The 230,686-nt window shown below is 34.4% G+C and carries 207 protein-coding genes, 3 tRNA genes and 1 pseudogene (1 of these 211 cut by a window edge); 109 read left to right on the top strand and 102 right to left on the bottom strand.

Annotation, left to right across the window (positions count from 1 at the left end; genetic code table 11):
* Positions 1-324: 324 nt before the first annotated feature.
* From IWX84_RS00005 to trpS, 3 genes are all read right to left on the bottom strand, one after another.
* Positions 325-726, bottom strand: coding sequence for a hypothetical protein (locus IWX84_RS00005; protein ID WP_196848681.1), 402 nt, complete (start codon positions 724-726; stop codon positions 325-327).
* A gap of 16 nt (positions 727-742) precedes the next feature.
* Entirely contained in the window at positions 743-2,113 is a 1,371-nt protein-coding gene (locus IWX84_RS00010) for a hypothetical protein (protein WP_196848682.1), read from the bottom strand.
* Positions 2,114-2,553: 440 nt separating this feature from the next.
* Positions 2,554-3,528, bottom strand: coding sequence for a tryptophan--tRNA ligase (gene trpS, locus IWX84_RS00015; protein WP_196848683.1), 975 nt, complete (start codon positions 3,526-3,528; stop codon positions 2,554-2,556).
* Between the two features lie 139 nt (positions 3,529-3,667).
* Between trpS and IWX84_RS00020 the strand changes: the two genes are divergently transcribed.
* Positions 3,668-4,435, top strand: a complete 768-nt coding sequence (locus IWX84_RS00020) for a lysophospholipid acyltransferase family protein (protein ID WP_196848684.1) — start codon at positions 3,668-3,670, stop codon at positions 4,433-4,435.
* Between the two features lie 49 nt (positions 4,436-4,484).
* Here the strand turns inward: IWX84_RS00020 and recA are convergent, their stop codons facing one another.
* The 4 genes from recA to IWX84_RS00040 form a co-directional block, all read right to left on the bottom strand.
* The gene (gene recA, locus IWX84_RS00025; protein ID WP_196849007.1) at positions 4,485-5,492 is read right to left on the bottom strand and encodes a recombinase RecA; all 1,008 of its coding nucleotides are present in this window, start codon (positions 5,490-5,492) and stop codon (positions 4,485-4,487) included.
* A 204-nt stretch (positions 5,493-5,696) separates the two neighbouring features.
* A complete protein-coding gene (locus IWX84_RS00030) occupies positions 5,697-6,206 on the bottom strand; it encodes an acyl-CoA thioesterase (protein WP_196848685.1) in 510 nt (169 codons plus the stop codon).
* A 40-nt stretch (positions 6,207-6,246) separates the two neighbouring features.
* Positions 6,247-6,630, bottom strand: coding sequence for a DoxX family membrane protein (locus IWX84_RS00035; protein WP_196848686.1), 384 nt, complete (start codon positions 6,628-6,630; stop codon positions 6,247-6,249).
* A gap of 4 nt (positions 6,631-6,634) precedes the next feature.
* Positions 6,635-7,783 (bottom strand): ATP-binding protein, encoded by a 1,149-nt coding sequence (locus IWX84_RS00040; protein WP_196848687.1) that lies wholly within the window; start codon positions 7,781-7,783, stop codon positions 6,635-6,637.
* A 261-nt stretch (positions 7,784-8,044) separates the two neighbouring features.
* Here IWX84_RS00040 and IWX84_RS00045 point away from each other — a divergent pair, with 261 nt between their 5' ends.
* The 3 genes from IWX84_RS00045 to IWX84_RS00055 all read left to right on the top strand — a co-directional run bounded on the left by IWX84_RS00045 (position 8,045) and on the right by IWX84_RS00055 (position 10,967).
* Positions 8,045-9,232, top strand: a complete 1,188-nt coding sequence (locus IWX84_RS00045) for a phosphoglycerate kinase (protein ID WP_196848688.1) — start codon at positions 8,045-8,047, stop codon at positions 9,230-9,232.
* Positions 9,233-9,496: 264 nt separating this feature from the next.
* Complete coding sequence (locus IWX84_RS00050) at positions 9,497-10,474, top strand: DUF4837 family protein (protein ID WP_196848689.1); 978 nt, start codon at positions 9,497-9,499, stop codon at positions 10,472-10,474.
* A gap of 49 nt (positions 10,475-10,523) precedes the next feature.
* Positions 10,524-10,967 carry a GNAT family N-acetyltransferase gene (locus IWX84_RS00055; RefSeq protein ID WP_196848690.1) on the top strand — a complete coding sequence of 148 codons (444 nt, stop codon included), beginning with the start codon at positions 10,524-10,526 and terminating at the stop codon, positions 10,965-10,967.
* On the opposite strand, the gene IWX84_RS00060 is transcribed toward IWX84_RS00055, so the two are convergent.
* From IWX84_RS00060 to rnpA, 3 genes are all read right to left on the bottom strand, one after another.
* A complete protein-coding gene (locus IWX84_RS00060) occupies positions 10,968-11,774 on the bottom strand; it encodes an OmpA family protein (protein WP_196848691.1) in 807 nt (268 codons plus the stop codon).
* Complete coding sequence (locus tag IWX84_RS00065) at positions 11,774-13,411, bottom strand: S41 family peptidase (RefSeq protein WP_196848692.1); 1,638 nt, start codon at positions 13,409-13,411, stop codon at positions 11,774-11,776. The genes IWX84_RS00060 and IWX84_RS00065 overlap by 1 nt, the downstream gene beginning before the upstream one ends.
* 108 nt (positions 13,412-13,519) lie before the next feature.
* Positions 13,520-13,945 (bottom strand): ribonuclease P protein component, encoded by a 426-nt coding sequence (gene rnpA, locus IWX84_RS00070; protein ID WP_196848693.1) that lies wholly within the window; start codon positions 13,943-13,945, stop codon positions 13,520-13,522.
* A gap of 125 nt (positions 13,946-14,070) precedes the next feature.
* On the opposite strand from rnpA, the gene IWX84_RS00075 reads away from it, so the two are divergent.
* The 5 genes from IWX84_RS00075 (at position 14,071) to IWX84_RS00095 (ending at position 19,324) form a co-directional block, all read left to right on the top strand.
* A complete protein-coding gene (locus tag IWX84_RS00075) occupies positions 14,071-14,805 on the top strand; it encodes a lysophospholipid acyltransferase family protein (protein WP_196848694.1) in 735 nt (244 codons plus the stop codon).
* Between the two features lie 10 nt (positions 14,806-14,815).
* Entirely contained in the window at positions 14,816-15,805 is a 990-nt protein-coding gene (locus IWX84_RS00080) for an acyl-ACP desaturase (RefSeq protein WP_196848695.1), read from the top strand.
* A 93-nt stretch (positions 15,806-15,898) separates the two neighbouring features.
* The gene (locus IWX84_RS00085; RefSeq protein WP_196849008.1) at positions 15,899-16,552 is read left to right on the top strand and encodes an HD domain-containing protein; all 654 of its coding nucleotides are present in this window, start codon (positions 15,899-15,901) and stop codon (positions 16,550-16,552) included.
* A gap of 472 nt (positions 16,553-17,024) precedes the next feature.
* Positions 17,025-17,471 carry a hypothetical protein gene (locus IWX84_RS00090; RefSeq protein ID WP_196848696.1) on the top strand — a complete coding sequence of 149 codons (447 nt, stop codon included), beginning with the start codon at positions 17,025-17,027 and terminating at the stop codon, positions 17,469-17,471.
* Entirely contained in the window at positions 17,468-19,324 is a 1,857-nt protein-coding gene (locus IWX84_RS00095) for an adenylate/guanylate cyclase domain-containing protein (protein WP_196848697.1), read from the top strand. Before IWX84_RS00090 ends, IWX84_RS00095 begins: the two co-directional genes overlap by 4 nt.
* 95 nt (positions 19,325-19,419) lie before the next feature.
* Here IWX84_RS00095 and IWX84_RS00100 read toward each other — a convergent pair whose 3' ends face one another.
* The 7 genes from IWX84_RS00100 to IWX84_RS00130 form a co-directional block, all read right to left on the bottom strand.
* Positions 19,420-19,821, bottom strand: coding sequence for a hypothetical protein (locus tag IWX84_RS00100; RefSeq protein ID WP_196848698.1), 402 nt, complete (start codon positions 19,819-19,821; stop codon positions 19,420-19,422).
* Between the two features lie 201 nt (positions 19,822-20,022).
* Positions 20,023-20,805, bottom strand: coding sequence for an enoyl-CoA hydratase/isomerase family protein (locus tag IWX84_RS00105; RefSeq protein WP_196848699.1), 783 nt, complete (start codon positions 20,803-20,805; stop codon positions 20,023-20,025).
* 11 nt (positions 20,806-20,816) lie between these two features.
* The gene (locus IWX84_RS00110) at positions 20,817-22,289 is read right to left on the bottom strand and encodes an ATP-binding protein (RefSeq protein WP_231385370.1); all 1,473 of its coding nucleotides are present in this window, start codon (positions 22,287-22,289) and stop codon (positions 20,817-20,819) included.
* A 68-nt stretch (positions 22,290-22,357) separates the two neighbouring features.
* On the bottom strand, positions 22,358-22,906 hold the full coding sequence (locus IWX84_RS00115) for a CopD family protein (protein ID WP_196848700.1): 549 nt from the start codon (positions 22,904-22,906) through the stop codon (positions 22,358-22,360).
* The gene (locus IWX84_RS00120; protein ID WP_196848701.1) at positions 22,893-24,248 is read right to left on the bottom strand and encodes an MATE family efflux transporter; all 1,356 of its coding nucleotides are present in this window, start codon (positions 24,246-24,248) and stop codon (positions 22,893-22,895) included. The genes IWX84_RS00115 and IWX84_RS00120 overlap by 14 nt, the downstream gene beginning before the upstream one ends.
* Positions 24,249-25,310 carry a ferrochelatase gene (gene hemH, locus IWX84_RS00125; RefSeq protein WP_196848702.1) on the bottom strand — a complete coding sequence of 354 codons (1,062 nt, stop codon included), beginning with the start codon at positions 25,308-25,310 and terminating at the stop codon, positions 24,249-24,251.
* A gap of 103 nt (positions 25,311-25,413) precedes the next feature.
* Entirely contained in the window at positions 25,414-26,286 is an 873-nt protein-coding gene (locus IWX84_RS00130) for a helix-turn-helix domain-containing protein (RefSeq protein WP_196848703.1), read from the bottom strand.
* 228 nt (positions 26,287-26,514) lie between these two features.
* On the opposite strand from IWX84_RS00130, the gene hemA reads away from it, so the two are divergent.
* The 10 genes from hemA (at position 26,515) to IWX84_RS00180 (ending at position 34,905) form a co-directional block, all read left to right on the top strand.
* Positions 26,515-27,771 (top strand): glutamyl-tRNA reductase, encoded by a 1,257-nt coding sequence (hemA, locus tag IWX84_RS00135; protein WP_196848704.1) that lies wholly within the window; start codon positions 26,515-26,517, stop codon positions 27,769-27,771.
* 228 nt (positions 27,772-27,999) lie between these two features.
* Positions 28,000-28,926, top strand: a complete 927-nt coding sequence (gene hemC, locus IWX84_RS00140; RefSeq protein WP_196848705.1) for a hydroxymethylbilane synthase — start codon at positions 28,000-28,002, stop codon at positions 28,924-28,926.
* The gene (locus IWX84_RS00145; RefSeq protein ID WP_196848706.1) at positions 28,926-29,609 is read left to right on the top strand and encodes a uroporphyrinogen-III synthase; all 684 of its coding nucleotides are present in this window, start codon (positions 28,926-28,928) and stop codon (positions 29,607-29,609) included. Before hemC ends, IWX84_RS00145 begins: the two co-directional genes overlap by 1 nt.
* 22 nt (positions 29,610-29,631) lie before the next feature.
* Entirely contained in the window at positions 29,632-30,657 is a 1,026-nt protein-coding gene (hemE, locus tag IWX84_RS00150; protein WP_196848707.1) for a uroporphyrinogen decarboxylase, read from the top strand.
* A gap of 120 nt (positions 30,658-30,777) precedes the next feature.
* On the top strand, positions 30,778-31,329 hold the full coding sequence (locus IWX84_RS00155; protein WP_196848708.1) for a transposase: 552 nt from the start codon (positions 30,778-30,780) through the stop codon (positions 31,327-31,329).
* A 154-nt stretch (positions 31,330-31,483) separates the two neighbouring features.
* The gene (locus IWX84_RS00160) at positions 31,484-31,864 is read left to right on the top strand and encodes a hypothetical protein (RefSeq protein ID WP_196848709.1); all 381 of its coding nucleotides are present in this window, start codon (positions 31,484-31,486) and stop codon (positions 31,862-31,864) included.
* A 5-nt stretch (positions 31,865-31,869) separates the two neighbouring features.
* Positions 31,870-32,400 (top strand): GNAT family N-acetyltransferase, encoded by a 531-nt coding sequence (locus IWX84_RS00165; RefSeq protein WP_196848710.1) that lies wholly within the window; start codon positions 31,870-31,872, stop codon positions 32,398-32,400.
* Positions 32,397-33,299, top strand: coding sequence for an oxygen-dependent coproporphyrinogen oxidase (gene hemF, locus IWX84_RS00170; protein WP_196848711.1), 903 nt, complete (start codon positions 32,397-32,399; stop codon positions 33,297-33,299). Before IWX84_RS00165 ends, hemF begins: the two co-directional genes overlap by 4 nt.
* A 199-nt stretch (positions 33,300-33,498) precedes the next feature.
* Positions 33,499-34,491 (top strand): porphobilinogen synthase, encoded by a 993-nt coding sequence (gene hemB / locus IWX84_RS00175; protein WP_196848712.1) that lies wholly within the window; start codon positions 33,499-33,501, stop codon positions 34,489-34,491.
* Positions 34,492-34,494: 3 nt separating this feature from the next.
* Positions 34,495-34,905, top strand: coding sequence for a c-type cytochrome (locus IWX84_RS00180; protein ID WP_196848713.1), 411 nt, complete (start codon positions 34,495-34,497; stop codon positions 34,903-34,905).
* A 1-nt stretch (position 34,906) separates the two neighbouring features.
* Here IWX84_RS00180 and IWX84_RS00185 read toward each other — a convergent pair whose 3' ends face one another.
* Positions 34,907-35,125 (bottom strand): hypothetical protein, encoded by a 219-nt coding sequence (locus tag IWX84_RS00185; RefSeq protein ID WP_196848714.1) that lies wholly within the window; start codon positions 35,123-35,125, stop codon positions 34,907-34,909.
* A gap of 9 nt (positions 35,126-35,134) precedes the next feature.
* Between IWX84_RS00185 and IWX84_RS00190 the strand changes: the two genes are divergently transcribed.
* The 3 genes from IWX84_RS00190 (at position 35,135) to IWX84_RS00200 (ending at position 38,020) form a co-directional block, all read left to right on the top strand.
* Complete coding sequence (locus IWX84_RS00190; protein ID WP_196848715.1) at positions 35,135-35,605, top strand: methylated-DNA--[protein]-cysteine S-methyltransferase; 471 nt, start codon at positions 35,135-35,137, stop codon at positions 35,603-35,605.
* Between the two features lie 127 nt (positions 35,606-35,732).
* Positions 35,733-36,446 (top strand): 3'-5' exonuclease, encoded by a 714-nt coding sequence (locus tag IWX84_RS00195; protein ID WP_196848716.1) that lies wholly within the window; start codon positions 35,733-35,735, stop codon positions 36,444-36,446.
* A 134-nt stretch (positions 36,447-36,580) separates the two neighbouring features.
* The gene (locus IWX84_RS00200; protein WP_196848717.1) at positions 36,581-38,020 is read left to right on the top strand and encodes a nucleoside recognition domain-containing protein; all 1,440 of its coding nucleotides are present in this window, start codon (positions 36,581-36,583) and stop codon (positions 38,018-38,020) included.
* A 343-nt stretch (positions 38,021-38,363) separates the two neighbouring features.
* Here the strand turns inward: IWX84_RS00200 and IWX84_RS00205 are convergent, their stop codons facing one another.
* The 9 genes from IWX84_RS00205 to IWX84_RS00245 form a co-directional block, all read right to left on the bottom strand.
* On the bottom strand, positions 38,364-40,403 hold the full coding sequence (locus tag IWX84_RS00205) for a M4 family metallopeptidase (RefSeq protein ID WP_196848718.1): 2,040 nt from the start codon (positions 40,401-40,403) through the stop codon (positions 38,364-38,366).
* Between the two features lie 239 nt (positions 40,404-40,642).
* Positions 40,643-43,399: a M4 family metallopeptidase gene (locus tag IWX84_RS00210; protein WP_196848719.1), complete on the bottom strand. Its 2,757-nt coding sequence runs from the start codon at positions 43,397-43,399 to the stop codon at positions 40,643-40,645.
* A gap of 254 nt (positions 43,400-43,653) precedes the next feature.
* The gene (locus tag IWX84_RS00215; protein WP_196848720.1) at positions 43,654-44,313 is read right to left on the bottom strand and encodes a CoA transferase subunit B; all 660 of its coding nucleotides are present in this window, start codon (positions 44,311-44,313) and stop codon (positions 43,654-43,656) included.
* 51 nt (positions 44,314-44,364) lie between these two features.
* Positions 44,365-44,712 (bottom strand): four helix bundle protein, encoded by a 348-nt coding sequence (locus IWX84_RS00220; RefSeq protein ID WP_196848721.1) that lies wholly within the window; start codon positions 44,710-44,712, stop codon positions 44,365-44,367.
* A 38-nt stretch (positions 44,713-44,750) separates the two neighbouring features.
* Complete coding sequence (locus tag IWX84_RS00225; RefSeq protein WP_196848722.1) at positions 44,751-45,452, bottom strand: CoA transferase subunit A; 702 nt, start codon at positions 45,450-45,452, stop codon at positions 44,751-44,753.
* A 197-nt stretch (positions 45,453-45,649) separates the two neighbouring features.
* Positions 45,650-47,959 carry a penicillin-binding protein 1A gene (locus tag IWX84_RS00230; RefSeq protein WP_196848723.1) on the bottom strand — a complete coding sequence of 770 codons (2,310 nt, stop codon included), beginning with the start codon at positions 47,957-47,959 and terminating at the stop codon, positions 45,650-45,652.
* A gap of 9 nt (positions 47,960-47,968) precedes the next feature.
* Positions 47,969-48,448: a gliding motility lipoprotein GldH gene (locus IWX84_RS00235; protein WP_196848724.1), complete on the bottom strand. Its 480-nt coding sequence runs from the start codon at positions 48,446-48,448 to the stop codon at positions 47,969-47,971.
* Positions 48,432-49,742, bottom strand: a complete 1,311-nt coding sequence (locus IWX84_RS00240) for a stage 0 sporulation family protein (RefSeq protein ID WP_196848725.1) — start codon at positions 49,740-49,742, stop codon at positions 48,432-48,434. Before IWX84_RS00240 ends, IWX84_RS00235 begins: the two co-directional genes overlap by 17 nt.
* Positions 49,743-50,003: 261 nt before the next feature.
* A complete protein-coding gene (locus IWX84_RS00245) occupies positions 50,004-51,362 on the bottom strand; it encodes a rhodanese-related sulfurtransferase (protein ID WP_196848726.1) in 1,359 nt (452 codons plus the stop codon).
* 359 nt (positions 51,363-51,721) lie between these two features.
* Between IWX84_RS00245 and IWX84_RS00250 the strand changes: the two genes are divergently transcribed.
* The gene (locus IWX84_RS00250) at positions 51,722-53,872 is read left to right on the top strand and encodes a PAS domain S-box protein (protein WP_196848727.1); all 2,151 of its coding nucleotides are present in this window, start codon (positions 51,722-51,724) and stop codon (positions 53,870-53,872) included.
* Positions 53,873-53,950: 78 nt separating this feature from the next.
* Here IWX84_RS00250 and IWX84_RS00255 read toward each other — a convergent pair whose 3' ends face one another.
* From IWX84_RS00255 to IWX84_RS00265, 3 genes are all read right to left on the bottom strand, one after another.
* Entirely contained in the window at positions 53,951-54,361 is a 411-nt protein-coding gene (locus IWX84_RS00255) for a BrxA/BrxB family bacilliredoxin (protein ID WP_196848728.1), read from the bottom strand.
* Positions 54,362-54,463: 102 nt separating this feature from the next.
* A complete protein-coding gene (locus tag IWX84_RS00260) occupies positions 54,464-55,609 on the bottom strand; it encodes a lycopene cyclase family protein (protein WP_196848729.1) in 1,146 nt (381 codons plus the stop codon).
* Positions 55,610-55,661: 52 nt separating this feature from the next.
* On the bottom strand, positions 55,662-56,417 hold the full coding sequence (locus IWX84_RS00265; RefSeq protein ID WP_196848730.1) for a transporter: 756 nt from the start codon (positions 56,415-56,417) through the stop codon (positions 55,662-55,664).
* An 88-nt stretch (positions 56,418-56,505) separates the two neighbouring features.
* Between IWX84_RS00265 and IWX84_RS00270 the strand changes: the two genes are divergently transcribed.
* The 3 genes from IWX84_RS00270 (at position 56,506) to IWX84_RS00280 (ending at position 59,611) form a co-directional block, all read left to right on the top strand.
* Entirely contained in the window at positions 56,506-58,377 is a 1,872-nt protein-coding gene (locus tag IWX84_RS00270) for an Nramp family divalent metal transporter (protein WP_196848731.1), read from the top strand.
* A gap of 115 nt (positions 58,378-58,492) precedes the next feature.
* Positions 58,493-59,146 (top strand): metal-dependent transcriptional regulator, encoded by a 654-nt coding sequence (locus IWX84_RS00275; protein WP_196848732.1) that lies wholly within the window; start codon positions 58,493-58,495, stop codon positions 59,144-59,146.
* 48 nt (positions 59,147-59,194) lie between these two features.
* A complete protein-coding gene (locus IWX84_RS00280; protein ID WP_196848733.1) occupies positions 59,195-59,611 on the top strand; it encodes a hypothetical protein in 417 nt (138 codons plus the stop codon).
* A gap of 23 nt (positions 59,612-59,634) precedes the next feature.
* Here IWX84_RS00280 and IWX84_RS00285 read toward each other — a convergent pair whose 3' ends face one another.
* The 8 genes from IWX84_RS00285 to IWX84_RS00320 all read right to left on the bottom strand — a co-directional run bounded on the left by IWX84_RS00285 (position 59,635) and on the right by IWX84_RS00320 (position 69,684).
* Positions 59,635-60,132: a PAS domain-containing protein gene (locus tag IWX84_RS00285; protein ID WP_196848734.1), complete on the bottom strand. Its 498-nt coding sequence runs from the start codon at positions 60,130-60,132 to the stop codon at positions 59,635-59,637.
* Between the two features lie 42 nt (positions 60,133-60,174).
* Complete coding sequence (locus IWX84_RS00290; protein ID WP_196848735.1) at positions 60,175-62,046, bottom strand: PAS domain S-box protein; 1,872 nt, start codon at positions 62,044-62,046, stop codon at positions 60,175-60,177.
* A 66-nt stretch (positions 62,047-62,112) separates the two neighbouring features.
* Positions 62,113-62,634, bottom strand: coding sequence for a YfiR family protein (locus IWX84_RS00295; protein ID WP_196848736.1), 522 nt, complete (start codon positions 62,632-62,634; stop codon positions 62,113-62,115).
* A gap of 451 nt (positions 62,635-63,085) precedes the next feature.
* On the bottom strand, positions 63,086-65,950 hold the full coding sequence (locus tag IWX84_RS00300) for a TonB-dependent receptor domain-containing protein (RefSeq protein ID WP_196848737.1): 2,865 nt from the start codon (positions 65,948-65,950) through the stop codon (positions 63,086-63,088).
* 436 nt (positions 65,951-66,386) lie between these two features.
* Positions 66,387-66,512, bottom strand: a complete 126-nt coding sequence (locus tag IWX84_RS00305; RefSeq protein ID WP_196848738.1) for a FeoB-associated Cys-rich membrane protein — start codon at positions 66,510-66,512, stop codon at positions 66,387-66,389.
* Positions 66,513-66,518: 6 nt separating this feature from the next.
* On the bottom strand, positions 66,519-68,618 hold the full coding sequence (feoB, locus tag IWX84_RS00310) for a ferrous iron transport protein B (RefSeq protein ID WP_196848739.1): 2,100 nt from the start codon (positions 68,616-68,618) through the stop codon (positions 66,519-66,521).
* On the bottom strand, positions 68,618-68,857 hold the full coding sequence (locus IWX84_RS00315; protein ID WP_196848740.1) for a ferrous iron transport protein A: 240 nt from the start codon (positions 68,855-68,857) through the stop codon (positions 68,618-68,620). The genes feoB and IWX84_RS00315 overlap by 1 nt, the downstream gene beginning before the upstream one ends.
* A 161-nt stretch (positions 68,858-69,018) precedes the next feature.
* Positions 69,019-69,684, bottom strand: coding sequence for an SCO family protein (locus IWX84_RS00320; protein WP_196848741.1), 666 nt, complete (start codon positions 69,682-69,684; stop codon positions 69,019-69,021).
* Positions 69,685-69,821: 137 nt separating this feature from the next.
* Between IWX84_RS00320 and IWX84_RS00325 the strand changes: the two genes are divergently transcribed.
* Both IWX84_RS00325 and IWX84_RS00330 read left to right on the top strand, forming a co-directional pair.
* Entirely contained in the window at positions 69,822-71,885 is a 2,064-nt protein-coding gene (locus IWX84_RS00325) for a M13 family metallopeptidase (RefSeq protein ID WP_196848742.1), read from the top strand.
* A 221-nt stretch (positions 71,886-72,106) separates the two neighbouring features.
* A complete protein-coding gene (locus tag IWX84_RS00330) occupies positions 72,107-74,170 on the top strand; it encodes a M13 family metallopeptidase (protein ID WP_196848743.1) in 2,064 nt (687 codons plus the stop codon).
* Positions 74,171-74,228: 58 nt separating this feature from the next.
* On the opposite strand, the gene IWX84_RS15330 is transcribed toward IWX84_RS00330, so the two are convergent.
* The 7 genes from IWX84_RS15330 to IWX84_RS00360 all read right to left on the bottom strand — a co-directional run bounded on the left by IWX84_RS15330 (position 74,229) and on the right by IWX84_RS00360 (position 82,306).
* Entirely contained in the window at positions 74,229-74,993 is a 765-nt protein-coding gene (locus IWX84_RS15330) for an alpha/beta hydrolase family protein (RefSeq protein WP_231385371.1), read from the bottom strand.
* Between the two features lie 3 nt (positions 74,994-74,996).
* Complete coding sequence (locus IWX84_RS15335; RefSeq protein WP_231385372.1) at positions 74,997-76,157, bottom strand: hypothetical protein; 1,161 nt, start codon at positions 76,155-76,157, stop codon at positions 74,997-74,999.
* Positions 76,158-76,168: 11 nt separating this feature from the next.
* The gene (locus tag IWX84_RS00340) at positions 76,169-77,110 is read right to left on the bottom strand and encodes a DMT family transporter (protein WP_196848744.1); all 942 of its coding nucleotides are present in this window, start codon (positions 77,108-77,110) and stop codon (positions 76,169-76,171) included.
* A 1-nt stretch (position 77,111) separates the two neighbouring features.
* On the bottom strand, positions 77,112-77,915 hold the full coding sequence (locus tag IWX84_RS00345) for an SDR family oxidoreductase (protein WP_196848745.1): 804 nt from the start codon (positions 77,913-77,915) through the stop codon (positions 77,112-77,114).
* Positions 77,916-78,064: 149 nt separating this feature from the next.
* Positions 78,065-80,323, bottom strand: a complete 2,259-nt coding sequence (locus tag IWX84_RS00350; protein ID WP_196849010.1) for a M28 family peptidase — start codon at positions 80,321-80,323, stop codon at positions 78,065-78,067.
* 106 nt (positions 80,324-80,429) lie between these two features.
* A complete protein-coding gene (locus tag IWX84_RS00355; RefSeq protein ID WP_196848746.1) occupies positions 80,430-80,780 on the bottom strand; it encodes a hypothetical protein in 351 nt (116 codons plus the stop codon).
* Positions 80,777-82,306, bottom strand: coding sequence for a bifunctional GNAT family N-acetyltransferase/carbon-nitrogen hydrolase family protein (locus IWX84_RS00360; RefSeq protein WP_196848747.1), 1,530 nt, complete (start codon positions 82,304-82,306; stop codon positions 80,777-80,779). Before IWX84_RS00360 ends, IWX84_RS00355 begins: the two co-directional genes overlap by 4 nt.
* 186 nt (positions 82,307-82,492) lie before the next feature.
* Between IWX84_RS00360 and IWX84_RS00365 the strand changes: the two genes are divergently transcribed.
* Entirely contained in the window at positions 82,493-82,825 is a 333-nt protein-coding gene (locus IWX84_RS00365) for a single-stranded DNA-binding protein (RefSeq protein ID WP_196848748.1), read from the top strand.
* Between the two features lie 192 nt (positions 82,826-83,017).
* Here IWX84_RS00365 and IWX84_RS00370 read toward each other — a convergent pair whose 3' ends face one another.
* The 8 genes from IWX84_RS00370 to IWX84_RS00405 all read right to left on the bottom strand — a co-directional run bounded on the left by IWX84_RS00370 (position 83,018) and on the right by IWX84_RS00405 (position 90,871).
* Positions 83,018-83,173, bottom strand: a complete 156-nt coding sequence (locus IWX84_RS00370) for a hypothetical protein (protein WP_196848749.1) — start codon at positions 83,171-83,173, stop codon at positions 83,018-83,020.
* A 69-nt stretch (positions 83,174-83,242) separates the two neighbouring features.
* Positions 83,243-83,746, bottom strand: a complete 504-nt coding sequence (locus IWX84_RS00375) for a ferritin (RefSeq protein ID WP_196848750.1) — start codon at positions 83,744-83,746, stop codon at positions 83,243-83,245.
* Positions 83,747-83,794: 48 nt separating this feature from the next.
* On the bottom strand, positions 83,795-84,424 hold the full coding sequence (locus IWX84_RS00380) for a chloramphenicol acetyltransferase (protein ID WP_196848751.1): 630 nt from the start codon (positions 84,422-84,424) through the stop codon (positions 83,795-83,797).
* A 141-nt stretch (positions 84,425-84,565) separates the two neighbouring features.
* Positions 84,566-85,837: an OmpA family protein gene (locus IWX84_RS00385; RefSeq protein ID WP_196848752.1), complete on the bottom strand. Its 1,272-nt coding sequence runs from the start codon at positions 85,835-85,837 to the stop codon at positions 84,566-84,568.
* Between the two features lie 375 nt (positions 85,838-86,212).
* Positions 86,213-86,899, bottom strand: a complete 687-nt coding sequence (locus tag IWX84_RS00390; protein WP_196848753.1) for an HAD family hydrolase — start codon at positions 86,897-86,899, stop codon at positions 86,213-86,215.
* 99 nt (positions 86,900-86,998) lie between these two features.
* A complete protein-coding gene (locus IWX84_RS00395; protein WP_196848754.1) occupies positions 86,999-87,646 on the bottom strand; it encodes a hypothetical protein in 648 nt (215 codons plus the stop codon).
* A gap of 135 nt (positions 87,647-87,781) precedes the next feature.
* Entirely contained in the window at positions 87,782-89,878 is a 2,097-nt protein-coding gene (gene metG, locus IWX84_RS00400; protein WP_196848755.1) for a methionine--tRNA ligase, read from the bottom strand.
* 249 nt (positions 89,879-90,127) lie between these two features.
* On the bottom strand, positions 90,128-90,871 hold the full coding sequence (locus tag IWX84_RS00405; protein ID WP_196848756.1) for a DUF3298 and DUF4163 domain-containing protein: 744 nt from the start codon (positions 90,869-90,871) through the stop codon (positions 90,128-90,130).
* Between the two features lie 99 nt (positions 90,872-90,970).
* Here IWX84_RS00405 and IWX84_RS00410 point away from each other — a divergent pair, with 99 nt between their 5' ends.
* On the top strand, positions 90,971-92,122 hold the full coding sequence (locus tag IWX84_RS00410) for a cystathionine gamma-synthase (protein WP_317192086.1): 1,152 nt from the start codon (positions 90,971-90,973) through the stop codon (positions 92,120-92,122).
* Between the two features lie 111 nt (positions 92,123-92,233).
* Here the strand turns inward: IWX84_RS00410 and IWX84_RS00415 are convergent, their stop codons facing one another.
* Positions 92,234-93,034: a THC0290_0291 family protein gene (locus IWX84_RS00415; RefSeq protein WP_196848758.1), complete on the bottom strand. Its 801-nt coding sequence runs from the start codon at positions 93,032-93,034 to the stop codon at positions 92,234-92,236.
* Between the two features lie 279 nt (positions 93,035-93,313).
* Between IWX84_RS00415 and gdhA the strand changes: the two genes are divergently transcribed.
* From gdhA to IWX84_RS00445, 6 genes are all read left to right on the top strand, one after another.
* Positions 93,314-94,657: an NADP-specific glutamate dehydrogenase gene (gdhA, locus tag IWX84_RS00420; protein ID WP_196848759.1), complete on the top strand. Its 1,344-nt coding sequence runs from the start codon at positions 93,314-93,316 to the stop codon at positions 94,655-94,657.
* A 125-nt stretch (positions 94,658-94,782) separates the two neighbouring features.
* Positions 94,783-97,071 carry a T9SS type A sorting domain-containing protein gene (locus IWX84_RS00425; protein WP_196848760.1) on the top strand — a complete coding sequence of 763 codons (2,289 nt, stop codon included), beginning with the start codon at positions 94,783-94,785 and terminating at the stop codon, positions 97,069-97,071.
* Positions 97,072-97,129: 58 nt separating this feature from the next.
* A complete protein-coding gene (gene recO, locus IWX84_RS00430) occupies positions 97,130-97,843 on the top strand; it encodes a DNA repair protein RecO (protein ID WP_196848761.1) in 714 nt (237 codons plus the stop codon).
* Positions 97,844-97,972: 129 nt separating this feature from the next.
* Positions 97,973-101,443, top strand: a complete 3,471-nt coding sequence (gene ileS, locus IWX84_RS00435) for an isoleucine--tRNA ligase (protein ID WP_196848762.1) — start codon at positions 97,973-97,975, stop codon at positions 101,441-101,443.
* Positions 101,444-101,449: 6 nt separating this feature from the next.
* Complete coding sequence (locus IWX84_RS00440; RefSeq protein WP_196848763.1) at positions 101,450-101,830, top strand: TraR/DksA family transcriptional regulator; 381 nt, start codon at positions 101,450-101,452, stop codon at positions 101,828-101,830.
* Between the two features lie 85 nt (positions 101,831-101,915).
* Positions 101,916-102,515: a lipoprotein signal peptidase gene (locus IWX84_RS00445; RefSeq protein ID WP_196848764.1), complete on the top strand. Its 600-nt coding sequence runs from the start codon at positions 101,916-101,918 to the stop codon at positions 102,513-102,515.
* Between the two features lie 61 nt (positions 102,516-102,576).
* Here IWX84_RS00445 and IWX84_RS00450 read toward each other — a convergent pair whose 3' ends face one another.
* The 3 genes from IWX84_RS00450 to IWX84_RS00460 are packed head-to-tail and all read right to left on the bottom strand — an operon-like array spanning position 102,577 to position 104,360.
* The gene (locus IWX84_RS00450; protein WP_196848765.1) at positions 102,577-102,777 is read right to left on the bottom strand and encodes a hypothetical protein; all 201 of its coding nucleotides are present in this window, start codon (positions 102,775-102,777) and stop codon (positions 102,577-102,579) included.
* Positions 102,778-102,820: 43 nt separating this feature from the next.
* Positions 102,821-103,390, bottom strand: a complete 570-nt coding sequence (locus IWX84_RS00455) for a 5-formyltetrahydrofolate cyclo-ligase (RefSeq protein WP_196848766.1) — start codon at positions 103,388-103,390, stop codon at positions 102,821-102,823.
* A complete protein-coding gene (locus IWX84_RS00460) occupies positions 103,377-104,360 on the bottom strand; it encodes a succinylglutamate desuccinylase/aspartoacylase family protein (RefSeq protein ID WP_196848767.1) in 984 nt (327 codons plus the stop codon). Before IWX84_RS00460 ends, IWX84_RS00455 begins: the two co-directional genes overlap by 14 nt.
* A 127-nt stretch (positions 104,361-104,487) precedes the next feature.
* Between IWX84_RS00460 and uvrC the strand changes: the two genes are divergently transcribed.
* The 11 genes from uvrC to IWX84_RS00515 all read left to right on the top strand — a co-directional run bounded on the left by uvrC (position 104,488) and on the right by IWX84_RS00515 (position 121,221).
* Positions 104,488-106,281 (top strand): excinuclease ABC subunit UvrC, encoded by a 1,794-nt coding sequence (uvrC, locus tag IWX84_RS00465; RefSeq protein ID WP_196848768.1) that lies wholly within the window; start codon positions 104,488-104,490, stop codon positions 106,279-106,281.
* A 9-nt stretch (positions 106,282-106,290) separates the two neighbouring features.
* Positions 106,291-108,663 carry a patatin-like phospholipase family protein gene (locus IWX84_RS00470; protein ID WP_196848769.1) on the top strand — a complete coding sequence of 791 codons (2,373 nt, stop codon included), beginning with the start codon at positions 106,291-106,293 and terminating at the stop codon, positions 108,661-108,663.
* Between the two features lie 220 nt (positions 108,664-108,883).
* Positions 108,884-110,041, top strand: coding sequence for a homogentisate 1,2-dioxygenase (locus tag IWX84_RS00475; RefSeq protein WP_196848770.1), 1,158 nt, complete (start codon positions 108,884-108,886; stop codon positions 110,039-110,041).
* A 196-nt stretch (positions 110,042-110,237) separates the two neighbouring features.
* Positions 110,238-111,398: a 4-hydroxyphenylpyruvate dioxygenase gene (hppD, locus tag IWX84_RS00480; RefSeq protein WP_196848771.1), complete on the top strand. Its 1,161-nt coding sequence runs from the start codon at positions 110,238-110,240 to the stop codon at positions 111,396-111,398.
* 294 nt (positions 111,399-111,692) lie between these two features.
* Positions 111,693-112,463: a DUF3108 domain-containing protein gene (locus tag IWX84_RS00485; RefSeq protein ID WP_196848772.1), complete on the top strand. Its 771-nt coding sequence runs from the start codon at positions 111,693-111,695 to the stop codon at positions 112,461-112,463.
* The gene (locus IWX84_RS00490) at positions 112,463-113,398 is read left to right on the top strand and encodes a tryptophan 2,3-dioxygenase family protein (RefSeq protein ID WP_196848773.1); all 936 of its coding nucleotides are present in this window, start codon (positions 112,463-112,465) and stop codon (positions 113,396-113,398) included. The genes IWX84_RS00485 and IWX84_RS00490 overlap by 1 nt, the downstream gene beginning before the upstream one ends.
* Before the next feature lie 25 nt (positions 113,399-113,423).
* Complete coding sequence (locus tag IWX84_RS00495; RefSeq protein ID WP_196849011.1) at positions 113,424-114,644, top strand: M23 family metallopeptidase; 1,221 nt, start codon at positions 113,424-113,426, stop codon at positions 114,642-114,644.
* 171 nt (positions 114,645-114,815) lie between these two features.
* Complete coding sequence (gene pgi, locus IWX84_RS00500; protein ID WP_196848774.1) at positions 114,816-116,459, top strand: glucose-6-phosphate isomerase; 1,644 nt, start codon at positions 114,816-114,818, stop codon at positions 116,457-116,459.
* Between the two features lie 328 nt (positions 116,460-116,787).
* Complete coding sequence (locus tag IWX84_RS00505; RefSeq protein WP_196848775.1) at positions 116,788-120,135, top strand: TonB-dependent receptor; 3,348 nt, start codon at positions 116,788-116,790, stop codon at positions 120,133-120,135.
* A 99-nt stretch (positions 120,136-120,234) separates the two neighbouring features.
* A complete protein-coding gene (locus tag IWX84_RS00510; protein ID WP_196848776.1) occupies positions 120,235-120,657 on the top strand; it encodes a hypothetical protein in 423 nt (140 codons plus the stop codon).
* Between the two features lie 81 nt (positions 120,658-120,738).
* Complete coding sequence (locus tag IWX84_RS00515; protein WP_196848777.1) at positions 120,739-121,221, top strand: septal ring lytic transglycosylase RlpA family protein; 483 nt, start codon at positions 120,739-120,741, stop codon at positions 121,219-121,221.
* 1 nt (position 121,222) lies between these two features.
* On the opposite strand, the gene IWX84_RS00520 is transcribed toward IWX84_RS00515, so the two are convergent.
* On the bottom strand, positions 121,223-121,690 hold the full coding sequence (locus IWX84_RS00520) for a CYTH domain-containing protein (protein WP_196848778.1): 468 nt from the start codon (positions 121,688-121,690) through the stop codon (positions 121,223-121,225).
* 335 nt (positions 121,691-122,025) lie between these two features.
* Between IWX84_RS00520 and IWX84_RS00525 the strand changes: the two genes are divergently transcribed.
* From IWX84_RS00525 to IWX84_RS00535, 3 genes are all read left to right on the top strand, one after another.
* Positions 122,026-124,107, top strand: coding sequence for a recombinase (locus IWX84_RS00525; protein ID WP_196848779.1), 2,082 nt, complete (start codon positions 122,026-122,028; stop codon positions 124,105-124,107).
* A 56-nt stretch (positions 124,108-124,163) separates the two neighbouring features.
* The gene (dinB, locus tag IWX84_RS00530; protein WP_196848780.1) at positions 124,164-125,246 is read left to right on the top strand and encodes a DNA polymerase IV; all 1,083 of its coding nucleotides are present in this window, start codon (positions 124,164-124,166) and stop codon (positions 125,244-125,246) included.
* A 94-nt stretch (positions 125,247-125,340) separates the two neighbouring features.
* The gene (locus IWX84_RS00535; RefSeq protein WP_196848781.1) at positions 125,341-125,856 is read left to right on the top strand and encodes a PAS domain-containing protein; all 516 of its coding nucleotides are present in this window, start codon (positions 125,341-125,343) and stop codon (positions 125,854-125,856) included.
* Between the two features lie 53 nt (positions 125,857-125,909).
* On the opposite strand, the gene IWX84_RS00540 is transcribed toward IWX84_RS00535, so the two are convergent.
* From IWX84_RS00540 to IWX84_RS00565, 6 genes are all read right to left on the bottom strand, one after another.
* On the bottom strand, positions 125,910-126,683 hold the full coding sequence (locus IWX84_RS00540) for a Bax inhibitor-1/YccA family protein (protein ID WP_196848782.1): 774 nt from the start codon (positions 126,681-126,683) through the stop codon (positions 125,910-125,912).
* 180 nt (positions 126,684-126,863) lie between these two features.
* Positions 126,864-128,294 (bottom strand): pyruvate kinase, encoded by a 1,431-nt coding sequence (gene pyk / locus IWX84_RS00545; protein ID WP_196848783.1) that lies wholly within the window; start codon positions 128,292-128,294, stop codon positions 126,864-126,866.
* A 5-nt stretch (positions 128,295-128,299) separates the two neighbouring features.
* Positions 128,300-128,788: an IPExxxVDY family protein gene (locus IWX84_RS00550; protein ID WP_196848784.1), complete on the bottom strand. Its 489-nt coding sequence runs from the start codon at positions 128,786-128,788 to the stop codon at positions 128,300-128,302.
* 113 nt (positions 128,789-128,901) lie between these two features.
* Positions 128,902-129,642 carry a ribonuclease III family protein gene (locus IWX84_RS00555; protein ID WP_196848785.1) on the bottom strand — a complete coding sequence of 247 codons (741 nt, stop codon included), beginning with the start codon at positions 129,640-129,642 and terminating at the stop codon, positions 128,902-128,904.
* Between the two features lie 5 nt (positions 129,643-129,647).
* The gene (gene fabF / locus IWX84_RS00560; RefSeq protein WP_196848786.1) at positions 129,648-130,901 is read right to left on the bottom strand and encodes a beta-ketoacyl-ACP synthase II; all 1,254 of its coding nucleotides are present in this window, start codon (positions 130,899-130,901) and stop codon (positions 129,648-129,650) included.
* 178 nt (positions 130,902-131,079) lie between these two features.
* A complete protein-coding gene (locus IWX84_RS00565; RefSeq protein WP_007137004.1) occupies positions 131,080-131,316 on the bottom strand; it encodes an acyl carrier protein in 237 nt (78 codons plus the stop codon).
* 175 nt (positions 131,317-131,491) lie between these two features.
* Between IWX84_RS00565 and purN the strand changes: the two genes are divergently transcribed.
* From purN to IWX84_RS00585, 4 genes are all read left to right on the top strand, one after another.
* On the top strand, positions 131,492-132,061 hold the full coding sequence (gene purN, locus IWX84_RS00570; RefSeq protein ID WP_196848787.1) for a phosphoribosylglycinamide formyltransferase: 570 nt from the start codon (positions 131,492-131,494) through the stop codon (positions 132,059-132,061).
* A gap of 2 nt (positions 132,062-132,063) precedes the next feature.
* Positions 132,064-132,546: a ribonuclease HI gene (locus IWX84_RS00575; RefSeq protein ID WP_196848788.1), complete on the top strand. Its 483-nt coding sequence runs from the start codon at positions 132,064-132,066 to the stop codon at positions 132,544-132,546.
* Between the two features lie 193 nt (positions 132,547-132,739).
* On the top strand, positions 132,740-133,663 hold the full coding sequence (locus IWX84_RS00580) for a PfkB family carbohydrate kinase (protein WP_196848789.1): 924 nt from the start codon (positions 132,740-132,742) through the stop codon (positions 133,661-133,663).
* Between the two features lie 138 nt (positions 133,664-133,801).
* Entirely contained in the window at positions 133,802-135,700 is a 1,899-nt protein-coding gene (locus IWX84_RS00585) for an amidophosphoribosyltransferase (protein ID WP_196848790.1), read from the top strand.
* A 310-nt stretch (positions 135,701-136,010) separates the two neighbouring features.
* Here the strand turns inward: IWX84_RS00585 and IWX84_RS00590 are convergent, their stop codons facing one another.
* Positions 136,011-136,619, bottom strand: coding sequence for a superoxide dismutase (locus tag IWX84_RS00590; RefSeq protein WP_209549509.1), 609 nt, complete (start codon positions 136,617-136,619; stop codon positions 136,011-136,013).
* 369 nt (positions 136,620-136,988) lie between these two features.
* Positions 136,989-137,672: a ComF family protein gene (locus tag IWX84_RS00595; RefSeq protein WP_196848791.1), complete on the bottom strand. Its 684-nt coding sequence runs from the start codon at positions 137,670-137,672 to the stop codon at positions 136,989-136,991.
* A 96-nt stretch (positions 137,673-137,768) separates the two neighbouring features.
* On the opposite strand from IWX84_RS00595, the gene IWX84_RS00600 reads away from it, so the two are divergent.
* The 5 genes from IWX84_RS00600 (at position 137,769) to IWX84_RS00620 (ending at position 143,784) form a co-directional block, all read left to right on the top strand.
* Positions 137,769-139,310: a glycine--tRNA ligase gene (locus IWX84_RS00600; RefSeq protein ID WP_196848792.1), complete on the top strand. Its 1,542-nt coding sequence runs from the start codon at positions 137,769-137,771 to the stop codon at positions 139,308-139,310.
* Between the two features lie 377 nt (positions 139,311-139,687).
* Entirely contained in the window at positions 139,688-140,500 is an 813-nt protein-coding gene (locus IWX84_RS00605) for a LytR/AlgR family response regulator transcription factor (protein ID WP_196848793.1), read from the top strand.
* A 176-nt stretch (positions 140,501-140,676) separates the two neighbouring features.
* Positions 140,677-140,922: a hypothetical protein gene (locus IWX84_RS00610; RefSeq protein ID WP_196848794.1), complete on the top strand. Its 246-nt coding sequence runs from the start codon at positions 140,677-140,679 to the stop codon at positions 140,920-140,922.
* A gap of 109 nt (positions 140,923-141,031) precedes the next feature.
* The gene (locus tag IWX84_RS00615) at positions 141,032-143,086 is read left to right on the top strand and encodes a tetratricopeptide repeat-containing sensor histidine kinase (protein WP_196848795.1); all 2,055 of its coding nucleotides are present in this window, start codon (positions 141,032-141,034) and stop codon (positions 143,084-143,086) included.
* Positions 143,087-143,115: 29 nt separating this feature from the next.
* On the top strand, positions 143,116-143,784 hold the full coding sequence (locus IWX84_RS00620; protein ID WP_231385374.1) for a response regulator: 669 nt from the start codon (positions 143,116-143,118) through the stop codon (positions 143,782-143,784).
* 72 nt (positions 143,785-143,856) lie between these two features.
* On the opposite strand, the gene thiL is transcribed toward IWX84_RS00620, so the two are convergent.
* A complete protein-coding gene (gene thiL / locus IWX84_RS00625; protein ID WP_196849013.1) occupies positions 143,857-144,906 on the bottom strand; it encodes a thiamine-phosphate kinase in 1,050 nt (349 codons plus the stop codon).
* A 150-nt stretch (positions 144,907-145,056) separates the two neighbouring features.
* On the opposite strand from thiL, the gene IWX84_RS00630 reads away from it, so the two are divergent.
* Positions 145,057-145,989: a 1-phosphofructokinase family hexose kinase gene (locus IWX84_RS00630; protein WP_196848797.1), complete on the top strand. Its 933-nt coding sequence runs from the start codon at positions 145,057-145,059 to the stop codon at positions 145,987-145,989.
* A 281-nt stretch (positions 145,990-146,270) separates the two neighbouring features.
* Positions 146,271-146,972: a porin family protein gene (locus tag IWX84_RS00635; RefSeq protein ID WP_196848798.1), complete on the top strand. Its 702-nt coding sequence runs from the start codon at positions 146,271-146,273 to the stop codon at positions 146,970-146,972.
* On the opposite strand, the gene IWX84_RS00640 is transcribed toward IWX84_RS00635, so the two are convergent.
* Positions 146,967-147,365 (bottom strand): hypothetical protein, encoded by a 399-nt coding sequence (locus IWX84_RS00640; RefSeq protein WP_231385375.1) that lies wholly within the window; start codon positions 147,363-147,365, stop codon positions 146,967-146,969. The genes IWX84_RS00635 and IWX84_RS00640 overlap by 6 nt on opposite strands.
* A gap of 458 nt (positions 147,366-147,823) precedes the next feature.
* On the opposite strand from IWX84_RS00640, the gene IWX84_RS00645 reads away from it, so the two are divergent.
* From IWX84_RS00645 to IWX84_RS00670, 5 genes are all read left to right on the top strand, one after another.
* A complete protein-coding gene (locus IWX84_RS00645; RefSeq protein ID WP_196848800.1) occupies positions 147,824-150,280 on the top strand; it encodes a bifunctional UDP-N-acetylmuramoyl-tripeptide:D-alanyl-D-alanine ligase/alanine racemase in 2,457 nt (818 codons plus the stop codon).
* Between the two features lie 93 nt (positions 150,281-150,373).
* Complete coding sequence (gene mscL / locus IWX84_RS00650; RefSeq protein WP_196848801.1) at positions 150,374-150,787, top strand: large conductance mechanosensitive channel protein MscL; 414 nt, start codon at positions 150,374-150,376, stop codon at positions 150,785-150,787.
* 161 nt (positions 150,788-150,948) lie between these two features.
* Positions 150,949-151,938, top strand: coding sequence for an aspartate-semialdehyde dehydrogenase (locus IWX84_RS00655; RefSeq protein WP_196848802.1), 990 nt, complete (start codon positions 150,949-150,951; stop codon positions 151,936-151,938).
* A gap of 660 nt (positions 151,939-152,598) precedes the next feature.
* Complete coding sequence (locus tag IWX84_RS00665; RefSeq protein ID WP_196848804.1) at positions 152,599-154,818, top strand: TonB-dependent receptor; 2,220 nt, start codon at positions 152,599-152,601, stop codon at positions 154,816-154,818.
* A gap of 169 nt (positions 154,819-154,987) precedes the next feature.
* Positions 154,988-157,087 carry a prolyl oligopeptidase family serine peptidase gene (locus tag IWX84_RS00670; protein WP_410743748.1) on the top strand — a complete coding sequence of 700 codons (2,100 nt, stop codon included), beginning with the start codon at positions 154,988-154,990 and terminating at the stop codon, positions 157,085-157,087.
* 298 nt (positions 157,088-157,385) lie between these two features.
* Here the strand turns inward: IWX84_RS00670 and IWX84_RS00675 are convergent, their stop codons facing one another.
* Positions 157,386-158,996, bottom strand: a complete 1,611-nt coding sequence (locus tag IWX84_RS00675; protein ID WP_196848806.1) for a murein L,D-transpeptidase — start codon at positions 158,994-158,996, stop codon at positions 157,386-157,388.
* A gap of 261 nt (positions 158,997-159,257) precedes the next feature.
* Positions 159,258-160,862, bottom strand: a complete 1,605-nt coding sequence (locus tag IWX84_RS00680; RefSeq protein WP_196848807.1) for a murein L,D-transpeptidase — start codon at positions 160,860-160,862, stop codon at positions 159,258-159,260.
* A 224-nt stretch (positions 160,863-161,086) separates the two neighbouring features.
* Between IWX84_RS00680 and IWX84_RS00685 the strand changes: the two genes are divergently transcribed.
* Positions 161,087-161,401 (top strand): HPF/RaiA family ribosome-associated protein, encoded by a 315-nt coding sequence (locus IWX84_RS00685; RefSeq protein ID WP_196848808.1) that lies wholly within the window; start codon positions 161,087-161,089, stop codon positions 161,399-161,401.
* Between the two features lie 102 nt (positions 161,402-161,503).
* On the opposite strand, the gene IWX84_RS00690 is transcribed toward IWX84_RS00685, so the two are convergent.
* Positions 161,504-163,075 (bottom strand): murein L,D-transpeptidase, encoded by a 1,572-nt coding sequence (locus tag IWX84_RS00690; protein ID WP_196848809.1) that lies wholly within the window; start codon positions 163,073-163,075, stop codon positions 161,504-161,506.
* 630 nt (positions 163,076-163,705) lie between these two features.
* Here IWX84_RS00690 and IWX84_RS00695 point away from each other — a divergent pair.
* From IWX84_RS00695 to IWX84_RS00730, 8 genes and pseudogenes are all read left to right on the top strand, one after another.
* Positions 163,706-166,162, top strand: coding sequence for an AsmA-like C-terminal region-containing protein (locus tag IWX84_RS00695; protein ID WP_196848810.1), 2,457 nt, complete (start codon positions 163,706-163,708; stop codon positions 166,160-166,162).
* Positions 166,163-166,175: 13 nt separating this feature from the next.
* Positions 166,176-166,682, top strand: a pseudogene (locus IWX84_RS00700) (nuclear transport factor 2 family protein).
* A 158-nt stretch (positions 166,683-166,840) separates the two neighbouring features.
* Positions 166,841-167,518 carry a tRNA (guanosine(46)-N7)-methyltransferase TrmB gene (trmB, locus tag IWX84_RS00705; protein WP_196848812.1) on the top strand — a complete coding sequence of 226 codons (678 nt, stop codon included), beginning with the start codon at positions 166,841-166,843 and terminating at the stop codon, positions 167,516-167,518.
* 54 nt (positions 167,519-167,572) lie between these two features.
* Positions 167,573-168,208 (top strand): LysE family transporter, encoded by a 636-nt coding sequence (locus IWX84_RS00710; protein ID WP_196848813.1) that lies wholly within the window; start codon positions 167,573-167,575, stop codon positions 168,206-168,208.
* A gap of 56 nt (positions 168,209-168,264) precedes the next feature.
* Positions 168,265-168,591, top strand: a complete 327-nt coding sequence (locus IWX84_RS00715; RefSeq protein WP_196848815.1) for an MGMT family protein — start codon at positions 168,265-168,267, stop codon at positions 168,589-168,591.
* A gap of 321 nt (positions 168,592-168,912) precedes the next feature.
* Positions 168,913-170,061, top strand: a complete 1,149-nt coding sequence (locus tag IWX84_RS00720) for an Mrp/NBP35 family ATP-binding protein (protein WP_196848817.1) — start codon at positions 168,913-168,915, stop codon at positions 170,059-170,061.
* A gap of 68 nt (positions 170,062-170,129) precedes the next feature.
* The gene (locus tag IWX84_RS00725) at positions 170,130-170,369 is read left to right on the top strand and encodes a NifU family protein (protein WP_196848818.1); all 240 of its coding nucleotides are present in this window, start codon (positions 170,130-170,132) and stop codon (positions 170,367-170,369) included.
* A gap of 176 nt (positions 170,370-170,545) precedes the next feature.
* Positions 170,546-170,863, top strand: a complete 318-nt coding sequence (locus IWX84_RS00730; protein WP_035668621.1) for a 2Fe-2S iron-sulfur cluster-binding protein — start codon at positions 170,546-170,548, stop codon at positions 170,861-170,863.
* Positions 170,864-170,890: 27 nt separating this feature from the next.
* On the opposite strand, the gene IWX84_RS00735 is transcribed toward IWX84_RS00730, so the two are convergent.
* The 7 genes from IWX84_RS00735 to IWX84_RS00765 form a co-directional block, all read right to left on the bottom strand.
* Positions 170,891-171,787, bottom strand: a complete 897-nt coding sequence (locus IWX84_RS00735) for a metallophosphoesterase (RefSeq protein WP_196848820.1) — start codon at positions 171,785-171,787, stop codon at positions 170,891-170,893.
* A gap of 87 nt (positions 171,788-171,874) precedes the next feature.
* Complete coding sequence (locus tag IWX84_RS00740) at positions 171,875-172,648, bottom strand: SGNH/GDSL hydrolase family protein (protein ID WP_196848822.1); 774 nt, start codon at positions 172,646-172,648, stop codon at positions 171,875-171,877.
* Between the two features lie 67 nt (positions 172,649-172,715).
* Entirely contained in the window at positions 172,716-173,495 is a 780-nt protein-coding gene (locus IWX84_RS00745; protein WP_196848823.1) for a DUF3050 domain-containing protein, read from the bottom strand.
* 91 nt (positions 173,496-173,586) lie between these two features.
* On the bottom strand, positions 173,587-174,765 hold the full coding sequence (locus IWX84_RS00750) for an acyl-CoA dehydrogenase family protein (protein ID WP_196848825.1): 1,179 nt from the start codon (positions 174,763-174,765) through the stop codon (positions 173,587-173,589).
* 236 nt (positions 174,766-175,001) lie between these two features.
* Complete coding sequence (locus IWX84_RS00755) at positions 175,002-175,664, bottom strand: tRNA1(Val) (adenine(37)-N6)-methyltransferase (RefSeq protein WP_231385376.1); 663 nt, start codon at positions 175,662-175,664, stop codon at positions 175,002-175,004.
* 154 nt (positions 175,665-175,818) lie between these two features.
* The gene (rimM, locus tag IWX84_RS00760; RefSeq protein ID WP_196848828.1) at positions 175,819-176,343 is read right to left on the bottom strand and encodes a ribosome maturation factor RimM; all 525 of its coding nucleotides are present in this window, start codon (positions 176,341-176,343) and stop codon (positions 175,819-175,821) included.
* A 15-nt stretch (positions 176,344-176,358) separates the two neighbouring features.
* Entirely contained in the window at positions 176,359-176,916 is a 558-nt protein-coding gene (locus IWX84_RS00765; protein ID WP_196848830.1) for a 30S ribosomal protein S16, read from the bottom strand.
* A 199-nt stretch (positions 176,917-177,115) separates the two neighbouring features.
* On the opposite strand from IWX84_RS00765, the gene IWX84_RS00770 reads away from it, so the two are divergent.
* On the top strand, positions 177,116-177,595 hold the full coding sequence (locus IWX84_RS00770; protein WP_196848832.1) for a DUF6252 family protein: 480 nt from the start codon (positions 177,116-177,118) through the stop codon (positions 177,593-177,595).
* 153 nt (positions 177,596-177,748) lie between these two features.
* A complete protein-coding gene (locus IWX84_RS00775) occupies positions 177,749-178,111 on the top strand; it encodes an RNA recognition motif domain-containing protein (RefSeq protein ID WP_091255845.1) in 363 nt (120 codons plus the stop codon).
* A gap of 103 nt (positions 178,112-178,214) precedes the next feature.
* Here IWX84_RS00775 and leuB read toward each other — a convergent pair whose 3' ends face one another.
* The 6 genes from leuB to IWX84_RS00805 form a co-directional block, all read right to left on the bottom strand.
* Positions 178,215-179,276, bottom strand: a complete 1,062-nt coding sequence (leuB, locus tag IWX84_RS00780; protein WP_196848833.1) for a 3-isopropylmalate dehydrogenase — start codon at positions 179,274-179,276, stop codon at positions 178,215-178,217.
* A 116-nt stretch (positions 179,277-179,392) separates the two neighbouring features.
* Positions 179,393-180,979 carry an alpha-isopropylmalate synthase regulatory domain-containing protein gene (locus IWX84_RS00785; protein ID WP_231385377.1) on the bottom strand — a complete coding sequence of 529 codons (1,587 nt, stop codon included), beginning with the start codon at positions 180,977-180,979 and terminating at the stop codon, positions 179,393-179,395.
* A 30-nt stretch (positions 180,980-181,009) separates the two neighbouring features.
* On the bottom strand, positions 181,010-181,534 hold the full coding sequence (locus IWX84_RS00790; protein WP_196848834.1) for a GNAT family N-acetyltransferase: 525 nt from the start codon (positions 181,532-181,534) through the stop codon (positions 181,010-181,012).
* An 85-nt stretch (positions 181,535-181,619) separates the two neighbouring features.
* Positions 181,620-182,216, bottom strand: coding sequence for a 3-isopropylmalate dehydratase small subunit (leuD, locus tag IWX84_RS00795; protein WP_196848835.1), 597 nt, complete (start codon positions 182,214-182,216; stop codon positions 181,620-181,622).
* 179 nt (positions 182,217-182,395) lie between these two features.
* Positions 182,396-183,790: a 3-isopropylmalate dehydratase large subunit gene (gene leuC, locus IWX84_RS00800; RefSeq protein ID WP_196848836.1), complete on the bottom strand. Its 1,395-nt coding sequence runs from the start codon at positions 183,788-183,790 to the stop codon at positions 182,396-182,398.
* A gap of 630 nt (positions 183,791-184,420) precedes the next feature.
* Positions 184,421-185,344 (bottom strand): LysR substrate-binding domain-containing protein, encoded by a 924-nt coding sequence (locus IWX84_RS00805; protein ID WP_196848837.1) that lies wholly within the window; start codon positions 185,342-185,344, stop codon positions 184,421-184,423.
* A 43-nt stretch (positions 185,345-185,387) separates the two neighbouring features.
* Here IWX84_RS00805 and IWX84_RS00810 point away from each other — a divergent pair, with 43 nt between their 5' ends.
* The 12 genes from IWX84_RS00810 (at position 185,388) to IWX84_RS00865 (ending at position 198,843) form a co-directional block, all read left to right on the top strand.
* Positions 185,388-185,762 (top strand): hypothetical protein, encoded by a 375-nt coding sequence (locus tag IWX84_RS00810; RefSeq protein WP_196848838.1) that lies wholly within the window; start codon positions 185,388-185,390, stop codon positions 185,760-185,762.
* Positions 185,763-185,776: 14 nt separating this feature from the next.
* Positions 185,777-187,216: a proton-conducting transporter membrane subunit gene (locus tag IWX84_RS00815; RefSeq protein WP_196848839.1), complete on the top strand. Its 1,440-nt coding sequence runs from the start codon at positions 185,777-185,779 to the stop codon at positions 187,214-187,216.
* Complete coding sequence (locus IWX84_RS00820) at positions 187,213-189,606, top strand: DUF2309 domain-containing protein (protein WP_196848841.1); 2,394 nt, start codon at positions 187,213-187,215, stop codon at positions 189,604-189,606. Before IWX84_RS00815 ends, IWX84_RS00820 begins: the two co-directional genes overlap by 4 nt.
* Positions 189,607-190,037: 431 nt before the next feature.
* Positions 190,038-194,573 carry a DNA polymerase III subunit alpha gene (dnaE, locus tag IWX84_RS00825; RefSeq protein ID WP_196848842.1) on the top strand — a complete coding sequence of 1,512 codons (4,536 nt, stop codon included), beginning with the start codon at positions 190,038-190,040 and terminating at the stop codon, positions 194,571-194,573.
* 179 nt (positions 194,574-194,752) lie between these two features.
* Positions 194,753-195,646, top strand: a complete 894-nt coding sequence (locus IWX84_RS00830; protein WP_196848844.1) for an outer membrane beta-barrel protein — start codon at positions 194,753-194,755, stop codon at positions 195,644-195,646.
* A gap of 57 nt (positions 195,647-195,703) precedes the next feature.
* Positions 195,704-195,859 carry a hypothetical protein gene (locus tag IWX84_RS00835; RefSeq protein WP_196848846.1) on the top strand — a complete coding sequence of 52 codons (156 nt, stop codon included), beginning with the start codon at positions 195,704-195,706 and terminating at the stop codon, positions 195,857-195,859.
* 119 nt (positions 195,860-195,978) lie between these two features.
* Positions 195,979-196,296 (top strand): thioredoxin, encoded by a 318-nt coding sequence (gene trxA / locus IWX84_RS00840; protein ID WP_072945763.1) that lies wholly within the window; start codon positions 195,979-195,981, stop codon positions 196,294-196,296.
* A 169-nt stretch (positions 196,297-196,465) separates the two neighbouring features.
* Positions 196,466-197,392, top strand: coding sequence for a DUF58 domain-containing protein (locus tag IWX84_RS00845; RefSeq protein ID WP_196848847.1), 927 nt, complete (start codon positions 196,466-196,468; stop codon positions 197,390-197,392).
* Positions 197,393-197,479: 87 nt separating this feature from the next.
* Positions 197,480-197,553 (top strand) — tRNA-Asp (locus IWX84_RS00850).
* A gap of 511 nt (positions 197,554-198,064) precedes the next feature.
* A tRNA-Asp gene (locus tag IWX84_RS00855) sits at positions 198,065-198,138 on the top strand.
* Positions 198,139-198,207: 69 nt separating this feature from the next.
* Positions 198,208-198,447 carry a GIY-YIG nuclease family protein gene (locus tag IWX84_RS00860; protein ID WP_196848849.1) on the top strand — a complete coding sequence of 80 codons (240 nt, stop codon included), beginning with the start codon at positions 198,208-198,210 and terminating at the stop codon, positions 198,445-198,447.
* A gap of 147 nt (positions 198,448-198,594) precedes the next feature.
* On the top strand, positions 198,595-198,843 hold the full coding sequence (locus IWX84_RS00865; protein WP_196848851.1) for a GIY-YIG nuclease family protein: 249 nt from the start codon (positions 198,595-198,597) through the stop codon (positions 198,841-198,843).
* 115 nt (positions 198,844-198,958) lie between these two features.
* Here IWX84_RS00865 and IWX84_RS00870 read toward each other — a convergent pair whose 3' ends face one another.
* Positions 198,959-199,456, bottom strand: coding sequence for a DUF456 domain-containing protein (locus tag IWX84_RS00870; protein ID WP_196848853.1), 498 nt, complete (start codon positions 199,454-199,456; stop codon positions 198,959-198,961).
* A 57-nt stretch (positions 199,457-199,513) separates the two neighbouring features.
* Here IWX84_RS00870 and IWX84_RS00875 point away from each other — a divergent pair, with 57 nt between their 5' ends.
* Together IWX84_RS00875 and IWX84_RS00880 are read left to right on the top strand one after the other, a co-directional pair.
* Positions 199,514-199,897 carry a hypothetical protein gene (locus tag IWX84_RS00875; protein ID WP_196848855.1) on the top strand — a complete coding sequence of 128 codons (384 nt, stop codon included), beginning with the start codon at positions 199,514-199,516 and terminating at the stop codon, positions 199,895-199,897.
* Between the two features lie 42 nt (positions 199,898-199,939).
* The gene (locus IWX84_RS00880) at positions 199,940-200,416 is read left to right on the top strand and encodes a hypothetical protein (protein ID WP_196848856.1); all 477 of its coding nucleotides are present in this window, start codon (positions 199,940-199,942) and stop codon (positions 200,414-200,416) included.
* 139 nt (positions 200,417-200,555) lie between these two features.
* Here IWX84_RS00880 and IWX84_RS00885 read toward each other — a convergent pair whose 3' ends face one another.
* Both IWX84_RS00885 and IWX84_RS00890 read right to left on the bottom strand, forming a co-directional pair.
* A complete protein-coding gene (locus IWX84_RS00885; RefSeq protein ID WP_410743749.1) occupies positions 200,556-201,653 on the bottom strand; it encodes a glycosyltransferase family 2 protein in 1,098 nt (365 codons plus the stop codon).
* A complete protein-coding gene (locus IWX84_RS00890; protein WP_196848859.1) occupies positions 201,653-202,639 on the bottom strand; it encodes a lysylphosphatidylglycerol synthase domain-containing protein in 987 nt (328 codons plus the stop codon). The genes IWX84_RS00885 and IWX84_RS00890 overlap by 1 nt, the downstream gene beginning before the upstream one ends.
* Before the next feature lie 91 nt (positions 202,640-202,730).
* On the opposite strand from IWX84_RS00890, the gene ruvC reads away from it, so the two are divergent.
* The 7 genes from ruvC to IWX84_RS00925 all read left to right on the top strand — a co-directional run bounded on the left by ruvC (position 202,731) and on the right by IWX84_RS00925 (position 207,634).
* Positions 202,731-203,285 (top strand): crossover junction endodeoxyribonuclease RuvC, encoded by a 555-nt coding sequence (ruvC, locus tag IWX84_RS00895; protein ID WP_196848861.1) that lies wholly within the window; start codon positions 202,731-202,733, stop codon positions 203,283-203,285.
* Between the two features lie 439 nt (positions 203,286-203,724).
* Entirely contained in the window at positions 203,725-204,888 is a 1,164-nt protein-coding gene (gene hemW / locus IWX84_RS00900) for a radical SAM family heme chaperone HemW (protein ID WP_196848862.1), read from the top strand.
* 92 nt (positions 204,889-204,980) lie between these two features.
* Complete coding sequence (locus IWX84_RS00905; protein WP_196848863.1) at positions 204,981-205,733, top strand: cyclase family protein; 753 nt, start codon at positions 204,981-204,983, stop codon at positions 205,731-205,733.
* Positions 205,730-206,131, top strand: a complete 402-nt coding sequence (locus IWX84_RS00910) for a GNAT family N-acetyltransferase (protein ID WP_196848865.1) — start codon at positions 205,730-205,732, stop codon at positions 206,129-206,131. The genes IWX84_RS00905 and IWX84_RS00910 overlap by 4 nt, the downstream gene beginning before the upstream one ends.
* Complete coding sequence (locus IWX84_RS00915; protein WP_196848866.1) at positions 206,128-206,481, top strand: DUF4260 domain-containing protein; 354 nt, start codon at positions 206,128-206,130, stop codon at positions 206,479-206,481. Before IWX84_RS00910 ends, IWX84_RS00915 begins: the two co-directional genes overlap by 4 nt.
* Positions 206,482-206,484: 3 nt before the next feature.
* Positions 206,485-206,856: an MmcQ/YjbR family DNA-binding protein gene (locus IWX84_RS00920; RefSeq protein WP_196848868.1), complete on the top strand. Its 372-nt coding sequence runs from the start codon at positions 206,485-206,487 to the stop codon at positions 206,854-206,856.
* Positions 206,857-206,923: 67 nt separating this feature from the next.
* Positions 206,924-207,634, top strand: coding sequence for a PH domain-containing protein (locus tag IWX84_RS00925; protein WP_196848869.1), 711 nt, complete (start codon positions 206,924-206,926; stop codon positions 207,632-207,634).
* 84 nt (positions 207,635-207,718) lie between these two features.
* Here IWX84_RS00925 and IWX84_RS00930 read toward each other — a convergent pair whose 3' ends face one another.
* The 3 genes from IWX84_RS00930 to IWX84_RS00940 all read right to left on the bottom strand — a co-directional run bounded on the left by IWX84_RS00930 (position 207,719) and on the right by IWX84_RS00940 (position 211,038).
* Positions 207,719-208,819: a DUF4407 domain-containing protein gene (locus tag IWX84_RS00930; RefSeq protein ID WP_196848870.1), complete on the bottom strand. Its 1,101-nt coding sequence runs from the start codon at positions 208,817-208,819 to the stop codon at positions 207,719-207,721.
* A 150-nt stretch (positions 208,820-208,969) separates the two neighbouring features.
* Entirely contained in the window at positions 208,970-210,571 is a 1,602-nt protein-coding gene (gene pckA / locus IWX84_RS00935) for a phosphoenolpyruvate carboxykinase (ATP) (protein ID WP_196848872.1), read from the bottom strand.
* A gap of 80 nt (positions 210,572-210,651) precedes the next feature.
* Complete coding sequence (locus IWX84_RS00940; RefSeq protein ID WP_196848873.1) at positions 210,652-211,038, bottom strand: DUF423 domain-containing protein; 387 nt, start codon at positions 211,036-211,038, stop codon at positions 210,652-210,654.
* A 206-nt stretch (positions 211,039-211,244) separates the two neighbouring features.
* On the opposite strand from IWX84_RS00940, the gene IWX84_RS00945 reads away from it, so the two are divergent.
* Positions 211,245-212,615 (top strand): saccharopine dehydrogenase family protein, encoded by a 1,371-nt coding sequence (locus tag IWX84_RS00945; RefSeq protein ID WP_196848875.1) that lies wholly within the window; start codon positions 211,245-211,247, stop codon positions 212,613-212,615.
* Between the two features lie 64 nt (positions 212,616-212,679).
* Here IWX84_RS00945 and IWX84_RS00950 read toward each other — a convergent pair whose 3' ends face one another.
* From IWX84_RS00950 to IWX84_RS00965, 4 genes are all read right to left on the bottom strand, one after another.
* A complete protein-coding gene (locus tag IWX84_RS00950; RefSeq protein ID WP_196848876.1) occupies positions 212,680-214,182 on the bottom strand; it encodes an energy transducer TonB in 1,503 nt (500 codons plus the stop codon).
* Positions 214,179-214,553, bottom strand: a complete 375-nt coding sequence (locus IWX84_RS00955) for a BlaI/MecI/CopY family transcriptional regulator (RefSeq protein WP_196848878.1) — start codon at positions 214,551-214,553, stop codon at positions 214,179-214,181. Before IWX84_RS00955 ends, IWX84_RS00950 begins: the two co-directional genes overlap by 4 nt.
* 11 nt (positions 214,554-214,564) lie before the next feature.
* Positions 214,565-214,867, bottom strand: a complete 303-nt coding sequence (locus IWX84_RS00960) for a hypothetical protein (protein WP_196848879.1) — start codon at positions 214,865-214,867, stop codon at positions 214,565-214,567.
* 496 nt (positions 214,868-215,363) lie between these two features.
* Positions 215,364-216,752 (bottom strand): dipeptidase, encoded by a 1,389-nt coding sequence (locus IWX84_RS00965; protein ID WP_196848880.1) that lies wholly within the window; start codon positions 216,750-216,752, stop codon positions 215,364-215,366.
* A gap of 106 nt (positions 216,753-216,858) precedes the next feature.
* On the opposite strand from IWX84_RS00965, the gene IWX84_RS00970 reads away from it, so the two are divergent.
* From IWX84_RS00970 to IWX84_RS01015, 10 genes are all read left to right on the top strand, one after another.
* Positions 216,859-216,940: transfer RNA gene (locus tag IWX84_RS00970), tRNA-Leu, on the top strand.
* Positions 216,941-217,399: 459 nt separating this feature from the next.
* Positions 217,400-218,509: a tetratricopeptide repeat protein gene (locus tag IWX84_RS00975; RefSeq protein ID WP_196848881.1), complete on the top strand. Its 1,110-nt coding sequence runs from the start codon at positions 217,400-217,402 to the stop codon at positions 218,507-218,509.
* Positions 218,510-218,524: 15 nt separating this feature from the next.
* Positions 218,525-219,232 (top strand): hypothetical protein, encoded by a 708-nt coding sequence (locus tag IWX84_RS00980; RefSeq protein ID WP_196848882.1) that lies wholly within the window; start codon positions 218,525-218,527, stop codon positions 219,230-219,232.
* A 69-nt stretch (positions 219,233-219,301) separates the two neighbouring features.
* Positions 219,302-219,580 carry a helix-turn-helix domain-containing protein gene (locus tag IWX84_RS00985; protein ID WP_196848883.1) on the top strand — a complete coding sequence of 93 codons (279 nt, stop codon included), beginning with the start codon at positions 219,302-219,304 and terminating at the stop codon, positions 219,578-219,580.
* 222 nt (positions 219,581-219,802) lie between these two features.
* Positions 219,803-220,870: a hypothetical protein gene (locus IWX84_RS00990; RefSeq protein WP_196848884.1), complete on the top strand. Its 1,068-nt coding sequence runs from the start codon at positions 219,803-219,805 to the stop codon at positions 220,868-220,870.
* A gap of 292 nt (positions 220,871-221,162) precedes the next feature.
* On the top strand, positions 221,163-221,591 hold the full coding sequence (locus IWX84_RS00995; protein WP_196848885.1) for a hypothetical protein: 429 nt from the start codon (positions 221,163-221,165) through the stop codon (positions 221,589-221,591).
* A gap of 23 nt (positions 221,592-221,614) precedes the next feature.
* The gene (locus IWX84_RS01000) at positions 221,615-222,178 is read left to right on the top strand and encodes a hypothetical protein (protein ID WP_196848886.1); all 564 of its coding nucleotides are present in this window, start codon (positions 221,615-221,617) and stop codon (positions 222,176-222,178) included.
* Positions 222,179-222,333: 155 nt separating this feature from the next.
* A complete protein-coding gene (locus IWX84_RS01005; protein WP_196848887.1) occupies positions 222,334-222,624 on the top strand; it encodes a hypothetical protein in 291 nt (96 codons plus the stop codon).
* 245 nt (positions 222,625-222,869) lie between these two features.
* Positions 222,870-223,019 carry a KTSC domain-containing protein gene (locus IWX84_RS15525; protein ID WP_410743747.1) on the top strand — a complete coding sequence of 50 codons (150 nt, stop codon included), beginning with the start codon at positions 222,870-222,872 and terminating at the stop codon, positions 223,017-223,019.
* A gap of 42 nt (positions 223,020-223,061) precedes the next feature.
* Entirely contained in the window at positions 223,062-223,472 is a 411-nt protein-coding gene (locus tag IWX84_RS01015) for a hypothetical protein (RefSeq protein WP_196848889.1), read from the top strand.
* A gap of 81 nt (positions 223,473-223,553) precedes the next feature.
* On the opposite strand, the gene IWX84_RS01020 is transcribed toward IWX84_RS01015, so the two are convergent.
* The 8 genes from IWX84_RS01020 to IWX84_RS01050 all read right to left on the bottom strand — a co-directional run.
* The gene (locus IWX84_RS01020) at positions 223,554-223,868 is read right to left on the bottom strand and encodes a helix-turn-helix domain-containing protein (protein WP_196848890.1); all 315 of its coding nucleotides are present in this window, start codon (positions 223,866-223,868) and stop codon (positions 223,554-223,556) included.
* Positions 223,850-224,188: a type II toxin-antitoxin system RelE/ParE family toxin gene (locus IWX84_RS01025; protein ID WP_196848891.1), complete on the bottom strand. Its 339-nt coding sequence runs from the start codon at positions 224,186-224,188 to the stop codon at positions 223,850-223,852. Before IWX84_RS01025 ends, IWX84_RS01020 begins: the two co-directional genes overlap by 19 nt.
* A 60-nt stretch (positions 224,189-224,248) precedes the next feature.
* On the bottom strand, positions 224,249-225,640 hold the full coding sequence (locus IWX84_RS01030) for a phage integrase SAM-like domain-containing protein (RefSeq protein ID WP_196848892.1): 1,392 nt from the start codon (positions 225,638-225,640) through the stop codon (positions 224,249-224,251).
* A 1,035-nt stretch (positions 225,641-226,675) separates the two neighbouring features.
* Positions 226,676-228,106, bottom strand: coding sequence for a DUF885 domain-containing protein (locus IWX84_RS01035; protein ID WP_317192083.1), 1,431 nt, complete (start codon positions 228,104-228,106; stop codon positions 226,676-226,678).
* A gap of 18 nt (positions 228,107-228,124) precedes the next feature.
* Complete coding sequence (locus tag IWX84_RS15495; RefSeq protein ID WP_317192084.1) at positions 228,125-228,439, bottom strand: hypothetical protein; 315 nt, start codon at positions 228,437-228,439, stop codon at positions 228,125-228,127.
* A 124-nt stretch (positions 228,440-228,563) separates the two neighbouring features.
* Entirely contained in the window at positions 228,564-229,427 is an 864-nt protein-coding gene (locus tag IWX84_RS01040) for a c-type cytochrome (RefSeq protein ID WP_196848893.1), read from the bottom strand.
* A 185-nt stretch (positions 229,428-229,612) separates the two neighbouring features.
* Complete coding sequence (locus IWX84_RS01045; RefSeq protein WP_196848894.1) at positions 229,613-229,975, bottom strand: nuclear transport factor 2 family protein; 363 nt, start codon at positions 229,973-229,975, stop codon at positions 229,613-229,615.
* Positions 229,976-230,057: 82 nt separating this feature from the next.
* Positions 230,058-230,686, bottom strand: the 3' portion of a protein-coding gene (locus IWX84_RS01050) for a pseudouridine synthase (protein WP_196848895.1). 280 nt of this gene lie beyond the right edge of the window; 629 of the gene's 909 nt are visible here — the last part of the coding sequence; its start codon lies off the right edge, out of view; it ends in the stop codon at positions 230,058-230,060.

Below are 230,686 nucleotides of genomic sequence, written 5' to 3' on the forward strand. Positions count from 1 at the left end.
TAGCTTCTCTTCTTTGGTAAATTTTCTCTTTTCCATCGTACAAAATTATAGATTTCTATTTATAATTGTGTCCGATTATTTAAGGGGCTGAAACAATATAACCTAATATTGTAATTTTCGCTTGTTTTTATCATAGAATGTAGAGAAATATCTGGGTTATCAGTTGACTTTTACACGGTGGGTTACACTTTTTTTTGAATTTATTTAAATTAAAAAAAGTTGATTGAAACGGATATCAATCAACTTTTTGGAACATTATATTTAATAGTACCCAGAAAGGGTTTCATCAACTATTTTGGACTATTAAACCTAATATTCAATATATTAATTTAGTGAGATTAAAATTGTATATGATTTACGCTGATTAAAATTTCCAGATGTAATATCAATTTTAATGTTTTTTTTATCCTCATATACTTTTACAATATTTATATTGATAAAATTCTCCAATAAATATAATTTGCAAATTGGCAGTTCTCCAAATTCGCATTTAGATAAATACAAATTATTGGAAACTTCACCTGATTCTTCATTTTTTGCGCTTCCTACCTCGTTTTTTGTGATAACGATATTGATTAAATTATCAGTTAAAGCGTAAGATTTAAAATAACTTATATTTCCAATTAAATTATTTAATTCTAAATTGTTTACTTCTTTAGCTTCAAAGTTTTGAGATTTACAACTTAAAACTGTCATTATAGATACTAGTAAAATAATATTTTTCATAATTGTATTTTAAGGATTAATAACTTTGAACTGATACATGAATGTGGTCTTGGTGACCGCCAATAGGCCAATTCAGATTTACAGATCCGTTAGGAAATGTCTTGTGTTTAAAAGAAGGTCCGAAATTCTCTCTGATTGACGGATAGTTATCAAAAGCATCTTGCAGGGCTTTAACTTGAATATTATTACCTAAATTAATCATTTTTGTGCCATTTATTCTACTTATGTCAACCGCAGTGCCTCTTGTATGATTACTTGTAGAGGAATGAGTGCCATTTGTTGTGGCAGCAATATATATTGAGGTTATTTTATTAGAATTTTCTAGGTTGCTATTTGCTAAATTTATTGCAAATTTTATACTATTAACTAAATCTACAGCAACCTCATTGTTTGAATTTTTATTGTCGCTTTGAGTGGTTCCAAAGCTTATTATTAGTGTAGAACCATCGTTCAGAATAATACTCTTTGGAATCAACTGTTTAGGGCCAGAATAATCAATGTTATCGTAATCAGTGTCCCCCATAAATCCGTCAGAAGAATAGCCATAATTATTTACCATTGAATTAATCATTTCTTTAACAAATTGATTAATTGCAGGAACAATAATCCCGTTAAAACTATTTCCAGATAAATAATTAAACATTTCTTGTGCAAAAACACAACTTTCGTCCGACCAATTTTCATCGATTTGATATTGAATAATTTGATTAAAAGCATTCATATTATCTTGATTACTGGCAAAAAAACCTTGTGCTGCATCTCCTAAATTAGTCCAAACATACGACCTCTTTACTGCATTAATATAGTTTGGGTCGTCATATACAGGATTGTCATAAAAATTAGGTGCGTAAGCATAAGGATCCGCTGTGCCTCCGCCATCAGAAGTATTGCCTGGGTCAGACGACCCTCCGCCGCCACTACCTCCTCCGCTGGCACAAGATTCATAAGTTATGGTTGTGCTTGTGCATAAATAACATAAATCACAGATGCCAGTTCTACTGCACTCTCCGCTATTTGTACAGTGATAACTAGTAGTTTCAAAAGTACACATTTCTAAACTAGTAGTTTTTGATGTCAAAGAATTAGCGACGGTTCCTTCATATATCCGTTCTATTTTTTCAAATATTTTTTGTTTAGTATCACTTTTCGGGAATTTCTTTAAGTAAAAAATGGAGGTTTCCCATGAATTGTTGACTTTATGATATACAAGATTATATATTTCATTTGGTTGCGCTACTGTTGTCAATGGGTAAATACGAAAAGTATAAGTCGTTTTATTAGTTTCACTAACGTGTTTTTTTATTGCCAGCGTATCAATTATAAAATCAGAAAAGCGCATGGTTTCTTTAGCTGTATTGTTTTTTTTAGCTGCTGTATTGGATTGCATTTGCTTGGGATTGAGCTTTGTTTCGTTTTTGAATTGAACAAGCGAAATTTTGTCTTTATCAATAGCATTGTGTTGCTCTTTATTTTCAAGGAGTTCTTCCTCTACTTGGCAATTGCTAAACGTTATTGCTAAAACAAAAAGAATAAATTTGCTAATGTAGCTTTGTGCTTTGTGCTTTGTGCTTTGTGCTTTGTTTCATAGTTTTATGATTTAAAGTTAGTGCTATTTTTTTAAATAGTCTTTACCAAAAATATGGATTGTAAATCTTATAAGAAATACCCACTTTTAGTGATATTTTAAAAAAAAATCCCTTTCCAGTCTTTGAACTAAAAAGGGATTGCTATAAATATGATTTTAACATATAAGTCATTTAAGCTTTTGTGAAATAGTAATAAAACTATAAAAAACTTAAATGACTTCCATGTTTTAAAAATAGATTATTACACCTCAAATCCTAATTTATCTCTCACTCTTGCTAAAACGCCATTAGCTACAGCCGAAGCTTTCCCAGCACCAATTTTTAGTAAAGCATCGACCTCAGGAAGGTTATTCATGTAGTAATTGTATTTCTCTCTTTCGGTTTTGAAGGTCTCCGTGATTAATTCAAACAAAGCTTGTTTGGCGTGACCGTAACCGTAATATCCACCAAGGTAATTGGCAGTCATTCTGGCTATTTGTTCTTCATTGGCTAATAATTTATAAATCGCAAATGCATTACACGTTTCCGGATTTTTAGGATCTTCCAGTGGCGTGCTGTCGGTTTCGATGCTCATCACTTGTTTGCGTAAGGACTTATCATCAAGGAAAATATTGATGATATTATTTGCTGATTTACTCATTTTTCCTCCATTGGTACCGGGAATAAGCATGCCGTCTTTTTGTATTATCGCTTCGGGAATTACAAAAGTTTCTCCCATTTGGTGGTTGAAACGAGATGCTACATCGCGAGTGATTTCAAGGTGTTGCAACTGGTCTTTCCCCACGGGAACAAAATTTGCATCGTATAATAAAATATCGGCAGCCATTAGCATTGGATACGAAAACAAACCGGCATTAACATCTTCCAGTCTATCCGCTTTATCCTTGAATGAATGTGCCAATGTCAAACGTTGAAAAGGGAAAAAACAACTCAAATACCAGGATAATTCCGCCGTTTGAGGCACATCCGATTGTCTGTAAAAAACCACTTTATTTACATCTAAACCACAGGCAAGCCAAGCAGCAGCGGTGCTGTAGGTATTTGTTCTTAATGTTTCGCCGTTTTTTATTTGCGTGATCGAGTGCAAATCGGCAATGAAAAGAAACGATTCATTTTTGGGATTATTTGATAAAGCTATTGCGGGAATGATTGCGCCAAGTAAGTTTCCTAAATGTGGTGTTCCTGTACTTTGAACGCCGGTAAGTATTTTTGCCATTGTATTTTTTAACGTTTTACCGCAAAGGTTGCAAAGTTTTTCGCAAAGTTCGCAAAGATTACTATTTTTTTCTAACACTAAAGTTGCCAAATTTAATTCTTTTACCGCTATTTACATCCGATTCCTTACTTTTGGCATTATGAAAGGATTAAAAATTATTTTTTGGACACTGTGGCGCGTATGGTTTTACATTTTAATGGCTATTCCCATTCTCGCTATGTTTCCTTTTTTGGTGCTTTCCATTTTGACCGAAAGCGGATATCCTTACTTTTTTAAGATGGCTCGAATTTGGGCAAAATTCATTCTCTTTGGAATGGGTTTTTATTATAAAGTTGAAAAAAACCAGGAACTGGAATCCCATAAAAGCTATATGATTGTTGCCAATCACACTTCCATGGCCGATATCATGCTGATGCTGGCCACCATTAAAAATCCTTTTGTTTTTGTTGGTAAACACGAGTTGGCCAAGATTCCATTATTTGGATTTTTTTACAAACGAAGCTGTATTTTAGTCGATCGAGGCTGTCCAAAAAGCAGAATGGAAGTTTTTAATCAGGCGCAGAATAGAATTGATAGAGGATTGAGTGTTTGTATTTTCCCAGAAGGCGGCGTGCCGGATGATGAATCGGTATTGTTAGACACTTTTAAAGACGGCGCTTTCAGATTAGCGATTGAACATCAAATACCTATTGTTCCAATTAGTTTTGCCGACAATAAAAAAAGATTTTCCTATACTTTTTTTAGCGGAAGCCCAGGAATTATGAGGGTTAAAATACATTCGCAAGTAGATACCTTTGGTAAAACCGGAAGCAGTAGAAAAGTAATTCGGGAAGAAGTTCGAAATACCATTTACTCTCAATTGCAGGAATTTGAAAAGACCGAAAATGAAAATAAGTTTGCTTTTTAATAAATAGTATATAAAAAAAGAGTCCACCGTAGTGAACTCTTTTTTAGTTTTATGCTTCAGCTAATTCTTTTATTCTTGCTTTTATTTTTAATTCTAATTCGTCTGCTAATTCTGGATTGTCTTTGATTAAAGATTTTACCGCATCACGACCTTGTCCTAATTTGGTTTCACCATAACTAAACCAAGAACCCGCTTTTTTGATGATTTCAAATTCTACAGCAAGATCTAAAATTTCTCCTGTTTTTGAAATTCCTTCACCATACATGATGTCAAATTCAGCGATTTTAAATGGCGGAGCCACTTTGTTTTTCACCACTTTAACTTTGGTTCTGTTTCCAAGTACATTATCACCATCCTTGATTTGTGTAGAACGACGAATATCTAAACGTACTGAAGCGTAAAACTTCAATGCATTTCCTCCAGTTGTAGTTTCTGGATTTCCGAACATTACTCCAATTTTCTCTCTCAATTGATTGATAAAGAAAACAGTACAATTTGTTTTGCTGATGGTACCGGTTAGTTTACGTAATGCTTGAGACATTAAACGAGCATGAAGTCCCATTTTAGAATCTCCCATTTCCCCTTCGATCTCACTTTTTGGAGTCAAAGCAGCAACCGAGTCAATTACTACAATGTCAATTGCACCTGAACGAATCAAGTTTTCGGCAATTTCTAATGCTTGTTCTCCATTATCTGGTTGAGAAATGATTAGATTTTCAATGTCTACTCCTAATTTCTCCGCATAATTTCTGTCGAATGCATGTTCCGCATCAATAAAAGCAGCAATTCCACCTGCTTTTTGAGCTTCAGCAATCGCGTGAAGTGTCAATGTTGTTTTACCAGATGATTCCGGACCGTATATTTCAATAATTCTTCCTCTTGGATAACCACCAACTCCTAAGGCTAAATCAATCCCTAGAGACCCCGAAGAAATAGTTTCTACTTCTACAATGGCTTTGTCTCCCATTTTCATCACCGTACCTTTTCCGTAGGTTTTGTCCAATTTGTCTAGCGTAAGTTGTAACGCTTTTAATTTTGCTTCTTTCTCTGTACTCATCTTCTCTTTTACCTTTTCTTTCATCTATTTGTATTATTTTTTATAATCGTAAGAAACTGGCAGGATGAATATTTCTCCTGAAAATTTCATTTAGAGCAACATATATTTTCGTAAAAATACTTCTTTTTTTGATGTGAATTTTCTCTTTATAAAATATTTTTAAATCCTTAATTTTCATCAAAAGTTAATCAGTTATTCTTTTTTTTACATGAACAACGCTTTCAATTCAGTGGCATCATGAGGGTTTAATTTCCCTGCTAAAACCAAACTGAGTTGTTTGCGGCGCAAAGCAGCGTCAAAACGTTGTTTTTCCAGTTCTGTTTCCGGGATTATTTGAGGAACTTCAACAGGTCTTCCGGTATCATCTACGGCAACGAAAGTATAAATTGCTTCATTGGCTTTGGTGCGGTTTCCAGATTCTCTGTCTTCTACCCAAATATCAATAAAAATTTCCATCGAACTCTTGAAAGCTCTGGAAACTTTGGCTTCGACCGTAACCACACTTCCTAATGGAATGGCTCTATTGAAAGCTACATGATTTACGGAGGCTGTAACCACAATTCTTCTCGAATGTCTTCTTGCTGCGATACTTGCTGCACGATCCATACGAGCTAGAAGTTCGCCACCAAAAAGATTATTTAAAGGATTTGTTTCACTTGGCAAAACTAAATCGGTTAATATTGTTACGGATTCTGAAGGATGTTTTGGTATCATTTTATTTGTCAATGTAATTACTTTTTTTCTGATTTTATTTTTAATTTAACCAATACACAGCCATTATTGCTGGTATGAAATAGATAACTATAGTTCTTGCGCCATCATAATCTTTAGCCAATCGCTGTCCGAATAGTAACATTAGTAAAGTAATGCAAGAAAAAACAGCTCCATAAAAACCAAAAATTCTTCCGTTGTTTACAAATAATTCGATGCAGCCAACCACACATAAAATACCTGAAATCAACTCTAAAATTAATATATTCAATAAGGCTAATGGCACAGCATTTTTCAACGGTGTTTTTGCAAAATGACCTTTTAACCAATCCACATTATCTTTCCAATAAAACAGTTTATCATATCCGGATTGAAGAAAAGTAATAGCTAAGAAAATTAGAATTAAAATCGAAGTAATGTTGTTCATGTTTTTATTTTTTGTGAATTAATCGGGTAAGTTTTATTGATAAATCGGTTAAGATTATTTTTGCATTTCCGTTGCGTTCAATATGATACATCGCATCCGAAAGTTCCTGAAAGATATCATTAATATTATTGCCATTGACAAAAGGGGCGAAATTCTCCATTTTGAATTTCTCGACTTGCGGTTCTATGTAAACTAAACTTTCGGCTTGATAATTCAATAACAAAGCCTGACGGAACATATCAATACAAAAGTGTAAAAACTTCTTTTGAGTCTCTCTTCCCAAACCGGCAATTTGTTCGCTCCACTGAATTAAATCCTGAATTGCTGCCGCATTTCCTTTTGCTCTAAAAGCGGCACGAACCCAATCTACAAACCATTTTTCGAAAAAAACAGATTCGCTATCCGGTTGCAACAATTGTAGTGCTTTGTTGTAATTTCCTTGCGCTTGGTGCGCTATTTTTACGGCCGTTTTAGTTTCAGTATTTTCACGTGAAACTAAGGCTTCGGCAATAACTTTTTCGGGTAAACCATTAAAATGCAAGACTTGGCAACGGGAACGTATGGTTTGAATAAGATCTTCTTCGTTTTCCGAAATCAGTATGAAAACCGTTCTGTCTGTTGGTTCCTCCAGTAATTTCAATAATTTATTGGAAGCGGCGATATTTAATTTATCTGCCATCCAAATGATCATTATTTTGTACCCGCCTTCATAGGATTTCAAAGCCAAAGATTTCAGGATTTCCTGTGCATCGTCGACTCTAATTTCGCCTTGTTTATTTTTAACGCCTAGCATTTGATACCAATCAAACAATCCTCCATAAGGATTTTCAGTTAAAAATTGTCCCCATTCTGTAATGAAATCAATACTTTTTGGCTTTGTTTTTACTTCTTCGGTGCTTACGGTTGGATAAACAAAATGTAAATCGGGGTGCGAAATTTTATTGAATTTCAGATTACAAGCCTCATTTGAACCCGAATTTTCCGAGTTTTGATTGCTGCAAATAATGTATTGGGCATAAGCGATTGCCATAGGTAACGTACCGCTTCCCTCAGGACCCACGAACAGTTGTGCGTGGGGAATTCTTCCCAAATCAGCACTTTTTGTCAAATGACTTTTAATGTGTTCTTGTCCTAAAATTTCTGAAAATTGCATAAAGCAAAGATATAAGAAAATGGTTTAGTCTAAAATTTTCAGCTGTAAAATGATAGTTAAGCATCCGATGTTTTAAATAATAAAAATTTAACTTCCTTTAGAATAAAAAACACTTAAAACATTAAAATGAAACATTATTTATTTATTTACATCGATTTCGTTGCTTAAAACAGAATTTATTTGATTTTTTCAAATTTATTAATAATTTAAAAGTTCTATATTTGTTATTCTTTCAAAAAAAATAAACTAAAAAAAGGCCTAATGAAAACTTTAAACGATTTCAATTTCAAAAATAAAAAAGCTATAATCCGTGTTGATTTTAATGTGCCATTAGATGAGGATTTTAACGTGACTGATGCTACTCGTATCGAAGCGGCAAAACCTACAATCGATGCAATTCTTGCACAAGGCGGAAGCGTAATTTTGATGTCACATTTAGGAAGACCAAAAGGTGTTGAAGGCAAATATTCATTAAAACATATCTTAAAAACGACTTCAGAAGTTCTTGGAGTTCCTGTTCAATTTGCTTCAGATTGTGTTGGTTCGGTAGCCAAAGATGCTGCAGCAAAATTACAGGCTGGAGAAGTTTTATTATTGGAAAATTTGCGTTTTCACAGCGAAGAAGAAGCCGGAGATGTTGCTTTCGCAAAAGAGCTAGCGTCGCTTGGTGATATTTATGTAAATGATGCTTTTGGAACAGCACACAGAGCACATGCATCTACAACTATTATTGCGCAATTCTTTCCTACTGAAAAATGTTTCGGATTATTATTGGCTAAAGAAATTGAAAGCTTGAATAAGGTTTTGAAAAACAGTGAAAAACCAGTCACAGCAGTTCTTGGTGGATCAAAAGTGTCTTCTAAAATTACGGTTATCGAAAATATTTTGGACAAAGTGGATCACATGATTATTGGTGGCGGAATGACCTTTACTTTTGTGAAAGCATTGGGCGGTAAAATTGGAGATTCTATCTGTGAAGATGACAAACAAGAATTGGCATTAGAAATTTTAAGATTGGCTAAGGAAAAAGGAGTTCAAATTCATATTCCGGTTGATGTTGTTGCAGCGAATGCATTTTCAAATGATGCGGAAACGAAAATTGTAGATGTTAATGAAATTCCAGATGGATGGCAAGGACTTGACGCAGGACCAAAATCATTAGCTATGTTCGAAAAAGTAATTATGGAGTCCAAAACCATTCTTTGGAACGGACCATTAGGTGTTTTTGAAATGGAAAAATTTGCAAAAGGAACTATTGCTCTTGGGAATTATATTGCGGCTTCTACAGAAAAAGGAGCGTTTTCTCTAGTTGGTGGTGGCGATTCAGTTGCGGCAGTAAAACAATTTGGTTTAGAAGATAAGATGAGTTATGTTTCTACAGGCGGAGGCGCTATGCTTGAAATGCTGGAAGGTAAAGTATTACCTGGAATTGCGGCTATCTTGGACTAATTGCGACATACTAAAACTACTTTTTGTAGTTTACCTGAAAACCCATAAATAGTGTTACAAGCATTATTTATGGGTTTTTTATTTTTATCCATTGCGAATGCAAAATTTATTTCTAGTAAATTGAAACAGAGCAGGAGGAATAAATGATTGTAAACAGACTGAAAAAATGGAATGATATTCGCTGCAGAAATAGTAAACCTGTAATGAAGCGGATAATAAAAGAAATAGCTATAAATTTGGGTTTTATTTTTTAATTAAATAATAATGAAGAAGGCTCAATTTTTATTTCTTTTTATTTCTTTTATGTTCTTTTCCTGTGCCAAGAAAAGTGATAATTTACCTCGGAAAACTAATGGGAAAATCAACACGATTTCCGTTATTATCGATGATCAATTGTGGAATGGCGAAGTGGGCGACAGCATCCGAAATAAGTTTGCATCACCAGTTATTGGTTTACCACAAGAAGAACCTCTTTTTAACATAAATCAATATCCAATTAAACTTCTGGAAGGATTCATGACGGATAGCAGAGCAATTATAGTGGTTAAAAAAGAAGTAGAAAACAATTTTGAAATAAAAAAAAATCAATATGCATCACCTCAAAATGTGTTTTATATCTCCGGAAAAACAGGGGCAGACATTATAAAATGTATAGAAAAAAATGCTCCGAAAATGCTTCAGTTAATCAAAAAAACAGAAATAGCTGAAAGCCAGAGAATTAATTCTCATTCACTACTCAATCCAAAAGTTATTGCTAACAAATTCCATATTTCACTAAAAATCCCTTCCAACTATGCCTATGTACTTCATAAAAGTAAATTTATGTGGTTGAAAAAGGAAATTAACGGGGGAAACAATAGCCTTTTGATCTATCAGGTTCCTATAAGTTCCATAAAGAAGAATTCAAATTTGATTACCAGTATTATCAAAATGAGAGATTCAATTGGGCAATTATACATTAGTGGTACCGAACCAAAATCTAACATGGTTACGGAAGAAGCCTATGCACCGTATCTTTTCAAGACCACGCTTGATGGGAAAAAAACCTATGAGACTAAAGGAACCTGGGAGTTGAAAAATGATTATATGCAGGGACCATTTATCAATTATGCCATTGTTGACAAGGAAAACAGCAGAATTCTGGTTCTTGAGGGTTTTTGTTATGCGCCTTCCATTGAAAAACGCGATTTGATGCATGAGTTAGAATCCATAATAAAATCGGTTGTTGTTTTGAAAAACTGATTTTTATTTTCTTTAATTTGCAATCTATAAATAGAATAAAAAGCACACGATGTTAAAATGGAGTATAAAGCCTTTTGAGGCACTTTCTGTTCACGAACTATACGATTTGCTGCGATTGCGAAGCGAAATATTTGTAGTGGAACAAAACTGCGTTTATCTCGATCTTGACGGCAAGGATAAAGTGGCGTTGCATCTTTTTGGAGAATTCGAAGGAAAAATCGTAGCTCATGCAAGACTTTTTAAGGCAGGAATCAGTTTTGATAATGCCTCGATTGGTAGAGTGGTTGTAGATGCAAATTACCGTGACCGGAAATGGGGACATGATTTAATGCGTGAAGCTATTGCTGGTGTTTTGCTGCATTTTGGCGAAAGCCAAATTACCATTGGTGCCCAATTATACCTTAAAAAGTTCTATGAAGGTCATGGTTTTGTTCAAACCAGCGAAATGTATTTGGAGGATGACATCCCGCATATTGAGATGAAACGGGAATAATTATATTTTTACAATAAGAAATTCTACTCTTCGGTCAAAAGCATCCCCTTTTCCAACGGGAAATTTATTGCCACAGCCTTTGTAGGTCATTCGAAGGCTGTTAATTTTTTTTGACATTAAATATTTAAAAACATTCCGGGCACGATTCGTCGAAAGTTTTCTTTCCTGTGTGGCTTCGTCTATGGCATCATCGTAATAACTGGGTGTGCAACAGACATGGCCTCTTATTTCAAATTGAAGATTTTGATTTTTTTGCAAAATCAATATGACTTTGTCTAATTCTTTTTTCGAATGTAAAGTAAGCTCACTTCTTCCTAAATCAAAGAAGATATTTTCTAGATAAATACGATCACCAACCTTATGATTTTCTTGAAAAGAGTTAAAAATGCCGTTTCCAAAACTATTCTTTTTTACAAGAAATAAATCAACACGTCTGTTTTTGGAACGAGTTTCTACTAAGTTTTCCACAGCGTCCGTTTGTATAATCACACGTCCCTTACCTTCTATGATCACAATTTTATTTTTATTAAAACCGTTGGAAGTAAGGATGTCTTGAACGGTATTCACCCTGCTCTTGGATAATTTATAATTATAATCGTTGTCCCCTCTATCGTCACAATAACCATAAATTTGAATCGATTCTATCTTGGTCGTATCTGCTTTTTTAGCAAAATCAATGATGGTTTTTATTTGTTCTTCGCTAAGGTTGTATTTGTCAAATTCAAAAAATACCGTTTCAACCGGTTTTTCTTGAGCTTTTAGATAACAACAAAAAAGTAAAAATAATATTTGGAAAAATTTGTTCATTATAATTTCAAAATAGATTTGTATTCTGAATTATTGTCCAAAATGCTAACCGCTTTTTTAACTTCGGTATTGTTTTTTATATAATATTGATATAATCCTTCTTGGTATTGATACCTTTTTATGATTTCATCTAAGATAAGATTCTTGATCTCTTTTTGATTTTTATCCAATAGCAGATCTTCACTTTTTTGCAATGCACTCAACAATTGCTGATATTCTGTAGATATGGATTCGTCTACTTTTTCTTTTTTGGCTATAGCCAAAGTATTTTTCAATGCCAACTCTGTTTCTGTATCAAAAGAGAACTTTTCAGCTTTTAAAAACTGTTTAAAGTCTAAATAATCCGCATCTGAAATCGTTGGAATCTTATCTCCTAAAGTTGGATTTTTATAATAATAATGCGTCACATAATTGAAAATTCCATCATTGCGTATTAATGCGTTGGTGATTGGACTTAGTTTAGTTTCGCTAAGCTCTACATCAGGCTGAATTCCGCCACCATCATAAACAGCTCTTCCTTTTCGTGTTTTGAATGCATTGTAATTTTTTTGCTCGGTTCTAGTGGCTACACCACTTTTGTCTTTATGAGCGTAATCTAGGGCTTGAATACATCTTCCGGAAGGGGTATAATAACGGGCAATGGTTACCTTTAGTTGCGTTCCATAGGTTAATTCTACTGGTCTTTGCACTAATCCTTTTCCAAAACTTCGGCTTCCCAGTACCACGGCACGGTCTAAGTCCTGTAAGGCTCCCGAAACAATTTCTGATGCGGATGCGCTTCTTCCATTGACAATTATAATTAATGGAATTTCGGTATCAATAGGTTCATTGGCAGTTTTATAGGTAGTATTGTGTTTTTCGATTTTCGATTTTGTAGTTACGATGATTTCATTTTTTGGAACAAAGAGATTGCAAATATTCACTGCTTCATTCAAAAGTCCGCCTGGGTTGTCTCTTAAATCCAAGATAATTCTTTGTGCACCCTCCCTTTTTAATTGTTCTAACGCCTCTTTAGTTTCGACGGAAGCTTTTTTATTGAAATGGGATAAGACAATATAACCGGTTTTTGCATCAATTTTCCCGAAAAATGGCACTGATTTTATTTCTACTTCATCCAATACAATTTGGGTCGTGTTGGTTTTTCCTTGTCGAATGTATTTGATGTCAATTTTAGTATTTTTTGCCCCTTTAAAAAGTTGTGAAGCATCTTCTTTGAATGCAGATAAAAGTACATCTCCTATTTGAATAATTTCATCACCGGGCTTGAGTCCAGCTTTATCCGCAGGGAAGTTTTTATAAATTTCTTTTACCGTTAGTTTCTCCTCTTTTCTGGTTAATAAAGCACCAATTCCAGTATATTCTCCTGTGTTATTTATTTTGAATCGTACCACTTCTTGTTCGTTGAAATAAACAGTGTAAGGATCCAAGCTGCCTAACATTCCTTTGATGGCTTTATCCATTAAATCGCCAGGATTTGTCTCGTCAACGTAATTTTTATTCAACTCTTTAAAAAGCGTGGTGAATATTTCTATCTGTTTGGCAATTTCAAAAAAATCGTCTTTGAAACTGGTTCCAATGAATAAAAATGCCGAAGCGACAATAGGAATTATGAATTTTTTTTTGAAAAAGAAGTTCATGGGTTTCGTATAACTAAATTTGTAACCGCTAAAATAACAATAAAACGTCAATATTAATTAAAGTATTGTATATAAAGGTTCTATTGCTTCATTTGATTGAATTGCAAATTATAATTTTTCTAAATCTAGGTTATTTTCTGACAAAGTAGTTTTACTATTTTGTTGCAAAAATTTCTCAAACAATTGAATAGTTTTGGTGTTGATTTCCTCATAAGACAAACGGTCTTTGCTTTGGTAAAACAACATAAAAGCATAGGGTTTATCCAGATTATCCAATAGTAAATGTTTGTTGAGACGATAGGTTTCACGAAGAACGCGTTTAAAATAATTTCGGTCAACCGCTTTTTTAAAATGTTTTTTTGATACCGAAACGCCCATCTTTATATTTTGCCCCGAAGTGTCGGGATTGTCCAAATTACCAGAATAATAGACTAATCGTAAAGGATATTTAGACACTGATTTCCCTTCGGAAAACAATAATCCAATGGTGATTTTACTTTTTAGTTTTTCGTTTTTTGGATAAGTGAAGTTCATTTTTGGATAAAAAAGACATGGATTTTATTCTGCAAAGTTACGATTAAACACGAATTCTATATATTGTTTGTGATTTAAATCCGACTAAAAATATATTTCTTACTTTTGTGGCTAATATTTTAAGAATGCAAAAACTGATTTCCTATCCAATATCCATAATTTATTATTTGTGTTTTGGTCTTATATTGGTCCTGTTTCATCCCATTCAATGGATTTGTTTTACTGTTTTTGGTTATCAGGCTCATAAAAAGAGTGTGGATTATATGAACTTTTTGTTGGTAAAATGCACCAATCTTTTAGGAACAACCTATAAATTTGAAAATATAGATAATATTCCTAAAGATGCCCCTTTGATTTTTGTTTCTAATCATCAAAGTATGTATGATATTATTGCAATGATTTGGTATTTACGTCGTTTTCATTGTAAATTTGTCAGTAAAATGGAATTAGGAAAAGGAATTCCAAGTGTTTCTTATAATTTGAGACACGGGGGTTCGGTCCTTATTGATCGCAAAGACCCCAAACAAGCTATTCCTGCAATCAAAGGATTGGCAGAATATATTGGAAAATACAAACGCTCGGCAGTTATTTTTCCGGAAGGAACCAGAAGCAAAAACGGAGAGCCAAAGTCATTTTCTCAGACTGGATTGAAAATATTATGTAAAAATGCACCATCTGCTTATGTGGTTCCAGTAACGATAAACAACTCTTGGAAAATCGTTAAATATGGATTTTTCCCCTTAGGTTTAGGAAATCACCTTACCTTTGTAATTCATAAACCTTTAGCGGTGAAAGATTATAGTTTTGAGGAACTATCAGAATTAACCGAAAAAACGGTTGTACAAGGAATAAAAATTTAATTTATATATAATGTCAATAAAAAACATTCGATTAGAAGTAATGCAGTTTTTGGAAAAAAACGTGGATAGCTTTGTTGATCAGTATCTAATCCCAGTGGAAAAAATATGGCAACCATCAGATTTCTTGCCTAATTCTGAAAGTGACACCTTTTTTGATGAGGTTAAAGAATTACGTGAAATAGCAAAAGAATTACCATATGATTTCTGGGTAACTTTAGTGGGAGATACAATCACCGAAGAAGCTTTGCCAACCTACGAATCCTGGTTAATGGATGTAGATGGCATTGATAACGTGGAAAGAAATGGATGGTCTAAATGGATCAGACAATGGACTGGTGAGGAAAATCGTCATGGAGATTTGCTTAATAAATACTTGTATTTGTCAGGTCGTGTAAACATGCGCGAAATCGAGATGACTACACAACATCTTATTAATGATGGTTTTGACATTGGAACCGGACGTGATCCTTACAAGAATTTTGTATACACTAGTTTTCAAGAGTTAGCTACTTATGTTTCTCATAATAGAGTGGCGCAAATGGCGAAGAAATATGGAGATAACAAATTGTCTAAAATGTGCAAAATGATTGCTGGTGACGAGATGCGCCATCATCATGCGTATAGCGAATTTGTGACTAGAATTTTTCAAGTGGATCCAAGTGAAATGATGCTTGCTTTTCAATATATGATGAAAGCAAAAATCGTTATGCCTGCGCATTTTCTTAGAGAATCTGGACAAAAAATCAGTACTGCTTTCGAACAGTTTTCTGATTCGGCGCAGCGAATAGGTGTTTATACTGCTTCCGATTATGTTGATATCATGCAAAAATTGGTTGAAAAATGGGAAATTGAAAAAATGTCCGGTTTGACAGATGAAGCGGAGAAAGCCCGTGATTACTTAATGAAATTACCAGGAAGAATGGCTAAAATTTCAGAACGTATGGTAATTCCACAAGAATCCCATATTTTCAAATGGGTAGAACCTGCTTTAGCACGATAGATTTTTAAGTTCTAAATAAAAGAATAAAAAATGTTGAGTTTTGAAGTTATTGTGCTTCAAGATTCAACATTTTTGATTAAGACCAATATTAAAATGATCAAAGAAGATATAATTGACAAGACGATTCTTTTCGTTAAAGAAAAATTAGAAAATGCCGAAGGCGGACACGACTGGTTCCATATTGAAAGAGTGTATAAAAATGCTGTTTTAATTTCTAAAAACGAAGCGTGTGATGCAACAATTGTTCGTTTAGGAGCGCTACTTCATGATATTGCCGACAGTAAATTTCATAATGGAGACGAGACTGTTGGACCCACCGTAGCCCGCGAATTCTTAGAATCAGAAAACGCAGCAGAAGAAACGATAGCACATGTAATAAATATCATTGAAAACATCTCCTACAAAGGCGGTAATTTCGAAAAGAAATTCTCTTCCATTGAGCTGGATATAGTTCAGGACGCGGATCGTTTAGACGCCATTGGCGCCATTGGAATTGCCCGAACGTTTAATTATGGGGGTTTTAAAAACAGAACGATCTACGACCCTAAAATTGCTCCGAAAACGAAGATGTCAAAGGAAGAGTACAAGAATAATGATTCTCCAACGCTCAATCATTTTTACGAAAAGTTGTTACTGCTAAAAGACAAAATGAATACGGTGACCGGAAAACAAATTGCACAAGAAAGACATAAATACATGGAAGGATTCCTGTCGCAATTTTATGCGGAATGGGAAGGGGAGAAATAATATTTTAGATTTCAGATAAACGATTTTAAATTTCAAATGTTTCTTGTTGCTGATTTTTAAATCAAAAATCAGCAATCGTTAATCAAAATTCTTAAATCGAAATTCCCTTTTCTTTCACCTCAATAATTACATCACAAACATTTTTAAAAGTCATAATTTGTTCAATAGTACTTCGCATTCTTTTTTTATTAATTTTAAGGACCAATCCATTTATATTGAGAATTAGATTTTTTTTAGACGAAATGTTTCTTTTTAGATGATGAAGGAAAATAGTGATTCCACATACAATTTTAATAATAATCGCTTAAAAAACAGTAATTTGAGAAAAACAATATTAAATTATTAGAAAAAAAACATTAAATTTGATATTCGTTTTTAGATCGAATTACTCCAAATCTTACTGGCTTGCCCCGCCGAATTTAATTAATGGTCTATATAAATATGTATTTATTAACCTTTAAATATAGTAATTATGGCAAAGCCAGTAACAATCACATTAAGTGTTCAAGCAAATTATCTTTTTGGATTAACTAATCCAACAAAAGCACAGATTAATGAAATATGTGTCTTATCTGATGACAACAACGGTAATTCTCCCAACGGAACTTTACCAGATTTCACCTCCATCGTATTTATAAATAACAATGTGAAATGGGTTGGTGTTACAGGTGATAACGGATATACCATAGCAATCACCAGCATTGTCTTTGACTCAGAAGACGGCGATACCAATTTCTTTACTGCCAAAACCATTCAAGGTTCAGCTGGGAGGTCAGGTAATGTAAATGCCAACGTTAAAAACGATAATAGGTTAGCTGGTTTAGAAGATATTTACCTGATTAATTTCAGCATTTATGATTCACCTTCTAATTATAAATCGTTTAGTATTGATCCAAAATTAGCAATAAATCCGCAATGAAATTGAGATTTTACAAGTGTATTGTAGAAATCTCCGGTGCGTTGTGTTTTCTATTTTTCCTGTCTGAAACTGCTTGGGGACAAGAGCAAAAAGTAGCCGACAGTTTAAAGCTGATTTACGCTAAAGGGAATCTCAAAGGAACTGAAAAGTTAGAACTGTTGAGAAATTTAGCATTTAATGAAGTTGATAATCTGGGACTTTCACTACGATATGCCGACGAACTTATTGCATTATCTAAAGCGGAAAAAAACTATTTATACCTTCACAGAGGATATTATCAAAAAGGAAATAAACACAGACTTGCCGGAGATTTAGATAAGTCTTTGGATGCTTTTATCAAAAGTGAAGAAGCAGCTACAAAAGCAAAATTCGTTGTTGGACAAGGAACAGCGTATTCCGCCATTGCCGATATTTATTCGGTGATGGGTAATGCTAAAAATGCAGATATTTACTATAACCGAGCGATCCAACTATTAAGAAAAACAGATAATGCTATTGCCTTAGCAAGTGCTTTATTAAATGCCGGAGATCAATATTTAAAAAACAAGCAATACAATCGGTCTTTACGCTATTTCAATGAGTCGGGCGCCATTTTCAAAAAAGCGGATTATTTGATTGGCACCGCTTATAGCTTGGGGAATATTGGACTGGTCTATGCAGAAAAAGGCAATCAAAAATTGGCGATGGAATATCTCGGGAAAGCGACGGCCATTTTGGAAAATATGCAAGATTATTATGGAATTTCCGATTATCTAATTCACATGTCGGATATTTATTTGAAACAAAATGATTGGACAAAAGCGTTGAATTATGCCAACCGAAGTTTGGAACTAGCCCAAAAATATGGTTTGAAAGACCAAGCTAGTACGTCCAATCTAAAACTGTCCCAACTCTATGAAAAAGCCGGAAATTCAGCAGAATCTTTAAAATATTACAAGAACCACATCTCTTATCGCGACAGTGTCACCAATCTCAAATCAGTGGAACAAATGGCTGATTTACGGACTAATTATGAAGTTAATCAAAAACAAGTTCAGGTTGATTTACTCAAAAAAGACAAAGAAATTCAGCATCTAAAAGCCAAACGCCAGCGCAATCTTATTTATGCCACAGTTTTCTCTTTTTTCCTTATTTTCTTATTGGCAATCGGATTGTACAGACGCTATAAATTCATTAAAAGAACCAACATTATAATTGAAGAAGAAAAAAACCGTTCAGACAATTTACTACTCAATATTCTTCCTGAGGAAACTGCTCAAGAGCTAAAACAAAATGGTAAAGTGGCCGCAAAACGGTTCGAATCGGTTACAGTATTGTTTACAGATTTCAAAGGATTTACGGAATACGCCAATTATTTATCTCCTGAGAAGTTGGTAGAAAGCGTGGATTACTATTTTTCTATGTTTGATACCATTATGGAAAAATATGGATTGGAAAAAATCAAAACCGTAGGCGATAGCTATATGTGTGCTGGCGGATTACCGTTTCCTACAGCAGACCACGCCCATAAAATGGTGTCGGCCGCTTTTGAAATCGCCGCTTTTGTACACAAATCATTAAAGCATAATCCACAAAATGAAACCCGTTTTGAAATCCGTATCGGTATTAATTCTGGACCAGTGGTTGCTGGAGTTGTAGGAACTAAGAAATTTGCCTACGACATTTGGGGCGATACCGTGAACATTGCTTCTCGCATGGAATCCTGTTCTGAACCTGGAAAAATTAATATCGCTGAAAATACCTTTGAACTCATCAGAGATAGTTTTGACTGTGATTATCGTGGTGAAATTGAAGTAAAAAACAGGGGTATGATGAAAATGTATTTTGTGAATGGGAAGAAAGAGGCGTGCTGATTTGATTTATCAGAACGAGACAGTCTTAATTTGGTTAACAGCGCTACAAACATCATGCTTTACTAATGCATCGAATAGATACATTAGTTGCATTTTTATATGATTCCCTTCGCTTTCATTTCTATAATTACATCCGACGCGTTTTTAAACGTGGGAGCTTGTTCAATGATACTTGCGACTCTTTTCTTATTAAGTTTAAAAGTAATATCGTTCTCAGTCGTAAATAAAAGTGCCGTTAAAAAAGGTTTATTCATAAACGGAGCCAATACCATAAAGGTTTCATCCAATGTATGAAATGATTCTATTTCTTCTGTTTTGGAACGTGCCGTAACCGAAAGCGCAAACACATCATTCTCGAGTAAAACGGGACGAACATAGATGTTTTTTAATTCAGTATCGCCTATGGTCTTTGCCAAAGTTAGCTTTGCGTAGGTTCCATCTTGAATACTTTGTTTTACACTTTCCCAAAAAAGGGCAAATACGGGTTGGTAGGACATGTTTTTTAAAATTAAAATTTGAAACTAGCTCGCAAAATTAGGGTTTGTTGTCCAAAGAATCCATTAATGCAAGAAAAAAAATTGTTTTAGAATTCGATTCAGTTTTTTTGGGATTGTTCCAAAAAACAATATCCTTTTATTACACGGTAATAATGGTGTAATAAAAAGATATTTATAAAAAACATAGTACCATATTAAAAACTATTTCCCAGTAAATACCGCTTTTCTTTTTTCTAAAAAGGCAGTTGTCCCTTCCTTAAAATCTTCAGTTCCAAAACATTTTCCAAAAGCTTTTATTTCCGTTTCAAATCCGTTTTTACCTTCTTTGAAGTTGGCATTGACTGCTTTTATGGCTTTGCCAATAGCGTAAGGGGAGTTTTTCATTATTTTTTGTGCAATACCTATACAAAATTCCAAAAGTTCTACTTGCGGCACCACCTGATTTACCAAGCCAGTTCGGTATCCATCTTCGGCAGATATCATTCCTGCGGTCATAATCATTTCCATTGCACGACCTTTACCAATAAGTTGAGGTAAACGTTGTGTCCCTCCATAACCGGGAATCAATCCCAGTGAAACTTCCGGAAGTCCCATTTTAGCATTATCAGAAGCAACTCTGAAATGACATGACATCGCTAATTCTAAACCGCCACCAAGAGCGAAACCATTAATAGCTGCGATTACGGGAGTTTTTAGATTTTCTATATAATCAAATAATTTTTCTTGCCCTTCAGCAGCTAATTGCATCCCTTCTTCGATAGAATAATTGGCAAATTCTGAGATATCTGCTCCGGCAACAAAAGCTTTTTCACCACTACCAGTTAATATAATAACACGAATTTCATTGTTTTTCCCTAATGTTTTAAAGGCTTTATGCAAGTCAGAAATAGTGCTTGCATTTAAGGCATTTAGTTTTGAAGGACGATTGATGGTAACCGTTGCAATATTATTTTCGGTTGCAATTAAGATATTTTCGTAGTTCATAATTATGATTTTTAGGAGTTAATTATTGGAAGGGAAACTGTAAAAGTAGTCCCTTTTCCAAATTCAGTTTCAAAGGTAATCGTTCCTTTATAATTTTCGATAATGTTTTTAATAATACCGAGACCAAGACCCATTCCGCTGCTTTTAGTGGTGAATTTTGGTTCGAATATGCGACTGATATCTTCCGGTTGAATCCCGATTCCGTTATCCGCAACGGTAATCAAGACGTTGTTCAGCTCTTTTTGTATGGTAACAAGTATTGCTTTGTTTTGTTGATTTTCAGGAATAGCTTGAATGGCATTTTTAACTAAATTGGTAATGATTCGAATGAGTTGGGTTCGGTCTATTTTAGAAATAATTTCAGGCGAATCGCTTTTAAAAACAATATACTCTTCGTTGAAAATATCCAATGCCAAATCAACTACATTAACGACGTTCAATGTTTCATTCTGTTGTGCCGGCATGGAAGCAAAATTAGAAAAAGCTGACGCAACGGCACTCATCGTATCAATTTGTTGGATTAACGTCTCCGAGTAATCTTTCATTTTCTGCTTTATATCGGTATCATTTGGGTCAAATTTTCTTTGAAAACTTTGCACCGTCAATCGCATTGGCGTCAGCGGATTCTTGATCTCATGGGCGACTTGTTTTGCCATTTCGCGCCAAGCCTCTTCACGTTCGCTTTGCGCTAGTTTTACAGCGCTTTTTTCCAGTTTATCTACCATTCCGTTGTATGCTTCTATCAACAGATTTATTTCTTTGCTGCTGGCTTCTAATACAATTTTTTCGTTTTTTTGATTCAAACTGGTTTCGCTCAACTTGTCTGAAATCGTTTTCAAAGATTTAGTGATATAAGTCGAAAGAAAATAAGCCAAAGCAAAAGCCACAATTAACATAAAGGAATACACTTGGCCTAAGCGAATCAGGAAACTGTTTAATTCATTTTCGTAAAAACCATTATCTTCCACATAAGGCAAATTCAAAACCCCGAGAGGTTTGAATTTATCATCTTTTATCTGGCTGTAAGACGATCGATTCTTTATTCCATCTATAGTTTTAATGTCAACATATCTTTTTTCAATGGAAGACCGAACTAATTTCAGAATATATTTTGGGACGGGAGGCGACACTTTATCTACTGAAAAAGATTCCTTAGAGGATTTCAACAGTTTTCCGTCGAGACTGTAAATATTGATTTCAATACCATGAATTTGCGCTAGTTCGTGGATTTTATCTTTAAAAATTAATCCTAAGTTTTCCGTTTTCAAAGGATACGTTGTGGTAGAAAGCACGTAATTGATGTGTTCTTTTATCGCATCTTCTTTTTTTTCTAAGCGTTCTTGGTGGTATTCTTTGGCTTCGTTTTTAAATTGTATAATCGAAATTGAAGCTAATAAAACGGACGCCATAATAATCAATACAATCATGGAAAGGAAAATCCTGATTCGTAAGGAAAGCATCGACATTTTAAAGTTCTCTAGCATTTTTTTTAGTTTACAGTCTCCGTCTCAGTAGTCAGTTACAGATTGGAAGCTGCGACTGCGACTGATAACTATTTTTTTTCTCGAATGCGTTTATAAAATTTAAATCCGAGCATAATTAGAATCGAAAAAAGAAAAATTCCAACTACTCCATAAATCCAGTTTACAGCATTTTTTAAAATCACCAAAAACACCACTGCAAAAAGTATAATTGTGGCTCCTTCATTCCACAAACGCATAAAATTTGTCGTGTATTTCACTTCATCATTTTGCAATTGTTTGAATATTTGTTGGCATTTTCCATGATATAAATACAGAACAAATACAAAGCCAAGTTTCACGTGCATCCAAGGCATTTTTAACCAAGCTTGCCCTAAATCAGTAAATAACAACATCCAAAAAGCAAATATACTTGCTAAAATTGCCGATGGCCAAGTGATAATATACCATAGACGATACGTCATTATTTTGTACTGCTTTTGCAAAATTTCTTTCTCCGGAGATGGTTTTTGTGCAGCTTCAATTTGATAAACAAACAAGCGAACAATATAAAATAACCCGGCAAACCAAGTAATAACAAAGATGAGGTGTAGAGATTTAAGGTAATTATAATATTCCATCGGTAGTTTTAATCAATTTTATATTCATTTCTTTTTTTAGATAATAGCCAGTTAATATTGTTGACAAAACATCGGCTATGGGGAATGCAATCCATACTCCAAAAATACCTAAAAAATTTGGTAGTATCAGCACTAGTGGAATCAGGAAAAATCCTTGCTTACTTAAGGTCAAAAGCAATGCTTTTTTTGCTTTTCCGGCGGCTTGAAAGTAGGCTGCACCAATTAACTGAACGGCAATAATTGGAGAAGCAGCAAAAACCCAACGAAGTGCATCAGGTGTTTCTGCAATTACTTCTGGGTCAATAGTAAAAATCGCAACTATAGGTTTAGCAAAAACTAAAATAACGATGAAAATTAATGTAGCTAAAAGCGCGGAGTATTTTATCGAAAGCTGTACCGTTTCTTTAACTCGTTCATAATTTCCGGCGCCATAATTAAAGCCAGCAATGGGTAGAAAACCCTGGGTAATTCCCAGAATTGGAAACAAAGCAAACATCAACATCCGACTGATAATTCCATAAATAGCCACCGAATGTTCGCCTCCATACGTATATAAAGTATGATTCAGGATAATGGCTAAAATACTCACGACGCCCTGCCTCGAAAAAGTGACAATGCTCAATTCAGTGATTTCCTTTATAATTGGCATTTTAAACTTAAAATGTCTCGCTCTTAGTGTCAGTTCACTTTTAAAGACAAAAAACCAAAGCACAAAAAGAAAACACATGAAATAAGAAATTGCCGAAGCCATTGCCGACCCAAACATTCCCAAATTCATGAATTTTATAAAAACAATATCTAAGGCAATATTTGCAAAAGCGGGAATAATCATGGCAATCATAGCAAATTTCGCTTTGCCTTCGGCCCTGATAATATTGTTTCCCATCATACAAAGCGCCAAAAAAGGTACTGAAATGATGATGGGAAAAAAGAATTCTCTTGCAGGTTTCATGATGGCTCCTTTTGCGCCAAAAAGCACCAACATTTCAGTACTAAAGAAAAGGCCAAACACGACAAAAACAAACGACAATAAAAAAGTCATCATGATTTGATTGGCAAAAGTGTCTATTGCTTTTTCGCTATTTTTAGCGCCCAAAGCTCGCGAAAGTACAGAGCCGCCACCTACTCCAATCGCCATTCCTAAAGAAGAAATCAAAAAGGTAATAGGCAGAACAACCGTTACCGCAGCGATTGCTAAGGAACCAATCCATTGCCCAACAAATATAGTGTCCACCAGAATATTAACCGACATAAATAAAATGCCAATAGAAGACGGAACCGCTTGTTTTATCAAGAGTTTTTTGATGTCTTGTGTTCCTAATTCTTCGGCAGAAACATTCATTTAAGCGTTTGCTTTTTTAGAACCAATCGCTTCTTCTTTTGAGTCTAATGGCAGAGCCCAATCGTTAATCCAATTACTTACGGTTTTGCACCAATCATCACCATCATTTAAACATGGAATGGCTAGAAATTCTTCGCCTCCATGAACTTTAAATTCGTGATTGGCTTCCATGGCAATTTCTTCTAATGTCTCTAAACAATCCGAAACAAAAGCCGGTGTTACAACTGCCAATTTTTTAATTCCCTTTTCAGGCATTTTATTCACTTCAACATCCGTGTAAGGCGTAAGCCATTTGTCTCCTGCCAATCGGGATTGAAATGTCTGACTGTATTTTCCTTCGGGTATTCCCAATAGTTTTACAACTTGTTTGGTCGTTTCGTAACATTGGTGACGGTAGCAAAATTCATGCGCTGGTGAGGGCGTGTTGCAACAAGAACCATCAATTTTACAATGTGATTTGGTGATATCCGTTTTACGAATGTGTCGCTCCGGAATTCCGTGGTAGGAGAATAATAAATGGTCGTAATCATAACCTTCCAAATGACTTTTTATAGAATCAGCAAGGTTTTTTAAATAATCCGGTTTGTTGTAAAATGCAGGAACAATCGTGAATTTCATTTCTGGGAAATACTTTTTGCGGTGTTCTTCAGCTAGTTCTAAAATGGTAGTTGTAGACGCCATCGCATGTTGAGGATACAAGGGAAAAAGCATCACTTCATTCACGCCTTTATCATGCAGTTCTTGTAAACCAGATAATAGAGATGGATTTCCATAACGCATGGCCAATGAAACAGGAACGTCAACGAGTTGTTTCACTTTTGCGTGCATTCTTTTTGATATAACGACAAGTGGTGAACCTTCGTCCCACCATATTTTGGCGTAAGCCGCAGCTGATTTTTTAGGTCTGGTTTGCAAAATAATTCCGCGAACTAACAATGCTCTCAACAAAAACGGAACGTCAATTACGTATTTGTCCATTAAAAATTCATCTAAATAAGGTTTTACATCTTTTGGAGTTGGACTTTCCGGGGAACCTAAATTGACTAATAATACACCTTTCATGTTGCTTTTTTTTTATTGCTATAAAAGTAATCAAACTTACTTTTTGATAAATTGCGGTTAACTATTTTTTATTTATTGTTTAATATAAGAAATCAATACCAATCTACATATTTGGATTAATGGACATTAAATATTTCTTTGGCGTGGTGGCAAATTTCTTTTTGAATGCAGCAATAAAATGACTTCCGGTGCTATATCCAATTTTCAATCCCACTTCATTTACATTATAAGAACCGCTATCCAGTAATTTTCGGGCAAAATCCATTTTGTAATCAAACAGAAAACCATAAACGGTATCGCCATAAATTTGTTTGAAACCCATTTTCAGTTTCTTTAGATTCAAACCGATTTCATCAGCCAATTCCTGTAATCCGGGTGGTTCGGCCATATTGGCAATGATGATTTCTTTGGCTTTTTTAATCTTCATTACATTGTCTTCATCTATTAAAAACGGACATTGTTCTGCATTTGGATCTTCGGTTCGGTTGAAATACAAACTCAATAATTCGTATCCTTTTCCTTTGTAATAGAGGTTTTTTATCGACGGATGCAGGCTGTAATGAAACAATTGAGATAAAACAATAGCCATCGACGGGCTAATATTTCCCTCGTTGTAATATTTTTTATCCTTGTTGTCTGCACTTAAAAAGGTGATATAATCGGCTTCTGTCGAAAATAAGGCGTGAAATTTTTTGATGGAAATAATAACGGAAATTACCCAAGAATTAGGCGCTAATTCCAGATTTAAAGGTAATTCTTTCTGAGGATTGTATAAAAGCAACGATTTTTCTTCTTTTAGTTCCAAAGCGTAATTCCCTTGATTGAAGATGAATTTTGCATTTCCTTTCAATCCAAAATGAAACTGAATCAATCCGCTGCTTACTTCGCGTTGGGCTTGAAAGGCTTCAGTGCTATCATTCTGAAAACGAATTAGGGTAAAGTCATCTTCAATTTTTATAATTTCCTGAGAACCCATAGCGATGTTTTTTTAAATTAAAAATGATATTTAGCAAATCACTTAATTTAGAAACGCTCTAAATAAGGCGATAAAAAATACCTGTTTCTGCTACAAAAATAAGGGTTTTTATAATAAAACAACGTTTTAAAACCAAAAAATCACGTAGCGACACAAAAAGAACTTCTAGCGTTATTTTTATAAATAGTATAGTGATAATTTTGTTCCACTTTCTGGAAAAGTGCAAATATGGAAAACAATAACACATCAAAGCATCATTATTTTTACGCAGTTGGATTGAGCTATAAAAAAGCAGATGCTGAGATTAGAGGTAAGTTTAGTTTAGATGCCGCGGCAAAAACGCGTTTACTGGAACAAGCTAAGACCGAAGGAATAGAGAGTTTAATAGTTACTTCAACCTGCAACCGTACTGAAATCTATGGTTTTGCAGAACACCCTTTTCAATTAATAAAACTAATTTGTGAAAACAGTCAAGGTTCTGTGGAAGCATTTCAAAAAGTTGGTTTTGTTTATAAAAATCAAGAAGCAATCAGTCACATGTTTCGAGTAGGAACAGGTTTAGACAGTCAAATTCTGGGTGATTTCGAAATCATTTCTCAAATAAAAACCAGTTTTATCCAATCAAAATCTTTCGGATTAGCCAATACTTTTTTGGAGAGATTGGTCAATGCTGTAATCCAAGCCAGCAAAAAGATAAAAACAGATACGGAGATTAGTTCTGGTGCCACTTCGGTTTCTTTTGCTTCTGTTCAGTATATTATCAAGAATGTGGAAGATATTGGTAATAAAAATATTCTATTGTTTGGAACTGGAAAAATTGGTAGAAATACGTGTGAAAATTTGGTAAAACATACTAAAAACGAGCACATTACTTTAATCAACAGAACCAAAGATAAAGCCGAAAAATTAGCCGGAAAACTGAATTTAATTGTAAAAGATTATTCAGAACTGCATCTGGAATTACAAAAAGCAGATGTTGTAGTCGTTGCTACCGGAGCACAAAACCCTACGGTTGACAAAGCAATTCTGAATTTGAAAAAACCATTGTTGATTTTGGATTTGTCTATTCCAAAAAATGTCAATGAGGACGTGATGGATATAGAAGGAGTGACGTTAATTCACATGGATTATTTGTCTCAAATGACAGATGAAACTTTAGAAAATAGAAAAAAACACATTCCCGCTGCGGAAGCGATTATTGAAGAAATAAAAGAAGAATTTATTACTTGGACGAAAGGCAGAAAATTTGCTCCGACAATCCATGCTTTGAAAGCAAAATTGAATGCTATAAAAATTTCAGAATTGGATTTCCAAAGCAAAAAGCTTCTAAATTTCAATGAAGAACAAGCTGAAATTATCAGCAATAGAATTATCCAAAAAATAACAACTCACTTTGCCAATCATTTGAAAGATGACGATACTATGGTGGACGAAAGTATCGAATGGATTGAAAAAGTCTTCAAGATTGGCGCTACAGCGAAATAATTTCAATTTAAACTTTAATCTTTTGAACCATTAAGAAATTAAGGGTACTAAGAGGTTAACTTTGAAAAGTAGCATTAAATAGGGTGTAAATTGATAAAAATCAAAGCTAGTGTAGCATTTAGTAAATTAGTATTTTAAAAGGCTAGACACTAAATAAAAATTAAATGAATCTTAATTTCTTAATGGTTTTTAATTTTAAAGGAACTTTTTTGAATTCAAAATATAAAAATGGCAGAAAAAGTTATTAGAATAGGAACTCGCGATAGTGAACTCGCGCTTTGGCAAGCCCACAACGTCGAAAAAAGACTCAACGATTTAGGATATAAAACCGAAATTATAGCTGTTAAATCTACTGGAGATATCATTCTTGACAAACCACTTTATGAATTAGGAATTACAGGAATTTTCACCAAAACACTTGATATTGCTATGATTAACGGTCAGGTCGATATTGCTGTACATTCGATGAAAGATGTCCCTACGGCTTTGCCAATAGGGATTGTACAGGCAGCAGTTTTAGAGAGAGCAAGCACCTTAGATATTTTAGTACATAATGGCAATCTTGATTTTCTTAATGAATCAGGAACTATTGCTACAGGAAGTTTGCGTCGTCAGGCACAATGGTTAAATAAATACCCTACTCATAAAGTAGTTGACTTACGCGGAAACGTAAATTTGCGTATGAAAAAGTTGAAGGAGGGAGACTGGAACGGAGCTATTTTTGCGGCTGCTGGTTTAGAAAGAATCAACTTAAAACCGGAGAATTACATTAATTTAGACTGGATGATTCCCGCACCCGCTCAAGGAGCTATGCTCGTTGTTGCTATGCAAGATGATGCGTTTACATTAGACGCTTTATCTCAGTTAAATAATATTGAAACCGAAATCGTAACGTATATAGAACGTCAGTTTCTAAAAACTTTAGAAGGTGGTTGTACGGCGCCTATTGGAGCTTTGGCAATCTATAATGAAGAGGAAGATAACATTCATTTTCAGGGAGTTTTATTTTCGCTTGACGGAAAAGAAAAAATTGAAGTGGACAAAATTGTTCCTATCGAAGAATGGAAAAAATTAGGTTTCTATGCTGCTCAGAAAGTCTTAAATAATGGCGGAACAAAATTGATGACGGAAATTAAAAATAACTTAAAGAAATAATGAGTCAAACAAGCATTTTATCAACCAAAACATTGTCAGACGAGCAAAGGCAAGCATTTCTTGCGGCTAATTTTGATCTTTTAGAACAAGATTTTATCGAAATTAAAAACAACCTTTTTGAACTGAACACCATAAATACTAATTTGATTTTCAGTAGCCAAAATGCGGTTTTGAGTTTAATGGAACAAAACGGTTGGGAAGCTCTTAAAACCAAAAGTGTGTTTTGTGTAGGTATTAAAACCAAAGATTTACTGGAACTTAACGGTTTTAAAGTAGATGTTTACATGGATTACGCCTCAGAATTAGCGGAAATCATCACCTTAATTTACAACAAGGAAAGCTATACTTTTTTAAGCGGAAACTTACGTAAGGAAACATTACCGCAAGCCTTAAAAAACGAGGGAATAACTTTTAATGAAATCGAAGTGTATCAAACCAAGTTGGCACCTTTTAAAATATCTGACCAAGAAAAATTTGATGGGATTCTATTTTTTAGCCCATCTGGTGTGGAGAGTTATTTGACAAACAATAAAATCAAAAATGAAATTTGCTTTTGCGTGGGTAATACTACAGCCAAAACATTAGAATTAAATAAAGTTAAAAACATTGTAATTGCCGAAACACCAACCATCGAAGAGGTGATCGAGGAAGTTATAGAATATTATAAAACGGAGGGCATCTAGCAATCTGCTAAAAATTAAATACATGATCAAGAACGACTTATTTTTAAGAGCATTAAAAGGAGAAACAGTACAACGTCCGCCAGTTTGGATGATGCGTCAAGCAGGAAGATATTTGCCGGAATTCATCGCTTTGCGCGACAAATATGATTTTTTTACGCGTTGTCAAACGCCAGAATTAGCGGCTGAAATTACAGTTCAACCTATTCGCAGAATTGCTCCCGATGCAGCGATTTTGTTTTCGGATATCTTGGTGATTCCTCAAGCAATGGGAATTGATGTTGAGATGAAACCTAATTTTGGTCCGTATTTACCAAATCCTATTCGTACGATTCAGGATGTGGAGAAAGTAATCGTTCCAGATGTAAATGAAACATTAGGTTACGTTTTTGACGCTATCAAATTGACTAAAGAAATGTTGAATGATGAGGTGCCATTAATTGGTTTCGCAGGTTCTCCTTGGACAATTATGTGTTATGCAGTGGAAGGAAAAGGGTCGAAAAGTTTTGATATGGCTAAAGGATTTTGTTTCCAATATCCAGAAGCAGCGCATGTTTTATTGCAAAAAATCACCGATACCACCATTTTATACCTAAAAGAAAAAGTAAAAGCAGGCGTAAACGCCGTTCAAATTTTTGACTCTTGGGGCGGCATGCTTTCTCCAGTTGATTATCAGGAATTCTCTTGGAAATACATCAACCAAATCATTGAAGCTTTAGCAGATGACGCTCCGGTAATTGTTTTCGGAAAAGGATGTTGGTTTGCATTAGGCGAAATGGGAAAAAGTAGAGCTTCTGCATTAGGAGTGGATTGGACTTGTTCGCCAAGAAATGCCAGATATTTGTCAGGTGGAAATATTACGTTACAAGGTAATTTTGATCCATCAAGATTGTTGTCGCCAATTCCAGTAATTAAGAAAATGGTACACGAAATGATTGACGAATTCGGGAAAGACAAATACATCGTGAATTTAGGTCACGGAATTTTACCAAATATCCCCGTGGATCACGCCAAAGCGTTTATTGATGCGGTGAAGGAATATAATTTTTAGTTTTGATATCCTGCAAGGTTTATTTTAACCTTGTAGGTATTTTTTAAGAGGTAAGAGTTATACAAAATCATACCTACAAGGTTTTGGAAACCTTGCAGGAAACCCAAAACGACAAGATTAGTGGAGCTAGAAGTTTTAGAAAAAGATAATTATTATCACATTTATAACAGAGGTATAAATGGGACAGCTATTTTTTTCAATGAAGAAAATAAGAACTTCTTTCTAAAACAATTGAGCAAGTATTTAGTAGATAAAATTTCAATGATTGCTTATTGTTTAATGGACAATCATTTTCATTTGGTGATTAAAGTAAATGAAGATGGTGAAGTTGTAACGCAAGGATTTTCTAATTTCTTTAATTCCTACGTCAAGTCAATTAACAAACAAAATGACAGAACAGGAAGTCTTTTTGAAAAACATTTCAAGAGAATTAGACTGGAAAATGAATGGTATTTACGTAATTTAATTATTTACGTTCATTTAAATCCAAAACATCATTTGGATTTAAAATTTGAAGAATTTAAATTTTCATCCTATCAATCTTTTTTATCCCAAAAGGAAACTAAATTACAAAGAGAAGAAGTTTTAAATTTATTTGGAGGAATTCAAAATTTTATTTTTTGTCATAATCAAAAAAGTGATTTGTTGACGGAGAAATATACTTTTGAATGATTTTAAATATTCGGATTGTTATCTACGTAAGGATTTCGGTTTGATATCTTGCAGGTTTTTTTTTTAACTTTGTAGATGTTTTTTAAGAGTTAAGACTTATGCAAAATCATACCTACAAGGTTTTAAAAACCTTGCAGGAGAATAAAAACAAAAAATGCTAAACAAAGGATTACGAGATCAAGAAAGTGAACGAATAGACAATGTGCTAAAGACGTTGCTTTCTTTGGTTTATGTACCCAAAAAAGCTACTGATGAAGATATAATCAATATCGAAAACCAACTCAAAGCTTTAGGTTTAAATATTGAAAGTTTAATCGAAATCGAACCACATAATTTAATCGAACTTTTAGGAAGATTACATTTTGATTGGAATCAACGGGAACAATTCGCTGGTTTTTTGATTGCTTTTTCAAAAGATAATCCGTTTGATTTAAAGGAGAAAGCGATTTCAATTTACGAGCATATTCAATCTGAAAGCAAGACATTTTCTTTTGGAATATTTAATAAAATAGCTTTGGCGAAAGCCAATTCCTAGAATAAATGAGAATCACAGAAAACTTCATTATTGACAAATTGAAACCAACAGATGCAAATCAATTGTATCATTTTATGCTTGACAATAATGAAAGATTATGTAGGTTTTTCCCGCTTACCCTTTCGGGGAATTCAACGGTAGAAAAATCGATAGCCTACATTGCACTTAAGGAGAAAGAAATTCAGGAGAAAACAAATTTCACCTTTGCAATTAGAGAAGTGGATTCTCAAAAAATTGCTGGATTGATTATCATAAAAAAGATTGATTGGGTGAATAGAACAGGAGAATTGGCCTATTGTATCGGAAAAAATTTTGAAGGAAAAGGGTTGGTTTCAAAAACAGTTAAAGCAATTTCAAATTTCGCTTTCAATGAGTTGGATTTGAAAATACTTCAAATTATAGCTCATAAAACGAACCTTGCAAGTGTGAAAGTTGCCAAAAACGCTAACTTTAGTTGGGTGAAAACGTTGCTAAATGAATTCACGCCAACCAATGAAGCTCCATTAGATATGGAATTATATGAATTAACAAGATGAAAAATAAATTTTACTCTTACATACAAAACCTTCAAGACCAAATCGTCGCAGGACTAGAAGCAGTTGAAGGTCAAGCCAAATTCCGTGAAGACCTTTGGGAACGTCCGGAAGGCGGCGGTGGAAGAACCCGAGTAATAGAAAACGGAAAAGTTTTTGAAAAAGGCGGAGTTAATATTTCAGCAGTTCACGGAAAATTACCTGAGGCTATGCAGAAAATGTTCAACGTAGGCGAAGCAGATTTTTTTGCCTGCGGATTGAGTTTGGTTATGCATCCCAAAAGTCCAATGGTGCCAACGGTTCATGCCAATTGGCGTTATTTCGAAATGTACGATGATAACGGAAATGTGATTCAACAATGGTTTGGTGGCGGACAGGATTTAACACCCTATTATCTGTTTGAGGAAGATGCAATTCATTTTCATCAAACCTGTAAAACCGCTTGCGACAAGCATAATCAGGAGTTTTATCCAAAATATAAGAAACAATGTGATGCCTATTTCTGGAACGCACATCGCAATGAAGCTCGCGGAATTGGTGGATTGTTTTTCGATTATTGTAAAGCAACGGACGCTATAAGTATGGAAAATTGGTTTAACTTTGTTTCTGAAGTGGGAAATAGTTTCCTGGAAGCCTATGTTCCCATTGTTGAAAAAAGAAAAGAGTTGTCCTATACTCCAGAACAAAGAACTTGGCAGGAAATCCGTCGTGGTCGTTATGTCGAATTCAATTTGGTTCACGACAAAGGCACTTTATTTGGACTAAAAACTAACGGAAGAATCGAAAGTATCCTAATGAGTTTACCGCCGCATGTGCAATGGGTATACGACCATCACGCAGAAGCCGGAAGTGAAGAAGAAAAATTAGTAAACGTATTAGAAAATCCGATTGATTGGATTTAAGATTGTTGATTAACGATTTGTGATTGCAGATGTGACGCAATTCTTAACTAATGAAATTATAAAAAAATATATAACAAGATTGAAGAGTAATGATTGGTTCGCCAGTTCGCCTTTAAGGCTCGGGTAACGATTTGTGATTTCAGAAGTACAGGAGAACAAATCAAAAATCAAAATTCGTTAATCAAAAATCAAAAATCATATGTTCCCATTACAAAGAGGTAGAAGATTACGCGTCAATGAATCCATTAGAAGTTTAGTTCGTGAAACCAGTTTAAGTCCATCGGATTTTATGTTTCCGATGTTTATTGCAGAAGGTGAAAATGTACAAGTGGAAATTTCTTCGATGCCGGGGATTTTTCGTCGCTCCATTGATTTGACGGTCGAAGAAGTAAAAGAAATATATGCATTGGGTATTCGTGCCGTGAACATTTATGTAAAAGTCAGTGAAAATTTAAAAGACAATACAGGGAAAGAAGCTTGGAATAAAGATGGATTGATGCAGCAAGCAATTCGCGCTATCAAAACCGCTTGTCCGGAAATGATTGTAATGCCTGATGTGGCTTTAGATCCGTATTCTATTTATGGTCATGACGGAATTATTGCAAACGGAGATGTAGAGAATGATTCAACTAATGAAGCTTTGGTAAAAATGGCCGTTTCTCATGCTCAGGCTGGTGCCGATTTTGTCGCGCCAAGTGATATGATGGACGGACGAGTTTTACGTTTGCGACAAGGTCTGGATGCAGCCGGTTTTCACAATGTGGGAATCATGAGCTATTCGGCTAAATATGCATCCGCTTTTTACGGACCGTTTCGTGATGCTTTAGATAGCGCGCCAGTGGATTCAACGGATATCCCAAAAGACAAGAAAACCTACCAAATGGATTATGCGAACCGCATCGAGGCCATTAAAGAAGCGTTGTGGGATGTAGAAGAAGGTGCTGATATGGTGATGGTGAAACCAGGAATTGCGTATTTAGACATCGTTCGCGAGGTTAAAAATGCCGTGAATGTTCCCGTAACCGTTTTTCATGTTTCGGGGGAATATGCGATGATTAAAGCCGCTGCCGAAAGAGGCTGGCTTGACCATGATAAAATTATGATGGAACAATTAATGTGTATCAAACGCGCGGGAGCAAGCTTAATTTCGACTTATTTTGCCAAAGAAGCTGCGATACTTTTAAATAAATAACCCATGAAAAAATTATTATTTTTAGCAGCAGTTTTAGTACTGCTGTCTTGCAAAAAAGAAAATCAAGAATCTTTTGGAAAATCAGAAAATCAATCAGAGAATAAATCTGAGGAGTCAGCCGAAAACATAGCTAAATCACCAGAAGCACTAGGGAAAGAAATTTTTGAAGGAAAAGGAAATTGTGTCGCCTGTCATCAAGTGAACAACAAACTAATTGGTCCGAGCGTTCAAGATATTGCAAAAATATATAAAGAAAAGAATGGCAATATTATCGCTTTCCTGAAAGAGGATGCTGCGCCATTGGTTGACCCAAGTCAATACGAAGTGATGAAAACTAATTTCGCACTTACTGAAGAGATGTCTGACGAGGAATTAAAAGGATTGGAAGCCTATTTTTACAGCAATTTGAAATAATTTAGGCTGAACTTGTTTCAGTATTAGGAGCTATTTCCTGCTGTCCGTTATATCTTTTCTTGTCTCGTCTCGTCTTATGGGACGAGACGAGACAAGAAAAGGATGCCACTTCCATCAGGGCTAAAAAACAACAACCATTCGTCTCAGCGAATGGTTTTTTTATATCCATTATTTTCTTCTTTGTGAACTTTGCGAAAACTTTATGTACTTTGCAGTTCATTTTTATTTTATGGAAACAGCTTACATCAAAACACCTTTAGGAATTGCTACAATCATTGGTGACGAAAATGGGATTTCGGTAATTTCAGTTTCTGATGAAGGAGAAATTTCAAGCACAATTCCAACAATTTTAAAGGATGTCGTTTCGCAACTCAATGAGTATTTCGAAGGGAAAAGAAACGATTTCGATTTTAAATTAAATCCAAAAGGAACTGATTTTCAACAAAAAATATGGAAAGCATTATTGGAGATTCCATACGGGAAAACCAGAACGTATCTAGAACAGTCCAAAATTTTAGGGGATGTCAAAGCCATCCGAGCTGTAGCTTCGGCCAATGGGAAAAATCCTTTGTGGATTGTGGTTCCCTGTCATCGAGTAATAGGAACTGATGGTTCATTGACGGGTTATGCAGGAGGTTTGTGGCGCAAGAAATGGTTATTGGAACACGAAAACCCAACGATACAACAAAGTTTGTTTTAGTAGCAACACAGATTTATACGAATTATCATATTTTACTTATATTTGGAATATATATATTTCATACTGCATTTAGTAGGTTTACTAAATGGGTGGTAATTTGTGAAATCTCTGTTTAAAAAAGAAAGCAATGATAGAAAAAATAAACCTCAATAACATTCTCTTCCTCGATATAGAAACCGTTCCGGAATCCGAAGATTTCAACGCATTAGATTCTGAGATGAAACAGCTGTGGGAAAACAAAACCCAATACCAGCGCAAAGAGGAATATACGCCGGAGGATTTTTATGATCGCGCGGGAATTTGGGCCGAGTTTGGTAAAATTGTCTGCATTTCGGTGGGTTATTTTGTTATCAAAAGTGATATTAGAAACTTTAGAGTTACTTCGTTTTTTGGAGAAGAAAAGAAAATTCTTCAGGATTTCAATAATTTATTAAACACTCATTTTAACCAACCACAGCATGTTTTGTGCGGTCATAACGCAAAAGAATTTGATATTCCATTCATCGCTCGACGCATGATTATTAACCAAATTGCTATTCCCAACAAGTTAAACCTATTTGGAAAAAAACCTTGGGAGATTCCACATTTGGATACTTTGGAATTGTGGAAATTTGGAGATTACAAGCATTATACTTCTTTAAAATTAATGTGTAAAGTACTGGGAATTCCTTCGCCAAAAGGCGATATCGATGGCAGTCAGGTGGGACATGTTTTTTATGTGGAAAAAGACATTGACAGAATTGTCACCTATTGTGAAAAAGATACCATTGCCGTAGCACAAATTTTCCTTCGTTTGCGACGAGAAGATTTGTTGATTGATGAGGAAATTATTCATATTTAAAAACAATTTTAATGGCGGTAAAGATCCCAATATCAAAAATCAAAACTCGTTCATGAAATTGATTTTGGTCATTGCGGTTGACTTTTGGTATTACAATTGTTATTGATTTATTACATTTACAAAAATTATAGATTATGGTATTAAGTAGATTCTGGTTAGCTATTTTTATTTCTTCAATTATCTTTATAATAGTCAGTTTGTTTACTGCTAATACATATACCATAGATTATGTTTTGAATGGAAAAAAGGACGATCCAGTTCTAATTTCTGAGAAATACGCGGAACAACTTCCTACTTTTATTAAAGACAGCATCAAAAAAGCACCAGATCAAACCATGATTATCAATCGGGATACGCTAAATGCTGACACGACTTATGTTTATAAAAATAAAACCGTAAAAATTTTCAGTGGCGTTCAAAAATCTGATGGGTTATTGCCAACTTGTAAAAACACTTTACTCGATTTAATACTGCCGCTTATGGCTTATTTGGCTTTTTTCTGTGGACTGATGGAACTTTTAATCATTTCCGGAGCATCTGGAAAATTAGCTAAAGCATTGAGTCCGGTTTTTGTAAAAGTATTTCCGAGTATTCCAAAAGACCATCCTTCCATCTCCTACATGACCTTAAACTTTGCCGCTAATTTCTTGGGATTAGATTCTGCTGCGACTCCATTTGGACTAAAAGCCATGGAAAGTTTACAAGAAATAAACCCCGATAAAGACAAAGCCAGTGATGCGCAGATCATGTTTATGTGTTTGCATGCTTCTGGTTTAACGTTAATAGCTACTTCTATTATTGGGTATCGAGCTGCCGCCAATGCAACTAATCCTGCCGATGTAATGCTGCCTTGTATTATTACTTCTTTTATTGGTACGATTGCCGCTTTTTTAATTGTTGGAATCAAACAAAAAATTAATTTCAAAAGTGCTTCTTTGGTTGTCACCTTGATGGTATTAATCGCTGCAATTGTTGGTTTATTGATGTACGTGAATCATTTGGATTTAATTGGAAAAAACTATTTCACCTCTAATCTTTCCGGGTTGATATTGGTTGGAATTATCGCTTTTACGTTGATTTTTTCATTCATTCATGAGAAGAAATTTGCTGAAGCAAGCACCACCGTCTTTGAATCCTTTGTAGTAGGAGCTAATAATGGAGTTAAAACCGGGGTTACTATTTTTCCTTATGTTTTGGGAATGTTAGTGGCCATTTCTCTATTTAGAAATAGCGGTTTATTTGAAATTATCAGTAATGGGATTTCCTTTGTCTTTTCTAATATTGGTGTGAGTAAAGAGATTACCGATGCTTTGCCAGTAGCGATGCTTCGTCCTTTTAGTTCTGCGGGATCGAGAGGATTTTTGATTGATTCTATGAATACTTTTGGAGCCGATTCCTTAACAGGTCGATTGAGCAGTATTTTTCAATGTAGCGCCGAAAGTACTTTTTATGTAATTGCGGTTTATTTTGGTTCTGTAAACATCAAAAACACCCGTTACGCTTTAGGAACAATGCTTTTGGTAGATTTAATTTGCGTTATCACCGCTATTTTTGTGGCGAGTTGGTTTTTTTAACCTGTACTTTAAATCATAAAAAGGCGGCTTAAGACGAGATTAAAAGAATAGTTTTAACTTGTTGGGTATACTTATCAAAAACGTCAGTTCGAGTGTTTTTTGTGCAATGAAATGAAGCGAAAAATGAATCGAGAACCGTTTTTGATAATAAATTTTCTTGTTCTCGATAAGATTTTCTTCCCGAGGCTTAGGGAGTAAACCACTCAGACTGTCGAAAATTTATCATTAAAAACTAATTACACCCAACAGGTTAGTTTTATAGTTAGATAGTTTCTTAAAATAACTCCATAAAAAAAGCCTCACAATCAAGTGAGGCTTTCCTTTTAATGTATTTAGAACAGGATTATTTCTTAATAAAAGATTTAACAACAGTATCTTGACCATTGTTCAATTCGAAGAAATAGATTCCTTTACTTAGGTTGCTTACATTGATTTCTCCACCAGAAGTTTTCCCAGTTTGAATTTGGAATCCTAGAGAATTGAAGATTTTGTATGAGCTCACTTTGTTTTCTTTAACAGAAACATTCAATACTTCAGAAGTTGGATTTGGATACAATACAAATGCTTCATTAGTAATTTCAGTTTTTGCTGTTTTAGAAAGCGCTGTTTTAGCGGTTGATACATAAGCTGTTCCAACACCTACTGCATAAAATGCATTAGTTGTTGCTATTACCTCAAGAGAACCTGCTCCGTACAAATCGATAGCTGCTTGAATTCCATAAGTTCTTGCATTTGCGTAAGTAGAGCTTGATGTCATGTAAATGCTTTCCATACGGTAAGTTATTTTAGCTGCTTTATCTATTCCAATTCCAGTTATGCTATAAGAACTTCCTTTATCATTTGTTCCTGTTTTACCTTCGGTTAAGATATAAAACCAGTGGTTTAAGACACCGCTATTGTTGTGAACACCACATTGATCATTGTTTGAAGTTGGTCTGCATTTTGTTTGACTAGTCCAATTTATCCCGCCGTAAGTATCCGGTTGTCCTTCCGTTTTTGGGTTACTCATAGAACGTAATGACAAATGTCCTGCTCTTCTTTCGATGTCTTCACCGATTAACCATCTTTGTTTATTAGGTGCTGCATAATATTCGATACATGCTCCCCAAATATCTGAAAGAGCTTCATTCATGGCTCCTGATTCGTTTTTGTATGCTAAGTTTGCTGTGTTTGAACATACAGCGTGACCTATTTCGTGTCCTGCTACATCAATTGATGTTAAGATGTCAAATCCGCCAGTTCCAGAACCATCACCGTAAGTCATCACACTTCCATTCCAGTATGCATTATTGTAAGCGGAGCTATAGTGAACGTAGCTTTTTATAGCTGCTCCAGCGTTGTTGTAACTGTTTCTTCCGTGAATAAGAGAAAAGTAGTCATACGTTTTTTCAGCTCCCCAATGTGCGTCTAATGCTCCATTGTCTTTGTTTACATTGTTGTATTCAGCGGCGGTCCAGTTGTTGTCTACATCGGTAAAATTAACCGCTGCAGTGTAGCTAGTTCCCTTTTTCATGTTGTAAGTCATAACTCCGCTTCCACGAGTTGCGTCAGACAAAATGTATGATGCTCCGCTAAGAGAAGTTTGAATAGATTGTGTTCCGCTGTAACGTGTGTCAGCATTTGCCAATACAAAAGCCGTAGCCAAATTTTTATTTTCTGATTTCTTGTCAACTGATGGTTTTGATCCGTTGCTGAATTCGCCTAAATGTTTGATTGTAGCGTTGTATAATAAAGTTGCTCCGGTTACCGCATCAACATAAATATCTCCACGGCTTACTGGATTTGTAGCGTAGATGTCAAATTTGTATGCTAAACGAAGTTGCTCTGTTTTTTTACCGTTGTTATCTTCATCTTCAAGTGGAAGTAACACTAGTTCTCCTGCAGGTTTTTGATAATCGTTTATTTTAGCTTCTGCTGGTGAATCCCAAAGATATTGAGAAGCTCCAATTTGTTGCAATGCACGACTAAATGCTTGTTCTTTTGATAAAGAAGGACGTGTATTAACATTGTCTAATTGATAGAATTCTCCGCTCATTGATTCTAGTTTCCCAGATTTTGAGTGAAGGGTATAAGTAGAAAATTCTACTTTTACTCCTTGGTGAAACAATTGAAATTTTTCATGTGAAAATCCAAATTTGTCTGTTTCTGATTTAGTTTTAGAAAAACTAGAATTGTTTTTTAAACCTAATTGTTCTGTGAATGCGATTTGAGAATCTGTAGATTTATAAGTTGATTTCTCATTAAAAGTGATTAAGGAAGGTTTTCCTCTTTCGTCATTGAATTTTTGTTTTACATTTTTGCTGCCATCTTGAGCGCTTGCTTCAAATGCAAAGAAAGAAACGGATGCAAACAGCGCAATTTTTCCAAGTAATTTTGTTTTCATTGGTTGGGGTTTTTGGTTAGTATTTATTTATTAAGACAATTAAATTTATTTTGCCAAAATTAACAAAAAACACATACGATGTTATATAAAATGGTTTTTATTTTTTATTTATCGCAATATAATAAGAATTACAATAGATGAATCCCCATAAAGGTATAAAGGATATGACATTTATATATAAAAAAAGGGGTCGTCTTTTTTTAAGACAACCCCTTTTTTTATTTAGTAATTAAGAAAAATTAATTTTTAATAAATTTCTTAGTTATTCTTTTTTGGCCGTCGTTTACTTCTAAAAGATAAACTCCTGCGCCTAATTTGCTAACATTGATTGCGTTTTCAGAAATTTTACCTTGCTCAACTTGTTGACCTAAGTAATTGATAACTCTAAAAGAAGCATTTCTGTTATCTGCCATTTTAACATTTAAGAATTCATTAGCCGGGTTTGGAGACATCGTGTAATCAAAAATGTTATTCTCAGTACCCAAATCTCCTGCAAAACTGGTGTTAAATGCTGCGATAGCCGCACCTCCAATATTTACAGTATAATCTTCTACTTCTCCATAAGAAAAAGTTTCACAAGCCGTTTGAGCTGCATTATATTTCATAGAAACTCTCATTCTTGTTGCTCCTGCTAAAGCAGTTGTTGGAACTGTAAAAGTACTAGTTAGGTTAGCGCTACTTGAAGAAGATCCAGAAACGATTTGTTCAGTTGTTTCAAAAATACCGTTTTTGTTATAATCAATCCAGATTTTCCAATACTCAGTGTAAGCTGAGCCGCTAAAACCAGCGCTAAACAAGATAGTGTTCGCTCCATAAGGCACATTTCCTGTCAAAGATGTAAAGTTTCCGTATCCTGCATTTGCACCACTTGTATTAGCAATTCCTCCTAGACCAACGTAGTCGATGTATTCAGACGTTGCATTGGTTCCTTTAGAAACGCAATACGTAGTTGTAGTTCCTGATGTTGTTACATTTACTACGTTACTTGCAGCAGATAAATTACCGGCAGCATCTTTTGCTTTTACAGAGAAAGTGTAAGCAGTAGCAGCTGTTAATCCCGAAACAGCATAGGTGGTTCCTGTAACAGTGGCTTTTAAAGTGGTCCCTTGATAAACATTATATCCTGTAACTGCTACATTATCAGTAGAAGCTGTCCAAGATAAGTTTGTTGTTGTTGAAGTAGTTCCTGAAGCTGCTAAACCAGCTGGTGTAGATGGTGCAATAGTATCAGCTGAGCCAGCATAAGCAGCACCAACTCCTACGGCATAAAATGCGTTTGTAGTAGCAATTACCTCAGCAGAACCAGCTCCGTATAAGTCGACTGCTGATTGGATAGCATATGTTCTTGCATTAGCATATGTAGAACTTGCGGTCAAGTAAACACTTTCTAAACGATAGGCTATTTTTTCCGCTTTGGCTATTGTAATTCCAGTTACGTTAAATGCGCTTCCGATATCATTTGTCCCTGATTTACCAATAGATAAAATATAAAACCAGTGATTTAATACGCCACTATTTGTATGTACTCCACCTGAATCGGCAGTTCCTGTATACCAATATGTACCTTTGTAGGTATCTGGTTGTCCTTCAGCATTAGGATTGCTCATAGAACGTAGAGACAAATGTCCTGTTCTTCTTTCGATATCTTCACCAATTAACCAAGTTGATTTGGTTGGTGCTGCTGAAAACTCAATACAAGCTCCCCAGATATCTGAAAATCCTTCATTCATTGCACCCGATTCATTTAAGTAAGTTAAGTTGGCTGTATTGCTACAAACGGCGTGACCAATTTCGTGACCAGCAACATCTAAAGCTGTCAATATGTCAAATCCGCCGGTTCCACTTCCGTCTCCATAAGTCATTACAGATCCATTCCAAAATGCATTATTGTTATCCGGATAGCCGGCTGCAATTAGATTATAATGGATATAACTTTTTATTTTTGCTCCAGCATTATCAAAGCTATTTCGCCCATGTACCGTCGACCAATAATCGTAGGTTTTTTCTGCGCCCCAATGTCCATCTAAAGCTCCGTTGTCTTTATTTGTATTATTAAATTCCGTAGCGGTCCAGTTATTATCAGCATCTGTAAAATTAGTTGTAGGATAGGTAGCTGTTCTAGCCGAATTATAAGTTTGAACTCCTAAACCACGGGTCGCATCAGATAAAATATAAGATGAACCACTTAATGTAGTTTGAATGGATTGAGTTCCACTATAACGTGTTGCAGCATTAGCAGCAACGAAAGCAACAGTGCTCGCTTTTTCTTTTGACATTTCGGCAGAAGTTGCATGGCTGCCGTTGCTATATTCACCAAGATGTTTGATAATAGCATTGTAGAGTAATACCTCGCCTGTAACAGCATCAATATATACGTCGCCACGACTTACAGGTAGTGAAGCATAAATATCAAATTTATACGCTAAACGTAAGTTGTTGTCTTTTAATTTTGAAGTTGGACCTTCTAACACAGGAAGTAAAACTAACTCTCCAGTTGGTTTTTGGTAGTTCATTACTGCAGCATCTTCTTTTGAATCCCAAAGATATTTTTTAGCGCCAATTTTTTTCAATGCGCGGCCAAAAGCTTGTTCTTTTGACAAAGTAGGTTGAGTGTTGACTTTATCTAACGAAAAGAACTCTCCGCTCATTGATTCTAGTTTTCCAGATTTGGAGTGCAGTGTGTAGGTAGAAAATTCAACTTTTATTCCTTGATGATACAATTGGAATTTTTCATGAGAAAATCCTAATTTGTCTGTTTCGGATTTAGTTTTAGAAAAATTTGAATTGTCCTTTAATCCCAACTGTTCTACTAATGCTTTTTGAGAATCTGAAGATTTGTAGGTAGATTTTTCATTAAAAACTATTAATGAAGGTTTTCCTCTTTCATCAGTAATTTTTTGTTTTACATTTTTGGCGGCATCTTGTGCATTTGCTTCTAATGCAAAAAAAGAAACGGATGCGAACAACGCGATTTTTCCGAGTAATTTTGTTTTCATTTGTTTGGGGTTTTGGTTAGTTGTCGAAATAAAAATATTTAAACATGTCGGCGAATTTAACTAAAAAATAACATACTAATCATCATTTGTTTAAATTATTTAAATTAAATGCATGAGAAGCACAAAACACGTAGAAAATTATATCTTTTTAAGATTCGTCAGTAATCAGAAATAGGATTAAATTGAAGGCAAAAAAAATGCATCCATTTATAGGATGCATTTTTAGTATTGTAGATTCAAAAAAGAAGTTAATTTTAATCAATAACCATTTCAAGAATTTCGCCATCAATAATTAAAGTGGCTTCGGTTGAAGCTATAATATGTTCCACCGATACTCCGGGAGCACGTTCCAATAGTTTAAATCCATTTGGAGTTATTTCCATCACGGCTAACTCTGTAACTACTTTTTTAACGCAACCAACTCCTGTTAACGGGAGACTACATTTTTTTAGGATTTTTGACTCTCCAGCTTTGTTGACATGCATCATGGCAACAATAATATTTTCGGCAGAAGCCACTAAATCCATGGCGCCTCCCATTCCTTTAACCATTTTACCCGGAATTTTCCAGTTGGCGATATCCCCATTTTCTGAAACTTCCATCGCTCCAAGAATGGTTAAATCAACATGCTGTCCACGTATCATTCCAAAACTGAATGCGGAATCAAAAAAACTCGCTCCAGGCAAAGTAGTTATGGTTTGTTTTCCGGCATTGATTAAATCAGCATCTTCATCGCCCTCAAAAGGGAATGGTCCCATACCAAGAATTCCGTTTTCGCTTTGAAACTCAACGTCAATTCCTTCTGGAATATAATTAGCCACTAAAGTTGGAATTCCGATTCCAAGATTCACGTAATAGTTGTGTTTTAATTCTTTTGCAATTCGTTGTGCAATTTGATTTTTGTCTAAAGCCATTTCTTAATGTATCAATTTATGAATGTAACAATATATCAATTTTGAGAATTATTACTTATTATTTTTACTAGTGCTTAGGATTTTGTAAACTATTAATCCTAATTCATTAATTTGAATTTTTAGGCTTTCATCAAAAGGATACGAGGATGCTTTTTCACAAAGCAAAAGCCAGTATTTTGTTTCCTCTAGTTCTTTGGCAGCAATTTTAATTTTATGAATAAAATCCGCTCTGCTTTCTGCATTTTGTGCTTCATGAATATTAGCGCCTATACTTGTTCCTGACTTTAATAGTTGATTGGCAATAATAAATTTGCGTTTATTTTCTAATATTTCACAAAAAGCTATAATACCTAATGCAAAATCAATGGATTTAGTAACAACAATATTCTCTTTATCCATTTTCTATTAATTGTGATATTGAAAAATTGTTTAATTGTTTAATTTTTTGCACGAACCGTTCTTTGTTCAATTCTTTTTTCATATTTCACACCTTGAAAAATTCTATTTACAAGTATTCCCGGAATATGAATTTCATTTGGATCTAAACTTCCTGCAGGCAACAATTCTTCTACTTCTGCGATAGTGATTTTTGCAGCTCCAGCCATACATGGATTGAAGTTTCTTGCTGTTCCTTTGAAAATTAGGTTTCCGGCTTCGTCGCCTTTCCAAGCTTTCACAATAGCAAAGTCAGCTTCAAAAGCATGTTCCATGACATGCATTTTTCCATTAAATTCCCGAACTTCTTTCCCAACTGCCACTTCTGTACCAAAACCTGCAGGAGTAAAAAAAGCAGGAATTCCAGCTTGAGCCGCACGACAACGTTCCGCTAATGTTCCTTGAGGGATTAGGTCAACTTCGAGTTCTCCCGAAAGCATTTGGCGTTCAAATTCGGCATTTTCTCCTACGTAAGAAGAAATCATCTTCTTGATTTGGCGTTTTTGTAATAATAAACCAAGACCAAAATCATCGACACCGGCATTGTTGGAAATACAGGTTAGATTATTGGTTTCTTTTTTTACTAATTCGGCTATGCAGTTTTCTGGAATACCGCATAATCCAAAACCCCCCAGCATGATGGTCATGCCGTTTTCAACTCCTTGAAGTGCTTCTTTAACGTTATTTACTTTTTTGTTGATCATATGATTAGTTGCTAATTCACAAATTTTAGTTTTACTAAAAAACTTGAGTCATTAAGATTATTAAAGTCATAATGGTTACCGAAATTTAAGTTTGGAAACGAATAACCTAGCCCTGATAGCAGTGAAAATCCTTTTCCTTTTTTATTCAAAAAGGAAAAGATTGAAACGAATAGCAGGATTAGCTCCAAATAAACTTTCTACAATTCGAATTCTCCTGTATCTTGTTGTATATCAGTAGTGTCTTTTACTTTTGGGGCAGAATAACAATCTACCTTTATGGAAAGATTAGGCGGCCTGTTAAAATTTTCTTTGGAAACCTTAAGACCTGAATCTGCATAACAAAGTTTCATAAAATACGCCCAAACCGGCAATGCGGCAGTTGCACCTTGTCCATAAGTAATGCTTTTGAAGCGGGCCGAACGATCTTCACAGCCTACCCAAACACCGGTCACAAGATTAGGAACCATTCCCATAAACCAACCATCGGATTGGTTTTGTGTTGTTCCTGTTTTACCTGCTATTGGATTTCGGAACTGATATGGATAACCAGTCCAGCGATTGTCTCCGTCTCCTCCATAAGTGGTACGTAAACGGTCACCAGAACCTCCCTCGGTAACACCTTCAAGTAATTTTATTACTGCAAATGCAATATCTTTATTTAAAACATCATGAGACTCAGGAATAGGTTCGTAGATGATGGTACCACTTTTATCTTCGATGCGGCTTAGAAATTGTGGTTTCGTATATACCCCTTGGTTAGCGAAAGTACTGTAAGCAGCAACCATATCTTCAACGGTGATTTCAACGGCTCCCAATGCAATGGATGGTTGTAAAGGAATTTCAGATTTCACTCCTAGTTTATGGGTCAATTCTACCACTGCTTCAGGACCTACTTTATCCATCAATTTTGCTGAAATGGTGTTGATAGAGTTGGCTAAAGCTCTTTTTAAAGTTACCATTCCTCGGTATCGGTTGTCAGAATTTTTTGGAGTCCAAGATTCCGTCACGTGATGACGTCCAACAGGAATTGTAAATGGTGAATCTATAATGGAATCACAAGGTGACATATTCAATTGTTCGATGGCTGTAGCATAAACAAATGGTTTGAAAGTTGAACCTACTTGTCTCGCACCTTGTCCTACGTGATCGTACTGAAAATATTTGTAGTTAATTCCCCCAACCCAGGCTTTTATGTTACCCGTTTGTGGTTCCATGGCCATCAATCCAGACTGTAAAAAATGTTTGTAATAACGGATCGAATCCAAAGGAGTCATGATAGTATCTCTTTCTCCTTTCCAAGAAAAGACCGTCATTTTTGTTTTTTCGTTGAACGATTTTACAATTTCATCATCGCTTTTATCTTGTGATTTCATAACTTCCCAACGGTGTGACGATTTCATTGCCTGATTCAGAATTCGTTCCGTTTCTTTAGTAGAAATATTTACAAAAGGAGCGTTTTTATTTCTTTTTGCTTCAATGAAAAATTGCTGTTGAAGGTTTGCCATGTGTGCTGCAACCGCTTCTTCAGCATGCAATTGCATTCTGGAATCTATGGTAGTGTATATTTTTAGACCGTCTTTATAAATATCATAATCAGAACCATCCGGTTTTTTATTTTCTTCTACCCATTTTTTCATGTAATCGCGCAGGTATTCTCTAAAATAAGTAGCCGTTCCGTCTTTATGGGTTTCTAATTTAAAATGCAAGACGATAGGTAAACTTTGTAATTTTACTTTTTGATCTTCGGTAATGATTTTTCCTTTTTCCATTTGCAAAAGCACCACGTTTCTGCGATTTTTTACTCCTTCTGGATTTCTAACAGGATTGTATAAACCGGAGTTTTTGAACATTCCAACTAACATTGCCGACTCGTCAATGGTTAAATCCTTTGGTTCTTTTGAAAAATAAGTTTTTGCAGCGGAGCTAACCCCTACAGAATTGTTTCCAAAATCATAAACATTGCAATACATTGCGATTATTTCGTTTTTGGTGTATTGTCTTTCTAGTCTAATGGCAATAATCCATTCTTTTACTTTTTGTACAATTCTAAAAGGTAAAAACTTCGAACCTTCACCGTGAAACAATTGCTTGGCAAGTTGCTGGGTTAATGTACTCGCTCCACCGCTTGTTCCTACACTTGCAATTGCTCTCAAAGTCCCTCTTCCATCTATACCGGAATGCTCATAAAAACGCGCATCTTCTGTTGCCACCAATGCTTGAACCAGGTTTTTAGGTAAATCAGCATACTTTAATTGAGACCTGTTTTTTTCAAAATATTTCCCCAAAACCACTCCATCAGAAGAGATGATTTCTGTGGCTAAATTGGAATCTGGATTCTCTAAATCTTCAAAAGAAGGCATCGAACCTAAAAGTCCCCATGAGGCGAATAAGAAAAATAATGCGATAGAACCTAAGGCATAAAAGAAAATTTTCCAAAATTTCTTTTTATAATAGGTTGCATCTCTCTCTATGTTTTTAGCCTGATTGTTGTTTTTCTTGATAGCCATAATAATATTTTAATCTTTTTTTTCTATTCTAAAACCAACTTCTGTAATTCCATCTAAAAGCTTTACGCCGGGAACTTTTCCAGTTTCTCGAACGGCTTGTTTTATATGAACTTTATACTTTCCTTTAAATTGTTCATTTTCCTTGTAAACGAGTTTACTTTCTTTTATGTCCGAAAACCCATCACCCAGCAAAGACCCGTCTGGATTTGCCATTTGGTATTCAAGCGTATCCACTTTTGTAAAACCATTTTGTTTTTCGATGGAAACAATTAAAAACAGATTGTTGTATTTATAATTTTTGTTGTCTCTCAAATTGACAAATAAATTATATCGTTTTGTTGAATCTAATACCGGCAAATCGAAAGTAACAATACTGTCTTTATGCCAAGCACTTCCAACAGATTTGTACTCGTCAAAAACTCTTTTTTTGTCGCATGAAGAAGAGAGGATTACAACCAAAAGAAGTAAAGCGCTATTTTTTATCCACATTTTTAGTAATAATTATAGGTTTTCTTGGCTCGGCGGGTTTTTTGTCAACAGGATTTTGTCTGTTGTTATTGTTGGGTTTATTATTTGCAGGCTTAATGGTATTGTTATTATTATTCGAAGGATTAATAGTATTGTTATTATTTGCTACAATTATATTTTCCCCACCCGGTTTGCGTTTTTTGTTTTGTTTTTTCTTTGCTTTTGGTTGGTCAAAACGAGTTAAACTCTCTTGCCCCATAGCATTGTTGAAGTTTTTCTCTGGCTCCACAACAAGTTCTATGGCAAAATCCTCCAAAGAGGAAACTTTGTTTTTCAACTTGTTTTCAGCAATAATTTCTTTGACTTGTTCGATTTTCAACACATGCCAATTCGCAAAATTGTTAGTATAAGCAAACCACATTAGTCCTTTGAAAATATCTTGTTTTTGGCAAATGGCATCTCCTTTTTCAGTCACCAATTTTGTTTCAAAATCAGGAAAACCTTTCAAAGCATCCATATAAGTATCTAGTTCATAGTTCAAGCAGCATTTTAATTTACCGCATTGTCCAGCTAGTTTTTGTGGATTCAATGACAATTGTTGGTAACGGGCTGCTGAGGTATTTACACTTCTAAAATCCGTTAGCCAAGTAGAACAGCATAATTCTCTTCCGCAAGAACCAATTCCTCCTAAACGTGCTGCTTCCTGACGGAAACCAACTTGTTTCATCTCGATTCTGGTACTGAATTCTTTTGCGAAATCTTTAATTAAAGCACGAAAGTCAATTCGGTCATTTGCCGTATAATAAAAAGTAGCTTTGGAACCATCTCCTTGAAATTCAATGTCAGAAATTTTCATTTCTAGTTTTTGAGCAATCGCTAATTCACGCGCTCTAACTTTCATTGGTTCTTCTTTATCTCGAGCAGTCGACCAGATATCGATATCTTTTTGGGATGCTTTTCTGTAGATTTTTGGAACTTCGTTGCTCGTAGGATTTACTCCTTTTTTCTTCATTTGAATCCGAACCAATTCGCCCGTAAGAGTAACAATTCCTATATCATGTCCAGGAGAAGCAACCGTAGCTACAATGTCTCCCATACTTAAAGTTAACTTTTCCGTATTGCGGTAAAACTCTTTTCTTCCGTTTTTAAAACGTACTTCAACACAGTCGAAAGGCGCTTCACCATTAGGCAAACTCATATTAGAAAGCCAGTCGAAAACCGTTAATTTGTTGCAGCTATCGGTGCCGCAAGTCCCATTATTTTTACAACCCTTAGGTGCACCACCATCAGAAGTTGAACAACTTGTACATGCCATAATTTTATATGTAGTGTTGCGATAATTGCAACTTAAGTTCTTAAAAAGATTAATGTGTAAAGATAGCATTTTTTAGTTTTAAGTTACAATGATTGAAAATGCCAAATAATCATAAATTTTTTATAAAAAAAACCCATTACGATTGAATCCGTAATGGGTTGATTTCTAATTTTTAACTCCTGTTTACACGTACTTTTAACTGATTTGTTCTTACAAATTTTGAAAATTATCATGAATTAAAATTTTGGTAATTGTTTACTTTTATGCTTCTAAAATTTTATACAATTTGTCCGATAATCGAATTCTAAACGGTAATTTGAAAGTACACGTATCACCTGGAAACGCTTTTTCTGAAGCGACTTCATTAACAAACATAGCATCGATAATCATTTCCTGTTCTCCAGTTGTGGAACCTTTGATTAATATTTTGTCGCCAATTTTGATTTCGTCATCTTCAATAAGAAACTGTGCAATACTTGGTTTTGGAAAAAAGTGAGTTCCCTTCCCGATGTATATTTTCTTGATTTTAGGTTCTTTTTTTATGGCTTTTTTCGGTTTCTCTGCAACAAAAACGCCATGAGTTTCTTCATTATTTTTGAAAGTCAACACGTCTGATTTTCCTTTTTTGAAAATCATATTGCCATTTTTAATACCTCTGCGAATGGCTTTTTGTTCGTCTTCCGGAAGATGAATTACAGCAATACATTCCTGAGAACAACAGCCTTCCATTGCGGTTTTACATTCCTCGCATTGGATGAAAAGCAAATGACAACCTTCATTTACGCAATTGGTATGCACATCACAAGGTTTGCCGCATTGGTGGCATTGAGACACAATATCGTCTGTGATTCTTTCGCCCAAGCGGTGATCAAAAACAAAGTTTTTACCTATGAATTTACTTTCTAAACCTTCAGCTTTTACTTGTCTCGTGTATTCGATAATTCCACCTTCAAGTTGATATATATTTTCAAAACCTTTGTGTTTAAAATAGGCGCTGGCTTTCTCGCATCGAATTCCTCCGGTGCAATACATCAACAATTTTTTGTCTTGTTTGTGTTCCGAAAGTTGTTCTTCTATGATAGGTAAGCTTTCACGAAAAGTGTCTACATCTGGCTTTATGGCTTTGGTAAAATGACCGATTTCGCTTTCGTAGTGATTCCGCATATCAACCACAATGGTGTCAGGATCTTCTAGTAGTTCGTTGAATTCCTTAGCTTTTAAGTGAATTCCAATATTAGTCACGTCAAAAGTTTCGTCAACCAAACCATCAGCAACAATTTTGTCGCGAACCTTTACGGTAAGTTTTAAGAAGGAATGATCGTCATGTTCCACGGCAATATTCAACCGAATGCCTTTCATGAAATCGTAGGCTTCAATAGAATCTTTAAACGCATAGAAATTATCTGCGGGAAGTGATAATTGGGCATTGATTCCCTCACTGGCTACATATATTCGACCTAGAACCTCGAGAGGATTCCACGCCAGAAATAATTCGTTACGAAATTGTGTTGGATTTTGAATTTGCGCATAAGCATAGAAAGACAAAGTTAATCTTTGCTTTCCGGCATCATCGATCATGATGGCTCTTTCTTCTGCGCTTAAGGTGTTATACAGTTGCATGCTATAAACAGTTTTAAGTTGAGAAAATTATTTTTGCAAAAGTAGAAAAAAAGTAGCTGAGTTGCAAAGTTGTCGATAGTCTAAATTTTTAGCCCTGATGGGAGGGAAAATCCTATGCTTTTTAGCATAGATTGGAATGACAGCAGGATTAGCTCCAAATAAAAAAAGTAATTATTGGTTGGAAAAAGTCATTTAGAACCCGTGGTGAATTTGAGTAAATCGTTTCTTTTTCTTGTTGATTTTCTCTAAGATAATATCTTACAATTCTATTTGAAAAGTAAATATAATTGATTAACTTTCAAATGTGTAAGTTTATTTTTGCTGCCCTTTTCAGATGTTGAATTTAAAAATTTTGAGCTATGAAAATCTCCTTTGAAAAGCGAATATTCCTTGGGTTCGTGATTAACTTACTTGTCGTTTTTGTATCAGGTTGGATTTTTGTTTCACGGCTGAACAACGAAAAAAATAAAGAAATGAATTCCAGATTGGATTGGATTGAACTTTCCTTATTTGTTCTCTCTTTTGTTTTATTAATTATCGTGTATTTTATTATTCGTGCGCAATTGAACGCCAAAAACATATCACAGAATTTACTTCTTGAAAACAAACAGCTTTTGCAGTCCATAATTGACAATACCACTAGTCCTATTTTTATAAAAAAAATAAATGGCGAGTACATATTGATTAATAAACAATTCGAGTCTTTATTTAAGATTTCTAATGAGGAAATAATAGGCAAAACAGATTATGATTTTCTTCCCGCGACTGTAGCTGATGCTTATCGAAATTCCGATTTTGAAGCTGTCAAAGCGCTCAAAGAATTAAAAACAGAGGAAACGATTCAACAGCAAGATGGCTTACACACTTACATCGCCGTAAAATTCCCTTTATTCGATTCAAAAGGAAGGGTATATGCTCTTGGAGGAATTTTTACTGATATTTCGGATAGAAAACAACTAGATGAATCATTTAAAGCGGCGGATAAATTCTTCAATATGTCCTTAGACATGATGATTATTGCGTCCAAGGATAAATTTATAAAAATAAACACCGCAGTCAGTAAAATTTTGGGCTATTCGGAAGAAGAATTGTTGAGCCAGCCTTTTCTTGCGTATGTGTATCCTGATGATATTGAATCTACCAAAAATGAGGTGGTTAAACTGCAAGCAGGGGCTCCATCCATAAAATTTGAAAACCGATATATCTGTAAAGATGGATCGATTAAATGGATTTTGTGGTCAGTGTATCCTGATGTTGCAAGTGGGCTTTTATATGCTGTTGCCCGTGACATTACCGCATTAAAGGAAAGTGAAAAATCGTTAATGGAAGCCGAAAATTTTTTTAAGATGTCCTATGAATTGCTTGTTGTTGCCAAGGGCGATTATTTTATAAAAGTAAATCCGGCTTTCACAAGAACTCTTGGCTTTGACCAAAATGACATGAATAAAAAGACGTTTCTGTCTTTTACTCATCCGGATGATTTAAAATCTTCTATTGCGGCAGTCGAAAGATTGAAGAAAGGGGAGCCTATGTTGAATTTTAGAGCTAGGGCAATTTGTAAAGATGGATCTTATAAATGGTTGGAATGGTCCGGTACAATAGATATGCAGACGGGAATAATGTATGCTGTTGCTAGAGATGTAACCGAAAAAATTCAAAATGAAGAAACCTTGAAAATAGCGAATATGTTTTTTAATATGGCATTCGACATTCTTACAGTAGCCAAGGGTGAACATTTTATTAAAATTAATCAAGCTTTCACTAAAACACTCGGGTATAATCAAGAGGATATGGACCGATTGAAATTTATGGATTTAATTCACCCTGATGACAGGAAATATGCTGACGAGGTGTTGACAAAACACCTCACAGGATCACCGGTTGTCAATTTTAGAACTCGATTTATTTGTAAAGACGGATCCTATAAATGGCTGGACTGGAATAGCAATATGGATGTGCAGCAAGGTGTTTTCTATTCTGTGGCGCGGGATGTTACAGAACTAGTTAAATTAGAAGAAGAAGAGAAAACAGCGATAGATGATCTTTATGAAAATGAGGAGAAATTAAGATTAATAGTGGAAAATATTGGAGAAGGTGTTATTGTTGCCAATGCAGATAAAAAAATAGTTTTGGCTAATGATATGGCCAATGAAATTTTTGGAATCGAAGAAGATGAAAAAATATCATCTCATTTGACGGACCATTTCGAATTGTACTTTCCTGATGAAAAAACGATATTTCCTTCTCAAAATTTACCAATGGAGCGTGCGTTGAACGGTGAAATAACAGATGATGTTGAAGTCGTTCTTTGGAATCCGGTTGCGCAGGAAAAAAAACGGGTTCTTATTAGTGGCAGACCCCTAGTTGATCAAAACAATAAAGTAGTTGCGGCAGTTGTGACCATTAAGGACATCAGTAAATACAAACAACTGGAACAAGAATTGAAAGAAACAGAGTTGAAATACCGGCAATTAATCGGTTTTAGAAAAGGGGGCGATACGGCTGTTTGATTTTTATAAAAAATCTTAAAAGCAGATATAAAAAAACCATCAACATAAGCTGATGGTTTTAGTTTGATTTTTACTGGATTAACAGTATTCGTTGAAAGCGTCTTTTAGATTCTCAGCAATCAATTCAGCTGGGCGACCTTCAATGTGATGACGCTCTAACATATGAACTAATTCACCGTCTTTAAACAATGCGATACTTGGAGATGATGGAGGAAAAGGAAACATAAATCCTCTAGCGGCATCTACAGCTTCTTTATCAACACCAGCAAAAACCGTTACCATATGGTCAGGTTTTTTAGCGTTTTCCAAACTCATTTTTGCTCCCGGACGTGCATTCCTTGCCGCACAACCGCAAACCGAATTAACCACTACAAGAGTAGTTCCTTCAGATTTTATTGCGTTTTCAACTGATTCAGCCGTATGTAATTCTTGAAAACCTGCGTCAGATAGTTCAGCACGCATTGGTTTTACCATTTCTTCTGGATACATATTTTTTATTTTAAAATTTATAATCTCAAGTTGCAAAGTTACAAAGTTTAAAACCAACAAATTTATTTGAACTATAAAGTTTTGTTACAGTTGGATTGTTTTTTATTTTTTGAAAACAACATGAAAAATAGCTTTAATAAATAACATTTTAGGGCATTTTAAAATTACTTTAATATCTTCTATAAAAGTGGTTTCCTCGTCTAAGAATTTAAAAATTAAGGTTGGATTCCCTTTTTTGAACATGGAGGAAAAAATAGAAGAGCCCAATTCATTTTTACGATCTAAAATATCTAAAAGTAATAAGTCGTAGAACCAGAATTTGGTTTTTTTATGAAACTTCGTGAAGTCAGTTTCCGTTTGAAGGAATGAAACCAATTCAGTGGATTTTTTATCAGAGTTTTTGAAAGTGTATCCGGTACTCGCTTTAGTCCAACCACCGGAAGTACCAATATTAATGACGTTTTTGGTGTTGAGTTTCCAAAAAGGATAACATGTCATAGGAATACTACCTTGTTCTTTTTCCATGATTTCGTAATTGTTAATCCCTAGTTTTTCAATGTATTTTTTGATTTCGTTTTCGTATTCTGACTTTTCTAAATGCTTGTGCGAAAAGAGCGTGTATTCCAATAAAGCTTCGGTCTTCGACGTTGGCAAAACATACATAAAACGGGTGTTCCCTTTTTGTTCAACCGAAAAATCCATGAATGTCGCTTCTTCAGGATTAAAAACAGCTTGTTCACTTTTTATAAACCAACCAATAAAATGCTGTTGCAAAACAGGATATTTGGACTGATTTTCAACTTTTTGTTTGTTGTAAATACTGTTAAATAATTTGGAACAGGAAAAACTTTCAGAATCAGTTTCTATCAGAATTAAATTGTCGGATTCTTCAATTTCGGTTACTTTTTGGTGGATGAAAGTGATGTTTCCTTGTTTCGAAATCAAATCAAATACTTGTGTGTAAAAATCCAAGCCCTTCACCATGTTGTATTTATACGGTTTTAAATCCAAATCACGCTTGAAATTTTCATTGGCAAACAAAGCCACATCCCATTTTTTGGATATAGATTTCTCCCAAATCACTTCTTCTTTTGTCCAAAAACACCAAGTTCTGTCGTTGGCTTTTTTAGTGTTTTCATCCAATAACAAAATACTTTTATCATAAAATTTACCGGATTGCACCATTTTATATACAGTCATCAAAGCAGATAAACCGGTTCCCGTGAAAATAAAATCGAAGTGTTTCATTTAGATTGATTGCAATTTTCATCAAAAATAGTCAATTTATAAAGAATTAAAATCAGATTTTGAATCGAAGAGAATAACCTAAAGCAAAATAATATTTTGGCGATGTTTTAGAAAAACCAATGCCACCGGAAATATCCAATTGATGGTTTGGGTTAAATAGATAAGTTAATCCAGCGTCGCATCGATGGTCTGGTTTTTCAATTTGCGGAACAAAACCGTATAACTCAAAATAGCCTCCTATTTTTTCCGTGAACGAATAACCGCTTGTCAGGGTGTAAATAAAGGTTGGTTCTGCTGTTTCGCCATTCCATTCAGCACCTATATTGTAACTTAATGATTGTTTGTCGGACAGGGTGTGTTGCATGGTGAATCGAAATTCAGGAGCATAAAAAGGGGTTTTAAAACTTTTTGAAGCAAACTTTGGGATTGAAATATGCGCGATAAAAGATGTCGTTGGAATAATTCCTTTTTCTTCGAAAAGTCGAGTTTTGAAACCTATGAAAACGGGAGTTAAACCAGAAGTCTTTTCGGAATTGACTTTGTCAATGACATATTCAGTGATTAATCGCAACTCAAAGTGATCATTTATTCCAAAACGAGTCAAGATTGTTGGCGCGACAATCTCATTAGAATTAGCATTAGTTTTTTCGTAAGAAAAGCCATTTTCCATTTGGAAATAATTCTTTGGAACTATAAAGGGACACTCGGTTTGATCAGGTCTATCCGTTTGAATGGAAGGCAAATCTTGCGAAAATGCAATGTTGAAAAAAAGCAACATTTTGATTAATAGTAGTTTATGAATTTTCATTATGTATAAATAAATATTTAGACAAAACTAAAAAATATATTTTGCATATAAAAATTTATTATTATATTTGTTTCGAAAAATATACATCATGGGAAAATCGTTGGAAGAAGTTCACGGATCAGTAACCACACTAAACAAGAAATCGGTATTCCGAAAAATCCTTGCTTTTTTTGGGCCGGCCTATTTAATTAGTGTTGGTTATATGGATCCTGGAAACTGGGCAACAGATATTGCGGGCGGAAGCCAGTTTGGGTATGCCTTGCTTTGGGTATTATTGATGAGCAATATTATGGCTTTGTTGCTGCAAAGCTTGAGTGCCCGTTTGGGGATTGTTACGCAACGTGATTTGGCGCAAGCCTCACGGGAAACCTATTCGCCATTTATCAATTATATATTGTATTTCCTTGCGGAAATTGCTATCGCGGCCTGTGATCTTGCCGAGGTTTTAGGAATGGCAATTGGGATCAATTTACTGTTTGATATTCCGTTGATTGAAGGCGTGTTAATTACCGTTTTAGATACTTTCTTGTTGCTGTTTTTGATTAACAAAGGCATCCGAAAAATGGAAGCTTTTATCATTGTATTGGTTGCTATCATTGGATTTTCTTTTATTTTTGAAATGATTTTTGCGCAGCCGGAACTGGATAAAGTGTTGTTTGGATTAATTCCTTCTATGCCTAATGAAACGGCTTTGTATATCGCTATAGGAATTATTGGAGCTACAGTTATGCCGCACAATTTATACTTGCATTCTTCTTTGGTGCAAACCAGAAAATTCGAGAGAACTACCGCTGGGATTAAACAAGCTTTGAAATATAACTTCATCGATTCTACCATTGCTTTAAACTTAGCTTTTTTGGTAAATGCAGCTATTTTGATCTTGGCTGCAGCCACATTTTATAAAAATGGCATGTTTGAAGTGGCCGAAATTCAAGATGCCCACCGCTTTCTGGAGCCGCTTTTAGGAAGCAAATTTGCACCTATATTATTTGCAGTCGCCTTGATTGCTGCCGGACAAAGTTCTACTATTACGGGGACGCTTGCCGGTCAAATTGTAATGGAGGGGTATCTTAATTTACGTATTCAGCCGTGGGTTCGAAGAATCATAACCCGGTTAATTGCCATTATTCCTGCCGTTATTGTAATTACTATCTATGGAGAAAGTGTCACAGGAAAACTATTGATTTTGAGTCAGGTTATCTTGAGTTTACAATTGGGTTTTGCCATTATTCCGTTGATTCATTTTGTAAGTGATAAATCAAAAATGAAAGGATTTCATATCGGGAGAATTACCCAAATCGCTTCCTGGATTATAGCAACAATTATTGTTTCACTAAATGCCAAACTAGTTTTTGATGAAATAACTGGTTGGCTTGAAACTTCCGAAAATCCGCTATTGCTGTGGCTAACGGTGGTTCCCTTAGCCATAAGTTTCTTGATTTTGTTGCTTTATATTGTGTTCAAGCCTTTTATTTCCAAAGCAAAAATTGATATTCAAAATCATTCACCACATAGTTTAAAACTGCAATTTTCTAAAACGGGAAGTTATACTAAAAAGAATATTGCGGTCTCCGTAGATTTCTCCAGTGCAGATGAGGTGGCGTTAAATAACGCTTTTGAGTTAGGCGGAATAGAAGCAAAATACACCTTAATTCATGTGGTAGAAACGGTAGGAGCGATGGTTTATGGCGAAAATATTGATGATCATGAAACTTTGATAGACGAGAAATTACTGAATGAATACAGAGAAATGCTTTCGGAAAAAGGATTTAAAGTGGAAATAAAATTGGGATTTGGTAAACCAAATAAAGTGATTTCCAACATTATCAATGAAGGGAATTTCGACGTTTTGGTCATGGGAACGCACGGCCACACTGGATTCAAAGATTTGATTTTTGGAACTACTGTCGATAAATTGCGTCATAAAATTTCCATTCCGTTACTTATTGTGAAAAATTAAATTTCCTTATCCCAACCCTCTCCCAAGGCGAGGGAGTCGAGAATTGGATTATTTCTAACCAGCAATATTTTCCGTTTTCTCAATACTTAATTCAAAATACTTAATACTCTTCCCTATGACCTTTTCAGAAGAAAATTATCTTAAAACCATATATCATCTAACGATTATTTCAGATTCAGAAATAAGCACCAATGCCATTGCCGAAAAAATGGAAACCAAAGCTTCGTCAGTGACTGACATGCTTAAGAAACTTGCCGAGAAAGATTTGGTTCATTATAAAAAATATCAAGGTGTATCCCTAACCGAAAAAGGGAAACTATCTGCAAAAATGATTGTCAGAAAACACCGTCTCTGGGAGGTTTTTCTAGTTGAAAAGTTAGATTTTTCTTGGGATGAGGTTCATGATATCGCAGAACAATTAGAACACATAAAATCTGAAAAACTCATCAACAAACTGGATGATTTTCTGGGGAATCCAACCGAAGATCCGCACGGAGACCCCATTCCGGATGTTAACGGGCGAATTATTAAAATAGAAAAACAGCTGCTTTCGGAATTAGCGGAGAACCAATGCGGAATATGTGTTGGCGTAAAAGACACTTCGTCAGAATTTCTTAAATATTTAGACAAACAGGAAATTTCTTTGGGCTCTAAAATTGAAATTATTGGGAAAGAAAGTTTTGACTTGTCATTGAAGATAAAAGTGGACCATAAAGATTTGACAATATCCCACAAAATTGCAAGCAATCTTTTTGTGAAGTTAAATTAATAAATTTGGTCCTATCTTTGAAAGAACTATTATAAAAAATTATTAAATATGAAAAAGTCGTTTCTGTTATTTCTACTCGTTTTCAGTACTCTGACATTTGCACAAAGTCCAGTAAAGGAAAATATCAAATACCTAAAAATCATTCAGAAAAAGTGTGCAAATAAGAAAGGATACCAACTAGTTTTAAAGCAAGTGGTGAGTGATTCCCGCTGTCCCGAAGGACTAAATTGTATCTGGGCGGGTGAAGCTTCTGCGATTATATCGGTATATAAAGATTCAAAGTTAGTTGAGGATAATACGATGGTTTTTTCGATGAAAAATGAACAAGAAAATTTAAAATGGTTTGCCAATTATTTGCCAAAAAAACAAAAAAACTTAAAAAGCGTTAGTGTTTTTCCTTATCCAAAAAAAGGAGTTAAGATTAATGCAAAGGAGTCGTACCTAAAAATTGGGTTTGCCAAATAAGGAATGACTTAAAAATTATTGCGCTATTTTTTATCGCTTTTAAAGCCAATTAATTTTCGGTATTTCTGTTCGCTTTCCTCTAATGCAACTTCCAGTTCTTTGTAATAAGTAATGTCTTTTATATTTGCCACTGCGGCGATAACATAGTTATTTTCATCTACTATTGGTCTACCACTAATTATGACCCTTTTTTTAGTTTTAGACTCAAAATCGGCTATTATAATTTCAACGTCATCAGTTGATTCGCCTTTTAATGCTTTTTCCAACGGAAGGTTTTGAGCTGGGAAAACGGTTTTTTCGTCGGGATAATATAATTCGTATTTAGCGGACCAATCAAGGGTAGTGGGGTTTGCTGAATCTTGCTTTATTCCTATTATTTCTTCTGCCATGTGATTGGATAAAACAATTCTTTTTTGGTTATCAGTAACAATAATTCCTTCTCCAATATTTTCCAGAATTAATTTCAGTTTTAGTTCGTTAAGGCGCACTACTTTTTCGGCTTCTATTTTTTCATTTTCCATTTTTTTTCTTAATGAAATGTCTTTGATAAAAGCAATGAAGATTTACTTACCTAAAATAGTAGCTGGAGACACTGTTAACTCAATCTCGAACTCAACATTTTTTTTGTTAAGGGCCTTGATTTCTATTGTATTAAAAACCGATCTCTCGCCTGAAATAAGGAAATTTTCTAGACCTTTTTTAAGATTTTCTCTAAACTGTTCAGAAATAATTAAAGTTTGCATAGGTTTTCCTGCAACCTCAGCGAATGTCCATCCAAATATTTTTTCGGCCTGAGGATTCCATCTCATGATGTTACCCTCCGTATTTATCACAATTAACGCATCGGGTGCTTCATTAAAAATGGTTTGCAATTGTTCCTCACTTTCTTTTAATTTCTGTTCGGCAGCTTTCCTCTCGGTAATATCTCTTATAATAGATTTATGTCCGGTTATTTTATTGCCTTCTCTTAATTGCATTACGGTTTGTTCTACCCATTTTTGTTCTCCTAATTTGGTAATAATAGGAAATGAAAATAGTGTTTCATCTATTTTGTTTTTAAATTGATTTAAATAGAATTCAGCGACCCGATCTTTCCACTCCGGAGCAACTAGCATTGAAAAATGTTTTCCCAATAACTCATCTTGGGTGTAACCGGTCAGTTTTTTGCAAGCAGGATTGATGTACGTAAAATAACCGTGAAAATCAGAAGTGTGGACTACATCACCAACATTTTCCACTATTTCGCGATATTTTTCTTCGCTTTTGCGAAGGGTTTCAATGGCTTCTGCTAATTGTGCTGTACGTTCTATTACTTTTTGTTCCAATTCTTCATTTAGTTTTTGAATTACGTTTTCGGAATTTTTTCGTTCAGTAATATCATGAATAACAAGAACCCCACCGGCTATTCCTCCCGATGAATTTTTTAGTGGTCGTGCAGTTGCATTCACAAAAAGACCGTCGGGTTTTTTATAATTTCGAATAAACATTTCCAGATTATCTACGTCTTCACCGTTTAATGCTTTTACTAAAGGCAGCTCATTGGTATTAAAAATTGTTTTGGTATCAGGTAAAAAGAAGCCGTAGATTTCAGCCCATTTTTCATAAGGAATATCCATGGCGCCAATTCCAATTATTTTTTCACCGGCTGCGTTCCAAAGAATGAATTTTTTGTTTTCATCAACAACAATTAATCCATCACCCATATTTTGTATAACAGATTGCAAAAGGATGTTTTGTTTATTTAATTGTTCTTTGGATTGTGCGACTTCATTGTCTCTTTTTTCAATATTTTCCAACATATTATTCAGTCCCAATGAAAGTGTGCTGATTTCATCTTTACCTTCAACCGCGATACGGATTTTATAATCACCGCTATCCTTCACATTTTGCATTACTGATACCAAGTCCATCAATGGTTTTGAGATATATTTTTTAATCATTATGGCAATTAAAAACGCAAGTCCGGTTCCAACTAATAATAACACTATACCTAGACGTAAAAAATCCATTTTAATTTTATTCAATTCCGATAGCTCGAAGCGGAGACCAACGTATCCTATCGTTTCTTTATTCTTTTTAATTTTATTGTACACAAAAAGATTTTGATTTGTAAACAAGAAATTTTTTTGATCCATTGTTGGAATGGAAAACTGGAAATTTGAATCGGATCCTCGTCTTGCATAGGATGCAAAAACTTTTCCTTTGTTATCGAGTATGCTAGCATTTAGAATATCAGTTTGTACTGCTAATTCAGACAGAATTTTTTTTGCGGCATTATTATCCAAAAACTCAAGTGCAGAAACACTATTGAAACCCACTACTTGCGCAATTCCATTAGAACTCATCACTTTCCGGTCTTTGAATCCTTTAATATCGATTAACACAAAAGCGGTAATACAAAGTCCTAACACTAACGCAGAGGTAAAAACTTGCATTAGCACGAGTTTGTTTTTTATGGAGATGTTGCGGGGATTAATCATTTTGTTTATAATTAGATACTATTATTGGACAATAATTGCGTGTTGCAGTAAGAACGAGCTAACACCAATTCCAGCTTTATTTATTGCTTTTAGATTTACTTCGAATTTTAATTTGGTGTCGAGCATAACAAAATTCATATGTGCTCCTTTTTTCCCGTAGCCATTATGTTCCGTTACAATTAATATTGGCTTACCTGAAAATGTCGAAAGAATCGTTTCAATAGGAATACTACAGTTGTACGGAACAAATAGAATATTACAAAAACCTACTTCATTCAGGCTTTTATACTCCTTTACTTCAACCTTTTTGCTTTTAGCAATATCAAGCAATGAAGCAGTGATTGGACTCCCTTCCAGAATTGCAATCTTAAATATTTGGTTCTTAGTGCTGTTTTTCCAATATACATAATCTCTAAAACGATAAAGAAAATCAGCTTTCAGCGCATAATCTTTAGGGCCATCATTCTCTTGGGCTAATATTGGATTTGCCCCCGTAAGAATAATGATTACTGCCAAAAATAATATGATGTTTTTAATTGCCATTTATCTTATTTTTAAACAATGCTTTTGCTGTCTGGATTTTTGAATAACTTAAAAAAATAACGTGGTATTTGCCAAATAATCAATTCTTGGTATCCTAAAAAAATTATAGCGTTTGTACAATTTTACACCAGTCGACGGAAAGGTTTTAAGATGAAAAATCTGAAATTATTTTCAAAACACATCTTACATTAATGTCCAAATCCGAAGTTTTATTTTGAAAAAATTAAATTATAAATAATTGATTTTAAGTAAACTAACATTTTATTTGTTATGTAAATTTAGTTAATAAAAATTAATTTGTTCTCTGCAAAGGGAGCTATATTTTATTTTAAGAAAAGTTTAGTCTTATTCAATTTTTTTCAAAACCTTCTAATTTTTTATTTTAATACCTTCTAATTTTTGAATGCTTTAAAAAGAAAGAAGAATTTATTTTCTTTGACTATGAATCAAGTCAAAATTTATAGTTTAAAGATAAATTAAACATAGTTCCTAATTGACTGAAGTGAAATCCTGCATAGGTCATTTGCGAATAGCGACCATTGAATGTAACCAAGTTAAATTGTGATTTTACCTGCGTTGGATCATTCAAAATTGCAGTTCCGGCTGCGTTCTCTGCCTTGAATTTCCATTCTGGCAATACATTTAATAAATTGTTGATGTAAAGAGCTAGCGTTAATTTGTTTGTCGCGAGATAATTAATTCCTAAATCAGTAACTATTTTTGGGGTAAACTCAGTTCTTAAATTAGAATCTAAACCGCTTTGTTTGAATGTCGTTTTTCCAAAAAAAGTATTATTAAGGGATAAATCAAATTTTTTAATTTTGTAGTTTGTGCCCAAAATCCATTTTGTTTTAGGTCTTGATGTAAACATTAAAGCGTCAAATGTTGCTCCAAAATTGTCTCTTGCCACTGGTGAAATTCGCTTGTTTTCGAAAGTCACGTTTCCTGATAAATTGAATCCTAATTCCCCATTTCCTAATTTTATAATACCATAATTCATTACTAAATCTAAACCGGAAGTTCTTGAATCGAATGAGTTTTCAAACCAGGCAACGCTACCAAACTGTGTCTCGACCTTATCCCCCAAAATGATTCGATCCTTTACCTTAATGTTGTAATAATCTACAGTGAAATTAAATTTTTTTAAAGGTCTGGCTCCTATTCCTACAGTTATGTTAAGTGATTTTTCTGGGTCTAATTTGGGGACGCCTAAAATACGTGCCTGTGACGAAATATTATTAATTAACCCATCAACTTGAATTCCTTGGCCTGCCACGAAGGAATATTGTGATTTTTGAGTATAAATTTGGCGTAATGTTGGTGCTCTGAATCCTGTAGAAAGGGAACCTCTCAGAGTAATTTTGTCATTGTAAAATTTATATCTGGAACTTAATTTCCAAACCGTTGCTGGGCCAAAATCGCTGTAATATTCATAGCGAACCGTGCCATTTACTAAGAAATCTTTGTTGAAATCATAAGCTAAGTCGAAGTATCCGCCTAAATTATAACGATTCCATTGGCCTGAGTTTTCTGGTCTGTTGCCTGAAAATGAATCTGCACCTTCTCCGTCCCATGATGCTTTATCTCCTTCAATAATTTCAAATGTTTCTGTTCTCACCTCAGAACCAAAACCAACGCTTATTTTATCTGATAATACCTTAGAAATATCTAAGTTACCCACAATGTGGTTGAACGAAACTCCTCCAGGTTTGAAAAATAGCGGACTATTTTCTTGGTAAAGATTAACTCCATTAGAATCTTTAATGGCAGATCGATTTTGAGAGTTTTCTACCGTGTAGGTTTGTGAATTCCCCCCAACGGTTATACTTGCGTCGGTATTCCATCCATTTTTTATAAATTTAAAACCCCAGGTGGCATTATAATCGTTTAAATCGCCATTAAATGTTGGAAGATAACCTTTATAAGAAGCTGCTGTTCCGTCACCAAAGAAATCCTTTAAATACATAGGATAAACTGATGAGACGCTCCAATTTGGGATAGTGCTATTTTCAAAAGGGTTTTTTATTGACCTCCAATAAGGAGTTCTGTAATTTGCAAAAGAGTTCACTTTTTTGTACACATACATAGCATTGTAATACATTTGAGTTTCATCAGATAATATAAATCCTCCATTCACTAAGAATTTAGCAGCTACTGTTTCAGGAGAACCGTTGATGTTTCCTCCATCTGGTTTTTCCTTTAAAAATGCATCTACGGCTTGTCTTCCCAATATATTTCCTTGATTGATGGTAGCTAATTTTGCATTATAATCTGCGGAACCTTTGTATCCTTCAAAAACAGTATTAAGTTGAGTCTCATTCATTCCTGTTACACTAGTACCGCCAAGCGTATTGTCATTGTTCACGTAGCTTGATGGTTTAGTAGGGGATATGGAAACAAAATCATTGAAATCTCCTTCTGCATCTATTTTTCCAGGTCTGCTTGCCAAGTTTACTTTTGAGAAATCTAAAGTATAATTTACAAAGCCTTTGGTACCGACGGTAGATCCATTGTTCAAACTCAAGCTTAGCATTTCACCATCGCCTTTAGCCGTGATACCCGTCCTTAGAGTTGCTGCGCCATCGTCAGTGTTCGTTTTTAAAATAATATTCATTACACCTGCAATCGCATCCGAACCATATTGAGCCGATGCACCATCACGAAGTATTTCTACTCTTTCGATAGCATCAATTGGTATTGCAGAAATATCAACACCGGTTTCCTCGCGCCCCGGAGAAGTTTGAACATAAAGGAGGGCACTTAAGTTTTTCCGTTTTCCGTTAATAAGGATTAAAGTTCTACTGGGACCCATATTTCTAAATTCGTATGGGTCAAGTAATGAGGTAGCGTCACTTACTGGTGTTTGAACGGTGTTAAAAGAGGGGATTTTGTATTGTAATGCTTTATCAATAGTAGCTTGTCCAGTTGAAGTTAATTCTTTAGATGATAATATGTCAATAGGGAGTGTTGTTGTTGTGTTACTTCTGGGTGCAGCTCTTGTTCCTGTAACAATAAATTCATCATGGTTTTGTCCACTGCCTTCTTCAGATAAAAAAACATTTAGAATGGGATCAGTAGTAGTGTGTTCTTGTTTAGAAAGCCCTGAATAACTAAAGACTAAAATTGCCCCTTCTTTAATATTGATTATGTAAGCTCCATTGATATCAGTTGAAACACTGTTGGTTGTTCCTTTCTCAGTGATGTTGACCCCTGACAAAGGAGTGCCAGCATTATCAAATACAAAACCAGAGATTTCTTTTTGAGCAAAAAGAAGCGTGACGTTTAGCAGAAATAATATTAAGGTAAACTTTTTCATAATTAGTTGATATTGGTTCTTGATTGGTATAAAATCAATTGCAACATTATAATTGTATGAAGTTTCTATCTGATTACTTAGTACATGCTGTTCGTGAAAAAGTAGTCAATGAAATAAATAATTAAGTAGTCATAAGGGTAGTTGTCTTATTTTGCATTAAAAATTACGACGATTGTCCAATCTTATACCGATTACCAATACATAAAAGTCGCGTAATTTCAATTATTTGCAAAGTAGTAAACGTGAAATTACTTTAAAAAGCCCTTAGATTGAAGTACAAATCGGAAGCCATTCTTTTGATATTTAAAAAGTGCAAACGACTGATTGTAAGCCGAAAAAGCAATTTTTTTACTATGTAAATTTAGTTAATTAAAATTAATTAGCTTAAATTCAAGAGCGATTTTTTTATTTTAAGAAAAATTTAGTCCGATTTTATTTAATGACAACCACAATCATCCTCTCCGCAGTTTTTATCAGATTTTTTCTTTTTGAAAAAGAATTTTCTTATTAGGAAAGCTAGTGCAACTGCTAGTAAAACGAAGGCTATGATTTCTTGATACATAAGCTGTTATTTTAGAATTTGATACGCAATCAAAGCGACAACATAAGCAAAGCCGCTCATGAAAATTAATTGACCTACAGGCCACTTCCAAGTGTTGGTTTCTTTTTTGGTGATGGCAAGTGTACTGGCGCATTGCATAGCGAAAGCATAGAACAATAATAATGAGATTCCAGACGCAAAATTGAATATTTTATTTCCTGTTTCGGGATTAATTTCGGCAGCCATTTTGTTTTTTATGGTGACTTCATTATCGCTTCCACCCACACTGTAAATCGTGGCTAATGTACCCACAAATACCTCTCTGGCGGCAAACGAACTGATAATGGCAATTCCTATTTTCCAGTCGTAACCCAATGGAGAAATAGCAGGTTCAATGGTTTTTCCCATTAAACCAATATAAGAGTTTTCCAGTTTTTGTGAAGCCACTGCATTTTGAAAATCAGTTTTAGATAATGGCTTTTCTTTTGTTTTTTCAATAACAATGGTTTCTGCCTTATTGAAGTTTTCCCCTGGTCCGTAGGAGGCTAAAAACCACAAAACAATCGAAATAGCTAAAATGATCTTACCAGCTCCAAAAACAAATGCTTTGGTTTTTTCAATAACATTAATTCCTACATTTTTGAAAAGCGGTAATTTATAATTCGGCATTTCAACAACGAAGTAGGTTTTTCCTTTTATTTTCAGGATTTTATTTAAAATATAAGCCGAAAATATTGCCATTCCAAAACCCAAAAGATACAAAAACATCAAGGTCATTCCTTGCATATTTATAATCCCCAAAAAACGTTCGTCAGGAATTACCAATCCAATAATAATTGCATAAACCGGTAACCTAGCAGAACAGGTTGTGAATGGCGTTACAAGAATGGTGATCAGCCTCTCTTTCCAGTTTTCTATATTTCTAGTTGCCATAATCGCAGGAATTGCGCAGGCTGTTCCCGAGATAAGCGGCACCACACTTTTACCGGATAAACCAAATTTTCGCATGATTTTGTCCATCAGGAAAACCACTCTACTCATATAACCACTCTCTTCAAGAATGGAAATAAACATAAACAGAAAAGCAATTTGCGGAATAAAGATCAAAATTCCTCCGATACCCGGAATAATTCCCTGCGAAATTAAATTAGTTAATACTCCAGATGGTAATTTTTCGGCAGCTAAGGAACTCAATGAAGCGAATGTAGTGTCAATAAAATCCATTGGAATTTTTGACCATTCAAAAATAGATTGAAAAATGACAAATAAAATCAAAAAGAAAATTACATATCCCCAAACTTTGTGCGTCAGAACGCGGTCTAGTTTAGAACGAAAATCTTTGGCTACTGTACTGTCAATTTTCAAGCCTTCTTTGAGTACATCATTAATAAACTGATAGCGTTTTATGGTTTCTTTTTGTTGCAAACGCTTTAAATCCGAATGGGATTTAGTAAACGAACTTCGAATTTCATTTCTATCTAAATTTAAGAAATTCACATCCTGAGTAATTACTAACCACAATTTATATAGCAATTGATTGGGAAATGTTTTGCGAAGTGTATTAAAATATTCAAAATCAATGCTTGATGCATTTAAACAGGGTTCCGTGGAAATTGTTTTATAGCTAACAATCAATTTTTTTAAGGCGTCGATTCCAAAACCTTTTCTGGAACTAATCAATGCGATTTTCGTTTTTAGATGTTCCTCCAGATAAGGAATGTCTAATGTAATCCCTTTATATGTCATTCTATCTGCCATATTGATAACTAATATGGTAGGAATTTCTAAATCTTTTATTTGGGTAAAAAGCAATAAGTTACGTTTCAAATTTTCTACATCGGTAACTACAAGAGCTACATCAGGATATAATTTGTCGTTTTTATTTAGTAAAAGTTCAATTACCACATTTTCGTCAATTGAACTGGCGTTGAGGCTATAGGTACCTGGTAAATCTAAAATATTTGCTTTTACGTTATTTGGCAATTTGCAAAATCCAATCTTTTTTTCAACTGTAATTCCAGGGTAATTCCCCACTTGTTGATTTAGACCGGTCAACTGATTAAAAACGGAAGTTTTCCCCACATTAGGGTTTCCTATTAAAGCCACATTGATATTTTGATTCGTCATTATAAGCTATTTCTAATTATTTCAACTTCAATTTCGCACGCCGTTTCGATACGTATAGCAACATGAGAACCATTGATGTCTAAATATAAAGGGTCTCCAAAAGGAGCAATCTGAAGTAATTCCACCATATTGCCAGGCAAACAACCCATTTCCAAAAGTTTCAATGGGACGGCATCAATATCAAAATCCTTGATAATGGCTTTTTCACCTTTTTTGAGAGAATGTATCGTAGTACGCAAATCTTATTTAGATTGAATTAAGATTGCAAAAGTACATATTTTAATACCATTACAAATGATAATTATCATTTTTGTAATTTTTTTATGTAAATTTTGAAATCGTTAATTAGTTTAGTTTGATGCTTTTCAACTGCAATTTCAGTTGGGTTTGCGCTGATGATTTATTCAGTACACAAAAAATTAATGTCTTCAATTAAGCGTTTCATGTCTTCTTTTTTAGTTCCGTCATAAAAACCACGAACCCGTCTTTTAGTATCAACCAAAACAAAATTTTCCGTGTGCACCATGTCATACAATTCTTCTGGTTTTCCTAATTTGACAGCCAGATAGGATTTCCTTGCCATCGTGTAAATTTCTTTTTTGTCTCCGGTAACCAAGTTCCATTTACTGTCTATCACTCCGTTTTTTATCGCATACGCTTTCAAAACAGGAATACTGTCAGTTTCAGGAAAAACGGTGTGTGACAACAACATTACTTTTGGATTGTTTATGATTGCTTTTTGAACTTCGGCTAAATTAGTGGTCATTTTTGGACAAATAGAACCGCAAGTGGTGAAGAAAAAATCAGCTACATATACTTTTCCCTCATAATCTTTTTGGGTAATGGTTTTTCCGTTTTGGTTTACGAAAGAAAAATCAGCGATTGTGTGATACTTGCTTATATATTGGACTGTACTGTCAACAAGCTCAGGATTTACATCAACGGGATTGAAAATGGGTAAGGATTTAGCAGGTTTTAATGCCACATAAAACAAGTAAATGGTTATGATTGAGAATACTAATAAAACACCAAAAAATTTTCGGTACTTAATGAAAATGCTTTTCATAAAAATGATTTGGTGCAAAAATACAAAAAGGAGGGCTTTTTTTTATTTATTTAACAAAATCACAATAGGACAAAAAATTAACTATAATTTAATTTATTATTAATTAAGTTTGTTATTCTATTATTAACAAATAAAAAATGAAAAAACACTTCACTAAACCACGACTTTTTGTGATTTCTACAATATTTGGGTTAACAATAAGTCATGCTCAAAGTATTCCGGTAAAAATGCATCCAGGAATTGATATTTCTAATATGGATAAGAAAGTCAAATCAAGCGATAATTTTTTCCGATTCGTAAATGGAGCTTGGCTTGACAAAACGGAAATCCCAAGTGACAGAACTTCATGGGGAAGTTTTAATGAGTTGCTTAAAAAAACGGATAAAGATGCATTAGCCATCTTAAAAGAAGCTTCTAAAAATCCTATGTACAAATCCAACACGGATCAAGGAAAAGCGATAAATCTTTTCAAATCTGTTTTGGATACTGTAGCTAGAGATAAAAAAGGAATCCAACCTTTAAAACCGTATTTGGCAAAAATTGATGCAGTAAAAAACATTCAAGATTTACAAAAACTTTTAGTTGAAATGGAACCAATCGGAGGTATTGGGTTTTTTGGTATCGGTGTTGGTGCCGATGAAAAAAACAGTGATAAGAACTCCGTTACCCTTGGTGTAGGAAGATTAGGTTTGCCGGATAAGGATTATTATTCTTCTGAGGAAAAAGATTCTAAAGAGAAAAGAGCAAAATATCTGCTTCACGTGGAAAGAATGTTACAATTCATTGGTGAAAACCCAACAAAAGCAAAAGAAAGTGCCTCTAAAATTCTAGCATTGGAAAGCGCATTGTCTAAACCAAGATTGGATAGAGTAGAACGCAGAGACGATAGATTGTCTTACAATCCAATGACGATTGCTGATTTACAGAAAATGACTCCGGCAATCAATTGGCAAAATTATTTTTCTGGTATTGGTTTCACAAAATTAGATACAATAATAGTTAGTCAGCCAAGATACATGAAGGCGCTACAAACAGTTTTCACCGAAAACAAAGTGGCGGACTGGAAAGAATATCTTAAATGGTCTTTACTTAATAAGTCCAGCGGTCTGTTGTCGACTAAAATAGAATCGGCAAATTTTGACTTTTACGGGAAAACGTTAACTGGCGCAATCAAACAAAGACCGCGTGAAGACCGCGCATTGCAAACGGTTAATAATACTATTGGAGAAGCCCTAGGGAAATTATACGTTGAGAAAATGTTTCCTGCTGAAGCAAAAGTAAAGGCAGAAAAAATGATTAAAAATGTAATTCGTGCGTACCAAAACAGAATTAACAATTTGACTTGGATGTCGGCAGAAACGAAAGTTAAAGCGATTGAAAAATTGAATAAGATTACGATTAAAATTGGTTATCCTGATAAATGGAAAGATTATTCGGCCTTAAAAATCACTAGTACTCAGGATGGCGGAAGTTTGTTTGAAAACCTAAAAAATCTTTCTCGTTGGAATTTTCAAGAGGACTTAGAGAACCTTAAAAAACCGGTTGATAAAACCGAATGGGGAATGTCTCCACAAACCGTAAATGCATATTACAATCCTTCTTATAACGAAATTGTTTTCCCTGCGGCGATCTTGCAACCTCCATTTTATAATTACCAAGCTGATGAAGCTGTGAATTATGGTGGAATAGGAGCGGTAATAGGTCACGAAATTTCTCATGGATTTGATGATTCCGGTGCCCGATACAACGCAGATGGAAATCTAGTGGACTGGTGGACAGCAGAAGATTTGAAACAATTTACTGCCCTTGGAACATCTTTGGCGAATCAATACAGCGCTTTAGAGCCTTTGCCTGGAATCCACGTGGACGGGAAGTTTACTTTGGGAGAAAACATAGGCGATCTAGGTGGAGTAAATGCTGCTTTCGATGGATTGCAGATGTATCTGAAAGAAAACGGAAATCCAGGGTTAATCGACGGCTACACACCAGAACAACGTTTCTTTATTTCTTGGACTACAGTTTGGCGTACAAAAATGCGTGATGAAGCTTTGAAAAGTCAAGTAAAAACTGATCCGCATTCTCCAGGAATGTATCGTGCTTATGTGCCAATTCAAAATTTAGATGAGTTCTATAAAGCTTTTGGAATTAAAAAAGGAGACGGCATGTATGTGGAGCCAGAAAGCCGAGTGAAAATTTGGTAATCCAAATTTTAAGTGCAAAATTAGATCCCATTCGATTAAACGAATGGGATTTTTTTTATAATAAAACGAATAGATTAGAAGTAACGAGAATACCAAATTACTAAAAAGCGGTCTAAATAGTTTTTATTCAGGCTTAAACAACTATTAAATCTAGTATGATTTAACAAATTATAAAATTTTTATCGATAGATTTGTGACCCTAACTAATCAATTTAATAATAATGAAGAAAAATAATAATAAGCGACTGCTTTTTGTGATTCCCGCAATTATGGGATTTTCAATGAGTCAGGCCCAGAATGTACCCGTAGTGAAAGAGCCTGGAATCAATGTTAATTACATGGATAAAAACGTTAAACCAAGTAATGATTTTTTTCGCTACGTAAACGGAACGTGGTTAGATAATACTGCAATTCCAGGAGACAGAACCAGATGGGGAAGTTTTGATGAATTGCGCCAAAAAACAGATAATGATGCCTTAGCAATTTTAAAAGAGGCTGCAACAAATCCAGCCTATAAATCAAATACAGATCAAGGGAAAGCCATTAATTTATACAAGTCGATACTTGATACTGTTGGAAGAAATAAATTAGGAATATCGCCTTTAAAACCGTACTTAAAAAAAATAAACGCGGTTAAAAACACCAATGATTTACAAGCATTACTTATTGAAATGGAACCTATAGGTGGCATTGGATTTATGGGTGCAAGTGTAGGAACTGATGCCAAGAACAGTAGTAGAAACGTGATTAATTTAGGTCCGGGTGGCGTAGGTTTGCCAGACAGAGATTATTATGTTTCTGAGGATGCCGATTCCAAAGAGAAACGTGCAAAATATGTTTTACACGTTGCCAAAATGTTGCAATATTTAGGCGATAAACCAGCAGTTGCGAAACTAAATGCGGAGAAAATCCTGGCTCTTGAAATTGCCATGTCCAAACCAAGATTGGACAGAGTAGAACGAAGAGATCGCCGTAAGTCTTACAATCCAATGACATTGAGTGAATTGAGTAAATTGACTCCATCAATCAATTGGGATACTTATTTCACAAAAATAGGATTGACAAAAGTAGATACCGTAATTGTATCGCAACCCAAATACATGACTGCTTTAGAAGCTATTTTTAAAGAGAATAAAGTAGAAGATTGGAAAGCGTACATGCGTTGGAGTTTATTGAACAGAGCTTCCAGTCAATTGTCAACAAATATTGAAAATGCCAATTGGGAGTTTTACGGAAGAACCTTGACGGGTGCGATAAGTCAAAGACCCCGTGACGAAAGAGCGCTTCAAACCATAAACGGAGCCGTTGGAGAAGCTTTAGGAAAATTGTATGTAGAGAAAAAATTTCCGGCTGAAGCCAAAGCCAAAGCGGAAAAAATGATTAAAAACATATTTTTGGCTTTCGAAAACAGGATCAATAATTTGGCATGGATGTCAGCGGAAACAAGAAAAAGTGCAGTTGAGAAACTTCATAAATCAAGAATTAAAATTGGTTATCCGGACAAGTGGAAAGATTATTCAGCCTTGACGATTAAAAGTCCACAAGAAGGCGGAACTTATTTTGAAAACTCAAAAAATATGGCTCAATGGCGTTTCAATGAAAATATCGCCGAATTAAAAAAGCCTGTTGATAAAGAAAAATGGGGAATGTCTCCACAAACTGTAAATGCCTATTACAACCCATCTAATAATGAAATTGTATTTCCAGCAGCTATTTTACAACCGCCTTTTTACAACTATCAAGCGGATGAAGCGGTAAATTATGGTGGAATAGGTGGAGTGATAGGTCACGAAATATCACATGGATTTGATGATTCCGGAGCGAGATATAATGCTGATGGGAATTTAGTGGACTGGTGGACAGCAGAAGATTTAAAACAATTTTCAGCACTAACCGGTGCGCTTGCAGCACAATATAGCGCCTTGCAGCCTATACCGGGAACATTTGTGGACGGGAAATTTACACTGGGAGAAAACATTGGCGATTTAGGTGGAGTAAATGCGGCTTATGATGGATTACAATTATACCTGAAAGAAAATGGAAACCCAGAATTAATTGATGGATATACTCCGGAACAAAGATTCTTTATTTCTTGGTCAACAATATGGCGTTCAAAAACACGCGATGAAGCGTTGAAAAACCAAGTAAAAACGGACCCACATTCGCCTGGAATGTACCGTGCTTATGTACCGTTGCAAAACGTGGATACGTTCTATCAGGCTTTCAACATTAAAGCAAATGACGGAATGTACATTGCACCGGAAAAAAGAGTTAGAATCTGGTAAAAATTATTATACTATCAAAAAGTCCCATTTGCCTTAGCAAATGGGACTTTTTTGTTTTTTACTTTATTAAATATTCCTGCATAAATCGGATTACCGCCAAACGTTGAAAATCGATATTGGGTTTCTTTTTAAATCCGTGACCTTCATCTTTTGCTTCCAGATACCAAACCGTATTTCCTTGTGTTTTTAGCTTATCACGCATCTGCATAGCTTCTGTCACAGGAACTCGTGGGTCATTAGTTCCTTGGATTATAAAAAGCGGTTTTTTTATTTTATCGGTATTATTTAGAGGAGCCATTTTCTCGTCTCTTTCATCACCATATTCCGCCCTTCTCAAATCACGTCTGTATTCCTCAGTGTTTTTCAAAAAGGTATTAAAATTTGAAATTCCTACTATATCGACAGAACATTTTATTTTGTCTGCATAATGAAAGGCTGTCGCCAAAGTCATATAACCACCATAACTTCCGCCCATAATCATAATTCTGTCTTTATCCAATTCCGGTTGTCGTGCAATCCAATCTAATAAAGCACCAATATCTTTTACAGAATTTTCTCTTAAAATGCCATCATCTTTAGCTAAGAAGGTTTTTCCAAAACCAGAAGAACCTCTTACATTTGGTAAAATAAGCGAAACCCCCATTTCACTAGTGTAAAAATTATTAGAACCTAAAAATGAAGCCAAAGATTGTGCTTCAGGACCACCGTGAATCATAATGATAACGGGTCTTTTTCCTTTAAATTTTGGAGAAGCAGGATAATAAAATCCAGAGATTTTTAAATCGTCAAAACTTTTCCATTCGATGAATTTGGGAATGGACATGTCCTATTGTTGCATTTCGCCCAATTCGCTCTCGGTCCAACGTTCTATTTTACCTGTTTTTAAATTCAATTGATAAACATCGGAGGCTGTTTGTGCGGTAGATTGATTGAAGAAGACACTTTCTTTATCCTTTGTAAAGCGGTCATCGCTAATTAACCCTACTGGAAGGTTTTTTACTTCTTTGTATGATTTATTGACAGCATTCATTAAATACATTTTATTCAATCCCGCTTCATCGCTAATAAAAACAATAGATTTTTTATCTTCAGACAAACTGTAATTCTCAATATTCCATGGAATATTTGTAGTGTAGTACGTTTCTTTTTTAGTGCCTAGGTTCATCGTTGCCAATCGCTCAAATTCGTTATCCTTGTCGGTTATAAACCAAATTTCATCAGCGATGTTAGAAAAACTTGCTCCAGATTGTGAAATTCCTTTGGTATTTCTATCAGTGACTTCGGTTAATTTACCGGTTTCAATATCTAGTACCCAGATATACGATTCGTTTATAGAAACATATTCTCCCAGTAATAATTTTTTATTGTCAGCTGAAATGTCTTGAATTCCCCATCCGCCACCTTTTACTTGGAGAATTAACTTGTCTGACTTAGGATTGTTTGGATCCATATAGTAAATGTCGCGGTCTCCGCCGTTTCGTTTGGTTGACGAATAATAGAATGCTTTGCCATCTTTTCGCCAAATAATACCGCCGTTTTGTGATTTTCCTCCATCCGTTAATAGCGTAGATTGCAGGGTTTTTAAATCAAGTTTGAACAATTGACCAAATTCATTTCCTCCAATGTCTTTAGAATAAATTAGATATTCTCCTTTTACCGGTTCATAAGAGGCTGCGCTTACCGGTTCGTCAAAAAAAGTCACTTGTGTTCGAGCTCCCATGGACTGTGATACATGGTGTAATTGCGATGTTGAACCAAACCGTGTATTGATGATAATATCATTTTTAATTGGATGAATTTCAGCCAAAGAAGCACTTCTGGATTCCGAATATTTCTTTACCTCATTGGCAAGTTCTCTTGGGATTTCAGCAATATTCTCCGTTATTAAATTTTCATTTGGAATTACTATACTTTTCTTTTGTTGTCCATGAAAAACAAACAAAGTAAGGAAGGACGCAGCAGTCAAAAGAAAGTTTTTTAATTTCATATTTTTTGGTTTTATTTGGTTACGACACTATTTTTTCGACCTTTTCTCAACGAGTAATTGACCATATAAAGTCCGCTTAAAATCACTCCGCCACCAATAGCAATAGCGGCATTGAGCGATTCGCTGAAAATTAGAGCACCTAAAATGACGGCTATTATTGGATTTATGTAGGCATAAATACTGCTTATTTGTGCCGGTAGATGTTGCAGCGCATAAATAAAAGCGATAAAGGTAAGAACAGAGCCGAAAACAACTAAATAAGAGATTGCCCACCAGGAAATAGCTGGAATTGAACTCAATGGTACGGAAGTTCCGGTAGCTCCGGTGAAGGCGAAAAGTAAAATGCTGGAAAGGAACATTTGTAATCCTAAACTAAAATATGGATTGAAACTTGCCGCTTTTTTCTTGGTATACAACGATCCAAACGCCCAAGTCAACGTTGAAATTATCGAAATAAAAATTCCAAATCTAAAATCTGGTTTTAAGAAATCATTTAAATGATCATAAAACACGACACAAACACCACCAAAACTTACAATCAAACCAATTATGGCTAATCGTGCCAGTCGTTCTCCTCTGAAAATACTGATTATTACAATCCATAATGGGACAATAGCGCCAATAATAGCGCCCAAGCCACTGCTGATGTATTTGACACCCCATGTGCTTAATCCGTTGCTTAAAACGAAATTAAGTATGCTTAGAATGAGAATCGTTTTCCATTGTTTTCCTTTCGGCCAAGGTTCTTTTTTAAATAAGAAAAAACAAATATAAAGTGATCCTCCAATGAATTGTCTAATGGCGGCAAGTTGTAAGGCGGGCATGTGTTTTACTCCTTCTTTTGAAGCAATCCAAGTGGTGCCCCAAAAAAAACTGACCCAGCACAAAGCTAATATGGGTAATCCAATTAAATTTATTTTAGACGAAACGGCATTTTTAATTTTGGTTTTCACGTTATAAATTTGGTTTGGTAAAAGTATAATTTAAAATAGCCTCTATTTTATCACTCAAAATGGTTTTTCCGATGGAAGCATTTTCATGATTAAATTTTGGCAACGCTAAATTTAAATTCACAGCTTTTTGCGTGTAATAGTTTTCACGGGAAGGATGAAAAGGGGCAACTGCATTGCACGTTTCATTCCAACAATCGGTTTCAATAATTTTTAGAATTATACCAATGCAATCTTCCTGATGAATCAAATTGATAGGACCTTCAGGATTATCCAGATTTTCGCGTCCCGCTAAAAATTTAACAGGATGTCGGTCTTCGCCAATTAATCCACCAAAACGAATTACAGTGGTTTTAAAATTACTGTTGCTTTGCAAAAGGTGTTCTGCCTCGATTAACTGTTTGCCGCTTTCGGTATCTGGATTTAATGGCGTTTCTTCGGTTACAATATCATTTTCTTCTCCGTAAACAGAAGTGGAACTGATAAAAAGGACATTTTTAACAGAAGATTTTTCTATAAAGGGAACCAATGTTGCTATTTTCTCAATAAAACTTTCGCTATTGATTCCTCTTAATTTTGGTGGAATATCAATTATTAAAGTGTTGCTTTCTTGCAAAAAAGTTTCAATGGAACCTGAAACACTTTTGCTGTGAAGCGAAATTAAAAAAGGACTAATTCCTGCATTTTCCAATGTCGAAAGTTTCTCTGAAGAAGTCGTCGATCCATTTACTGAAAATCCTTTTTCTAACAGGGCTTTCGCCAAAGGTAAACCCAACCAACCGCAACCAAGAATACTGATTTTTGTCATTTTATTTATTGTAACCAATTTGTTTCAAAATCATCACAATTTGTGATGACATATTTTTAAGTGTTCAAGTTTCATTAAAATTACTTGACTTTTATAGTATCATTCTCAATTATTAAACTTTCTTTTACATCAGGTTTTGCTTCCTTGGTTTATAAATTCGTGTCAACTAAAACTGGCAGAGGGCTAGGCTTTATCTTTTCCTTAATTACTACCGCATCATTCAAAACAAAAGGTGTTGGCATCATCCAATCTTCTCTTTTTGTCATGTTAAATAAGGGATTGGTCATTAAATCGAATGAACTTTCCATCATTTCCATATCTAAAATTGAAGTTGCATCAGTACTGAATTGCATTTCCAAAGGTAAATTATCCACCACATAATAACTCAAAATTTTCTTTCCGTTTCGTTGATATTTGGAACCTTTTTGACCTAAAGTGCTAGTTCCATTTGCTTTGAAGTTATGAATTATCATTTTTTCATTGGCAAAAATATCATAGCGATTTACTTTGCGATTGGGTGAAATTCGTAGTTTCAAATACCTTTGATTGCCAACAATTCTATCTTCAAGAAATTCGATTGTAGGTTTTTGGAGCTCTTTTTTTGGAGCTTCTTGTGCATAGGTAAATCCGGAATTATATTTACTGTATAAAGGCGTTTCATTTAAAGCGGTTGCATCTTTTGGGTTTTCACCCAAATAGCCTTTCACCCATGAATCAAGATTGGTGTCATACGTTGCCCAACTGGCTTTATTTGTGTCAGCATTATAGATATACAACAAACTGTTTGATTTGGCCTTTCCTTTTTCGTAATCGGATTCAGAATGTGCTTTCACAAAAAAGCCGATGGCGAGTACAAAGAACACTAAGGACCAGATTCCCTTTTTGGCGAAAGCCCCAAACAACGGCAATAGTAATCCGAGTGCCAAAACGGTAAGAATGGCACTTCCAAACAGCACTTTTAGTCCCAATCCTATCGGAAACATTTCAATGAAAGGTGCTATAATTAATAATGCAGGAATGCTGAAAACGAGATTTAGTACTTTAATGGATTTCTGCGTGATAATATATAAACCAAAAGAAAATAGTCCAAAGTAAACGGGAATAATCAAAAATCCTGCTCCTTGTAAACTAAAAGCAAGAAATCCATTAATGATAATCCAAATAAATAATGGTGCCACATAATGATTCATGGTTATTTTTTTGGCAGAAAAACGTTGGTAAAATGCAAAACTAATCGCTATCGCTAAAAGTACAAAAGCGCTAATATAGGCATGACCATTATAGGTAAATCCGTTAAGCAAATCATTGTACTGTGGATATAGTTTCAACAAAGCTTTCCATCCAAAAAAAGTGATTAATCCGGTAACGAGTATGGAGCCCAAAAACGGAACGAATCCTTTGATAATTTCACGGAAAGATAAAATACGTTTTGCAATGCCTACGAAAATCAGGAGTATAAAGAAGACAAAAGCAATTACCGCCATAGGTAAAACCCAGTCAAAAGGGTAACTTATAAAAGTATTGGGAATTGTAAAATAGACATAATCTACTGTGGCTTTCGTGGTATTCGAATCAGCATTAGAAAAATAATTCAACAACGGCATCAAATACGTTCCCTGATGTGCTAATGTGTTTTTATTTAAATGATTGATATCGTCTTGAGCGGTGTGATAATTAAAATGGTCATCTATAAACGCAAAATTGTAACCCTGAATATTGGCTTGTTCTCTAAAAACCGTCAAATCTGTATCATTGGGTAACATTTTATAAATGCTGTACATCAACGAATTAGAAACTGGATAAGTAGCGCCTGCTGAAGCAAATTCTTTTACCAATCCCGCGTTTCCTTTATTGGTTTCCATCAACATGTAACTTGGGCCGGAAGAACCGCGTGCTTCAAAATTCAATACCAAACCCACTTCTTTTGCCCAAGGATGTTGAGTTACAAATAATGCGGCGCCATTTAAACCTAATTCTTCAGCATCCGAAAACAGAATAATAATATCGTTTTTGTGTTGTTTTTTAGTGTTCAAAAATGCCCGTACACTTTCCAAAATCGTCGCTACTCCCGATGCGTCATCACTGGCACCGTGAGAAAAGGAGTGTGGTGCGCTGTCGTAATGAGAAAGCAATAACAAGGCTTTGGAATTTGTTGTGCCTTTTATTCGAGCCAAGATATTTTTAGATTTTACCAGATTGCCCCAATCACTCAACGTATATCCTTCTTGTACGGAAGTTTTCAGTCCCAAGTTTTTAAGCTCTTTCTGGAGATAATTTGCAATGAATTCGTGATTCTGCGAACCTACATAATGAGGTTGTTTTGCAATTGTTGCCACTTGATTAAAAGCTCTTTGTGTCGAAAATTCCGAAAGAGATTGCGCGTCATCAGAAGTCCATTGCGGCATCATTTTAGCATAAATTAATCCAAGAACTCCTAGGACAAACAATGCGGATAAAATAGAGGAATAATCTTTTTTCATTTTGGTTAGTTGGTTGGCAGGTTGGGTCTTGGTATCAGATGTCCTTTTTTACAAGCACATAAAAATCATTGTCCAAAACCATATAGCCTTGGTCATACAGGAAATAGTAGGTATTTCCTGTTTTGGTCTGTAGAATATTGGTAAAAAATTCGAAGTCAAAACCTTTGCTTAAAAGTTTTGCACGTGTGGTTTTTGATTTTCCTTCAATATTGAGTTCGGATAGAATGCGGTAATTTTTGCGCAACTTATTGTTGATGTTGCGCATAAAATTAGTGCTGTCTTTGTTTATTTTATTGTTGTAGGCATTACGGCAACCGTCACTGCAAAACTTTTTGTCTTCTCGTCCTATAATCTTTTCTCCACATTCTAAGCAGGTTTTATTCATGGATTGATTTTTCTAATTTCATATAAATCAGTTCGACGGTCTTTTAGGATTCTGGCGCTTCCGTGTTCATGTAGCTCTTTGAGCAAATTTAAATCGACATCTACAATCAAAGTCATTTCAGTATTTGGAGTCGTTTCTGCTTTTATTCCGGTGCTGGGAAATGCAAAATCCGAAGGTGTAAAAACAGCGGTTTGAGCATATTGAATATCCATGTTGTTTACTTTTGGGAGATTCCCAACACATCCGGCAATCGCGACATAACATTCGTTTTCTATCGCTCGTGCTTGTGCACAGTGTTTTACTCGTGTATAGCCACTTTGCGTATCGGTTAAAAATGGGACAAATAAAATATTCATTTCTTCATCGGCCAATAATCTCGACATTTCCGGAAATTCAACATCATAGCAAATCATAATGCCTATTTTCCCACAATCTGTGTCAAAAGTTTTAAATTGTGAACCACCCTTCATTCCCCAATGCAGCACTTCATTTGGAGTGATATGAATCTTATAATACATTTCAGAGGTTCCATCTCTTTTACAAAGAAATCCCACATTATACAAAGTGCCATTTTCTAAATAAGGCATGCTTCCTGAAATGATATTTATGTTATAAGAAATGGCAAGTTCCTGAAATTTTTTGCGAATGGGGTCTGCATATTTGGCTAGTTCTCGAATGGCGTCAGGCTCGGATAGATGATTGTAATCTGCCATTAAAGGAGCAATAAACAACTCAGGAAAAAGGGCAAAATCACTTTTGTAACCTGATATGGCATCAATAAAAAATTCAGCCTGTTCAAATAAGGCTTCAAGATTTATTAACGGACGCATTTGCCATTGAATTAATCCAAGTCTGATGATGCTTTTTTGAGTATTTATTAGTTGGGGACTTTCATCATAATAAATATTGTTCCATTCCAGTAACACAGCAAATTCCTTAGAATCGGTGTCTCCTGGCAAATAGTTTTTCATAATTCTCATTACGTGAAAATCATTACTTAGCTGAAAGGAAAGCACAGTGTCATGCAATTCTTTTAATTTTACTTTTTCGATATACTTTTTCGGAGTCAGTTTTTCAGCATATTTGCTGTAATTTGGAATCCTTCCTGCAAAAACGATTGCCTTTAGGTTTAATTTTTCGCACAATTCTTTTCGGGCATCATACAATCTTCTACCAAGTCTCAAACCTCGATAGTCAGGATGAATAAAAACATCAATTCCGTATAGTATTTCTCCTTTTGGATTGTGTGTTGAAAAGGAAGAGTTCCCTGTTATTTGAGAATAATTCGGATTTTTATCAACTAAAACTTCATCTACAATTAATGATAGTGCAGCACCCACTACTTTTCCGTCTGCTAAAATCACTAATTGTCCTTCAGAAAATAGACCAAGTAACTTCTCGATGTCTTGTTCTTTCCAGTACGAATCTGCCATTTCTGGATAGGACTCTACCATAGATTTTTTTAATTGTTTGTAGTCCTCAAATTCTAGATTTCGTAATTCTACTTTTTTTATTTTGGCTTGCATAACAAATTGATTTCTACCAAATGTAACAATTTAATTCCATTTACAAACGTTTACAAATAGTTACAACCGAAAGTAAGTAGTTATCTACCGAATAATTTTTTGAACTCACCGCATCTTTGCCCTGTTGATTTGAAAGAAGGATTCAACAAATAACTTATATACACTAACATTTAAATTTTACACGCCATGAATGCATTAAGAAACAAAGTACAGTTAATTGGACACGTAGGGAATGATCCAGAAATCAAAAATTTTGACGGAGGAAAAAAATTAGCCAATTTTACAATTGCTACAAACGAAAGCTACAAAAACGATAAAGGAGAAAAAGTTGAAGAAACCCAATGGCACAAATTAGTAGCTTGGGGTAAAACTGCCGAAATCATTGAAAAATATGTTACTAAAGGAAAAGAAATAGCCATTGAAGGGAAATTAACCCATAGAAGTTACGATGATAAAAATGGTGAAAAACGGTATATTACGGAAGTAGTGGTTAACGATGTTCTTCTTTTAGGGAAATAATAGTCCGTAAACATTCTCCGTTTTGGTCTCCTTTTATCATATGGTCATTTTGACTAATGACACCTCTTTAATTAGCTTGTAGTTGTTATGATGTTGCAAACTATTACTGGAAACAAAGCAAAAACCACCGATAATCATCGGTGGTTTTTTTATGTAAAATAAACTAGCGAAAAGCAATCAATTTTCTTTTTTTTATAAATCAAAGCAGGGACATCGTTTGCATCGTTTGTCTTCGCCTTTTTTATATTTTTCGCAACATTCTTTCTTTAAGCCTTTATCAGCTTTATCGCTTTTAGGGCCTGCTTTTTTATCCTTTCTCTTTTCCTTATTTTTATTCTTTTTACTCAATTTGTAGAGAATTAAAATTATGAGATAATGCTCCTTTTGTGCTAAATAGAGTGACTATTTATTGTCTTTTTAAACCGTGGATTTTTCAGACAGTTGTTGGATATCTCTATCAAATAAATACAAACCGCCTTTATCATCGCCAATTAAGTTTATTTTATCTAAAATAAGTTTAGCCTGAGCTTCTTCTTCAATTTGTTCGGATACGTACCACTGCAAGAAGTTGTGTGTAGCATAATCTTTCTCAGACAGTGAAATATCAACTAATTCGTTGATAGCAGCTGAAACAAAAATTTCGTGTTTATAAAGCTCTTCAAACATTTCTTTGAATGTTTCATAGGTTGTCTTTGGTGCTTTTAATTCTGTAACTCGGGCATGACCGCCACGTTCGTTGATGAATTTCACCAACTTAAGCATGTGCGCGCGTTCCTCATCCGATTGTACATACATAAATTTCGAAATCCCTTCCAAACCATGAGTTTCAGACCAAGAAGCCATAGAAAGGTAAATTTGTGAAGATTCAGCTTCGATACGAACCTGATGGTTTAGTGCGGTTTCAATGGTTTTTGATAACATGGCTAAGTTTTTAAAGTTTCCTTCGTAAAGTTACAAAAAATACTTAGTTTACTGATTCATAATTTCTTGGAAATAATCAACAAATTGTCCCAGATGAAGACCATCCATTAATCCGTGATGCACATGAATTGACATTGACATGGTTCTTTTGCCGTTTTCAGTAACCATCATTTTTCCAAAGGAAATCTTCGGGCAACTGTCCGGAAAAGTATAACTTCTGGCGTGTGATAGTGAAGTGAAATTGAGCCATGGAATGGCTGAAAAATGGATTACATTGTCGTCTTCGAAAGTTCTTGTAAAAAGACCAGCAGTATTTTGTACGCGTTCAATTTCTGTTTTTGCCGTTTTTTCGAAAACAGTAAAATCAACATTGTATTCAATCAAAGAGAATCCAAAGGATCCGTCTTCCCGCCCGATTGTTGCGGAGCCATTTATTTGGTCATAAATATAAATTTGGTCTTCATAAATACGATAACGGAACGATTCAATCGAATTTACTGCAACCAATGTTTTGTGAAGGTAGTAGATAAAAAAAGAGGTATTCAACTCTTTAGTTCTTTTATAAGCCCTCGTGCAATCTATTACAACTGTTGCCCCAAAAAATGGTTCTTCAAATTGTCTAAAAAAATGAAAATGTGATGCCCTTGGCCAGTTTTCTAAATCTAACAGTGCTTTCAAAATTCAAGGTTTATATTATTTGCAAAAATAAAGTTATTCTTTTAATATGGAAGGTCATTTTTTATGAAAATCTAAAATAGGATAAATAAAAAAAGCCCTAAAGGAAATTTCCTTTAGGGCTTTTTGATATAAAGAAGTAAATTATTTTACTCTAAAAGTAACTCTTCTTACTAATTTTCTTGCAGCATCTGAATCTTTATCAACTGAAGTGTCTTCACCAGCAGCAACTACATTCAATCTTGAGGCATCTACATTAGCTTTTACTAAAGTGTTTTTTACATTAGTTGCTCTTGCATTAGATAATTTATCATTGTAAGCAGATCTTCCTAATTCGTCAGCATGACCAATAATGTCAACTGAAGCAGAAGGATTGTTTCTTAAGTAAGTTAAGATAAAATCAGTACCTTCAGTAGAAACGTTAGTTGGTGTTGATTTGTTGAAATCAAAATAAACAGCTACATAACCACCATTAATTAAACTTTTAATCAATTCATTATTGTATACAACAGAACCGTCTCCAGTATTAGCTGCATAGTTTTTCATGATGTAAGCTTCAGTTTCATCAGGAACATTGTTGTTGTTTTTATCAATAGATCTTCCTTTAGTGTCAACCATTTGACCAGCAGGAGTATTTTGTTCTTGATCTAAATAATCAGCTACGCCATCATTGTCAGTATCTAACATTTTGTTTTCGATAGCCATAAATCTTGCGTCAATTGCAGCAAATTTACCTTCGTTATCAATAACCCAGTCAGCATGTTTTACATCTTTACCTAAGTAAACAGTTAAACCTACAGTACCATTAAAAAGAACTCCAGAAAATCCATTTGAACGAACTCTACTTGCTGTATCAAATGTAAGATTCTGACGAGCATTTACGATAGTCGTAAAATCACCTGTTAATGCAATTCTGTTTGTCAATTTGATTTGACCAGTTACACCAGCCATTAAGTTACCCATTCTGTCTTTTGCATAAGTAGGATTTTCTCTTTCCAAAAATGACAAACCTACACCTGCGTGACCTAATAAACCTAAAGTTTTAGTCCAAGTTTCAAAACTCATGATTCTACCTAAGTTAGCAACTCCTTGTAAGTCTACTCTGTAATACTTTGTGTCAAAAGGAAGTGAATTATCACCTTCTTGAAAACTGTTGTAACCAAAATCAGCTTTTAAACCAAATTTGTTGTTAAACATGTATCTAACTCCTAAATCTGCAACATAAGGACTAACTACTGCAGTTCTGTAACCTGCTGTCATTGTTCTTGTAGGTTTGTTGAAACCACCGGCTAATTCAACAGACCATTTGTTGTACGTGTTTTCTACAGCAGTTTCTGTAGTTTTTACTGTCTCTGTTTGAGCGCTTAAGGTTGTGAAACCAGCTGCGAAAACTAAAGTAAGTATGATTTTTTTCATAATTTTAATTTTTAAATTCTTGGCAAAAATACAACATATTGTTTTATGAGTTTTTTCTAACAGTTAATTTTGTAACAAATAATTTTAATTCTGTAAAAATCGGAATTAATATATGAAATTAAAGTATAGTAAATCAGATTGTTATGTTTTTTTAAGAAGGGTATAAATAGAATTATTTTTTTAAAAAAAGAATAAATCTGCAGTAAAAACACCTCAAAAACAGGTCATTTTACCTTTTTTTTAGTCATTATGGACTGAGTTTAAGCGCTAAAATAGCGCAGAAAACGGCTTTAAATTATAAAAAATCGTTTTAATTGATTTAGACTAAACCCAAAAGTTTAGACAAATTTATAATAGGTCTTTTTAAAAGCTTAACTATTCCAGTCGTTTTAATACATCAGTTATTTTTTCGAAAGCACTGAAATTCTCGTGCTCTACTTTATGGTCGATTTTTTCATGTGCCCAAGTCGTGTGAAACGGAATATGTACGGCGTGTCCGCCAATAGCTAAAACCGGTAAAACATCTGATTTCAATGAATTTCCAATCATAAAGAATTCCGAAGGTTGTATTTCCAAACGCTTTATTAAGTCAGAATAATCGATTTCCTGTTTGTCTGACATCACCTCTATATGATGAAAATAATGACCCAGACCAGAATTATGTAATTTTCGTCGTTGGTCTAATAAATCGCCTTTGGTGGCAACAACTAGTTTATATTTTCCTTTTAATGCTTCTAATGTTTCTTCGACTCCTTCCAATAATACGATTGGTTTTTCTAGTAATTCTTTTCCGTATTGGATAATTTTCTCAATCATTGCAATGGGAAGTGTATTATTCGAAATAGTCATCGCTGCTTCAATCATCGAGAGAATATAGCCTTTTATTCCGTAGCCGTACAATCTTAAATTGTCGATTTCCACTTTAAAAAGTTCCTGAGAAATCCCTTGATGCGATAAATAATCCTCCATCAACCCACAAAATTTTTTCTCGGTTTCATCAAAATACGTTTCGTTTACCCAAAGGGTATCATCGGCGTCGAAGGCTATTACTTTTAGGCTCATTTGGATAAAATTAGATGTTTGTCAAAACTATAACATTTTTAAAAAACAATGGGGCTCATCAAGCCCCATTGTTTTTTATTTTTTATTTTTAGGGAAGAATTATCCTTTTTCATAAGGAAAATTGCGCCCCACTTTTCTCATCATTCTTTCCATAACTGCATTTGCGGAACTCATCACATCTTCGCTCATTTGTTTGTAGAATCGCCAAAGTAATTCACCATCTTTTGCATTATAGATGTTCATTGTTAATTCACCAGTTGCAACTTTACCGGTGCCAAAGCCTATTAAAAGAGTTTTAACTATCGCAACACCCTCGCTGCTTGTTTTTTCGTAAGCATAACTGCATTTTAAAACGGCATCAACTCCAAGTATTTTCGCAATTGCATCTGGTGTCATTGTGTCGATTTTATCAAATATGCCATTTTGTTTTAAAAGTGCATTTGTTCTTTCCGTATCTTGTATTGTGACGGTATAATCTGGTGACTTTCGTAAAAGGTAAGTATATAAACCTGATTGTAAATTATCGCTTAATTTTATTTCTTCTGCAGCGTTAGTACTGACATCAAAATTTTTCGGTAATCGTTTGTAGGAAATAGTAGATTTGAAGGGTAATAATGCAATAGTCTTTTGATTAGCAATTTCTTGTTTTAGCTTTGGTGATTCAAAAATTTGTTTAGAACTTTCAAATTGTGCAAACATGAACATGCTTGAAAACAAACAGATAATAATTAGTAGATTTTTTTTCATAATGTGCTTAGGTCTTTAATAAGATAATTAATACGTTTTCGCAAATATATTATTTTAATTAAAATAAAAATGTCAAAAAATCTATTTATTTTCTGAATAGATTTTTTGACATTTAGTTCGCTATGGAAATAAAATTTAATTTATCGTCTCTCCATTCGCAGCTTCAGCATCCGGATTTACAAAAACTAATTTTCCTTTAGCATTTGTGGTCATCAAGATCATTCCTTGACTTTCTACGCCACGAAGATTTCTTGGAGCCAAATTAACTAGAACGGTTACTTTTTTACCCACAATTTCTTCTGGCGAAAAACTCTCGGCAATTCCCGAAACAATCGTGCGAACGTCAATACCGGTATCTACTTTCAAAATCAAAAGCTTGTTGGCTTTTGGCATTTTTTCTGCTTCTAGAATGGTTCCAACGCGCAAATCCATTTTGGCAAAATCCTCAAATTGAATCGCTTCTTTTTGTGGTTCGGACACCTTGTTTTCGGCTTTATTCGCTGTTTTTGTAGCTTCCAATTTATCTATTTGTTTTTGGATTTCCTCATCTTCAATTTTGGCAAAAAGCAATTCTCCCGAAACTTCGGGACCGCCAATTTGGTGTCCCGTCGGAATTAAATCCGAAGTTTCAGCGATTGAATTCCAACCGATTTTATTTTCAATTTTTAAAATTCTAGATAATTTTGTTGCTGTGAAAGGTAAAAACGGTTCACACAACACGCTTAAAGCAGCAGCAATTTGCAAGGCTACATACATTTGTGTTTGCACGCGCTCTGGGTTGTCTTTGATAACTTTCCAAGGCTCTTCATCGGCTAAATATTTATTTCCTAAACGCGCCACATTCATCAATTCGCTTAACGCTTCACGGAAACGGTATCTTTCAATCGAACTAGAAATAACCGCTGGATAGGCTTTCAATTCGGTTAATACTTCATTGTCATAATCCGTGAAGTTTGGAGTTCCCCCTTCGGGTGTTAGGGGGCTTGGTTGCGGAACAACGCCATTGTAGTATTTATTGGTTAAAACCACCACACGATTAATGAAATTCCCATAAATCGCTACCAATTCGTTATTATTTCTCGCTTGAAAATCTTTCCACGTAAAATCATTATCCTTAGTTTCTGGCGCATTCGAAGTCAAAGCATAACGCAAAACATCTTGCTGATTCGGAAATTCTTCCAAATATTCGTGCAACCAAACCGCCCAGTTTTTAGACGTAGATAATTTATTTCCTTCCAAGTTCAAGAACTCATTTGCAGGAACATTATCTGGTAAAATATAGCTGCCTTCGGCTTTTAGCATCGCCGGAAAAATGATGCAGTGAAAAACAATATTGTCTTTCCCTATAAAGTGAACCAGTTTAGTGTCTTTGTCTTTCCAGTACGGTTCCCAATCTTTTCCTTCGCGCAAAGCCCATTCCTTGGTTGATGAAATATAGCCAATTGGCGCATCAAACCATACGTATAATTTTTTCCCTTCGGCACCTTCAATGGGAACGTCAATTCCCCAATCGAGGTCACGCGTTACCGCACGAGGTTCTAATCCGCCATCAATCCATGATTTTACTTGTCCGTAAACATTAGGTTTCCAGTCGTTTTTATGCCCTACAAGAATCCATTCTCTCAAAAAATCTTCATAACGATCCAAAGGCAAAAACCAGTGCTTCGTCGATTTCATAATAGGAGATTCTCCTGTAATTGTCGATTTTGGATTAATCAAATCCGTAGCATTCAGCGTAGAACCGCATTTTTCGCATTGGTCGCCATAGGCTTCTTCGTTGCCACATTTTGGACAAGTTCCCACCACAAAACGGTCTGCCAAGAACTGATCCGCTTTGGCATCATACAATTGCTCCGTTACTTGTTCTATAAAATCTCCTTTTTCATATAAAGTTCTAAAAAATTCCGAAGCCGTATCATGGTGAATTTTAGCCGAAGTTCTGGAGTAATTATCAAACGAAATTCCGAAATCCGAGAACGATTTTCTGATAATTCCGTCATATTTATCGATTACTTCCTGAGGTGTAATGCCTTCTTTTTTGGCTTTCATAGAAATCGCTACGCCGTGTTCATCGCTTCCGCAAACAAACAAAACGTCTCTACCTTGCAAACGTAAATAACGGGAATAAATATCAGAAGGCACGTAAACCCCCGCCAAATGTCCAATGTGAATTGGTCCGTTCGTATAAGGCAATGCCGCTGTAATCGTATATCTTTTTGGATTCTGTGTCATAAAATTATTTTTAGATTCTGAAATTAATTCAGAAGGCGGTGCAAAAATAAGTATTTTTATGATAACGTAGGGGCAAGTGGCGACTTGTCCGTACACAATTTGCCATTATTCGTGATTTTCAGGAGAGTTTATTGTGAGTTTATAGGAGCAATTTCCCGTCTCGTACGAATGACGAGATTGCAATTTTTTCTTTTGTAAAGAAAAAAGCAAGGGGATTTGCATTGCAATCGGTAGGGTATTGTGAATTAACTATTTCAATCTCAAATAATCATTCACTTCTTGGTAAGACAATAACAATTCTTTTGGCCCATCTGAATAGGAGGCCGCTTCATATAGGTTGTAATATAAAAGCAATCCTTTGTCTGTGTAAAAAATATTTTGTGGAAGTTCGAATTTTTCGTCTTCAAACATCAATCCTGTGGAATTTATGGATTGGTTTTCGGGGATTTTATATTTGGCTCTGAATTTTTTTTCGGCGAAAGCCTTAAAAGCATTCTTGTTCTTAAATATTTTATTGTTTGAGATTGTTTTTCCTGTTTCTGGATCAAAAATTAAGGAACGTAAACCTTGATAACCATGAGCGCCACCCGTATAGGTATAATGATTGATTTCGATATTCAAAATACTATCCGATTGGTATTTTATACTGCCTTCAATTTTTGCTTCCCAGCCAAAAGTATCTTTAGGAAAATTCTTTTGCAGTTTTTCATAGGAACCAATAAAGGAAGTCAATAAACCATTATAATTTGTTGAGGTATATGGCTTTTCACCAAAATAAATAATCTCTTTCAAAACAGAAAACACTTTTTTATTGATGCTATCTGCAACCACTGGGACATCTTTGGCAACTGGGATTCGTAAAGTAATTTGAGGGCACTTTCCCTTGCATGGCAATGTCGTTTTTTTCTGGAAGGACTTGTCTTCAAAAACTAATTCTTTAGAACAACGCGCCATTGACAAAAGTAATACGGCAAAAAGGATAATGTGTTTCATCTCAAAAATGTTAATTAAATACAAAGGTATCAACTTGCCGCTTGGATAGAATAAATTAAAGGGTAAATTTGTGAAACTATTTCGCATTTAAAAAATAAAATACATATGAAATTCAATACAAAAGCCATTCACGGTGGTCAGCACCATGATCCAAGTACAGGAGCCGTTATGCCTCCTGTATATCAAACTTCAACATTTGTACAAACAAGTCCAGGTAAGCCGGTAAATCCGGATTATGAATATAGCAGGGCCGCAAACCCTACTAGAACGGCACTTGAAAACGCATTGGCAAGTATTGAAAACGGAACAAGAGGTTTGGCTTTTTCATCAGGATTAGCGGCCACGGATTGTCTTTTACGTTCTTTTAAATCCGGAGATGAAATCATCGCTATGGATGATTTGTATGGTGGAACTTACAGAATGTTTACTCGTATTTATAAAGATTCAGGGATTAAATTTCATTTTGTTGACATGAATGACATTGAGAAATTCAAGTCATTGATTAATGAAAACACAAAACTAGTTTGGGTGGAAACACCGACAAATCCACTGATGAAGTTGGCGGATATTCAAGAAATTGCTAAAATCACAAAGGAGAATAAAATTCTTTTTGCCGTAGATAATACTTTTGCTACTCCTTATTTGCAAAAACCATTAGACTTAGGAGCAGATATTGTAATGCATTCTGCGACGAAATATCTTGGCGGGCATTCTGATGTTATTGCTGGAGCTTTGATTGTAAAAGACGAAGCGCTGGGAGAACAATTGCATTTTCAACAATTTGCAACGGGAGCTACGCTAGGACCAATGGATAGTTTTTTAGTGTTGAGAGGAATAAAAACCTTGCATTTACGCGTGCAGAGACATTGTGAGAATGGGGAAAAAGTGGTTGCATTTTTAGACAATCATCCAAAAGTAAAAAGAGTTTATTATCCAGGATTGCCAAGTCATCCGTATCATGAAATTGCCAAAAAACAAATGAGTGGTTTTGGAGGAATGGTTTCTTTTACTTTTGCTTCAGGCAAAAAAGAGGATGCCATTAAATTTTTGGAGAATCTTAAAGTGTTCACTTTAGCAGAATCTTTGGGCGGAGTAGAATCATTGGCAAATCATCCCGCTTTGATGACACACGCATCGATTCCGGAAGACAAAAGAAAAGAAATTGGAATTACAGATGATCTGGTTCGATTGAGCGTAGGTATAGAAGATGCGGAAGATTTAATTGAAGATTTAAAACAGGCGTTAGCATAATTGCAAAATACAATAGTCAGCTTTTCTCTTTTATAGAGTAGAGTGTAAATAATAAACCCAATTCTGAAATTTAGAATTGGGTTTTTCGTTTTTATAATACTTGTATTTCCACTATTGTAAATAATAGATATAACCAACATTAAACCAAACCAACCAATCGTTTGCTTTGTTTTCTTTATAGAGAGCCGGATTAGGATTTAAACCATCCACCCAGTTGGAGAAGAAATATTGAAATCGTAAGTCCACCATTAAATCGCGTAACGGACTTAATTTATAACGTGTTCCTACACTTGATATAACAGACCAAACGTTCCCTCCTTCAGTGGAAAATCCATAAGGACGACCATCAGTTGGGGTTAGATATTTAGGAAATGTGGTTAAAGGAGTTCCTAATGGGCCCATGGTTGAGTAAGCTTTGGCATTATAATAACTGAATTGACCACCAAGACTTACAAACGGGCCTAACTTGCCAATTGTTGCGGTAAAATCACGAATACTTAAAGGGAAAAATTCCAACTGCATTCCTATATTGGTAATTGCAGTACTTCCTCTCATCGCTCTCAATTGATCTTTTCCTAACGAAGGTTTGCCTTCAGTCCATTGTCCAAAATGTTTTAATTCGGTTTTATTGTAGGATATTTCAGTTCTTAGTTTGAAATGGTCGTTAAAGTAGGTTTCGGGAGTATAGCAGTTACAATCAGCTCTGTAGGAGAAATTTATATAATGAATAATACCAATCCCCATTCCAGTATTTCCAGAATTGGTTTTTAAATCATGACGTTCCCCATAGTCAGATTGAAAGGCCACAGGCCCAGCAATAACTCCTATTTCATGAGAAAATCCAAATTGTGCATTTGAATTATAAGAGAATCCCAATAGGATAATTAAGAATAGTAGTAAATGTTTGACCATTATAAGGTAAGTTTTCATAATCTGAACAAATATATAAAAACATCACTTAGTAATTTAGAAAAATAGAATTTAAAAATAAGTGCACAAAATCTTATTTGGTTACGAAAACCACAACGATTTGGTTTAAAACGAGCGTTTGGGAATGGATTTCTTTGAAAATGCTTAATAAAAAGATAATTCTATTGATAAAACAAAAAAAACGACTCCAATATTGCTAGAAGGCGTATATTTGTACTCACTAACGAAAACGTTTTCTTAAACGTTAATAATCTATTAATCATGTCACAAAGTATTACTACTTTTATCGAATCGGTTGCTAAAAAGAATCCGAACGAGCCGGAATTTATGCAAGCAGTTTTAGAAGTTGCTGAAACAGTAATTCCTTTTATCGAAGAAAATAAAAAATACCAAAACAAAATGCTTTTGGAAAGAATGGTCGAGTCAGATCGTATCATTATGTTTCGAGTAACTTGGATTGATGATAAAGGTGAAACTCAAGTAAATAGAGGATACCGTATTCAAATGAATTCGGCTATTGGACCATATAAAGGAGGACTTCGTTTTCATCCTTCCGTAAATTTAAGTATTTTGAAATTTTTAGCTTTTGAGCAAACGTTTAAAAATAGCTTAACGACATTGCCAATGGGTGGTGGAAAAGGTGGAGCTGATTTTGATCCAAAAGGAAAATCAGATAATGAAGTAATGCGTTTTTGCCAAAGTTTCATGACTGAGTTGTGTAAACATATTGGTGCTGATACGGATGTTCCTGCTGGAGATATTGGTGTTGGAGGAAGAGAAGTAGGATATATGTTTGGTCAATACAAAAGAATCAGAAACGAATTTACTGGTGTTTTGACTGGTAAAGGAATTTCTTTTGGTGGTTCATTAATCAGACCAGAAGCGACAGGTTATGGAGCAGTGTATTTTGCTCAAAGCATGTTGGCTACAAAAGGAGATAGTTTTACAGGAAAAACAGTTGTGGTTTCCGGTTCAGGAAATGTGGCGCAATATGCTACTGAAAAAGCGACTCAATTAGGTGGAAAAGTGGTTACTATGTCAGATTCTGCTGGATATATTTATGATGCTGATGGAATTGACGCAGAGAAACTAGCGCACGTAATGGTAATCAAAAATGAGTTAAGAGGTAGAATTAGTGATTATGTTACTAAATATCCAACCGCAAAATACGTTGCAGGAAAACGTCCATGGGATGTAAAATGTGATATTGCGTTGCCTTGTGCTACTCAAAACGAATTGAACGAAGACGAAGCAAAAGCTTTAGTGGCACACGGATGTATCTGTGTTGCTGAAGGAGCTAACATGCCAACTATGCCTGATGCGGTTATTGTTTTTCAAAAAGCAAAATTATTATTCGCTCCAGGAAAAGCATCTAATGCTGGTGGAGTAGCAACTTCAGGTCTAGAAATGTCTCAAAACTCATTGAGATTGAGCTGGAGTTCTGAAGAAGTGGACGAAAGGTTAAAAGGGATTATGTTAAATATTCACGCTTCATGTGTGAAATATGGTTCTGATGCAACTGGTTATGTTGACTATGTAAAAGGAGCAAACATTGCAGGATTTGTAAAAGTAGCTGATGCTATGCTAGCTCAAGGAGTAGTATAAATCGGTTTTAATTATAATTTAAAATGCCTTCTACCTATATTAAGGATAGAAGGCATTTTTTTTGTGTAACAAAATTCTAATACTTTCGTTTGTTCTATATTTGTAAACCAATATTCATACAAATAATGAAAAACAGGCTTTTACTTTTTGTATTACTCATAACAGTACAATTGGGTTTTTCCCAAAACAATCTCTTGTGGCAAGGCTATTTTTCCTATAATGAAATTACAGATCTTTCGGAATCATCATCAACTATTTATGCAGCTTCGGAAAACGCATTGTTTTCTAAGAATACCACCACAAGCCAAATTAAAACCACCAATACTATTGACGGGCTTTCAGGGCAAACGATTTCATCATTATATTATAGTGAGGCATTCAATAAAACATTGGTTGGATACGAAAATGGATTGATGATTGTCATAAATGAAGCGGATGGAAGCATGCTGAATGTGGTCGATATTATTAATAAACAACTTCCTTCAAACATAAAAAAAATCAATCACTTCATGGAATTTGAAGGCATTGTTTATGTCTCCTGTGATTTTGGAATTGTTCAGTTCAATTTAAAGACGCTGCAATTTGGAGACACCTATTTCATCGGCGGTAATGGCGCAGAAATAAGTGTGAAACAGACCACAATATTCAATGGATTTATTTATGCGGCCACAAATACAGGCGTTAGAAGAGCAACTATTTCTAATAAAAACTTAGTTGATTTTAATCAATGGGAGTTGATTGTGGCAGGAAATTGGTTCTGTGTGTCAAGCTTTGGTACAGATTTGTATTCCATTAATTCTTCGGGATATATTCATAAATATGATTCCAACTCGAATTCTTTTATAGGATATAAAGCGCTTGCTCAACCTTCACAGGATATGCGAGGGACAGCGGATTACTTGATAATAACCACTTTGAACAGTATTTATGTTTACAACAAACAGATGGTGCTCGTTCGTCAAATTAATTCAAACCAAATCACCGAAACGAATCCCAATTTTACTTGCGCAACAATTATAGGGGATACGATTTTTATTGGAACAAAAGCTGACGGATTGATAACCACTTCTCTTTTGTCCTCCACGATGTTTGAAAATAGCACTCCAATTGGGCCATCGCGAAATAATATATTCGCACTTCAAGCAACTACAGATCAGCTTTGGACCGTATTTGGAGATTACACCGTGGATTACAATCCTTACGAATTAGATAGTTACGGCATAAGTAAATACAATGCTTCCGGATGGTTGAATATTCCTTACAAAAAAGTTTTAGGGGCAAAATCACTGGTTAGAATCACGGTTAATCCAGCAAATGAGAACGAAGTTTATGTCAGTTCATTTTTCTCAGGATTGCTAAAAATCGTAAATGACGAGCCTAAAATTCTGTATAATCAAACTAATAGTGGTTTAGAAACGCTAACTTTTTTGGGACCAAATTACATTGATGTGAGGATAAATGGAACTGCATTTGACAAATCCGGTAATCTTTGGGTTACCAATAGCAGAGTAAAAAACGGTTTAAAAGTATTGAAATCGGGAGGGCAATGGCAAAGCTATGCAATGGACAATATTCTGAATTTATCCAATGAAAACAGTTTTGGGCGAATGGCAATCGATAAAAACGGAACCAAATGGCTTTCTACAAGCAGAGACGGGGTTATAGGTTTTAATGAAAGTATTAATAAATTTAAAAAAATAACTTCAGGTCCCGATACGGGTAATTTACCTATTTCGGATGCAAGGGTTGTTGCCGTTGATGCCAGAAACCAACTTTGGATAGGCACTACAAAAGGCTTGCGAATTTTGTCTAATGTTGGGAGTTACCTGACTGATGATAAACTGACTACAAACCCCGTAATTATTTTAGAAGAAAATTTGGCACAAGAGTTACTTTACGAACAATTTATCACCGATATTGTTGTGGATGGGGCCAATAATAAATGGATTGGCACCGCCGATTCAGGTGTGTTTTTAGTCTCGCCAAACGGACAGGAAACCAAATATCATTTTACCACCAGCAATTCGCCTTTGCCAAGCAATGTTATAAATGACATTGATATAAATAGCAAAACAGGCGAAGTTTTTATTGCTACCGCCAAAGGATTGATTTCTTTCAAAGGAGTTGCAACGGCAGCGAATGATGATTTAAGCAATGTTTTTGTTTACCCAAATCCTGTGCGACCGGAATATGAAGGAACCGTAAAAATTGCCGGATTACTGGATAAAGCCAATATTAAAATCACCGATATAGAAGGGAATTTAGTTTATGAAACCATTTCCGAAGGAGGAACCATAGAATGGGATACCACTGCTTTTGGAAAATACAAAGTCGCTTCGGGAGTGTACATGATTTTTATTTCGGCGCAAGACGGGATCGAAACCAAAGTCAAAAAAGTAATGATAATCAGGTAAATTAAAGAGTGAATTTAATTTTTCAATCTTTAAATTTTTCAATCTTTAAATTAAAATAGTGCAAGTTAAAACCAAAGCGATCGTCATTTCCTCGTTAAAATTTCAGGAAAAAAGCTTGATTGTGAAGTGCTTTACGCAGTCTCATGGATTAAAATCCTATTTTGTCCGGGATGCTTTTTCGAGTCGAAAATCCAATCAAAAAATCGCTTACTTTCAACCGATGACAATTCTCGAAATCGAAGCCGTTCACAAAAACAAAGGCACTTTAGAAAATTTCAAAGAGATAAAAATCGCTTCCCCTTTTCATTCGATACATTCGGATATTTACAAAAGTACTATTGTGATGTTTATTTCCGAAATCCTGCATCATTCTATTCACGAAGAGGAAAAAAACGAACACTTATTTACGTTTTTGGAAACCGCTTTGCATTGGTTGGATAACCATGACGAAATCGCTAATTTTCATTTGATATTAATGTTGGAAACCACAAAATACCTCGGTTTTTATCCAGATATTTCTGATATTGATATGCCTTTTTTCGAAATGACCGAAGGTATTTTCACGCCTTTTCACGCGATTAGTTCGCTTACCGAACATGAAACTAATTTGTTTAAAAAACTGATCGATTTAAAATTCGATAATGACCAAAAAGTATTTCATGTCATTGAAAGACAAATTGTTTTGAAGATATTAATTGATTATTATAGTTATCACCTTGACGGGTTCAAAAAACCAAAATCTCTGGACGTTTTAAAAGAAGTTTTCTCCTAGAATGTACTATTGTCGGACTTATGATGAATTTTATCGAATTCTCTATTCAATTTTGTCTATTTTCTCTCATCTTTTCTTTCTTTTATTCAAAATTCCTTACTTTCGCACCTCGATTTAGAAAAGGATAAAATGAGCACAAAATTTACTGAATACAAAGGACTTGACTTACCAACTGTAGCGTCAGAAGTTCTGGATTTTTGGAAGAAAGAAAACATATTCGAGAAAAGTGTAACTACTCGTGAAGGAAACCAACCATTCGTGTTTTTTGAAGGTCCGCCTTCGGCAAATGGATTACCAGGAATTCATCACGTAATGGCGCGTGCGATTAAAGATATTTTTTGCAGATATAAAACTCAAAAAGGGTTTCAAGTTAAGCGTAAAGCCGGTTGGGATACGCACGGATTACCTGTGGAATTAGGTACCGAGAAAGAATTAGGAATTACCAAAGAAGATATTGGGAAAACGATTTCCATCGAAGAATATAACGAAGCGTGTAAAAAAACCGTGATGCGTTATACGGACGTCTGGAATGATTTGACCGAAAAAATGGGATATTGGGTTGATATGGAAGATCCATATGTGACGTACAAATCCAAATATATGGAAACGGTTTGGTGGATTTTGAAACAAATCTATAAGAAGGATTTGATGTACAAAGGCTACACGATTCAACCGTACTCTCCAAAAGCCGGAACTGGTTTAAGTTCTCACGAAGTCAACCAACCGGGAAGTTACCGTGATGTGACTGATACTACTGTTGTGGCGCAATTTAAAGTGATTGAGGAACACAGAGAATTGTTGGTCTCTAAGTTTTACGAGTACATCACTTCAAAAAACTTGCAACATTACAAATTAGAAGCTTTGGATTTAGATGAAATCTTTATCTTAGCTTGGACCACAACGCCATGGACTTTGCCAAGTAATACGGCTTTGACTGTAGGTCCGCGTATTGAATATGCATTGGTCAAAACATTCAATCAATATACTTTTCGTCCTGCAACTTTGATTTTGGCAAAGAATTTAGTTGGAAAACAATTCGGAAAAGGTTTCTTCGAAAGTGGGGAACCAGCTGATTTTGAAAATTTCAAAGAAGGCGATAAGAAAATTCCTTACCAAGTTCTTGCGGAATGCAAAGGTTCTGATTTAGTGGGAATAAAATACGAGCAATTGTTGCCATTTACATTACCGTATCAAAATCCAGAAAATGCTTTCCGAGTAATTTCAGGTGATTTTGTAACTACCGAAGATGGAACAGGAATTGTACATACTGCGCCAACATTTGGTGCTGATGATGCAAAAGTGGCTAAGGAAGCTACGCCAGAAGTTCCGCCAATGTTAGTTTTAGACGAAAATGGAAATCCTGTTCCGTTAGTAGATTTACAAGGAAAATTCACTTCTCACATGGGTGAATATGCCGGAAAATATGTAAAAAACGAATATTATAACGATGGTGAAGCGCCAGAACGTTCTATAGACGTGGAGCTTGCCATTCGATTAAAAGAAGAAAATAAAGCCTTCAAAGTAGAGAAATACGTACACAGTTATCCACATTGCTGGAGAACCGATAAACCTATTTTATATTATCCTTTAGATTCTTGGTTTATAAAAATCACGGAGGTTCGAGACAGAATGTTTGACTTGAATGAAACAATTAACTGGAAGCCAAAAGCTACCGGAGAAGGTCGTTTTGGAAATTGGTTGAAAAACGCCAATGACTGGAATTTATCGCGTTCCAGATATTGGGGAATTCCACTGCCAATCTGGAGAACTGAAGAAGGAACCGAAGAGATTCTAATTGGTTCTGTTGAAGAATTATACAACGAAATAGAAAAATCTATCGCTGCAGGTTTCCAAAAAGAAAATCCTTTCAAAGGGTTTGAAATTGGGAATATGGCGGAATCAAATTACGATTTAGTTGATTTACATAAAAATGTAGTGGATGAAATTACTTTGGTTTCTGCTTCTGGCAAACCGATGACGCGCGAAGCTGATTTGATTGACGTTTGGTTTGATTCGGGTTCAATGCCTTATGCACAATGGCATTATCCCTTTGAAAACAAAGATAAGATTGACGAAAATAAAGACTTCCCGGCTGATTTTATTGCTGAAGGTGTCGATCAAACGCGTGGTTGGTTTTATACGTTGCATGCTATTGGAACATTAGTTTTCGATAAAGTAGCGTACAAAAATGTAGTTTCTAATGGATTGGTTTTAGACAAAAACGGACAAAAAATGTCCAAACGTTTAGGCAATGCTGCGGATCCTTTCGAAACATTAAAAGAATACGGTCCTGATGCGACGCGTTGGTATATGATATCGAATGCAAATCCTTGGGACAACCTGAAATTTGACTTAGAAGGAATCGCTGAGGTTCGTCGTAAATTCTTCGGAACATTATACAATACGTATTCATTCTTTAGTTTATATGCCAATATTGACGGTTTCAAATTCGAAGAAGCAGAAATTCCGCTAAACGAAAGACCGGAAATTGACCAATGGATTATTTCAGAATTAAATACTTTGGTGAAAGATGTAGATAGTTTTTATGCGGATTACGAACCAACGAAAGCAGCTCGTGCAATCTCTGAATTTGTACAGGAAAACTTGAGTAACTGGTACGTTCGTTTGTGCAGAAGACGCTTCTGGAAAGGGGAATATGCGCAAGATAAAATCGCGGCTTATCAAACTTTATATACCTGTTTGTTGACCATAAGTAAACTAGGCGCGCCTATTGCGCCATTCTTTATGGATAAACTTTACAGAGACTTAACAGTACCAACAATCCCGACGCTTCGGGAAGAAAAATACGAGAGTGTACATTTGGCAGAGTTCCCAATTTCGGTTGAAAACTATGTTAATAAAATGTTAGAGAGCAAGATGCAGAAGGCACAGACCATTTCATCATTGGTTTTATCGCTTCGAAAAAAGGAAATGATAAAGGTGCGTCAACCTTTGCAAAAGGTAATGATACCAGTACTTGACGAGAATCAGAGAGCTGAAATTGAGGCTGTTTCTGACCTTATAAAAGCAGAGGTAAACGTGAAGGAAATCGTACTTTTGGACGATGCTTCTGGTATTTTGGTGAAACAAATTAAGCCAAATTTCAAGGCACTAGGACCTCGTTTCGGAAAGGATATGGGCTTGATTTCTAAGGAGATACAAGGGTTTTCAAAAGAGCAAATCGCTCAATTGGACAAGGAAGGAAGCTTGGATATTGTTATTGCAGGAAATAACGTAACTTTAACATTAGAAGATGTAGAAATAACATCGCAAGATATTGAAGGTTGGCTGGTTGCCAATTCAAACGGAATAACGGTTGCGCTTGATATTACAATTTCTGAGGAGTTGAAACAAGAAGGTATTGCAAGAGAATTAGTAAACAGAATTCAGAATATCCGTAAAGATTCAGGATTTGAAGTTACTGATAAAATTAAGGTTCAATTGAAAAGAAATGGACTTTTGGAACAAGCAATTCTCAAAAATGTAGACTATATTAAATCGGAAACATTAACTAATGATTTGGTTTTTGAAGATGAAATAGAAAACGGTACGGAAATTGAATTTGACGAAATAAAAACAATGATATTAATTTCAAAATAATAGAATATGGTAGATGAAGCTACAAGATACTCTGACGCAGATTTAGCAGAGTTCAAAGTGATAATACTTAACAAAATACAAAAAGCACAAGCAGATTTAGATTTGATAAAAAGTGCTTATATGAATGACTTGAATAATGGGACAGATGATACATCTCCAACATTCAAAGCATTCGAAGAAGGAAGCGAAACTATGTCTAAAGAAGCAAACTCGCAACTAGCTATTCGTCAAGAAAAGTTTATTCGAGATTTGAAAAATGCGCTCTTTCGTGTAGAAAACAGAACATATGGTGTGTGTAAAGTTACAGGTAAATTAATAGGGAAAGAAAGATTGAAAATCGTTCCTCACGCTACAATGAGCATCGAAGCAAAGAATTTGCAAAGATAAACTACTTGTTGTGTAATATTTAACGCTCCTAAGGGAGCGTTTTTTTTGATTAAATTGTTACTTTTGCGCCATTAAAATTTATAAAATGTCTTTACGAAAAGCGTATCTCCTTATTTTTATCATATTGCTTGTTGATCAAGTTTCAAAAATATACATCAAAACTAATTTTATTTTAGGTGAAGAAGTAGAAGTCTTCAAATGGTTTAAAATTCTTTTCATTGAAAATGAAGGAATGGCTTGGGGAACAGTTATTCCTGGAGCTTACGGAAAATTATTCCTCACACTTTTTAGATTAGTTGCTGTTGGGGGTATTGGATATTGGTTATGGGATTCTGTTGAAAGAAAACAGAGCTCTAATTACTTAATTGTTGCCATTGCATTAATCCTTGCAGGAGCTTTTGGAAACATAATAGATTCTGTATTTTACGGCGTTGTTTTTAATGACAGCCACCAAGAATTGGCCACATTGTTTTCAGATAGACCTTATGGGACTTGGTTTCACGGTAAAGTAGTGGATATGTTTTATTTTCCTTTTTGGCAAGGAGATTTGCCGAATTGGGTGCCAATTTGGGGCGGCAGAAATTTCACTTTTTTTAATGCAATTTTCAATGTTGCCGATATGGCGATTTCAACTGGTGTTGGAATCTTGATTTTTTTCAATAAAAAAGCATTTCATCACAAATAGATTTCATCCTATCAATAAAATAAGAAAGACCTATTTCAAATTATGAAATAGGTCTTTGTTATTATTTGTTTTGTCCAGGCGCATAGCGTTTAGCGCTTTTTCCACCATATATTTTTTTCGCTTGTCCTGGGGGAAGTTTTTTGGCGTTATAAGAAGATCTGTTTGTGCCCGTTCTTGTGTGAATCGTGCAATTTGATAATGAAATCGCAAATATGCCAACTAGAATAGTTACTGCGAATCTGGAATTTTTAAATATTTTCATAGTTTACTTTGGTTTTATCCGCTGCGAAAGTACGGATAAAAAACTAAAACGAATAAATTGAATTTGGTGTTACACAAAAATCCAATTGTATGTCACTTTCAAAGATATCTGTGATTGTTTCTTCGGCTTCAAAAAATGAAAATCCAATTTTAATGGTTTCCGGATTGCATTCAGATAAAAGAATATCATAAAACCCTTTACCGTAACCCACCCGATGACCTTTTTTGTCGAAAGCTAAAAGCGGAACAAAAACGACCTCAATTTTATGGGAAGGAACTTCAATTCCATCAACTGGTTCCGGGATATTGTATTTATTTTTTTTAATTTTGGTGTTGTCCGTCAGTAAGAAATGGGTCATTTTTCTAGTTTCAAAATCACTTTTAGAAATAATTATGTCCTTGTCTTTACCGGAAAGTAGATGCAGAATAAATTCGGTATTTACCTCATGATGTTCCGTTATGGGTAAGAAAATATGAAAATAGCTTTTCTCCCAAATAGGAAGTTTCAGCAGTTTATTGGCAATTGCCAAACTCATTTCTTCCAACTCATATTCACCAATTTGTTTCCGCAGTGCTTTATACTTTATTCGTAAATTCTTTTTATTCCTCTCCATTTTCTGCAGTATTTGACATGTGATAAATAGCATCGCCTTCATATACAATAGGTGAAAGATTGGCATTTATTACGTAACCGTCATTCGGGGCTTTTATTTTTCGTTCAAATTTTCCGTAGGGATCCGTTATGGTGGCAAGGATAGATCCTTTTTTCAAAAAAGTTCCTATGGTGTTGTAATCATGCAATAATCCGGAACATTTAGCTCTAACCCAGCCAGATTTTTCAATATAGATGGTTGGTGTTTTTTGTTCCGTAACGATGTGTTTTGGATCTAACATATCAAGATGTGAAAGCAATCGTTTTACGCCATTTACGCCTTCATTGGCTATAGCATTATTAATATCAAGAGATTTTCCGCCTTCAAAAAGCAACATTTTCACATTTAATTTTTCGCTGGCACTTCTAAAAGAACCGGAAATATTTTTTGAATACAAAGTAAAAGGAGCATTGAACACATCAGCCAATTCTTTTAATTCTTCATTATTATGAGTAAGGCGAATTTGAGGCGCATTGAATCGGCTGGCGCCACCAGCATGAAAATCAACGGCATAATTTACAACTGGCATGATTTCAGTCAAAATATGGAATGCAAATCGACTAGCCAAAGAACCCGTTTTACTTCCGGGAAATACTCTATTTAAATCTCTGCCATCCGGAAATTCCCGTGATTTATTGACAAATCCATATACGTTTATGATAGGAATGCAGATGATTGTTCCTTTTTTTGGCCTGTTAATTTTTTTGCTGATTAGCTGTCGAACGATTTCCACTCCATTGATCTCGTCACCATTAATTCCTGCTGAGAAAAGTACAACAGGTCCATCAATTTTAGAACGGCGGACAATAACAGGGATATTTAATTTGGTTGTGGTATGTAGTCGGGCAATTTCCACATTAATGGTTTTGCTTTCGCCTGGAATAATGCTTTCGCCAAAAATTATTATTGGTGCGGAATTATTTTTTATCATAAGTTCTTGAAAAGATAAAAATAACGATAATTACGAATCACAAACTAAATTTTTGATAAAACTTTCAACAAAAAGATTTCAATGGTATTGATTTGTATTTCGGAAATTTTGAGATTAACTTTGTTACATGAATCCAACAACTTTAGCCCTTCAAATTCAAACCTTGCCAGATAATCCCGGGGTATATCAATATTACGACAAAGAAGGGAAAATTTTGTATGTGGGCAAAGCCAAAAATTTAAAAAAAAGGGTTTCTTCTTATTTTAATAAAATTCATGATACAGCCAAAACCAATGTGCTTGTAAAAAAGATTGTAACCATAAGACACATAGTTGTTCCTACGGAAACGGACGCGCTTTTATTGGAAAACAACCTTATAAAAACCTTGCAGCCTCGGTATAATGTGTTGTTGCGCGATGACAAAAGTTATCCGTGGTTGTGTATCAAGAAAGAACCTTTTTCCCGCATATTTGCTACTCGGAGAATGGTCAAAGACGGATCGGAATATTTTGGACCTTATACCAGTTTCAAAACGGTCAGTACTATTTTGGAACTGATAAAAGAGTTGTATCCGCTTCGAACTTGTAACTATGATTTAAGTAAAAACAATATCGAAAGTGGGAAATTTAAGGTTTGTCTCGAATATCACATTGGTAATTGTATGGGGCCATGTGAAGGACATGAAACTTTAGAAAATTACCAAAGGCAAGTTGATGCGATTCGCGAAATTTTAAAAGGGAATTTCAAGGAAAGCATGAAAGATTTCAAGCGTGTCATGACTGATTTGGCTGCTGACATGCATTTTGAAGAAGCCCAAAAAATCAAAGAAAAAATAGAAGTGCTGGAGAATTACCAATCGCGTTCTACGATTGTCAATCCAAAAATTACAAATATCGATGTGTTCTCAATTGTTTCTGATGAAAGTGCTGCGTATGTCAATTTTTTACAAATTTCCCATGGTTCGATAATTCGGTCTCATACCATGGAGATCAAAAAGAAACTCGACGAAACTGACGAAGAGTTATTAGAATTGGCGATTGTCGAATTAAGGGAGCGTTTTCATTTATTGTCTCGAGAAGTTATCGTTCCATTCCATGTTGATTTGGGAGAAAATATAAAAATTACCGTTCCGCAATTGGGTGACAAAAAACAAATATTGGATTTGTCCATTCGTAACGCTAAGTTTTACCGAATTGAACAGTTGAAGCAATTGCAAATTGTAGATCCGGAGCGCCACACCAAAAGGATTATGGCGCAAATGCAAAAAGACCTGCGATTGCCTGTCGAACCACGACATATCGAATGTTTTGATAATTCGAATATTCAAGGAACCAATCCTGTTGCCGCCTGTGTGGTTTTCAAAGATGGGAAACCAAGCAAAAAAGACTACCGTCATTTTAATATAAAAACCGTCGAAGGCCCCGATGATTTTGCTTCGATGACCGAAGTCGTTTATCGCCGTTACAAAAGATTATTAGATGAGGAACAGCCTTTGCCGCAATTAATTATCATTGATGGTGGAAAAGGACAATTATCATCGGCATTGAAAAGTATCGATGAATTGGGTCTGAGAGGAAAAATTACCGTAATAGGAATTGCCAAAAGACTGGAAGAATTATTTTACCCGGGCGATTCTATTCCGCTTTATTTAGACAAAAAATCGGAAACCTTGAAAGTGATTCAGCAATTGCGTAACGAGGCGCACCGTTTTGGAATTACGCATCATAGGGATAAAAGGAGCAAAGCTGCACTGAATTCGTCCATAGAATCGATCCCAGGAATTGGTGAAAAAACAATGCTAACGTTAATTCAACATTTTAAAAGTGTTAAAAGATTGAAATTAGCTACAGAAAATGATATTTCTGACGTTATAGGAGTATCAAAAGCGAAAAAAATTGTCGAATTTTACAAGAATAATTAGCATTTTTTTATGAGCCTATTCCAGCTGTTCGTTTCAAGCTTTCTGCAAAAAATCTTTTTTTCTAATAAAAAAAAAGGAGCTTCTACAGTCGCTCTTTTTTTTCAAGAAAAAATAGATTTTTTACCGTCAAGGCTTTTTACTGCCATCTGGGGCTTTAGAAGACAATCAACACTGCCTTTTTTATCTATTTTCTATTTTCTATTTTCTATTTTCTTTGTTGTTCAAAATTCATTCGCACAAGAGCAAAAAAGACCAAAAATCGGTTTGGTTTTAAGCGGTGGCGGTGCCAAAGGCTTTGCGCATATTGGGGTATTGAAAGTATTGGAGGAATCCGGTATTAAGATTGATTATATAGGAGGAACTAGTATGGGAGCCGTTGTTGGTGGATTGTATGCTTCAGGATATAATGCAAGCCAGCTTGATTCAATATTCACATCAACAAATTTTGATGAACTTTTGAACGACTTCATTCCAAGATCTTCCAAAAATTTTTATGAAAAACGAAATGATGAACTATATGCGTTAGTCTTACCCTTTAATAAATTCAAAATAGGAATTCCAGAAGCATTGTCAAAAGGGATGTACAATTATAATTTATTAAGCAGATTGACTAGAAATGTAAGGAATGTAAAAGATTTCAGTAAACTTCCAATACCCTTTTTATGTATTGGTACTAATATAGAAACTGGAGGGGCAGTTCTGTTGAATAGAGGTAATTTGGCGCAATCTATGTTAGCAAGCTCTGCATTCCCGTCAGTGTTTTCTCCTATAGAAATAGATGGGAAACTAATTATAGATGGAGGAGTGACTAATAATTATCCGATAGAAGAAGTCAAAAAACTCGGAGCGGATATTATTATAGGCGTCGATGTTCAGGATGGTTTATTAAACAGGAACCAACTCAAAAATGCAACACGAATTCTGGTGCAAATTACAAATCTTCATTCGATAGAAAAGATGAAGAAAAACATAGAAGATACCGATATCTATATAAAACCGGATATTAAAGATTACGGCGTTATTTCATTTGACAAAGGTAAAGAAATTATTAGAAAAGGTGAAGATGCGACATTCGCTGTATTTGAAAAAATAAAACTCTTAGTTGACGAGTCCAATCCCTATAAGAAGCCTAAATTAAAAATAGAAACCGACAGTTTAAATATTATAAACATAAACTGTAATGAATTAGAAAATTATACAAAAGACTACGTTATAGGAAAATTAAGATTCAAACCAGGAGTTAAAACAACTTATAATAATTTATTAACTGGAATTAATAACCTTAATGCCACTCAAAATTTTAGTTCGATTTCCTATTCATTAGACCCAATGGATGGGAAAGACAATCTGAATATCATTTTAAAAGAGAATTCTACAAAATCCTTTTTAAAATTTGGATTGCATTATGACGGCTTATTTAAAAGTTCCGTTTTGGTTAATCTGACCCGTAAGAAAACTTTATTTAAAAATGACATTGCTTCATTGGATGTGGTTTTAGGAGATAATTTTAGATATAATTTAGATTATTATATTGACAATGGATTTAATTTAAGTTTTGGATTCAAATCACAATTTAATCAATTCAATAGGAATGTAACCAAAGAAATAAGCAGTTTAGATTTAGGAGCTCTTGGAATTAATTCCGTTAATGTGGACTTTTCGGATGTAACGAACCAAATTTACTTCCAATCTTTATTTGTACAAAAATTTTTAATTGGAGGAGGAATAGAATATAAATTTTTGAAAATAAAATCCGAAACCTTGGCCAATATAGATCCTATAATTGACAAAAGTAGTTACGGAAGTTTATTCGGATATATGAAATACGACTCATTTGATGATAAATATTTCCCTAGAAAAGGATGGTATTTTTCGGGAGATATTCAATCCTATTTGATCTCTTCTGACTATACTGGTAATTTTCACCCTTTTTCTATTGCGAAAGGTGATTTTGGAATAGCAGGAACCCTTTTCAAAAAAACGACTTTTAAATTCCAAACTGAAGCCGGTTTTTCTTTTGGGAGTGATAGTGTTAATTTTTTCAATTTTCTTTTGGGGGGATATGGGTACAATATGATAAATAATTTCAGACATTTCTATGGCTACGATTTTTTAAGTATTGCAGGAAATAGTTATATAAAATCTACAGCAACCGTTGATTACGAATTTTACAAAAATAATCATTTCAACTTTTCGGCAAATTTCGCTAACATTGGAGACAGGCTTTTTGAAACTGTAGACTGGATTTCAATACCTAAATATTCTGGTTACGCGCTAGGATATGGATTGGAAACAATCATTGGACCTGTAGAAATTAAATATTCTTGGTCTCCCGAAAATTCTAAAGGATATACTTGGTTTTCTATCGGGTTTATGTTTTAATTGTAATTTATTTCAATAATAATTCCGATATTTGTTATTATGAAAACAACTTGGACCGGTTTATTAGGATATCTGCAATTTCTTATCAAGAGAAATCCTGAATGAGAAATTAATTAGATAATGGAAAATTAAAATAGAGATTCTCTTGAATCAATCTAATTCTATCGTTATCTAAATACTTTATTATCTCTCATTGTATAATTATCTAATTTAAAAAATTATGCCTATCTATCATAAATTGGGAAGTTTTCCCCAAAAAAGACACACACAATTCGAAAAACCAAACGGTGGTTTGTATTACGAACAACTATTTGGAACAGAGGGTTTTCATGGTAATTCCTCATTGCTTTATCACGTTCACAGACCAACACAAATAAAAGAAATAACAAAATCGTATTCGGTGGAACCAAAAATTGCCATTGGAAAAAACATAAAATCTTTATTGTTAAAAGGGTTTGAGTTAAAACCCGAAGACGATTTTCTGGACAGTCGCAAGGCAATGCTAGTCAATAAAGACTGTACTATAGGACTCGCTGCGCCAAGACAATCATTGCGGAATTATTTTTATAAAAATGCCGACGCAGATGAAATGATTTTCATCCACAAGGGAAAAGGGAAATTGCGTACCATGATGGGAAACATTCCTTTTGAATACGGCGATTATCTGATTATTCCACGCGGAATGATTTATCAAATTGATTTTGAAACAACGGAAAATAGATTGTTTTACGTAGAATCTTTCGCTCCTTTTTATACGCCAAAACGATATAAAAATGATTCAGGACAACATTTAGAACATTCCCCGTTTTGCGAACGCGATTTTATTTTGCCAACAGAGTTAGAAACGCATGATGAAAAAGGTGATTTCCTGATCAAAATCAAGAAAGAAGGAATGATGCATGAAGTAATTTATGCTACACATCCTTTTGACGTTGTGGGTTGGGACGGTTACAATTTTCCTTACGGATTTAGCATTCATAATTTTGAACCCATAACTGGACGCGTACACCAACCGCCACCGGTACACCAAACATTCGAAACGGCAACTTTCGTGGTGTGTTCGTTCGTTCCTAGGTTGTACGATTATCATCCAAAAGCCATTCCAGCGCCATACAATCACAGCAATATTGACAGTGATGAGGTATTATATTATGTAGATGGTGACTTTATGTCACGCAACAATATCGAGCAAGGACATATTACGTTACACCCAAAAGGGATTCCTCACGGACCGGCGCCAGGCGCAATGGAACGTAGTATTGGTCATAAAGAAACCCACGAATTAGCCGTAATGGTCGATACATTTCGCCCGTTAATGGTAACCGAGGAAGCTATGGGATTAGACGACGGTCAATATTATAAATCTTGGGTGGAGTAATAGGGAGCTATTTCCTGCTGTCCGCTGTATCTTTTTTGTTTTTAAAGAAAAACAAAAAAGGATGCCGCTTCCATCAGGGCTAGGGCTTTAGTGTAAATATCAATGTATTTTTAAATTATTAAAATCTTTGTAAATCTGTTTTATCCGCATTAGCTGCGTTCCAAAATTGGATTTGCCAAATCAAAAAATAAATACCATGTCAAAAGAAGTAAAATCAGTAGAATACGGACTAGAAAAAATATTTGAAGGAGCACAAGATTTCCTTCCTTTATTAGGAACCGATTATGTAGAATTCTATGTAGGAAACGCAAAACAGTCAGCACATTATTATAAAACTGCTTTCGGATACCAGTCATTGGCCTATGCAGGATTAGAAACTGGGGTAAGAGACAGAACTTCTTATGTGTTGAAACAAGATAAAATCCGCATCGTGTTGACCACGCCATTAACACAAGATTCTCCAATACACGAACATTTGAGAAAACATGGAGACGGGGTGAAAGTAGCAGCGCTATGGGTAGAAGATGCCACCAGTGCTTATGAAGAAACAATGAAACGTGGTGCTCGATCTTTTATGGAGCCAACGGTTGAGAAAGACGAATTTGGAGAAGTAGTGCGTTCTGGAATTTATACTTATGGTGAAACCGTTCATATTTTTGTAGAACGCAAAAATTATAACGGTGTTTTCTTACCAGGGTATAAAGAATGGAAATCCGATTACAATCCAGAACCAACAGGATTAAAATACATAGACCACATGGTGGGTAACGTAGGTTGGAATGAAATGAATACTTGGGTTAAGTTCTATGAAGACGTAATGGGATTTGTGAATTTCCTTTCTTTTGATGACAAACAGATTAACACTGAATATTCGGCGTTGATGAGTAAGGTAATGTCTAACGGAAACGGACGAATCAAATTTCCAATCAACGAACCCGCCGAAGGAAAGAAAAAGTCACAAATCGAGGAATACTTAGACTTTTATGGTGGACCTGGAATTCAGCATATCGCCATTGCAACAGATGATATTATCAAAACAGTATCGCAATTGAAAGCAAGAGGAATCGAATTTTTGTCGGCTCCTCCGCATACTTATTATGAGGCAATTCCGGAACGTTTGGGAGATCACATGAAAATGATGAAAGAAGATTTAAACGAAATCGAGAAGCTAGCAATCATGGTGGATGCCGATGAAGAAGGATATTTGTTGCAAATATTTACAAAACCAGTGCAAGACAGACCAACATTGTTTTTTGAGATTATTCAAAGAATGGGAGCCAAAGGTTTTGGTGCGGGTAACTTCAAGGCGCTTTTTGAGTCAATTGAAAGAGAACAGGCATTGCGAGGAACGCTATAGAAACGCGTTATTTTTATATAATGTGAAATTTTAACCGATGAACGGTATGTTTTTTTGCATATATTGTGTTAAAGTATATTTTTAACTAAGAAATACTGGGTTTGTTAATTACCTTTGCACTCGCAAAACAGGAAGGGGTGGTTTCCTTCCTAAATTGATATAAATTTCATAATTTATAGTTTTTTGGTTAGTTAATAGCATAAAAACTCAGTCATTATTTGACTGAGTTTTTTTGTTTTAATATATTTGGAACAAAATTTGCAGTTACGGTCATTAATCTGACATAAAAAAGCAATGAAAAAAATACTACTACTCTTAATACTGATTACAACTGTTAGTTTTGATTCTCCTAAAGAAGATGCTTACGAAGCGGGTGAATGGTTTAAATTTAGAATCCATTACGGTGTTGTAAACGCGGGTTACGCAACTTTGGAGGTTAAAGATGCCACAGTAAATAACAGAAAATCTTTTCATGTGATAGGGAAAGGGTTTACTACTGGTATGTCTCGATTTTTCTTTAAAGTGGATGATTTATATGAAAGCTACATTGATAAGGAATCCGGAAATCCAAATCAATTTGTAAGAAAGATTAACGAAGGAGGTTATACTAAAAATCAAGAAGGTTTTTTTAATCAAAGTGCCAATCGAATTCTGGTTAAAGATTATAAGCACAAAACCGAAAAAACACTTATCATTCCAAAAAACACTCAAGACATCTTGTCGGCCTTCTATTATTTAAGAAATTATCCCGGCATTGATAAATTGAGGGTTGGAGAAGCAATCTCGATTGATATGTTTTTTGATAATGAAACTACAAAGTTTAAGTTAAAATTTATTGGACGTGAGGATATTACAACTAAATTTGGCGTTGTTTCCGCTATGATTTTTAGACCTTTGGTTCAATCGGGACGTGTTTTTAAAGAAGAAGAAAGTCTAACCGTTTGGATTTCAGACGACGATAATAAATTACCGTTGCGTATCAAAGCAAGTCTTGCTGTAGGATCAATCAAAGCAGATTTGGACGCATTCAAAGGATTGAAGAATCCGTTTAAAATAAAAAGATAATGAACAATAGTGATAATGCAGAAGTGATTTTAAAAGAAATTGAACTTAAATATCAAGCAATAAACCAGAAGACCGAGACGCAACTAGAAGGATTACTTTGGTCGAAACCTATAACTTACTGGGATTATATTCAAACGGATGCATTATTAAATCTTCAAATTCAAAGAACAACACTTCCGGATGAAATGGTTTTCATCATGTATCATCAAGTAAACGAACTGATATTTAAGATGATACTTTGGGAAATGAATCAAATTTCGTACGCACAAAACATTCAAACTGATTTTTTTACCGAAAGGTTAATGAGAGTTAGTCGGTATTTTGATATGCTGACAACCTCTTTCAGTATTATGGGAGATGGAATGGAAGTGGAGCAATATATGAAATTTAGAAATACGCTTACACCTGCAAGCGGTTTTCAAAGCGCACAATACCGCTTAATTGAGTTTTCTTCTACAGATCTAATAAATCTTATTGATCATCGCTATAGAGACACGATTGATAGAAACACACCTTATGAATTTGCTTTCGAACATTTGTATTGGCAAGCAGCTGGTAAAGATTATAAAACAGGTAAAAAATCATTCCTTTTGGAGGAATTTGAAAGAAAATACAAAAAAATGTTTTTAGGTCACATGGAAGAATATAACACCATAAATATTTGGCAGAAATTCAAACAACTTCCAGACGCAGATCAAAAAAATCCAGAATTAATTACAGCCATGCGTCATTATGATCACACGGTAAATATTACGTGGGTGATGCAACATCTAAACACGGCAAAAAAATATATTGATCAAAGTGGGAAAGGTGATGGAGAAGCGACAGGTGGTAGTGACTGGAAGAAATACATGCATCCAAAATACCAACGAAGAATATTTTTCCCTGAATTATGGACCGCTGCTGAGTTGGCGAATTGGGGAGAAGAAAAATAATTTAAATTACAATATGAATTACAGTTTGAAAAAAGTATTAATTATTATCATAGTATTATTTTCATTAGTATCGTGCAAAAAAACTGAGGTTACATTTGATGATGAAATTGTAAAACCTGTATCCAAAAAAGTTGAATTTGGATTTAAATATTCTGATTTTAATGTGATTAAAGACACGATAAAAAAGGGAGACAGTTTTAGTACTATTTTACAAAATCAAAACATTGGGAACAGAAAAGTATTTGATATTGCAAAAAAAGTTAAAGACTCATTTGATGTCAAAACTATTAGAATAAACAGACCATATACCTTACTGAGATCCAAAAACAAAACCAACAAATTACTGGTTTTTATTTATCAACCGGATGTAATGCATTATTACGTTGTTGATTTACGAGATACAGCCATTGTTGCCTATAAAAAAACATATCCGCTGACGTTTAAAAGCCGCACAATAGGAGGTTTATTAAAGGGATCCTTATCCGAGACTCTTGAGAATGCCAAGGTAGAAGGTTCAATGGCTAGCAAAATTTCTAAAATTTTTGCTTGGTCTATTGATTTTTTTAAACTTAAAAAAGGGGACCGATTTGGTATCACATTCAAAGAACGATTTATAAATGACACTATATATGATGGGGTCGAGAACCTAGAGGCAGCATTTTTTGAATACAAAGGAAAAATTATTTATGCGTTTCCTTATGCTCAAAATTCATCTTCAGGTAAGATTGAGTATTATGATGAAGAAGGCAAGACTTTAAAGAATTTCTTTCTTAAAACGCCTATTAAATTCAGTAGAATTTCCTCTCGGTTTTCAACTAATCGATTCCATCCTGTGCAACATAGGTGGAAAGCACATAAAGGTACGGATTATGCGGCACCATACGGAACACCTATTTCTACCACTGCTGCGGGAACAGTTGAACAAACTGGTTTTACGGCGGGTAATGGGAATTTTGTCAAAGTAAAACACAATGGGACCTATTCCACACAATACTTGCACATGTCGAGAATTTTGGTGAGACGTGGTCAACATGTCAATCAAGGTCAAGTAATAGGGCGAGTGGGTAGCACCGGCTTGGCGACAGGTCCTCATGTATGCTATCGTTTTTGGAAAAATGGCGTTCAAGTGGATGCTTTAAGGCTTAAGTTTCCTAATGGGGAACCTATGAGCGGCGGAAACAAAAGCCGTTTTTTAAAGACAATTGCTCCTTTAAAATGGGAATTAGACAGTGTTTCTAATTTGTAATTTGATTTAATGGCCTTTCTTTATTCTATTGAGATTACTTTCAGTCAATTTCGAACTTCACTTATTTGGCAAAATTATTCTAAATTGTTATATAATTGTAAACCCGTTTTTCATTAAAACTAATTTCAGTATTTTTGCCAAAAATTAAATACAACTACAATCCAAATATAAATGGCTTTAAATACAATAAACCCAACAGAAACAATAGCTTGGAAGAAACTTGAATTGCATTATAATGAAATGCAAACAGCTTCCATGCAAGAAATGTTTCAATCAGATGCTTCAAGAACAGAAAAATTCAATTTAAAATGGAATGATTTTTTAATTGATTATTCGAAAAATATAATCAATGAGGAAACGATTGCATTATTGCTTGACTTGGCAGAAGAAGTAGGACTTAAAAGTGCCATAAACGAGTATTTTGATGGTGAAATTATAAACCAGACTGAAAACAGAGCGGCCCTTCACACAGCTTTAAGGGCTAAAAAATCAGCTATTATAAAAGTTGACGGTCTAAATGTGGTTCCTGAAATTTACGAAGTAAAAAATAAAATAAAATCATTTACCAATGAAGTTGTCTCTGGCCAAAGAGTCGGCTATACAGGTAAACCTTTTACAGATGTTGTAAATATAGGCATTGGTGGTTCAGATTTAGGACCTGCAATGGCAGTTGAAGCATTACAGTTTTATAAAAACCATTTAAATATTCATTTTGTATCGAATGTAGATGGTGATCATGTCAATGAAATTATAAAAAAATTAAATCCTGAAACTACGCTGTTTGTTATTGTTTCCAAAACATTTACTACTCAAGAAACATTAACTAATTCTGAAACGATTAGAAAATGGTTTTTACAATCAGCGAATCAAGAAGATGTAGCCAAGCATTTTGTTGCCGTTTCTACCAATATTGAAAAAGTAACCGAATTTGGTATAAATCCAGACAATGTATTTCCTATGTGGGATTGGGTTGGCGGACGATTTTCATTATGGAGCGCCGTTGGTCTTTCAATAAGCTTGGCCGTGGGATTTGAAAATTTTGACGAATTATTAGCTGGTGCAAATGAAATGGATGAACATTTCAAAAGCGCAGATTTTGATATGAATATCCCCGTGATATTAGCCTTACTGAGTATTTGGTACAATAATTTTTTTGGTGCCGAAAGCGAAGCTTTGATTCCTTATACACAATATTTACAAAAATTAGCGCCTTACTTACAGCAAGGAACTATGGAAAGTAATGGTAAAAGTGTGGGTAGAGATGGAAAACCGGTAAACTATCAAACAGGAACTATTATTTGGGGTGAACCAGGAACCAATTCTCAGCATGCTTTTTTTCAATTAATTCATCAAGGAACAAAATTGATTCCTACTGATTTTATTGGATTCATAAAACCATTATACGGTAATGAAGATCATCACGATAAATTGATGTCTAACTTTTTTGCTCAAACCGAAGCCTTATTACACGGAAAAACAAAGGAACAAGTTCAAGCAGAATTTGACAAACAAGGACTCTCAGCGGATAAGGCAAAATTTCTTTTGCCATTTAAAGTTTTTCCAGGAAACAAACCCACAAATACCATCTTAATACAAAAATTGACGCCAAAATCCTTAGGTTCTTTAATTGCATTATACGAGCACAAGATTTTTGTTCAGGGAATTATTTGGAATATTTTCAGTTTTGATCAATGGGGTGTTGAACTTGGAAAACAATTAGCCAATTCAATTTTAAATGAAATCAATACTGAAGAAGTAAAGAATCACGATAGTTCAACTGCATTTCTATTGAATTATTTTTTAAAGAATAAATAGCACTCATTTTTTTTACAAATAATTTTATAGAAAAACCCTGATTTCACACAAAATCAGGGTTTTCTATATATAAGTGACTTAGCAGTAGTTTTTTGAAAAATCATTTTATATTTTTTTATTTATTTTCAAATGTTATTTTTTTATATAATATTCAATGTTATGTGTCTAAAATTGGAATAAATTATTTTTTTTAACAATATATTTATTAATAACATTTAATAGTAAATTAACGACGAAAAAAACACACTTTATTAACGTTGTGTTAACTTTTGAAAGTAAAAATGTTATATTTTTGCCAAATATTTTTAAACTAAACAAAAAAGCAAAAATGAAAAGAATTATTTTTATTTTGATTATTTTTTTATCGGTTGTTGGTCATTCGCAGGTTACTAGTTCTGCAATGTCTGGTACGGTTAAATCAAGTTCTGGTGAGTCCTTGCCAGCTGCTTCAGTAGAGGTTATACATAAGCCAACTGGAACAAAGTATTTTTCAACTACAGATGCTAAAGGAGGTTATGCAGTTCAAGGAATTAGACCAGGAGGTCCCTATACTGTAAAAGTAACTTATGTTGGTTACAAAACAACTGAGATTACTGATATCAATGCACCTTTAGGGAGTAACTTAAATGTAAACATTGTTGTTCAGGAAGAATCAAATGCTTTAAAAGAAGTTGTAGTTGTAAGTACAAAATCAAAAGGAGCTTTCAATAAAGGAAGAACTGGAGCTTCACAACAATTTTCAAATAGAGAATTAACAGCTGTTCCTGTTACAGGTGCAAGATCGATTAATGCAATCACTAAGTACAATGCAAATGCAGGAGCTAATGGTAGTTTTGGAGGTCAAGATTCAAGATTAAACAATTTTACAATTGATGGATCTGTATTTAATAATGGTTTCGGTCTTGGAAATGATTCACAAGCTGGAGGTAGAACTGGTTCAACCGCTATTTCTTTAGATGCAATTGAACAATTGCAAGTGAATATTGCTCCGTTTGACGTACGTCAATCAGGTTTCCTTGGTTCAGGAATTAATGCGGTAACAAAAAGTGGAACTAATGAAATTGAAGGTTCTGTTTATAACTCATTCCGTAATAACAAAAAGAATTTTATTGGAACTAAAGCGGGAGATAGAGTAATTGTACCAGGAAAATTTAATGAAACTGTTTGGGGAGCCAGAATTGGAGCACCAATCATTAAAGACAAATTATTCTTTTTTGGAAATTTTGAAACAATAGAGAATACTAGCCCAGCTACGACTTGGACTTCTACAGGTTCACCACAGCCAAGTGCTCAAGTTTCTGCACCTACATTTGCTCAAATGCAAACACTTTCAACTTTTTTGAAAGACAAATTTAATTATACAACAGGTCCTTGGGAAAACTATGACGCTGCTAAAGTGTCAAAAAAATTCCTTACAAGATTAGATTGGAATATCAACGACAACCATAAACTTACGGCTCGTTACGTGTTTCATAACTCTTCATCAGATGAGTTAACCTCAAACTCTAACTCTTTAGGATTTGGTAATAGAAGAACTAGCGCACTTGCAATGTCTTTTCAAAATAGCGGATATGTTATTCAAGATAACACGAGATCGATAGTTGTTGAATTGAACAGTAAATTAAGTAATTCATGGTACAATAACTTCATTGCAGGTTATGACAAACAAATTGAAGATAGAGCCTTACAAGGTGGAGGTTTGTTTCCTACTATTGATATAAAAAACGGATCAGTCAATCCAGTTACTGGAGTTGTTACAGCAGGAACATCTAATCTTATTTCTGCAGGTTTAGATCCTTTTACTCAAGGGAATAAATTATCTTATTCTACTTTACACTTTACTGACAATTTGACTAAAACAATAGGGAAACACTCTTTATTATTTGGTGCTAACTTTGAGTACTTTAAATCAAGTAATTTGTTTTTCTCAGGTTCTAATGGAGTGTATGTTTTTAATTCATTGGATCAATTTTATAAAGCGGCTAATCAATCAGCTCTTAATGGTGGTGCGCCATCTACAATTGTTTCTGGTATTGATCGTGTTCAGTTTAGATATTCAGCTTTGGCTGGTGCTGAAGAGCCTTTGCAAATTTTGAAGTCAAATAAACTTGACTTGTATACTCAAGACGAAATTAAAGTAAGTGATCAATTTAGAGTTACTTTAGGACTTCGTGCTTCAGCTGTTTGGTTTGCTGATACAGCACTTGAAAATCCTAAAGTTACAGCAATGACTTTTGCTAACGGAGAAAAATTCAACACTGGTGATATGCCAAATACTCAGTATTTGTTTGAGCCTAGAATTGGGTTTAATTTAGATGTAACTGGAGATGCTACAACACAAGTTCGTGGTGGTAGTGGTGTGTTTACAGGAAGAGCTCCATCGGTTTTCTTATCTAATGCTATTGGTAATAATGGTGTTCTTACAGGTTTTGTTGATGTGAGTGGCCCTGCTATTGCTGCAGGTGGATACGGTTTTACACCAAACCCAAACGATTATTTCATTCCTGCTACACCTACGCTTCCTTCTACATTTGAATTAGCGTTTACAGACAAAAAATTTAAGTTTCCACAAGTTTGGAAAACAAACATAGCTGTTGATCAAAAACTTCCTTTAGGTTTTGTAGGAACGATTGAAGGTATATTCCAATCAAACATTAACGCAATTCATTACTACAATGCAAATTTTGAAACTCCAGTTGGAAATTTCAGTGGTCCTGATACAAGACCAAGATATGCGCGTACTGACAACGGAGTTAGAATTAATGACAATGTTTCCAGTGCAGTTGTATTAACAAATACGAATAAAGGATATTTTTACTCTACAACATTTAAATTAGAGTATCCATACAAAAAAGGTCTTTGGGGATCTGCAGCCTATACACATTCAAGTGCTAATGATTTATTATCGGCAGGTTCTATTGCTTCTGGTTCTTGGACTGGTGCTAGATCAGTAAACGGTAATAATGACTTACCTTTATCTTTATCTAGTAATAATACACCTCATAGAATTGTTGGTATATTAGGATATAAAATTGAGTACGGTGATAAACTTGGAGCTGCTACATCAATTAACTTAGGTTACATTGGAGAACAAGCTGGAGGAATCTCCTATGCTTATAATGGCGATATGAATGGTGATAGAGTAAATGGAAATGATTTATTATTTGTACCAAATAATGCGAATCAAATTCGTTTTCAACCATTGTCAGTTACAAATGTAGTAAATGGAGCAAATGTAGTAACAGTGTATACTGAAGCACAACAACAACAAGCTTTTGATTCTTACATTAACCAAGATAAATATCTTTCTACAAGAAGAGGTCAATATGCTCAGAGAAATGGAGCTGTCATCCCTATGTTACATAGATTAGATTTATCAGTTACTCAAGATTTTTTCTTGAAAATAGCTGGAAAAAAGAATGCTTTCCAATTTAGAGCTGATATCTTAAACTTTACCAATATGTTGAATAAAGATTGGGGTGTTACACAAAGAGTTACAAATTCAAATGTTTTGAGCTACGTAACTACAACTGCCAATGTGCCTTTCTACCAATTAACAACTCAAACAGATGTTGCAGGAACTAAAACTTTAATTAAAGATACCTTCCAAAAAAATGCTTCAACTTTCGATGTTTGGCAAGCACAATTTACACTTAGATATATTTTTGGAAAATAATTTTCTTCAAACTTATTTGATATTTAATAACCACGCCTTAAAAGCGTGGTTTTTTTTATGCCTTTTTTTCTTATATTTGTTAAAACAAAAACTTTATTTATGTACGATTTTATTCAAAAATTTCATTCTGGTTGGGCTTATTTAGCACTTTTATTATTGGTGGTTGCGGTTGTTAATTCATTTATTGGGATGTCTTCTAAAAAGGAATTTACAGCAAAAGATAGAAAAATTGCCTTGTTTGCTTTAATAGGAATACATACTCAGCTATTGATTGGTTTTATTCTATATTTTGTTTCTCCATTAGGTTTTGCTTCATTCGGACAAATGTCAGATAAAGCCTTGCGATTGACTTCATTAGAACATCCATTAATAAACATTATAGGAATTACTTTGATCACCATAGGTTGGTCTAAACATAAAAAATTAATGACAAGCGAATCAAAATTTAAAACATTTTCTATTTTTTATGGTTTAGGATTGCTACTTATATTGAGTAGAATTCCATGGTCTATGTGGTTTTAAAAACCCGTTAAAGCTCTAGAAATAGAGCTTTTTCTATCTAGGTATGGTTTTTGTAAAATAGATTAACTAAAAGAAGAATACATGAAGAAATTAATTACATTATTTTTTTTGCTTGCAATTATTGGGTTAGGTAGCAGTCAAAGTTCAAAAAAAGATAAACAAAAATCTGTTGTTCAAAAGGACACTCTTAAGAAAAGCAAAACGGTGTTTGGAAACAAAGAAGTTATTTCAGATACGATTATGGTCGTAGTGGGGAAATTCAAAGTTTATAAAACCGATGCTCATGCTTCTTATTATGCTGATAAATTTAATGGAAGAAGAACCACAAGCGGAAGAAAATTCGACAACAATAAATACACTGCAGCCCACAAAAAATTACCCTTTGGAACAAAAGTGAAAGTGACTAATGAAGCTAATGGTAAATCAGTAATTGTTGAAATTACAGATAGAGGCCCATTTGTTAAGTCTAGGGAAATTGATTTGTCAAAAAGAGCATTTAAGGATATTGCATCTCGTCGTGACGATGGCGCAATGCAGGTAACTATTGCAGTATTGAATAATTAAATTACCAATTTTTGTAAGGATGGTTGCTTAGGTAAGCATTATAATAACGTTTGTCATTTGTCACTTCTTTAGCTAGCCAATTGGGTTTTTCGAAAGTTTCAGTTTCAGAAGTAAGTTCGATTTCAGCGATAATTAAACCCTCGTTCTCGCCATAAAACTCATCTACTTCAAAAATGTGATTCCCTATTTTCACTTCAAATCGAGTTTTGTCGATGATTCCTTTTTCGCATAAAAGCAGTAGTTTTTGAGCTTCATCAATTGGAATTTCTTTTTCCCATTCAAAACGAGACATTCCCGTATCGTTTGAAATTCCTTTTATGGTCAAATAGCCTTTATTTCCTTTTATGCGTACTCTTACCGTACGTTCCGGAACTGAACTTAAATATCCTTGTGCAATACGATTTTGAGCAAAAGCTGCTGCCTTAAAAGAGTCGTTTAAAACCAAGAATTTCTTTTCTATTTCTATCATTTTTATGGGGAATGCTATTGATGGTATTGTGTTTTATTCTCTTTCAGTTTCAATTATAAAAAAGTGGCGCCGTTTTTTTGTACTTATCCAAGATTAAGCTGATTATGAATGCTGTTTTTTAATGTAACTCAAAGGTATAAAATATTTGTACGATGATTAGTTATATTATTCAAATTGCTTTACAGGATAGCGTTATCGTCTTGATTTTTATCAGAATGATGCTCTGTTTTTTTTTATATTATTTTCTAATCCTAGCATTGGTAACAACTTTTATGATTTAGTTAGTGAATAATGATAGGTCAAATCGTATTTTTACAAAAATCGACCATATCATAATGAAATTATTTTTAAAAGTAAGATCCAAAATAACTCCAATAGGATTAATAGCTTCTTCTTTTGACGAAAGTCAATCTTGGCTTAAAAAGGAAGATGATTTAGAAGTCTTAGTTAGATTGATTCGACTCATTAGGCCGTCAAAAATCAAAAAAATACAAACCATTAACTTGAAAGAAATTATTTCTTTTTTAAAAGAAAATGATTTTTGCCGTAAGCAGTTTTCTATTTACATTAAAGAAATTTTACAAGATAAAAAGTTTAATAAAATCCTTTCTGATGCTGCTATATTGCAAGATGTAGATTTTATTTTTGAAGTTAAAAAAAGAATTTTCGCGAAATTCCTGCCGTATCAGCCGCAGAAAAATACTCTAGAATACATCCTAAACCAGGTTTTTTATAAATCTAATGATTCGCTTTGGATTAATACAATACAGTCCAGTCAGTTAGAAGAATTATATGTTCTTTTAGAATTTAAATCAATTTACGAAACTACAGAACCCAATTCAAGTTTGTCGGAATTATTGGTGGCAATGTCATTGATTACACAACGCATTAGTGGTCGTGCCATGGAAACCGATGTGCTTAAAATGGTGCCTGAATTTGACGATTTTGAAAGTCCCTTTGGAGCATTTGAAAGAGAATTACTGCTAATGGAAGAAAAGATTCGATCTTCGGAACAGCATTATATAAAACGAGATGATTTGTCCTATGCACAACTATTGGTTTTACATAAACAATGCGAAGAATTCGTTGATAAAGCATTCCATAATAGTTCTAAATACGGAATTTCACTTCGGGTGAACCAGAATTTATTAAAAATCAGGCAGCAATTAATTAGACTAAAATATTTAATTCCGCTATTAATTATTGAAAAAGAGAATGATAAAAAAACAAACGGAATCGCATTGGCTTTACAATTAATCAAGTACAATTGTTATAAAAATAATGTTCGAAAATTTATTGCCGAAAGTACCCAGCTTATTTCCTATGAAATAACGCAACATACCGCAAAAACAGGAGAACATTATATTACAGAAACCCGAAGCGAGTATTTTAAAATGTTCCGTACGGCTTTGGGCGGTGGGCTTATAGTGGGAATATTATGTGTTATTAAGGTATTGCTCTCTAAAGTGGAAGCGAGTTACTTTGGTCATGCTTTTTTTTATAGTATGAATTATGCCTTTGGATTTATTGCCATTTACCTTTTTGGTTTTACTTTGGCAACTAAGCAACCAGCCATGACTGCTTCTGCCTTAATAAAAGCACTGGAAGAAGGGTTAATTAAACAAGGTAGGGATTCTGAAAAGTACGAAGCCTTTGCTATTCTTTTTGCACGTGTTTTTCGGTCTCAGTTTATAGCGTTTGTAGGAAATGTAATTATGGCTTTTCCTATTTCTTTGTTAGGAATTTGGCTGATTGATTATACTTTGGATTATAATATTGCTGCAACAAAATGGGAGAGTTTACTCACTGATTTAAGTCCCATTCATTCGTTAGCGATTCTTCACTCAGCTATTGCCGGGGTGTTTCTATTCTTATCCGGTATCATTTCAGGAAGTGTTGCCAATAGAGACAAACACAATCAGGTTTATTTTCGTATTGCGGAACATCCTGGACTGAAAAGGAGTTTAGGAAAAGTACGTACGTTGAAATTAGCAAAACTGTATGAAAAAAGGTGGGCGGGAATTATAGCTAATTTCTGGTTTGGTATTTTTATGGGGAGTATTGGTTCGATTGGCCTGTTTTTAGGTCTAAATCTTGATATTAGACATATTACTTTTGCCAGTGGAAATTTAGCTTTAGGTTTGTATGGAGCAAATTATGCGGTTAGTAATTCTATGTTATTCTGGGGTATATTTGGAATCGGGATTATAGGTTTGGTCAATTTTATGGTTAGTTTTAGTCTGTCATTGGGACTAGCTTTCCGTTCGAGGGCTATTTCATTATTCGAAGTAAAATTTATTGTTGCCTCGATTTGGAATCATTTTAAATCAAGGCCTATTAGTTTCTTTTTTCCTACAGAGAAAAAAAATAAATCAGTAATAGTTGAAAACTATTTGAGTTCAGAAGTAAAAGAATAATTTTAAGTCCTTTGTAAATTATTTTATAAAGAGACTACTCATGCAATAAGTATAGGATGGAAGCTTCAAATCCAAATAGGAAAATCATACACATCGATATGGATGCTTTCTACGCCTCGGTAGAGCAAATGGATAATCCGTTATTGAGAGGCAAACCCGTTGCAGTAGGTGGTTCTGAAAACCGAGGTGTAGTGGCTGCGGCAAGCTATGAAGCCAGAAAATTTGGTGTTCGAAGTGCTATAAGTGGAGTCATGGCCAAAAAGAACTGCCCCGAGCTCATCTTTGTCACACCAAGATTTGAAAGGTATAAAGAAATTTCAGCTAAGATTCAAAAAATTTTTCATGAGTACACCGATTTGGTAGAGCCGCTTTCCCTTGATGAAGCGTATCTTGACGTGACCAAAAACAAGAAAGGGAATCCTAGTGCATCTTTATTGGCAGAAGAAATCCGATTACGCATATTCAATGAAGTAGGTTTAACGGCTTCGGCAGGAATATCAATTAATAAGTTTGTTGCAAAAATAGCCAGTGATTATAACAAGCCTAATGGTCAAAAAACAGTTAATCCTGATGAAGTAATTTCTTTTCTTGAAGAATTACCCATTCGGAAGTTTTATGGTGTAGGAAAAGTCACCACAGAAAAAATGTACCAGTTAGGAATTTTCACTGGTGTGGATCTAAAAAGTAAGACTTTGGATTTTCTGGAGAAACATTTTGGAAAATCAGGAAATTTCTACTTTAATGTGGTACGAGGGATTCATAATAGTGAGGTAAAATCAAACCGAATTACAAAATCAGTAGCGGCCGAACATACTTTTGATGTCAATCTTTCCTCTGAAATCTTCATGTTGGAAAAGTTGGAAATCATTGCAAATGCACTAGAAAGACGATTGAAGAAGCACAATGTTGCCGGAAAAACAGTTACATTAAAAATAAAATACAGCGATTTTACCCAACAAACCAGAAGTAAAACGGTACCCTATTTTATATCTGATAAAGGAATAATTTTAGAAATTATAAAAGAATTATTATATCAGGAACGAATGAAAGATTCCGTGCGATTACTTGGAATTTCACTGAGTAATTTAAATACCGAAGAGAAAAAATTCCTAGTAGTTCAGTTGAAATTTGATTTTTAAGTAGGTAAAGGCTCGTTCAACAATGGTTAAAACGGTGTAATTAGAATTATATCTTCATAATTTTTTTTACATTTGATTATATAATCAATTAATCATGAGTAATTTAAAACAATATGATGACGCTATAGTAAAGTATCATAGTGATTTACGCATAAAAACACTTCCCGTTTTTTCTTTAAATTTTCATTATGAATTTTTAAATGAATTAAGGGACTCGTTTTTAGATTTGTATAAATTAAGAGAAATTGCTACGCAAAGTAAGTGGAGTCTTCAGGATTGGGATCTAAAAACTAGACTGGAAGAGGAAGTGATCATAGTTACGGATGCTAAACTGAAAATTGTTTTTGCATCAAATAACATGGTGAAAATGAACGGTTATTTAGCTGCCGAAGTTTTGGGTAATAGTCCTAAAATGTTTCAAGGCAAAGCGACTGACAGACAGATTTCGAGTGAAATAAATGACGCAATTCAACTACAAGAGCCATTTGAAAAAACGGTGTTAAATTATAAGAAAAGTGGTGAGATTTATTATTGCTTGATAAAGGGCTTTCCGATATTTGATTTGAAAGGAAAATTAAGCCATTACATTGCTTTTGAGAAAGCGGCATAAAAAAAACCTTTCTGTCAAGAAAGGTTTTTTAGTATTTTATATTAAAACTATAATTAGTTTTTGCTATTCAGTTTAGATAGTAATCGTAAAAACTCAATATACAACCACACTAAGGTGATCATCAAGCCCATTGCGCCATACCATTCCATGTATTTTGGCATTTTTTGTTCCGTTCCTTTTTCGATTCGGTCAAAATCCAAAAACAGATTTAAAGCGGCAATTACAATAACAAAAATACTGATACCGATACTCATTAACGAATTACCATAATGTACCGGTACAAAGCTCGTGAACATGGAAAACAGCCAAGAAATCAAATAATAGGTGGCGATAGCAAGTGTCGCTGCCATCACAACCGATTTAAATTGCTCCGTTACCTTTACAATTTTATATTTATACAAACCCAGACATACCATAAAAGTTACAAAAGTCGCACCTACTGCCTGTATTACAATTCCGGGATATCGGGCTTCAAATATGGCAGAAACACCGCCAATGAACAATCCTTCAAATAATGCGTAACCTGGAGCTAAATAAGGGGAATATTGTGGCTTGAAAGCCGCGATAAGAACCAAAATTAGACCTACAACTGCGCCTCCTATTGCAGGTACTATTGGATTCAGGCCATTAAAAGCCATCCACCAAATCACCATTGCTGAGGCGGTAAGAAGTAAAAACAGGATAATGGTTTTATTGATTGTCCCTGCCAAAGTCATTTCTTGATTGTAATCAATGATAGTGGCATTGTGAACTTCGTCTTTTCTGGATACTGCGGTGGATGAAAAAGACTTATTGTTTAAAAATGGATTTTTCGAATTTAAACTCATAGTGGATAAGATTTTTATGCATCAAATATAAATTTTATTTTACAGATGAATGTTTATTATATCTTAATTTTTTTCGAAAAAAATCAGAAATAAATTGATTCATAAAAATATATTTTGCAAAAAAAAATCCGTCTCATATTTTCAACGAGACGGATTCTAAATAATGATTCGATAGTTTTACTATTCTATTTCAGAAACTCTTAAGGTGTTTACCATTCCTTTATCTTTAATAGGCATTGCTGCTAAGTTGATTAAGAAATCGCCTTTTTTCACGAAGCCTTTTACTTTAACAATTTCATTGATGTCAATTACGGTATCGTCCGTACTTACATTTTTTTCGTAGAAGAATGATTTTACGCCCCATAATAAATTAAGTTGTGTAAGGATTCTTTTATTCGAAGTAAAAACTAATATATGTGCGTTTGGTCTCCAAGCTGAGATTTGAAATGCAGTGTATCCACTATTGGTCAATGTACAAATCGCTTTTGCTTGTATGGAATTTGCCATTATTGCAGCATGATGACAAATAGTCTTTGTAATAAAACGTTTTGTTTTTATCTGTGGTGTATTTTGTGGAACACGAATTAACGGTGAATCCTCTACAGCTTCAATGATTTGAGTCATTTTTTGGATTACTTGAACAGGATAATTACCTGTTGCCGTTTCGCCAGATAGCATTACAGCATCTGCACCATCCATTACTGAATTAGCGACATCATTTACCTCGGCACGTGTTGGCGTCAAGCTGGTAATCATTGTTTCCATCATTTGCGTAGCTACAATTACCGGAATTCTAGCGGTTTTTGCTCTGCGAATCAATTCCTTTTGAACTAGAGGCACTTCGTGAGCTGGAAGTTCAACACCTAAATCTCCACGAGCTACCATCAAACCATCACAATAAGCAACGATTTTATCGATGTTTTCTAATGCTTCTGGCATTTCGATTTTGGCGATAATTGGAATTTTATAGTCAGAATGTTTGGCTATTAATTCTTGTAATTGTTGCAAATCCTCTGGAGTTTTCACAAATGAAAGAGCAATCCAATCTACATTTTGACCAATTGCAAAAATAGCATCTGCAATATCTTTTTCTGTCATTGCAGGTAAAGATATTTTTGTGTTAGGAAGATTAACTCCTTTTTTGGATTTTAATTCACCACCTTGAATTACTCGGGCAACAACTTCTGTTTTCTTGTCCGTTTCAACAATTTCAAAAATAAGTTTTCCATCATCAAGTAAGATTCTTTCCCCAGGATTAACATCATTTGGAAATTCTTTATACTTCATAAAAACCTTTTTGGCAGTTCCTATAATATCTTCGGCAGTAGTAAATGTAATTAAATCACCATCGTGAACGACTACGCCTTCTTCCATAACTCCTACGCGAAGTTTCGGACCTTGTAAATCTCCAAGAATTGCAGTAGTGTAACCAAACTCTTCATTTAAACCTCGTATAAGGTTAATTTTTTCTTTTACATCTTCGTAGTCAGCATGAGAAAAATTTACTCTGAACACGTTTACACCTGCTTCAATCATTTCTTTAATAATCTCTCTGGTACTACATGCAGGCCCAAGTGTGGCTACAATTTTCGTTTTTTTGTTTGTAAGCATTTGTATTAAAAAATTAAATTGTTTTTTGATTTTATTTGACTTGTTTCAACTGTATAAATGGCCGAAATACTATCAATTTTGTTTAGTATAGTTTGTATTTTGGATATGTCTATAATATCTTCGGTATTTTCTATCTTTAAGAAATAATCCACCTTTTTAAACTCAGGAAGTAAAAAAACCTTTGTCGCCACTTCCATGGTTATATTTGAAAATAGATTCTGATTATTTCCTTTTTTCTGTTGGATGACTTCACTTTTATTTTGAATCAAATTCCAGGATATAGCATTTTCAACATCAAAATAATAAAATCTAGAGAAATTTGTTTCCCCTTCATTTATATTAATTTGAATTTCATTCGCGCTTTTGCTTAGATTAATCGGAAGATTTTGATTAATAAAATAAGCCAAACGATAGTCTTCTAATGAAGTGTGAATAGCAATAAGATAATAATCTATTTCGTCAAATTCGCCAAGATCCAGTTTGTGAATACCCATTTCGTGCAAAATATGATGTAAATATAGTATTTCTATTGATGTTTTATCCTCTTCAAATGAGATGTTTGCGTTAATTTATAAACGAAAACGTTGTAGTTTTAAGAAAATTGATATTATTTTCTGTCCATCTTTTCCTGGAATGCAAAATAGGCACGTTGGGATGCTTTTTCTTCTGCTTTCTTTTTAGAAGTGGCTCTGGCTTTTGCAATTACTTTATCATCAATGCTCAGTTTTACACCAAACAAACGTTGTCCATCGATTGCGTTATCTTCAAAAATATCATAATGAAATACCTTTTTTTCTTTTTGACACCATTCTATAACTAAACTTTTATAGCTGATAACTTTGCCTTCCAGTCTGGCGATGTCAACGTACGGAACAACAACTCTTTTTTGGATAAATTTTTCGCAATAAACATAGCCTCTATCTAGATAAATTGCTCCCACTAATGATTCAAATATATTTCCGTGTATGTTTTCGCCAAAATGCTGAAGTGGCACTTTGCTTTCTATATATTGGACTAAATTTAAATCCTTACCTAGTTCATTCAGGTGTTCTCGGCTTACAATTTTTGAACGCATTTTAGTCAAATAGCCTTCGTCTCCCGCAGGTGCTTTGCTGAATAGATGTGCAGCAATTACCGAGCTTAGCATGGCATCGCCTAAAAATTCTAACCGTTCGTAATTGATTGGATTTCCTAAAACATCCAAACGATTAGAAGAACGATGGGTGAATGCCTTTTTGTAATAATCTAAATTTAAAGGGGCAAAACCCAATATTTTTTGGATAGAATCAAAAAAAATCCCGTCTTCTAGAGAACGGGATTTTGAAAATATTTTTTTAATTATACGCATCTAAATTAGATTTCTAATTTTTTAACTAAAACACAAGCATTATGACCTCCGAAACCGAAAGTATTACTCATTACAACCTTCATGTCTCTTTTTTGAGGAACATTGAAAGTAAAGTTTAGTTTAGAATCGATATTTTCATCATCTGTAAAATGATTTATGGTTGGGGGAACGATACCGTATTTCAATGAAAGTATTGAAGATATGGTTTCAATCGCTCCTGCTGCACCAAGTAGATGACCAGTCATGGATTTAGTTGAATTTAAATTCATGGTATATGCATGCTCGCCAAAAACATGTAATATTGCTTTGGATTCAGCCATGTCTCCAAGAGGAGTCGATGTACCGTGCATATTTACACCGTCAACATCGGTTGCGTTTAAACCTGCGTCTCTTAAACAGTTTAACATTACATTTTTTGCACCTAATCCTTCTGGATGTGGCGCAGTGATATGATATGCATCTGCAGACATACCTCCACCGCCTATTTCGCAATATATTTTTGCTCCACGTGCTATAGCATGTTCGTATTCTTCAAGGATTAAAGCTCCGGCGCCTTCACCTAAAACGAATCCGTCGCGATCTTTATCCATCGGTCTTGAAGCCGTTTTAGGATCATCGTTTCTTGTAGATAAAGCATGCATCGCATTAAAACCTCCCATTCCTGCAATCGTTACTGCAGCTTCAGAGCCACCTGTTACCATAGCATCAGCATGTCCTAAACGGATATAATTGAAAGCATCGATAATTGCATTGGTTGAGGAAGCGCAAGCCGAAACCGTTGCGAAGTTTGGTCCTCTAAAACCATATTTTATTGATATATGACCACAGGCTATATCCGAAATCATTTTTGGAATAAAGAAAGGATTGAATTTTGGAGTACCATCACCCGCTGAATAGTTTATCATTTCGATTTGAAATGTTTCCAGTCCACCAATTCCTGATCCCCAGATAACACCAATTCTGTCTTTGTCTAATTTTTCAAAATTGAAACCAGCATCCAGCACTGCTTCCTCAGACGCAACCATGGCATATTGCGCATAGCGGTCCATTTTTCGGGCTTCTTTTCTATCTAGAAAATCTTCAGCATTAAAGTTTTTCAATTCGCAAGCAAATTGAGTTTTGAATTTGGAAGCATCAAAGTAAGTTATAGGTGCTGCTCCACTAACACCATTCATAAGCCCATTCCAATATTCTTGAATGTTATTTCCAATAGGTGTAAGTGCGCCTAAACCTGTAACAACAACTCGTCTTAATACCATAACTTCTTTATTTTGTTATTTTGAAACAAATAAAACCCATGCTTTTTCTGTCGTATTAGAATTACAAAAGAGCCATGGGTATTACAATAAATATCTTTTGATTGAAATACAATCTCAATTTTTAATTTAAAAAAAAATAATAACACCCGCCTGCAGGATTGCAAACGGGTGCGATTTATTATTTTTTAGCTTCCTCGATGTAAGAGATTGCTTGACCTACAGTAGCGATGTTTTCTGCTTGATCGTCTGGAATTTGAATGTCAAATTCTTTTTCGAATTCCATAATAAGCTCAACAGTGTCTAATGAGTCAGCTCCTAAATCATTAGTGAAGCTTGCTTCTGTTACAACTTCGTTTTCGTCAACACCTAATTTGTCTACGATAATCGCTTTTACTCTTGATGCAATGTCTGACATAATCTTTAATTTTAGAATTTAATTTGTTGGCAAAAATAAAAAACTTTATTTTAAAACAACGATTAAGTTAATAAATGTGACAACTAATTTATAAAATATATTTGACAAAGAGTTCTGAATGTTATTTAATTTCATTTTTTATTCCTTTTTTTGCGTAATATAAATCTGCTGGGTTATGAAAAAAATTGTCGTTTTTGCTTCTGGATCGGGGACTAATGCTGAAAATATTATTAAATATTTTGCTGAAACGAAAATTGGAAACGTTGTCGCCGTATTCACAAACCGGTCGGATGCCAAAGTAATTGAAAGAGCCAAAAACTATCAAGTTCCAGTAGTGGTTTTCTCCAAAGATGATTTAATTGAAAGTAAAATATTACAAAAAATTAACACATTCCGTCCTGATCTAATTGTTTTAGCTGGTTTTTTGTTAAAATTCCCACACAATATTATTGAAGCTTACCCGGATAAAATAATAAACATACATCCGGCGCTATTGCCTAAATACGGAGGCAAAGGAATGTATGGGATGAATATCCATAGAACAATTGTTGAAAACAAGGAAAAAGAAACCGGCATTACGATTCATTTTGTAAATGAAAATTACGACGAAGGGAATATTATTTTTCAAAATAAGATTGTTTTGAATGGAGATGAAACGCCCGAGCAAATAGCTGAAAAGATTCACGAATTAGAACAAGAACATTTTCCTCAAATAATTGAAAAACTACTAACACCTAAGCCTTAATTTTGAATTCACACGACGTACATATATATACAGATGGCGCTGCCAAAGGAAATCCCGGTAAGGGTGGTTACGGCGTTGTTATGGAATGGGTTGGAAAACCATACCGAAAAGAATTTTATGAAGGGTTTCGTCATACCACTAATAACAGGATGGAATTACTTGGTGTCATTGTAGGTTTGGAAAAATTAAAAAATCCAAATACCAACGTTTTAGTGATATCTGATTCTAAATATGTGGTGGATTCTGTGGTGAAGAAATGGGTTTTCGGTTGGGAAAAAAAGGGTTTTGTAGGGAAAAAAAATCCAGATTTGTGGAAGCGGTTTCTTGTGGTATATAGAAAACAGAAAGTTGACTTTAAATGGATAAAAGGACATAACAATCACATTCAAAATGAAAGGTGTGACGAATTAGCGGTTATGGCTTCGATGCAAAAGCAACTTTCAGTCGATGAATTTTATGAAAAAGAAGTAGAAAAGTTACTGTAAGTTGCGAATTTTCAGGCATATAAATTGGCAAAACTTTACGATTGATAGTCTTTGCAATTATATAACTTATAAACTATCTTTGCGCCTTAATTCGAAACAGATAAAATGAAATGAGCATAACGTAAATTCGATTTAATTACCGAATTTAATATGCGAATTCCATATTCCTTTAAAAAGCAAATATTGCGTACGTATGAATAAATTATTGATTGTTGGAACCGTAGCTTTCGACGCCATTGAAACTCCATTTGGAAAAACTGATAAAATTTTAGGTGGAGCAGCGACTTACATCGGTTTATCCGCTTCTTTTTTTAATTTACAATCTGCTATAGTTTCTGTCATTGGCGATGACTTTCCTCAAGAATATTTAGATTTATTAACCGATAGAAATATTGATATTTCAGGTCTTGAAACAGTAAAAGGAGGAAAAACTTTCTTCTGGAGCGGTCGTTATCATAATGATTTAAATTCAAGAGACACTTTAGATACACAATTAAATGTTTTGGCTGATTTCCAACCAAAAGTACCTCAAAATTTTCAAGATGCTGATGTAGTGATGCTAGGGAACTTACATCCGTTAGTTCAAAGCAGTGTTTTGGATCAAATGGCAAAACAACCAAAATTAGTAGTATTGGACACTATGAATTTTTGGATGGATTGTGCTTTACCAGAATTATTGGAAGTAATAAAACGCGTAGATGTAATCACCATCAATGATGAAGAAGCGAGACAACTTTCGGGTGAATATTCATTAGTTAAAGCAGCTGCTAAAATTCAAACCATGGGACCAAAATACGTGGTAATCAAAAAAGGAGAACACGGTGCGCTTTTGTTTCATAACAAAGAAGTATTCTTTGCTCCGGCATTGCCATTGGAAGAAGTTTTTGATCCAACAGGTGCAGGAGACACTTTTGCGGGAGGATTTGCAGGATTTATTACACAGAGTGAAAACGTTTCATTCGAAAACATGAAAAATGCAATAATACACGGATCTAATTTAGCTTCGTTTTGTGTCGAGAAATTTGGAACCGAAAGAATGGTTGATTTAGATAAAAAAGAAGTGTTGTCAAGATTACAACAATTCAAATCGCTAACACAATTTGATATAGAATTATAATGTATGAAAACCTCGGAAACGGGGTTTTTTTGTTTAAAAAACAGCAAGTAATTGCAACTGGTTTAATTATTGTTACCAATATAAATAAGTTAAATTAATTTTTTTTTAGAATAACACAACAACACAAACAACTTTACAATGAGCGACGCTTTACAACACGAATGTGGAATAGCATTAGTTAGACTACTCAAACCGCTTGAATTTTACAAAGAAAAATACGGAACTGCTTTCTACGGAATACAAAAAATGTATCTCCTTATGGAAAAGCAACACAATCGTGGACAAGATGGTGCAGGTTTCGCCAGCATTAAATTAGACATGGAGCCTGGAGAACGTTATATAAGTAGAGTGCGTTCGAATCATGCGCAACCTATTCAAGATGTTTTTGCACAAATAAATGACAGAATAAATGAAGAAATGGCTGCTCATCCTGAATATGCAGATGATGTGGCACTTCAAAAAGAAAATATCCCTTACATCGGAGAATTGTTTTTGGGACATGTTCGTTACGGGACTTTTGGTAAAAACAGTATTGAAAGTGTTCATCCTTTTTTACGTCAGAACAACTGGATGCACCGTAACCTGATTTTGGCGGGTAACTTTAACATGACTAATGTAAAAGAACTTTTTCAAAGTTTAGTGGAATTAGGACAGCATCCAAAAGAAATGGCAGATACTGTTACCGTAATGGAAAAAATTGGTCACTTTCTTGACGACGCAGTAACTGATTTGTACCAAGAATGTAAAAATGAAGGATTGACCAAAAGAGAAGCGTCACCAATAATTGCAGAGCGATTAGATGTGGCGAAAATTTTGACCCGTGCTTCAAAAAATTTAGATGGAGGTTATGCTATGGCGGGACTTTTGGGTCATGGCGACTCCTTTGTGTTTAGAGATCCAGCAGGAATACGCCCCGCTTATTTTTATCAAGATGATGAAATTGTTGTAGTGGCTTCTGAAAGACCAGTTATACAAACCGTATTCAATGTTCCTTTTGAAGAAGTACATGAAATTGAGCCTGGAAATGCGTTAATTATCAAGAAAAACGGAAAGGTCTCCATGCAGGAAATTCTTCCTCCAACGGTTAAAAAAGCATGTTCATTTGAACGTATTTATTTTTCCAGAGGAAGTGATGCCGAAATATATCAGGAAAGAAAAACATTAGGAAGACTTATTTTACCGGCTGTATTAAAGTCAATTGACGAAGATACGGACAATACAGTGTTTTCTTATATTCCAAATACTGCCGAAACCTCGTTCTACGGATTGGTTGAAGCAGCTCAGGATTTCTTGAACCAAAGAAAGAATAATTACATTCTTGAAAACAGGAATTCATTGACTAAGGATTCTTTACAAGAATTACTGTCCGTAAAAATCCGTACGGAGAAAGTTGCGATTAAAGATGCAAAACTGAGAACGTTTATTACAGAAGATAGCAGTCGCGATGATTTAGTGGCTCACGTATATGATGTTACTTATGGTGTGATAAAACCAACTGATAACTTGGTGATTATCGACGATAGTATTGTACGTGGAACTACCCTTAAAATGAGTATTATTAAAATGATGGATCGTTTGAATCCAAAAAGAATAGTAATCGTTTCATCGGCACCGCAAATACGCTATCCCGATTGTTATGGAATTGACATGGCTAAACTAGAAGGTTTAGTTGCATTTAAGGCAGCATTAGAATTACTTAAAGAAAGAAACTTATATCATATCGTTGATGAAGTGTATTTAAAATGCAAAGCTCAGGAAAACTATAAAGACCATGAAGTGGTAAATTACGTTACTGCAATTTATGAGCCTTTTGAGCCACAGGAAGTTTCAGATAAAATTGCTGAAATGTTGAGCTCTCCAGAAATAAATGCAGAAGTTAAAATAATTTTCCAAACCGTTGAAGATTTGCATATAGCTTGTCCCAAAAACTTAGGGGATTGGTATTTTACAGGCGACTATCCTACACCGGGTGGTAACCGAGTAGTGAATCGTGCTTTTATGAATTTTTATGAAGGAAAAGATGTCAGAGCTTACTGATAAACAGTTGTATTTCAGCAATTAAACGTTTTTATAGGTTATTCATCTAATTTATTTGTATAGAACATATTACTACCCTAAATTTACTCCACCATACAACATTAGTAGGTTAAGTTTATGGTAGATTTGGGGCAAAAAGGGTGGGAGAAATTCCACCTTTTTTATTGCAAAAAATCTAAAATATAAAAAAACCGTCAATTTCTAATTTTGAAATTGACGGTTTTTTTATTAAAGTACAATAGGAGAGAAAAAAGACTAATATTTTTTCTTTAGGCTAATATGCTAATTCCCCCTTTCGGAGTTAGGTGGCTTATTTCTCTAAAGCAAATCGTCTAGCTACTTCAGTCCAGTTAATAACATTGAAAAAAGCTTCAATGTAGTCAGGTCTTCTGTTTTGATAATGCAAGTAATAAGCATGTTCCCAAACATCCATTCCTAAAATTGGAGTTCCGCCACAACCTACACCTGGCATTAATGGATTGTCTTGGTTAGGAGTACCGCAAACATCTACTTTTCCTCCTTTGTGAACACAAAGCCAAGCCCAACCAGAACCAAATTGAGTTGCTCCAGCTTTACTGAAACTTGCTTTAAACTCTTCAAAAGTTCCAAAAGCAGCTTCAATTGCAGCTAGTAAATCCCCAGTTGGCAATCCACCGCCGTTTGGTGTCATTACAGTCCAAAATAAGCTGTGATTGTAAAATCCACCGCCATTATTACGAACAGGCATGTTTTTCATATCAAGATTAATCAAGATATTTTCAATGGTCTTGCCTTCCATATCTGTTCCGGCAATTGCTGCATTAACATTAGTAATGTAAGCGTTATGATGTTTCGTGTGATGAATTTCCATCGTGCGCGCATCAATATAAGGTTCTAATGCGTCATACGCATAAGGTAATTGTGGTAATTCAAAAGCCATAATATGTTTGTTTTAAATTAATTTATAATAATATTTATTCAAATTTAGACATTAAACTTTGGAAACGGAAATTCTATTTCGTTATAATTTCATTAAATTAATTGATAGTGTGCTCTTTTTAATACAATATGTAATGATAAAAGGTTTGTTTTTAGGAGCATCTTCCTGCTTTCCAATGCAATCTTTCTAGTCCTGAACTTATTTCAGGATCTTGAAACAAGTTCAGGACTAGAAAGGATTTCCACTTCAAACGAAATTCACTGAACACCTATGAGAATAAAAGTTACGTGAAGTAATCAGGGCTAAAAATGACAGTGTTTTAAATTGCCGTTCTGTTTTAAATACAGTTTCACAATCGAAATTTCCACATTATGATTGAGCCATTGCCATACAAACAATGCTGATTTTTGCTCCCGGAATTTTTAGCAAAGCACGGGCGCATGCTTCAAGCGTGGCTCCGGTGGTGATGACATCATCGATTAAAAGGAAATGTTTGTTGTGATTTTTATCTGTAAAGGAAACATCAAAAATAGTTTCGATTCCTTCCGTTCTTCCTAAAAGGGTTTTCTTGGATTGGGTTTTTGAATACACATTCCGAATCAGAAGAGACTTATTGTAATCTAAATTTAAACTAGCGGAAAGCGCAGTTCCGAAAGCGGTTACTTGATTGTAACCTCTTTCTTTTAGTTTTTTTGGATGTAAGGGTACGGGAATAATTTCATCTACGCTTTGTAATAATTGTATTGTTTTTAAATCTTCGGCATACCATTCACCCATAATTGTTCCTATTTCCTCATGTCCTTTGTATTTTAAATTATGGATTAGCTCTTGGACAATTCCTTTTTTATGAAAATAAAATAATGCTGAGGTATGAAGCACAGGAATTCTTCCATAAAACTTCTTGAAAGCTTCATTTTCTGGATTCAAATGATGGTTCGTCAACGGAATATCATGTCTGCAAACCGTACAAATCACATTTTCATTGGTCAACAAAAACGAATTACATCCGGAACAAACCGTTGGAAAAAATAAATTTAGAATGCTTTTGAACATAAGAAAAGTGATTTATTTATAAAAATAGCGAAATCAATGCTTCATTAGTCAATTATTTTCTTTTTTTAAGTTCACTTTTTATATTTTTGCAGTATTATGGCAAAACAAGAAGATTTATTTAAGAATGTAATTTCGCATGCAAAAGAGTACGGATTTATTTTTCCGTCTAGCGAAATATACGATGGTTTAAGTGCAGTGTACGATTATGCACAAAATGGAGTGGAATTAAAAAAGAACATTCGCGAATATTGGTGGAAGGCGATGGTTCAAATGAACGATAATATCGTAGGACTTGACGCGTCAATATTGATGCACCCAACGACTTGGAAAGCATCAGGCCACGTAGATGCATTCAACGATCCATTGATTGACAACAAAGATTCAAAAAAAAGATATAGAGCCGATGTTTTGATTGAAGATTATGCCGAAAAGCTAAATCAAAAAGCAATCAAAGAAATAGAAAAAGCAAGAACTCGTTTTGGTGATGCGTTCAACGAACAGGAATTTGTAACTACAAATGCCAGAGTTGTTGAGTATAAAGCTAAAGAAAGAGAAATTCTAGAAAGAATGGCTCGTTCGCTTGGTAACGAAGATCTTGAAGATGTAAAAGCATTAATCGAAGAACTGGAAATTGCCGACCCAGAAACCGGTTCTAGAAACTGGACCGAAGTGCGTCAATTTAACTTGATGTTTGGTACAAAATTAGGAGCGTCAGCAGATTCAGCAATGGATTTATATTTACGACCAGAAACTGCTCAAGGTATTTTTGTGAATTTCTTAAATGTACAAAAATCAGGTCGAATGAAAGTTCCTTTTGGAATTGCTCAAACCGGAAAAGCCTTTAGAAACGAGATTGTGGCAAGACAATTTATATTTCGTATGCGTGAATTTGAACAAATGGAAATGCAATTCTTTGTACGTCCAGGCGATGAAATGAAATGGTACGAACATTGGAAAGCGGCTAGGTTGAACTGGCATTTGTCTCTAGGTTTAGGAAAGGAAAATTACCGTTTTCACGATCATGAAAAATTAGCGCATTATGCAAATGCAGCGGCAGATATTGAATTTAATTTTCCATTTGGATTTAAAGAATTGGAAGGAATTCACTCTCGTACTGATTTTGATTTGAAAGCACACGAACAGTTTTCAGGTAGAAAATTACAATATTTTGATGGGGAATTGAATCAGAATTATGTTCCTTATGTGGTGGAAACTTCAGTAGGATTGGACAGAATGTTCTTGGCTGTTTTTGCAACTTCATTAAAAGAAGAAACATTGGAAGACGGATCTACAAGAACAGTATTGAAATTACCTTCTGTATTAGCTCCAACAAAAGCAGCTATTTTACCATTAGTAAAAAAAGATGGATTACCTGAAATTGCACATAAAATCGTAGATGATTTGAGGTGGGATTTCAATGTAGCCTATGATGAAAAAGATGCTGTAGGAAGACGTTATAGAAGACAAGATGCGCTGGGAACACCCTTTTGTATCACGGTCGATCATCAAACGATAGAGGACCAAACGGTAACGATTCGTCATAGAGATACGATGAAACAAGATCGTGTAAAAATCGCCGATTTGAAATCAATCATTGAGAATGAAGTTTCGATGAAAAACTGGTTAATGAAAATGTAATTACATTTTAGTTTATAGTAGAAAAGCTTTCCGTTTTGGAAAGCTTTTTTTAGTTTAACAAAAAAAATATTTTTTAATCCCGAAATACGAAATGTATTTAATTCGGAGTTTCTTTTACAACAGGAATTTATGTATTTTATCGGATTTATTTGCACTTCATCCTAATGTATTAACATTTGTTTAAAACATATTAACAAGACCTATTGAAAAATGGTTAAATGCTTATTTTTAGAAAGTTAAACAAGAATATTGAGGTAAAAAGTTTCTTTTTTCGCTTAATTGATTTACCCAAACTACTCATATTAATTTAATAATTTGAAGTATATTTTACTTTGGACCTTCGATAAAATGCCTAATCATATCAGGAAAAACAATTGATGAATTATTCGTACATTATTATTGACGATAATCAAGAAAGTGTTTTGAATACGAAAGCCGTTGCTGATGGCTTTTCGGAGCTTATCTTTGTGGCAGAAGCAAATAATTATACAGCTGGACTTAATCTTATATTAGAACATCAGCCGGATTTAATTTTTCTCGAAATTGACTCAGCCAAAAAAGAGAGCAATTTATCGCTAAATCTTATCAATGAATTACATAGGTATTTACAAGTAATTCCAAAAATCATTATTACGACTAGTAAGAAAGATTTAGCTTTCGAAGCAATACAATATGGAGTAACAGATTATCTGCTAAAGCCATTGATGAAAATCGACTTTATAAAATTGATTCTGAAATTGAATAAATCTGAGATTCAATCTCAAACAACAACAGAGCAATCAATTATACTAGATGAAATACCTACTAATTTACCACAGCAGAAACCTACAAGTGAGGAAAAGCCATTAATCCTATGTGTGAAATCCTACGGTGATTATAGATATATTGATGCCAAAGATATTTGTTATCTTCAAGCAGATAATAATTCAACTGACATTCATCTGAATAATGGTGAAATGATTACGGCTTTCAAAACATTGAAACATTTTGAAGGGATTCTGTCCGCTCCTTTTATTAGAATCCATAACAGTTATATCGTAAACCGAAATTACATTTCCAGAATCCATACCGGCAATACAGTATGTTATATTAAAAACACGACAGTTAAACTTCCTTTTTCTAAATCCTATAAGTCTAATATTGATCTTATTATCTCCGAATTCAATAATGGAAATTATCTTGAAATTTAAAAAATAGTCATCTACCCTAGTTTGATATTCATCCACTATCATTTGAGTACATTCTACCATAAACCTTTTTTTTTGTAGGAAAAATTAAGAATACCTATGTAGTTTTACTAAAGAATTTCTTGCTAAAGGAATCCTAAAAAAAGTAAAATCATATAAAAACATAAAAAACTCAAATCATGAAAAAATCAATCGTAACAATCGGATTATTCTCTTTAGTAATGATCTTAACTTCATTTACCACGTCAAAAACAGATAATATTATAAATGGTGATGCTAATGTAAATATCATTGGAGGAACTGGGACTTCACAAGGCAATGTGAAAGTAGATATTGTTGGAGGAACTGGGACTTCACAAGGCAATATGAAATTAGATATTATCGGAGGAACTGGGACATCACAAGGTAATGTGAAAGTGGACTAATAATTTTAAGTAAACTTTTCGAATAATATTAGGGCTATCAATTTTTGATAGCTTTTTTTTATGTTAATAGGTATATTTTGCTATTTTTGATAAATCTAATTAGCAACTATTGAAAAATAAATACTACATACCTCTATTATTATTGTTTCTGTTGTTTCTTTTTTTTGCATGTTTCAAAAAAAATGAAGGGAGCATTCTTGTTATTTCATCTAAAGATAGCCTTTCAACCTATTTTTCATTGGCAAATGATTTCAGTTTACCTCGCGAAAAAAGGCAAGTATTTACTCATAAAGCGTTTGATATAGTTGTAGATCAGGAAAATGATTCACTCAACCGAGTAAATATGTTTAAAGTTGCCAATCGGTATTATAACATAAACGATTGGAAAGACTTTAATAAAACAGTTCACCTTGTTTTAGACAAGTCAGAAAATGCTAAGGATACTATAAATATAATAAAAGCCTATACCTATTTGGGAGATTATTATGTATCTCAATCGGTTTCAGACAGTGCTTTCTTGTTTTATTATAAAGCGGAAAAGATGTATGTTAAATTGGGAGATAATTTTAATGTAGGTAAAACACTGATTAATAAAGCTACCCTACAGTATATGGCGGGGGATTTTTTAGGGAGTGAAAAAGCGGTTTTCATCGTATTGCGAATAATTAAAAATGAGAAGCAAGCCAATAATATTTTATACGATGCGTATAATCTTCTGGGGATAATATACGGTGAGCTTGGGGAATATGAAAACGCGATTGCGTATCATAATAAAGCATTAGCTATTAGTGATGATGAAATAATACCTAAGGAATTCCAGTCTAGAGCCACTTCTTATAATAATATCGGATTTCTTTATCTCAATTTTCACAAGTACTTGCTCGCAAAAAATTATTTTAAAAAAGGATTGGAACAAAACAACCTAGCTATTGAAAAACCAACCATTTATGCGATGTTGTTGGATAATTTGGCCTATTCTAAATTTAAATTAAAAGAAACTGAAGGCTTGCCGCAACTATTTTACCAGTCGTTGAAACTGAGAGATAGTTTAAAATTAACTTCTGGAATATTTATCAATAAAATCCATTTATCAGAATATTTTGCTTCAAAAAGCGATACTGTCAAGGCGATTAAATATTCTAAACAAGCACTTCTCCTAGCTAGAAATACTAGTGTTTCTAGAGATGTTTTGGTTGCATTGAATCAATTGGCAATTATTGAACCCAAAAAGGAAGCGATTTATAGTAAAGAATATATTCGTATCAATGAAGAGTTGCAAAAGGCAGAACGAAAAATGGGAGATAAATTCTCTAGGATCGAGTATGAGACAGATGTAATAAAAGATGAAAATACAGACTTGGCGGCTAAAAACCGGAATTTGTTATTTGGTTTTAGTGCATTTGCATTAGTGGGGCTGTTTTTATACATAATCAAGGCTCAAAAAACTAAAAACAGAGAATTGGTATTCAAACAAGAACAGCAAAAGGTGAATGAGGAAATCTATAATCTGATGATTTCGCAGCAAAACACCATAGAAACCAATAGAGTTAAAGAGAAGAAACGTGTTGCCCAGGAGTTGCATGATGGCGTGTTGGGACGAATGTTTGGCATTAGGATGAACTTAGATAGTTTAAATAAAATTGATGATGAAACTGCAATTCAAAGAAGAAATAATTATCTGTCGGAATTAAAAAATATAGAACAGGATATTCGTGAAATTTCGCATGATTTGAATAGAGAGAAATCGGAATTAATTAATAACTTCGTTGCGATTGTAGATAATTTACTTGAAGATCAAAAAAAGACATTCAAACCCAAATTGATAGCGGTCATTGATCGGAAAATAAAATGGGAGTTATTGAGCAATTCCAGTAAAATAAATTTATATCGAATTATTCAAGAATCACTTCAAAATATCAACAAGTATGCTGAAGCAAATACCATTAAAGTGGAACTCAAAAAAATGGATGGCGATTTATTTTTAACCATAAGTGATGATGGAAAGGGATTCGATATAAATAAAATGAAAAAAGGAATTGGATTGCAAAACATACAATCTCGTACCATAGAATGCAATGGAACGGTTGATATACAATCAAAAAAAGGAAACGGAACAATTATTACGATTGCAGTTCCATTTGAAAACACACAAATACTTACATAGAAATGACAATTGCCTCAAATGCAAAGACAATGATTAAAAATAATATACTGATTGTTGATGATCATCCTTTTATTATTGAAGGGTATAAAAATGCGATTACAAGATATAATCCAAAAGAATTTGAATTTTTTATTAGTCAGGCCAAAGATTGTGAATCGGCATATAATATTGTTACAAACCCTGATACTATAGTTTTTGATATTGCTTTTTTAGATATAAGTATGCCTCCTTACGAAGAAAAAGGTATTTATAACGGAGAGGATTTAGCTAAATTGATTTCGGAATATATGCCAAATTGCAAAATTATTTTGCTTACGATGTATACTGAATTGCTGAAAATTAAAACCATTATTAAAACCATTAATCCAAGTGGTTTGGTAATAAAAAATGATTTGACATTTGACGAATTACTTTTTGCTTTTGATAAAGTTATAAAAGGCAAAACCTATTATAGCGAATCAGTTGTAAAAATGCTGAACTTGTCTGAAGAAGATACTATCGAAATTGACCAATTTGACAAACAAATTTTGTTTCATTTATCAAAAGGAACCAAGATGAATGATATTCCGCAATATATCCCAATATCTTTAGGTGCAATTGAAAGAAGAAAAATAAACTTAAAAGAATTGTTAAAAGTAGAAGAAGGTAGCGACATTGAATTAGTTCGAGAAGCTAAAAGCAGAGGGTTACTTTTTTAATGCTTTTTAAATTCAATAAACAAAAAAAACGACATTTTCTCAAATGTCGTTTTTTTTGTTTATTTAAAATTTTTATTCTTCTCGGATAGCATCCCATCCGCGTGCTTTTAAAGCAATTCGAGTATTAGCTCTAGTCACTAAATGAATTCCTTCACTTTCTTGTGTCATGTGACCAATAATGGTAAAATTTGGATTTCCTTTTATTTTTTCAAAATCTTCCATGGCAATAGTGAAAAGTAATTCATAATCTTCACCACCGTTTATTGCTACCGTTGTGCTATCAATATTGAATTCTTCGCATACGTTTATAAACTGCGGATCGATTGGCAATTTATCTTCATATAAATTACAACCCACTTTTGACTGTTTGCACAAATGCATAATTTCAGATGATAATCCGTCCGAAATGTCAATCATTGAAGTTGGTTTTATTTCTAAGGCATGTAACAGAGTACGTACATCTTTTCGTGCTTCGGGTTTTAATTGTCGTTCTATAAGATAGGTGTAAGCGTCTAAATCAGGCTGTGAATTTGGATTCACCTGAAATACTTGTTTCTCGCGTTCCAAAACCTGTAAACCCATATACGCAGCACCAAGATCACCTGTTACGACTAATAAATCAGTTTGTTTTGCACCATTTCTATAAATGATTTCTTCTTCATTAGCCTCGCCAATAGCGGTAATACTGATGATTAATCCTTTTTGTGATGAGGTAGTATCACCACCAATAACGTCTACTTTATATTCATTGGCAGCATGCGTAATTCCTGCAAATAATTCGTCTAAAGCTTCTAATGGAAAACGATTAGAAACGGCCACTGAAACCGTAATTTGTGTCGCTTTAGCATTCATCGCACAAATATCAGAGATATTTACAACGACTGCTTTATACCCTAAATGTTTTAACGGCATATAAGCCAAATCAAAATGTACGCCTTCAATCAATAAATCGGTAGAGACTACTACTTTCTTGTCTTTAAAATCCAAAACAGCAGCATCATCACCAATTCCTTTTATAGTGGAAGGCTGGTTGATTTCAAAGTTTTTTGTCAAATGGTCTATCAATCCAAATTCTCCTAATTGTGCGATACTCGTGCGTTGTGGGGTTTTATCTTCGATCATGATTGTTGCGAGGAACGAAGCAATCGCTTCATTCATTTATGTTAATTTACAAAAGTTTTCAGGCTGCAAATATACAAAGAAATTTTCGCCTTGAATTGCATCAATTTTCGCCGTTTTTTTCGCATCTTTAAGTTATTAAATTTATAAAAAATGAAATCATTTGATATAGTTACCATAACGGTTAATCCGGCTTTGGACAAAAGCACTCATTTCAAAGGTCTGGTAGCCGAGCAGAAAATTCGATGCGAAGAACCACTATACGATGCCGGTGGCGGAGGAATCAATGTGTCAAAAGCAATTTCTCGATTAGGAGGGACTTCCTTGGCTGTATTTACTTCTGGTGGACCAATGGGCACAATGCTGAAAGAGCTGGTAAATAAAGAATCAATAGAATATAAAGCTATAGAAATTCAGGATTGGACAAGAGAAAGTTTCGTTGCTGTTGATGACAATACCAATTCTCAGTATCGTTTTAGTTTTCCGGGACCAACAATTACCGCTGCTGAAAAAGGCAAAATAATTCAAACTATTCAAGAACTAAAACCTAAATTTTTGGTTGTAAGCGGGGGTTTGAACAAAGATTTATCGGTTGATTTTTATCAAAAAATTGCAGAGACAGCAAAAGAATCTGATGTAAAAGTGATTGTGGATACTTCTGGAGAAGCCTTAAAAAAGGTTTTGGAAGTGGGTGTTTACTTAATCAAACCCAATGTGGGCGAACTGGCAAAACTCATTGGTGTAGAAAGATTGGAACTGGAAGAAGTAAATGCCGCAGCCAAGCAAATTATCTCAAATGGCGGAGCCGAAATTGTGGTGGTTTCGCTCGGTCCACAGGGAGCGGTTTTAGTCACAAAAGACTCTTACGAATTTGTCCCTGCTCCTCATGTAGCCAAAAAAAGTACCGTTGGTGCGGGTGACAGTATGGTGGGAGGAATGGTTTGGGCGCTATCGCAGAATAAAAGTCTGAAAGAAGTAATCCGTTGGGGAGTGGCATGTGGATCAGCGGCTACGATGAATGAAGGAACCCAATTGTTTAAACGAGAAGATGCACAACGATTGTTTGATTGGTTGAAAAATAAATAAATAAATATAATTCAGATGTAGAGATGACTGCAGTGCATCTCTACAATCGTGCATCCCTACAATCGTGCATCTTCACGATACCGAAAAAATGTAAAACCTGACGATTTTTAAATCCTCAGGTTTTCTCTATATTTTTTAAAAAGATTTGTTTCTAATCCATAATTTATGTTGGCTCCTACAAAATTTGATAGTGAAAGGCCTTAGAAAACCACCAATATCTTATATTTGTATCATCAAAAAGGAAAATAATAAGAATAAATCATTTTAAAAACTAAAACTGTATGCGATTATTTCTAAGTTGTTTTCTTTTTCTTTCCATTTCCAATGTTTTTTCACAAGAAAAGACCGCTGTTGAGAGTGATTCAAAAGTAAAAATCGATTCATTATATAGAGAAGATCAATTTTATTTTGGATTTACATATAATACGTTAACAAATAAACCTGCTGATTTGTCTCAAAGCAAATTGTCAACTGGATTTTCAGGGGGCTTCGTAAGAGACATGCCTATAAACAAAAATAGAACGGTTGCAATAGCTTCTGGAATTGGTTTTGCGTATAACAATTACAATCAAAATCTAGCCATTTATAAATCAGATCAGGCGCCAACCTATTCGATTATTGATTCCGAAACAAGTTACAATAAAAATAAATTTTCCCAGATTTTAGTGGAGGTACCTCTAGAGTTTAGATGGCGGACTTCGACTTATGAAAGCCATAAGTTTTGGAGAATTTATGGAGGGTTGAAATTCAGTTATGTGATTCATGACCGATCTATTTTTCAAGATGCGCAAGGTAAAATCATAGTTACAAGCAATAAGGATTTCAATAAACTTCTTTATGGGGCGTATATTGCGACGGGTTATAATACTATTAATGTGTATGCTTATTATGGTTTAAATTCCTTATTTAAATCGGCGAAAATAGACGGGGAACCGATTGTTATGAAGTCATTGAATATTGGACTTATTTTCTATATTCTATAACCACAAAAAAAGGATAAGCAACTGCGGAATGCTTCCTAGAAAAAAACCTATAATTAATTCTTTAGTCGTGTGCGCTTTCATTTCTATACGTGAAGAAGCTACAATTCCATTTATAAGGATTAAAAAGGCAATGACAAAAGTATTTTGAATTTGAAAATGCAAACTCAGTGCAATAACAAATACGGTCAAACCGCTTATTGCCATCATGTGAAGACTGGCTTTTATATTTGTAAATAAAAATAAAAGTGCCAGAATAGTAGTAAGCAATGCTCCCAAAAAGAAGAAATGCAGCTCAGGATACCTATCGATAGTAATGCTTTTTCGAACCAATAAAATGATAAGAAAACATTGAAGAATCAGCGGTAGTTTGCGTTGTGATACTTCAGCAATCATGATGGAATCAATTTTACCGAGAGCTCTTAAGACCAAAAAAAACAGTACGGGGATGCATGTGGTAATAATCGAGACTTGAAAAAAAATGAATAGCTTTTCTTCAGTTGCAAAATTGGATGTATTTAAAAAAAGATAAAACACGGTGGCCATCGCCGGAATAAATATCGGATGAAAAATATAAGAAAATAATGGAAGTATTTTTTTCAAAAGTTCTATTGTTGATTGTCACTAACAAATATAGAGATTTTTGTAAAAGTGTTGTTGTAAATTCAATTAGTTGTATTTTTTTTAACGGTGACTTTTAACGGGGTTTTATTTTGCTTTTTTTTAAATGGAAGGGGAAATTAATTGTGATGTTACAAGGGCTTCATTATAAAAAGAAGTGTTATTTTTGATGAAGTCTTATTACAGCAGTTTACATAAATTCTTAAAATTGGCGTCATTCGCTCTCAAAATTAATGATTCTAAAAATCCAAAATATAATTCCGCAAATTCAGGCCGTATTTGTAGATAATAATGCTGATGCAACGATAGATGCCGTTTCTATAGACAGTCGCTCCTTGCAAAATGGTTCGCAGACGTTGTTTTTCGCCTTGGTTGGACCCAATAACGATGCGCATTTGTATATTAAAAACTTAATTTTAAAAGGCGTACAAAACTTCGTGGTTGCCCATATTCCGGATGATTGTGCCGGCAATGCTAATTTTTTGGTTGTTGAAAATACATTGTTAGCCTTACAACAATTTGCGAAGTATTATCGCAGTCTTTTCGATTTTCCTGTTATTGGATTGACGGGAAGCAATGGTAAAACGATTGTAAAGGAATGGCTCAATTTTCTGCTAAGTCCGGATTATAATATCATTCGAAGTCCTAAAAGTTACAACTCACAAGTGGGTGTTCCCTTATCTGTACTTGGGATTAATGAGCAGCATAATCTCGGTATTTTTGAAGCAGGTATTTCTACTTTTTCTGAGATGGGAAAACTGGAAAAAATCATCAAGCCAACTATCGGAATCTTAACAAATATCGGTTCTGCACATGATGAAGGTTTTGAAAATTTGGAACAAAAAATAACAGAGAAACTCATTCTTTTCAAGGATTCTGAAGTGGTTATTTATCAGAAAAACGAAATGGTAGATCCACATTTCGCGGATTTTAAAAACGGAAATAAAGTAACTTTCACTTGGAGTTTAAAAGAGGAGAGTGCCGATGTTTTTATCACAAAAAGATCTATTTTGGATAAAACAATTTTAGATATCCGTCAAGAGAAAGAAAATTTCGAAATAAAAATCCCTTTTCAAGACGAAGCTTCTATTGAAAATGCGATTTCGTGCTTGATGGTTTTGTTGTATTTTAAATATGATCAAACAACGATTCAAAACCGAATCGAATTATTATATCCAGTTGAAATGCGTTTGAAAGTCAAGAACGGAATCAACAATTGCAGTATTATTGACGACAGTTACAGTTCCGATTTCCAATCACTGAAAATAGCCTTGGATTTTCTCGAAAGCCAGAAGCAATACCAAAAGAAAACAGTGATTTTATCTGATATTTTTCAAAGTGGTTTGTCTAATGCCGAACTATATTCAAAAGTTGCAGAATTAATTATTTCCAATAAAATTAGACGAGTAATCGGGATTGGTGAAACTATTTCGGAGTTTAAAGAAAAATTTACTAAGTGCATCACTTTCAAAAATACAGCAGCATTCATTACTGATTTTGATAATTTAATTTTCAGTAATGAAACCATTTTAATAAAAGGGGCAAGAACTTTTCAATTTGAAGAGATTGTGGCTCTATTAGAAGAGAAAACGCATGAAACGGTTCTTGAAATTAATCTGAATTCAATCAGTCATAATTTAAATTTCTTTAAATCGAAGTTGAAACCAACAACCAAAATGATGGTAATGGTTAAGGCTTTTGGATATGGAAATGGAGGATTTGAAATTGCCAAATTATTGGAACATCACAAAGTGGATTATTTGGGCGTGGCTTTCGCCGATGAAGGGATTTCATTGAAAAATCTGGGAATTCATTTACCAATTATGGTGTTGAATCCTGAAAATACCAGTTTTCCTGCCATTATTCAACATCATTTAGAACCAGAAATTTATAGCTTGAAGGGACTTCGCGCCTTTCTTAAGATCGCGGAACAAAAGGAATTAAAACATTTTCCTATCCATATCAAACTCGATACGGGAATGCATCGTTTGGGTTTTGAAGCCAATACTATTGACGACTTGATAGCTACATTAGAGGGAAATCAAACCATTCAGGTTAAAAGTATTTTGTCGCACATGGCCACAAGTGACGATTTAGAACATAAGGATTTCGCACAATCACAAATTGATTTATTCGAGAAATTGTCTTCAAAACTGATGAGCGAATTACAAATAAAACCCATTCGCCATATATTAAACACTTCGGGAATTAGTAATTATCCGGATTCGCAATATGATATGGTGCGCCTTGGAATAGGTCTTTACGGAGTTTCAAATGAGAACGAAGAGCAAAAACAACTGGAGAATGTAGGGACATTAAAATCTATTATTTCTCAGATCAGAACAATTCCTGCGGGAGATAGTGTTGGTTATGGCAGAAGATTTAGGGCAGAGAAACCAACAAAAATTGCTACAATTCCTATAGGTTATGCTGACGGGATTTCCAGAGGTTGGGGGAATGGAGTGGGTTTTGTAACAATTAAAAATAGTAAAGCAACTATTTTAGGTAGCGTTTGCATGGATATGCTAATGGTGGATGTCAACGGAATTGATTGCAAAGAAGGAGATGCTGTGATTATTTTTGGCGAAAGCCCAACCGTAAATGAGATTGCCCAAAAACTAAATACTATTCCTTATGAAATTCTTACTAGCATATCTCAGCGGGTAAAACGTGTGTTTTATCGGGAATAATTTTTTTTGTAATAAAAAGAAGTTAGTTATGTTAAAATTTTAACTATGTTCGTTACTTAAAAAAAAGAGATTTTAACCTAAAACTAAGCAATTATGGGATTTTTCAGTGATTTTAAAACATCTTTAATGAAAGGTGATGTGTTGAGTTTAGCGACTGCCGTAGTTATTGGTGCTGCTTTTGGTAAAATTATCGCTTCTGCTGTGGATGATGTTATTATGCCAATAATTGGATTGATAACTGGAGGTATCGATTTTACCCAAAAATTTATTGCGCTCAACGGTAACAGGTATGAGACTTTAGCTGAAGCAAAAAAAGCAGGTGCAGCGGTTATCACTTACGGTAATTTAGTCCAAGCGATCATCAATTTTGTTATTATTGCTTTTTTTATTTTCATTATTTTAAGAGCTGCCGAAAAAGCCAAAAAGAAAGAAGAAGTGGTTGTGGTACCTGCCGGACCAACTGAAGTAGAATTACTTATACAAATTAGAGACTTATTACAAAAATAAGAGCACAACACTTATGTTCCGTTAAACCATCCGCCACAGCTGATGGTTTTTTGCTTTGTTACAATTATAACATTTTGTTATTTTTTGTGAAGACTCTTGTATTGATTTGAATATTACTTACTTTTGTAGTTCAAAATAAGATTCAATAATAAATATATACTATGAGAATAGCAGTTGTAGGCGCTACTGGAATGGTTGGCGAAGTAATGTTAAAAGTATTGGCAGAAAGAAATTTTCCTGTAACAGAATTAATTCCTGTTGCTTCTGAGAAATCAGTGGGAAAACAAATCGAATTTAAAGGGAAGAGTTATGCCGTTGTAGGAATGCAAACCGCAGTAGATATGAAAGCCGATATTGCTTTATTCTCAGCTGGTGGTGACACTTCATTGGAATGGGCTCCAAAATTTGCAGCAGCAGGAACTACAGTTATCGATAATTCATCGGCTTGGAGAATGGATCCAACCAAAAAATTAATTGTTCCTGAAATCAATGCAGGCGAATTAACAAAAGAAGATAAAATTATTGCTAATCCTAACTGTTCGACTATTCAAATGGTTTTGGTTTTGGCACCTTTGCATAAAAAATACAATATCAAACGTGTGATTGTTTCTACGTATCAATCCATCACTGGAACAGGCGTGAAAGCAGTACAACAATTGGAAAATGAATATGCAGGAATTCAAGGTGAAATGGCTTACAAATACCCAATTCATAGAAATGCAATTCCACAATGTGATTCTTTTGAAGATAACGGGTACACCAAAGAAGAGATGAAATTGGTTCGTGAAACTCAAAAAATTCTTGGCGATAAAACGATTGCTGTTACGGCAACTGCTGTTCGTGTGCCCATTGTTGGTGGACACAGTGAAGCGGTAAATGTTGAGTTTACTAAAGATTTTGAAGTGTCTGAAGTTCAGAACATTTTACATCATACTGATGGAGTTGTGGTTCAGGATAACAATGATACCTATACGTATCCAATGCCAATGTATGCGCAAGGAAAAGATGATGTTTTTGTAGGCAGAATCCGTCGTGACGAAAGCCAGCCAAATACATTAAACATGTGGATTGTAGCCGATAATTTAAGAAAAGGAGCGGCGACCAATACGATTCAAATCGCAGAATATTTGATTGCCGCTAAATTGGTTTAACCTAAATTAAATTTTGACGCAGTAGAGATGCACTGCAGTGCATCTCTACATCGGCAGTGCGTATCTACATCGGCAGTGCATCTCTAAATATTATATAAAAACTACAACGTATCATGTTGTAGTTTTTTTTGTTTTTAAATAGGCGTAACATTTTTTTGTTTTCTTACCTTTGCGAAGTATGAAAAAAAAGCAGGGCATAATTAATCTTACTTTGGTAGTTGCAGTATTGTTTTCAATGCTGTTTCAATCGTTCCATAGTTATAGCCATTTGGTAAAGCAGTTTTCCGAAAAAAGATGCCACCATACTTACAATGTTAGCAATTCTGAGATAACGCATCAGCATCATAATTTTGATAACTGTTCTATTTGCCAATTTACTTTTGGTAGTTATATTTCTCCAAATGAATTCTCATACCAATTAAATTCTTCCTATAAAGAAATACCTTATTTCTTTACTGCAAAGACGGCTTTTGTTTCTTTCTCGGGAAGTTTATATTCCCTTCGCGGGCCTCCTGTAAATAGTTTAAGCTGAATTTATTTCAGCTTCTGTTGAATTCATTTCAGCAGGTATCATTTCTATTTTTTTTACTAAATAATTCCGGTCTCAGCCCTTTCTCCTTTATGAGTTCGCTGAGAAGAAGAACAATTCAATCATTTTCAATGAAAAAATTTATTATAGCCCTATTCTTGGGGTTTTCAGTTATGCTTCAAGCACAGAATTCGGTATCAGGAACCGTGACTGATTTAAAAAATCAGCCTATTAAAGGCGTTTCGGTTTATGCAACAGAATTGCACAAAGGAGCCATAACAGATGAAAACGGAAAATATAACATGTCCAATCTTCCAAATGGAAGTATAAAACTTACTTTTACTTTCGTTGGTTTTGGAATCCAAAACAAAACGATAAATAATGCACAAAAAGAAAATGTGCTGGATGTAATTCTCGAAGAAACCATATTCCAGATGGATGAGGTGATTGTTTCCACCGCTTTCAATAAATTACAATCGCAAAACGTGATGAAAGTTGAACATCAAAGCATGAAAGAGTTACAACGAAAAGGAACTTCTACTTTAATCGAAGGATTAGCGACTATTCCGGGTGTTTCGCAAGTTTCTACGGGAACTTCCATTGGGAAACCAGTAATTCGTGGATTGAGCGGGAATCGTGTTTTGGTCTATTCGCAAGGTGTTAGAATGGAAAACCAACAGTTTGGCGACGAACATGGCTTAGGACTAAACGACGCAGGAATAGAAAGTGTTGAGGTGATAAAAGGCCCTGCTTCTTTACTTTATGGCTCCGATGCTTTGGGTGGAGTTTTGTATTTTAATCCAGAGAAATTTGCCGAAGCCAATACCTTCAAAGCTAATTTCAGTCAGAAACTTTTTTCGAATACGCTAGGAAGTAATTCTTCTTTGGGACTGAAAACATCAACCGAAAATTGGAAATTCATGACCCGTGGGAGTTACAATACCCATTCCGATTATAAAATTGCCGATGGCGACCGAGTGACAAATACTCGTTATAATGAAGCGGATTTCAAAACGGGAATTGGTTATAGCAATGCTAAATTTTCAACAGTATTGCGTTACAATTACAACAAATTGGATTTAGGAATTCCGGAAAACGGTCCCGAAGCTTCGGGAGGAGAACAATCTACAAGCAAAAAAACGGGGTTTCCTAAACAAGGTGTTTTTAATCACTTGTTGAGTTTAAATAATATCTTCTTTTTCAAAAATTCAAAACTGGAGGCTGATTTGGGTTATGTTGGTAATGACCGATCTGAGTTCGCAGAAAGTGATGTGGCCAATTTGCACATGAAATTGAAAACTTTCAATTACGATGCGAAATACCATTTGCCAAAAATAGGAAAAGTGGAATCTATCGTAGGAATTCAGGGGATGCACCAAACCAACACGAATTCAGGTGAGGAATATTTAATTCCGGATGCTACAACCAATGATTTTGGTATTTTTGGTACCACTAATTACGAATGGGGATCGAATGTATTACAGGCAGGATTGCGTTTTGATAATAGAAATATTGTCACCCAAGAACATGGAACTGCAGGTCTGGAAGGTTATTTTAAAGCTATCGATAAATCGTATGATAGTTTTAATGCTTCTTTGGGTTACAAAACTAATTTAGCCGAAGATTTGACTCTGCGATTGAATCTGGCTTCGGGGTTTAGAGCTCCGAATTTAGCCGAATTAACATCAAATGGAGTCCATGAAGGAACCAATCGCTATGAAATTGGTAACAGCGATTTGAAAACCGAGCAAAACGTACAAACTGATATCAATTTAGAATATAAAAACAGTCATTTTGAGTTTTTTGCCAATGGATTTTACAATCATATCAACAATTATATCTATACCTCGCCCGCAGGAACAGTGATCGCAGGTAACGATGTTTTCGATTATATTCAGAATAATGCTAAACTGTATGGTGGTGAAATTGGATTGCATTTTCATCCGCACCCTTTAGACTGGTTGCATTTTGAAACAAGTTTTGAAACGGTTACCGGTAAGAAAAAAAATGGTGATTACTTGCCGTTAATTCCTGCTAACAATTGGAGCAATACCATTCGAACTGAATTTAAAATCAAAAATTGGTTGGAAGACGGTTTTGCGACCTTTAATGTTTCTTCTACTTTCAATCAAAATAATGTTAGTGGTTTTGAAACAAAATCAAATGGGTATTCATTAGTGAATTTAGGTTTTGGAGGGAAAATAAAATTGGGTAAAACTTCTTTTGATGTTAATCTCAACGGAAACAATTTATTAGACAAAAGCTATATCGCGCATCTTTCAAGATTAAAAAGAGACGGAATTCCAAACATTGGCAGAAACGTTGTTTTAGGAGTGAATTTTAATTTGTAAAACGAGTTATTAATTTCAAACTCTTTTACTTTTACATAATAAAAAGCGTTATTCGAAAGAGTAACGTTTTTGGTTTTTTAGCGACTTGTCTTTAATGGGAATGAAAACTATTTTCCTATTTTTGTTATAACTAACTAAACCACATAGAATGAAAAAAACTTTTTTAATAATGGCTGTATCCGCCACAATTGCAAGTTTTGGTCAAAACCAAAAAATAAATACGATGAAGTATCCACATACCAATAAAGGCGAAACGGTTGACGTCTATTTTGACACCAAAGTCCCTGATCCGTATCGCTGGCTTGAAGATGATAAATCTGCTGAGACGGGTGCTTGGGTAAAAGCGCAAAACAAGGTTACTTATGACTATTTAGCTAAAATTCCGTTTCGTGATGCCTTGAAAGCAAGATTGGAAAAACTATGGAATTACGAGAAGATAGGAGCGCCTTTCATTGAAGGGAATTATACGTATTACTACAAAAATAATGGTTTACAAAACCAATCGGTGTTGTATAGAAAAGACGGTAAAGGAAAAGAGACGGTTTTTCTGGATCCAAATACTTTTTCTAAGGACGGAACTACTTCACTGGGAGGATTGGATTTCTCAAGAGATGGTTCCAAAGTCGCGTATGCCATTTCAGAGGGCGGAAGCGACTGGAGAAAAGTGATTATTATGGATGCGATCACTCAAAAAATAATAGAAGATACGATTGTCGATGTAAAATTCAGCGGGGTTTCTTGGCACGGGAATAAAGGATTTTACTATTCCAGTTATGACAAACCAAAAGGAAGCGAATTGTCGGCTAAAACGGACCAACACAAACTGTATTTTCACAAACTCGGAACGGCACAAAAAGAAGATCAAATCATCTTTGGCGCAGACCAAAAAAGAAGATATGTTGGTGGAAGTGTGACAGAAGACGATCATTATTTGGTCATCACCGCTTCGACTTCAACCTATGGAAATGAATTGTATATAAAAGACCTGACAAAACCAAATAGCCCCATTATTACCATTGTCGATAATTTCAAAAGTGACAACAGTATAATTGACAATGAAGGCAGCAAATTATTCATAGATACCGACTTAAATGCGCCCAATAAACGCATTGTTACGGTAGATGTCAGTAACCCAAAACCCGAAAACTGGAAAGACTTTATTGCAGAAACCGATAATGTTTTGACACCAACAACCGGCGGCGGTTATATTTTTGCTAATTATATGAAAGATGCGGTTTCGGTGGTGAAACAATATGATTATTCAGGAAAAATGATTCGGGAGATACAGTTGCCGGATCTTGGAACTGCAGGCGGTTTTGGCGGAAAGAAAAAAGAAAAAATGCTCTATTATTCTTTTACCAATTATGTTAGCCCAGGAACTATTTATTCATTCGAACCAAAATCAGGAAAATCGGCCGTGTATGAAAAACCAAAAGTAGATTTTAAAACCGAAGATTATGTGTCGAAACAAGTGTTTTACACTTCCAAAGACGGAACCAAAATCCCGATGATGATTACCCATAAAAAAGGATTGAAACTCGATGGCAAAAACCCAACGATATTGTATGGATATGGCGGTTTCAACGTAAGCTTAACGCCAAGTTTCAGTATTGCCAATGCCGTTTGGATGGAAAACGGCGGCGTTTATGCCGTTCCTAATTTGCGTGGCGGAGGCGAATACGGAAAAAAATGGCATGATGCAGGCACCAAAATGCAAAAGCAAAATGTGTTTGATGATTTCATCGCAGCGGCTGAATATCTGATTGCTCAAAAGTACACATCCTCTAGTTTTCTTGCCATTCGTGGTGGTTCAAACGGCGGATTGTTAGTGGGAGCTACCATGACGCAACGCCCGGATTTAATGAAGGTAGCGTTACCCGCGGTGGGCGTTATGGATATGTTGCGCTACCACACCTTTACCTCGGGAGCGGGTTGGGCGTACGATTACGGAACATCACAGGATAGCAAGGAAATGTTTGCCTACATCAAGGGGTATTCTCCGGTGAATAATGTAAAACAAGGAACCCAATATCCGGCCACGATGGTCACAACGGGCGATCATGACGATAGAGTAGTGCCAGCACATAGTTTTAAATTTGCAGCCGAATTACAGGAAAAACAAACTGGACCAAATCCCACTTTAATTCGAATTGATATTAATGCGGGACATGGCGCGGGGAAAGCCGTGGCGGCAACCATTCAGGAAAACGTGGACATACAGGCATTTACCTTGTATAATATGGGCTTTACCGCGTTGCCAAAACTGTAGCAGTCATTGCGAGGAATAAATTAATTTGGAGCTATTTCCTGCTTTTTATTGCAATCTTTTTATCTCGTTTTGAGAACGAGATAAAAAGGATTTTCATTGCAATCAGGGCTAGGGTATCCGATTCAACAAGAACTATAATTTTCAAAAACGCCCATCGAGAGATTGGCGTTTTTTGTTTCTGATCATTTTGTTTTGACAAATCAAATTGAAAACCAAAAACTAACTTTATTAAATAGGAAAATAAAAGAAAAATCAGGTCAAAAAGTAGACGGAATTAACCTCTTGATTCTTACTAAAATTATTTTGTAAATATCAACGAGGCAAGTTGTTTGTCTCGATTGTAAACATCCTCATAGAAGTGAAGGATGCCGTCATCATCGACCCAAGCGGTAAAATAACCAATATAAACAGGAATCTTGTTTTTAAGGGGATACCAGGTTTCAACTCCGCTAGACATGGCTTCAGCAATCTTTTCAGGATTCCATGCCTTGTCGTCTTTCAAAATAAGATTGGCAAGTTCCACGGGTTTAGCCACTCGAATGCAGCCATGACTGAAGGCTCTTTTTTCTTCATCAAATAAATTCTTTGAAGGTGTGTCATGCAAATAAATGGCATTGTTGTTAGGGAATAAAAATTTTACCAATCCTAGGGAATTTTCGGGTCCGGGTCTTTGTCTGACACGGCCGTCGAACCATTCCATATCATGTTTGACCATGTAATTAGGGTTTTTGGCAAGAGCGGGCAGGATTTCTTTTCTTAAAATACTGTTGGGCACATTCCAGTAGGGACTGAAAACGATGTATTTCATGTCGGCACTAAAAACTACCGTTTTATTCATGACCTTTCCAACGACTACATTAGAAACTAATTCCTTTTTCCCTTTACTAAAATAGGTCAATTGGTAGGCTGGAATGTTGATGAATATCAAACCTTTCAAGGAGGAAACGCAACTGCATAGCCATCGGCAACGTTCCATATTGACCATGATGGTTTTTATGCGTTCCTTCAATGGCACGTTCATTGCCGCGATGTGTTTTGGCAAAATCACTTTGTCAAGGTTGAAGGCAGTTCTTTTTTTGTATTTCAAAATCCCAGTCGCCAGTGCGTCATCATAAACGGCACTTTTAGAATCGCTTTGAATATCTTCCGTAAGATATAAGTGTTGTCTTATTTGTGCTATCGTTTTTGAAGAGTCTCCTAGTTTGAAGGACTTTACCTTTCGATCCACCTCTATGGGTTTCCATTCCCCTTTTTGATCCATTCCCCGATATTTTTTTAACTGTTCCCGCAGTCGGTAATACTGCCCGTAAACCTCACTTTCGTCTTTGTTAATTAGGGAAGGCTGCGCCAAAATAGAACCAAGATAATCAACATAAGATTGTTTTTTTCGAGGCAGATACCATCCCATCTCTTCAGTTTTATCAGAATCCAATCCACGATAGACTTTATCGGCATAAAAGAAATACAACGAGGATAGGAGCAGTTCAGCATCTTCATTTGGGTTTTGATTCTCTCCCGAAGTTTGAAAAATCCGGTCTAGTTTATCTTTATACGGAACCACCGCGTCAATCCCTTCTCCCTCCAAATTATTTAATTTGTTGTATAAGAAATTACCAACTTCGCTGATTCTGTTTTTATCATACCAAATGTAATTGTATTGATGTTTGCGATACAGCGTTATAACATCAGTTTGATACTTTTTTAGTTCTGGATTCTTGATAAAAAAAGCCTGTACAAAAGTGCTGTCAAAAGTCAACATCTTTGGAACAATAACATCCTGTGAAATCACTGCTGATTTTAAAGTGGCCGTTTTTACGATTTCTTTTTTGTTGTTATTGTTTTTACAAAATATGGAAGTCAACAAAAACAGCAAGACGATAACCATAATGGGGAGGATTGACTTTTTCATGGCTACTTCTTTAAAGGACTTATAAATTTACAAAAATTAATGGTATTGACTAAACAACAAGACGTTAAGATATTGATTACCAATGCTGTTTTATTGATATAAGAAATGCCTGAACAAGATCAAAGTATATTCAAACAACCAAATTTAATATCGCATTAGATGTTCTTGAATTGCGGGAAATAACGGATGCATTCTCGATCAATACTAAATAAATTAATCAAATAAAATGTGTTTCAACAGTTGTGAAGTTGCGAAATAAAACTAATCTTCCTCATATAACAAGGACGCTAATCTTTCATCTCTATCGTAGATATCTTCATAAAAATGAATTTCCCCTTTGTCGTCTACCCAAGAGGTAAAATATCCAATGTAAAGCGGAATCTTTTTTTTCAGAATATAGGTGGTTTCTTTTTCCCCTTTCATGGCTTCGTTTATACGTTCGATAGGCCATTCGGGATCGTTTTTTAACAATAAAACCGCCAATTCCTTTGCTTTGTCCATATTGATGCAACCGTGACTTAATGCACGGTAGTTGAATTCAAATAAACTTTTAGAGGGCGTATCGTGTAAATAAATATCATTAGTATTTGGAAACATAAATTTAACGAGTCCCATTGGGTTCTTTCCTCCAGGTTTTTGTCTGACTTTCCCTTTGTTGGATTCCATATTATGTTTGGCTAAGTAATCTTTATCAGCAAACAGCGCCAATGACAATTCGTTTTCAACGATGCTTTGGGGAATATTCCAATAAGGACTGAACACAATAGAACTTATATAACTGCTAAAAACTACTGTTTCAGTTATATTTTTGCCCACCAACAAATTTGACTCTAATTCTTTTATGCCATTTTTTTTATAGATTAGATTAAAAGCCGGAATGTTTATGATTATGATCTCATCCGCGTTTGTCAGCTCAGGATCAATCCATCGGCAACGTTCCATGTTGACCATAATTGTTTGAATGTATTTCTTAATTGGTACATTCATTCGCTGAATTTGCCAAATTGAGATTTGGTAATTAGGTTGATAACCATTTCGTTTTTTGTAATTCAATACGCCTGCCATTAAATCATTATCGTACACATTGCTCTTGGAATCCTGTTTTAAATCTCCGGTAACTGTAAGGCGATGTCTTATTTGGCCAATGACTTTTGAGCTGTCAGAAGGTTTGTAGAATTGTACGGAAGCATTTGCTTCAATGGGAGTCCATTCACCGCTTTTTTCTATCTGTCTGTATATTTTTAAATAATCACGCAACTTATAATATTGTTCATACAAGGTTTTCTCATTCTTGCTTAATAATTTAGTATCCACCAGTAATGAATCCAATAAATTCTCGTAAGACAGGTCTTTCCTTGGTAAAAACCAACCAATTTCTTTGATTTTTTTTGAGTCAATGCCGCGAAAAACTTTTTTAGCATAAAACACATACATGGTTGACAAAAATATTTCGGTGTCAGTTCTGGAGAGTTCATTTTTGAATTCCGAATCGAAGATTCCGTCAATTTTGTCTTTATAGGCGAGATTCGATTTTAGACCTTCTTCTTCGATTAGATTTACTTTAGAATATAGCAAATCAGCAAATTCAATAAGTCCTTTTTCATCGTACCAAATCGATTTGTAATTTCTTTTTTTGTAAACAGCAATAACATCGGACTGGTATTTTTTTAAATCGGGATATTTACTAAAAAATTCGGAGACAATGGCTTTGCTAAGGGGAACTTCAGATTTTCCAAAGGTATATTCCTGAAGCTTTTTGGCAACAGAAATAACTTTAACCGTTAGATTTTCATTTCGGTTATGGTAAATCGTAGCAACTGATACACCACATAATACTACTACGATGGATAAAACATAGTTTTTCATAGTATGATTGAATATATAAAGATAAAAAAATTATATTTTCAATATAAAAAAAACCCTAATTGTTTGGAGTTTTATGAATATCTTAAGATAAATAAAAGACCCGCTCTACCTGATTAGTTTTACTCGGGACATAATAAGATTTGTTTTCATAAGATTTTATTAATTGCCTTTGTTTTTACTTGAGTATCGTTAAATTTGAGAATCAATAATAAATATAAAATAATATGAAAATTCAAATCAACACGGACAAAAATGTAGAAGGACACGAGAGATTAGAATCTTATTTTTCTAGTGAACTGGAAAAAGGGCTATCACGTTTTGAAGATAAAATTACACGTCTTGAAGTACATCTTGGAGATGAAAACAGTGACAAGTCAGGGATTAATGACAAACGATGTCTTATTGAAGTTCGTGCCGCAAATATGCAGCCTATCGTAGTCACTAATCATGCTGATACTACTGAGAAAGCTTTTCAAGGTTCGTTAGAGAAGATGAAAAAAGTATTGGGAACCACTTTTGATAAAATGAAAGCACACTAAAGAATCCCCTTTTGTAAGGCTTAAAAAAAATGACAGTATCTCTTAAAAAAGATAATGTCATTTTTTTGTGGAATACAAATTTATGCTGTTCGAATGAAATGATTATTTAGCATATATTAAAGAAGCCAGTCTTTGGTCCCTATTGTAGATGTCTTCATAAAAATGAACAATTCCATTTTCATCTACCCAAGAAGTAAAATAACCAATATAAACTGGAATTTTATTTTTTAATGTATACATCGTTTCCGTATCCCTATTCATCGCTTCGTCAATTTTTTCCGGAGTCCAGTTTGGGTCATTTTTCAAAATAATATTCGCTAGGTCTTTTGGTTTAGCAACTCGGATGCAACCATGACTAAAGGCTCTGTCTTCGCTGTTGAATAAGCTTTTTGAAGGCGTGTCGTGCAAATAAATATTATTGGAATTTGGAAATAAAAACTTCACTTTACCCAAGGAATTATCACCTCCTGGTTTTTGTCTTACATCGTTGCCGTTCCATTCCATATTGTGTTCGGCTAAATAGTTTTCGTTTTCTTCAATAGCAGGAAGTATCTCTTTTTTCAAAATACTCGTTGGCACATTCCAATAAGGACTAAATGCAATGTATAGCATTGAAGCACTAAAAACCACCGTTTTATTCAAGGCTTTCCCAACGACTACTTTAGATCGTAACTCTGGTTTTCCGTTGTTAAAATAAGTTAACTCATAAGCAGGAATATTGATGACGATTAGTTCTTTGGACTTGGTGATGTCATTTGAAATCCATCGGCAACGTTCCATGTTGACTGTAAGTGTTTTTATACGTTTCGCAACAGTGATATTCATGTCTTTTATGTGTTCTGGTAAAATAAGTTTATTAACAGTATTACCGCTTCTCATTTTGTATTTCAAAATTCCATCGACCAATGCAGCGTCATAGATGTTGCTTTTTGAATCCCTTGAAATATCACCCGTAATGAATAATCGTTGTCTTATTTGTGCAATTGTTTTAGAGCTGTCTCCTGGTTTATATGACTTTACACTAGGATCAATGGTGATAGTTTTCCATCCGCCTTTTTTTTCTATTTGACGGTACTTTTGCAACACATCTTTAAGAAGATAGTATTGACTTAAAACCCCTTTTTCGTCTTTGTTAATTAAAGTAGGCTCGATTAAAAGTGAGTCCAAATAACTGACATACGATTGTTTTTTTCTTGGAAGATACCATCCTAAATCCGTCGATTTATTGGCAGGTATTCCATGATATACTTTGTCTGCGTAAAAAAAGTAAAGTGAAGAACTTAGTAGTTCCGTATCAATGTCTGGTTTTTGGTCATTATCTGGATCTTCGTAAATATCTGCTAATTGTTTTTTATAAGGAACATCGACTTGAACACCCTCTTCTTCAAGATTATTAATCTTGTCATATAATAGATTACCGAAATCGTTGATTCCGTTCTCATCATACCAAACATAATGAAATTGATGTTTGCGGTACAATTTCTCCACATCAGATTGGTATTTTTTTAGTTTTGGATGATTAACAAAAAATGTTTTTACCAAAGTACTGTCAAAAGGAGTTTCAAGCGAAACTTTATTGGCTTCTGCTTCTTTTTTGTCCTGTTTTTTACAGGAAACAGTTAGGAACAAAAATGTCAGAACGATACTTATAATTGGGAATAGTAACTTTTTCATAGGTTAAACTTTAATGCGTAATAAATTATTTAGAACTGTACAAAAATAAGTCAAATCAAGTATTGAAATGTCAGTTTTCAAAAGCGGATTTTTTTGAGCTTCTTGTTCTGTTTTTACTTTTTGTATTTAAATTAATTTAATTTCAATATTAAGTAGTTGTATATCAATGTTTTGAAATTTTAATTTATTTTTTAATTCGAAATTTTTTGTCTAATAAATGTTTGTAAATCCAAAAATTATGAAATAAATAGCATTTTTTATGTAAAATTGTTCCTGCTGCCCACTTTCGTCTGTACAGTATAAAAACACAAAAATTTTGTAAGAAAAAATTATTATTTTCTATTGATCACAGTAAAATAGGAATCAAAGCTCATGTTGATTAAGCGGCTTAAATCTGTATTCATTAAGTAGTGGTTTAAAAAATCAAACACAATTCTTACTACTTTACTCGAATTAATTTATAGGAATTTATAATTTTTTTAAAAAAATACGGCTCAATCAAGGTGGATTGCCGGGAATGTAAAGGACCATTTGTGTGCTTAAATGCAGTATTCAAACCAGTTTTTGTAATATTAAGTCCATAAACTAATGTTTTTAGCTACCTTTATTTTAATTAGTAAAGGAATACGCATGAATCAATTTTGGCAGAGCATAAAAAGCTATTTTAAAAGCGTAAATTTTAGAAAAATAATCAAAAGAATTGGTTTTTTATTTCTGGGAATAGTAGCGCTTTTGTTAATAACTTCGGGAGTTTTATCCGTGTATTTTAAGAATAATAAGGCAGAAATTGTAACGCAAATCAATGCCAAAATCAACGAAAATATTTCGGGTACAGCCGCTATTGGCGATATTAATTATAAGTTTTTCAAGGGATTTCCTAATATGACTTTGGCGTTAAGCCAAGTAGAGTTAAAGGACAGTTTGTGGTCCTTTCATAAGCGTACCTTGCTCAAGGCTGCGCAAATAGAGGTTCGTGTCAATATTTTGGGTTTGCTCTCTAATGAGATTAATATCGATAAAATTGAAATTCAGAACGCCACTTTATATCTTTTTAAAGGAAAGAACGGAATTGTAAACACTAATATTTTTCGGGCTAAGCCAAAAAACGAAAAATCAAAAAGTTCGACCGATTCTAAAATCAAGGAAATCCTTATGCACCAAGTACATTTCATTTCCGAAAATCAAATGGGGAATAAGTTATTTGATTTTGATATCCTTACTTTAAAGAGCAAAATTAATTACGATGACGAAAATTGGTACACCAATCTGTATCTTAAAACCTTAGCTAAAAGTATGGCTTTCAATACTCAAAGAGGGAGTTTTATTAAGAACAGGATTGTAGAAGGTGTTTTGGAGGTTGATTACTCGAAAACTAAAAACCAAATTAGTGTTGCCACTGAGCATCTCGCAATAGGGAAAGAGTTTTTTGATATCAATGGCCATTTTAGCTTGGATAAAAACAAATCTCCATTTGATATCGCTATAAAAACTTCAATATTGTGGCGCAACGCTTCTGCTTTATTAAGCGCTAATATTAGTGCTAGAGTCAATCAATTTGATTTGAAAAGACCAATAAATGTGGGCTGTACAATCGTAGGTGATATGAATGCCACGGGCGATCCTGAAATTAGGGTAACTACAAAAATAGAAGATAATGAGCTCACCATTCCGGATGGACTTGTTACTGACTGTGATTTTGATGCCACGTTTACCAATCAATATAAAAAAGGTGCGGGTTGCAATGACTTCAATTCTACCATAACTTTAACGGGCTTTACTGGAAAATATAAGACGATTCCGTTTACAATTCCGGTAGGAAAGATTTCTAATTTTGAAAAAACAACAGTGGCAGGAAGTTTTAGGTCTGATTTTGATGTTTCCCGACTGAATGAGATAATCAACAAGGATTTCATGCATTTTTCTGATGGTCAAGCCAAAGTAAATTTGGATTTCAAATTTGACGTTTTGAATCTAAAAATACAAAAGCCATTATTTATCGGTAATGTTTACGTTACAAATGCCATTGTAAATTACGGACCTCGCAATTTAACTTTTTTAAAAACAGATATTCAGTTGGATTTTACGGAGCAAGCGTTACTTATCAAAAAAATTAATTTTAAAGACCGAAAGAATATGGTTTTTATGAAGGGTAAAATTGATAACTTCCTTACTTTATATTACGAAAATCCTGAAAAAATGCTGGTGAATTGGGAAATATATGCTCCTTTTCTGGATGTGAAACAATTTGTTGGCATTGTTACCAGTTCAGGGAAAAAATCCCCAAAAAAGAAGGGTAAAAAAGATGATTTTTCTGAGGAATTGTATTCTGTAATTGATAAATGCCAAGTGGTGATGAATCTAAAAGCAGATAAAATGGCGTATGGTAAATTGCTGGCTACTAATGCCAAAGCTACGGTTTTATTGCTCAATAATAAATTGATTGTGAAAAATGGTCGGGTTCAAAGTTCCGGCGGGATAATTTCTTTTGACGGACAGTTGGCTCCAAATGGCGATAACTTCATTCTGCAGTCTAATGCAAAAATTAATAAGGTAGATATTGCCCGTTTCCTGACTTCGTTGAACAATTTTGGCATTCAGTCCTTCCAACCCAAAAACATAAAGGGATTTTTAACGGCCTCGGCCTCGCTTAAAGGAACGCTACTATCCGGAGGGCAAATAAAAACAAACTCAATTTCTGGCGCTGCTACATTTGATGTAATTCAAGGGGCTTTGGTCGATTTTAAGCCCATTGCAAATATTGGGAAAATTGCTTTTCCATTAAGAGATGTCAAGAATATCGTTTTTAGTGATTTGTCTGGAAACTTTAAAATCCATGGGGATTTCGTGGATGTAAATGATTTGAAAGTGAGTTCTAGCGTTTTAAACTTAGATGTAAATGGCGTGTATTCCTTTAACAGAGGGACTAATTTAGCGATGACTATTCCGCTGCGAAACCCAAAAAATGATGAGTTGATCACCGATAAAATCGAAAGAGCCGAAAAGCGTAATAAGGGAATTGTGTTGCATTTACTGGCTGTTGACGTTGATGGAAAAATAAAAATCAGATGGAATAAAAACCATGAATAAATCACTAAATCACATGAAAAAAATACTGGCTGTTCTTATCGTTTTGACTTTATCCGGTTGTAAAAGCATGATGGAGAACCAAACAATTTCAAAACAAAAAATCAATGTTACAGTAGATTCTTGGCACAAAGCTGCAGCAGATGCTAAGTACGACGATTATTTCGGCATGATGACGGACGATGCTATTTTTATTGGCACCGATGCCACTGAAAATTGGAATAAAACAGCTTTTCAAGCATATGCAAAACCGCATTTCGACAAAGGGAAAGCCTGGAATTTCACCTCATTAGAGCGTCATATTTATTTTGACAAAACTGGAGAAACCGCCTGGTTTGACGAGTTGTTAAATACCTAAATGAAAATTTGCCGTGGCTCTGGCGTGATGGTAAGAATGGGTAATGAATGGAAAATAAGACAGTATGTTTTGTCAATGATGATTCCAAATGATAATTCAAATGAGGTGGTGAAAATAAAAACACCAATAGAAGAACCTTTGATAGTAAGGCTTCAGAAGAAATAGCAAACTAATCAATTAGTTGAAAGTGTTCTTTTAAGTTCGAATTTCTTGGGTGATTTATTTTGAAATAATTTCGAATGAAATGCGCTATATTAATTTTTCTTCAGCAAAGCCTTCGGTCTTATATAATTCCTTAATTTTGCCGAAATATTTGTAAAAGCGTGGGAAGTAAAAATAAATTAAAGAGATTCAAGGAAAACGAAACATTCACTAACGTTTTTCAACCAACGAGGGAAGAAGTAGTAGGCGATTTATTTCCGCTGAGAGGGAAGTGGAATTCTGAATTTTTCAAAAACGATAATCCATTGGTATTGGAATTAGGTTGTGGGAAAGGCGAATATTCAGTGGGCCTTGCCGAAAGATATCCCGATAAAAATTTCGTTGGAATTGATATCAAAGGGGCTCGTTTTTGGCGTGGTGCCAAAACTGCTGTTGAAACGGGACTTCATAATGTGGCTTTTATTCGAACTCAAATCGAATTAATCAATCATATTTTTGCCGAAAACGAAGTGGATGAAATTTGGATTACTTTTCCAGATCCTCAAATAAAATACAAACGTACAAAGCACAGAATGACCAATTCCGAGTTCTTGCAGTTGTATAAAAAAGTGCTTAAAAAAGACGGTGTCGTAAACCTTAAAACAGATAGCGAATTCATGCATGGTTATACCCTTGGATTGCTGCATGGTGAGGGACACGAAGTTTTATATGCCAATCATAATGTCTATGTAAACGAAGGAAGTCCTGAGGAAGTAACTGCTTTTCAGACTTTTTACGAAAAACAATATTTGGAAGTAAACAAAGCAATTACGTATATTCGATTCAAAATTAAAGAATAGATTTACTTTTTTAACCTTAATTGGTTGTTTTTTTTAAATGATTACACATTGCCTATGAATCTAATTATATCTTTGCTTTCCGGTTTTATAACTGCTTTTATAGGGATTACTCCGCCGGGATTGCTCAATATGACAGCGGCCAAAGTGAATCTGAAAGAAGGAAAGAGGAGTGCGTTATGGTTTGTTTTCGGGGCAATTATTATAATTTTTTTACAAGCGTATCTGGCGATACTTTTTGCCAGATTTATTGATGACCGTCCTGATTTAGTGCTGTTGTTGCGTGAAATTGGTTGTGTTGTTTTCTCAGGTTTGACGGTTTATTTTCTTTTGATTGCCAAAAAACCAAAGAAGATTAAAGGAAAAATAAAAAAGCACAGTAAAACTTCTCGATTTTTTTTGGGAATGTTGCTTTCAGCCCTGAATTTTTTTCCTATTCCATATTATGTTTTAGTAAGCATCACGCTATCATCGTATAATCTATTTTCATTCGATACTACTTTTATTTTTGTTTTTGTTAATGGAGTGATTTTGGGGGCTTTTCTAGTATTTTATTGCTACATCACCTTTTTTCAAAAAATACAAATCAAAGCCGACTATCTTATGAGAAATATGAACACCATCATTGGTAGTATAACAGGATTAATTGCGGTCGTGACTTTAATTAATATTATAAAACATTACCTAGGATAGGTTCGCTGGCCTAAAACAATCGAGTAGAATCAACGGTTTTTATTAAAATTAAATTCATGTCAGAAGATAATTTTTTCGAAAGAGTTTATGTAATCGCCAGACAAATTCCTTACGGCAAAGTCACTTCTTATGGTGCAATTGCGAAGGCTTTGGGAACAGCGCGCTCTGCCAGAATGGTTGGCTGGGCGATGAATGCTTCACATAACTTGGATGATGTTCCAGCGCATCGTGTGGTGAATAGAAATGGTTTACTCACTGGAAAACTCCATTTTGACGGAACGAATCTTATGCAACAATTACTCGAAAACGAAGGAATCATAGTAATCAATAATCAGATTATAGATTTTGAAAAACATTTTTGGCAACCGGAAATGAAGTTTTAATTATTTCGAAAATTGTAAAAGAAGGGCTAATATTTTGCAATTCTAATTCTAGAAGGAAAATGCAACACTTGATTTTTTGTACCTATTATTTTTGGGTTTGTATTTTTTAAAAATTAATTGAAGATTTTACTTTTAAAGCCATACCAAAGTCTTTTTAAAAATGGGAAAGAATCAATAAACCCCACCAATCTCTGCATCAATAAATCCAATCCAATTCCTTTATATTAAGAACTTAATCCGTTATCTTTGCAATCTGAAATCAGTTTAAATAAACATAATATTTTCTACGGTAAATCGTAAATAGAAAAACAGTACACAAAAATGAAATTAGACAGAAAAGATATTCTTAAAGCTTTAGAAACAATTACAATAGCTGGAGAAGGAAAAAATATGGTGGAGAGTGGAGCAATAGCAAATGTAATCACTTTTGGCGATGAGGTAGTAGTAGATTTGGTGTTACATACACCTGCAATGCACATTAAAAAGCGTGCGGAAGACGATATCAAAAAAACAATCCACGATTTAGTTTCGCCAGATGCCAAAGTTAAAATAAACAGCAAAGTTGAAGTAGCAGAAAAGAATGCTGGGGATACAGCTAATCAAATAAAAGGGAAAGCAATACCTGGAATCAAAAATATCATCGCAGTAGCTTCTGGTAAAGGTGGAGTTGGGAAATCTACTGTTACAGCAAATTTAGCGGTAACGCTTGCTAAAATGGGATTTTCAGTTGGAGTTCTAGATGCCGATATTTACGGGCCATCTATGCCAATCATGTTTGACGTAGAAAGCGAAAAACCGATCTCAGTAACTGTTGATGGAAAATCCAAAATGAAACCAGTTGAAAGCTACGAAGTGAAGATTCTGTCTATAGGATTTTTCACGGCACCAAGTCAAGCCGTAATCTGGAGAGGTCCAATGGCTTCTAAAGCTTTGAACCAAATGATTTTTGATGCTGATTGGGGAGAATTGGATTTCATGTTAATCGATTTACCTCCAGGAACAGGAGATATTCATCTTTCAATCGTACAAGCTTTGCCTATAACCGGTGTTGTAGTGGTGAGTACTCCGCAAGCAGTAGCATTAGCTGATGCGAAAAAAGGGGTTTCTATGTTTTTGTCTGATGCGATAAATGTTCCTGTTTTGGGAATTATAGAAAACATGGCGTACTTTACACCAGAAGAATTGCCAAATAACAAATATTACATCTTTGGAAAAGAAGGAGCAAGAAACCTTGCTGAAGATTTAGCCGTTCCATTCCTTGGGGAAGTGCCAATTGTACAATCTATTCGCGAAGCTGGCGATTACGGTCGTCCGGCAGCTATGCAAACAGGTTCAGTAATTGAGACCGTTTTTGAGGAAATCACAAGAAATGTTGTTCAAGAAGTAGTAAGCAGAAATGAATATTTACCTGCAACCGAAGCCGTTAAAATTACAACGATGGCGGGTTGTTCCGCAGTAAATAAAAAATAGAAATTAAAATCTTTGAAATGATCTCTAATCTTTCAATTTTTTAATCTTTCAATCTTTAAATAAAGAAAATGACAACAGAAGAATTAACAGTAGAAGTTCAAAAAGCACTCGAAGAAATTAGACCTTTTTTGAATTCTGATGGCGGTGACATTACATTGATTTCCATCGAAGACGGTAAACATGTAAAAGTGCGTCTCGAAGGAGCGTGTACCAGTTGCAGTGTCAACCAAATGACATTGAGAGCGGGAGTGGAAACCACCATCAAAAAGTTTGCACCGCAAATAGAAACTGTTGTAAATATCCTATAGAGGATTTTGGCGTGCTCTTTTTAAGAAAAAAGGCTAATCAACATAACGAATAGTTGCTTTTTTCTTAAAAGGTTCGTCCCGAAATTTTGGGATATCCTTGTCCCGTAAATTGATTGGACTAGCTTTTATCCCTGATGAAAACCCACAACTCATAACTTATAACTCATAACTGATTTATGGATGTATTAATAAAGATTAAAGATCGAGAAGGAGTTGTTCATGAATTGCAAGCTCCCACAGATATGGCGATGAACATCATGGAATTATGCAAGGCCTACGAGCTTCCTGTCGAAGGAACTTGCGGTGGTATGGCAATGTGTGCTTCTTGTCAATGTTATGTGCTTAATGATGTAGCATTACCGGAAATGGGTGATGACGAAGAAGCTATGTTATCAGAAGCATTCTACGTGAAATCAAATAGTCGTTTGGGCTGTCAAATCCCGATCACCGAAAGTTTAGAAGGATTAGAACTAGAATTAGCTCCGGAAAATTAAAAAAGGCGAGAAGAAATTCTCGCCTTTTTATTTGTAATCTTTTAGATTGGTTGGACCTTCTAGCACTTCTCTCACAATTTGTAAAATACCATTATCCCTTGTGTCAATGTACCATTTTATTAATGTTAAGGTTCCGTTTGCAATCTCAATACCTGTAATACTTCTCGGGTGTACGCAGCTCCCGTCATTAAAATAAGGTGTAGAGTTTTGACTTGGGTACGAAAAACTGGGACGGTGGGTATGTCCTACAATGGTGATTTTTCTATTGTTGTTTTCAATCCATTTTTTTATGCGCAGTTCGATTTTTATACGTTCTATATAATTTTTTGCTGGACTTGTTGGGTCAGAGATACCCCAAATTTGTAATGGTTTCCATAATACAGCAACCATGAATCGGTTAATTTTCCAACCGATATAATTCATGAAATCGGCTTGGTGGCCATGCGTTAAAAATAGCTCTTGCTTGGTTTCCTGATGGACTAAAACGATGGCTTCGTGACATTTTATACCGGTAAATAAAGGTTCGATTCGGTCATTTTGGGTATTTATATAAGTCGTAAGTGTTTTTTCTGCGTGATCTTTATCTCGAAAAACCATATCATGATTGCCCCAAATTTTGTAGTACCTTTTGGAGTCATGAAATTTCTTCAAAAGTAAATAGACATTTTTATGGGCTTCAAAAATGGTTTTAAAGAATATATTTTCCCATAATTCGTCGCCGTCACCCAATTCACAATAAGTAAAACCATCATTAAAATATTGGTTCATAGCGTGAAAATAGACATTTCGATTGTTTGCAAAGTCATCAGCAAAACTATTGTCGCTTCTGTGGCAGTCACTAAAAAGGATAAATTTTGATTGATCATCAAAAGGAATTCTTTGGGCTTCTTTATAGGCTCTTGTTAATCGTTCTTGGGAAGACATTTATTTATTTTAAAAAAAAATAAAGATATATAAAAACACCTATGATATTTGTTTTATAGCGTGACTTCTTTAAAATATAGCTTGTTTTTATTTTTGTATGGCTGAAGCCGCTTTTGGCAAAATACGTTCTACAAATAATGAATAGGCTAATTCCGAAGGATGTAACCCGTCTTGACATACAAGATTTGTATTTGCTAAACCTTGTCTGGTGATGTCAGTAATATTTATAAATTCAATAGTGTTGTCGTTGCAATACTTTTTTGCGAATGCATTATAAGCATCAATTTCCGTGGAAATCCTCGTTTGATTTCCTGACGCTTGGCCAAAGGGTGTATAGGCATAATCTGGAATAGAAACTACAATGACATTGGTCTTGTCTCCTTTTGCGAAAGCAATAGCTTTAGCTACTAATTCAGGAAACTCTTTTTCATATAACGAAAAAGGTTTGTTTTGATATTGATTGTTTACGCCAATTAATAAGGTGACCAAGTCATAATCTGAACTTGGATTTTGTAAATTAATTGCCGAAATTAAGTTGGTAGTTGTCCAGCCCGTTTGTGCAATAATCTGTAAAGGATAAGTATTATTTGGATTTAAATTGCGCAGACTTTTCTTCAGTTGTTCCGGAAATCTACACGTTTCACATACGCTTTGTCCAATAGTGTAACTGTCACCAAGTGCTAAATAGCTAAAGGTTAGATTTTGTGTTTGCGGGACTGTTACCGGTACAGGATTAGACGGCGTTGTGGGATTTGTGAGTATTGGCGCAGCATTTGTTTTTGGAACTGGATTTTCACTGCTGCAACCAATAATAAAAAAGAGTAAAAAGAACGTAACTATTATTTGAAATTGTTTTTTCATTATTTTGAAATTTAGAATTATTCATTTCTAGATAATAGTTACGTTATTTTGAAGAAAATGGTTTTTTTTAAACCATTTCCACTTTCATAATTGTTTCTTCTATGGCATCCCAAAGTCCAATTCGTTTTTCTAAAGCTAAAACGGAGATTGCTGAAACTTCTGACCATTTTTGAGGGTTGGTTCCACAAAGCTCGGTTATCATTTTCATTGCCATTGGTCCGTGCTCGTCAGCATCCAATTCGATATGTCTTTCGAAATAATAAATTAGTTTACTTAAATCAGTTTCCGGGAAGTTTTCTTGAAAGTTTTTTAAGATGGCGGTAAACATGCTCGGAATCAGATCTTCTCTTCCAAAAGTAAATGCGGCTGCGATTTCATGTGTTTTTCCTTCGTCAATAACTCGGAAAGTAAAGTCTAAGAAGGCTTTAATATTAGGATGTAAATTACTTTTTTTTATGGCTACAAATATATTTTGAAGAGAATGAACTTCTGATAAAAATTGTTCGATTCCTTGCGTATTTGCGCCGCAAGCGTGCATCGCTTCAATATACATTTCGTAGTGACTTTGGTGACGGCCATCAATTGTCAAATCAGTTTCTTCCGCCAAAACAATTTCATTAATCAAATATCTTGTTTCTGGATTTTCGGTAGCAAACCATGGAGTTGTAGTGCAAGTTAGCTTTGATTGTAGCGCTTTTAATAAGGACATGAAATCCCAAACTGCATAAACATGATTTTCCAAAAAAGTTTGTAAGTCGTCAATTGTTTGTACTTTTTTGTATAAGGAATGTTGTAACAAAGATTCTTTTTGAGACTGAATCGTTTTGTTAATTGCTTCAATATTCATAATGGTATTTTTTCTGTAAATATAAAAAAGCTTCTTGTTTCCAAGAAGCTTTTGCTATCAATTTTATAAACACTCTAATAGTTGTTTCCTATTATTTAAATGCCGGAATACCAGTGATGTCCATTCCTGTAATCAACAAGTGAATATCATGAGTTCCTTCATAAGTAATCACAGATTCTAGGTTCATCATGTGACGCATAATAGAATATTCTCCAGTAATTCCCATTCCACCTAATATTTGTCTGGCTTCACGAGCAATGTGAATGGCCATGTCTACATTATTTCTTTTAGCCATAGAGATTTGAGCTGTTGTAGCTCGTCCTTCGTTTCTTAAAACACCTAAACGCCAAGTCAATAATTGTGCTTTGGTAATTTCGGTAATCATTTCGGCTAATTTTTTTTGTTGTAATTGTGTTCCTGCAATAGGTTTGTCAAATTGAATTCTCTCTTTGGCATAACGTAAAGCGGTATCGTAACAATCCATTGCAGCACCAATAGCACCCCAGGCAATTCCATAACGAGCTGAATCTAAACAGCCTAATGGAGCGCCAAGTCCTGATTTGTTAGGCAATAAATTTTCTTTTGGCACTTTAACGTTATCAAATATTAATTCACCAGTCGATGAAGCACGAAGCGACCATTTGTTATGAGTTTCTGGAGTTGTAAATCCCTCCATTCCACGTTCTACTATTAAGCCGTGAATTCTACCTTCTTCACTTTTTGCCCAAACAATAGCGATATCTGCAAAAGGAGCGTTTGAAATCCACATTTTGGCACCATTCAATAAATAATGGTCTCCCATATCTTTAAAGTTGGTAATCATACTTCCTGGATCAGAGCCGTAATTCGGTTCAGTCAATCCGAAACATCCCATAAACTCGCCGGTAGCCAGTTTTGGTAAGTATTTCATACGTTGTTCTTCGTTTCCGTATTTCCAAATAGGATACATTACTAAAGACGATTGTACCGAAGAAGTAGATCTCACTCCTGAATCGCCGCGTTCAATTTCTTGCATAATTAAACCATAAGAAATTTGGTCTAATCCAGCTCCTCCATATTCTTCTGGAATGTAAGGACCAAAACCGCCAATTTCACCCAAACCTTTTATGATTTGCTTAGGAAATTCAGCTCTTTGAGCGTATTCTTCTATAATAGGAGACACTTCGCGTTTCACCCATGCACGGGCGGAGTCGCGAACTAATTTATGTTCTTCTGTCAATAAATCGTCTAGGTTATAATAATCTGGAGCTTGGAATAAGTCTGGTTTCATGATCGCTAATTTTAAAGGAACAAATTTACATAAAGAAATATAACAAAACCATTATAAAATGTTATATTTTTAAATAATTCAAAAATGATGGCTTTGTCGAAATGTTTCTTCGAATAAATTTAATGTTTATTTTCCACACAAGAATTGTCCTTTGCAGAGAAAGCAAAAAATATAAATAATTAGATGATTTAAAAATAGAAATTGACGATGTTAATCGAAATAAAATCTTTTTGAATTTACATTTTCAAATAGAATTCTTTCGTCAATTCAATATATTCGGCGGTATAAATGTGTCTTGCCGTTTCGATGATTAGTTCATCAATTGGGAAATCAATGTTTTCATTTCGGCTAAAAGCCAATAAGCTTCTTTTGATTTCTGTTGTTGGAGTTCCTTTTACACGAGTTATTTTAAAAGGGTATAATTCATATGCTGCGGCTAAAGCCAAGAAATTTTCTTCCTCTTTGAATGGAATGATTATGGAAAAAATCCCGTTTTCTGAAAGTAATAATGCAGCGGCTTCAATCAAATCTACAAAAGGCATTGAGTCAGCAAAACGAGCTAAATCGCGTTGTTCCGTTGCGGATTTAAAATCATCGGTATAAAAAGGAGGATTGGAAACGATTAAGTCATATTCGTCTTCTGGTTCTTCCACAAATTCATCTAAACCGGCATGAAAACAGAATAATCGGTCGCTCCAAGGCGAGTTTTCAAAATTATCTACTGCTTGTTCGTAGGCATCTTCATCAATTTCTAAAGCATCAATTTGTTCGGCATGAGTTCGTTGTGCCAACATCAAAGCGATTACACCAGTTCCAGCACCGATATCCAAAATGCTAAATGGATTATTTTCTATTGGTGTCCATGCGCCAAGTAACACACCGTCAGTTCCAATTTTCATGGCGGATTTGTCTTGATGAACGATAAACTTTTTGAAGGTAAACAAAGCGATTTAAGATTGTAGATTAACGATTTTTGACCCGAGCGATAGCGAACGGGCGAAGCATTTCAGGTTTTTTAGAAACTGAACACTGCGACTGAACACTGAATACTGTTTATAAGTACATTTCGATTAAGCCTTCTGGTAAATCCATGACCACTTTTTTGTTTTCACGATCAATTTTTACAAGAAAATGATCAATCATTGGGATTAGAATTTCAACTTCGCCATTTAGCACTTCAAAAAGGGGCTGTGCGGTTGAATCATTTATAGATTCTATTTTTCCAACAACGCCAAGACGTTTGTCTTCAACTTCAAATCCTATAACTTCGTGGAAGTAGAATTTGTTACCGGTAAGTTTTGGTAACATTTTTAATGGAAGGTAAATGTCATTGCCTATTATGGCATCTGCATCTTCTTCGGTATTCATGTCTTCAAAACGAATTCTAAGGAAATCGTTTTTGTGCAGTGAACTGCTCTCAATAAAAAAAGGAACCAAGTGTTTGTTGCATTCAACAAACACTGATTCCAAGTTTTCGTATAACTCAGGTTCGTCCGTATCTAAATAGGCAAGAACTTCCCCTTTGAAACTAAATTTTTTAGCGATTTTACCTAAATAGAAACAATCTTCTTTACGCATCTTCGCCTTCTAAAATTATGCTTCAGTTGTTTCGTTATTTTCTTCTGCAGCAGGAGTTTCTTCAGCCGAAGCTTCAACTTCTTCTTCTACAGCAGGAGTAGCAGCAGCAATAGCATCTGCTTCAGCTTGTGCAGCTGCAGCTAAACGTTTTGCGTTTACATCTTGTTCTGCTTTGAAAGCTTTCGCTTTAACATCCGCTTGTGCTTTTGTCAAACCTTCTTTTTTAGCATCAACTGTTCCTGTTTTTTCTTCTAACCAAGTTGCTAATTTTGCATCAGCTTGTTCTTGAGTTAAAGCACCTTTACGGATACCACCATCAAGGTGATGTTTCAATAAAGCTCCTTTGTAAGAAAGAATTGCTCTAGCAGTATCAGTTGGTTGAGCACCATTGTGCAACCATTTAACTGCGCTATCAATGTTTAAATCGATAGTTGCTGGGTTTGTGTTTGGATTGTAAGTACCGATTTTCTCTAAGTATTTACCATCTCTTTTTGAGCGAGCATCCGCTGCTACAACCCAGTAAAAAGGTTTTCCTTTTTTACCGTGTCTTTGTAATCTAATTTTTACTGACATAATCTTGTGATTAAATTTTGAGGTACTCGACCTCTATTAATTAAGGGTGCAAAGATACATTTTTTATTGGTAAATACTAATCGGATTAGTATTTTAATGACTCATAATAAGTTACGGGAAAAATGACTGTGTTTTTTATTTTTGTTTTAAATTTTCTAACTAAAATAATTTACTTTTGTGTAGATCAATAGCCACTATTATGAAAAAGCTTTTTTTAATTATTATTGTTCTCTTTGCATTTCTATCATGCCAAGAAGATGTTCGTTTCAATAATCCTTCTTTGCAAGGGATGAAAGACAATGTATTTTGGAGAGCGATAGAATCTAGGGCGACTTTAGCTCCTGATGGGTCTTTGCTTATACAAGCTTATACCGGGAATGAAACCCTATCCTTAAAAACCACTTCTACAAAACCTCAAACATATTTTTTAGGAACCAGTGAATCAAAAAAAGTCACTTACATTTTAAATGATCCAAGCGGATTAATTACTTTTTCTACGGGTTTTGGTGTTGGCGATGGTCAAATTGTGATAGAAGAATATGATGCTGTAAACAATACTGTGACTGGAAAATTTAAATTTAACGCAGTAAATACTGACAATAACGCAATTGCGAGTGCAACAATAAATTTTCAACAAGGCGTTTTTTATAAAGTTCCGGTAAGTAAACTTGTTCAGTAAATTAAGGTAAAAATTAATCTTAAAACACTTATGTAAGATGTGTTAGCGATATTTTTTTGCGTAATATTTCAAAATAAAAACATAAATAAGCTAATAGATAGTGTTTTAGAAATAAATAGCTGTACATTTGTTCTATTATTTAAATAAGTACATATGAATATTTTTGTTGGAAGTCTTCCATTCAGTATTGAGGAAGCAGATTTAAGAGAGTCTTTCGAGGCTTACGGAGCAGTTGATTCAGTTAAGATTATTACTGATAAATTTACTGGAAGAAGTAAAGGATTTGGTTTTGTTGAGATGCCAAATGATGAGGAAGCTCAAAAAGCTATTGACGAATTGAATGGTGCTACTGTTCAAGGACGTGCAATCGTAGTAAACAAATCTGAGCCAAAACCAGAAGGCGAAAGAAGAAGTTTTAACAATAACAGTCGTGGTGGAGATTCACGCGGTGGTTATGGTGGTGGAAACAGCCGTGGTGGAGAAAACCGTGGTGGTGGAAACAGAGGTGGATATTAATATTTTTCTCTACAACTATAAAAAAAGGTGTCAATGTAAATTGACACCTTTTTTGTTTGGTAAAGATGCACTCCAGTGCATCTCTTCTAAAAGATCTTATACTTTACAAATTAGCAACTAACCAGTCACCAACTTCGCTGGTTTTATATGCTTTTGCTTCTTTTATAGCTAAATCTTCTGTTACAATTCCTTGCTCCAAGGATTTATTTACAACCACTCTTATAGCTGCCGCTTCTTCTTTTAATCCAAAAGCATCTTCAAACATCATTGCTGCCGACAATACTGTCGCCAATGGATTTGCAATATTCAATCCCGTAGCTTGTGGATACGAACCGTGAATAGGTTCGAATAAAGAAGTGTGTTCTCCAACAGATGCGGAAGGCATTAATCCCATAGATCCCGAAATCACTGAAGCTTCATCAGTTAAGATATCTCCAAATAAGTTTTCGGTAATCAATACGTCATAGGAATTAGGCCACTGAACCAAACGCATCGCTACAGCATCAACAAATTCGTAACTTACTGTAACTTCCGGGTAATCTTTCTCCATCGCTTGAACGGTTTCTCTCCATAAACGGGATGTTTCCAATACATTGGCTTTGTCCACGCAACACAGTTTTTTAGTTCGTGTCATAGCCAATTCAAAGCCTTTTTTGGCTAAACGTTGTACTTCAGCTCTGGTGTAAGTACAAGTGTCAAAAGCAGTTTCGCCATCATCTTTCCTTCCTTTTTCACCAAAATAAATTCCACCGGTAAGTTCTCTCAAGAAAACTAAATCCGTTCCTTCAATTCGTTCTCTTTTTAATGGAGAATTGTCAATCAAAGATGGGAAGGTAAATGTTGGTCGAACATTGGCAAACAAACCTAATTTTTTTCGCATTAACAGTAATCCTTGTTCGGGTCTTACTGTTGCTTTTGGATCGTTATCATATTTTGGATGTCCAACAGCGCCAAATAAAACAGCATCGGCTTTCAGGCAGATTTCATGCGTTTCGTCAGGGTAAGGAACTCCAACAGCATCAATCGCACAAGCACCTGTTAATGCAGGCATCCAATTGATTTCATGGTTAAATTTTTTGGCAATAGCATCCGAAACTTTTACGGCTTCATTAATTACTTCAGGTCCAATTCCGTCTCCGGCTAAAAGGGCGATATTAAATTTCATTTATCATAGTTTTATTTTCCTACCCCCTCCCGAACCGTCGGGACCCTCCGATGGAGGGGAAGACTGGGTGATGATGGATTATTTTTATTATTTGATTGTATTTCTTTAATTTTATTCTAAATTTTGAGCTCCGATTTCACCTTGTCTTCCTCCATTTTGGGAAGCCCCGACGCTTCGGGAGGTGAGAGAATTACATTTAACATTTTTTGAGTAGCAATAATTGCGGCTACCGTTTGGTCTGAATCTAATCCTCGTGTTTTAAATTCTTTTCCTTTATTAGTCCATGTTATTATCGTTTCGCATAAAGCATCAGAACTACTTCCCGGAGGAATTCGAACTGCATAATCGATCAATTTAGGCAATTCTAAATTTTTACTTTTATATATTTTTGCCAATGCATTCATAAAAGCGTCAAATTGTCCGTCACCTTGCGCGTGTTCTTCAATTACTTCTCCGTCAATTTTTAAGGAAAGGGTGGTGGATGGGCGCATTCCTTTAGCATGGGATAAAATATATGATTCTACTACGATTTTTTCTTCATAGGTCTGACTGTCTAAAACATCAGAAATGATATAAGGTAAATCTTCCTTGGTAACGGTTTCTTTTTTGTCCCCTAATTCGATAATCCTTTGGGTAACTAATTTTAGATCTTCTTGATTTAATTTTAATCCTAATTCCTGAAGATTTTTCTCAATATTGGCCTTGCCGGATGTTTTTCCAAGAGCATATTTTCGTTTTCTTCCAAAACGTTCCGGGAGTAAATCATTAAAATATAAATTATTTTTGTTATCACCATCGGCATGAATTCCAGCTGTTTGCGTAAATACATTGTCGCCTACGATAGGTTTGTTGGCGGGAATTCTATATCCTGTGAAAGTTTCTACCAACTTACTCACAGAATATAAGGAAGATTCTTTTACACTGATTTCTATTTCCGGTAAAAAGTCATTGATTACGGCAACAGTACTTTCAAGTGGTGCGTTTCCAGCGCGTTCTCCCATTCCGTTTACGGTTACGTGAAGTCCTTTGATACCCGCTTTTACCGCTTCCATAACATTGGCAATGCTTAAATCATAGTCATTGTGTGCATGAAAATCAAAATGGATATCTGGATATTTTGCAGTAATTTTCGAAATAAATTCAAATGTTTCTGTTGGAATAAGAACGCCTAAAGTATCCGGTAATAATATTCTTTTAACGGGTTGCGTCACTAAAAAATCTAAAAACTGAAATACATATTCGGGCGAGTTGCGCATTCCATTGCTCCAATCTTCTAAATAGACATTCGTCTCTATATTATTTTCTTTAGCCAAAGCAATCGCTTGTGCAATTTCAGTAAAATGTTGTTGGGGTGCTTTTTTTAACTGATGGGTCAAATGATTCAAAGATCCTTTGGTTAATAAATTCTGAACTTTCGCGCCAGTATTTTTCATCCATTCTATCGAAAGTCCTCCGTCAACAAAAGTTAAAACTTCGATTCGGTTGCTGTATCCTTTTTCCTCAGCCCAAGTCATGATACCTTTTACACCTTGAAATTCGCCTTCGCTGACACGTGCCGAAGCGATTTCGATTCTATCAACATTTAATTCTTCCAACAATAATTGTGCAATGGTCAGTTTTTCTGCAGCAGAAAAGGATACTCCTGAGGTTTGTTCACCATCACGAAGTGTCGTATCCATTATTTCAATCTTTCTTTTTTCCATTGTATTGCTTAGGCTACTATTTTTTCCTCACTAACTCCCCCTTTCGGGGTTGGGGCATTTTATTTCAAACAAACTAAGGGTTATTCCGTCGTAATGTTTGGGTAATCCGTTATAATCTGGGGTTATGATTCCTAAAAAGTCAAACCCACATTTTTGATAATACTCAATTAATTCTTCATTATCTCCCCAAGTATCTAGTCTCAAATAATCGAGTCCTTTTTCTTGGGCAAATGGTTTTGCCCATTCCGTAATTTTTTTTACAAAATTTTGTCCTCGAAATTTTGGATGGGTCACAATCCTGTGAAAGTATACTGCTTTGTCACTATTTTTTTCTTTCCAAATGCTTTCGTCATCAAATGTGATTGCAAAAACACAAGCGATTTCATTTTCAATAATTATTTTCCATTGCCGTTCTTCTGCAATTTCTTTTTTCACCAAATTTCTTTCAAAACCTTGCCAATGTTTGTTGAACTTGGTTTTTTGATATTCGACCGCCATATCATAGAAATGAAAAATGGAATCAATATCCTCTATGGTACTTGCTTCAAATGTCATATAAAATGCTTAAATACTGCTGTTTGAAGATAAGCACAGTAAAATACAGAACTTAAAATTCAAATCGTAAACTATAGGGAATAAATTAAATAAGTTGCTTGTCAGCAAACGTTACAATTTCTTCTTTGATGTTTTGTAAATAATCAATGTCGTCAAAACCATTGATCATGTTGTCTTTTTTGTAACCGGAAATGTCAAATGTTTCTTTTTCTCCTGTGGTCAAAAGAGTGATAGTTTGCTTCGGAAGGTTGATTTCTAATTCTGTTTTTGGATCAGCTTCAATCGCTTTGAAAATTTTATCGGCAAATTCTGGGCTTACTTGAACTGGCAAAACGCCAATGTTTAAGCAATTTCCTTTAAAGATGTCTGCGAAAAAACTCGAAACTACGGCACGAAAACCGTAATCGTAAACTGCCCAAGCTGCGTGCTCTCTTGAAGAACCCGAACCAAAGTTTTTCCCGCCCACTAATATTTTCCCGCTATAAGTTGCGTCATTCAAAACGAAATCTGCTTTTGGAATTTCGTCTGCGTTGTATCTCCAGTCGCGGAAAAGGTTGTCGCCAAAACCAACACGTTCTGTTGCTTTCAAGAAACGAGCTGGGATGATTTGATCTGTATCTACGTTTTCTATAGGTAGCGGTACTCCACTACTGGTAAGGATATTAAATTTATCGTATGCCATTTGATTTTTGATTTTTGATTAACGATTTCTGATTTTTGATTTTCAATGTAGAAAAGTAAAACCTCAAACGTTACTGTTTTTTTGTAAAATATAAATTGAATTTTTTAAAAGAAAGTTTAATTGGATTAACGAAATCTGAAATCTGAAATCAAAAATCGTTAATCTTCAATCTGAAATCTTTAAAAAAGCTCTCGTGGATCTGTCAACACTCCGGTAACCGCCGCCGCCGCCGCCATAATTGGACTTGCTAATAATGTTCTGGAACCCGGACCTTGACGCCCTTCGAAGTTCCTGTTTGACGTACTTACGGCATATTTTCCAGCAGGTACTTTGTCATCATTCATTGCTAAACAAGCGGAGCAACCGGGTTGACGCAATACAAAACCAGCTTCGGTTAGAATGTCCAAAAGTCCTTCTTCTTTAATCTGTGCTTCCACTACATGAGAACCCGGAACCAACCAAGCCGTAACATTGTCTGCTTTTTTTCTGCCTTTTACAATTTCTGTAAATGCTCTAAAATCTTCAATTCTACCATTGGTGCAACTTCCCAAGAAAACAAAATCAATCGGTTTGCCAATCATGACGTCGTTTTCTTCAAAGCCCATGTAGGCTAAAGATTTTTTATAGGTTTCCTCGCCACCTTCTACTTGGCTGGCATTTGGGATATTTTTTGAAATACCAATTCCCATTCCTGGATTGGTTCCGTACGTGATCATTGGTTCAATATCAGCTGCATTGATGTTTAATTCTGCATCGAAAATCGCGTCGTCATCCGTTTTTAATGTTTTCCAATAGGTCACGGCTTTATCCCAAGCTTCGCCTTTTGGAGCGTATAATCTTCCTTCCAAGAAAGCGAATGTTTTTTGATCAGGCGCAATCATACCACCGCGAGCACCCATTTCGATACTTAAATTACAAACGGTCATGCGACCTTCCATAGACATGTTTTCAAAAACGTCTCCGGCATATTCTGCAAAATATCCGGTACCTCCAGAAGTAGTTAATTGAGAAATAATATAAAGTGCAACATCTTTTGGACCAACACCTTTACTCAACTCTCCATTTACGTTGATACGCATTTTCTTTGGTTTCGGTTGCATGATACATTGTGTAGCCATTACCATTTCTACCTCTGAAGTTCCAATACCAAAAGCAATAGCGCCAAAAGCACCGTGAGTAGAAGTGTGTGAATCCCCACAAACAATAGTAGCGCCGGGTAAAGTGATTCCGTTTTCAGGACCTACAACGTGTACAATTCCGTTTTTAGGATCTCCTAATCCCCAGTGAGAAATGCCGTATTCTGCTGCATTATCTTCCAATGCCTTTAGCTGATTTGCTGATAAAGCATCTTGAACAGGTAAATGTTGATTTATAGTTGGAGTATTGTGATCGGCAGTCGCAAAAGTGCGTTCTGGATACAAAACCTTGATATTTCTTGATTTTAAGCCTAAAAAAGCAACAGGACTAGTAACTTCATGGATGAAATGACGGTCAATAAAAAACACATCTGGTCCATCTTCAATTTTACGCACCACGTGCGAATCCCATACTTTGTCGAATAATGTAGTACTCATTTTTAACTATTTTTAAGTGTATTTCTTCTTTTTGCAATCCTAATTATCAACTATAGGTGCAGCAATGTGAGCAAATTTAAAAAAAGAAATAAAGTCTTCAATTTCAGTATTTCATTATATACGATACCCAAACTGTTTTTACGATACTTTACTCCTGTCGTTTGTTAATTTATGAGGGAATATTGGTTGTTTTAGTTTGAATTTATTTTTTTAAATCCCGCTTTTGTAGGTAAAGACGATTTTCATATAATTTATTAAATTATCAATTTTACGTAGCACTTTAACAATTTTATTTAATTTTAAGGGAATTAATTAATCATTTTTTGTCTAATTAACCTAATAAGTTGAAGAAATTATTTTATAAAAAGCCATCGCATTACTCTTTTAAATATAAATCATAAAGGATGGTTTAGTGTTTGCTTTCCTGATTTTATTTGATAAAAAAGTACGACAACCAAAACAAAAAATCTTTGTTTTTTTGATTCAAAAAAACGAAGATTTTTTAAATTTTATATGTCACAATAAATTATAACTTGTTGCTAGATAGTTTTAAGTTGTATCTGCTTAAAAATTTTCGGGTTGGTTATAAAGTTGAATTATTTAATTATATCAAATAGGGTTTTGAGAAAATTAATAAAAGTCAATCCAAGAAAATTTTTCATTGATGATTTCTTCCTTTTTAGAGTTTATAAAATCAAGGTAGGCAGATGCAACAGGCGATAATTTTTTAGATTTGAGCCATATCAAATTCCATGTTGTAATAATAGGAAGTCCTTGTACTGGTATAATCTGCAAATCGTTGTTTTTTAGTTCATTTTTGACACCAATTAAAGGCATGATAGAACATCCTAATCCAGAAATAACGGCTTGTTTTACTGCTTCATTAGAGGTGAGTTCAATTTTCTTTTGTACTGAAAATCCATTGGTTGAAATGAATTTTTCCATAGCATTTCGGGTTGCAGACCCTTGTTCACGATAAATTAGAGAAATGTTTTCGAATAAGTTTTTTTTATCGTTTTGCTTCTTTAGACTTAACTGGCTGCTGCCTAAGAGGAATAGCCTGTTTTGCATAAGTTCGATTTTTTTAATTTTTAATTTTTTTGGCAAAACAGAAACCAAAGCAAAATCTACTTGATTCAATTCTAAGTTTTCTAAAACTCCTGATTTATTTGTTACGTCAATAATAAGGTCTACTGCAGGATTTTGCTTTATAAAATCTGATAAAAAATAGGGCATTACATATTTACCAGTAGACACTATTGATATATTTAGTCGCCCTGAGAGTTCTCCTTGATAAGCTGAGGTTTTGTAATTAATTGTAGATACTTCATTTAAGATTTTCTCAGCGACTTGAGCTATTTCTTTTCCAAATTCAGTTATATAAAGTTTTCTTCCTACTACTTCGGTGAGAGGAATAGGGAATTGATCTTGGAAATTTTTAAGTTGTATTGAAACTGCTGGTTGGGTAAGATGGAGTTCTTCCGAAGCTTTTGTAATACTTTGTATTTGAGTTATTTTCAAAAAAATTTGCAGTTGATGTAAAGTAAAGTTCATAAATATTTTTTATGGATAGCATAACAAATATAAATAAAAATTTATGAATATAAAATATAATATTTGTACCAGAATTAAAAGTCTAATCACTAATACAGCAACAATGGGAACAAACGAATTAACTAAAACTGATAAAATTATGCAAAAAATTCAATTGGTAAAAGGGGAGTTTACTCCTTTTGAAGCTTCGAATATAATTATGTCTTTGATCGATCAAAAAATTAATTTTCATCAAAGACAAAAAATTCAAAAATGGGAAGAAAACCACGAAAGCAATTCAGATGAACTAAATGATCGTATCACCCAACTTGAAAATGAAAAACAAGCTGCGAAAGAGTTTATCTCCAATGCTATAAACGGGAAAACCAAATTAAAAATAAATGGAACTCTTGAAATCACAATTGTAGATAATCAATAATAAAATCCAAAAAAATGATATTAAAAAATCATCAACTTCTGTCTTTTGCCAAGATTATCAATTACGCATTATGGCTGCTGTTTATAATTAATCTATCTTACTTAATATACAACTTCCCTAATATTCCAGTATGGAATTATGGCAGTGTTTTAAAAATTAATGGTTTTACTGTTCTTATTTGGACGCTTGTAACGTTTTTTAGCGCACTAATTGGTAGCTATGGGAAAAGCTATTTGGAAGGGTTCAGATATCACACCAAATTTTCAATGCTATGTTTAGGGTTTACCTTCTCTATCATGGTTTTTGTAATGTCTAATCATGTATTGCTTTTACTAATTATGTGGTTATTGATGGGTGTTTTTATGTCCAAATTAATAGGGGTAGATGCTACGTGGGGAGAAGCAAGAGAGGCTTCGAAATTTGCTCTTAAATATTTTGTGGCGGGAAGTTTTTTCTTAAGTATAGGAGTGCTATTATTGGCTTATCAAGTAGATTCTTTGACTTTAAGCGAAATTATTTCCAAGTTAAGCGAGGTGCCTCAACACATCACTACTATCTCGGGTTTGTGCATTATTATCGCCGCTCTAATTCAATCGGCAATTTACCCTTTCCATCGTTGGTTGCTTTCAGCAATGACAGCGCCGACACCTGCCTCAGCTTTGATGCATGCAGGGTTTGTGAATGGTTCTGGGATTTTATTGACACTATTCTCAACCGTTTTATTTGCTTCGAATACTTTGATTATCCTGTTTATTATTGGAGGTTTAACAGCAGTTGTAGCCCAATTTGCCAAACTTCTGCAGGTCAATGTGAAGCAAAAATTAGCATGTTCAACCATTGCCCAAATGGGTTTTATGATTATGCAGTGTGGTTTGGGATTTTTTAATGCGGCTGTTGTTCACTTAATCCTTCATGGGTTTTATAAAGCGTACTTATTTTTATCAGCAGGAGAAGAAATTGCACTTTCAAAACCACAAAATTTGATGACTATTAAAATCAAACCATCACAGGCTATAATTGTGCTCTTCTATGGTATTGTGGGCGCTTTTATGTTTGCCTTCTTGACGGGAAAAGGCACTGAATTAAATAGCGGTATTTTTCTAATACTTATTGTTGCAATTACTGTTGGTCAGGCTACTTACAATATTGTAAAAGAACAAAGTCTAAGCATTTTGCAAAAGTCATTTTTACCACCACTTTTGTTTGTATGTGGCATGGTAACCTATGCCTTAATATATAAGGGCGTGACGTTAGTAATGAGCGATATGCCTATGGCAGTTGTGCCTTTGCCACTATCTGTGATTCAAATAGCGTTTGGTATTCTATTTCTTGCGGGCTTTTTTATAATGAAGTTAGGTATTTACCGCAAGTACCCGTGGCTGTATGTGAAATTGTTAAACATATCTCAACCGTATAAAAAAACTGTTTTAATGTATAAATCGAAATCAATATGATAAATCTAAGCATTCAAAATAGTATTGAAGAAGCAGCTCAGGTTATAGGAAAGACTTGGCCACTGTATTCTTTTGTCGCGTCGAATCCATTGTCAGGTCAGGAGAAAATGCCTTTTGAAAAAGCAGTAAAACAGGCGCAAAAAGCTCTTAACGCAAATGTGTTTCCAGAAAGCGCGCTATTCCGTCAAGCATGGGAAAAGGGTGAAATTGATAAAAATGTGCTTTTAGAATTGCTTGAAGAAAATCAACTGTCAGAATCACCAGACCATTATTTACAAAAAATGGCATCTCAAAAAACAATCGATGCCAAAAATAGCCATCATGACCTAGATCGAATCATGGCAAAATGGCTCGCCGCATTTATGGACGAAGGTTTGGCAGAATGGAACATGCCCAATAAAAACGAAGGGTTTTACGGTGCTTGGCGCAAACTTGCGGTATATGATAGTGAGATGCCCAAAATGACTATTGCAGAGATACCAAAAACGAGCGTCGAAGCGCTAACGGATGTGCTTAATGGATATGCAACAGTCGATTTCACTAAAATACTGACCTTTCATTTAGCCGCATTGCCGGGCTGGACGGGATATATAAATCATCGAAATACCTATGATTCCCAATGGCAACAACAATATCCAATAACATTACAGGACTATCTAGCTGTTAGACTTTGGGTGGCAAAAAAAATAGGAGCTGAAATTTTTCCAGAAAACAATGATTCTGCAACCTCTTCCTCTGCGTCAAAGCTGCAATACATCTTTTTAAAAGCATGGGAAAAAAGCTGGCAAAATGAGCTTGTAAAACTGTTGGACAACCAGCAGATAGTTAAACAAAAATTCGAAAAAGAAGCGGAGGTTCCAGATGCTCAAATGGTTTTTTGTATTGATACACGATCAGAGTTGATACGAAGACATGTAGAGAATAAAGGGCAATATGAAACTTTTGGATATGCAGGTTTTTTTGGAATCGCAATGGATTATGAAGATTTAAAAGATGGTTTAACACGTAAATCTTGTCCCCCGATTTTAAATTCTGCTTACCATGTTTCAGAAATTCCACAAAGGAATCAATCTAAAGAAGTACGAGCATATAAGCGCAAAAATGACGTTTTAAACTTTAAGGAATATTTTCTAAAAAGAATGAAAAACATGCTTCCTTCTGCCTTTGGGTATGTTGAAGGTTCGGGCTTCTTTTATGGAATGTCTTTAATTGCAAGAACACTCACGCCAGCTTATTTATATAGGTTTAATAAAAAGAACACAATGGATTATGAATCTATTTGTGAACCACAGATTAAGAATACTTGCACGTTCGAATCGATAGATTTAGATATTTCTTTAGCAGAGAAGGTAGCGATTGTAAAAGGGGCCTTTGATTTAATGGGATGGAAAAAATTTGCTCCACTAGTTCTTTTTATAGGTCATGGAAGCCATTCTGCCAACAACCCTTTTGGCTCCAGTTTAGATTGTGGCGCTTGTGCTGCAAGCCCTGGCAGGCATAATGCGAGAATGCTTGCTAAAATAGCGAATATCCCAGAAGTGAAACAGGCCTTGAGAGAGAATCATAATATTGATATTCCTGCGAGCACTATTTTTATTGGAGGAGAACACAATACGACGACAGATGCCATTTTGCTTTTCGACGCAGAGGTGCCAGATTCTCACAAAAATCAACTGCAGAAGTTGAAATTAAATTTGATAAAAACCCAACAAACCGCAACTCAAGAAAGGCTGGGTATTGCTAATAACAGTGTTGCTTTTGCTCAGAAAAAAGCGAGTAACTGGGGAGAAACCAGACCCGAATGGGGTTTGGCTAAAAATGCAGGATTTATTATTGGCCCACGAGAATTAACAAAAAACAATAATCTAGACGGACGTTGCTTTTTACATTCCTATAATTGGGAAACCGATACAAATGGAAAAGCATTAGAAGGTGTCATGCAAGGGCCTATGGTGGTTACCCAATGGATAAACAACCACTATTATTTTTCAACTGTTGACAATGAGGTTTTTGGTGGTGGTTCTAAAATCACCCATAATGTTACCGGTAAATTTGGTGTGGTAAAAGGTAATGGAGGGGACTTAAAAATGGGACTTCCTCTTCAATCGGTTATGGAATCAGACTTAGAAATGTATCACCAACCCTTACGATTATCGGTTGTCATTCAAGCACCTTTATCTAGGGTAAGCGAGATACTTTTAAGAAACGAACACCTTAAAAACTTGCTAGATAACGAATGGATTTATTTAATGGTTATGGATACTTTGGATGAAAATGTAATAAAGCTTTATCAAAAAGATCTAAACTGGATTCCTGCTGATAAAAATGGGAAATGGTCTAAAGATTTGAAAAAAAATAGGATTGAAGTTGCTGTTGAAAATCTGGTATAAATGGATATTAAATTTTTTATCGTACTGTGGCAATTATGATTAAAAAGTAATCAGGATGAATTTTTTTCAGTAGTGAATTTTGAAGGTTTTATTAATAGACAATCAAAACCCTAAAAACAAGAAAGCTGTTTCGTAATTCACGAAATAGTTTTCTTGTTTTTGCCAATTTCCCTTTTGTGATTGGGCTAAAAATATTTAGCGTTTATAATATTAATTGTCGATTAATGAAGTTCTGTTTTTAGGCTTATTATTTTAAAAAAATTAAAATAGAGCTAAATCCAAATTTTGATTTTAACTTTGTCAAGCAAAATAATTCTATTTTAATTTCTTTGGATTGTTAATAACTCACCTCTTTTTTTAGAGTAAAAAAACCTAAATTTGAAATTCAATTTTTGTGATTTTGAACAATTACAAACACTTCAATTCCAGATATGTACTTAATATTCGATACCGAAACTACAGGATTACCAAAGCGTTGGGGCGCACCCATTTCTGACACGGACAACTGGCCACGTTGTATTCAAATCGCTTGGCAGTTGCACGATGATATGGGAAAACTCATCGAGCATCAGGATTATTTGGTCAAGCCCGAAGGATTTAATATTCCGTATGATGCCGAAAGAATTCACGGAATTTCTACGGAATTGGCGGAAGCCGAGGGAATTTCTTTGAGTGAAGTGTTGGAAAAATTCAATTTTGCTTTAGGCAAAGCCAAATATATTGTAGGTCAGAATTTAGGTTTTGACATCAATATTATGGGTTGCGAATTTTACAGAATGGGCGTTGATTCTATTATGAGTTCAATGCCTATTCTAGACACTTGTACCGAAGTTACTGCTTCCTTATTAAGATTGCCTGGTGGCCGTGGAGGAAAATTCAAATTGCCAACACTTACTGAATTACACTCTTATCTTTTTAATAAACCTTTTGGCGAAGCGCACAACGCCACTGCCGATGTGGAGGCAACTACGCGTTGTTTCTTGGAATTAATCCGACGTGAAATTTTCACCAAAGAAGAGCTTGATGTTGAGGTTGGTTATTTCAAAGACTTTCAAAACAGGAATCCAGCCGAGATAAAGCTTATTGGCTTAAAACATATTAATCTCAAAGAAGCTTCTGATAAAATTCGTCAGCAGTTTGGAGAAAAGCAAGCGCCAGCAGTTTCAAAGGCAGCACTTTCAGAGAATAAAAAAGTACTTGTAGATGCGCCTTTTGTGCATTTGCATAATCATACCCAATTTTCGGTTTTGCAGTCTACCATTAGTATTGCGGCATTGGTCAAAGCGGCAGCGCAACAAAAAATGCCTGCGGTGGCCATGACGGATCATGCCAATTTGATGGGCGCTTTTCATTTTGTACGGGATATATTGTATCACAACAAAGCCGCCGAAGCCAAGAATAAAACAGCGATTGAAAACGGTGAAGAACCTACTGAAGTTCCGATGAAACCCATTGTGGGTTGCGAGTTTTTTGTTTGCGAAGATCATAAAAACAAGTCGGTTAAGGATAATGGTTACCAAATAGTACTTTTGGCGAAGACCAAAAAAGGCTATCATAATTTGGCCAAAATATCTTCCATTGCTTATACGGAAGGGTTCTATTATGTACCAAGAATCGACCGGAAAGTCATTCAGCAATACAAGGAAGATATTATTGTCTTATCCGGAAATCTCTATGGTGAAATTCCAAATAAAGTTCTAAATCTTGGTGAAAACCAAGCCGAGGAAGCTTTGCTTTGGTGGAAAGACGAATTCAAAGAAGATTTTTATATTGAGTTGATGCGTCACAATCAAGAGGATGAAAATCGAGTGAATACCTCATTGATTTCTTTGGCAAGAAAGCATGATGTGAAGCTAATTGCGACTAATAATATTTTTTATATAGATAAAGAAAATGCAAATGCGCACGATATTTTGCTTTGTGTGCGTGATGGCGAAAAACAAACGACGCCAATAGGCCGTGGCCGTGGTTATCGTTACGGATTACCCAACCAGGAATATTATTTCAAGTCGGGTGATGAGATGAAAAAGCTCTTCAACGATTTACCGGAAGCGATTTCGAATATTTCCGAAATTGTTGATAAAATAGAAATTTTCGATTTAGCGCGCGAAGTTTTGTTGCCAAAATTTGAAATTCCAACCGAGTTTGAAATTCCCGAAGACGCTGTTGATGGAGGCGTTCGAGGAGAGAATGCGTATTTAAGACATCTTACTTTTGAAGGTGCAAATAGAAGATATCCTGAAATTACAGAAGAAATTCAGGAACGACTGGATTTTGAATTATTGACTATTTCTAATTCGGGTTATCCGGGATATTTCTTGATTGTACAGGATTTAATTGCCGAAGCGCGAAGTATGGGGGTTTCAGTAGGTCCTGGTCGGGGTTCTGCAGCGGGTTCCGTGGTGGCGTATTGTTTGAAAATTACAAACATCGACCCTTTAAAATATAACCTGCTTTTTGAGCGTTTCCTGAATCCGGATCGTGTGTCTCTTCCCGATATTGATATCGATTTTGATGATGAAGGACGTAGCAGTGTCATGGATTATGTGATTCGGAAATATGGCTCAAAACAAGTGGCGCAAATTATTACGTATGGTAAAATGGCAACGAAATCAGCCATTCGAGATACGGCTCGTGTACTGGATTTACCTTTATTTGAAGCCGATAAAATTGCCAAATTAATTCCGGGGATGATGCCCGGAAAATGGAATCTTGCTCGGTTCTTGAGTGAAGATGATGCCTTAATAAAGAAGGCGGTTCGTCCGGAGGAATTTGATAAAATAAAAGAATTAATTGCGCTGGCCAACGAAAGTGGTTTGAGTGGTGAAACTATTCAGCAAGCTAAAGTTCTGGAAGGGAATTTAAGAAATACCGGAATTCATGCTTGTGGAGTGATTATCACGCCCAGTGATATTACCGAATTTGTTCCTGTTGCTACTGCGAAAGATTCGGATTTATATGTAACCCAGTTTGATAACTCTGTGGTAGAAACGGCGGGTTTGTTGAAAATGGACTTCTTGGGTTTGAAAACCCTAACCTTGATAAAAGATACGGTTAAATTAGTGAAATACAGAAATGGAATCGATCTCGATCCAGACACGTTTCCTATCGATGATTTAAAGACCTACGAGCTTTTTCAGCGTGGAGAAACGGTAGGGATTTTTCAGTATGAGAGTCCGGGAATGCAAAAATACATGAAGGAATTGAAGCCTACGGTTTTTCCCGATTTGATTGCCATGAATGCTTTGTATCGTCCGGGACCAATTGCTTATATTCCGAGTTTCGTCAAGCGAAAAAATGGCGAAGAGGAAATTATTTATGACCTTGATGCCTGTGAAGAATTACTGAAAGACACTTATGGAATTACGGTTTACCAAGAGCAAGTAATGCTTTTGTCTCAAAAACTGGCGGATTTCTCCAAAGGTGATGCCGATGTTTTGCGTAAAGCGATGGGAAAAAAGCAAAAGGACGTTTTGGACAAGATGAAGCCCAAATTTATCAGTCAGGCTGCTGCCAAAGGTCATGCCGAAGATAAACTGGAGAAAATTTGGAAAGACTGGGAAGCCTTCGCGGAATACGCCTTTAATAAATCGCACTCTACTTGTTATGCTTGGATTGCATACCAAACAGCTTATTTGAAGGCTAATTATCCCGCCGAATATATGGCTGCAGTTCTGTCGAATAATATGAGTGATATCAAACAGGTTTCGTTCTTTATGGAAGAATGTAAACGCATGGGGTTGCAAGTTTTGGGACCAGATGTCAATGAGTCGTTTTATAAATTTACTGTAAATGATGATTATGCAGTGCGTTTTGGAATGGGCGCTATAAAAGGAGTGGGTTCTGGTGCAGTGGCGACTATTGTTGAGAAAAGAAAGGACGGAAAATACAAATCGATTTTTGATTTGACTAAGCGTATTGATTTGCGTGCAGCAAATAAAAAAGCATTAGAGAATCTGGCGTTAGCAGGTGGTTTTGATTCGTTCGGAAATACAACCAGAGCGCAATATTTTCATGATGATGGCGATGGAATTACTTTTTATGAAAAAGCGATTCGGTATGGTTCTAAGTATCAGGAAAATGAAAATTCGTCGCAGGTGAGTTTATTTGGCGATGCCAGCGAAGTGCAAATTGCGGAACCAGTTGTGCCGCCATGCGAGGATTGGAGTACGATGGAAAAATTGGCCAAAGAAAAAGAGGTTGTTGGAATTTATATTTCGGGACATCCGCTGGATGATTTTAAATTTGAAATGAAATATTTCTGCAATTCGAAATTGGAAATGCTTAAAAACATGGAATCCCACGTGGGGAAAACCCTTGCTTTTGGAGGGATTGTTTCTAATGTGCAAAGACGAATAGCCAAAAATGGTAAGGAATGGGCGATTTTTAACTTAGAAGGTTTTGAAGAAAGTTTTGAATTTAAAATATTTAATGAAGAGTATCTGAATTTTCACCGTTACTTACTTCCTAATAATTTTGTTTATTTTAAAATCCTGATAAAAGACGGATGGGTTAATAAGGATACTGGGAAAAAATCGGAACCAAGAATGCAGTTTACGGATGCGAAACAGTTGCAGGATGTATTGGGTATTTTTGCCAAAAAGCTAGTTGTTTTATTGAATATTACTGATTTGAAAACCGAATTTATTCATAAACTGAGTCATCTTTTTTCAGAAAACAAGGGAGATAATCAAGTGACTTTTGAAATCATGGAATTGGAAAAAACAAGACGCATCGTAGCTTCAGCACCTGTTGTGATTGAAAGTGAAGACGTAGATTTTGTAGAAGAGAATGAAGATTCAGAATCGGGGGTTTTGGAAATTCCCGAAACCAGTACGGTAACCGAAATTGAAGAAATAAAGGTGGTCACTAAATTGTCGATGCCAAGTAGAAAACTGAAAATTAAGATTTCGAACGAGTTATTGTTTGAATTAGAAAAAATGCAAATTAATTTTAAGTTGAATTAGGGTTTTGGTGTTAAATTTTAGATTTTATTCTTTTCATTTAGTTAAAAATAAATCTGTAAATATAATATTACAGTTAAAATAATAAATACTGTAATGATTTGCTAGTGATATTGCTAAAGTGTTGTCAAATGTTATGTGAAATTGATTTAAATTTGGTGTAAATTAATTAATATAATATTATGAAAAAGAATTTATTATTATTAGGATTTATGGCTTGCTCGTTGACTATGATGGGCCAAACTGATAAGAAAGAAAGCAAGAAAGAAAGTTGGTATTTTAAATTGGGAGCTTCATACTTCACGCAAGCTACCGCAACTGAATTTCCTACCGTAGGAGGAAGAGCAGCCAATAAAGATGTTTATGTTGGTGGTAAATTAAATTCTAGAGAAAGCGTTACAGGATCTTTTGGAGAAGGTTTTCGTTACGGAGGTAATGTTGGGTATCGTTTTACTGATCGTTTAGGTGTAGAAATGGGAATCAATTATTACAATAGTAATAGTAAAACAATGGTGCAAACTATCTCTCAAAATACTACAGTATTAAAATCAGACGGACAAGTTAAAGCTTTAGATCTAGCTCCAGCTCTTGTTTTGTTTTTAGGAGAAGTTAAAGGATTTGAAACATATTCAAAAGTAGGTGTTATAGTTCCTGTTAATGGTACTTTAACTATTAAGACTGACGCAATAGTTCCAACTAGTGCTACTACTACGGTTGCAGTTCAGAGCGTTGATAAGGTTAAACCAAACCCAACGGTAGGTTTTATGGCAGCTTTAGGTACTTCTTATAAATTAGGAAAAAACTTATCTGCGTTTGGAGAAGTAGAGTACCGTAATTTTACAGTACATGGTAAAACAAAAGAAACTACTGAATTTACTATGAATGGCGCGGATGCGATGGCTACTAGAACTCAATCTGACATCCATACTAATTATTCAAATCAAATCAATAGTACTTCTAACAATATGTCAACTAATGCAGCTGGTTTTGATAAAAATAAACCAACAGATGATTTAAGCTCATACATCAGTATTAGTGGTGTTGGATTAACTCTTGGTCTTAAATACAGTTTGTAATAAAACGTTATTGGAGTTACACATATGAAAGGTTGTCTGAAAAGACAGCCTTTTTTTTTGATTGGATTTGTTAAAGATGATGTTTATTGGTTTTGGTTTTGTAGCCGTGATGGCCCCGAAGTTTCGGGAGGAATCCTTTTACACTGTCCTGACAGTTCGGGACAGTTTAAAAGACCCATTGTACAGCAGGAAATAGCTTCAAATAACTATTGACAATACATTTATAATCAAAACTAATTTGAGAATGGTGTTTGGTTTGTTTTTAATATCTAAATTTGCGTTGTAATTGAGGTTCGTGAAACTTTAAACTAAACTTTAAACAAAAATATAATATGGCATTAGCAATAACAGACGCTACTTTTGAAGAAGTAGTTTTGAAATCAGACAAACCAGTAATGGTAGATTTTTGGGCAGCATGGTGTGGACCTTGTAGAATGGTTGGTCCAATCATTGACGAACTTAGTACGGAATACGAGGGTAAAGTAGTAATAGGTAAAGTTGATGTTGACGCGAACCAAGAATTTGCTGCAAAATACGGAGTGAGAAACATCCCAACGGTTTTGGTTTTTCATAACGGAGAAGTAGTAGGAAAACAAGTAGGAGTTGCTCCGAAACAAACCTACGCTGATAGTTTAGACGCGTTGTTGTAATCGGTAGATTATGATTTATATAGAATCTGATATTTATTCAGATGAAAGGTTTGGCGAAAGTCAAGCCTTTTTTTTGGTTTAAACTGAATTTATTTCGGCTTCCAGATTTAGTTATGTTTCTTTAATCTTTTAATTTTTTAATTATTTCATCTTTTACTATATTTGAGATATGAAGATCGAATCGCAAATAGAGAAAATTTCCAGCTTTCAGCATTTGGAATTGCTAGCCAATCAGGTGGTGGAAGGTTTTATTTCGGGGATGCATAAAAGTCCGTTTCATGGGTTTTCGGCTGAATTTGCCGAGCACAAAGTCTATAACGTAGGAGAAAGTACCAAGCATATCGATTGGAAATTGTTTGCAAAGACTGATCGCTTGTACACCAAACGTTTTGAAGAAGAGACGAATTTGCGTTGTCATATTATTATTGACAATTCCTCCTCGATGCATTATCCCAAATTAAAAGACAAGCAAGCTTTTTTTGAAAACAAAATAGGTTTCTCCGTTTTGGCTTCGGCGGTTTTAATGAATTTGTTAAAGAAGCAACGCGATGCGATAGGACTAAGCGTGTTTTCGGACACTTATGAGTACTACGCTCCTGAAAAAGGCAGTGATCGTCATCATCGAATGATATTGAATGCCCTTGAAAACTTATTGGAAAAACCAACAACAAAAAAAAGTACCAATACAATTACCTTTTTACATCAAATAGCGGAAAAGATTCACCGTCGTTCCATGATTATTTTGTTTACGGATATGTTTCAGTCTGGGAAAGAAGAAGCGCTGTTTAATGCCTTACAACATTTGAAACATAATAAGCATAAAGTGGTTTTATTCCATGTGGTTGATAACAAAACGGAACTGAATTTTGATTTTGATAATGCTCCAAGGAAGTTTATTGATGTGGAAACTGGAGAAGAAGTGGCTATTTTTGCCGATAATGTGAAACAGGAATACGAAAAACAGACCGAAAAATATTTTAGAAAACTAGCATTAACTTGTGCGCAAAACAGAATAAAGTACATTCCGGTGAGTGTTGGCGAAAGTTTTGAAAATATTTTAACAACATACTTAGTTGAAAAACAAAACTTTGGATAATAGGTTAAAATTTTATTGAATATTTCTCATAAAAACACTTGCGTAAACGGAAATCTATTGTATCTTTGCCACCGCAATAAAGCAGCAGGTTTGGTAGTTCAGTTGGTTAGAATACATGCCTGTCACGCATGGGGTCGCGGGTTCGAGTCCCGTCCAGACCGCTAATATTGGGGAAAGCCTTTCGTAACAGAAAGGCTTTTTTGCCCCATAAAAGGTATCTAAAGCTAGTTGTGTTGTTTTGGTCAGTCTTGTAAGCTGACCGGGTTTAGTAGTTAGACCAATGAAAAGCTTTCCAATGTTTCTAAATTTATTTAGAACCTACGGATGGCTTTTTTGATTTAAAGAAGTTGGATATTTTGTTATATAACATTTGGGTGAAGATTTTGCATCTTATCTGTGTATAAATGGAAATCTATTGTATCTTTGCCACCGCAATAAAACAGCAGGTTCGGTAGTTCAGTTGGTTAGAATACATGCCTGTTATCTCATCTTTTCGGACGAGACGGGTTCGAGTCCAAATCGGGAGTTCAGAATTAGATTGTTATGGATTAAAATATTGGTTTGGTAGTTCAGTTGGTTAGAATACATGCCTGTCATCTCGTCTTTTGGGACGAGACGGGTTCGAGTCTAAATCGGGAGTTCAGAATTAGATTGTTATAGATTAAAAATATTGGTTTGGTAGTTCAGTTGGTTAGAATACATGCCTGTCACGCATGGGGTCGCGGGTTCGAGTCCCGTCCAGACCGCTAATATTGGGGAAAGCCTTTCGTAACAGAAAGGTTTTTTTGTGTTTAATAATTTTAATCAGCAGTGCTATGTATTTTGTTTATATAATTAAAAATGGACAAGGTATATTTTATAAAGGATTCACTCAAGATATTGAGAAACGTATTTTTGAACATAATAATGGCTTTAGCAGGTACACATCAGGTAAAGGTCCATGGGTTTTGGTTTATTTTAAAGAATTTGAAACTAAAACATTAGCTTTAAAAGAGGAAGTGCGATTGAAAAAATTGAATGTTGCTTCGATAGAAAGGTTGTTAAATAATTTTTGAAGTTGGTTAGCATACCTGCCTGTCATCTCGTCTTTTGGGACGAGACGGGTTCGAGTCCTCTCGTTCCAAAAACGAGACTAATATTTGGGAAAGCCTTTCGTAAAAGAAAGGCTTTTTTTGTGTTTAATAATTTTAATCAGCAGTGCTATGTATTTTGTTTATATAATTAAAAATGAGCAAGGTATATTTTATAAAGGATTTACTCAAGATGTTGAAAAACGTGTTTTTGAACATAATAATAGCTTGAGCAGATATACATCAGGTAGAGGTCCATGGGTTTTGGTTTATTTTAAAGAATTTGAAACGAAAACATTAGCTTTGAAAGAGGAATTGCGATTGAAAAAGTTGAATGTCGCTTCGATAGAGAGGTTGTTAAGGGATTTTCTCCTTGGTTAAAATACGTGCATGTCATCTCGTCTTTTGGGACGAGACGGGTTCGAGTCCTCTCGTTCCAAAAATGAGACTAGTATAAAAAAGTCTTTCGAAAGAAAGGCTTTTTCAGTTGCTATATTTAAAACAACTCCAGCTTATATTGCCATACAATTCCCAGAAACAATCCCAAATACATCATACAAACTAAAAATTTCATGAACGTAGAAGCTAGGAAGCCCAAAAATGAACCTGTTGCAGCTTTAAAAGCCTGTTTATGGTTTTTAGAATAAATTAGTTCTCCCACAAAGGCGCCAACAAAAGGGCCGATGATAAATCCAAAAGGAATAGGGGCCAAAATCCCAATGATTAGACCAATATTAGTTCCCCAAATTCCATATGAGCTTCCACCAAATTTTTTAGTGCCTTTGGCCGGAATCACATAATCCAACACAGAAATAATAATAGTAATCAATAAAGTTATTCCTAAAATCCAATAATTTGCTGCAATGGCATTGGTAAAATAAAGCAAAACCAACCCAATCCAACTAATGCTTGGGCCAGGTAGAACCGGCAAAAAACTTCCAAAAACACCTACAATCATACAAATAAAACCTAAAGTCAAAAGCAGTAAATCCATAAATTAATTTTTAGTATTTTTGAAAACATTAAAGGAACACCTATTTAGTAAACGAATATGAGAAAAATAATTTTAACCTGTTCCATTTTAATCCAATTCACGCTTTCTTTGGGCACTTTAATTGCGCAAGAAACAAAGACAAGCGGTAAGGACGATTTTTTAAAGGACTCTTTGTACAGGGTGAATAAAGTAAAAGTATTAAATTATTCCCTAAAAGAGTTCGATCATCTTTTTTTTGAATTTTTCGAAAAGAAATCAGACACAAAATTATTACTGACCAGAGCAGAATTCTATAACTATACCATTCAAATTGCAGTTTTCTCTGATCGTTTAGCCGCTTTGTATCCCGACCAAAAACAAATTGCCGATGAAAATAAAAAGAAATGGTTTGCGGAATCCTATGAAGATTATTTGCGGTATAAGGCATCTCAAAAAAAATAATTGTATTTTTATAAAATATTAGTCCCATTCAAAATCTTAATCTTGAAGCAATATTACCTTTTATTAACACTTATACTTTTCAATTCCTGTCAATATTTCGACAAGCAAGTTCCTTCAGAAAAGGAATTGTTGCGTAAGGAATTGAAAACAATCAATTGGAAAGAAGTCGACGAATACCCATCGGTGGCAGATTGTGAAAAAATAGATAATAAAACACAGCGTCAACAATGTTTTTTTGAGGTTTTAACCCAGCTTATTCAGCAAAAATTGAGCGTAGATACGCTATCCGTTCGCTATCCGGAATTGGATACCATTCAGGTGAAAGTCACTGTTTTTCCTAATTCCACGATCAAATTCGAACCGCAATTTCCTAAAGATTCGGTGGCGTACGATAAGGTAAAAATCGATAGCATTCTTCAGGCGCGTTTGGTCGATTTTCCAAAAGTAAATCCAGCCATCAAACGTGGAATTCCAGTAAAAACGCAGTTTATACTTCCCGTTATTCTTAAAGTGGAATAGTTTTTCTAGGAGCTATTTCCAGCTGTTCACTATATCTTTTTCTTTTTTAATCAAAAAGAAAAAGGATGCCGTTTCCATCTGGGCGAGGGCATTTGTGAAAACAAGAGGTATCGTTCTGCATACATCTGAAATAAAAAATCTAGAATCGTCTCCCTTTCCATTCATATTTCCCAAATAGCGAATATAAAGCGACGCTTACGCTGAAAAACGGATAGAAAAAACTGCTCATAATTAAATAGCGCATTCTTTTTTTGGTCAAAAATAAATGGGACTTTTGGATCAAAATAGTGTCAATAACAAATTTTGACAGCCATAAGAAAAAGACGTTATGCAAAGTAACATAACCTGCAATCCATAAAAAAACAGCTAAAATCAAACTCAAATTCCCTCCAAACACGACTAAACCTAAAGCTTTTCCAAAACTACTTTCATACGAACTCGTTTTTGAAGCCCAACGGACTCTTTGATAAAACAAAGATTTCCAGTCATTCAAAGGTTTTGTAGTTACGATAGTGTTTTCAGATTTCAAATAATGTACTTTTTCCGGAAAACGTGAAATTGCTTTTTGTAGTAGGAAAACGTCATCGCCACTTGTAATTTTGTTATTTCCCTCGAAACCATTTAGTGATAAAAATAATGATTTGGTATAAGCGAAGTTCGCGCCATTGCACATAAATCCTTTTCGCAAACCAAAACTCCCGATAGTAGCGCCTTGTAAACTCGCCAAATCCAATTGCTGGAAATGATGCAGAAACGAACTTTTGCAATCATAAGTCACAGCTCCTGCAATCATCGAAGTATTGTGAAGCTGAATGTAATTATCCAATGTCAGTAACCAGTTCTTATTGACCTGACAATCTGCATCGGTAGTAATGATCCAGTCCGTTTTTACGATTTGCATCGCGGTCACAATCGCATCTTTCTTAGGGGAGTTAGAAACCCGAATGTTCTTTATGACCGAAACTTTAAACTTTAAACTTTGAACTTTAAACTCTTCTTGGGAAAAATCATCCACCAAAATAACTTCAAACAATTCCATCGGATAATTTAACTTGGATAAACTATCTAACAAAATAGGCAAATTTTCGGCCTCATTCCGAAAAGGAACAATAATCGAGAATTTATTTATTGGCTTTAAGCCAATGTAATCAACAGTATTTACTTTGGTGAAGCCATAAATCAAAAAGCAAATAGTAAAAAGATAAACTATTACAATCGCACTTAAAATTAAGGTAATCATTCTTTAGGAGTTAAATTAATCTCCTTTGTGATTCCCTCTTTGGGGGTTAGGGGGCTTTTAAAATTCAACACATAATAACTCCCAATAAGTACTGGTAAAACCACATTGAGAAACCACATTAACGTCGAAATAAAAATTACAATCCATTCATTTATGCCTAGAATCCCGAAAAAATAAACGGCTACACTTCCCTTCACAGCAAAGTCTAGAAACTGAAAAGTAGGCAAGGAAGACGCTAAGAAATATACACTCGAAATACACGACATCATAATTAAATAAGGGAAATGAACATCGAAAGCCAAAAACAAGAAATAATATTGGTGTGAAAAAACCAGATAGCGACAAACTCCCAAAAAGATATTTTTTTGATGAATTGATTTTGGAATTTCATTAATCTTAATAATTAGTTTTTCGATAGAATAGCCTTTGATTGCGATTTTTTTAACCAAAAATAAAACAACGAATAGGAGTAATAGCATTCCAAATAGCAATGCCACGGTTTTTGTAGTAATCACATTGTACTTTGCATTGAAATACAATAAGCCGAAAACTCCAAAAATAACGGTCAAAATCATTTGGATTCCGTTGCAAATCAGGTTTAAAAAAAGGATATTTTTAGTGTCTTTTTTTTCAAAAAACAAAGCTTTTCCGGCATATTCTCCTACACCATTAGGTGTAAATAGTCCGGCAGTCAATGCGCCAAGAACTTGTTTAGTGGCTTCGCCGATAGATATTTTATGGATAAAATGAACCAAATTTTGCCATTTCAAGATTTCAAAAAATCGATTCAAAAAACTGAAAAATAAAATAAAGGCGATTCCCCCAGTTGATTGGTTTTTCTGGAACAAAACAAGGAATTTCTGCCAATCGAGCTTGTCGTTATTGGCAAGTTGATTGTAAATAAAATAAAAGGCACCGCCCACAATCAAAATTTTGATTATAAGAACGAGGAATTGTTTAGTTTTGTGTGGAATTGTAATCATAAGTCCCCTAGCCCCCGAATGGGGAATAATTAAGGTGTAAAATAACGAATAAACTTTTAAACCTGAAACTTTAAACCTGAAACAAATCAACTTGGCAAACGAACGCATCATATTAGGAATTGACCCCGGAACAACAATTATGGGTTTTGGATTGATAAAAATTGTCAACAAAAAAATGGAGTTTTTGCAATTGAATGAATTACAATTGTCCAAATATGACAATCATTATCAAAAACTGAAAATCATTTTTGAGCGTACCATTGAGTTAATCGATACACACCATCCAGATGAAATTGCGATTGAAGCACCTTTCTTTGGTAAAAATGTGCAATCGATGTTGAAGTTAGGACGAGCACAAGGTGTGGCCATGGCAGCGGGACTTTCGAGAGATATTCCTATTACTGAATACGAACCCAAGAAGATAAAAATGGCGATTACCGGAAACGGAAATGCCAGTAAAGAACAAGTCGCTAAAATGCTGCAGCAACTTTTAGGACTGAAAGAATTACCTAAAAATCTTGATAGCACGGATGGTTTGGCAGCAGCAGTTTGTCATTTTTTCAATTCAGGAAAAGTGACTGGCACCAAAAGTTATACCGGTTGGGATGCTTTTGTAAAACAAAACGAAGAACGAGTTAAAAAATAGTTTTCATTTTGTAATTATAATACTTATAAAAAATCTCGTAATAATGTTTAAAGAGTTCTCATTTATTGGTTTATTGTTTATTCCATTAATTTTTATAATTAGTAGGAAAGTATTGAGAGAGAGAATGCCATTTTTAATAATATTTAGTTTCGCTATTTTAATTTCGATCCTATCTTTTTTTGAAATGAGCAATGATAAAAGCACTTCGCCAAACTTTATATTATTGTGGTTTTGTCCCATATATTCGTTATTGCTTTACAGGTTAATGTTAATTCCTTTTTGGGCAAGAAAGAGAAGAGATCCAAAAATTCCACAACGAGAATTATTTTATTCAGGAGATGTAAGTCTTTTTGCTGATAAATTTTTTGGGTTTGTTTTTATGTTATTAAGTATACTGTTACCGATGGTTTTAATAATCAAATTAAGTTAAAGCTAATTTATGTCAGGAATCTACATCCATATCCCTTTTTGCAAGCAGGCATGTCACTACTGCGACTTTCATTTTTCGACTTCGATGAAGAAGAAAGAAGAGATGGTTTTGGCTATTGCCAAAGAAATTGAAATGCGCAAAAGTGAGTTTGAAAACGAACAAGTTGAGACCATTTATTTTGGAGGAGGAACGCCTTCGGTTTTAACTTCTGAAGAGATTAATTTTCTGATTGCTGCAGTTTATAATAGCTATTCTGTTTCAGAAAATCCTGAAATCACGATTGAAGCGAATCCTGATGATTTGTCAAGTGAACGAATAATTGAATTGTCAAAAAGTAAAATAAATCGTTTGAGTATTGGAATTCAGTCGTTTTTTGAAGACGATTTGAAAATGATGAATCGCGCGCATAATTCGGCAGAAGCCAAAAAATCGTTAGAAATAGCGACTCAATATTTCGACAATATTTCCCTTGATTTGATTTACGGAATTCCGGACTCGAGCCAGAATGGCGAACAGGCGCAGCAAATGAGCAATGAGAAATGGAAGCAAAATATCGAAATCGCTCTGTCTTATGGGATTCCGCACATTTCTAGTTATGCTTTGACGGTGGAACCAAAAACAGCTTTGAATAAACTGATTCAGACGGGAAAAATTGCTGCTCCTAAAGATGAAGTTGCCCAAGAACATTTTGCTATTTTGGTGGAAACGCTCGAAGCCAATGATTTCATTCATTATGAATTGTCGAATTTCGGGAAGGAGAATTATTTCTCCAAAAATAATTCGGCGTATTGGTTAGGAAAAAAATATATTGGAATTGGTCCTTCGGCACACAGTTATGATGGCGTTTCCCGAAGTTGGAATGTTTCTAACAATTCTCTTTATTTAAAATCCATTCAAGAAGATAAGTTGCCTAACGAAAAAGAAATTCTTTCGATTGCGGATCGATATAACGAATATATTATGACGGGGTTGCGAACGATTTGGGGCGTTTCGTTAGATAGAATCGAAAAGGAATTTGGAAGGGAATTTTTGGATTATCTGCTTAAACAAAGTCAGAAGTTTTTGAATGACAATTTGCTTTCCATTGAAAATAACATTTTAAAAACCACCAAAAAAGGAAAGTTTTTGACGGATGGAATTGCATCGGATTTATTTTATTTAAATTTGGAATAAAATATAACCACTAAGTACGCAAAGATGGCACAAACTCCACTATGCTTTGTGATCTTGGTGATAATCTTAATGCCCTTTGTGGTTAAATAATTATGCTAGCAATTATCGATAATAAATATCAAGTAGACCTATCAAAACCTATTGATATTTCGATTCCATTAACGAATACAGATGAAAATCCAATTGCTTGGTATATTGATAAACCGATAATTGAACCCGTAGTTTTTGACAATTGGATTGGAAGCGTGAAAAAAGGAGCTTCCACTAATTTCAATAATATTTTCTTTAATCCGCACGGTCACGGGACGCACACGGAATGTCTGGGCCACATTACACGGGAGTTTTACAGCATAAATCAATCGTTGAAACAGTTTTTCTTCTTAGCAGAATTGGTTTCGGTAGAACCGGAAATGCACGGAGTAGATCGGGTGATTACTAAAATTCAGATTGAAAAAGCCTTGAATGGAAAAACCCCAGAAGCAATAATTATTAGAACGTTGCCCAATTTAGAATCAAAAAAACATTTAAAATATTCGAATACCAATCCGCCTTATCTGGATGAAGCTGCTGCGCGGTTCATTTGCGAAAGCAAAATACAACATTTGCTGATTGATTTGCCAAGTGTGGATAAAGAACATGATCAAGGAAAATTATTGGCGCACAAAGCATTTTGGAATGTAAAAGACGTAAACAATTTGAATGAAGATGCAAGATTGGAAGCAACTATTACTGAAATGATTTTTGTTTCGAATGAAGTGCAAGACGGTAGTTATTTGTTGAACTTGCAAATTGCTTCGTTTGAGAATGATGCGAGTCCGAGTAAACCAATTTTGTATAAAATATGATTACCGTTTCAACCGATAAAAATAAGCTCGATATTCCGTTTATCCAACATTTTTTGAAGGATATTTATTGGGCCGCTGGACGAACCATTGAAGAAGTGCAAACTACTATCGATCATTCTTTTTGTTTTGGAATTTACCTCGATAACAAGCAAATCGGATTTGCACGTGTTATTACAGATTATGTGGTTTTTGCTTATTTAATGGATGTATTTATTACAGAGGAACATCGCGGGAAAGGATATTCTTCAATTTTGATCAAAAATATGATGAGTGAGCCGATGCTAAAAAAGGTAAAAATTTGGAGGCTTGCCACGTCTGATGCGCATTTTTTATATCAAAAATTTGGTTTCAAGCATTTAGCGAATCCCGAAAAATTAATGGAAAAAATTATCGAATGAAAACAATTATTAAACTGGAAGAATTGGGATTGTTGTTACTTGGGATTTATTTTTTTAGTATTTTAAATTATCCTTGGTGGTGGTTTTTCACGTTGATTTTAGCACCGGACTTTTCTATGGTTGGCTATGTTTTTGGAAATAAAATAGGTGCATTCAGCTACAATATATTCCATCATAGAGGAATTGCTATAATCATCTATTTAATTGGAATATACTTTCATCAGAATGAAATTCAGCTGGCTGGAGTAATTCTATTTGCTCATTCGTCGTTAGATAGAATGCTGGGTTATGGATTGAAATATGAAAAAGGTTTTAAATACACACATTTGGGATTAATTGGAAAACAGTAAATAATGAACCTAGAAACCTACTACGAATACTGCCTTTCTAAAAAAGGAGTGACGGAACATTTTCCTTTTGATGAAGATACCTTAGTTTTTAAAGTGGGAAGAAAAATGTTTGCTTTGTCATCTTTAAGTCAATGGGAAAAAGGCGAACCATCGGTTAATTTGAAATGCGACCCAGATAAAGCAGAAGAATTGAGGGCGCAATACGATGATATTAAACCAGGTTTTCATATGAGTAAAATTCATTGGAATACCGTAAATATAAATAAAGACCTTTCGGATTGTTTTGTCATAAAATTGATTGATGATTCCTATGAATTGGTTTTCAAAAGTTTAACAAAGAAATTGCAAATCGAAATTATTGAATTAGAAAATTAGGCATTACTTTTGCGATGCATTTTGAACATAAATAATAAACAGATACTGAAATAAATTCAGCATAAAAATGAAAGAACAACTTAAAAAATTCCTGAACGAAGAACAAGATCCGAAAGCCATTGAAAAACTCACTTCAAAATTGTATGATTTATTGATGAAGAACGAAGAAATTGGTTATATCGCTGTTCAGAAAAAACCTGCATTGACCGTTTTTCCGGATAGTATTGTATTGACAAACAAGCGAATTATTATTTGTCAGCCTAAAAACCTAGGACTTTCTATGGATTTTACGGATTATACTTGGGATCAAATTGAAGGAACTTTTGTTAAAGAAAATATTTTAGGCTCTGAATTTTCGTTTTCCACCAAAACGGATATGCAAGTTTCGATTGATTATATTCCAAAAATTCAAGCAAGAAAAATTTTCACTTATGCCAAAGAACAATTGGATATTTTAAAAAGTGGAACAATTACACATCAACCAACTGTTGAAGGAATTTCAGATGCTGTGATTTTAGACGAAGATTTTGTTGAAGAAATGGAAACCGAAGAAGTTACTAGTTTCTCTGAAATAATGCCAATTTCACCTCCGCCTTTTAATATGGAACCCGAAGAGTTCAGTCCTCCTGTTGAAAATCAAAAGGAAATCGGCTTAAGCAATTTGTCACAAGATGAACTTTTTGAAAAATTACAGAATTATAAAAGATTATTGGATAATGGATTGATTTTGCAAGGCGAATATGATGTTTTCAAAAAAGAGATTTTGAGTCATATGTAAAATAGTCGAAAGGCGTAAAGTTGAAAGTCTTAAAGAAGGAACTCGTATCCTGACTTTAAGACTTTCGACTTTTTAACTTAAAAACTAAAGTGTTTTCTTCTGCTTTTCTACAAAGTTATGTGCTTGCAATTCCAGTAATTCCGTCGCTTTCTTGCGTTGCAAGTCATATAAATTCTTGTCTTGAGCAATGTCTTGATAGACTTTATCGTGCATAGCAGCACTTGTTTTTACTAACAAGCCTCTTTGGTATTTATCTTGTTCCAAAGTTGCTTTCAGCGCTGTTTCTAGATCTTCCAGTTTATAATCATATTCGCCTTTTGGAGATAAAAGTTTGGCAATTATTGGGGAAGTTTCAATGGCTAAAAACAGCAACATGATGAAGAATGAAGGAATCCATGGCAATTTGTCTAATGCGTTTATTCGCGCCATTAAACCGTCAAAACCATCAATGATCGGTTGGGTTTCGGTTACTTTTTTATCTAAATCAGCTTGTAGCGTTTTAGATTTTTTCTCCTTTTCGGCAATTTTTGCCAAGTTGTTTTTTCTAATAGTATCGAGTTCGGCAGTAGCCAAGCTATGTTTGGCAATTTTTTCTTTAAATACGGGACCTTTCCCCAATTTCATAGTGCCTTTTGTACCTTCTGCTTCTGTAATGTAAGTTTCATAAAGCGTATTCACTTCCTTTTCTTTCTTAGTAATATCCGATTTTAAGCTATCGATTTCGGTTTTGTTTTTATCTAAATCCGATTTGAAATAACTGGCAATTTCTTTTTTGTTGTTCAAAGCCATTGCGTTTTTTTCTTTCAATAAAACGGTGTTAATTTCTTTTTCGAAAATTTTAATTTCTAATGGTTTAGAAATCACAATGGCAATGATAACTGCCAAAATAATTCGGGGAGTTGCTTGTAGAAATTCACTTCCGAACTTGTCTCTTTTTCGAATAGTGGAAACGATAAAACGATCCAAATTAAAGATGAGTAAACTCCAAACCAATCCAAAAAGTAAAGCGGGATAGATACTGTCAAAAACGGTAAACAAGGCATACGCACTTGCAATAAAAGCCATAACGGCAGTAAAAAAAACAGTGGCGCCAATACCAACATATTTGGTTTGTTCGCCTTCGGAACAGCCTTCAAGGAGTTCTTTGTCGGCTCCGGAACAAAGGATGAAAAAATGTTTTAACATGATTGATGATTTTGATTGATGCTTGCAAATTTAACGCCAAAAAACAAATAATGGTATAAATAGTTGATATGATTTTAATTAGCTTTTTCTACTATATAAAAAGAGCTGTTCATTACGAACAGCTCTTTTTGTTTTTGAATTAAAATTAACTTAAGCTAAGGGAGCTCCTGCCATAATTTCGGCATTAGCAAACTCTTCAAACTTGGCGAAATTGGCTTTAAATTTTTGAGCTAATTCGACCGCTTTTATATCATACAACTCAGGATCTTCCCAAGTATTTCTTGGATTTAATATTTCAGTTGGTACATTTGGGCAAGATTGTGGTTTTGCAATTCCAAAAACTTCGTGATTTTCATAGTCCACATCATCCAATTCTCCGTTTAACGCAGCAGTAATCATTGCACGAGTGTATTTTAGTTTCATTCTGCTTCCTGTTCCGTAAGGTCCACCAGTCCATCCGGTATTGATTAACCAAACTTTTACATTAGCGTCTTTTATTTTTTTGCTTAGCATTTCAGCGTATTTTGTTGGATGCAAAGGCATAAACGGTGCGCCAAAACAAGCAGAAAAATTAGGTTGAGGCTCCGTAATACCAGCTTCTGTTCCTGCCACTTTTGCCGTGTATCCTGAAATAAAGTGATAAGCCGCTTGTCCAGGAGTTAGTCTCGAAATAGGAGGTAATATCCCGAAAGAATCGGCAGTTAAGAAAAATATATTTTTAGGATTTTTCCCAATAGAACCGGGTTGGATATTATCAATATGGTAAATAGGATAACTTACGCGGGTGTTTTGTGTGATTGAAACGTCCTCATAATCAACTTCATTCGTGTCATTGTTTATAATTACATTCTCTAAAATTGCGCCTTTTTTTATGGCTCTAAAGATATCTGGTTCATTTTCTTCGGAAAGATTGATGACTTTTGCATAACAACCTCCTTCAAAATTGAAAACGGTATTTTCATTAGTCCAACCGTGTTCATCGTCTCCAATTAATTTTCTGTTTGGATCTGCAGATAAAGTTGTTTTTCCGGTTCCTGATAATCCAAAGAAAATAGCTGTATCTCCTTTTTCACCTACATTAGCACTACAGTGCATAGGTAATGTATTTTTGAAAACAGGTAAAATGAAATTCAAAGCAGAAAAAATTCCTTTTTTCATTTCCCCGGTATATCCAGTTCCACCAATCAGAACTATTTTTTTAGTGAAATCTAAAATAGCAAAGTTACTTTGACGGGTTCCGTCAACGGCAGGATCTGCCATGAAACTAGGAACACATAGCAAAGTCCATTCTGCTGTAAATTTTTCAAGTTCTTCTAATTCAGGTCTCAAAAACATATTGAAACAGAATAAATTTGCCCAAGGAGTTTCTGTAACCACTCTAACATTTAATCTGTAATTAGGATCAGCACATACATAAGAATCTCTTACGTAAACTTCCTTATTTGATAAATAATCCGTAACTTTTTTATATAAAGCATCAAATGCTTTAGGTTCAAACGGAATGTTTACTTTTCCCCACCAAACTTGGTTCTCAGTAATGCTGTCTTTGACAATAAATCGATCCTGAGGAGAGCGTCCAGTATATTCGCCAGTGTTAACTGCTAAAGCGCCGTTCGAAATTTCAATTCCTTGACCTAATGCAATTGTCTTTTCGTGTAATTCGTTGGCTGATAATTGGTAATGAATCTTTGCGTTTTCAATTCCTATGTCTTCTAGCGAAATCGATTGCGTAAACGGTGTGTTATTATTCATAAAATTATGTATTGTGAAGTTTAATTTATCGACTGCAAAAGTAGAACTTATATTTTAGATAGGATTTAATTATCGTGGTTTTATTGTTTTTTCTTGATTATATTAATAAATAATATCCCCCAAGCCAGTATTAATAAGAGTCCACCGATTGGAGTCACAAAACCAATCGCTTTAAAATCAAAAGAAGTAAGTGTATTTGTGGCCAATAAATAAATAGATCCTGAGAATAAAATAACACCAAAAAGCACCAAATTATAGATAGTTTTCTTCGTTTTTTGAGACAAGTCTGTCATTAGTCCAATAAATAATAAAAATAGCGCATGGTACATTTGATAGCGTACTCCAGTCTCAAAAGTGGAAAGTTGCTCTACAGACAGTACTTTTTTTAGGGCATGTGCGCCAAAAGCACCTAGAATTATTGCTATCATTCCAAAAATTGCTCCGGTTGAAATTATTTTTTTGTCCATTTTTTTTTGTTCTATTTTAATTGCAAAAGTATCTCATTGCTATCTAAATTGAAAGAATATTGGTTGATACTTTTTTTGGAGTTTGATTGCTATATTTTCTTTTTTTAGTGTTACTTTTTCTTTTTTAGAAAAAAAATTAAGTTTTAATGTTTGCTATTTGTTATAAATACAACAATTTTGTATGTTTGTGTTATAATTATAGAAAAATGAGAACAATACTTATCATTGGGGCAGGAAGATCAGCGTCATCGTTGATTCAATATCTTCTAAGTAAATCTGAAAAAGAGAATTTACACCTCATTATTGGTGACTTATCGATGACATTAGCCCAAAAGAAAACCAATAATCACCCCAATGCGACTCCTATTGACCTAAATATTTTTGATGAAAATCAAAGGAAAGAAGCGATTCAAAAAGCAGATATTGTTATCTCGATGTTGCCTGCGCATTTGCATATTGAGGTTGCCAGAGATTGTATTGTTTATAAAAAGAGCATGGTTACGGCTTCCTATGTGAGTGATGCCATGCAAGAATTAGATGCAGCTGCCAAAGAAAATAATCTTATTTTCATGAATGAGATTGGTTTGGATCCTGGAATAGATCACATGAGCGCCATGAAAATTATTGATGAAATTGGTGATAAAGGAGGGAAAATGCTTTTGTTTGAATCCTTTTGTGGTGGTCTAGTTGCGCCAGAATCTGATACAAATCTTTGGAATTATAAATTTACCTGGGCGCCTCGTAACGTTGTTCTTGCTGGACAAGGCGGTGCTGCCAAGTTTATTCAGGAAGGAGCTTATAAATACATACCGTATTGTAATCTATTTAGAAGAACTGAATTTCTTGAAGTAGAAGACTATGGTAGATTTGAAGCGTATTCCAATAGAGATTCCTTAAAATACAGAAGTGTTTATAGGTTAGATGATGTACTTACTTTATATAGAGGTACAATTCGTCGGGTAGGATTTTCCAAAGCTTGGAATATGTTTGTGCAATTGGGAATGACGGATGACAGTTATGTTATGGAAGATTCCGAGCACATGAGCTATCGTAAATTCGTAAATTCCTTCTTGCCGTATCATCCTACGGATTCCGTTGAAATAAAAGTGCGTTTGATTCTCAAAATTGATCAGGACGATATTATGTGGGATAAATTAGTGGAGCTGGATTTATTCAACTCCAAAAAAATTGTGGGACTTAAAAACGCTACTCCAGCACAAATACTGGAAAAAATATTGAGTGATAGTTGGACGTTACAGCCCGATGATAAAGATATGATTGTGATGTACCATAAATTTGGATATGAATTAGATGGTGTGAAAAGACAAATCGACTCCAAAATGGTCTGTATTGGCGAAGACCAAACGTATACTGCAATGGCAAAAACAGTGGGTTTGCCGGTTGCCATGGCAACATTGCTGATTTTAAATGGTAAGATTACAACCCCAGGCGTACAACTTCCTATTCGTAAAGAAGTGTATGTGCCTATTTTGAAAGAATTAGAAGAATATGGCGTTGTTTTCAAAGAACAAGCCATGCCATATTTGGGTTATAACCCGATAAAAAATTTTAGTTAATAGTTTTTAGATTTGTAGTTCAATGAATCCGCTTCGTAATGAAGCGGATTTGTTGTTTTAAAATCTATTTAGCCGTTTGAACGGTTATAGGTAAACTATACATGGTTCTAACTGGTTCCTCATTCATTTTACCGGGAATCCATTTTGGGCTCAAGCGTATCACTCTTTCTGCTTCTTCGCCTGTGTTAAAGCCAATGTCTCTTAAGATTTTTGTATCTGTTATGCTCCCGTCTTTTTCTACTATGAAAGTGATGTATACTTTTCCTTTTATTTTGTTAGCTGACGCTTCTTTAGAAATTTGGAAATTTTCGCCTACAAATTTATAGAATTCAACTATCCCGCCCGGAAATTCTGGTTTTTCTGTTAGTCCAGCGATATCGTAAACAGTTTGACTTTGATTAGTCCTTACTTTTTCAGGGGAGACCGTTTTAGCGTCCTGTACTTTGTAAGCCTTGTCATCTCCTTTGTTATAAATACTCAATTCAACTGACGTTGGTCCTTTTGCTTCTTTGAGATTTTTATCCTGCTTACTTGTTGCTGGAGGTGGAGGAGGCGGAACATTTTTTTTCTCTAGATCGGTAAGCTCGTTGAATTTTTTTTCGGATACAATTGTTCCATTTTTATCCTTGATTTTGAAAATGGTATTTTCAAAATACTTTTCCATTCCGGTAAGTTGAGTCTTCGTCTGCTCAGCCTTTACTACTTTTTTTTCTTGAGCTACTACTTTTGTGCAGAGTGAAAATACTAATACAGTCAATAAAGGAATTAGAAGTCCCTTCTTTACTAATGCTCTCGTTGTGGAGGTGGTTTTTGTCATCATAAGTAATCGTTTTTTAGTTATTAAATAATTCAAATTACTGGCCAGGTAAAAAGGTTGGTTCTCGTTTGCTTTCGATAGTAATAAAGATTGGTAAAACGGAACGTTTTTATAGGATGTGACTACTTTCTCATCAGCAAGAAATTCGTGATTGAGCTGTATAGCTTTCTTGTAAAAAATAAAAATAGGGTTGAACCAAAATATCGTTTTGATGATTTCTATAAACAAAATGTCTAAAGTGTGTTTTTGAGTAACATGCGTCAATTCATGGGTATATAATTCCGCTTCAATATTTCGATTATTATAATCCGTTTCGTTGATGAAAATAGAGTTGAGGAAAGTATGCGGCAGTGTTTTTTCAGGCACCAAAATCAATTTGGCGTTTTTATAAGCAATTGGTGAATTCGACTTCATTTTTGCCGAAATCTTGATGACGTTGCTAATAAAACGGATTGCCAAAATCAGTGTTACTAAAGCATACAAACTCCATAATGCTATGGGTAAATAGTTTGTTTCTTCAACTATTTGTGTGCTTCCCTGTAGTACTTGAATGTTTGCAGGAACAGCTGTACTTTTCGCTATTTCCTGAATCACTTCTATTGTAATGAACGGAACTACAAATGAAAATACTAGACTGAACAACAAGTAAAACCTGTTGAATAGGTGCATTTTTTCTTTTTCCAAAAACAAATAATACACTGCCAGTAATACGAATAAGGTAATGGTTAATTTAATTAGAAAGTCTATCATTTTTTCTTTTTTTGAATTTCACTATCTATTATTTTTCTGAGTTCTTCCAATTCTCTTTCTGACAAATTGGTTTCGGTGGTAAAGAAAGAAGCAAATTGTGATGCCGAATTATTAAAGAAATTACTAATCAATCCGTTGACGTGTTTCGAGAAATAATCCGTTTTTTTGACCAAAGGATAATATTCCCGAGAGTTTCCAAATTCATTGTAGGCAACGAATTTTTTGTCAATCATTCTTTTTAAAAGTGTGGCAACGGTTGTGGTTTTGGGTTTTGGATCCGGGAATGCTTCGAGCAAATCCTTCATGAAAGCTTTTTCTAGTTGCCAAAGATGTTCCATCAGTTGTTCTTCGGAGTTAGTTAGTTGTAGCATATTTATTTTTTTTATTTTGTATAAATTTCTTGAATTGGTATACCTTTTTCATAGATCTTGGTTCCGAGTAAAATCCCTTCGGAGTCATAAAATTTCCATTCTCCTGTGGGTAGCCATTCTATCTTTGAATTTATCATGGCTTTGTTTGAAACACCTATTTGTTGAATTTGTCCAGTATTGTGATATTTGATTATATGGCAACTGTTTTTTTTATATTTTTCTTTTGAAAGTAATCTATCGCTCATGAACTCTTTCCAAGTTCCAATCTTATTTCCTTTTTTGTATCTTCCTGTTGCAGTGGATTCGATATTCATGAATTTTTTCGTTTGAATCCATTTACCCGTTTTGAATCCATTTTTAGTTTGATTGACTTTACAGCTAGTTAGGCTTATACATATTATAAGGAGGACAATTTTATAAAGATTTTGCATTTTCATATTCTACAAATTAAAACATTGTTCTACAAATGTAGAGCAAAATCTTTAAAAAACAAATTTTTTTTAAAGATTTTGATTTGGAAGTATTTATTTCTTAGTTAGCGCGTTAGGGATAGCAGCGGCATCCTTTTGTGACAATAGAAAGGGCTAGCGAAGCAAATAAAATTGGAACAAAAGATAGAGCGAATAGCCCGACCTTGTTTCTAAACAGAAGTTTTTATTGAACGAGATATTTCTGAAACGAGGTAACGCCCAAAAAAAATCCGTTCACTCTATGTAGAAGGAACGGATTATTTATTTTGAAAAGGGTTCTCGATACTTTTTTGTTCCGTTGCTCTTCTCAAAAAAACTCGAACGGACGGAATGAGAAATATTATTTCGAAAGTTCTACGAAATATTTATAAAACAATGGGATAGTTTCGATTCCTTTCAAATAATTGAAAATTCCGAAATGTTCATTTGGCGAGTGAATCGCATCGCTATCCAAACCAAATCCCATCAAAATAGTTTTACTTTTCAGTTCTTTTTCGAATAAGGCAACAATAGGAATACTTCCCCCTGAACGAACAGGAATGGCAGGCACACCAAAGGTTTCTGTATAGGCCATGTTCGCCGCTTTGTATCCAATGCTGTCAATTGGAGTCACGTAACCTTGTCCGCCGTGATGCGGTTTTACTTTTACGGTAACGCCTGCAGGAGCAATACTGAGGAAATGTTTAGTGAATAATTCGGTGATTTGTTCCCAATCTTGATTTGGAACTAAACGCATCGAAATTTTAGCGAAAGCTTTGCTTGCAATAACTGTTTTAGCACCTTCTCCAGTGTATCCACCCCAAATTCCATTGACATCAAGTGTTGGACGTATGGAGTTTCTTTCGTTGGTTAAATAGCCTTTTTCACCATAAATATCGTTTAACTCTAGTGCTTTTTTATAGTCTTCTAATTTGAAAGGGGCTTTTGCCATTTCGGCTCTTTCTTCAAGAGATAATTCTTGAACATTATCATAAAAGCCAGGAATGGTAATGTGATTGTCTTCGTCGTGAAGCGAAGCAATCATTTTTGCCAGAACATTTATCGGATTGGCAACGGCTCCGCCATATAGTCCAGAATGTAAATCACGGTTTGGTCCCGTAACTTCTACTTCTACATAACTTAATCCACGTAATCCTGTAGTGATGGATGGTTGTTGATTTGAAATCATTCCGGTGTCAGAAATTAAAATCACATCGTTTTTCAGCTTTTCTTGGTTGCGTTCCACAAACCAACTCAAACTCTTAGAACCCACTTCTTCTTCGCCTTCAATCATGAATTTTACGTTGCAAGGCAAGGTATTGCTTTGGACCATATATTCTAATGCTTTTACATGCATGTACATTTGGCCTTTATCATCACAAGCACCGCGAGCAAAAATGGCGCCTTCGGGATGAATATCTGTTTTTTTAATGACAGGTTCGAATGGTGGAGAAGTCCAAAGTTCGATTGGATCTGCAGGTTGAACGTCATAATGACCGTAAACTAACACCGTAGGCAAGGTTGGATCAATAATTTTTTCACCATACACAATTGGATATCCCGGAGTATCGCAAATTTCAACAAAATCGCATCCTGCTTTTTCCAGACTGGCTTTTACAGCTGCGGCCGAATCGATAACATCTTGAGAATAAGCCGTGTCAGCACTAACGGATGGGATTTTTAATAATTCGATTAATTCGGTAATGAAACGATCTTTATGTTGTTGAACATACGATTTTATATTTTCCATGGATTTAAATTTTATAGTTTCAAAAGTACAAAAAATAGAATAAATATTTTTTCAATAAATTGCTTTGAAAGTTGGAAGATATGTTTATATTTGCACCCACAATTGCGCGGATATGGTGAAATTGGTAGACATGCCAGACTTAGGATCTGGTGCCGCAAGGCGTGTAGGTTCGAGTCCTATTATCCGCACTAAACCCTTAACATTTAACGTGTTAAGGGTTTTTTATTTTTAATCTAGTCAGTATTTAGTCAGTAATTTCTAAAACTCATTAAAAAAACCGCTTTCGAGTTAGATTCTTTTTTCTACTAAATTATATTTAATGAATTTAGACAACACCTAAACTTATAAATGGAATTTATTTAGGAGTAACGGTGAAACCATGTAGTAAAAGTTGATTATAAATTGTAATTGACGCCTTTAATTCCTTTCTTTTGTTAATCGGTTAAAAAAGATTACATTTGATTTGCCTACAAATACCACCTTGGTAGGCTGTCTGTTAGGAAGACAGAAAGTCAAAAGATTTGCAATAAAAAAACCAAAAAACAGACCCACCCATTGAAATAAGAAGCGTTTCCTTTCATTTAAAACAAGGGGGATTCTTATATATAACCTGCTTTATCTAATTTACTCTCTTAAAAATAAATACAATGAAAAAGATATTTTTTGTTCTCTTTGCTTTTTATATAATTACAAATGGTTACAGTCAGACGAGCAATGACTATTACAAAAGGGGTTTTTTAAAAGACAGTTTGCAAGATTATAATGGAGCAATATTAGAGTACACAAAAGCATTAGAAATTAATCCTAACTACTCAAGAGTGTATACAAGTAGGGGAAATGCGAAAGCTAACCTACAAGATTATCGAGGGGCAATTGGTGATTTTACAACAGCAATAGCAATAGATCCAAATGAATCATATGTATATTCCAATAGGGGAAATGCTAAAGTCAACATACAAGACTATCAAGGAGCATTAGCAGATCATACAAAAGCAATAGAAATTGACCCTAATGAATCATTCTCGTATGCTAATAGAGGAGTTGCGAAAGAATATTTAAAAGATTATCAAGGAGCAATTTTAGATTATACTAAAGCATTAGATATAGATCCTAATTATCTATATTATTCCAATAGAGGAAAAGTAAAACTGTACCTAAAAGACTATCGCGGGGCAATTTCAGATTATAACAAGGCAATAGAAACAGACCCTAGCGATGCAGATATCTATGACAATAGAGGAGCTGCAAAAGCCAACTTACAAGACTATCGCGGGGCAATTGCAGATTACAGTAAAGCAATAGAAATTAATCCCGATGATTTATATGCGTATTCTAATCGAGGAAGAGCAAAAAGTGAGTTAGAAGATTATCGTGGAGCAATTGAGGATTATAACAAAGCAATAGAAATTGATTCAAATAATAACAATATATTTAAAAATAGGGGATTTGCCAAGTATAACTTGCAGGATTATCGCGGAGCGATAACAGATTATAATAAATCAATATTACTGTATGCTAGTTATGGAGCTTATTACTTAAGAGGATCTGCAAAAGAAGATTTAAAAGACTTTCAAGGAGCAATTTTAGATTATACCAAAGCAATAGAAATTGATCCTAAGGACGCTTCAGCTTATTTCAGGAGAGGACTTGTGAAAATAAAATTAAAACAAAAAAATAGTGGGTGTTTAGACTTAAGTAAAGCAGGAGAATTAGGATATGAATATGCATACACAGAAATAAAAAATAATTGTAATTAATAAGATCACTAAACTATGGAATTTTTAGATTACGACCCAGACAGGTATCTTAATGATAATAGCGAATTTAATTATAATTATAATTTAAAACGATTTTTAAGAGTAGACGAAGGAGCAACAGAGTTAGACTTTATAAATTCTGAAATACTAAAAAACGAAAAAATAATAGAAGGCATACCTGTGCTAATTGATACTGAGTTGATTCAAATCATTGAAAGTAAACACTCATCTTTACAAAAAACATCCCCAAACTATAAAGAATACATTTTACACCAATTAGAAGTAGAGCGAAAAAAATTAAGCAGAAAAAGACAAGGTTATCTGAATGGAATTGAAGATTTAATAATTAGAAAAAATAGGTTACCTCAACCTGCACAAAAAGTAACCACAGCACAAAACACAAACCCTTTTCCTGAAATATTTAATGGCGATGATGATAAGGCATTTAATGTTTTTAACGATTTTGCAATTGAAGTAACAGATTACTATTTAGATTATAGTTTTATTTTTCAAAAAATGAAGAGTAAAGAAGAAAACTTAATAAAATCAAATTATCGTCATAAATCATTTATGAATTGGCTATTAGAAAATAAATTCATAACGGAAAAAACACATAATGACTTTTTTGACAAAGAGACTTTCAGTTCAAAAGCAGACAAAGGAATGAGACCAACAAGATATTATTCCATTAAAAATAGACACTTCCCTACCGTAACTGATTAATCGGAAAAAACGACCATAAATCGGAATTGAAACGTATTGAATATTTGTGAAACAAAAAACACTTCACAAATGCAAACAGTACAATTTATTTCGACAACCCCAGACCAACTACAAAGTGAAATTAACGCAGGGGTAAAAATCATTTTAGAAGACTTTCTAAAAAACTTCAAACCAAAACAACCAAACGAGTATTTGACACGCAGACACGTGGCAGATATGTTTGATGTTGACATTTCGACAATCTCAAATTGGCAACGAACAGGCAAATTAAATCCATTAGGAATTTCGGGAAGAGTATATTTTTTACGTTCCGAAGTTGAGGCAAGTCTTATTCCCTTAAATGTTTAATTTATGGGTTTAACAGACAACATGCCAAAAAGCGAAGGAGATTTCGAGCCACAATTGCATCCTGACTATGAGACGCAAGAATTTCCAAATTACGAGATACAACAACATCCCGAAAATTAAGGTATTAAAAAAGCGCAACTGTTCAGGTTGCGCTTTCAAATACGTCGTTCAAACGCTTGTTTCAACAGGCAATGTAGAAACTTATACAAAGATAGTCAATTGATGAATAACACAGATATTTTAGCCACGGATTTAAACCTCTGCAATGTAGTGGTAAATCCCCTCTTTATAGAAACCATTGCAAAAAGCTACTGTTTTGAAATAATCGAAAATCGCATCTCAAACTTTTATCAAAGTTGCTTTCCTTTCAACTTTTCAGAAATTACAGGAGCGAAATACAAACATAGCAATCCTTCCGGAATAAATAAAAAAACAAATAATTTTATCATTTATAAAAATGATTTTCAAGTAATGGATTCTCAATTTGATATCAATAAATATTACACAGAAGCAGAATTTTTATGCAATGTTAAACGATTATTTTTAGTTTTAAGATATTTGAATTTAGATGATGATTATACTCAATTAACCGCAATGGTTTTACTAAATATTCAGTCGAGTGGCGCATATAAATTTGATTTAAACGAGTTAATTGATAGGATTGAATCCTATGAAGCTTTGCCAATAAACGAGGCTCTAATCTACTTAAAAAACAGGAACTATATTTTTAATTCAGATTCGAAAATTGATAATTATGAATTTCTAAAACAACTTCGAGAGGCTAAGCTGAAATATAAAACATGGTCGCAACTGTACGCAATTAAAAATTTAGTAGGAGAAGCGATCGACGAAGTTAAATTCATAGATAGAAGACGTTTAGGAATATACCGTAAAGAGTCCAGCATTTATGTAAGTGATTTAATAGACAAGTTCAATAACGCAAGTCTTGGAACAACTAATTTAAGAACTGCAAAAGCTTTTTTAGAGACTCATAAAAAAATGGTACCCGAATTTGTGCAGTATAATATGCGTATAATTATAGTGCGCAATTTGAGGTGCCACAACAGTAGCATTCGTAAATTATCCAATGAAACTGGGATTTTACGTAAAAACTTAGCTTTTTATATCAATTTGAAGCGAGATATTGAAACAATCAAATCAATTCACAATGAAATTTCCTTTTACATTTCTAATATTGATATGTTAGATATCCGAACGAATGGTAAATATTCCGTTATGGTTTCTAATCCTTTACACTTCACATCGTATTCCGACGAAGACGAAAAATAGCAGAGTACTTGCACATAAAAGAAAAAAGACCACTTCAAAAAGAAAACCTTTAAATAAATGAAAAGACATTATCTGTCGCTGCCTTGGTCGTCCGTCGACTTCGATGCACAAGTAAAGGAGATTATACACAATATCAGGAATGAAAATAGTAATCAAAGAATAAAACTAGTTTAATTCTATTCCTCTCAACAGTTTAACTTACTGCCTACTTTAAATATAAAATATCACTAAAAGTGGGTATTGTTTATAGGAGAATAAAATTCGTTATTTGATACAAACTAAAACATAAATTATGAAAAAATCAATGTTGGGAATTGTAATGTTGCTTTGCCTTGCTAGTTATGGACAAAAAATAACATACTCTAAAGATTACTCAGGGAACACAGTTGCAAAAGATGAATATGGCAATGTTATAGCCACTGCGTCAACCAACTATGCGGGAAACATCGTGTGGAAAGATAAATATGGTAACGTAATAAATACCGAATCTAAGGATTATTCTGGAAATACAGTTACAAAAGACAAATATGGGAATAAACAAACTACGCAATCAACTGATTACAGTGGAAATGAAGTTGTGAAAGACCAATATGGGAACGTTTTATATACTTTATCTAAAGACTACTCGGGAAATATTGTTAAAAAAGATAAATATGGAAATGTTTTAGGCACTTATAAAAAGAACTATTCAGGAAATATGGTATACTATCCAAATAATTAAAAAGAAATTATAAAAATTATTTTATGACAAAAATTATTTACTCTCTGGTTCTTTATATGTTGTACTCATCCGCAATGTACTCACAAAATTATCAAGCAAAAGAATATAGCAAAGATGAAACTTTGTACAAGGCAAAAAAATTCGTTTTCACCGAAATAATAGGATCATCAAATGAAGTTGTTGAATTTGAAGCAGTGCCACTTGCGGCAGCAAATTCGGGAGAATTAACAACGCTTTTATTTAAATGTGAAGCCCAACAAAAAGAAGGTTTAGTCCTTGGCTTTTATGGAAGTTACTGGAATCCCACAGGAGTTGTCTATCAAGGATACGATTTTAAGTATTTTGATAAAGATAAAGCAATGGATTTTTTAAATAAAATGCAGGAATCAATCGACAATCATATAAAGTTTTTGAATAAAAATTCAGATATTAACAATATTTACATTCGTTATGATGACATTGATGTATTGATATGGAGTAACGGACCCACATATAAAATTAGGCTTTTTTGGAAAAATTTTGATGCAACTTGGGAGCAAACCGCATTTGAACGCTCCAAACGTAGATTTGAAAAAAAGACTAAATAGAATTCTTATAAACATCTTTATAAGAAATTGTTATTTAAAACGTTAAAAGTAATATTGGTAATATGACAACAACAGAAGAAATGCGGGAGTGGTTGAAAAACCTATCTTAAAAAAAGTCTTTAAGGCAAAAAATAAAAGAAAAAAACATTGTAAAAATGTACAAATTAATTGTAAAAATAATTTTGTCTATTGCTACAGGTGTATTAGTAGGAACCGTTTCAGGGAATCTGGAGAGCAATAAAACAATAACCTATTCTATGAGAAGTGTGGCCGGCAGTTTTGAAATATCAAAGAAGAGATATGATGAATACAATGAAAGAGGCGCGTATGTAAATAAAAAAGTAGCTTTTAATAAAGAGCTGGGTTTTTATTACGGGGCTATTACGGGTTCTTCACTAATTATTTTATTCCTAATACCGGGCCTAATAAAAAAACAAGATGATTAAGTTTCTTTGACAGTAAATTTTAGACCAATTTAAATGAAAAAAATAATTTTCTTATTGGTGTTTTTAATTTTATTAACAATTACTGCTTGCGGTGGCAATAACTGTAAAGAATTGCCAATCAGTTTTAGAAACCACATCAAGCAAAAGAAATTGTTTTAAACTCAACTTTTAAAGTCTCCGACGACGCCGACGTTTCAAATAGTTTATGGATAAGTTCGGCAAAATATTTTAGTTGTGATGGTTTGTTGGGTTTCCTTGTCATAAAAACCGGCAGTAGAGCTTATGTTCATCAAGATATGCCCAATGAAGTTTGGGAAAGTTTCAAAAAGGCAGATTCAAAAGGCAGTTTTTATAGCCGAAATATAAGAGGAAACTACCGCTTGAAATTAGATTAAAAAAGTTGGCAACATTCAATTTGGCACTTACTTAGAATAACAATGATACTAATAAAAAATCAAATCGATAAAACAGAAAACGAAACATTTGATAACGAACAAATGTTGCTTCATTTTGGAGATATTTCGGATGAAATAGATTTGAATGTTTCGGAGGGAATAATTATTATCGATGAAGATTTGGTTGTAATCTATAAAAGCCTCAACATACCAGTAGATGCGAAAATAATAAAATTTGCATATGTTTATAAAAAACTAGAAAAAACATATCGTTTAGAAGCCAAAACATTAATGGAGGTACTTTTTAAAAGAGGAGCTTTTATTAATTTTTCAGAATTGGATTTAATTAATATACTCACAGAGGTACGAAAACAACATAAACTCCAAACCGAAAAGGCACCATTTACAAGTAAGATAGTTTGGTTGAAAAACCAAGACGGCAACAATATATAATAGACACTCTTCTAAAAAGTGTAAGTTTAAAATAATGGGTTTTGGCTTTTTGATTAAAGTTAAACCTTTTGCAATTACCTTTTACTTAACCTGTAGTGTTAAACCAAGAGCGTTAATTATTTGCACAAAATTTGAAATTTGCAAATCGGTTTTACCTTGTTCTATTTTGGCAATATAGGCTCGTTCTTTGCCTATTTGGGCGGCTAGTTGTTGTTGGGTTAAGTGTTTTTCTTTTCGTTTTTCTTTAATCAATTCACCATAATAAAAAGACAATGCGTTTTTAGAAAACACCTCTCTTTCTGGCGTGCCTTGTTTGCCGTATTTATCGTTTAAATAATCATTAGCTGTCGGCAACTCTTTTTTTATTTTTTCTAAATCTAGTTTTGGTCTAGCCATTTTTCTAAAATTTTGATTGCTATTTTTATTTGTTTGTCATAGTCCTTTGTGGATTTTTTCATAAATCCATTCAGGAACAAAATATTTCTGCTTTGTGTTATATTGTCGTGATCTACTGCAAAAACAATAATTCGATATTCGTTATTAACTTGAACGCGCACCTCGTAGAAATCAGTATTTATTAATTTCTTTGCTATTTTAGAATTAATAACGGGTTGCGTTATTATAATTTCTAATAGATAATCTATTTTATCAATTACATTGGTTTCTGAATTGTTTAAAAATTCTAAAAATTCCTGCGTTTTAAAAATTGTCCTCATTATAAATGGTTTACAAATGTAATTAATTCGTTACTATTTTAAATACTATTTGTGGTTTTTTTAATTACCGTTTTTAACAATTCTCATTTGAGGCTCTTTGTTTTGCTGTAATTCTTCGTAAAACTTTTTGAATAAATCGGCGTTGGCGTCTTTGTCTTCTCGTTTATTTATGTAAGTTAAAAATAAACTTTCCTTTGAATGGCCAGTGATATTTATTAAAATTGGGGTTGGTATCTTCTTGTAATAGTTTGTAGCAAATGATCTTCTAAAACAATGCGATGTTATTAAGTCGTACTTTGGATGAAATCCTAATTCTTTTCTATTCGTTTCTGTGTTTAGTTTTTTCCCCTCTACGACGGCACTAATTCCCGCAAGTTTGCAAACCACTTTGATAATGTCGTTTAGTTTTTGGTGCGGAATTTTTCTCGGAAAGTTATTTAAGACCAATTCAGTTACATAAGCAGAAAAAACGCCAACTGTTACACTTTTATTTGTTTTCTTTTGTATTATGTCAATGTAAATACTTTTGCCGTTATATCTAATATTTTCGTTTTCTATACTTAGTAAATCTCCTCCACGTTGCCCAATCTCACAACCTAATAAAATCCAGTTGCGGGCGTTGTTCATTGTTTCGGTCGTTATCGCTAGTCTGTTGGTTAAGTGGGGATTCTCTTTCTTGAATTTGTCTAACACCTCCTGATTTGTAAAGTCGGAGTTTTGGATTTGTTCTAATTCGTAAAACGACAATGTTTGTATGTAGCGATCTTTGTCGCTCTCTCTAAAGTGTTGAATTGTTTTAGAGTAAGGAGTGATAATAATTTCGTTTTTTTCAGCATCAATACAAACCGTTTTTAAAATTTCTAATTGTTTGCCGGCGTAGTTAGTAGAGTAGTTTTTTGAATTAATTAACCAGTTTGTGAATTTTTCAACAAATGGTTCAGTTACCCCAATAAAATGGATTTGTTTTTTAGTAATTTTTTGATACTCTGTAATTATATTTTTGAATAAAGTATAGTTTTTAATGGTACTCTTGCTCAATCCTATTTTAAATCCGCCGTTAATTCTTATTTTGCGGGTGTTGGCGTTATCAATGATATATTCAATATGATTAACTAACAAACTGTTGTCTGTTTTGGTAACTCTTTTAAAACAATTGTTTATTTGAGTTTCCAACCAATAAACATCAATTAAGATTCCTTTTGATAAATCATTGTTGAGGTTGTCAAAAACCCATGTTTCTAACTTGTTCAAACTAGAATGAGTTATTTTGTTTTCGGGATTGTTTTGTTTCGGACGGTCTGTGCCTTTGTCTTTAACTTTTGCGCTCCAGTCTTTCGGGTTAATTGTAAAACCTGTTTTTTTCTTTATAGAAAGAAATTGACTGATAGAAACACGAATGTAAATTTGGGAGTTGTCGGATTTGCCCTGAACTAAAAATTTAATCTTTGCCATATTGTGAACTTTTGAACTTTTGAACATTCAAATATAAAACAATAATACTGACTAAAAAAAATTCTAGTCAGTATTTAGTCAGTAATTAGTCAATAGCATTCATTTTTATTCTATTTCATTCTACTTGTATAATGTTGTTTAAATTACCTTTAAGGGTTGAATTTGTGGGTATTAACGGTTAAATTTATAGTGTTTTAGGACAATGGTACAAAGTGCCAAAATGAGAGGGTAGGCGTGTAGGTTCGAGTCCTATTATCCGCACAAAAAAAGCTTCTCAATCGAGAAGCTTTTTTTATTTTATACTATTTGGTTTCTGGGATTACTCAAAATTTGAGTATAAAAAAACCAGAGCAAGTCTGGGTTTACGTTTTTATAAATTACTGAGTTAATATAAAAGATAGCGACACTTATATTATCTAAAGGCAAAAGCTATTCGGAATGTTTATAGTAAAAAATAGAAAAACAATATAATTAATATTCTAAATTATTCGTCTTCTAGCTTTTCTTCAAATTTTGAATTTCTTACAGACACGACCAATACAAATCATAAAACATAATGTTAATTTGTTTACCGGTATTTCGATGGTTGTTTTTAATTTAGGAGCATGTTAGCCCCACATACAAGACAACGAAGAAGACTAATATTAATGTTAAATCTTTCATGATTTATGGTTTTAGGTTTGCAATATTTTTTATGTGAAAGCTACGATTACAATATTCTTTTTTTGAAATATTTAGATAGTACAATTCTTTCAATTGTTGAGCAAATTTACAAATATAGTCGCTAAAGTGCCAAATTTAATCGATGAAATACACTAAATTAATTATAAATGGTATAATTTTCTTACTTTGAGAATAGAAATAAAACGTGGTTGATTAGTTGTATAAATTCTTACAAACAATCTGTAAGAAATTCCAAATTAAATAAAATTAGTAAAACATTCTTGAAAATATAGTTTGCCTTTTTGTGGAGTAGTTTTAAAGCAGAAAAGCTTCCGCCGCGGCGAAAGCTTTTTTGATACAAATGACTGGAAATTATTTCTCGTCTATCCAAGCATTAATCTTTTTTTCTAATAATGTCAGTGGCATATTGCCAGATTCTAATACTTTTTCATGGAATTTCTTAATATCAAATTTGGCTCCCATTTTATTCTCCGCTTTCTTGCGAAGTTCCATAATCTTCAATTGGCCAATTTTATATGATAAAGCTTGTCCCGGAATCGCCATATAGCGCTCTATGGACGTTGTGATACTTGCCTCATTTTCGGCTTCATTTTCCAATGAGTATTTGATAGCTTGTTCTCTCGTCCATCCTTTGCTATGTAATCCTGTGTCAACTACTAAACGGATAGCACGGTGGATTTCATTACCTAACATCCCAAAATATTGATACGGATCTTGGTATAAACCCAGTTCTTTTCCTAAACTTTCTGTGTATAAAGCCCAGCCTTCGCCATAAGCGCTAAAAAAATTGAATTTTCTAAAATCAGGCAATGATTTATTTTCTTGTTGCAGCGAAATTTGGAAATGATGGCCAGGAATGGCTTCGTGTAAGAATAGATCTTCTGCGGCATAGACATTATAATTTAGCACATCAGGAATAGGTACATAAAAAATTCCGGGGCGCGTTCCATCGGCTGAGCCTTGATTGTATTCTGCAGAGGCTGATTTTTCTCTAAAAGCTTCGGTTCTTCTAATTTCAAATTTTGTTTGGGGTTGTAACGAAAATAATTTATTTACGTTTGGTTTTATTCTTTCATAAATGCTTTGGAAATTTGCAATTACTTCTTGTGGTCTTTTGAAAGGTTTTAGTTCTTTTTTATTTCTTACTTCGACGAAAAATTCTTGTAGTGAACCTTTAAAGCCAACTTGGTTTTTTACTTTTTCCATTTCTATTTTTATACGCGCAACTTCCTTAAGTCCTAATTCATGGATTTGTTCAGGAGTCATTTCAGTAGTCGTCATTTGTTTTGCATAAGTAGCGTATAATTCTTTTCCAAAAGGCAAACTCCCTATTCCGCTAGTTGTTCTTGATGCAGGAAGATATTCCTTGGTCAAGAATTCCGCCATTTTTTTGTATTGAGGAATCAATTTGTTGTTGATTTCTGCCGTGTATTTTGCCGTCAAATCTTTTTTAACTCCATCTGAAAAAGAAGCTGGCATCAATTTTATAGACGAATAAAAAAGATTATCTTCTATTTTTGCGGTTGGCATTTCTGCGAATTGTGGAATTATTTTTAGGGTCAGAGCTTTTGGCATAACAACTCCTTTAGCCATCCCTTTTTTCATATAGACCATTGCCGAATCTATCCAAACAGCATATTTATCGATTCTTTTTAAGAAATTAGTATAATCTTTTTCAGTTTTGAATGGTTGAGCACTAGAGCCTCCCGCAAATTGCCCTATAGTCAGTTGTGTTCCATACATTTGATTAAATGGCATTAAGTTGGTGGGATATTTTAGCATGTTTTTGCCTATTTCAACTTACCATTTTATGATTTGATAGCTATTTTTTTCTTCTTCGGATAACTTGGTAGTGTCAATAGTTTGAATTGCTTTTTGATATTTATCAAAAAATGCGGCTTGAGACTTTCGATATCCATCCGTCATATCAAATTGTAACTGATCGTTATATTCGTTTTGACCATTTTGAGTTGCACCCAATGGGTCTAGCACATTTTTGTCGTCAAAATAATTTTTTGTCAAAGCGGTAAAATCTTCTTTTTTGTTGTCGGATTTGCAATTGACCAGTAAAAACGAACAAGTGATTGTAATAAGAATAGCGGTTAATTTTTTCATATTAGTTGATTATTAAATAGTTGTAGCTAATTTATCTATAATAAATGGATTTGAGGTGATTAATTTTGTAATACTTTAGAGTCTTTTTTATTCTAAATTTTTAGTAATGCACTATTTTTGAATTTCAATTTTCATTTTTTAGTTTATGATCAGCCATGTAATTTAAGTAGTAAATAATATCATCGATTTCTTTCTCTTTTAGATTCGGTAAAGTGGGCATTTTAACCCCGTTTCTAAAAGAGGCCGGATTCTTAATGAAGTCTTTTAATTGTTTTTTGTCCCAATATTCGGTGACACTTTTAGGGTAATTTAATTCCGGTCCCATATTTCCACCAATTTTATTTATGGCGTGACAAGTGACGCAGTTTTTTTCGAATAATTCAAATCCTATTTGAGCTTTTTTGTCTTCTTTTGGAAATAATAATGAAACATTTTGACTGTTAGCGACAAGATGGATTTTGATAAGGTTATAGGGCCATTTGAAATCAGTGTCTTTTGTCGATATCCCTTGGTAAATTAAATAGAAAGGCGCGGCTTTCATTCGATGTCCGTCTTTAATAATTTCCGCCCATAATTTCCCTTCTGGTGCATCCACGTCACTAACTGCAATAAACGATTTAGCCGAAATAAATTTTTTCAAAGACATCATCGGTTTATATCCATCTTCACATTCAAAAATTATCTGATACTGGTCCGCCTTTAAGTTTTTTATAGAGGTATAGGTTTTTAATAATTCTGGTAAAGGAACTGTATTGTAATGCTTGGTGCTGTGGTACACAGGGTCATCATAAACAGTTATTATACTTGTCTGTTGAAATTTGCCTTGCTTTTGTAAAGCGACTAAGTCAATCGTTAGAGAGTCCGAATTAGAAATTACAGTCGGGCTTTGTTTAACAGTTTTAACAACTGTTTTCTTTTGAGAATTTTGTTGGCAACTCAAAGCAAAGAAAAATATGAAAACAAGTATTTTGTATCGAAATTGTCGCATTGTTTTTATGGAGATTGATTGTTAATCAATGTCTGCTAATTTACGAGTAAAAATGGATATTTAAAAGTAGATGGTTTTTAACTTGAATCCAGCGTATAAAAAAATCCCATTTGTTCTAAACCAAATGGGATTTTGAAGTTTTATTTTTCTCCAATCTATTAAAAAAGAATTAAAAAAAAGGAATTTTAACCGTGATATACTCGGGAAGCAATTATCTTATTTTCTTTGATATCAAGTACTTCGGCAACAAGCATTTCAGCCTCTCCGTCCACGGTTCTTATGTATTCCATAAAAACGCGATCGCCATTTGCGGTAAGCGAAGTCACTTTGTAGTTTAAAGTTGGTAATCGTTCAAAAGCATCTTTCCACCAGTCTCGTAAGGCTTGTTTTCCCGCAACAAATCCATTTGTTTCGGGCTTATGGATTTTTAGTTTTGGACTAAAATGCACGGCATCATCGTCATATAATGACAATAGTTTTTCTAATTCTTTGTTGTTAAAAGTTTCAAACCATTTAAAAGCAATTGATTGTAATTTTTCTGGTGTCATGGTGGTAGTTTGTATTTTTAATTAAAAAAATCCCATTTCACGTGAAGTGGAATGGGATTTAATATATAATTTCAAAGAAATATTAAACGTTCTTCAAGTTGATAATTTCTTGCTCCGTTAACAATCTCCAATTCCCTCTCGGTAAATTTTTCTTTGTCAATCCAGCAAAAGAAACCCTGTCAATTCTTAAAACATCATAACTAAAATGTTCAAAAATATTTCGAACCACTTTTACGTTAGACGATCTTAATTGCAATCCAATTTCACTTTTCGCTTCACCATCAATATAACTTACATCTTCCACAAAAACGCGGTGTCCGTCAAGCGTTAAACCTTTGTTGATTTTCTCTAAATCTTCAAATTTCAAGTTTTTATCCAGTGAAACTTGGTATATTTTAGATGATTTTTGACTTGGTAAAGTAAACTTACGGATCATATCCGTATCGTTTGTGAACAATAACAAACCAGTTGTATTTTTATCCATTCTTCCTACAGCACCAATTTTTGCAGTAGTAGAACCTTTAACTAATTCCATTACATTACGATATTCCTGACCTTCGTCCATGGCAGTCGTAAAGTTTTTTGGTTTGTTCAGTAAGATGTAAACTTTTTTCTCCGGTGTCAAAGTTGATCCGTCAAAATTCACTACATCACCCGGTTTTACCATATATCCCATTTCGGTAACAGGAATTCCGTTTACTTTTACAGTCC

Source organism: Flavobacterium sp. CG_9.10, assembly GCF_015752245.1.
In the GTDB taxonomy this organism is placed as follows: Bacteria; Bacteroidota; Bacteroidia; order Flavobacteriales; family Flavobacteriaceae; genus Flavobacterium.

Excerpts from the sequence above, each read along its gene's own strand:
- IWX84_RS00005 (WP_196848681.1), bottom strand. The coding sequence starts at position 726 with ATGAAAAATATTATTTTACTAGTATCTATAATGACAGTTTTAAGTTGT.
- IWX84_RS00010 (WP_196848682.1), bottom strand. The coding sequence starts at position 2,113 with ATGCAATCCAATACAGCAGCTAAAAAAAACAATACAGCTAAAGAAACC.
- trpS (WP_196848683.1), bottom strand. The coding sequence starts at position 3,528 with ATGGCAAAAATACTTACCGGCGTTCAAAGTACAGGAACACCACATTTA.
- IWX84_RS00020 (WP_196848684.1), top strand. The coding sequence starts at position 3,668 with ATGAAAGGATTAAAAATTATTTTTTGGACACTGTGGCGCGTATGGTTT.
- recA (WP_196849007.1), bottom strand. The coding sequence starts at position 5,492 with ATGAGTACAGAGAAAGAAGCAAAATTAAAAGCGTTACAACTTACGCTA.
- IWX84_RS00030 (WP_196848685.1), bottom strand. The coding sequence starts at position 6,206 with ATGATACCAAAACATCCTTCAGAATCCGTAACAATATTAACCGATTTA.
- IWX84_RS00035 (WP_196848686.1), bottom strand. The coding sequence starts at position 6,630 with ATGAACAACATTACTTCGATTTTAATTCTAATTTTCTTAGCTATTACT.
- IWX84_RS00040 (WP_196848687.1), bottom strand. The coding sequence starts at position 7,783 with ATGCAATTTTCAGAAATTTTAGGACAAGAACACATTAAAAGTCATTTG.
- IWX84_RS00045 (WP_196848688.1), top strand. The coding sequence starts at position 8,045 with ATGAAAACTTTAAACGATTTCAATTTCAAAAATAAAAAAGCTATAATC.
- IWX84_RS00050 (WP_196848689.1), top strand. The coding sequence starts at position 9,497 with ATGAAGAAGGCTCAATTTTTATTTCTTTTTATTTCTTTTATGTTCTTT.
- IWX84_RS00055 (WP_196848690.1), top strand. The coding sequence starts at position 10,524 with ATGTTAAAATGGAGTATAAAGCCTTTTGAGGCACTTTCTGTTCACGAA.
- IWX84_RS00060 (WP_196848691.1), bottom strand. The coding sequence starts at position 11,774 with ATGAACAAATTTTTCCAAATATTATTTTTACTTTTTTGTTGTTATCTA.
- IWX84_RS00065 (WP_196848692.1), bottom strand. The coding sequence starts at position 13,411 with ATGAACTTCTTTTTCAAAAAAAAATTCATAATTCCTATTGTCGCTTCG.
- rnpA (WP_196848693.1), bottom strand. The coding sequence starts at position 13,945 with ATGAACTTCACTTATCCAAAAAACGAAAAACTAAAAAGTAAAATCACC.
- IWX84_RS00075 (WP_196848694.1), top strand. The coding sequence starts at position 14,071 with ATGCAAAAACTGATTTCCTATCCAATATCCATAATTTATTATTTGTGT.
- IWX84_RS00080 (WP_196848695.1), top strand. The coding sequence starts at position 14,816 with ATGTCAATAAAAAACATTCGATTAGAAGTAATGCAGTTTTTGGAAAAA.
- IWX84_RS00085 (WP_196849008.1), top strand. The coding sequence starts at position 15,899 with ATGATCAAAGAAGATATAATTGACAAGACGATTCTTTTCGTTAAAGAA.
- IWX84_RS00090 (WP_196848696.1), top strand. The coding sequence starts at position 17,025 with ATGGCAAAGCCAGTAACAATCACATTAAGTGTTCAAGCAAATTATCTT.
- IWX84_RS00095 (WP_196848697.1), top strand. The coding sequence starts at position 17,468 with ATGAAATTGAGATTTTACAAGTGTATTGTAGAAATCTCCGGTGCGTTG.
- IWX84_RS00100 (WP_196848698.1), bottom strand. The coding sequence starts at position 19,821 with ATGTCCTACCAACCCGTATTTGCCCTTTTTTGGGAAAGTGTAAAACAA.
- IWX84_RS00105 (WP_196848699.1), bottom strand. The coding sequence starts at position 20,805 with ATGAACTACGAAAATATCTTAATTGCAACCGAAAATAATATTGCAACG.
- IWX84_RS00110 (WP_231385370.1), bottom strand. The coding sequence starts at position 22,289 with ATGCTAGAGAACTTTAAAATGTCGATGCTTTCCTTACGAATCAGGATT.
- IWX84_RS00115 (WP_196848700.1), bottom strand. The coding sequence starts at position 22,906 with ATGGAATATTATAATTACCTTAAATCTCTACACCTCATCTTTGTTATT.
- IWX84_RS00120 (WP_196848701.1), bottom strand. The coding sequence starts at position 24,248 with ATGAATGTTTCTGCCGAAGAATTAGGAACACAAGACATCAAAAAACTC.
- hemH (WP_196848702.1), bottom strand. The coding sequence starts at position 25,310 with ATGAAAGGTGTATTATTAGTCAATTTAGGTTCCCCGGAAAGTCCAACT.
- IWX84_RS00130 (WP_196848703.1), bottom strand. The coding sequence starts at position 26,286 with ATGGGTTCTCAGGAAATTATAAAAATTGAAGATGACTTTACCCTAATT.
- hemA (WP_196848704.1), top strand. The coding sequence starts at position 26,515 with ATGGAAAACAATAACACATCAAAGCATCATTATTTTTACGCAGTTGGA.
- hemC (WP_196848705.1), top strand. The coding sequence starts at position 28,000 with ATGGCAGAAAAAGTTATTAGAATAGGAACTCGCGATAGTGAACTCGCG.
- IWX84_RS00145 (WP_196848706.1), top strand. The coding sequence starts at position 28,926 with ATGAGTCAAACAAGCATTTTATCAACCAAAACATTGTCAGACGAGCAA.
- hemE (WP_196848707.1), top strand. The coding sequence starts at position 29,632 with ATGATCAAGAACGACTTATTTTTAAGAGCATTAAAAGGAGAAACAGTA.
- IWX84_RS00160 (WP_196848709.1), top strand. The coding sequence starts at position 31,484 with ATGCTAAACAAAGGATTACGAGATCAAGAAAGTGAACGAATAGACAAT.
- IWX84_RS00165 (WP_196848710.1), top strand. The coding sequence starts at position 31,870 with ATGAGAATCACAGAAAACTTCATTATTGACAAATTGAAACCAACAGAT.
- hemF (WP_196848711.1), top strand. The coding sequence starts at position 32,397 with ATGAAAAATAAATTTTACTCTTACATACAAAACCTTCAAGACCAAATC.
- hemB (WP_196848712.1), top strand. The coding sequence starts at position 33,499 with ATGTTCCCATTACAAAGAGGTAGAAGATTACGCGTCAATGAATCCATT.
- IWX84_RS00180 (WP_196848713.1), top strand. The coding sequence starts at position 34,495 with ATGAAAAAATTATTATTTTTAGCAGCAGTTTTAGTACTGCTGTCTTGC.
- IWX84_RS00185 (WP_196848714.1), bottom strand. The coding sequence starts at position 35,125 with ATGAACTGCAAAGTACATAAAGTTTTCGCAAAGTTCACAAAGAAGAAA.
- IWX84_RS00190 (WP_196848715.1), top strand. The coding sequence starts at position 35,135 with ATGGAAACAGCTTACATCAAAACACCTTTAGGAATTGCTACAATCATT.
- IWX84_RS00195 (WP_196848716.1), top strand. The coding sequence starts at position 35,733 with ATGATAGAAAAAATAAACCTCAATAACATTCTCTTCCTCGATATAGAA.
- IWX84_RS00200 (WP_196848717.1), top strand. The coding sequence starts at position 36,581 with ATGGTATTAAGTAGATTCTGGTTAGCTATTTTTATTTCTTCAATTATC.
- IWX84_RS00205 (WP_196848718.1), bottom strand. The coding sequence starts at position 40,403 with ATGAAAACAAAATTACTTGGAAAAATTGCGCTGTTTGCATCCGTTTCT.
- IWX84_RS00210 (WP_196848719.1), bottom strand. The coding sequence starts at position 43,399 with ATGAAAACAAAATTACTCGGAAAAATCGCGTTGTTCGCATCCGTTTCT.
- IWX84_RS00215 (WP_196848720.1), bottom strand. The coding sequence starts at position 44,313 with ATGGCTTTAGACAAAAATCAAATTGCACAACGAATTGCAAAAGAATTA.
- IWX84_RS00220 (WP_196848721.1), bottom strand. The coding sequence starts at position 44,712 with ATGGATAAAGAGAATATTGTTGTTACTAAATCCATTGATTTTGCATTA.
- IWX84_RS00225 (WP_196848722.1), bottom strand. The coding sequence starts at position 45,452 with ATGATCAACAAAAAAGTAAATAACGTTAAAGAAGCACTTCAAGGAGTT.
- IWX84_RS00230 (WP_196848723.1), bottom strand. The coding sequence starts at position 47,959 with ATGGCTATCAAGAAAAACAACAATCAGGCTAAAAACATAGAGAGAGAT.
- IWX84_RS00235 (WP_196848724.1), bottom strand. The coding sequence starts at position 48,448 with ATGTGGATAAAAAATAGCGCTTTACTTCTTTTGGTTGTAATCCTCTCT.
- IWX84_RS00240 (WP_196848725.1), bottom strand. The coding sequence starts at position 49,742 with ATGGCATGTACAAGTTGTTCAACTTCTGATGGTGGTGCACCTAAGGGT.
- IWX84_RS00245 (WP_196848726.1), bottom strand. The coding sequence starts at position 51,362 with ATGCAACTGTATAACACCTTAAGCGCAGAAGAAAGAGCCATCATGATC.
- IWX84_RS00250 (WP_196848727.1), top strand. The coding sequence starts at position 51,722 with ATGAAAATCTCCTTTGAAAAGCGAATATTCCTTGGGTTCGTGATTAAC.
- IWX84_RS00255 (WP_196848728.1), bottom strand. The coding sequence starts at position 54,361 with ATGTATCCAGAAGAAATGGTAAAACCAATGCGTGCTGAACTATCTGAC.
- IWX84_RS00260 (WP_196848729.1), bottom strand. The coding sequence starts at position 55,609 with ATGAAACACTTCGATTTTATTTTCACGGGAACCGGTTTATCTGCTTTG.
- IWX84_RS00265 (WP_196848730.1), bottom strand. The coding sequence starts at position 56,417 with ATGAAAATTCATAAACTACTATTAATCAAAATGTTGCTTTTTTTCAAC.
- IWX84_RS00270 (WP_196848731.1), top strand. The coding sequence starts at position 56,506 with ATGGGAAAATCGTTGGAAGAAGTTCACGGATCAGTAACCACACTAAAC.
- IWX84_RS00275 (WP_196848732.1), top strand. The coding sequence starts at position 58,493 with ATGACCTTTTCAGAAGAAAATTATCTTAAAACCATATATCATCTAACG.
- IWX84_RS00280 (WP_196848733.1), top strand. The coding sequence starts at position 59,195 with ATGAAAAAGTCGTTTCTGTTATTTCTACTCGTTTTCAGTACTCTGACA.
- IWX84_RS00285 (WP_196848734.1), bottom strand. The coding sequence starts at position 60,132 with ATGGAAAATGAAAAAATAGAAGCCGAAAAAGTAGTGCGCCTTAACGAA.
- IWX84_RS00290 (WP_196848735.1), bottom strand. The coding sequence starts at position 62,046 with ATGCAAGTTTTTACCTCTGCGTTAGTGTTAGGACTTTGTATTACCGCT.
- IWX84_RS00295 (WP_196848736.1), bottom strand. The coding sequence starts at position 62,634 with ATGGCAATTAAAAACATCATATTATTTTTGGCAGTAATCATTATTCTT.
- IWX84_RS00300 (WP_196848737.1), bottom strand. The coding sequence starts at position 65,950 with ATGAAAAAGTTTACCTTAATATTATTTCTGCTAAACGTCACGCTTCTT.
- IWX84_RS00305 (WP_196848738.1), bottom strand. The coding sequence starts at position 66,512 with ATGTATCAAGAAATCATAGCCTTCGTTTTACTAGCAGTTGCACTAGCT.
- feoB (WP_196848739.1), bottom strand. The coding sequence starts at position 68,618 with ATGACGAATCAAAATATCAATGTGGCTTTAATAGGAAACCCTAATGTG.
- IWX84_RS00320 (WP_196848741.1), bottom strand. The coding sequence starts at position 69,684 with ATGAAAAGCATTTTCATTAAGTACCGAAAATTTTTTGGTGTTTTATTA.
- IWX84_RS00325 (WP_196848742.1), top strand. The coding sequence starts at position 69,822 with ATGAAAAAACACTTCACTAAACCACGACTTTTTGTGATTTCTACAATA.
- IWX84_RS00330 (WP_196848743.1), top strand. The coding sequence starts at position 72,107 with ATGAAGAAAAATAATAATAAGCGACTGCTTTTTGTGATTCCCGCAATT.
- IWX84_RS15330 (WP_231385371.1), bottom strand. The coding sequence starts at position 74,993 with ATGTCCATTCCCAAATTCATCGAATGGAAAAGTTTTGACGATTTAAAA.
- IWX84_RS15335 (WP_231385372.1), bottom strand. The coding sequence starts at position 76,157 with ATGAAATTAAAAAACTTTCTTTTGACTGCTGCGTCCTTCCTTACTTTG.
- IWX84_RS00345 (WP_196848745.1), bottom strand. The coding sequence starts at position 77,915 with ATGACAAAAATCAGTATTCTTGGTTGCGGTTGGTTGGGTTTACCTTTG.
- IWX84_RS00350 (WP_196849010.1), bottom strand. The coding sequence starts at position 80,323 with ATGATGCCGCAATGGACTTCTGATGACGCGCAATCTCTTTCGGAATTT.
- IWX84_RS00355 (WP_196848746.1), bottom strand. The coding sequence starts at position 80,780 with ATGAATAAAACCTGCTTAGAATGTGGAGAAAAGATTATAGGACGAGAA.
- IWX84_RS00360 (WP_196848747.1), bottom strand. The coding sequence starts at position 82,306 with ATGCAAGCCAAAATAAAAAAAGTAGAATTACGAAATCTAGAATTTGAG.
- IWX84_RS00365 (WP_196848748.1), top strand. The coding sequence starts at position 82,493 with ATGAATGCATTAAGAAACAAAGTACAGTTAATTGGACACGTAGGGAAT.
- IWX84_RS00375 (WP_196848750.1), bottom strand. The coding sequence starts at position 83,746 with ATGTTATCAAAAACCATTGAAACCGCACTAAACCATCAGGTTCGTATC.
- IWX84_RS00385 (WP_196848752.1), bottom strand. The coding sequence starts at position 85,837 with ATGAAAAAAATCATACTTACTTTAGTTTTCGCAGCTGGTTTCACAACC.
- IWX84_RS00390 (WP_196848753.1), bottom strand. The coding sequence starts at position 86,899 with ATGAGCCTAAAAGTAATAGCCTTCGACGCCGATGATACCCTTTGGGTA.
- IWX84_RS00395 (WP_196848754.1), bottom strand. The coding sequence starts at position 87,646 with ATGAAAAAAAATCTACTAATTATTATCTGTTTGTTTTCAAGCATGTTC.
- metG (WP_196848755.1), bottom strand. The coding sequence starts at position 89,878 with ATGACACAGAATCCAAAAAGATATACGATTACAGCGGCATTGCCTTAT.
- IWX84_RS00405 (WP_196848756.1), bottom strand. The coding sequence starts at position 90,871 with ATGAAACACATTATCCTTTTTGCCGTATTACTTTTGTCAATGGCGCGT.
- IWX84_RS00415 (WP_196848758.1), bottom strand. The coding sequence starts at position 93,034 with ATGGTCAAACATTTACTACTATTCTTAATTATCCTATTGGGATTCTCT.
- gdhA (WP_196848759.1), top strand. The coding sequence starts at position 93,314 with ATGTCACAAAGTATTACTACTTTTATCGAATCGGTTGCTAAAAAGAAT.
- IWX84_RS00425 (WP_196848760.1), top strand. The coding sequence starts at position 94,783 with ATGAAAAACAGGCTTTTACTTTTTGTATTACTCATAACAGTACAATTG.
- ileS (WP_196848762.1), top strand. The coding sequence starts at position 97,973 with ATGAGCACAAAATTTACTGAATACAAAGGACTTGACTTACCAACTGTA.
- IWX84_RS00440 (WP_196848763.1), top strand. The coding sequence starts at position 101,450 with ATGGTAGATGAAGCTACAAGATACTCTGACGCAGATTTAGCAGAGTTC.
- IWX84_RS00445 (WP_196848764.1), top strand. The coding sequence starts at position 101,916 with ATGTCTTTACGAAAAGCGTATCTCCTTATTTTTATCATATTGCTTGTT.
- IWX84_RS00450 (WP_196848765.1), bottom strand. The coding sequence starts at position 102,777 with ATGAAAATATTTAAAAATTCCAGATTCGCAGTAACTATTCTAGTTGGC.
- IWX84_RS00455 (WP_196848766.1), bottom strand. The coding sequence starts at position 103,390 with ATGGAGAGGAATAAAAAGAATTTACGAATAAAGTATAAAGCACTGCGG.
- IWX84_RS00460 (WP_196848767.1), bottom strand. The coding sequence starts at position 104,360 with ATGATAAAAAATAATTCCGCACCAATAATAATTTTTGGCGAAAGCATT.
- uvrC (WP_196848768.1), top strand. The coding sequence starts at position 104,488 with ATGAATCCAACAACTTTAGCCCTTCAAATTCAAACCTTGCCAGATAAT.
- IWX84_RS00470 (WP_196848769.1), top strand. The coding sequence starts at position 106,291 with ATGAGCCTATTCCAGCTGTTCGTTTCAAGCTTTCTGCAAAAAATCTTT.
- IWX84_RS00475 (WP_196848770.1), top strand. The coding sequence starts at position 108,884 with ATGCCTATCTATCATAAATTGGGAAGTTTTCCCCAAAAAAGACACACA.
- hppD (WP_196848771.1), top strand. The coding sequence starts at position 110,238 with ATGTCAAAAGAAGTAAAATCAGTAGAATACGGACTAGAAAAAATATTT.
- IWX84_RS00485 (WP_196848772.1), top strand. The coding sequence starts at position 111,693 with ATGAAAAAAATACTACTACTCTTAATACTGATTACAACTGTTAGTTTT.
- IWX84_RS00490 (WP_196848773.1), top strand. The coding sequence starts at position 112,463 with ATGAACAATAGTGATAATGCAGAAGTGATTTTAAAAGAAATTGAACTT.
- pgi (WP_196848774.1), top strand. The coding sequence starts at position 114,816 with ATGGCTTTAAATACAATAAACCCAACAGAAACAATAGCTTGGAAGAAA.
- IWX84_RS00505 (WP_196848775.1), top strand. The coding sequence starts at position 116,788 with ATGAAAAGAATTATTTTTATTTTGATTATTTTTTTATCGGTTGTTGGT.
- IWX84_RS00510 (WP_196848776.1), top strand. The coding sequence starts at position 120,235 with ATGTACGATTTTATTCAAAAATTTCATTCTGGTTGGGCTTATTTAGCA.
- IWX84_RS00515 (WP_196848777.1), top strand. The coding sequence starts at position 120,739 with ATGAAGAAATTAATTACATTATTTTTTTTGCTTGCAATTATTGGGTTA.
- IWX84_RS00520 (WP_196848778.1), bottom strand. The coding sequence starts at position 121,690 with ATGATAGAAATAGAAAAGAAATTCTTGGTTTTAAACGACTCTTTTAAG.
- IWX84_RS00525 (WP_196848779.1), top strand. The coding sequence starts at position 122,026 with ATGAAATTATTTTTAAAAGTAAGATCCAAAATAACTCCAATAGGATTA.
- dinB (WP_196848780.1), top strand. The coding sequence starts at position 124,164 with ATGGAAGCTTCAAATCCAAATAGGAAAATCATACACATCGATATGGAT.
- IWX84_RS00535 (WP_196848781.1), top strand. The coding sequence starts at position 125,341 with ATGAGTAATTTAAAACAATATGATGACGCTATAGTAAAGTATCATAGT.
- IWX84_RS00540 (WP_196848782.1), bottom strand. The coding sequence starts at position 126,683 with ATGAGTTTAAATTCGAAAAATCCATTTTTAAACAATAAGTCTTTTTCA.
- pyk (WP_196848783.1), bottom strand. The coding sequence starts at position 128,294 with ATGCTTACAAACAAAAAAACGAAAATTGTAGCCACACTTGGGCCTGCA.
- IWX84_RS00550 (WP_196848784.1), bottom strand. The coding sequence starts at position 128,788 with ATGGGTATTCACAAACTGGATCTTGGCGAATTTGACGAAATAGATTAT.
- IWX84_RS00555 (WP_196848785.1), bottom strand. The coding sequence starts at position 129,642 with ATGCGTATAATTAAAAAAATATTTTCAAAATCCCGTTCTCTAGAAGAC.
- fabF (WP_196848786.1), bottom strand. The coding sequence starts at position 130,901 with ATGGTATTAAGACGAGTTGTTGTTACAGGTTTAGGCGCACTTACACCT.
- IWX84_RS00565 (WP_007137004.1), bottom strand. The coding sequence starts at position 131,316 with ATGTCAGACATTGCATCAAGAGTAAAAGCGATTATCGTAGACAAATTA.
- purN (WP_196848787.1), top strand. The coding sequence starts at position 131,492 with ATGAAAAAAATTGTCGTTTTTGCTTCTGGATCGGGGACTAATGCTGAA.
- IWX84_RS00580 (WP_196848789.1), top strand. The coding sequence starts at position 132,740 with ATGAATAAATTATTGATTGTTGGAACCGTAGCTTTCGACGCCATTGAA.
- IWX84_RS00585 (WP_196848790.1), top strand. The coding sequence starts at position 133,802 with ATGAGCGACGCTTTACAACACGAATGTGGAATAGCATTAGTTAGACTA.
- IWX84_RS00590 (WP_209549509.1), bottom strand. The coding sequence starts at position 136,619 with ATGGCTTTTGAATTACCACAATTACCTTATGCGTATGACGCATTAGAA.
- IWX84_RS00595 (WP_196848791.1), bottom strand. The coding sequence starts at position 137,672 with ATGTTCAAAAGCATTCTAAATTTATTTTTTCCAACGGTTTGTTCCGGA.
- IWX84_RS00600 (WP_196848792.1), top strand. The coding sequence starts at position 137,769 with ATGGCAAAACAAGAAGATTTATTTAAGAATGTAATTTCGCATGCAAAA.
- IWX84_RS00605 (WP_196848793.1), top strand. The coding sequence starts at position 139,688 with ATGAATTATTCGTACATTATTATTGACGATAATCAAGAAAGTGTTTTG.
- IWX84_RS00610 (WP_196848794.1), top strand. The coding sequence starts at position 140,677 with ATGAAAAAATCAATCGTAACAATCGGATTATTCTCTTTAGTAATGATC.
- IWX84_RS00620 (WP_231385374.1), top strand. The coding sequence starts at position 143,116 with ATGATTAAAAATAATATACTGATTGTTGATGATCATCCTTTTATTATT.
- thiL (WP_196849013.1), bottom strand. The coding sequence starts at position 144,906 with ATGATCGAAGATAAAACCCCACAACGCACGAGTATCGCACAATTAGGA.
- IWX84_RS00630 (WP_196848797.1), top strand. The coding sequence starts at position 145,057 with ATGAAATCATTTGATATAGTTACCATAACGGTTAATCCGGCTTTGGAC.
- IWX84_RS00635 (WP_196848798.1), top strand. The coding sequence starts at position 146,271 with ATGCGATTATTTCTAAGTTGTTTTCTTTTTCTTTCCATTTCCAATGTT.
- IWX84_RS00640 (WP_231385375.1), bottom strand. The coding sequence starts at position 147,365 with ATGATTGCTGAAGTATCACAACGCAAACTACCGCTGATTCTTCAATGT.
- IWX84_RS00645 (WP_196848800.1), top strand. The coding sequence starts at position 147,824 with ATGATTCTAAAAATCCAAAATATAATTCCGCAAATTCAGGCCGTATTT.
- mscL (WP_196848801.1), top strand. The coding sequence starts at position 150,374 with ATGGGATTTTTCAGTGATTTTAAAACATCTTTAATGAAAGGTGATGTG.
- IWX84_RS00655 (WP_196848802.1), top strand. The coding sequence starts at position 150,949 with ATGAGAATAGCAGTTGTAGGCGCTACTGGAATGGTTGGCGAAGTAATG.
- IWX84_RS00665 (WP_196848804.1), top strand. The coding sequence starts at position 152,599 with ATGAAAAAATTTATTATAGCCCTATTCTTGGGGTTTTCAGTTATGCTT.
- IWX84_RS00670 (WP_410743748.1), top strand. The coding sequence starts at position 154,988 with ATGGCTGTATCCGCCACAATTGCAAGTTTTGGTCAAAACCAAAAAATA.
- IWX84_RS00675 (WP_196848806.1), bottom strand. The coding sequence starts at position 158,996 with ATGAAAAAGTCAATCCTCCCCATTATGGTTATCGTCTTGCTGTTTTTG.
- IWX84_RS00680 (WP_196848807.1), bottom strand. The coding sequence starts at position 160,862 with ATGAAAAACTATGTTTTATCCATCGTAGTAGTATTATGTGGTGTATCA.
- IWX84_RS00685 (WP_196848808.1), top strand. The coding sequence starts at position 161,087 with ATGAAAATTCAAATCAACACGGACAAAAATGTAGAAGGACACGAGAGA.
- IWX84_RS00690 (WP_196848809.1), bottom strand. The coding sequence starts at position 163,075 with ATGAAAAAGTTACTATTCCCAATTATAAGTATCGTTCTGACATTTTTG.
- IWX84_RS00695 (WP_196848810.1), top strand. The coding sequence starts at position 163,706 with ATGAATCAATTTTGGCAGAGCATAAAAAGCTATTTTAAAAGCGTAAAT.
- IWX84_RS00710 (WP_196848813.1), top strand. The coding sequence starts at position 167,573 with ATGAATCTAATTATATCTTTGCTTTCCGGTTTTATAACTGCTTTTATA.
- IWX84_RS00715 (WP_196848815.1), top strand. The coding sequence starts at position 168,265 with ATGTCAGAAGATAATTTTTTCGAAAGAGTTTATGTAATCGCCAGACAA.
- IWX84_RS00720 (WP_196848817.1), top strand. The coding sequence starts at position 168,913 with ATGAAATTAGACAGAAAAGATATTCTTAAAGCTTTAGAAACAATTACA.
- IWX84_RS00725 (WP_196848818.1), top strand. The coding sequence starts at position 170,130 with ATGACAACAGAAGAATTAACAGTAGAAGTTCAAAAAGCACTCGAAGAA.
- IWX84_RS00730 (WP_035668621.1), top strand. The coding sequence starts at position 170,546 with ATGGATGTATTAATAAAGATTAAAGATCGAGAAGGAGTTGTTCATGAA.
- IWX84_RS00735 (WP_196848820.1), bottom strand. The coding sequence starts at position 171,787 with ATGTCTTCCCAAGAACGATTAACAAGAGCCTATAAAGAAGCCCAAAGA.
- IWX84_RS00740 (WP_196848822.1), bottom strand. The coding sequence starts at position 172,648 with ATGAAAAAACAATTTCAAATAATAGTTACGTTCTTTTTACTCTTTTTT.
- IWX84_RS00745 (WP_196848823.1), bottom strand. The coding sequence starts at position 173,495 with ATGAATATTGAAGCAATTAACAAAACGATTCAGTCTCAAAAAGAATCT.
- IWX84_RS00750 (WP_196848825.1), bottom strand. The coding sequence starts at position 174,765 with ATGAAACCAGACTTATTCCAAGCTCCAGATTATTATAACCTAGACGAT.
- IWX84_RS00755 (WP_231385376.1), bottom strand. The coding sequence starts at position 175,664 with ATGAAAATTGGAACTGACGGTGTGTTACTTGGCGCATGGACACCAATA.
- rimM (WP_196848828.1), bottom strand. The coding sequence starts at position 176,343 with ATGCGTAAAGAAGATTGTTTCTATTTAGGTAAAATCGCTAAAAAATTT.
- IWX84_RS00765 (WP_196848830.1), bottom strand. The coding sequence starts at position 176,916 with ATGTCAGTAAAAATTAGATTACAAAGACACGGTAAAAAAGGAAAACCT.
- IWX84_RS00770 (WP_196848832.1), top strand. The coding sequence starts at position 177,116 with ATGAAAAAGCTTTTTTTAATTATTATTGTTCTCTTTGCATTTCTATCA.
- IWX84_RS00775 (WP_091255845.1), top strand. The coding sequence starts at position 177,749 with ATGAATATTTTTGTTGGAAGTCTTCCATTCAGTATTGAGGAAGCAGAT.
- leuB (WP_196848833.1), bottom strand. The coding sequence starts at position 179,276 with ATGAAATTTAATATCGCCCTTTTAGCCGGAGACGGAATTGGACCTGAA.
- IWX84_RS00785 (WP_231385377.1), bottom strand. The coding sequence starts at position 180,979 with ATGGAAAAAAGAAAGATTGAAATAATGGATACGACACTTCGTGATGGT.
- IWX84_RS00790 (WP_196848834.1), bottom strand. The coding sequence starts at position 181,534 with ATGACATTTGAAGCAAGTACCATAGAGGATATTGATTCCATTTTTCAT.
- leuD (WP_196848835.1), bottom strand. The coding sequence starts at position 182,216 with ATGGCATACGATAAATTTAATATCCTTACCAGTAGTGGAGTACCGCTA.
- leuC (WP_196848836.1), bottom strand. The coding sequence starts at position 183,790 with ATGAGTACTACATTATTCGACAAAGTATGGGATTCGCACGTGGTGCGT.
- IWX84_RS00805 (WP_196848837.1), bottom strand. The coding sequence starts at position 185,344 with ATGAACTTTACTTTACATCAACTGCAAATTTTTTTGAAAATAACTCAA.
- IWX84_RS00810 (WP_196848838.1), top strand. The coding sequence starts at position 185,388 with ATGAATATAAAATATAATATTTGTACCAGAATTAAAAGTCTAATCACT.
- IWX84_RS00815 (WP_196848839.1), top strand. The coding sequence starts at position 185,777 with ATGATATTAAAAAATCATCAACTTCTGTCTTTTGCCAAGATTATCAAT.
- IWX84_RS00820 (WP_196848841.1), top strand. The coding sequence starts at position 187,213 with ATGATAAATCTAAGCATTCAAAATAGTATTGAAGAAGCAGCTCAGGTT.
- dnaE (WP_196848842.1), top strand. The coding sequence starts at position 190,038 with ATGTACTTAATATTCGATACCGAAACTACAGGATTACCAAAGCGTTGG.
- IWX84_RS00830 (WP_196848844.1), top strand. The coding sequence starts at position 194,753 with ATGAAAAAGAATTTATTATTATTAGGATTTATGGCTTGCTCGTTGACT.
- trxA (WP_072945763.1), top strand. The coding sequence starts at position 195,979 with ATGGCATTAGCAATAACAGACGCTACTTTTGAAGAAGTAGTTTTGAAA.
- IWX84_RS00845 (WP_196848847.1), top strand. The coding sequence starts at position 196,466 with ATGAAGATCGAATCGCAAATAGAGAAAATTTCCAGCTTTCAGCATTTG.
- IWX84_RS00860 (WP_196848849.1), top strand. The coding sequence starts at position 198,208 with ATGTATTTTGTTTATATAATTAAAAATGGACAAGGTATATTTTATAAA.
- IWX84_RS00865 (WP_196848851.1), top strand. The coding sequence starts at position 198,595 with ATGTATTTTGTTTATATAATTAAAAATGAGCAAGGTATATTTTATAAA.
- IWX84_RS00870 (WP_196848853.1), bottom strand. The coding sequence starts at position 199,456 with ATGGATTTACTGCTTTTGACTTTAGGTTTTATTTGTATGATTGTAGGT.
- IWX84_RS00875 (WP_196848855.1), top strand. The coding sequence starts at position 199,514 with ATGAGAAAAATAATTTTAACCTGTTCCATTTTAATCCAATTCACGCTT.
- IWX84_RS00890 (WP_196848859.1), bottom strand. The coding sequence starts at position 202,639 with ATGATTACAATTCCACACAAAACTAAACAATTCCTCGTTCTTATAATC.
- hemW (WP_196848862.1), top strand. The coding sequence starts at position 203,725 with ATGTCAGGAATCTACATCCATATCCCTTTTTGCAAGCAGGCATGTCAC.
- IWX84_RS00905 (WP_196848863.1), top strand. The coding sequence starts at position 204,981 with ATGCTAGCAATTATCGATAATAAATATCAAGTAGACCTATCAAAACCT.
- IWX84_RS00910 (WP_196848865.1), top strand. The coding sequence starts at position 205,730 with ATGATTACCGTTTCAACCGATAAAAATAAGCTCGATATTCCGTTTATC.
- IWX84_RS00915 (WP_196848866.1), top strand. The coding sequence starts at position 206,128 with ATGAAAACAATTATTAAACTGGAAGAATTGGGATTGTTGTTACTTGGG.
- IWX84_RS00920 (WP_196848868.1), top strand. The coding sequence starts at position 206,485 with ATGAACCTAGAAACCTACTACGAATACTGCCTTTCTAAAAAAGGAGTG.
- IWX84_RS00925 (WP_196848869.1), top strand. The coding sequence starts at position 206,924 with ATGAAAGAACAACTTAAAAAATTCCTGAACGAAGAACAAGATCCGAAA.
- IWX84_RS00930 (WP_196848870.1), bottom strand. The coding sequence starts at position 208,819 with ATGTTAAAACATTTTTTCATCCTTTGTTCCGGAGCCGACAAAGAACTC.
- pckA (WP_196848872.1), bottom strand. The coding sequence starts at position 210,571 with ATGAATAATAACACACCGTTTACGCAATCGATTTCGCTAGAAGACATA.
- IWX84_RS00940 (WP_196848873.1), bottom strand. The coding sequence starts at position 211,038 with ATGGACAAAAAAATAATTTCAACCGGAGCAATTTTTGGAATGATAGCA.
- IWX84_RS00945 (WP_196848875.1), top strand. The coding sequence starts at position 211,245 with ATGAGAACAATACTTATCATTGGGGCAGGAAGATCAGCGTCATCGTTG.
- IWX84_RS00950 (WP_196848876.1), bottom strand. The coding sequence starts at position 214,182 with ATGATAGACTTTCTAATTAAATTAACCATTACCTTATTCGTATTACTG.
- IWX84_RS00955 (WP_196848878.1), bottom strand. The coding sequence starts at position 214,553 with ATGCTACAACTAACTAACTCCGAAGAACAACTGATGGAACATCTTTGG.
- IWX84_RS00960 (WP_196848879.1), bottom strand. The coding sequence starts at position 214,867 with ATGAATATCGAATCCACTGCAACAGGAAGATACAAAAAAGGAAATAAG.
- IWX84_RS00965 (WP_196848880.1), bottom strand. The coding sequence starts at position 216,752 with ATGGAAAATATAAAATCGTATGTTCAACAACATAAAGATCGTTTCATT.
- IWX84_RS00975 (WP_196848881.1), top strand. The coding sequence starts at position 217,400 with ATGAAAAAGATATTTTTTGTTCTCTTTGCTTTTTATATAATTACAAAT.
- IWX84_RS00980 (WP_196848882.1), top strand. The coding sequence starts at position 218,525 with ATGGAATTTTTAGATTACGACCCAGACAGGTATCTTAATGATAATAGC.
- IWX84_RS00985 (WP_196848883.1), top strand. The coding sequence starts at position 219,302 with ATGCAAACAGTACAATTTATTTCGACAACCCCAGACCAACTACAAAGT.
- IWX84_RS00990 (WP_196848884.1), top strand. The coding sequence starts at position 219,803 with ATGAATAACACAGATATTTTAGCCACGGATTTAAACCTCTGCAATGTA.
- IWX84_RS00995 (WP_196848885.1), top strand. The coding sequence starts at position 221,163 with ATGAAAAAATCAATGTTGGGAATTGTAATGTTGCTTTGCCTTGCTAGT.
- IWX84_RS01000 (WP_196848886.1), top strand. The coding sequence starts at position 221,615 with ATGACAAAAATTATTTACTCTCTGGTTCTTTATATGTTGTACTCATCC.
- IWX84_RS01005 (WP_196848887.1), top strand. The coding sequence starts at position 222,334 with ATGTACAAATTAATTGTAAAAATAATTTTGTCTATTGCTACAGGTGTA.
- IWX84_RS01015 (WP_196848889.1), top strand. The coding sequence starts at position 223,062 with ATGATACTAATAAAAAATCAAATCGATAAAACAGAAAACGAAACATTT.
- IWX84_RS01020 (WP_196848890.1), bottom strand. The coding sequence starts at position 223,868 with ATGGCTAGACCAAAACTAGATTTAGAAAAAATAAAAAAAGAGTTGCCG.
- IWX84_RS01025 (WP_196848891.1), bottom strand. The coding sequence starts at position 224,188 with ATGAGGACAATTTTTAAAACGCAGGAATTTTTAGAATTTTTAAACAAT.
- IWX84_RS01030 (WP_196848892.1), bottom strand. The coding sequence starts at position 225,640 with ATGGCAAAGATTAAATTTTTAGTTCAGGGCAAATCCGACAACTCCCAA.
- IWX84_RS01035 (WP_317192083.1), bottom strand. The coding sequence starts at position 228,106 with ATGCTAAAATATCCCACCAACTTAATGCCATTTAATCAAATGTATGGA.
- IWX84_RS15495 (WP_317192084.1), bottom strand. The coding sequence starts at position 228,439 with ATGAAAAAATTAACCGCTATTCTTATTACAATCACTTGTTCGTTTTTA.
- IWX84_RS01040 (WP_196848893.1), bottom strand. The coding sequence starts at position 229,427 with ATGCGACAATTTCGATACAAAATACTTGTTTTCATATTTTTCTTTGCT.
- IWX84_RS01045 (WP_196848894.1), bottom strand. The coding sequence starts at position 229,975 with ATGACACCAGAAAAATTACAATCAATTGCTTTTAAATGGTTTGAAACT.